Below are 179,453 nucleotides of genomic sequence, written 5' to 3' on the forward strand. Positions count from 1 at the left end.
CGCTGCCCAGCCGCGATCTGATCGCCGACAGCGTCGAATATATGGTCAATGCCCATTGCGCCGACGCGCTGCTGTGCATTTCCAACTGCGACAAGATCACGCCGGGCATGCTGATGGCCGCGATGCGCCTCAACATCCCGGTGATCTTCGTTTCGGGTGGGCCGATGGAGGCCGGCAAGGCCGACATTCGCGGCAAGACCGTGGCGCTCGACCTGGTCGATGCGATGGTCGTCGCCGCCGATGAAAATTACACCGACGAGGAAGTCTCCGCGATCGAGAAGGCCGCCTGCCCCACCTGTGGCAGCTGCTCGGGCATGTTCACCGCCAATTCGATGAACTGCCTGACCGAAGCGCTGGGCCTGTCGCTGCCGGGCAATGGCTCGATCCTGGCGACCCATGCCGATCGCGAGAAGCTGTTCCGTGAGGCTGGCCACACCATCGTCGATCTCGCCCGCCGCTGGTATGAGCAGGACGACGCATCCGCCCTGCCCCGCAACATCGCCTGCCATGCAGCCTTCGAAAATGCGATGAGCCTGGACATCGCCATGGGTGGCTCGACCAACACGGTGCTGCACCTGCTCGCCGCCGCGCATGAAGGCGGCGTCGATTTCTCGATGGCCGATATCGACCGGCTGTCGCGCCGTGTGCCATGCCTGTGCAAGGTCGCGCCGGCCAAGCAGGACGTGCATATGGAGGACGTCCACCGCGCCGGCGGCATCATGGCGATCCTGGGCCAGCTCGAACGCGCCGGCCTGCTCGACACCAGCCTGCCGACCGTCCACGCCACCACCATGGGCGAGGCGATCAACCGCTGGGACATCAGCCGCACCAACAGCGAGTCGGTGCAGGAGTTCTTCAAGGCCGCGCCCGGCGGCGTGCGCACCACCCAGGCCTTCAGCCAGAATAATCGCTGGAAGGAACTGGACATGGATCGCCAGACCGGCGTGATCCGCAGTGCCGAACACCCCTTCTCCAAGGATGGGGGCCTCGCCGTGCTGTTCGGCAATCTGGCGCCCGAGGGCTGCATCGTGAAGACCGCCGGCGTCGACGACAGCATCCTGACCTTCCATGGCACGGCCCGCGTCTATGAAAGCCAGGACGCGGCGGTCGCGGGCATCCTGGGCAATGAGGTGAAGGCGAACGACGTCGTGGTCATCCGCTATGAAGGGCCCAAGGGCGGCCCTGGCATGCAGGAAATGCTCTATCCGACCAGCTATCTGAAGTCGAAGGGGCTGGGCAAGGCCTGCGCGCTCATCACCGACGGGCGTTTTTCCGGCGGCACGTCGGGCCTGTCGATCGGCCATGTCTCGCCCGAGGCGGCCGAAGGCGGCCTGATCGCGCTGGTCGCGACCGGCGACCCGATCCTGATCGACATCCCCAATCGCGGTATCCAGTTGCTGGTCGACGATGCCGAACTGGCCAAGCGCCATGAGGAGATGGTCGCCCGCGGCAAGAAGGCGTGGAAACCGTTCGGCCGCAAGCGCAACGTCTCGCCCGCTTTGCGCGCCTATGCGGCGCTCACCACCAACGCCGCCCGCGGCGCGGTGCGCGACGTTAGCCAGGTCGAAAAGGACTGATGGAAAAAGGCCCGGTCGTTCATCGACCGGGCCTTTTTTGCTTATTGCACCTTGGCCGCTTCGGGGGCCGCGATCGGGCCGCCCTTCACTTCAGGCGCCCCTTTCAGATAATGGGCCAGCCAGCCCTGCACCTCGCGATAGAATTGGCGGCTATCCTCCGGCTTGGTGATCCAGTGCCAGGCATCGGGGAAGATCAGCAGGCGGCTGGGCACCTGCATGCGCTGCAAGGTCGACCAGGTTTCCAGCGTGTTCGCCAGCGGCACGCGGAAATCGCGCTCGCCCGCGGTCAGCAGCATCGGCGTCTTCCAGTCCTTGCCATAGGTGATCGGGCTCTGGTCGCGCCACACCGGGCTGTCGCCCCAGGGCGGACCGCCGCTCGCCACTTCGCGGCCATAGTTGAAATCGCTGGTGCCCCACTGGGTCAGCAGGTCAACTTCACCGGCATGGCTGACGATGCACTTGTAGCGGGTGGTGGTCGCCTCCATCCAGTTGGCGAGATGGCCGCCATAACTGGCGCCGCCGATGCAGGCATTGGCCGTGTCGATAAAGGCATAGCGCTTGCCGGCCTCATCCACCGCCTGGTTGATCTCGTTCGCCGGGCCACGCAGCGGATCGAGCTTGATCGCGCGCGAGAAGGCCTCACCATAGCCGGTCGAGCCGGTATAGTCGGTCATCAGCACGACATAGCCGGCGCTGGCGAGAAGGTGATAATTCCAACGCAGGCCGATCTGGTCCATGTTGGACGATGCCGGGCCGCCATGCATCAGCACCATCAGCGGATATTTCTTCGCCGGGTCGAACGCCGGGGGCGTGACGATCATGTTGTGGATGCGCCGGCCCTTGTCGGTGGTGAACCAGAAATGGTCCGGGCTGGCCCAGTCGATGGTCGCAGCGAGCGCCGTGTTGACGTTGGTCAGGTTCTTGTGCCGCTTGGCCGCCGGGTCGATCCGCACGATTTCCGCCGGGTTCACCGAACTGCCATAGCTGGCGATGATCTGCGTCGACTTGGCATCCGACGGAATGTCGATCCCGGCATAGCCGCCGACCTTGGGCGCGATCACCAGTTCGGGCGTGCCGCCGCTCACCGGCACGCGATAGAGATTTTCCATCCCCGCGTCGGGCACGGTCAGATAGAGGCTGCGGCTATCAGGCGTCACGGCATAGCTGTCCACCGCGCGATCGAAGCCGCCGGTGAGCAGCGTCGCTGCCCCGCCCGCCGGCCAGGCAACCCGGTGCAGCTTGGCCAGGTCATAGACCTCCTGCCCCTGCGTGTTGAACTGGAAGATCAGGCTCTTGCCGTCCGGCGTGAACTTCATGTCGCCATATTCGCCCGGCGTCGGCGTCACCAGCACCGGCTCGCCGCCATCAGCCGGCATGCGATAAAGGCCGAAATTGACGCGGGCATGGGCCGCATTCCAGCGCTCGGTGGTGGCGGTGAAGATGATCTCCTTGCCGTCCGGGCTCCAGACCGGGGCCAGCGTCATGCCGCCATCGCTCTGGGCATTGCCGCCAAAGCCATCGGCCTGCGCCAGCTTGGTGGCGGACAGGATATCGCGCGCCGTCGCACCTTCCGCCAGCGGCTGGAGCCAAAGGCTCGGCCGCTTGTCGTCCAGCCAGTCATTCCAGTAGCGGATCGGGAAATGCTCATAGACGCGCATATTATATTTGCGCGCCTTGCGCTCCTCGGCCGTCTTCTTGTTGGCTGCGGCATCCATCGCGCCGGGATAGACCGCGCTTTCGAACAGGATCGCCTGGCCATCGGGCCGCCAGATCGGCTTACCCGCACCGGTCGGGATGCTGGTCACGCGGCGGGCTTCACCTCCGGCCAGGTCCAGCACATAGATTTGGGCGACATCGTCGCCCTCGCGCTTGGCGGAAAAGGCGATGCGGCGGCTGTCGGGGGCCCAGGCCGGATCACCCTCGCCCGCCTTCGTCGCGGTCAGGCGGCGGGGCGCCGCCGATCCGTCGGCCGGCACGATCCACAGGTCGCTGACGGCGCCATCCTTCTCATAGGAAGGTTCGCTGAGCGCATAGACCACCCATTTGCCGTCCGGGCTCGCCACCGGCGCGCCGACGCGCTTCATCATCCACAAGGTTTCGTGGGTCAGCACCTGCTTGGGCTGCGCGATTGCCGGCGCGGCGCAAGCGCCCGCCACCATTGCCGCCGACAGCAGCAAACGGGATATCATTGTCACGGTATCAAACCCCTGTTCTGACATTGGGCCGAACGGCCAGGCCGCATGGTCAGCACGATAGGCGCAGGATTTCAAGCACGCGCAACATTTTAACGCGAATTTCGTTCCGCCCCATTTTTCGAGTAGAGGGAGGCCACCCCCAAATGGTGCGACGCTGTGTCAGCTTGAACAGGCTCGGCGCAATATCGAGGCGAGCCAGCGTCTGGTTGATCATGCGGCGGCCGCCGGAAAGCCCGCTTTACAGAGGCTTGCGAGGCGGTGAATCTATGGCGGCACCGTTCGCATTGATACCGTCCATCACGAATTCGGTGATCGCGGTGGCGATATCCTCTTCATTCGCCAGCCCCGGCGGAAAGACCCAATCCTTGAAGGCCACGCAGGCAAGCACAGCGGCGAACGAAACGCGCACCATCAAGCGCGGATCGACCCTGGCCTGGTTGCCCACACGCTGCGTCATCATTGCCGCCCCCCGGTCAAAATAGGCATTCAGACTTTCGATTTCGTCCGTAGCAGCGCCGGTCGATGCATAGGTTTGCGCGACGATCATCGACATCAACATGCGCGAATGATCGCCAAGAAGCGCCTGCAATTCCATGATATAGTCCCGCGCAACCAAAGCGCGATCACCGGCTTTCCCGGCATCTTCGACATGCCGGCTCTGAAAGTCGGAAAAATGCTGATCCAGCGGCTTGAAAATTGCCTCGCGGAAAAGCTCGGCCTTGGTCGGGAAATGGCGAAACAATTGTGCTTCGGTCACATCGGCCGCGCGCGCAATCGCCGCTGTGGTCGCGCCGGCATAGCCGAAGCGCTCGAACGCTTCGGCCGCCGCCCGCAGGATAGCAGCCGCGATCTCCGCTGACGGTCTGCGCTTGCGACGTTGTATCGGGGTCATGATCTCTCCAGCTTGCCAGCGAGATAAGTAGTGAATACTATCTTTCGAGTCGAGCCCATAAATCGGGTCGAAGGAGAGGTGGAATGGACAATGTCTCCAGATGGGGAAGGCAGTTTCTCGGCGGCGCCATCATTGAAGGGCAAGCCCATGAGCCAGACTGATATCCTGCCCTATCTGGCCGATCTTGAAGGCGCGATGGCGGAACTGGCCAATTGCTGGCGACCCGACGATCCCACCTATCAGGCCGATGTCCGACGTCAGGCGATGATGAGCCTGTCCTACAGCTATTTCGCCTATTTCCACGCCGATGCCGATCATCCCGACTGGGCGCCGCTGTGGAACCCGGTCTTCACCCTGCAGCCCAACCCGGACGACATCTACCTCTACAGCCCGATCCGGGGCGATCGCCAATACCGGGTCAGCGGCAGTCGGGGCACCTGCCGGATATTGTCCTTCACCACCCAGCGCTTCATGTCCGGCATGGTCGACGACATCAGCCAGATCGGCGGCCATAACGAGATTGACGATGCCGACATCGATATCGACGTGGCCGGAAATTTCGAACTGATCTTCAGCGCCCGGCGCCCCGAGGGCTGGACCGGCAACTGGGCGCCGATCGATCCCGAGGCGACCGGCATGATGGTCCGTTTCCGCAGCTATGACTGGGCCAATGAAGTCGATCCGGTGATTGCGATCGAATGCCTCGATCCGGTCGGCCCCAAGCCGCGCCTGACGCCGGACGAGATCGACGCGCGCATCGTCGAGATGGCAAAATTCCCGGCGCGCAAGACGCGCAGCTATTACCGGCTGCAAAATGGCGTGAAGGACCGGGTCGGCTTCAACCGGTTCGAACCCACACGGATGAAGGGCGCGCTCGCCAAGCAGGTCTACTGGCCCGCCGTCTTCCAGTTCGACGCGGACGAGGCGCTGATCATCGAGACCGATCTGCCGGCCCATCGCCCCTATTGGAATATCCAGCTCAACGACCCGCTCTTCAGCGCGCTCGAATATGTCTATCGCCTCTCCAGCCTGAACGGCCACAGCGCCCGGATCAGCAGCGACGGCCGGTTCCGGGCCGTGATCGCACTCGAAGATCCGGGCGTGCCCAACTGGCTTGATCCGGCGGGCTATAGCGAGGGCGGCATCTATGGCCGCTGGTTCGATTGCGACAGCGCGCCGACGCCGGTCATCAAACGGGTGAAGCTGCGCGAACTGCGCGACCATCTGCCCGACGACACCCCGGTCGTCACCGCCGAGGAGCGGGCCGAGGAACTGCGCCAGCGGGTCCGCGCCTGCCAGAGGCGCCGCCGGTGGTAGTCATGAACGAGCGCTTCGCGCCGCCGCCGCGCTTCCGCGATGCGGCCGACCAGGCCCATGACCTCGCCATCGCACAGGCCGGCAGCGACGATTTCGGCGAGGACAGCTATCGCGAAGGGCTGCGCGTCCTGCTGCTGTCGATGGATCGTGACCCGCGCTTCACCGAGCGGGGGCGCCGCATCGCCTGGGGTAGCATCGTCGCCGCGCTGGCGGCCCGCGCCCATGCCATCGGGTCGATGAAGGACAATCCCGGCTTCGATGCGCAAGCAGTGCTGTGCCCGATCGTCATCACCGGCATCCCGCGCACCGGCACCACCGCGCTGCACAAGCTGATGGCCGTCGATCCCCAGTTCCAGGGGTTCGAAACCTGGCTCAACGCCGCGCCACAGCCGCGCCCGCCCCGCGACAGCTGGGAAGGCCATCCGCTGTTCCGCGACGTCGCGGCGCAACTGGCCTCCCGCTATGCCGCCGTGCCCGATGTCGTCACCGCCCACGCCATGGCGGCGGCCGAAGTGGACGAATGCCTCTTCATCCTGCGCCAAGGTTTCGTCTCCAATTTCTGGAACAGCGGCTGGTATGCGGCGGGCTATGACGCCTGGTGGCAGGCGCAGAGCGAACGCGCCGCTTATGACCATTATGCCCGCGTCGTGCAGCTGGTCGGCTGCCGCGAGCCAAACAAGCGCTGGCTGCTCAAAAACCCCGGCCATATCGCCAATCTCGACCTGCTGTTCGCGGTCTTCCCGGATGCGTCGGTCATCATCACCCATCGCGATCCGGCCAAGGCCGTGCCTTCGCTCTGCTCGCTGCTGATGAAGAGCCATCCGCTGATGGACGAAGGGCCGGCCGACCTGCGGGCACAGATGATGCTGGCGCGCGAGACCGAGAAATGGGCGACCGCCGTGCAGAAGGCGCAGATGGTGGAACAGACGCATGGACAGCAGATATTGCACGTCATCCAGTCCGACCTGCACCGCGCGCCGATGGCGGTGATCGAACGCATTTATCGCTTCGCCGGGATCGATCTGGGCGACGACGTCCGGGCCGCCATGGCGACGCGCATCGCCGACGATCCCGAACGGCAGCATGGCGCCCACCGCTATGACATTGCCGATTTCGGCATGAGCGAGGCGACGATCCGCGCCCGTTTCGGCGCCTATGTCGATCGCTTTGATCTGGCCGGAGGCAGACGATGAAGGCCGCCATCTATCCGGGCGCCGGCCGGCCCATGGTCGTCGAACAATTGCCCGACCCCGTGCCCGGCCCGGACGAAGTGCTGATCCAGGTGCATCGCTGCGGCATATGCGGCACCGACCTGCACATGACGGAGGGTCATGCCTTCCAGTTCCCGGCCGGCACCGTGCCGGGCCATGAATATGCCGGCGAAGTCGTCGCGCTCGGGAAAAATGTCGCGGGCTGGCGGATCGGCGACCGGCTCACCGCCCTGCCCTCCACCGGCTGCGGCCATTGCGAGGCCTGCGCGCGGGGCAATCTGGTCTTGTGTCCCAACGCGCCCGGCGTGATGGGCGGCTTTGCCGACTATATGCGCGTGCCGGCGGCCGTGGCGATCCGCCTCCCCGCCACCCTGTCGCTTGCCGATGGCGCGCTGATCGAGCCGCTCGCCGTCGCCCGCTACGGCCTTCGCCAATCGGATATCGGGCCAAGCAGCCGGGTGCTGATCCTGGGCGGCGGATCGGTGGCGCTCTGCGCGATCTGGTGGGCGCGGCGCATGGGCGCGGCCCGCATCGTCGCCGCCTCCCGCTCGCGCCATCGCGCGGACATGGCGCTCGCCATGGGTGCCGATGCGTTCGTGCCCTTTGGCGAGGGCGAGGAACAGCGTGTCGCCGCCCATCTGGGCGGCGCGCCCGACATCGTCATCGAATGCGTCGGCCTGCCCGACTTTCTGGGTCGGGCGATCCGCCATGTCGGCCAGTTCGGCCAAGTGATCTCGCTCGGCTTCTGCACCGCGCCCGACGCCATCGTCCCGGCCATCGCCGCGCGCAAGGCCGTCACGATGCGCTTTCCGGTCGGCTACACCTTGTCGGATTTCGAACATGTCGCGCGCGAAATGGACCAGGGCCATGCCGACCCGAAAATGCTGATCAGCAGCGAAATCGACCTGCTGGACCTGCCCGCGATGTTCGACGCCCTGCGCGGCCCAAATCGCGAGACAAAGGTGCATGTCCGGCTGGGGCGGGAGGACGGCTGACCCGCCCCGTCCGGCTCAATCCTCCTTCGTCCAGCCCATCGCCTTCAGCATCACGTCGAACAGACGGGTGTTGGCGAAGAAGCCATGGACCTGATCGGCGCCCGGCCCGGCGGCGGCGGCGATCACTTCCTCGCCGGTGTGACTGTCCTCGACACCGATGATCGCATTATTGGCGACCGTTGCCCCCGGCTTTGCGGCGGCGGTCGCATATTGCTGGGCCATCGGCGCGTTGCGCTTGCCGCTGGTCATGCGCAGCCCGAAACTATGGTCGGCGGTGAACAGGATCAGCGTATCCTTGCCCGCGATCGCGCTCACCCGGCGGATCATCTCGTCCATCTCGATCACATGCTTCAGGCCATTTTCCGGCTTGTCGGTGTGCATGTCCCATTCGACCATCAGGAAATAGCCCTTGGGATTGCGGGCAAGCTGGCCGATCGTCGCCTCGACCGCCGGGATCGGCGCATAATCGGCATCGCGCAGCACGGCCGCCTGGCCGCTGCCCCCGACCAGTGCCGGATCGTCCCCGAACCGATAACCCGCCTTGGTGAAGGCCGCTTGCGGGGTGGTGCCGTCCTTGGCGAAGGACGCGACCGCATCGGCCTGCCCCTTGCCGATCAGGATGTCGACGCCATTGCCGAAGCGGGGCGCCAGCATCTGGCGGAAGATCTGGTCCTTGTCCTTGCGCGTGGCGACATGGGCGAAGCAGGCGGCCGGGGTCGCGTCCCAGATCGGCATGTTGGTGACGACGCCGGTCGAAAGGCCGCGCTGCTCGGCATATTCCAGGAAGCTCTTGACCGGGGTGATCGCCCCATCGGCCGCCGGCAGCGCCGATATCATGCCGCTGTTGGTCTTGTGCCCGGTCATGATCGCGCTCATGCCCGCCGCCGAATCCGTCACCCAATTGTCGAGCGCCGAGGTGTCGGACAGGCCGACATGGGGCATGGACTGGATGAACAGCGACTGCGGCCGGTCATGCGCCATGATGCCCGCGGCGTTCAGCGTCGGCACGCCGCCGGCATCGCCCAGGAACAGGATGATGTTGCGCGCCCGTTGTGGCGTGCCCCCATCCTTTGCCCTGTCCTGGGCCTGCGCCGGAGCGGCGGCGAGCATTGCGCCCGCCGCCAGCATGATCCCGATCGATCGCATCGTCATTGCCGTCCTTCCGTTCAGAAACGGGCCCGCACGCCGGCCATCAGCGTGGTGCCATAATCGGTGTAGCCCGCGAAGCGATCGTCCCGGACATATTGCCACTGGACGCCGCCGGTCACGTTGATGCCCTGCACCACGAATGTGACATTGGGCGTGACCTTGTAGGAAATGTCGAAGTCCAGGCTGCCGAACGCCGCGTCGTTATTGGCCGCCAGCCCCGCGCCGCCGACGTCGCGCAGCACCTTGCCGCGCCAGCTATAGCTGGCCCGCGCGCCGACCGGCCCCTTTTCGTAGAAGGCGGTCAGGTTGAAGCTGTCGCCGGCCACGTCGGTCAGGTCGTCGCGGAAGGTGGTGCCGTCGGACAGGGCATAGGTGCCCTTGCTCTTGGTATGGGTGTAATTGGCCTGGAAGCCCAGGCCATCGAACGGCGCCGGCAGCATCTTGAACAGTTGCTGATAGGCGATCTCGATCCCCGCGACATAGGCATTGCCGCCATTTTGCGGCGCGGTCAGGCGATAGATCTGGCCATCCAGGTCGAAATTGCGAGTCTGCTGGAAGACGAAGGTCGTGATGTCCTTGTAGAAGGCGCCACCGATCAGCGCGCTGCCCGGCGCGAAATACCATTCGACCGTGCCGTCATATTGCCAGGCCTCGAACGGCCGCAGTTCGGGATTGCCGCCCACCGCCGTCAGCACGGTCGGGTTGGAATTGATCGTCAGGCGCGGCGCCAGGTCGGCCAGCGACGGCCGGGTGATGACCTTCGACGCGGCCAGATGCATCTGCAGGTTCGACGTGAACTCCGCGACCAGGTTGAGCGAGGGAAGAAAATTCCCGTAATTGCGCTCATAGCTGACCGGCAGCGCCGCGCTGCCATTGTCGGCATAGCCCGACGATGTCTGGCGGGTATGGGCATAGCGCAGGCCCGCGTCGCCCCGGATGGTCATGCCGCCCAGCGGCAGGCTGAACTCCGCCATGCCATAGCCGCCGATGATCCGTTCATCGATGGCATAGCTGTTGCGCCGGTCGCCACGGGTCAGTGGCGCGTCGAGCAGCGCCTCCTTGCCGGTCGCCGCGTCCCAGAAACGGTCGGGATCGGGCATGACCCAATTCGTCGGCAGATTGCCGCCCACGCCGCTCAGGAAATCATCGACCGGGAAGGCCTCGAAATAGCTATCGTCGAAGCGCTGGCCGGATATGCCACTGGTGAAGTTAATGTCGCGACGGTTATAGGTCCGGTCGCGCTTTTCATATTTGGCGCCGAAGCGCAGCGCCTGCACCACGCCGCTCAGCTCGCGCGTCACGTCGAAGGTCGCGGCCCGCTGGCGATCGAGCGAGTCATTGACGCGATATTCGATCCGGCGGCCGGGCAAGGTGGTCGATTGCGTCAGGTCGGCGGTCAGGAACTCCAGGTTCGGCAACCGCTCGCCCACCTTGCCATAGTCGAATGCGACCTGGCCGACGCTGCCGAGCAGGCGGGTGCGATAGATGGGCGTGGGCGTATTGGAATAGGCCCGGCCCAAGCTCGCGTCGGCGGCCAGCGTCCAGCCATTGGCGGACCATTTGGCGTTCGCGCCGATCAGCCAATTCTCATATTCCAGCCGCGACGTCTCGCGACCGATCTGGGTCGAGGTAGTGACGGTCGCGGCGGTCAGCACGCCATTTTCGATCACCGCCGTGCCCGGCACGATCGCGCCCGGTGTGGTCGCGGAAAAATCGGTCGAATAGGTCAGCTCGTCATAATCGATGTTGAGCCGGCTCCACAGGCCATCGACATTCAGCTCGAACCGGTCGTCGGGCTTCCACTGGATCGCGCCGTTCAGGCCGATGCGGTTGCGGTTTTCGCGCTCCAGCGTCGGGCGTGTGCTGGTCGGCACCAATATGGTGTCGCTGTCCAGCGTGCCGTCGCCATCCGCATCGATCCGCCCGTCGGCCCAGCCGACGCCGGTGACACGGTCCTGCCGCGTGGTGCGTTCGTCATAGACCGCCGCGATCAGCGCGCCGAACGTGCCCTCCTCATTGACCCAGCTGGCCATGCCCGACAGGCGCGGATCGACCGTATCGGCCAGGCGCGGCGAACTGGCGGTGGCGGACAAAGCCAGCACCGGCTTCTTGAGGTCGATCGGACGGAAGGTCTGCAGGTTCACGATCCCGCCGATCCCGCCCTCGGCCAGGTCCGCGCGTGGGCTCTTGATGACTTCGACCGCCGACATGAGTTCGGACGGCAGCGTGTCGAAGCGGAACTGGCGCCCGCTCTGGCCGCTGTCGCGCACATTCTCGTTCACCGCGGCCGACCGGCCATTCAGCGTAACGACCTGGAAATTGGCGCCCAGACCGCGGATGCGGACGAACACGCCTTCGCCGCGATCACGCACGATCGACACGCCGGGCACGCGCTGCAGCGCTTCGGCGATGTTCTGGGCGGGGAATTTGCCGATATCCTCGGCCTTCACCACGTCGACGACATTGGTCGCCTTGCGCTTTTCGGCCAGCGCGCCGGACAGGCTGGCGGCATAGCCGGTGACGATGATGTCGGGCGCGACTTCGCCGCCGCCGCTGGCCACTGTCTCCTGCGGCTCGGCCGCCGCCGCCACGATCAACAGCGCGCCATTGCCCTGCCGCCGCACCGCCAGCGGCTTGCCCTGGATCAGACGCTCGACCGCGACCATGGCGTCCATCCGGCCACTCAGCGACGGACCGCTCATCCCGGCCACCAGCTGCGGCGCGAACAATATGTCGGTGCCGGTCTGGCGCGCCAGCGCCTCCAGCGCGGTCCCCAGCGGCTGCGCGGCGATCTGGACGGTCGCCTGGCGCTGCTGCGCCTGGGCCGGAACCGCGTAGAAGGCGGCAAGAGCGGCGCCCAGCACCAGAGAGCGGCGCAAAGTGCGCGAAGAAGAAACGGTCACGATCATCCCCCGTGGACAGCGGCAGAAGGCGCCGCGCCTCCCCGACGCGCCAGCAGGATTTTACCCCACCCCGGCGTCGGCCATTTTTTTCAGCCGCCCAGCAGCACCCGGTCGTCAACCTGGCGGACGGGCACGGACAGCAATTGCGCCAGTGCCTGGCCCAGCGCGACATTGTCGCCCATCCGATACATGCCGCTCACCCGCAGCGCGGCGGTGGCGGGATCGGCAATCACCAGCCGGGTCAGGCTGTAGCGATTGGCCTCCGCCGCCACCGCATCCAGCCGGTCGTCATGAAAGGCCGCGCGGCCGCTCAGCCAGGCCTGGGTGGTTTCGACATCGGGCCGATCAAGCTGCACGACATCGGCGGCATCGGTGCGGATGCGTTGTCCGGGCGACAGGCTACGTTGCCCGCCGGCGACCGCGACATCGGCCTGTCCCGCCAGCGCCGTCATCGCCAGCCGGTCATCACTGTCGCGCCGCACATCGAACCGGCCGCTGCCGGCGACGAAACGCCCCCGGCCGGCATCGATCGCAAAGGGCACGGCGGACGGCCTTACCGTCAGCGCGACGCGCCCCCGTTCCAGCCACAGCCGCCGCCGGCTGGCGCTCGCCAGCACCCGGACATCGGTATCAGCATCCAGGAACAGGGCCGATCCTTCCGGCAGGGTCAGCCGGCGCTGCTCGCCGATGGCGGTGCGATAGCGGGTGCCCGCCATTGCCGTCTGCATGATCGCCATGCCGCCGCCGCCCACCACCAAAGTGCCGGCGCAGGCCGCCATCATCCGTCGGCGCGAAACGGGGCGTGCAGACGCCGGCGCAGGACGCGTCGCAGCATCCGTGCCGGGCACCAGCGTCCAGATATCGGTCGCCCGCTCGAAATCGGCCGCATGCGCGGGATCGGCGGCGATCCAGGCGCGAAAGGCCTGCTCGTCGTCCACCGCCCGTTCGTCCGCATTCAGCCTTGCAATCCACTCGGCGGCGGTCCGGGCCATGGGGCGCTCACCGGGCATGTCGGGGCTCACCAATCCTTCGTCCATTCGCCAAGGAAGCTCATCGCCCTGGCCATATGTTTCTCGACCGCGCTCTGGCTGATGTCCAGCCGTTCGGCAATTTCGCGATATTTGAGATTGTCGATCCGCTGCAGCAGGAACACCTCGCGGGTCCGTGGCGGCAACTGGTCGATCCCCTCCGACACGCGCCGCAGCCGCGCCTGTGCCATCAGCGCCTCGTCCTGCAACGGCGCGCCGTCGCGCAGCAATGCCAACGCATCCTCGCCGTTCGCCGGCCCGCGCACCTTTTCCCGCCGAAAGCTGTCCTTCGCCCGGTTGACCGCCGCCCGGACCAGAAAGGCTTCCTCATTGTCGGGCCGTTCGGGCCGGGCCGCCATGCGGACATAGGCATCGTGCAACAGATCCTCGCTGTCGGAACGCCGGGTCATCCGCTCGACCTGCGCCAGCAGCCCGGCCCAGCCGGTCCATAGCCGCCGCGATGGCATATGCGTCTGTTCTTGCGGATGATCGCCCATGGGCACGGCGACCTATCGTCATCGATAGTCAGTTTGATGACCGAACGATTGCAACGCGATGACAGGTGTGCGCCAGTTATGATGCTGACCTACAAACCATTTTCAGGCAGCCTTCCGCATATATTTCACGTCACCCAGGGCCAGCGCCCACACGGCGGCCGAACGTGCAGGACAGCGCGCTACATAGGCGTGGAGCAAGGGGCATCTTCCGGGAAGGCCTGGCTCCCGAAATTCAATGCGTTGCCGATCAGGATATGGGCAGCAGTGACCATATCACCGACGGCAATCGGCAACTCATAGTTCTGGGCTTCCCCAGCCCTGACGAGCCATCACCATACCGGTGATCGCGCAGTGCTCCTGTCCAGAAAAATCACTATATCGCCAGCTCGATGATCAGGCATGATGCCCTGATGACCATTCCCATTTCACGCGTCAGCAATCTGCTGGATATTCCGGATATCGCAACACGGGATGAGCGTTTCGAAGATGTGCTGCGCCTTCCGGGCGTAAGAATCGAGCGGATCATTTCGCACGGCCACACGACCCCGGCCGACCAGCCCTATCTCCAGTCATGGGACGAATGGGTAATGCTGCTGACGGGAACTGCAGAGTTGGAACTCGATGGTATCGGCCACTACAGCCTGCGCCCCGGTGACCATCTGTTGATCCCCGCAGGTATCGCCCATCGCGTCACCCACAGCGATCGGGCCACAATCTGGCTCGCCATCCATATCGGCGAAAATTGCAAAGCATCATCTTCATAATGCCCGACTTTCCGAGGAGGCCGGGATTTTTTGCGGGATAGCAACAACAGCGCTTGCCATTTCGAAAAACCCGCTGCATATGCGCCACCTGCCCGGCGCAAGCGGGGCTGCTCCCCGATAGCTCAGCGGTAGAGCATTCGACTGTTAATCGAATGGCCGTAGGTTCGAATCCTACTCGGGGAGCCACACTTTTTCAGCCCTAAGATTCCGAATGGCTATTCCCGAATCTATACCCTGCGCCAGCGGGAGGGATGATTGGTGCACCACAAGCGAGTTTATCGGCTTTACCGGGAAGATGGCTTAAGCCTTCGGCTCAGGCGTTCTCGTCGCAACGTCAGCGATGTGCGCCGCGGGCAGCAACCGGCGGCATCGGCACCGAACGAAATGTGGTCGATGGACTTCGTATCGGACGAGCTCTCCGATGGTCGGCGCTTGCGGGCGCTGACAGTGGTCGACGCTTTTACGCGCAAGGCGCTGGCGATCGATGTCGCCCCGGACATCAAGGGCGAGCAAGTGGTCCTGACGACGATGCGTATCACATCGCCGCTTAGGGTCAAAACCTAACCATCCACTTGAGATAGCTTCGCTTTCCTGATTCAACGGGTTGGTTGATGAGGGAGGTGGCGATGGCGTTGTTCTGGCTTTCGGACGAAGCATGGGCGGCGATCGAGCCGCACCTGCCCAAGAACCAGCCCGGTGCGAGACGGGTCGATGATCGTCGGGTGATCTCTGGCATCGTGCACGTGCTCAAGGTTGGGTGTCGCTGGTGCGACTGCCCGGTCGAGTACGGGCCATCAACGACAGTCTACAACCGCTTCAATCGATGGTCGCGGCGGGGCTTCTGGCTCAGGCCGCTCGACGCGCTGGTCAATGCCGGGGTGGTTGCGCGAAGCACCGCGATCGACAGCACCTACATCAAGGCCCAACGCGCAGCGTTCGGTGGAAAAGGGGGCGCTCGACGCAAGCGATCGGCCGTTCGCGCGGCGGCTGGACGACCAAGGTCCACGCGCTTACCGACGTCATCGGCCGTCCCTATGCGCTAATGCTGACGCCCGGCAACGTCAGTGACGGAAAGGCCGCCCCCGCGCTACTCGAACGCGCCGGGCGGATGCGCTACCTGCTGGGCGACAAAGGCTACGATGCCGACCGGCTGCGTCGCTCACTGCGCGAGGGTGGCGTCACTCCCGTCATTCCCGGCCGCCGCAACCGCAAACGCGCCGTCCGTTACGACCAGCAACGCTACCGCGGCCGCCATTTGATCGAGAACGCCTTCTGCCGATTGAAGGACTTCCGCCGTATCGCCACACGATATGATAAGCTCGCCGCCAATTTCCTCTCAGGCGTCGCGCTCGCCACCGCCGTGGCCTTCTGGCTCTGAACGAGTCTGAACCCTAGAGGCCCTGATGCCGACCGTCCGGTTCCGGCAGCTGGCGACCAGAAACAGTCTTCACCTTCATTGTCACCCTGTACATGTTTCAGGGGCCATTCCGCGTAACAGACCAGTGGCTTGTTGGGCCTGACGGATGTTGCAACAAGTTCGGCATGACGTCGGGCGATGGCAGGACACCACCTTTTCTGACCCGCGGTAGCTCCTTCCCCCGCTACAACATCCAGCGGCTGAGGCGGGGCGACTGGCAGATGAGGTGCCACAGGGCGAAGGGCGCCAGCAGGGCGAGCGCGAGCAGCCAGGGCTTGGCCAGATAGGGCGTGCCATAATGGATGATCGCGACGTGCAGATACATGATGACCAGTGACGCCCGGCCGATCGCGGCGAGCGGGCCTGCCACGGGCGCGATCCGGGCGGACAGGCGGAAGAGCAGCAGCGACGTCGCGACACCCGATCCGATCGAGAGCAAGGGCCAGCCATAATCGGCGACCTTCATGTTGAGCGTCGGCAGCCAGCCGGCAAGGCCCGCCAGCGCGAGCAGCCCGAGCGGCACGATCCAGAGATTGCGCCAGTGCAGCCGCGGCCAGAGCGCGCCGATCCAGAGCAGGACCATCGCCATCGGCACGCTCAGCAGGCCGAGCGGCGAGGCCTGTGTTGCATGGCCGATGCCATAGGCGAGCAGCAGCATCGGGATCAGCAGCAACGCCCAGCGCCGGTCGCGCGGATCGGGCCAGCGGTTGAGCGCGAGGTTGAACAGGATGCGCGCGATCATCAGGCAGGGCACGAACCAGAAGATGGTATAGGGGCCACGCAGCCAGTAGCCGCCGAGCAGGATCGGCAGCAGATCGCGCGGCCATTGGTGGAAGATCGGCAGATTGCCCTTGGCCGGTTCGATGATCTGGTCCGCCAGGATCAGCAGCGCCAGGAAGATCGCATAGGGGCGCATCTGGCCGAGCAACTGGCGCCGGGTGAAGGGCCCGACAGGGTGCGGGCGCGAGAGCATGCCCGACAGCAGGAAGAAGAGTGGCATGTGGAAGCTGTACATGGCGTCGCGCAAGGGTCCGCGCGTCCAGACATGGCCGACCACCACGGCGATGATGCCGATGCCGCGCGCGACATCGACCCAGTCGAGCCGCTGCGGCGCATGTTGATAGGCAAGGCCCCTATTCTCCATCGGTTCCACGCCCTATAGGATGCGACGTGGGCGTCAATCGCCCAGCCAGATTACCCGGACGCCAGATTTCCCGATCGGATTGATATTTGACCCTGCTTAGCGACAAAGTGCTGTTCATCGATGGCGAGGCCATCATCCTCGACAAGCCGGCCGGCCTGCCGGTCGACGCGCCGCGCGACGGATCGATCAGCCTTGAAAACCACCTCGCCTCGCTGACCTTCGGCTTCCAGCGCTGGCCGCTGGCGGTCCACCGGCTGGACCGCGACACCAGCGGCTGCCTGCTGCTCGCCCGCAATCCCAAGGCGCACAAGCGCTTTGCCGCCGCGTTCGAGGCCGGCACGGTCGAGAAGCGCTATGTCGCGGTGCTGGAGGGCGTGCCCGAGGCGGACGAAGGCACGATCGAATTGTCGCTCAAGAAGGTGAGCACCCAGGCGCAGGGCTGGCGTATGATCGCGGCGAAGGCGGGCAAGCCCGCCGTCACCCATTGGCGCAAGCTGGCGGTGAAGGACGGCCGCGCGCTGATCGCCTTCACGCCGGAAACCGGCCGCACCCACCAGATCCGCGTCCATGCCCAGCATGGGCTGGGCTTCGGCATCGTCGGCGACCCGGTCTATGGCGACGGACAGGGCGCGATGCTGCTGCACAGCCGCTTCCTGAGCGTGCCGCGTGGCGACAACAAGCCGCCCGCGCAGGCGACCGCACCGCTGCCGCAGAGCTTCGTCGACGCAGGTTTCGGCCCCGAGATATTGGAGGAAGCCGGGCTATAAGCCCCGGCGCCGCGCCATGGTCGCCATCCCCGTCACCCGTTCCATCGCGATCGATAGCGACGAGATTGTCGAGAGCTTCGCGCGCGCGTCGGGGCCGGGCGGCCAGCATGTGAACACCACCGACAGCGCGGTGATGCTGCGCTTCGACGTGGCCGCCTCGACGGGACTGCCCGATGTAGTGAAGCAGCGGCTGGCCGACCTCGCCGGATCGCGCATGACCCGCGACGGCGTGCTGATCCTGCGCAGCGAGGGGGCGCGGTCGCAGTTGCTCAACCGGCAGGAGGTGCGCGAGCGGCTGTTCGCGCTGATCCGCGAGGCGACGATCGTGCCCAAGAAGCGGCGCCCGACCAAGCCGACCAAGGCATCGCAGAAGCGCCGGGTCGACGGCAAGGTCAAGCGCGCAGCCGTGAAACAGGGACGCGGCCGGGTCAGGATGGACTAGACGTCAGTGAACGGTACGGCAGGCCGCTCCGTCCGCCGGCCGGACCGGCCAGTGCAGATAATATTTCCCGATCCGCTGCTCGCGGGGATAGGCCTGCGCGATCGCGGCAGCGACCTGCGGATTGTAGCGCTGCTTGAAAAGCGTCTCGTCGGGGCGCCCCTCGTTCACGAAGAAGCCGAAGCAGTGCGCCTCTACCAGCGCGGCAAAGGCCGCCTGATCATAAACTTTCTTCGCCCCCAATTCTGCGGTGATCGCCGATTCCCATTGCACCGGACGCCCCGCGCGAAGGAGGAAGGTCATATCGTCGGCGATGACCGGCCGTGACGAAGCGGCAATCATCCGTTCGATCGGCGCGCGCTCGCTGGCGAGGGCAGGCAGGACGCGGTGATCAGGCAAGCCCATGTACATGGCGAACAACTGGGCCGGCAGGGCCGCGAACGCCAACAAGGTCAGCACGATCGACGGCGGCGCCGTGGTTGCCTGGGCCGGACCGGCCAGTGCGCGTTCCACACAGGGCCTGATCGCCAGCGCCGCGAAGATCGCCACCGCCGACAGCCATTCGATCATATAATTATAGCCGGACCCCGACTTCATCATGCCCAGCATCATGATCGCCTTGATCACGAAGAAGAGCAGCATCATCGCCAGCGCCATGAGATGCGGCTGGCCGGCGATCGCCCGCCGCAGGCCGCTGGCGTCGGCCGCTGCCCGCAGCGCCCGCCAACCAGCAACGCACCCCAGGCAGCCCAGGATGACCAACGCACCATGCATCATCAGTTGCGGCACGAAGATGTCGAGCAGCAGCCTAGGGTCGAAGCGGTTCACATTATAGCTGACGACATGGCGCAGGAAACCGCCCTGAGTCTGCCATTCCAGCAGGCCAAGGGCGAGCAGGCTGATGATGGCGGAAAAGACGATGCCCCTGATCGCCAGTCGCGGGTGGGTCCAGAGCAGGACGGCGAAGACGGCGGCAGGCGCCGCAAACGAAATCTGCTTGGCGTACATGGCGAGGACGAACATCAGGCCCGCCCCATAGATGGCGGCCTGCCGCGATGGCGCGCGCAGCCCCAGTAAAATGCCCGCCAGGCCGAAGGCGCCGGCGATCATGTCCACCCGCATCAGCGGCGTCCACATGCGCACGGGGAAGCAGGACAGGAAGAGCAGCCCGGCCAGAAGCGCACAGACCATGCGGACCCGGCGATCCTCGGTCGCCGGGATCATGCGGTCGACCAGCGCGCCGACCATCCAGGCCGTCGCAACGGTCGACAGGATCGATACGGTCCGTCCTGCAAACAGTTCGTCCATCCCGGTCGCCCAGGCCAGCAGGCCGGAAGCGACATGATAGACGGGGGGATAATGATAGACGATCGCGGGATAGGTTTGCAGCGGGGCATAGCCCCTGCCCGCCATGATATCGCGCATCTGTTGCCAGACGATGCCTTCGCCATAATCGAGCTGATAGCGATAGCTCAGCGCTTCACGCACATAGCCCGCCAGGTCGAGCAGATGCCATGCCAGCAGCGAGAGCAGGATCGCCAGCCCGCCGATCGCCAGCAGCCGGTCGAAATGGACGAGCTGGGTCGCGGGACGCGCTTGCAGCAGCGGACCGGTCATGCGCGCGGCCGGGCCACGATCAGCATCTGCTTGCCGAGCGGCTTGAACGGTGAATGCAGATAGGCCCACACCAGCAACGGCCAAGTCGGCAGGCGCGACTTGACGCTGAGCGGCAGGAAGCGCGGCCGCACATCAACCACCTCCCATCCATGCGCCGCCAGAAGATCGGGCAGGCTGACATGCGAATAGATGGCGACATGGGTATAGTCGTCGAAATATTCGCGATAGGCGTAGCGATAATTGGGCTGGAGCATGGTGAGGCTGCCGCGCGCCGACAATTTCGGCCTCAGCGCGGCTAGCAGGCGGACCAGGGCCTCCTGTGGCAGATGCTCGAACAGGTTGGACGCGAAGGCATAGTCGATCGCGCCATCTTCCAGTCCGGCAAGATCGTCCGCCGGCCCCACGATCGTTTCGACCCCGGAAGCGACATGATCGACCATGCCCGGCCACATATCGAGCGCGATGCGGCGCCGGGCGACGACGTTATTGATGAAATCGCCATAGCCGGCCCCCAGATCGAGCACCGTGTCGGCGGGACGGACATGGTGGCAGAAATGATAGCGCCACAACGCCTGCCAGACGCTGGTGCGGCGGCCATCCTCGGTCAGGCGAGAAGCATGATAATCCCCGCTCATGCGTAGCGCTTCCAACCGCCCAGCATGCCCAGGATCATCCGCATGCCCACGACAAAGCCACGCCAGTTGTTGACGTTACCGCCCTTGCTTACCCCGATGCGGGGATGGAAGGTGATCGGGCATTCGAGCAGGATCAAGCCATTGCCGAGCGCGGTATCCAGGAAATGCGCGTTGAATTCCAGATTGACTGCAGGATTGAGGCGACGCAGCAGGGGAATGAGCGCATCCGTGCGGCATAATTTATAGGTCGTACCGACATCGGTGATCGTGCCCCGCCCCAGATGCTTGGCCTCCAGCAATTTTCCGACGAAAATATTGCCATAATACATGAAGGTGCTGAGTTGGGTGATATATTGACGCAAGGGTTCGACCGTCCGCGTCCCATTCACGATGTCGGCATGCGGCGCATAGGCCAACAGCTTTTCGATATCATAAGCGCGGAAAGTGCTGTCCCCTTCGCACAGCACGACAAATTCGGTGTCGAGATATTTCACGCCCTCTTCGAGGCAGCGATAGACGCAGCGGCCATAGCCGGGCGCCATTTCATTGAAGGTAATCGCGCCGGCGGCCTGCGCGCGCTCGAACGTCTGATCGCTGCTGTTGTTGCTGACGACGATGACCCGTTCGACCAGCGGATGGGCGAGGAAATCCTCGACCGCACCGGCGATGCTGTCCTCGTCATTATAGGCGGTCAGCGCGACGGTGACGCGCCGCCGACGGACCGGCTCGAACCGGACCGGAATATCGGGCTTCTTGCTGCCGAACAGGACGAGAAGATCGAACAATGCCAGCGCAAGGCCCAGCATGATCGGAACCCCGCTATACCAGACCAGCCATGCCGCCACCGGATCGAGCAGAGCATGCAGCCCAAGCAGATAGCGGGGGATAACGAGCACGACCCCCAGGAGATAGGTCACTATGCCCAGCGAAAAGAACAGCACTCCGTAAAGAAGAAAGGGCGTTCTGTTCCTGTTGTTTCCGATGTTCACCAATGCCTGCCCCTCGCGATCCTTACCGCTCGGCTTTGGCACTAGGTCCATATGGTTAACGAAGGGTCAAATCGGCGCGCGCGCCGAAATGAATATCCAGCGCCGGGCAATCGCGAAGGTGACAAGCGGCGTCACCGCCACCATCGGCATGATCGGCGTCCAGCGCGCCTGCCCCGCCACATCGGTTAGCAGCCAGACCCACAGGGAATTGAGGCCAAGCGCCCCCAGGGACAGGATGCAGTAGCCAGCGATGCTCTTCCGGTCAGCCCGCTCCTGTCGAAAACTGAACCGGCGATGCGCTTCATAGCTCAGCATCAACTGGATGAGATAGGCGACCAGATTGGCGGCGAGCGGTGCCATTCCGATGGAAACGGCACACAGATAATAGGTTGCAACGGCAACGACCGCCACGCCGCCACCGCTGATCGCAAAACGGACAAGGGCGCTGGACCGCAAATGATGAAGGACAGCAAGCATCACGGGGCGGCATAAGGCCGTTGCCTTAAACTCCGCTTAATCATCTGCCCCTCTAGGCAGGGGTGCATGCGCCATCCTATATGCGTCCCCATGTATGATTTCGCCCCCGCTGCCGACGCCGACAAGGCGACGCTTTACGCCGATCTTCTGTCCGCTGCCGATGCGCTGACCCGCGACGAACCCGATGCGGTCGCCAATATGGCGAACCTGTCGGCGCTGATCTGGCAGTTCCTGCCCGACCTTAACTGGGCCGGCTTCTATCGCATGGTCGAGGATGAACTGGTGCTGGGGCCTTTTCAGGGCAAGGCGGCCTGCATCCGCATCCCGTTGGGCCGCGGCGTGTGCGGCACCGCGGCGCAGACGCGCGAGACGCAGCTGGTGGCCGATGTCCATGCCTTTCCCGGCCATATCGCCTGCGACGCGGCGAGCGCGTCCGAGATCGTCGTGCCGGTGGTGCATGACGGCCGGCTGATCGGCGTGCTGGACCTGGACAGCCCCCGCCCCGCCCGGTTCGACAGTGCCGACCAGCAGGGGCTGGAAGAACTGGTCGCGCGGGTCGCCGGCCGCATTGGCTGATCGCCGCCCTGCCCCGTTCCGGGACAGGATTTCATAAGCCGAACATGGCGTTGCACGGATCGTCATGCTAATTTCCGCGTTAGCATGATGACCGTGCGGGCGGCCCGACGCCCCTGCAGGAACAGGGAGCATGATGATGGCCGCGCGCTTTTTCTCTGCCAGCAGCGCCATAGCGCTGATCGCCAGCCTTGCGGGACCGGTTGCCGCGCAGGCACCGGTCGCATCCGGCACGAGCGTGGTCCGCACCACCACCACGGCGACGACAACGACCGCCACTGCCCATCGCTGGGGGCCGCGCTATGACGGGCGCTGGTATGCCGGTTGGGCGGCGCCGGGCGGCTGGCAAAGCTATCAGCAGCCGCGCGTGGGCTTTGCCCTGCCCGCCTACTGGGTCCATCCACGCTTCTTCATCGCCAATTATGGCGCCTATGGCCTGCCGGCACCGACCAGCGGCTATGGCTGGTCGCGCTATTATGACGATGCGGTGATGACCGACCAATATGGCCGGGTGCGCGACGTGCGCAGCGGCATCGACTGGTCGCGCTATGAGGGCGGCTATGAAGAGGGTGCGGCGCAGCCGGCCGTCATCGCCAGTTCCGGTGGCGAGGCCGGCTATAGTGCGCCCGACGACATGGTGACCTATAGCCCCGCGCCGCAGCCTACGCCGCAGCCCGCCCCGTCCAGCCGCCCCGGCGTGGATTATGATGCGCCCGCCTATGCCAGCAGCGCCGTCAGCCCGAGCGCGCCGACGGTGACGACTGTTGCGGCGGCTCCGATGCCTCCGCCAGCATCGGTGGCGGCGACGAGCGGCACGCACTGGTCGAACCAGCCGGCGGCCACGACCGTCGTGTCGGCCGCTCCGCCGGTGCCCGGCCTGCCGCCGGGCGGCTATATTTCGGGCGGCTTCTATTATCCGCCGCCGCTGGTGACGACCATCATCATCAATCCCGACGGCACGACCCAGGCGACGACTCGCTACGCGACCGAGGCGGCGCCGCGCTGAGCCGTCTGGAACCGCAACCATGGGTTGGTGCGTTGACGGGCGGGATCAGATGACGGGAGTGGCGCTATGCTGCATCATGTATCGGTGGGCACCAATGATGTGGCGCGGGCGCGGGCCTTCTACGACCCGCTGATGGCGCTGCTGGGCTATCGCAGCCTGCGCGACCATCCCCATTCGCTCGACTATGGCGTGACCGACGTGGTGTTCAGCGTCGAGACGCCGGTCGATGGCGCGCCCGCGAGCGCGGGCAACGGCATCCATATCTGCTTCGTCGCCGCCGATCGCGGCGCGGTCGACGGATTTCATCGGCTGGCGCTGGAACTGGGCGGCAGCGATGCCGGGCCGCCGGGCGTGCGGCCGCAATATGACGATCATTATTATGGTGCGTTCGTGCGCGACCCCGACGGCAACAAGATAGAGGCGGTCACTTTTTCGGCGCGATAGGCGCCGCGCCGCGCGCGGCGAGGACCGATGCGGCGGGCTGCGGCCGGCCATAATGATAGCCCTGCGCGATATGGCAGCCGTGCTGGAGCAGCAAAGCGGCCTGTTCGGCGGTCTCCACGCCTTCGGCCACCACCTCCATCCGGAAGCTGCTTCCGAGCTTGATGACGGCGTCGACAATGGCGGCGTCGCCGGCATCGCTGTCGACATGGCTGACGAAGCTGCGGTCGATCTTCAGCACATTGACCGGATATTGCTTGAGGTGGCTGAGCGAGGCGAAGCCGGTGCCGAAATCGTCGAGGGCGATGCGCACCCCGCCGCGCGCGAACCGATCAAGCGCGCGCGCGACCTGATCGGCGCCGCGGCCAAGGAAGACCGACTCGGTCACCTCGATCTCGAAATTCTGTGCCGGCACGCCATGCTGATCCAGCCGGGCCAGGACATGATCGGCGAAATCGGCCTGGAGCAGATCCGCCGCCGAGGCATTGACCGCCACCCGGCCGGGATCGAAGCCCATCCGGAGCCATGTCGCCATGTCGTGCAGCACCGCATCAAGCATGAGGTCAGTCAGACGGATGGCCAGTTCGCCATGCTCGAAGGCGGCGGCGATGGTGGCAGGCGCCTGCACCCCAAGCCGGGGATGCTGCCAGCGCAGCAACGCCTCATAGCCCAGCACCTGCCCGCTGCGCATGTCGACCTTGGGCTGATAATAGGGTTCGACCAGTCGCTCGGCGATCACCTGACGCGCCATGTGGATCATCGAACTGCGCTGCTGCGCGTCGGCGCGCAACTGGGAATGGAACATGGTGAGCCGGCTGCGACCGCTCGCCTTCGACGCATAGAGCGCCAGGTCGGCGGCCTTGAACAGTTCGTGCGCATCATCGCCATGTTCGCCGAACACGGCGCCCCCGACACTGACACCGGCTTCGAGCAATTGCCCCTGATAGGCGAAGGGCACCCGCATCTTGTCCAATATCGCCTGGCTGCAGGCCTGCACGGTCGCACTATCCACCAGCGAGGCAGCGATCAGGCCGAATTCGTCGCCGCCCAGGCGCCCGACCACCGCATCGGACGGCGCCGCCGCAGCCAGACGCTCGGCAAAGCCGCAGAGCAGCGCATCGCCCGCGTCATGGCCGAGCGAATCGTTGATCCGCTTGAGATCATCAATGTCGAACAGCATCAGGCCGAAGCCCGCGCCGGTCGGGCGCGCCTGATCCGCCAGTTCCTCCAGCACGCCCTGCCACAATGTCCGGTTGGGCAGCCGCGTCATCGGATCGTGGGTGGCAGCCCAGCGGATACGTTCTTCCGCATCGCGCTGTTCGGTGACGTCGAGGAAGGTGACGATGATCCGGCGCAACTGGCCGACTTCGGTGCGCGTCGCCCAGCCGGTGCTGCGAATCCAGCGCAGCGCGCCATTGTCGGCGCGATGGACGCGCAGGGTCGCCTCGAAATGCGGCGGCAGGACATTGGCGGCAACGCCGTCCATCATCGCCTTGAGCTTGTGGCGATCATCGGGATGCACCAGCGACAGGGCCAGTTCGGTGGTCGCCGGCGCGTCCGCCGTCAGGCCCAGCATCGCCCGGAATTCCGCCGACCAGCTACGCTGGCCCGACCGTGCGTCATAGTCCCAGATGCCGAGCCGCGCCGACTGCACCGCGAGGCGGAAATGCTCCTCGCTCTCGGCCACCGCCTGCTGCGCCAGCTTCTGATTATGGATATCCTCCAGCGTGCCATACCAGCGGATGATCGCGCCCTTGCCATCGCGCCGGGCGGCCGCGCGGGCGCGCATCCAGCGATAGCTGCCATCGCGCAGGCGCAGGCGATAATCGACATCGACCGGATCGCCCGACTGGAGCCGTTCGCGCCATAGCGCCAGGGTCCGGTCCATGTCGTCAGGATGCAGGGCGTTGATCCAGCCGCCCCCCATCGCCTGTTCGGGCGAGCTGCCGGTCAGATCGCGCCAGCGCGGCCCGACCTCCTCAATCGCGCCATCGGGGGTGGCCGTCCAGGGAACCTGAGGACTGAGCTCTACCGACCAGCGATGATGTTCGCGACTTTCCGCCAGCGCGGTTTCCAGCAGTTCAGCCTGTTTGTCGCGACGATCATGCATATCCTCGACCGTTCCATACCAGCGCCATGCCCCTGCGGGCATTGCCTGCCGCGTCATGCGGAGCAGGCACCAGCGGCTTGCGCCATCTGCGCAACGCAGGCGAACGACCAGCGGTTCCGGCTGCGACGACGCGGCGGCGGCCCGTATGATGATCCCGATATCGACCGAATCAAAGCCCTTGCGCCAGCCATGGCGCATCAGCCCCATGCGAAGCCCCCCGCCCCGCACCTCGCCCTCGACCCAGTAGGTCAGCAGGCGACCGCGACAATCCGCGAACCAGTGAATGACCGGTGGGCGTACATGCTTGATCTTGGACGATAATGCCCTGTGCGCGACATGGGCGCCGGACGGCATATGGGCCGCTGGCCCGCCAAGTTCGCGGGCGCCATCGGCAAAGCGCCGATCAGCGAAGCGATCCATCGCCCATCCCCGATTGCCGTGCCGCCCTGTTCGTCATGGCAGCGATGATGCAGGAAAAGCTTAAACAAGCCTGCACGTAACCGGAATGACCGGGAATCTGTAAATTACAGAAATTGCCCCGTCAGCGGCGCAGGATGGCGGCCAGTTCGACCGGCAGCGGCGGCTCGTCCCGCGGCATGACGACCCGGATCGCCTGCGCCTGCTCCTCCGGATCGAAGCGGACCCAGCCGGCGCGGCTGAGCTTTTCGAGCGGACGATAGCGGATCTTGTACTGCATCCGCTGCGAGCCATCGACCCAATAGCCCAGATACACATAAGCGAGGCCCGCACGGGCTGCGCGCTGGATATGATCCATGATGATGAAGTTGCCGAGACCCGGACGATCTTCCAGTTCGGTGTCGAAGAAGCTGTAGATCATCGACAGGCCGTCACCCTGGCGATCGGTCAGGCAGGCGCCGACCAGCTTGCCGGGGCGGCCATCCTCGCCGGGCAGGCGATATTCGACGACATGGCTTTCGACCGGGGTCTGTTCGACCATGTCGGCAAAGTCCATCTCGTCCATTTCGGTCATGCCGCCGCCGGGATGCCGCGCGCGCAGATAGCGCTGGAGCAGTTCGAACTGCTCCTCGGTCGACCAGGGCTTGCAGGCGGTGACGACAAGGTCGCTGTTGCGGCGGATCAGCTTGCGCTGGGTCGCGTTGGGCTTGAACTCCTGCGCGACGACGCGGACCGACACGCAGGCCGAGCAATCGGCGCAGCTGGGGCGATAGGCGACATTCTGGCTGCGGCGGAAACCGATGCGGCCGAGCGCATCATTGAGTTCCGAGGCATTGTCGCCGTTGAGTTCGGTGAAGACCTTCCGCTCGCTCTTGCCCGGCAGATAGGGGCAAGGGCTGGGGTTCGTCACGAAGAAACGCGGAAAGCGGAATGGTGCGCTCATGCCTCTCCCCCCGATTCAGTCATGCGAATTTGCCTTTTCATGGTCGGACTATGCCGTCCCGGCCCAACCATGAAAAGGTCATTTACCACGAAATTTTTACCGATGGTTAAGCATGTCCCAAAATCAGGCAACCTCGATCGGCGCGACCTCGTACCCGGCCGCGCCCAGCGCCGTGATCAGCCGCTGGAGATGGGCGCCATCGCGGGTCTCGCACTCGACGTCGAGGCTGAGCCCCTTGGCCGGCAGATTGGTGAAGATGCGCTGGTGCGACAGTTCCAGGATGTTGACCGCTTCCTGATCGAAGATGCGGGCGACATGGAACAGCGCGCCGGGCCGATCCTGCAGGATGATGCGCAGGCGGGCGAGACGGCCCGAGCGGGCGAGATCGCGCAGCAGCACATTGGCGAGCAGGCGGGTGTCGATATTGCCGCCGGTCAGGATCAGGCCGACATTGCGACCGGCGAACTGCTCGCGATAGCTGAGCAGAGCGGCGAGGCCGGCGGCACCGGCCCCCTCCACCACCGTCTTCTCGATCTGGAGCAGCAGGCTGACGGCCTCCTCCAACCGGCGTTCGGTGACCAGCAGCACATCGTCGGCCAGACGCTCGACGAAGCGGCGGGTGAGTTCGCCCGGCTGCTTCACCGCAATACCCTCGGCCAGCGTGTCGCCGTCGCAGGCGAGGTCCGCGCCCTTGATGAAATCATACATCGACGGATACAGCTCCGCCTGGACGCCGATCAGGCGGATATCGGGCTTCATCGCGCGCGCCGCGGTGGCGATGCCCGAGAAGAGGCCGCCGCCGCCGATCGGTATGATCAGCGTGTCGATCTGTGGCGCATCCTCCAGCATTTCCAGACCGACCGTGCCCTGGCCGGCGATGATGTCGGGCTCGTCGAACGGATGGATGAAGGTCAGGCCCTGCTCCACCTCCAGCTTGCGGGCATGGGCATAGGCGTCATCGAACTTCTCGCCATATTGGACGACGGTGGCGCCATGCCCCTGGGTCTGGGTGACCTTCACGATCGGCGTGGTGGTCGGCATGACGATGGTGACGGGCACGCCAAGGCGCTTGCCATGATAGGCAAGCCCCTGCGCATGGTTGCCGGCCGAGGCGCCGATCACGCCCTTGGCCTTGGCCGCTTCATCGAGTTGCAGCAGGCGATTGAGCGCACCGCGTTCCTTGTAGGCGGCGGTGAACTGGAGATTTTCGAACTTCAGATAGACGTTGCAGCCAAGCATTTGCGAGAAGGTCTGGCTAATGAGCGTCGGCGTCTTGACGATCGACCCGGAAATGCGTGTCCGGGCCGCAAGGATGTCATCGACGGTGACGGGCAGCGGCAGGGCGCCCTCTATCTTGCTCAGCGTGTTCATGGCGCAGCGCCCTAACGCAAAATTGCCGGTGAAGAAACTGGCACTTGCCGAAAACTGGCCCTATGGCTTGGTTGCACGCACGAAATGTACGAGGCTTATGGCTAATATCGCGTTTATCGGCCTGGGGGTCATGGGCGGCCCGATCGCGGGGCATCTGGCCAAGGCGGGGCATCATCTGACCGTCTACAATCGATCGATCGGCAAGGCCAAGAGCTGGGCCGAGGCCTATGGCGGCGAGGTCGCGATCAGCCCGGCCAAGGCTGCCGAGGAGGCCGACATCGTCATCAGCTGCGTCGGCACCGACGATGACCTGAGCCAGATCACGCTGGGGCGCGAAGGCGCGTTCCGCACGATGAAGCCGGGCGGCCTGTTCATCGACCATACGACCGTGTCGGCGCGGATCGCGCGGCAATTGTCCGTCGAGGGCGAGAGCCTGGGCCTGCACTGCGTCGATGCGCCGGTGTCGGGCGGACAGGCGGGCGCCGAAAATGGCCGGCTGTCGATCATGTGCGGCGGGTCCGCCCCGGCAGTGGCGGCCGCGACGATCGTGATGCAGGCCTATGCCGCGCGCATCGTCCATGTCGGCAAGGCCGGTGCGGGCCAGACGACGAAGATGGTGAACCAGATCTGCATCGGCGGCGTTCTGCAGGGCCTGGCCGAAGCGATGCGCTTTGCCCAGGCGGCGGAACTGGACCTGGACAAGGTGTTCGAGGCGATTTCGGGGGGCGCAGCGCAAAGCTGGCAGATGGACAATAGATGGAAGACGATGGCGCAGGACAGTTTCGATTTCGGGTTTGCGGTGGACTGGATGCGCAAGGATCTGGGGCTGGCGCTGGAGGAAGCGCGGGCCAATGGTGCGACCTTGCCGATGACGGCGATGGTCGATCAATATTACGCCGACGTGCAGGCGATGGGCGGCCACCGACAGGACACCAGCGCGCTGGTGCGGCGGATCACCCGCGCATGAGGAAGATGATGCTGGCGGCGATCGCCGCGCTTGCTCTGCCGATGCCGGCCCATGCATCGGGCGTGATCGACAATGTGAACGGCATCGCCATCGGACCGGATGGCAAGATCGTCCATTTCGGCGCGCTGATGATCGACGATGAGGGCAAGGTCGAGAAGCTGATCCAGGGCCGTTATCAGGAACCCGAATATAAGCCCAAGAAGCCCAAGCGCGGCCAGCCCTGGCCCGAACGGCCCAAGGGACCGAGCTTCAAGCTGGACGCGGGCGGCAAGACGCTGATCCCCGGCCTGATCGATGCGCATGGCCATGTCATGGGGCTTGGCCTGTCGCTGATCACGCTGGACCTGTCCGACACGAAATCGCTGGCCGAGGCGCAGGCGAAGATCCGCGCCTATGCCCAGGAAAATACCGGCCGCAAATGGATCATCGGCACCGGCTGGAACCAGGAGACATGGGGGCTGGGCCGGTTCCCGACTGCCGCCGAACTGGACGCGGCCGTGGGCGACATTCCGGTCTGGCTGGAGCGGGTCGATGGCCATGCCGGCTGGGCCAACAGCGCCGCGATCCGCGCGGCCGGCGTCAGCGCCACGACCAAGGCGCCGGCTGGCGGGCGGATCGAGATGGCTGCGGGCAAGCCGGCAGGCGTCTTCGTCGACAAGGCGATGGACCTGATCCAGAAGGTGGTGCCCGCCCCTGCCCCCAAGGATCGCGACAATGCGCTGGAAAAGGCGCAGCGCGCGCTGCTGGCGGTGGGCATCACCGGCATTGCCGACATGGGCACCAGCATCGAGGATTGGCAGGCCTTCCGCCGGTCGGCCGACCGCGGCGCGCTGCGCGTGCGGATCATGTCCTATGCCTATGGCCTCGACAATATGGTGCTGATCGCCGGGCCGGAACCCACGCCCTGGCTGTATGACGATCATCTGCGCATGGGCGGGATCAAGCTGCTGCTGGACGGCGCGCTGGGATCACGCGGTGCCTGGCTGAAGGCGGATTATAGCGATGCGCCGGGCCAGCGCGGCCTGCCGATGATCCCGTCGACCCAGTTGCGCAACATCATGAGCCGCGCGGCGATGGACAATTTCCAGGTCGCGGTCCATGCGATCGGCGACGCCGCCAATGGCGAGATACTCGACGCGATCCAGGAAATGTCGGACACCTATAGCGGCGACCGACGCTGGCGCGTCGAACATGCCCAGATCATCGATCCGGCCGACCTGCCGCGCTTTGCCCGCTACGGCACGATCGCGTCGATGCAGCCCGTGCATGAAACGTCGGACTGGCGCATGGCGACGGCGCGGCTGGGCGAGGCACGGCTGAAGGGCGCCTATGCCTGGAAGGCGATGCTGGACAATAAGGTGCCGCTGGCATTCGGTTCGGACGTGCCGGTCGAAAGCCCCAATCCCTTCCCCGGTATCGCTGCCGCCATGTCGCGACAGGACGCCAAGGGCGAGCCGGCCGGCGGCTGGATGCCGGAGCAGAAGGTGAGCTTCGAGGCGGCGCTGGACGGCTTTACCCGGCAGGCGGCCTTTGCCGGCTTTGCCGAGAAGAAATTCGGCAGCCTGGTGCCGGGGCAGCGGGCGGACTTCCTGCTGATCGACCGCAATATCGAGACGGCCAGCCCGACCGACATTCGCGGCACGCAGGTGCTGGAAACCTGGATCAACGGCAAGCGGGTCTATGTGAAGGGACAGTGATGCCCCTCACTTGCCCTTCAAGCTAACGCATTGCGTCATTGCGAGCGTAGCGAAGCAATCCATGGATCGCCACGCTTCGCTCGCGATGACGACCATCGTATCTAGAAGGCGTTGTCGGCGGCGTTCATGGCGTCGTCGATCGTCTCGGGCAGCGGCGGCTGGACCGGGCGATCGCAACCGGCCAGCTTCATATGGGCGCGCAGCGTGTCCATGCGCCCGAGGTTCCAGCGCGCCAGCGGCACGCCGAGCGGACGGAATTCGGCGCGGTCGAACAGCTCGACCACATAGGTCTTGCACAGCTCGTCCACCTGATCGAGCGTCAGCATGCCAAGGTTCATCACCATCGGCTTGCCCGGCACGCCGTTGCGGCCGCGCACCAGATCGGTGACGTAAAGGCCGCCGCGCGGATCCACCAGCACGACGTCCGCGCGCGAGGCGTCGATCATCCGGTGGCTGGCAGCATAGGGCTCGACGAACACATGGGTGCGCCAGACCAGGAAGCCGGCGGTCAGCAGCGTCACCAGGAAGCCGATGAAAATCGGCCGCATCGCGCCCTGTGGCCGGAAGCGCGCCCAGCCAAGGCCACCGAGCAGGCAGAAGGGGCCGATGAAGCCATGGGCATAGCGGAAGCCCCAGCCATAGCCCTGGGCCAGCGCCAGCAGGCACCCGGCAAGGCAGCCTAGCGCCAGCGGCAGGGCGATCTCACGCCCGCGGATCGCATCGCGCCAGCGCATCGCCAACACGCCCAGGCTCGCGAGCGGGACCATCAATATATTGTTCCAGGCGGCATAGCGGCTGAGATTGACCAGCGGTTGCCAGCGATCGCCCAGACGCTGGAACAGGCTGCCCACCTTGTCCGCGACGCCGGCGGAGGGACGCACATCGGTCGGCGCGCCCAAAGCATGGAGCAGGAAGCCGGGCCAGATCTTGGCCCAGACGATGACGATCGCGACCAGGGTCAGCGCGTGAAAGGCGGCCACCGTCCAGCGCCGCGCCAGCAGCATCCAGAGGATGAACGGGGCGATGAAGATGGGCGGGAAATGCCATTGATGCAGGCCCGCCGCGATCAGCGCGACCACGCCGGCCGAGACGTGGCCGGCAATGCCGCCGCGCAGCACCAGCGCCAGCCAGACCATGTTCAATGCAAAATGGCCGGTCATGGCATAAGGGGTCATCGCCGTGACCCAGAGCTGGGCCGAGGAGAGGCCGAGCAGCATCGTCACCCAGACGGCATCGGGCCGATCGGGGAAGAGATGGAGCGCCACCCGCCATAGCGAGAAGAGGCCTAGCACCAGCAAGACCGGGCCGGCGAGATTGGGGTCGCCCATCTGCCAGAACAGGGCCTGGATCGCGCTGTTCACCGGCAGATAGGCGGCGGTCCAATAGTCGGCGGCGCCGAAGGGCGAGAAGAATTCGGGCATGATCGCCCGGCGATAAGGTTCCCATTCGACCGGGATCGGTCGGGCGAACAGGCCTTCACGCATATAGGCAGCGGCAAAGCGCGCGACCTCCTCATCGCGGGAGACCGAATAATCCTGGAACAGGGCATAATGGCCCGCCCAGGCGGCCAGCCCCAGCAGGACGATGATCGGCACGATGATCCGTGCGCGCGGTTGTGGCAGGCGAAAGCCCATCCCTTCCGCAAAAGGCGCGGCCAGCGCCAGCAGGAACAGGCCGATCATCAGCGCTGGAAAATCCTGATCCAGGAACAGGATGACGGCGAGGCTGACACCCTGACGCCAGGTCACATGCCACAGGAAGGTCGCGCCCAGCCACAAAGCGAGGCCGATCGCCCCGGCGAGGAACAGGCGCCGCGCGCTGACGAAGGGCATTCCCCCCGGCATCAGCTGTCCAGCAGCGCCTTGTTGACGAAGATGCCGTCCATTTCGACCAGCAGCGGGAAATGGCCCTTGTTGTTGGCGAAGAAGGCGGAGGGGATGAAGGCGTGCGCCTCCAGCCAGTCGATCATCGCGCGATAGCCGGTGCCGCCTTCATAGATGGGACGCACACCGAGTTCCGTCTGGATGCCGGCCATGTCGGCGATGACGCTCCCCGCCCCTTCGCAGACCGACAGGTCATGGCCCTGCGTGTCCATCTTGAGGAAGGGCCGGGCAAAGCCATGGGCGGCGCGCAGTTCGGGCAGCAGGCTGTCGAGCCGGCGGCATTGCATCTCGACCGTCTTCGTCACCTTGTTGCGATCGGCGAAGATCGCATCCTGCGCGCCCGAGGGGGCCTTCAGGGAGCTAAACTGGTCCGCAGCCATGATGTTGAAGCTGGCGGTGCCGTCAAAATCGGACAGGGCCATGTTGAAGACATGCCAGTTGCGGTCCGACGCGGCGGCCTTGCTCAGCTCGGCGAAGACGTCCGGGTTCGGCTCGAAGGAGAGGATGGTGCCGGCGAAGCCCGCATCCTTGCGCGCCATGGTCGCATATTGGCCGCGATTGGCGCCGACGTCGAACAGGCAGTCGATGGCGAAGGCGGACAGGAAGCGCTTGAGCGCCTGGATCTCGGGATATTGATGCACACGACCGGCCAACGCCAGGCGCAGGGCCAATGCACGGTCGGACAATTCGCGGACATAGCGGCTCATGCGCGCAGCACCTGGCGGTAAATATCCATCGTCGCCAAGGCCATGTCCTTCCAATTGCCCATAATGTCTCCATAGGTGCGCGCCCGCGCACCCGCTGCCTGCCTGATGGCCGCGCTTTCGATCAGCGGCAAGAGGGCTTGGCCAAGCGCCGCCGCATTTCCCGCCGGAACCCGCGTGGTGACGCCGTCCGGCAGAGTACCGAACATGCCCGCGTCGGAGGTGACCATCGCCTTGCCATGGTGCAGCGCCGACAGGAAGGCGCCGCTCGAATCGATATGGCGATAGGGAAAGACCATCAGGTCGGCCCTCCTCATGTGCGCGTCCAGCCGGGGTTCGGTGAGGAAGCCGAAATCGGTGATGAGGCGGTCGCCAAAGCCGGCGGCATGGACCGGATCGAGGATCGGCGCGACATCCATGAAGGGCTTGCCGGCCAGCACCAGCTCAAAATGGTGACCTGCGCGCCAGAGCGACAGGCAGGCCTCAACCAGCAGGTCGACGCCCTTATAGGGGCGGATGGTGCCGAAGAAGAGGATGCGGGGCGCGGCGGGTGCGGGAATGGCCGCAAGGTCCGCCGGGGTGGCGGGCGCAAGCTGCATCGGCGGGTGCGGCGTCACATGGATGCGGGCGGGATCGACGCCCTGCCCGACCAGCGCCGCGCGCGTCGTGTCGCCATGGACGATCAGCGCATCGAACCGATCGAGCAGCGCGCGATAGCCGCGCCCCTGCAGGCCACTGTCGGCATGATAGGCATCGGCATTATGGACGGTGTGGACGAGCGCGGTAAGCCCCTTGAGCCGATCGAGCATCAGCCGGTCGGCCGGCGCCAGCGGCAGCCACTGGACATGGGTGACGTCCGCGCCGGTCATCGCGTCGAGATTGCCGAGCGCGCAGGTCAGGCCATATTCGGCCGCCTTGGCGAGGCGGAAGGCGCGCCCCTCCCCCAGCCGATCGCGCAGGGCCTCGCTGCGGCGGAAGAAGCGCGGGGCGTAGCTATAACCCTGCGGCATGATCGCATCGGTGGCGCGCATCGGTCGGCCGAGCAGGGTCACGCCCGCGCCCGCCTGCGCCAGGCCCGCGCACAGCCCGTCATCATAGCGCCCGGTGAAGAGCGACGGATCGAGCATGGCGATCTTCATGCGCGCACCAGCCGGCGCAGCGAGACGAGATGGAGGCCGGCGGCCAGCATCAGGGTCAGGGCATAGAGGCCGAGGAAGCCGAGATCGAAGCGATCCGGCCAGAACGCGCCGGCGAGCGGTACACTGAGCAGCGAACCGGCAAGGAAAGGCAGCGAGCGCTGGAGCAGATGGGCGAAGCGGCCGAGCGCGGCCTGGACATAGACCGAGACGCAGATGACCGAGAGCGCGACCAGCGCCAGCGCGGTGAGGCCAAGGTCGGCCTGGTCGATCGCGGCGCGGCCGTCGAACAGCTTGTCGAACAGCCAGCCGCCGATCAGCATCAGCAGCGCCGAGCCGGCGAGCGCGAAGAAGAGCGCAGCGCCGAGCGCGCGGGTCAGGAGTTGGCGCACACGCGCCCTTTCGCCGGCATGATAGGCGCGGGTGATGCGCGGCAGGGCCGCCTCCACCATCGCGCGCACCAGCATCGATAGCGAGCGCGACATCTTGAAGAAGAAGTCGAACAGCAGCATCGGCCGGGCGTCGCTGGTGGCCATGGCGATGGTGAAATAGGGCGCGTTATAGGCAACGATATCCGACACGGTGAAGGCCGCTGACGCACCGATATCGCGCAGATAATGGCGGCGCACATGGCCGCCGCCGACACGGAAGGCGAACCAGTGGTTTCGGTGCATGCCAAGGCGGCGATGGACATGGACAATGGCATAGCCGATCACCGCGACGCTGACCGCCAGTTGCAGCGCGACGGACAGGCGCGGATCGAGCCCGAACAGGATCGCCGCGAGCAGGCCGATCGTTACCAGGCGGCGGGCGCAGTCCAGCCCTTCCCACAGGAAATTGCCGTCGATCGCCGCCAACGCCCGCTTGGCGAGCAAAGCCGGCAGGTTGAGGCAGGCGGTGAGGAAGAAGAGCAGGAACAGCGCCGGCATGGCCGTATTCAGCCCGCCCAGCGCCAGCGCGCCGAGCAGGATCGCGACCGCGCCGGCGATCAGCAGGCCCAGGAAGAGGAAGAGGACACCCATTTCCTCCAGCCGGAAGCCGCCATCGGCCGCCTCCTCATCGCTGCCCAGCCAGAAGCGGCGCAGGCGGGCATAGATGATGCTGGTGAGGCCGAATTCCGCCGAGATGGTGAAATTGCCGAAGGCGACCAGCAGCAGGAAGGCCTGGAACTCCGCCAGCGGCAGCACCCGCACGAAGACGAAGGTGACAGCGAAGCCCCAGATCATCACCAGCCCGACATTGGCGAGTTTGACCAGCGCGAGGATGCGGGCGGATGCCTCCATCCGCGCGAGCATGCTCACTGCGTCGCAGTTCCCAGCGGCTTGCGCGCGCGGAACAGCCGATCATCAAGCGCATAGAAATGGCGCGTGTCGGCGTCGATGTCGCGCGCGTCGATTTCCTCTAGCTCGAAGCCGGCGGCACGGATGCGATCGGCAAAGTCGAGGCCGTACTGGCGGACATGATCCCACTGGCCGAAGCGGCGCTCGCGCTCGCGCGGCGGGATGTCGAAACTGCCATCCTCGGTCGGCTTGTCCCACAGCGGCACGATCAGCCAGGCTTCGCCACCGGGTTTGAGCGCGCGCAGGATATTGCGCAGCACGGCCATGTCGTCGGGCACATGCTCCATCACATGGCTGGCGTAGAAGAGGTCGTAGCGATCGCTGTCGGACAACGCCATCAGATCGACCTTGTGCATGCCGGGCACGGTATAGCGCGCGGGGTCAAGATCGGCCGGGACATAGTCGGCGGCTTCAGAAAAGCGCTTGACCAGGCTGCCCTCATTGGGGGCCATGTGCAGGATCGCGCCATCGGTCGGCACGGTCAGCACCCCCTTCATGAGGAGATAGTTCATCAGCCGCTCGCGCGGCGACGCGTTGCAATTGGGACAGCCCCATTCGCCATTGTCGCCATAGCGGAAGAAGCCGACGACCGTCATGCCGCAGGCCGGGCAGCCGCGATTGGCGGAAGCGCCCAGCGCCTTGCGCAGGTCGAGACCCAATTTGGTCAGATGCTTGCCGGCGGCCTTGGCCACCCGCTGGACAGTAATCACGCCATTCTCCGCTCGGTATCAGCTTCCGGCCTATACAATATGGCGCGGCTTTGGCGAGAGGGGATCAACGCGAAAGACTATCGCGACTGGGCCGGATTCCAGATCGTGACGGTGCGGCCGCGCATCGCCTTGAGCACGCCCTGCAGGGTCGCGGCATAGGCGATCATGATGTCGACCAGCGCGGCAAGCGGCCCGCCGCGCGAGCGCAGGCCGATCCAGGCGAGCAGCGCAAGGCCGATCGCGCCGGCCATGTAGAGCATGGGCGACAGGCGCAGCGCCAGCGCGCCTGCGGCGATCGCGCCGGTCAGGATGAAGGCACCGCCGAACCAGCGCACGATCTTGCGCGAGGCATATTTGAACCGATCGATCGCGGCCATGCGGCGCAGTTGCGGGCGCAAATGGCTGTGCGTGTGCCAGGCGCGGGCGGCGATCCGCACCTTGCGCCGATATTCGTCCTTGCGCCCGGTCACCAGCCGCTCGCGTGCGATTACGTCCTTCGCCTTCACCAGCCGCTTGCCGGCGAACACCACCGCCATGGAGACGGTGAGGTCGTCCAGCACGCTATCGGGAAATTCCGGATAGAGGCTGCGGCGGATGGAGAAGATCGAGCCGTCGGCGCCCAACACATTGCCGGTGCGAGACTCCTCGTCCTTCAGCCTTTCCTCGATCCGCCAGTAGAGCGAACCGACAGCCGCGGTCGCGCTATCGCCCTCCCCCAGATAATGAAGCGAGCCGAGCACGCCGCCAATATCGGGATCGGCATAACGGTCGAGCAGATTGTCGATCGCGTCGGCATCCAGCAGCACATTGGCGTCGGTGAAGATCAGTATGTCGCCGCGCGCACGGGCGGCGAGCAATTTCATGCCATGCGCCTTGCCGCTGCGGCCGGGACCACGCAGCAAAGTGACCAGATCGCCCTGCGCCGCGATCAGCGCGGCGGTATCGTCGGACGATCCATCATCGAAGGCGAAGATTTCCAGGGCCGGATGCTGCCCCTTGAGCATGGCGAGATTGGCGAGTTTTTCCGGCATAGCGCCGGCTTCATTATAGGCGCAGAAGAGCAGCGAGGCACTGGGCACCGGACCGGCGACGGGGGCTTCCCCACGGGTCGACAGCATCCGCAGGATCAGCGGATAGAAGAAGAAGGGCCAGGCGACGGCGACCAGCGACGCCAGCAGGACAAGGGCGAGCAGCAGGTTCGTCACCATCAATAGGCCTTGTGATGGACCAGCACGCCCAGCGTCGCGACGATGATGCGCAGGTCGCGCCAGATCGACCAGTCGCTGACATATTCCAGATCCGACTGGAGCCGGTCGATCAGATCCTGATGATGGTCGGTCGCGCCGCGATGGCCGCGCACTTGGGCCAAGCCGGTCATGCCCGGCTTGATGCAATGCCGTTCCCAATAGCGGGCGTCGACCTCCCAATAGAGGCTGTCGCCCGCCTTGGCCGCGGCGGCATGGGGGCGCGGGCCGACGACGCTCATATCGCCGTTCAGCACGTTGAAGAGCTGGGGCAGTTCATCGATGCTGGTCTTGCGCAGGAAGGCGCCGACGCGCGTCACGCGATCATCGTCGCGCCTGGTCAGCGTCGCAGCCTTGTGGTCGCTCGCTTCGGTCCGCATCGAGCGGAATTTGTAGATGGAGAAGGGCCGTCCATCCTTGCCGATGCGCGGCTGGCGGAACAGGATAGGGCCGGGGCTGGTCAGCTTCACCGCCAGCGCGGCGCCGATCAGGACCGGCGACAGCGCGATGGTGGCGATGGTCGCGACGATGATGTCGAACAGCCGCTTGATCAGGCGATCGCGGAATTGCAGAGGGCCGCCGGCGACGATGATCGTCGGCTGGCCGTCAAACTCATCGACCCGCGCGGGGGCGAAGCGCAGCAGTTCCGGGACGACAATCTCGCCCCGTGCCGACAACGACTTGAGCGCCGCCGACCAGTCGTCCATCCGTTCGAGCGGACAGGCGACGATCACGCGCTCCGCCATGCCGACGGCAGCGGCCAGGCGTGCGGCCATGTCGGCGTCATGGCGTTCGGGATGGAGATTGGCGGCGTCCGCCTGGATCACCTCCATATGGGCGCCGGTCTCGATCGCGACCCCGTCCATGATGACGGCCGTGAGGTGCGGCACGTCGCCCAGCAACCGGACGGCCAGGTGCGCGACCGCCAGGCGCACCAGCGCCAGCGTCGCCGCACCCAGCAGCAGGCCGGTGAGGAAGGTCAGACGGGACAGCTGTTCGGCGATCTTGCCCAGATAGACGATCAGCAACATCAGCAGCGCCGCCTGCGCCAGCGCAAGCAGGGCGCGGAAGATGCCGCGGCGCACGCGATCCAGCGTGTTGATGCCATAGGCTCCACCCTGCACCGCGAGGATCGCATAGAGCGGCGCGACCATCGAGAGCATCACCAGGCCATGGGGCTTGCCCGGTTCGCCGAGGAAGGCGCCGACGACCAGCCAGTTGGCGAGGAGGAAGGCGATGAACAGCCCCGCCATGTCGCCGGCCAGGCACAGCGCATAGAGGCGCAGCCGCACAATTTCCTTCGAGACAGTCAATGAGGCGCCCTGCATGATCATTATGCTGTCCCGTTGGCACCGGGCGGGGCCGGTTGCAAGGGGATCACGCGCCGAACAGCCGGCCGAGCGCCTTGTCGAGCATCACCATTTGCCAGAGCAGCCGGCCATGGTCGGATATGCCGGCCTTATGGTCGGCCGCGATTTTCGCCAGCATCTTCGTGTCGAACCAGCCGGTGCGGGCAAGTGCAGAGCCGCCGGCGACCGCCGTCGCCTCACCCGCCAGCGCGCCGCGGAACCAGGCGCTGATCGGCGTCACGAAGCCCATTTTCGGGCGGTAAAGGATATCCTGCGGCAGGAAGGGCTCCATCGCCTTCTTCATGAGGTACTTGCCGCTATTGCCGCGAATGCGCTGGGCGACTGGCAGGCGCGCGGCAAATTCGACCAGCCGATGGTCGAGCAGCGGTTCGCGCGCTTCTAGGCTGACGGCCATGCTCATCCGGTCGCTCTTGGTCAGGATGTCGCCGGGCAGCCAGATGCGGATATCGGCATATTGGGCGCGGTCGAGCGGGTCGCGCGCCGGGGCATTGGCCATCGCCTTGATATAGCGATCCTCGGCGCGATAGGCGCCCAGCCGGCTCTTCATGTCCTGGCTGAAGAGACGCTGGCGCAGGGCATGGGGCGTGACCCCGACCGAGGCGGCATAGGCCTCCCCGCCGTCGCCGGCCAGTTCGAGGAAGGTCGATTTGGCGCGCAACGGGCGCGGCGCCCAGTCGGCCTTGGGATAATAGCGGCCGAGCGTGCCGAACAAGGGTTCGCGGACCGACGCGGGGATCAGGCCACGCAGCCTTTCCCCCTGCATCTGGAAGCGGTGGCGGCGATAGCCGGCGAACGCCTCGTCCGCGCCATCGCCGGACAGGGCCACCGTCACCTGCTCGCGCGCCAGTTCGCAGACCCGGTAGGTCGGCAGCGCGGAGGCATCGGCAAAGGGCTCGTCGAAATGGAAGGCCAGCGTGTCGGCCAATCCATAATCATCGGGTGATACGATGCGCGTGCGGTGATCGGTCGCGAAGCGCCGCGCGATCCGGTCGGCATAGGCGGTCTCGTCGAGGCTGGCGACATCGAAGCCGATGGTGCAGGTCTTGACCGCCTGGTTCGACGCTTCCGCCATCAGCGCGACGACGCTGCTGCTGTCGACACCGCCGGACAGGAAGGCGCCGAGCGGCACGTCGGACACCATGCGTGAGCGCACCGCCTGACGCATCAGAGCGACCAGTTCCTCCTCCAGCACCTCCGGCTTGGCCTTGCTGCGATTGGCAAAGCTGATGTCCCAGTAACGCTGGGGATTGGACAGCGGACGGCCGCGCACCAGACGCAATGTCTCGCCCGCACCCAGCTTGCGCACGCCCGCGACCATGCAGGCATCGTCGGGGACATAACCATAGGCCAGATAATCCTCGACCGCGCTCAGGTCCGGCGCGCGGCGAAGCAAAGGGTGCGCGAGCAGGCTCTTCAGTTCCGATCCGAAGATCAGGCTGCCATCCGACAGCGGGGCATAATGGAGCGGCTTTACCCCCAGCCGGTCGCGCACCAGCCAGAGCGACTGCGCGCGCGCGTCGAACAGGGCGAAGGCGAACATGCCGTTGAAGCGGCTGACGCACTCCTCGCCCCATTGGCGATAGCCATGGAGGATGACTTCGGTATCGCTGTCGGTGCGGAAGACATGGCCCTTTGCCTCCAGTTCGGCGCGGACCTCGGCGAAATTGTAGATTTCGCCGTTGAAGGTGACGACCAGGCTTTCATCCTCGGTCAGCATCGGCTGGGCGCCGCCGCCAAGATCGATGATCGACAGGCGCAGATGGCCGAGCCCTACGCCCGGTGCAGTCCAGATGCCGCTGCCGTCCGGGCCGCGATGCGGCATCACGTCCAGCATGGCGCGCACCCGCGCAGGATCGACCGGCTTGGCCGTTTCGAGATGGAAGATGCCCGCAATTCCGCACATTGTTACGGTCCTAGCCTATGCCCGCGCTGCGGTCAGCCAATTCCTTCACATTGCCCAGATCGCGCAGGAAGGCGGCGATCGCCGCATCGGAGGGATGGCCGGGATGTTCTTCGGCCGACACCAGGATCGCGACCGAGCGCGGATCGCGGCCGAGCAGCCGGGCAAGCATGGTCTGGACCTTCACCTCCGGCTTGCTGCCGGTCGGTGCGCCCTGCCCCACCACATAGAAGCTGACGACATGGCGGACGAGCGGGCCGGGACCGGTGATCTGCTCGCCGCGTGCGTCGGCGGGTGCCGGTGCGGGCGAGGACCAGGTCCATTCCTTGTCCGGATCGACAGCTCCCTGGCCGAAACCGACCAGCTCGCGCTTGTCTTCCTGCCGGTCAAAGGCGGCGACGACGAGGTCCACGACCTGTCCGTGCGCGTTGGCATAGCGGCCAGAGATGAAATGATCGGCGCCATCGAAGCGCGGTTTCCAGGGATAGGTCTGGGCGGCACTGGTGCGCGTCCAACCCGGCACCGCCGGCAGATCGATGCGCGATGGCAGCGGCCAGGCAGTGGCCGCAGTGGCCGCCAGCCAGAGCGGCGCGGCGACGATGATGCCGAGCGCGATGGCCGCCATCATGCCGGCCGGCGCCTGCCGCCGGACGAGGCGCTGCAGGGGCGCGGGATCGAACCAGGGATCGCCGGGCTTGCGATCGAAGAATGGCCAGGCGGTGGCCATCACGATGGTCATGATGATCGCGAAGAAAACCCAGCCATAGACGACATGGTCGAAGCCGACGGCGGCATCGACCGTGGTCAAATGGGCGACCAATATGGTGGCGAAGGCGCGCACGCCATTGGCCAGCACCGACAAGGTGAGCGCCCCGGCCATGAACAGGATGCGACGCGGCCAGCTTTTGAAGCAGACATTGCAGACCAGCGCGCCATAGGCGGTCATGGCGATCAGGAACTTGGCGCCCGAACAGGCCTCTGCCACCTCGAAATAGCCGGTCGGGGTGGTGATGAAGATGCCCTCCATATGGGCGGGCACGCCGGCCAGCGTCAGGAACATCATCGAGAGATGCGCCGTCACCAGCTGGAGATGCGGCACGATCTCCTCACCGAAGGGGACCATGAAGAAGGCGTAGAAGAGCGGGAAGAGCAAGGCGCGCGCCACCATCGGCCCGAGCAGTGCGATCACCGCGCCCTGAAGCATCAGGACCAGCGCGCCATGGCGAACCATCGCGACGCCCGCCGCCGCGCCGAGGAGCCAGGCAAAGGCGCCAAGGCCCAGCCAGATCAGACCCGGCGGCCAGGCGACCGGCTCCAGCTGGCGCAGGCCGGGCAGACGTTGCTGCACCAGCCAGGCGATGAGGATCGGGATGAAGAGGCAATGGCCGAAGGTGGAGGCGTTCCACCAGATCGAGACCATCGAATAGAGATCGTCGAAGAAGAGCGTCAGGATGGCCGCGGCCACCACGCCGAGCGCGGTCAGATGACCACGCCAGCCGGCAAGGCCCATGCGCGGCATGTCGGCAAGGGAACGGACGCGATCGGTCATGCGGCCTGCGGATCGGCCTTGCCCGACGCGCCGAGCAGCAGGTCGGGCAGACCGCCCAGCGTCGCCGACCAGCGATAGCGCGCCTCGACACGGCGGCGGGCGGCGAGGCCGAGCTGCGTTCCTCGCGCAGGATCGGCGAGCAGCGACAGGATCGCCTTGGCTTCGGCCGCCGGGTCATCCGCGACCAGGAAATCGCGGCCATCGACCGCATCAATGCCTTCGGCGGCCTGGGGCGAAGCGACGACCGGACGGGCCATCGCCATGGCTTCGAGCACCTTGTTCTGGATGCCCCGCGCGATACGCAGCGGCGCGACCACCAGATCGGCGGCGGCCAGCCAGCCGCGCACATCGGGCACGCCGCCGGTCACGATGACGCCCGGCAGATCGGCGAGCGCCTGCACCGGCTTCGACGGGTTGCGGCCGACAATGGCGAAGCACGCGTCGGGACGCGCGGCCTGGATGGCGGGCAGCGTCTGGCGCGCAAAACTCTCGACCGCCTCGACATTGGGGCGATAATCCATTTGGCCGGTGAAGACGATCAGCGGCCCTGCCCCCTTCTCGACGGCCGGGAAATCGGCCGCCGGGTCGAAATAGTCCAGCGCCACGCCATTTTCGAGCGCGACGATCCGGTCGACGCCAAGGCCGCAGGCATCGCGAAACAAGGCCGCTTCGGCTTCGCTGACGAAGCTGCATATGTCGGCGCGGGCCGCGACCTGCCGCTCGAAATCGAGCAGCACGCGGCCCTCGCGGCGGTTGATCCAGCCCATCGGGCCGGATCCCTGCGTCCCATAAGCGGCATATTTGGCCGAATCGAAATCGACGAAATCCATCAGGAACCGCACCCCCGCCGGCAACATGGGCACGAAATGCGCCATCTGCGCCGAATAGGCAATGACGGCGCGGATCGGCCGTTCGGCCATGACCTGCGCGACCCAGCGATGCAGGTCCGGATGATCGAACAGCGACACCAGCAGCGACTGGCCGCGCGCGAGGCCGGTCAAGCCGGCGACGATGCGCGAACGGTCGCGCATCAGCACGCACTGGCTGGCCGTCAGCTGCGCCATGTCCGGGGCAAAGCCCATGTCGCGATCATCATCGGCAAAGCAGCCGACATGGACCGGCGCGATCTGCGCCAGCCGCTGAAGCAGATGATAGGACCGGATCTTGTCGCCCCGGTCGGGCGGGAACGGGATACGATGGCAGAGGAAAAGAAGCTCGCCCGTCATCCAAGGCCCCGGGCGATATGCGGGCCGATGAGGTTGGCGACGGGCAGCGGCAGCTTCTTCCACAATTCCACCTTGCGCCGATATTGGGGCGAGAGCGGATTGACGTCACGCGTCTCCTTGCCCGGCGCGGTGCGCAGATGATAGCCGAGCGGATCGCCCTCGAACCCCCATGTCTTCTTCCAGGCGGCGGGGCCGGTGCCGACTTTCGAGCGGCCAAAGTCGAAATGGGTGAGGCCACGCTCGCGGGCCTGGCGCATCAGGGTGAAATAGAGGACTTCGTTGGAGCGCATCGCCCGTGCCTCCAACCCGGCGCCATGCCAATAGGGCATGCAGGCGCCGCCATGATAGAGGCTGATGACCGCCGACAAGGGCTTGCCGTCCTTCGATACCATGGCGATGTCCGCATCCGCCCCGAACCGGTCGAGGATGGCATCGAACAGCGCGCGCGGAAAGACCGGCGTGCCGAGATTATGGACGCTCTGGCAATAGAGGCGATAATGGATGTCCCGCAGCCGCTGGTCGCGGCCGGTCTCGAACTGGAGGTCGTTGCCGAGGCCCTTGCGGATTTCCGCGCGGTGGCGCTTGGGGATCGCCTTCAGTTCCGCCTCGTCATCGGCCGCGAGCGCGCGGGAGAAACCGAGATAGGCGTCGGCCTTGTTCTGCCATGAGGCGCCGCCGGGCGCTTCGCCGCCGCGCAGTTCCAGCGTGTCGCAGCCCAGCCTTTCCGCCTGATACCAGGCGGCATCGGCCAGCTTGGCGATCGCCTTGCGATGGGTTGCGAGGATGCCGCCATCAACCGCGAAGCCGCTGCCGACCAGCGCCTTGCCAAACAGGGCCGAGCGGATATGGGTGAGCGGCAGCACGCCGTTGATCTCGCCCGCGGGCGTGCGGGCGACCAGCATGATCGCCTTCTGGCCGGTGCCGGCCTCCACACCCATGATCCAGGCTGGTCGATGAAAGGGCGTCGAGCCCGGCTGGGCGCAGACCCAGGCATCGATTTCCGCCACGACAGCCGGATCGGACAGGCGCGCCTCTCCGACGATGACGCTCAGATCGACAATCGCATTCATCTGGTCATTCCCTCAGTACCCTGGCACCAACATAGGCCCTAAGGGCTGAATATATGGTAATCAGCCAAGGCCCCGACTGATCATCGGCCCCAGCAGATTGGCAACCGGCAGCGGCAATTTCTTCCACAGTTCGATCCGGCGCTGATATTTTTCGCTGGTCGGGCTGACGTCGCGCAACTGGCCGGTGGGCGACCAGTCATAATAGACGAGCGGCTGCGGATCGAAGCCGAAGCTCTTTTTCCATGCGGCCTGCCCGCTGCCGACCTTGGAACGGCCAAAATCGAACCGGCCGGCGCCGCGCGCGCGGCCATGGCCCATCAGGCGGTAATACATGAGTTCGTTGGACCGCAGCCGGCGCGCATCGGCGCCGCCGCCGCCCCAGAAGGGCATGACCCGGTCGCCATGATAGAGGGTCAGCACGGCCGAGACCGGGCGATCGCCATTGCGCACGATGCTGATGTCCGCATCGGCGCCAAAGGCGGCGATCACCTCGCGGAAGAGGCGCGCGGGGAAGACCGGGGTGCCGAGGTTGCGGACGCATTCGGCATAGATGCGATAATGATCGCGCAGATGCGCCGGGGAGCGGCCATGATCGACGGTCAGCGCCGGATTGGCGAGCGCCTTGCGCAGTTCGGCGCGATGCTTGCGTGGGATGGCGAGCAGTTCGGCCTCGTCATCGGCGGCAAGCGGACGGACGAAGGCGACATGCTCGCCCTCGCAAACGCGCCACCCCTCCCCCGGTGCGACACCGCCGCGCAGTTCGACCGGCACATCGCCGCGTGCCCGCGCCTCATTCTGGGCAGCAGCAGCCAGGGCGGCGATCACGGCCGGATCATCGGCCAATATGCCGCCGTCGACGGCGAAAGCCGCGGATACCAGCGCCTGACCGAACAGGCGGCTACGCACATGCTGGAGCGGCAGCAGGCCGCAAATCTGGCCCGAGGGCGCGACCGCCGCGAGCATCAGCGCCCGGTTCGCGGTCGCCCGCTCGATCGCGATCAGCCAGGCCGGGCGATGGAAGGGCGTGCTGGCGCCATGGGCCAGCACATAGGCATCGGCCACCTGCGCCTGTACCGGATCGGCAAGGTCCAGCGTGGTGATCGCCAGATCGGCCCGATTGCCCGCGATCATGCGGCGCGCGCCGCTTCCTGCGCCACCAGCGCGTCGACGCGGGTCCAGGCGAAATCCTGGGTCAGGCGGCGCAGCTTGGCGGCCATGACGGACAGATTGGTATAGTGGCGTACCCGCGAGCGCAGCGGCGCGCCGGCGACGCGCGGCTGATCCGGGTCGATTTCCCAGGGGTGGAAATAGATGATGGCGGGCCGCTGCGCCTGTCCATTCACCTGGCGGATCGCCCAGCGCGAAAAGCCATAGGGCAGCAGGCGGAAAAAGCCCCCGCCCCCGGCCGCCAGCGTGCGCTGGCCAAGCTTCGCCGTGGTCACCGGCAGTTCGAGCAGGTCTGATCCCCCCACCGGCTTCCAGGCGAAGCGCGGCGAATCGGGCCAGCCATAATGGTCATGCCGGATCGGCGCGACGCTGCTGGAATAGGCATAGCCTTCTTCCGCCAGGATCGGATGCGCCCAGGGCGTGCGCGGATCGATCGAGAAGCTGGGCGCGCGATAGCCCGACACCTTCTGCCCGCTGGCATCCTCCAGGATCGCGCGGGCCTTGCGCAGGTCGGCGCGAAACTGTTCGGGGGTGAAGGTGAAGACGCGGGCATGGTCATAGCCATGGCTGGCCACTTCATGCCCGGCTTCGGCAATGCGGCGCATCAGCGCGGGATAGCGTTCGGCGACCCAGCCCAGCGTGAAGAAGGTCGCGGTGACGCCAGCCTGCGCGAACAGGTCCAGCACCGCATCGGTGTTACGCTCGACGCGATGCGTCAGCCCCTCCCAGTCGGAACGATCGATCGTCCGCTCGAAGGCGCCGACCTGGAACCAGTCCTCGACATCGACGGACAGGGCATTGTGCATCATGATCTTGTCCCGGTTGTGCGCGCGGGCGCGATCAGGCGGCGTTGCGCTCCGGATCGGCGGCGCGTTCGTCGCGCTCGACCCAGTCGACCAGCAAGGTCAGCACGCGGCGCAGCGCCGCATCCTGTTCCTCGACACGGAATTCAAGGCCCGACAGGCGCTCCTCGATCAGGGCGAAACAGCCCTTGAGCGCTTCAGGATCAACCGTCGGCGCGGCATAGGAGGCATGGTTCTGCATCGCGCGCAGGACGGCGATCTCGGCCCGCAGCGCCTCAATCTCCTCATGCATGGCGGGCGATACGAGATCGGGTTGCGCCGGCGCCTGCCAGGCGACCGCCTGCGGAGCGGCGGCAGCGGCGACCGGTTCGGCCGGTGCGACCGGTTCCGGCGCGGTTTCGCCGGCACTATCCAGCATGGACGGCGCGATCGGGTCGGCGCTGACATCCTCGTCCACGCCCATATCCTCGATCACCGCCTGGACCGCCTGACCGTCAATCTCGGTCAGTTGCTCCAGCGCGCCCAGCAGCAGCACGCGGCTGACCAGCGCATTGATGCGGCGCGGCACGCCGCCGGTGGCGGCATAGATGGCGTCGAGCGCATCGTCGGTGAAATAGGGATTGCCGGTCCAGCCGACCAGCGTCAGGCGATGGCTGATATAGGGTTCGACCTCCTGCGGCAGCATCGGGTCGAGATGATGGGTCGCGATCACGCGCTGGCGCAGTTGCTCCAACTCGGACGAGCGGACGAGGTCGCGAAATTCGGGCTGGCCGAGCAGGAATATCTGCAGCAGCGACTGACCGCCCAACTGGAAGTTGGACAGCATGCGCAGTTCCTCGATCGCCGAAACCGGCAGGTTCTGCGCTTCGTCCACGATCAGCAGCGAGCGGCGGCCGGCGCGGGCCTGCCCCTGCAAATAAGCCTCGATCTGGCGCAATATCTGCGCCTTGGCGACGCCGTCGGTGGCCAGGCCGAAGCTCTGCGCGGCAAGGCGCAGCATGTCGTCGCCCTCGACCTGGGTCGACACGATCTTGGTCGCGGTCAGGCGCGCCGGATCGATCGTGCTCATCAAATGGCCGACCAGCGTCGTCTTGCCGGCGCCGATGTCGCCAGTGATGACGATGAAGCCCTCGCCCTGCGCCAGGCCATAGCCCAGATAGGACAGCGCTTTGCGATGCGTCGTGCTCTCGAAATAGAAATGCGGGTCCGGCGTCAGCTGGAACGGGCGCCCCTGCAATCCATAGAACTGATCGTACATCTGTCGTCTCCATCCGGCCGACCGGCGTCGTACAGACGCCCTTATAACCGGGATTCCCTTAAAAGCTGTAACGCAGGCCGACCTGGCCCATCGCGTTGATCAGCGTGTCAAAATCATCCGCCTTCGCCGCATCGACGCCAAGCGAAGCCGATGCCGTAAGCTTTCTGGTCAAACCCCTGAAATAGCTTGTGAAGGCACCATAGTTCAAGACATCGGCGCGGGCGCCGCTGGCATCGAAATAATTGATGTAGACCGCCGTATCCAACGAATCGCGATCGTTGAATGCGTAGGTGACGGTGCCATTGCCATACCAATTCTGGTCGCGGGTGCCGCTGATCAGCACGCTCTGGGTCGTCGGCGTGATGAACTTGCGGTTGGAATAGCCGCCGCCCAGGCCAAAGCCCCACGGGCCACGCCGGGTGGAATATTGGCCGGCGATGCCGCGATAGCGGAAATTGGCGCCGGTGATGCCGGCCAGCGCATCGTTGAAACATTCGCCCCCGCCGGTCGGCGAGAAGGCGCAGCCGGTGAGATCGCCGGTGAAGGGATTGCGCGGCACGATCAGGTTGGTGCCGGTGAAGGCCGCCGCATCCGCGGTGATCATCCGGCCGAAGCTTTCGATGCCGTCGAACACGGCAATGCCGACGCTGCTGTTGCGGCCCTGCCAGGTGAACTGGCCCTGATAGGACATGCCGCCATAGCGTTCGCCCACCGTCGCCTTGAGCGAGGTACGGCGATTGGGCCGCCACAGCACGCCCACATCCCAGATCAGGTCGCCGAAATCATAATAAAGTTCGCGCGGTGAACTCTTGTCGGTGACATAGCGGCCGTTGCGAATGATCGGCACGCCATCCTCGTCCAGCAAGGGCGCGCGCTGGCTGATCTCGATATCCTCATAGCCGATGCCGCCGAGCAGCGCGACCGTGGGCGAAACCGGCATGATCGCATCGACCCGGCCCCAGACATCCTCGAACCGCTGGTCGAGCTGGCTGGCATCCTCGCGGCTATAGCCTGCGCTGGCGGTCAGGCCGACCGGCAGGACCGTGCCCGGCGCGAAGCCGATGGAGCCTTTGAGGTCATGCGACCAGCTTTGTGCAAAGGAGCCATTGGCGATCGCGGCGCCGGGGGCATTCACATCGACATCGTCATCGACGCGGGCATAGCCCAGCCGATAGGAAGCCTTGATGTCGAGATCGCCGACCTTCGTGGCGTAGCTGGGCCCGATATAGCCGCCCCAGATCTGGCTGGTAAAACGGTTGTCGATCGCGGCAGCGCCCGAATAGCCGTCGGTCCGCACGCGCGAGGCGATGCCGCCAGCCTGCAGGGTGAGTTCGGGGGTCAGCTTGTAGCCGGCATTGGCGATGCCGCTCAGCACGTCGGAATCGGTCGCGTGGCCCCAGCCGAAACTGTGCATATACTGGACGTCCGCCGCGGCATTGAGCCGGCGGGTCTGGACTTCCACCGTCACGCCGGCGGTGAGATTGGTGTAGGTCACGACGTCGCCGTCGCCCTTGAGCGGCACCATCACCACCTGGTCGATACCCAGATAAGGCGTGACATCAACCTTCCTGGTGGACGCAGGCGTACCTTGCGCCAGCGCCGGGGCGCTGACACTGGCAAGCACCAGCAACGAGGTGCCGGCGATCAGGCCGCGCGCGGTCATCCCGCCTCCCCCTTGCCATAATAGGAACCGAAGCGACGGGCGCCGCCGGTATAGCGGACGGCATTGAGCAGCAACTGGACCTGCGCCCCGCCCTTCAGCAGTGCAGCCGCCTCCCGCAGCGCGCTTTCCGACGTCTTGTCGGCCCGCACGACCAGCAGCGCGACCGCGACATGGCTGGCCAGCACGGCGGCGGGCGAGGCCGCGAGCAAGGGTGGGGAATCGAACACGATGATGCGATCGGGCCGCCCCTCGGTCAGCCGCTGCAGCAGCATCTCGGTGCGCGCCGAGGCGAGATATTCGGTGTCGGCATGGCTGCGCTGCCCCGCCGGCAGGACGGACAGCGAGGGAATGTCGGTGCGCAGCACGCAATCCTCGATCGCGACCAGCGGATCGGCGAGCGCGTCCATCAGCCCCGGTCCGGGCTGCAACCCCAGCGTTTCGGGGATGCCCGGATTGCCGAAATCGGCATCGACCAGCAAAATCTCGCGATCCTGTTCGGCCGCCAGGCTGAGCGCCAGATTGATCGCGCAGAAGGTCTTCCCCTCGCCGCTATGGGGCGAACACAGGAGGATGCGGTTGCCGCGCGGATTGTCCTGAAGATGGGTCAGCAGCCCGCGCTTGAGCAGGCGGAACTCCTCGCTCATCGCAGTGACCGGCGCACCGGGCACCAGGAAACCGGCTTCGGTCAGCCGGGCGCGATCGACCGGCTGGGCCGGGCTGGTCCAGGCCTGCGCGCGGAAGATCGGCGCTTCGCCGGACGCGACCGGGGCCGACGCCGGCGGCGCGGGATCGAACATCGGCGGCGGTGGCGGCGCATCGGCCGGCACATCGACGGCCGGTGCTGCGCGTCCACGCAGGGCCGCCTGGAAATCGAAAATCTCGGTGGCGCGTTCGATCAGCGAGCCGCGGCCCTTGATGGGGCTATGCTGGTTCATGGGATCAGGCTCCTTCACGCCGTACCGCGCTGGATGAATTCGACGACGATCAACAACAGACACAGGGCCGCCAGGCCGCCGCTGGCGCCCGCAAACCATTTCATCCGCTGCTTGTCGAGAGCGACCTGGGCCGTGCTGGCGACTTGGGTGATCGACCCGGCGACCGGAATGCCCACCGCCCGTTCCAGACGGGCGGCCGTCGGGAAGGTACCCTTGAGCTGGCCGATCGCGAAAGCGACGCCAATGCCGGCGCCGATGCCGAGGATCAGCACGCCAAGCAGCAGCAGCGGCCGGTTGGGTGCCGCCGGCGCCGTCGGCAGGCTGGCGGGTTGAAGCACGCTGAACTGCACCGCGCCGGTTTCGGTCTTCACGTCGCCGCGCAAGCGGATTTCCTCGCGGTCGGCGAGCAGCTTGTCATATTGGGTCTGGAGCGCGGCATAGTCGCGATCCAACTTTTCCTGTTCGGACGCCACGCCCGGTTCATCGATCTGATGCGCGGTCATGGTGTTGAGATCGGCCTGAAGCTGCGCCTTGCGGGTCGACAGCGCCTGCACGGTGGCGGCGCGCTCCGCCTGCATCGACTTGATCGACAGATAGGCGGGATTGGGCGTGCCGGCAGCGGCCGCGCCACTGGCGCCACCCTGGCGACGCAGATTGTCGACCTGGCGCTGGGCGGCGATGACGTCGGGATGGCTGGCGGTCCAGCCGCGCGCGCGCATGGCGGCGAGTTCGGCCTGCGCCTGGGCCAGCGGCGATGCACCGCCGCCAACCGCCACGCCCGGCAGGGTCGCCGGGGTGCCGGCCAACTGGCCGTTCATCGCGCTGAGCGCGCTCTGCGCCTGCACCAGTTGGGAATCGATATTGTTGATTTCCAGACGGGCCGCATCCATGCGTTGGCTGATCGTGCCGGCGCCCGGCAGCACGCCGGCATAGCGCTGGGCAAATTCGACGCGCCGCTTGTCGGCCGCTTCGAGTTGCTTGCCGCGACCGGCGATCTGCTGGTCGAGGAAGGCCAGGCTCTGGCGGGTTTCAGTGCGACCGCCGGTCAGATTCTGTTCCTGGAAGATATCGATCAGCTTCTGCACCACCTGCTGGGCGATGCGGGCATTGGCGCCATCCGACAGGCCGCTGTCGGCCGAGGTCGCGCTGATGTCGATCATGCTGGGGTCCGCCTGGGCGAGCACAGTGATATGTTCGCGCAGGGTGGTGATCTTGCCCGCCACGTCGCGCGGCCCGGAAATGGTCTGGGCAAGGTCCGTGCCGCGCACGACCTTTTCGAGATTTTCCGCGCTCAGCAGCGTCTGGCGCACCCGGTCGAGATCCTGCTGGGACTGGACCTGGGTGATGCCGATCTTGTCCTCCAGCAGCGACTGGGTGTTCACATAGACCCGCGCCTTGGATTCATAGCCATTGGGGATGAGCGACACGCCCAGCCAGCCCAGCATGCACACGCCCCAGGCCACAGCCAGCGCGATCCAGCGCCGGCTCCATATGCCGTGGAGGAGGACCAGCAGCTCGTCGTACAGACCCGCCATGATCAGAACATGCTTTCCGGAATGATGATGACGTCGCCGGGCGCCAGCATGACATTGGCCTTGGTGTCGCCCTTCTTGAGCAGGTCGCCGATGCGGACCTGATATTCCTTCTGCTTGCCGCTGGCCTTGTCGAAGCGGACCAGCCGGGCGCGATTGCCGGACGCATATTCGCTGAGACCACCGACCGAGATCATGGCGTCAAGCAACGTCATGTTCGCGCGATAGGGGATGGAGGCCGGCTTTTCGGTCGCGCCGACGATCCGCACCTGCTGGCTGTAGGTGCCGGAGAAATTGTCGACGATCACCGATACCAGCGGATTTTCGATATATTGCGACAACGCCAGCTTGATGTCGTCCGACAGCATCTTGGGCGTCTTGCCGACAGCCGGCATATCGGTGATCAGCGGCGTGGTGATGCGGCCATCGGGACGGACCTGCACCTTGGCGCCCAGTTCCGGGTTGCGCCAGACGAAGATGGTCAGGTTATCGAGCGGGCCGATGATATATTCCTCGCCCGGCCCTTCCTGGGTCGCGACGAAGGATGCGGGGGGAAGCTGCGGCGCGGAGCTGGTCGAAGCGCAGCCCGACAGGGCCACCGCAGGCAGCGACGCGCCGATCAGGAGCCTGGAAATCCGCTGGAAACGCATAAAATTCACCCCTTCATACCATCATAGCCGACAGGCGACCAACAGAATTGGTCGCGCGCAGGCCCATGGCTTCATCCTTGTCTTGCCGGAAAAGGGTAAAGATAGGGTTAGGCCTGCTGTCGGACATGGATCAGCCAAGTAATAGTTCGCGAGGACTTGGGTGGCCAAGAAAGGCCGCAGGACTGGCCGATGCGCCATAGGCACCGGCAAGGAAGATCGCGATGAAATCGCCGACATCGACTGGCGGCAGCGCGACTTTCTCGCCCAGCCGGTCGATCGGCGTGCAGAGGCAGCCGACGACATTGACCGGCTGAGTGGTCGGTTCGCGCCCGAAGCGGTTGGCCACCGCGATCGGATAGTTTCGCCGCACGACTGTGCCGAAATTGCCGCTGGCCGCCAGTTGATGGTGCAGGCCGCCATCCACGACGACGAAAGTCTCGCCCTGGCTCTGCTTCACATCGACCACACGAGTCAGATAGATGCCCGCCTCCCCGACCAGCCAGCGGCCCAGTTCGATCGCGAATGCGCTGTCGCTCAGGATATCGGGCAGCGCGTTGAGCGCGGTGTCGAGCGCGACGCCGATCGGCCGGATGTCCAGCCGCTCGTCACCGGGGAAATAGGGAATGCCAAAACCGCCGCCGAGATTGACCAGAGGCGGTGCGGCGCCGACGGCATCGGACAGGCGCGCCGCCAGATCGATCGTCGCCGCCTGGGTTTCGATGATAGCCATCGGATCGAGCGCCTGACTGCCCGCGAAAATATGCCAGCCGCGCCAGTCCGCGCCGCCAGCGATCATTGTCCGCGCCAGCGCGGCCGCGCGATCGGCGTCGACGCCGAACGGCTTGGCGCCGCCGCCCATGCGCATGCCCGACCCTTTGAGGTCGAAATCCGGGTTCACCCGCACGGCGAGGCGCGGCACCTTCCCCAGACGCTCCGCCACGGTCAGCGCGCGCTCGCCCTCCCCCTCGGACTCCAGGTTGATGGTGATGCCGGCATGGATGGCGACTTCCAGTTCGTCATTGCGCTTGCCCGGCCCGGCAAAACTGATCCGCGCCGGGTCCATGCCGGCCTCCAGCGCCATCGCCAGTTCTCCGCCTGAGGCAATGTCGAACCCGTCGACCAGCCCCGCCATGCGCGCCAGCAGCGGCGCGTAGGGATTGGCCTTGATCGCATAATGCAGGTCGATCCGCTTGGGGATCGCCTCGCGGAAGCGGCGGACCTGCGCCTCAATGATGCCCATGTCATAGACGAACAGCGGCGTGTCGCCTGCTTCGTCAACCAGGCTCGCCGCACCGCAGCCGCCGATCAGCAGCATGCCTTCTTCCTCGGCGAACCAGGCGGGGATAGGGCCCATGGGCTTCATGACGCATACTCCTTGGCCAGCGCGACTCGATCGATCTTGCCATTGGGGTTACGTGGGAACTGTGCAAGCACTAGCGTCTCGCGCGGCTGCATGAAATTGGGCAGTTCGGCCTTCAGATGGGCAGCAACAGCCGCGGATATCTCGGGGTCGGCGGCGCGCAGCAGCAGCAGCACCGCCTGCCCCAGCCGCTCATCCTTGACACCAAGAGCGACAGCCTCCGCCACGCCGGGAACGGCAACCGCCGCCTCCTCGATCTCGGTCGGGCTGATGCGATTGCCGGCCGACTTGATCATCGCATCGTCGCGGCCGACGAAATAGAGCAGGCCATCCGCGTCGCGGCGGACCGTATCGCCAGACCATACGGCGGTGCCGCCGTGGCGCGCGGCGGACGGCGCCGGCTTGAAGCGCTCGGCGGTTCGCGCCGCATCCTGCCAATAGCCCTGCGCCACCAGCGGGCCGGCATGGACCAGTTCGCCCGGCTCGTCATCCTCGGCCAGCGTGCCGTCGGGGCGGACCACCAATATCTCGGCAAAGGGGATGGCAGACCCCATCGAATCCGGGTGACTGTCAACCAGAGCAGGCGACAAATAGGTGGAGCGGAAGGCTTCCGTCAGGCCATACATGGGATAGAGATCGGCCTGCCGGAACAGCACACGCAGCCGCGCGACCAGCGGCCGGGTCAGCGCCCCGCCACTATTGGTCAGGCGCCGGAGCTTGGCTGCGATCTCCGCCGGCCAGTCCAGTTCGGTGAGTTGCACCCAAAGCGGCGGCACCCCGGCCAGGGTGGTGATATCCCAGCGATCGACCGCCTTCACCACGTCGCGCGGGGTCAGATAGTCGAGCGGATAGGCGCAGCCGCCCGCATACCAGGTGGAAAGCAGCTGGTTCTGGCCATAGTCGAAACTGAAGGGCAGCACGCACAGCGTCCGGTCCTCCGGCGTCAACCCCAGATAATGGGCCACCGACACCGCGCCGAGCCAGAGATTGGCGTGGCTGAGCATCACCCCCTTGGGCCGGCCGGTCGATCCGCTGGTATAGAGGATGGCGGCCAGAGCATCGGGCGCGGCATCGGACGGCGGCAATGCCGCCCCGCCGCTCATCCCCGCCGCCGCATCATCCTCGCGATGGAGATGACAGCCGGCTGGGACATCGCCGGGTGCCAGCGTCGACAGGCGGCTGGCCGTGCCGATCAGCAGCGCCGCGCCGCTATCGGCCAGGATATGGGCGACCTGCGCATGTTTGAGCAGCGGATTGATGGGGACATGAACAAGCCCCGCGCGCGGCGCGGCGAGCGGCATCAGCGCCGCGACCGGCCCCTTGGCCACCCAGCTCGCGACCCGCGCGCCGGGCGCGAGCCCAAAGCCCGCCAGCCATCCGGCGAGACGACCAAGCGCCTGTTCCAGTCCGGCATAGTCCTGCGCGCCCGATCGCCCCGCCAGCGCCGGCCGTTCCGGATCGCCACGCAGCAGCAGATGGTCTATCGGCTGCACATCGGCATCGTCGATTGGCGCCTTGGAAGCCAACAGGGGGTCGCTTAACGTCATGTCCAGATTTAGGTCCTAAGGGCAGCTAAGGTGCCGGGAGATAATAGGTTGCTAGTCCCAAGGGAATATCGGACGCTGTCGGAAGTGCGGTCGGCGATCGGCGGCCGGATGGACCGCGCCCATATCGACAGCCTGTTCGACCGGCTGGACTGGTTTGAAACATTGCACCCCCTTTGCCTTGGCGACACCCCGCTCAGGGTGTTCCAACAGAAAGAGGACGCCTGCGAGGCCTGGTTGTTCCTTCTCGCGCCCTCGGCTCGTCACCTGACCGCCCTTGCCAATTGGTATAGTTTCGCCTGGAGCCCGATTTTCCTGGGGTCGCCGGACGCGCGGCAACAGGCCCGGCTGCTGGAGAATATCGCCCGCCATCTGCTGCGCGAACAGGCGCAGATCAACCTCTATCCGCTCGCCCTGCCCGACCCGCTGGTCGATGCCTTTCGCCGCGCCGGCTGGTTCGCGGTGCAACGACCCATGGGCGGTCGCTACCTGCTGCATGTCGATGGCCGGGATTTCGCCAGCTATTGGGCGCTGCGCCCCGGCCGATTGCGCAACCAGGTGCGGCGCAAGGCCCGGCAGGGCCGTTACGACCTCCGCATCCATGACAAACTGACCGATACGCTGTGGCAGGATTATGTCGATGTGCAGGCGCATAGCTGGAAGGCGCCCGAGCCGGGCCTCAACTTCCTGCGCGTCCTGGCGCAGCGGGAAAGCGATGCCGGCACCTTGCGGCTGGGCTTTGCCCGGCTGGACGGCCGCGCCGTGGCGACCCAATTATGGACGGTGGAGCATGGCACGGCGCTGATCCACAAGCTGGCCCATGACAGCGCCCAGGACGAAGGATCGCCCGGCACCTTGCTGAGCCATGCGATGTTCGCCCATGCCATCGACCATGATCGGGTCGCGACGATCGATTATGGCACCGGTGACAATGGCTATAAGCGCGAGTGGATGGACGAGCGCATTCCCCTCCATCAGATCGACCTGTTCAATCCGCGCCGCGCATCCAGCTGGATTCCCGCCGCGCGCACCTGCATTTCCGCGCTTGTCGGATAGGCGGCGAGCCATTAGATAGCCGCCATCATGCGGGCGCAATCCACTCAGCCGGTCGACCGGACAGACGATATCGAAACCCTGGTGCGGGCGCTGCTGCGCGACGTGCTGAGCCTGTCGCAGGAGCGGGCCGATGCGTTCGAGGCCGACACGCCGCTGTTCGGCGCCCTGCCCGAGCTGGACTCGATGGCCGTCGCCGGCCTGCTCACCGAAATGGAAGATCGCTTCGACATCCTGATCGACGATGAGGATATCGACGGCGACACGTTCGAGACCTTCGGCACGCTGGTTGCCTTCCTGCGCGCCAAGCTGGGCGCTTAATCGCCACCACCGCCGCAACCGCCGCACCCTCCCCCACCGCAGCCACCTCCATCCGACGACGAGTCGGTGCTGCCGCCGCCATCCGATCCGCTTGTCCGACGCAGTTCATGATAGCTCGCCCAGCTTGAGCCGACGAACACCGTCGTTCCAAACAGGGCGACGGCCAACGCCATCTCCTCAGTCACCGGCGCGCGCTGCAGCCGCTCCGCTTTGGCACGCGCCGCCTGCAGTGTAGCAATGCCTTCGCGCGTGTGCTGGTCGACAATGGCGAAGCGAATGACGGCGCAGACCAGCGTGAAGATCAGAAAGATGACGAGGATGCCGACCGGCTTGTCGCGGGCCAGGCCGATCTGCCATTTGATCGCACCGAACAGCAACAGCGCTGCGAAAGGCAAGGTAGCCAGCAGGCGCAGGTGCAGCACCTCAGCCGCTTCCATCATCGCACCCTTGCGCTCTAGCGTAGCGCGAACAGGCTGCGCATAGTCGATGATCTCGGACCTGATGCGCCCCCAGCCGACCGGCCCCGGCAAAGCCAGCAGGCGCATTTCGGCGGCGGTACGCCCCTGCCCCGGATGTCGGGCGACCAGCTTGCGCCCGTCCTGGAGCGACATGCGTCCATCGGTCAGCAGCCGGGCTACCACGGTATCGACGAAGCGGACTGGTCCACCGGCCAGATAGGCCAGTTCATCCGGATCGGTCAGCCTGTGCCAGTGCCCCTGCGGGCGCAGGCCATGCGGGATGCTGAGGGACGCAATGAGCGCCAGCACGAAAAGGCCGGCATAAAGAGCAAGGAAGGGGCCGCCGGTCCAATCAAAAGGGCCAAGGGGCATGATGAAACGCCTTTCCGGTCCAGAGAAGGATAAGAAACAGGGCGAGGAGCACCGCCAGCCAGAAGGCAGGGCGGAGGACGGATCGCGACAGGATGAGGGCGTCGCGCGGATGGACGCGCCTGGCCCTTGGATCATCCAGCAGGCGCTGCGCCGCGCCGGGCCAGATGTCAGCCGGAGGACTGACGCCGAAGACCTGCTCATAGCGGCGAAGGGTGCGGGCATATTGATTGAAGAATCGGCCCTGCTCCACCGGCCCACCCTTCGTCGGCTCATGATGGAGGGGTCGACCCAATATCTGGGGGCAGAAGCGCTCCCAATAGTCGCGCGTATAGGTGAGGTGGAGGTGCCAGGCCTGGTCGACCGCGTCGGATGGGGTCTGCTGATCCGTGCCGGTCACGACCAGAAAGCAGAAGCGCTTATATTCCTCCACGACCCGCGCCGCATAGGCGACGGCCCAGCCATTTTCGCGCGCCAGTCGCGCCGTGAAGGAAAAAGCCGCGTCGGGCGGACCTATCTCATAGCCTGAGAGGGCTGCCCAAATTACATGGTCCTTTGGCGGACCGTAGAGACGGATGACGCCTTGCATCTGGCTTCTCTACTAACATAATAGAGTATCAGACACAAGGCATCCAACGCGCGCGATAGCCGGGCGCAAACGATCCCGCGCTGGCAGCTTATGCTTCGGCCAGCTGCTCGAAGTCGGCTTCGGCGAGGAATCGTTCGACGTCGAGGGCGGCCATGCAGCCCATGCCGGCTGCGGTCACCGCCTGGCGATAGATCTTGTCGGTCACGTCGCCGGCCGCGAAGACACCTGGAATGGCGGTGTGGGTCGTGCCCTTCTCCACCACGATATAGCCTTCGTCGAGCGGCAGCTTGCCGTCGAACAATTCGGTCGCGGGGTGATGGCCGATCGCGACGAAGCCGCCATCGGTCGGCACATGCGACTTCTCGCCGGTGACCGTGTCGATCAGGTCGACGCCGACCAGACCTTCGGGCGTACCGCCACCGACGAACTTGTCGACCGCCTTGTTCCACAGCACCTTGATGTTGGGATGGGCGTGCAAGCGCTGCTGCAGGATCTTTTCCGCGCGCAGCGAGTCGCGGCGGTGGATCAGGGTCACGTCATGGCTGTGGTTGGTGAGGTAGAGTGCTTCCTCGACCGCGGTGTTGCCGCCGCCGATGACCACGACCTTCTTGCCGCGATAGAAGAAGCCGTCGCAAGTGGCGCAGGCGCTCACGCCCTTGCCCTGCAGATGCTCCTCGCCCTCGACGCCCAGCCACTTGGCCTGGGCACCGGTGCAGATCACCAGCGTGTCGGCGACATAGAGGGTGCCGCTGTCCCCCTTCAGCTTGAAGGGCCGTTCAGACAAGTCGACGTCGACGATCTGGTCATACATCATCTGCGCGCCGACATGTTCGGCCTGGGCCTGCATCTGCTCCATCAGCCACGGCCCCTGGATCACATCCTTGAAGCCCGGATAATTTTCGACGTCGGTGGTGATGGTCAGCTGGCCGCCCGGCTGCATGCCCTGCACCACGATCGGCGCCAGGCCCGCGCGCGCGCCATAGATGGCGGCGGACAGGCCGGCCGGGCCGGAACCGAGAATGAGCATGCGGGTGGAGTGGGTGGCGGTCATCGATAATTCCAGCTGCGATTCGTGTGGCCGCCAGAGATAGGCCCTGCCAGCCCCCGCGCAAGCAGGAGTTGGGCAGGAGATTTGCTTGGGACGACCAAAGCTTGAACCGCAGCATCGCCGAGGCGTTGCACAAGCCGCGTTGCCTTATGATCCACAATATATCACAAATGACGGGTGGAGATGGAATGGGAGAGACGGAGCATGGCGACATTCGTGCTGGTGCATGGCGGGGGACATGGCGGCTGGTGCTATCAGAAGGTCGCCCGGCGGCTGCGCGCGGCGGGGCATGAGGTGCATTGCCCGACGCTGACGGGCCTTGGCGAGCGCGCCCATCTGCTCAACGCCGACATCGATCTCGACACGCATATCCAGGATGTGGTGGCGCTGATGACGTTCGAGGGGCTGGAGGATGTCATTCTGGTCGGCCACAGCTATGGCGGGATGGTGATTACCGGCGTCGCCGATCGCGCGGCCGAGCGCATCCGCGAACTGGTTTATCTGGATGCCGCCCATCCCAGGGGCGGCGAATCCCTAGAGATATTGGCGCCAGCCCAGATGGAGCCGACCCGCGCCATGGGCCGCACGGTCGACGGGATCGAACTGGTGATGTGGCCCTTCCCCGGCATGGCGGGCTTCTTCGGCATCACCGATCCGGCCGATGTCGCCTGGACCGAGGCGCGGCTTACGCCGCATCCCTGGAAATGTTTCGGCCAGCCGCTACGGCTGGAAAATGGCGATGCGGCGTTTCGCCTGCCGCGCACCAATATCAATTGCACCCATGCGTTGCAGAACAGCCCGGAGGAGGCCCGCGCCCGCCAGCTGGAAGGCCATCGCAATTTCGAGATCGATACCGGCCATGACCTGATGGTCACCGAGCCGGAGGCGGTCGCGACCATGTTGCTGGAGGTGGCGGGTTAGGCCCCCTTCCCTTAATCCAGGACGTTGGGCAGATCCTCGAACCCCTTGCGCAGGGCGGCAGACCAGCCCTGCGAGATCATCGCAAATTCCTCATTGTCCGCCTCGATCCGGGTGCGGACGCGGAAGTCGAACGTGTCGGTCTCGATCACGGTAAGGTCCAGCGGCATGCCAACCGACAGGTTGGACCGCAGGGTCGAATCCATCGACACCAGCACCGCCTTGGTCGCATCCTCCAGGCTCGTCTCGCGCTGGATGATGCGGTCGAGGATCGGCTTGCCATATTTATGCTCGCCGATCTGGAAGAAGGGCGTGTCCTCGGTCGCCTCGATGAAATTGCCGGCCGAATAGATGAGATAGAGGCGCGGCTTGCCGCCCTTGCGCTGGCCCGCGATCATGATCGAGGCGCTGGCGGCCGATCCGTCCATGGCGATGCTCTCACGGTAGCGGCCCTGCATGGTGCGCATCGCGTCACCCACCAGTTGCGCCGCGCGGTGCATCGTGTCGCAATTGAGGATGGTTTCGACCTCGGGATCGCTCTCCGCCTCGCGGATCGCGCGCGACAGCATCGTCTTCACCCCCTGGGTGATCGACAGATTGCCCGAACAGAGCAAGGTGATCGCCCGTTCACCTTCGACATGATAGGTGAAGCTTTTCCGGAAGCGAGCAATATTGTCCATGCCCGCATTGGTCCGGGTGTCCGACAGCATGACCAGCCCCTGGTCCACGCGTACCGCCACACAATAGGTCATCGCCCCGAAGTCCTGCTTATCTCTACCCTAGGAGCGAGGCGTGGGCGTGCTCTGCTGTTGCTGGCGTTGCAATTGCCGTTCCTCGACTCCGTCTTCCGCCTGCGCGATCCGGACATCGGCGTCAATGCTGATATCGCCCGCGACCGTAACGGAGCCCCGTATCGGGGCAGCTTCGTCGGCATCAAGGCCACTGGCCAGGCGCAGATAGCGTTCGGTGACGCAGACGCGGTTGGACGGATCGAAGCCGACCCAGCCCAGCCCCGGCACCAGCGCTTCGGCCCAGCCATGGGTTTCGTGCAGCAGATCGCCCTCGGATGCGAGCAGATAGCCCGAAACATAGCGGGCCGGGACGCCCAGCAGGCGCGCACCAGCCAGGAATATCTGGGCATGATCCTGGCACACGCCAGCCCCCAGCGCGAAGGCCTGCGCCGCGGTCGTGTCGGCGCCGGTCACGCCCGGCCGATACTGGACGGCATCGCTGATCGCGGCCGACAGGGCATGGAGTTGCGCCAGCGGCCCGTCGCCCTTGGGAAGAGCGGCGACCATGGCGCGGATCGCGTCGGATGCCCTGGTCAGCGCCGTGTCGCGCAGGAAATAGCGGGCATCGACCCGGCATTGCGGCAGGCCGCCAATGCCATGGGTCTCGCGCGTCTCGACCAGCCCCTCGGCAACGATCACCGCCTCGTTCAGGCTATCATGGCGGACCCACACAGCCTCCATCTCGCCATAGCTGTTGGGACGAAAATTGGTCAGCGCCTCGCCATTGATGCTGACCTGCCAGTCATGGACTTTCTGGCCCGGCGTATCGACCGGCACCAGCTTCAGCCGCATCGCAACGCGGCCGGCCGAGGCGGGATAGCCATAGACGGTCTGGTGACGGACGAGCAATTTCATGGCGCGCTTCCCCTCCCCCTTCAGCCGAAATGATAGGTTTCGGCGATTTCGACGCCGAGCCGGTTGCTCATCATCAGGCTGTACTGCACCGTTTCATGCAGGCCACGGCGGAAAATCTCGCCGGCGTCCAGTTCCTCCAGTTCGCTCACCAGCTGCTTCACCGTGTCATGACAGGTGCCGCGCGCATTGTGCCAGCCGGCCAGCCGGTTAAGCCGATAGGCAAGTTGATCGCAGCAATAGGCGACGCTGCGCGGGAACAGCCGGTTGAGCATCAGGAAGTCGGTGATCTGCCAGGGCGTGTAGGTGCCGCCATAGACATGATGATAGGCGCGCGCGCCCGACAGCGCATAAAGCACCGACGTCCATTGATAATGATCGCGATTGCCGCCGATCACCTCGGTCTCGGGCAGCAGCACATAATATTTCACATCGAGCAGCCGCAGCGTCATCTGCGCCCGTTCGAGCGCCGATCCGCAGCGCAGGAAATCATGGCCTTCATTGCGCAGCTGGCCCGAATGGGCCGCGCCGCGGAAGGTCATGACGCGGGTCTTCACCCAATCGATCAGGGCCGGTAGCTGCGCCTTGGCCTCGGCCACGTCATAGCTGTCGAGCTTGCGCCAGCCGTCGTTGAGCGCCTCCCACATGTCCTGGGTCAGCATGGTGCGCGCCGACTTGGCATTGGCACGGGCCTTGAGCAGGCAGGAGCGGATAGAGCTGGGATTGTCGGCGTCCAGCATCAGGAAGGACACGACATCGCTTTCCGTCACCGGCACGCCGTCCGGGAACTGATGCCCGGCACCGGTTGCGCGCACGACCGATCGCCATTCGTCGCGATGATGCGCACCCGGCAGGATCGCCATGCGCTGTCCCATCGACAGCAGCCGGGCGGTGGCTTCGGCGCGCTCCATATAGCGCGCCATCCAGAAGAGATTTTCGGCGGTCCGGCTCAGCATGTCTTGGCTCTTTTCACCGTGGGGGCCGGCGTCGTTGCGCCCGGCCCGGCATCATCAAGGGCAGTCGGAAGGAAGGAGGCGGTCGCGCCCATCAGTCCTGCAACACCCAGGTATCCTTGACCCCGCCGCCCTGGCTGGAATTGACCACCAGCGACCCTTCGGTCAGCGCCACGCGGGTGAGGCCTCCGGGGACCAGCCGCAATTGCTTGCCGACCAGGCAATAGGGGCGGAAATCGGCATGGCGACCGACCACGCTGGCCGGGCCGAGCGTCGGCACGGTCGACAGGTCGAGCGTCGGCTGGGCGATGAATTCGCCGGGATTGGCCTTGATCCGCTCGGCATAGGCCTCGACCTCCGCCTTGCTCGCCTTGGGGCCGATCAGCATGCCATAGCCGCCCGAACCATGGACTTCCTTGGCCACCAGTTCGTGCAGATGCTCCAGCACATAGGCCATTTCGTCGGGCTTGGAGCATTGCCAGGTCTGGATATTGTCGAGGATCGGCTCCTCACCCAGATAGAAGCGGATCATTTCCGGCACATAGATGTAGACCGCCTTGTCGTCGGCGATGCCCGATCCGGGCGCCGACGCCAGCGTCACCCCGCCATTGCGATAGACGCTGAAGATGCCGGGGACACCGAGCAGGCTGTCGGGCCGGAAGACCAGCGGGTCGATATATTCGTCGTCGATGCGGCGATAGATGACATCGACAGCCTTGGGGCCGAGCGTCGTCTTCATCCAGACCCGGTCATTGTCGACGAACAGATCGGCCGGCTCGACCAGTTCCACGCCCATTAGATCTGCGAGGAAGCTATGCTCATAATAAGCGCTGTTGAGCGAGCCGGGCGTCAGCACCACCACCACGGGATCGCCCTTGCATGCCGGGGGCGCGACTTCCTTCAGGCTCTTGAGCAGTTCGGCGGGATAATCGTCGACCGGCGCGACCATGCCCTGCGCGAACAGTTCGGGGAACATGCGCGTCATGATCTCGCGATTTTCGAGCATGTAGGACACGCCCGAGGGGGTGCGGCAATTATCCTCCAGCACCTCGAAACTGCCCGGCCCGGTGCGCACGATATCGATGCCGACGATATGGCTGTAGACTTTCCCCGGCGGGGTGAAGTCGGCCATTTCGGCGAGATAGGCGCTGTTGCGATAGATGATGTCGGCCGGCATGATGCCCGCCTTCACGATCTCGCCGCGATGATAGACATCGTGCAGGAAGGCGTTGAGGGCGCGGGCGCGCTGGCGAATGCCCTTGTCGAGGATGCGCCATTCATTCGCGGTGAAGATGCGGGGCAGCAGGTCGAAGGGGATCAGTCGTTCCGGGTCGCCGCCCTCGCCATAGACGGCGAAGGTGATGCCGATGCGCCGGAAGATCGCTTCCGCCTCATCCATGCGACGATTGAGCCCGGCTATGCCTGTCCGCTCCACCCATTTCTGCACTTCGTCGTAACAGGGGCGCAGCGAACCATCAGGCTCAAACATTTCATGGAAGGGCAAGTTGTCGTTCCTCCCTCGGCCCTCGGCCGGTTGTGCATTGCAACAATAGTGCGCCGCATCGTTGCGATTGCAAGACAAAAATGGCGGAGCGGAAAAAGCGCTCCGTCGGCGATGTCTGGATTGCGGAAATAGGCCGTGCCGATCGTTTCTACGCGCGCAAACGAGCGCGCGACGGGGTGGCTGGCGAGGTGTTCAAAAAAGAATGCAGATTTTTGCAATCGCCCCGTTGACCACTGTCCATCCCCTGCGTATAGCGCCGCCTCACCGCAGGGAAACACCCCCTGCGAGGCCCATGGGGCGGAGTAGCTCAGCTGGTTAGAGCAGCGGAATCATAATCCGCGTGTCGGGGGTTCAAGTCCCTCCTCCGCTACCATTTCCAAGACATAGAAATGATCGCAAAACTGACTATTTACAGTGCCTTACAGGCAGCTGCGAGCATACTGTCGCATTTCCCCGCACATACCCCGGATGGACTGGATTGACCTGATTTGGCCCCGGTTTGACAGGAATTGTGCGCAAATTTGTGCCATGCTTTCCTTCGCCTCGAGACGGTCGAGGTCATTATGCCCTCCCCAAAAAAACTCGATGGCTGGTTCACGGTCCGTGACCGCATCCATGCCAGGATGGAAAAGCTCACGGGTCGCCCGATCCCGTCCCAGCATTTCCACGAGCTGCACCAGACTTTCCGATCCAATGTGCAGCAGCTGGGGTCGACCACAACATTGCTGCGTTGACGCTCAACCACAAGCGCAAGGGAATCGCAGGCGTATAAGACAAGAATTTGCAGCTGAACTTGCGCGCGGCCGGCCTTGTAGCCTGGGAGACCTATCTTGTTGCCCTTGCCGGGACGGTCGGGGTGGCAGATGTGTTCGACTGCCCGCCCGTGGAAGCAGTCGGCGATTAGCCCGCCAATATGTGGCGACGAAGCGAACCTTCCTATCGGCTCCGTCCTCCCTGGCTCGCACCGCAGAACTGATCGCCCGTACATCACGGCGGCTAGCAGGGTCGGCGCTCTTTGACATGTCCTTTGGCTCCATGGGATCAGGGGCTGAGACTCGCGCACCATCATCCTCCGCCATCGTGGCAAATATGTCATGACCACTGTCGGCGCGACGCACATAAGGCGCAAGTCCGCACCATGACCAGCTTGCTGCGCGTGTAGGATGCTGCCCGCGAAATGGCTGTCTCCATGAACGCACGCCTCGGACCCGACCTCGCTTCGCCAAATGGAAGGGAGATGAACCGGAATCTGCCTATCCTGCAACGCCCTTGACTTACACGTTATGCGAAAGGTTCCTCCTTAGGTTCGCACCATTCTGCAAACGCTTCATAAGTTTATGTTGCTGTGCAGCATAAGCCATTGTGGGCCGTAATCGCCGCGGTTAGGGGCGCTTTCGATGAGGCTGGCAGGGAACAGGTGTCGAGTTGGCGAGTGAGCGTTTCGGCTTGCGGCAGGCGGCCGCGTGGCTGTCGGAGGTCGTGGGACCTGATCGCAGCTATGTGAATGTCGGAATCGTCTATACGATAGCGATCAGCCTGTTGTCGCTGGCGACCCCCATCTCCGTGCAACTGCTGATCAACTCGGTGGCGCGCACCGCGCTGGTCGCGCCCTTGTGGATCCTGTCCGGCGTGCTGCTGGCGCTGCTGCTGGTCGTGGCAGGGCTGAGCGCGCTGCGCGTCTATCTGCTGGCGATCTTCGAACGCCGCATCTTTGCGCGGGTGGTTGCGGAAATCACCGTGCGCGCGGTCCATGCGCAAAACCCCTTCTTCGTGGATGAAAGCCGGGGCAGCCTGTTCAACCGCTATTTCGACATGGTGATCGTCCAGAAATCGGTGCCCAGCCTGGTGATCGGCGCCTTCACCATCGTGCTGCAGGGGGCGGTGGGACTGGTCGTGACCAGCTTCTACCATCCCTTCTTCCTGGCGTTCAACCTAGTGCTGGTGACGGTGTGCCTGATGATCTGGCTGGCCTGGCGGCATGGCGCGATCACCGGCGCGGTGGGTGTCAGCCATGCCAAGCATAATGCCGCGCACTGGCTGGAAAGCGTCGGCGGTTCCAACGGCTTCTACAAATCGGCCCGGCACCTGAATTTCGCGATGGACCGCTCCGAAACAGTCATTGCCGACTATATCGCCGCGCATCGCCGCTATTTCCGCTACAGTTTCGCGCAGACGCTGGGCTATTTCCTGGTCTATGCCTTCGCGGCCGCTGCCTTGCTCGCGCTCGGCGGCAATCTGATCCTGGCCGGCCAGCTTTCGATCGGGCAGCTGGTTGCGGCGGAACTGATCCTGTCCGGCGTCTTCTACGGCATCTACCAGCTCGGTTCCTATCTCGACACCTTCTATGATCTGGTCGCGAGCAGCGAGGAATTGTCGCAAATCCTGGCCATACCGCAGGAGCGGCTTGGCCAGCGCGGGGAAGCGCCACGCGACGGATCGGTGCGCTTCCGCGATGTCGAGATCGACAAGGCCCAGATCAATTTCGAGATTGCGAGCGGCGAACAGGCGGTGATCCTGGCCGAACCGGGCATGGAGAGCGCCCTGGCGCTGCTGCTCAAGCGCCACGCCGCGCCCGACAACGGCATCGTCCTGATCGGCGGCAGCGAATTGGGCAGTTTCGACATGTATCTGCTGCGCTCAGCAGTGATGGTGCTCAATCGCCCGACCATCATCGATGTTACCCTGCGCGAATATCTCTCGTTCGCCGAAGGCCGCGACATGGATGGGGCGCGGATCATGAATGCGCTGGAACGGGTTGGCCTGGGCGCGCGGCTCGCCAGGTTGCCGCACGGGCTGGACACCCAGCTCGCCAGTTCCGGCTCGCCGCTGTCGATCGTCGAAGTGATGCAGCTCAAGCTTGCCAATGCCCTGCTCAGCCGTCCGCGCGTGCTGCTGTTGTCGCAACTTTACGACATGATGCCGATTGCCAGCCTCAAGGCGACATTGGCCGAGTTGCGGGCAGCGGGCACGACCGTGCTGCTGAGCAGCGGGCGCCCCGAAGCGCTCGACCTCGACGCCTGGTATTGGGTCGGCGCGCGCGCGCAGCAACGGTTCACCGACAAGGATGAATTTGCCCGCTTCGTCGCGGCGCGGGAGGCGCAGCCATGACGCTCGATCGCGCCCAGGCCGAACATTTCCCATCGCTCGCCCAGTTGCACCCACCCCGACTGGTGACGACCGTCGCCTGGCTCATCCTGCTGGGCGTCCTGCTCGTGCTGGCGATCCTGTTCGTGCCCTGGCAGCAGACGGCGCAGGGCGGTGGTCAGGTCACGACGCTGAGCGCGCAGGACCGCGCCCGCGACGTATCCTCGCTGGTGAGCGGCCGCGTCGCCGAATTCTACGTCAGGGACGGCGATCATGTCCGCGCCGGTGATCCGATCGTCCGGGTGGTCGATGTCGATCCCGATTTCCTCGCCCGGCTGGCGGGCGAAAAGGCGCAGGTCGAAGCACAGATCGCGGCGGTCCAGCAGGCGCGGGCCACCGCGATGATCGACGTCAATCGCACCAGCCAGCTTTATGCCGAAGGGCTGGCCGCCCGGCGCGACTATGAGCAGACCCAGATCAAGGTCGCCGATGTCGATGCGAAGCTCGCCGAAGCGCGGGCAAAGCTCAAGCAGATCGAGATCAAGCTCGCGCAAAGTTCGGCGCAAATCGTCTCGGCGCCGCGCGAAGGTCGGGTGCAGGATCTGAATGCCGCAGCGGGCGGCGCGCTGATCTCGTCCGGCACGGTGCTGGCGACGATCGCGCCCGAGAATATCACCCGCGCGGTCGAGTTGTATGTCGACGGCCGCGATGTGCCGCTGGTCGAGCCGGGTCGCCACGTGCGGCTGGAATTTGAGGGCTTCCCCGCCTTCCAGTTCAGCGGCTGGCCGGCTTTTGCCGTTGGTATCTATGACGGTCAGGTGCGGTCGGTCGACCCCACGCCGCGCACTGACGGGTTGTTCCGGATCTTGGTTGAACAGGCGCCGGGCAAGACCGCCTGGCCGGAGCGACGCTTCGTCCGTCAGGGCAGCAAGGTGCTGGGCTGGGTGCAGGGCGACACGGTGTCGGTCTGGTACGAATTGTGGCGCCAGCTCAACGATTTCCCGCTCAACTTCGGCCAGGATCAGGTGGCCGGCAAGGGCGAGGCGAAAGCGCCCAAGGACGACAAGAGTTCGATCGAGAAGAAGAAGTGACGATGTGGCGCGCCATGGCGCTTCCCATGCTGGTCGCGGCCATGGGCGCGGGCACCCTCCCGTGCGCGGCTGGTGAAGCCTTGTCGGTCGGCGCGACGCCCGCGCCGACCGCAGGGCAGCCCTCGACGCCGCTGACGCTGGACGAGGTGCTGCAATCCTCGGCCCGCTCGGCGCCCGACATCATTGCCGCCCTGGCGCGCGCACGTCAGGCCGAAGGGCGCGCGATCATCGCACAGGGCGCCTTCGACACGGTGTTTTCCGTGGATGCCCGCAGCCGGGTCGAGGGCTATTATGACGGCACGCTGATCGACAGCAAGGTCGAACGCCCGCTGACCGGCAACGGCGGCTATGTCTATGGCCAGTATCGCAATTCGCGCGGGGATTTCCCGGTCTATGAGGACAAGGCCTATACCAATCGCGCGGGCGAGTTGAAGATCGGGGCGCTCTATGCGCTGATGCGCGATCGCCTGATCGACGCGCGGCGGTCCGCGTCGCAAATCGCCGGCAACGACATCGACATTGCGCGCTTTGAAACGCGGGCGACCGCCATCGGCGTGCAGGCGCGCGCCATTGCCGCCTATCAGAAATGGGTGGCGAGCGGCCTCAAGCTCAAGGCCTATGAAGCGCTCTACGATCTGGCCGAAAGTCGCAGCGATGGCATTGCGCGCCAGGTCCAACTGGGCGCCAAATCCGCGATATTGCTGACCGAAAACGAAGCCAACATGGTCAAGCGCGAGGCGCTGGTGGTGCAGGCTCGGCAGGAATTCATGGCGGCGGCCAACAGCTTCTCGCTTTATTATCGCGATGCGGACGGATTGCCGATCCTCGTCGATGCCGCGCGCCTGCCCGCGTCCGCCGCCGCGTTCGACGGCCTGCGGATCAACCCGCTGTTCGCGATCGAGGATCGCCCCGACTTCGGCATCCTGCTGGAGGAAATCGACAATGCGTCGGTCAAGCTGGCGCTGGCCGAGAACGATACCCGCCCCAAGCTGGATTTCGAGGGGCAGGTTGCCAAGGATGTCGGCGCCCAGGGGCTGGGAGGCTATAGCCGCACTCCGCTGGAGGTGATCGTCGGCGTCACCTTCAAGGTGCCGCTGCAGAACCGCAAGGCGAAGGGCAAGGTCGCCGAGAGCCAGGCGAAGATCGACGAACTCACCGTCAAGCAGCGCTATCTGGCGGAAAAGATCCGCACCGAAGTGGCCGGCATCGGCATCGAGGTCGATGCCGCGCGCGTGCTGGTGGATACGACCCGGCGGCAGCGCGACCTGGCCGAACGACTGGCCCAGGCCGAGCGGCGCCGCTTCGATCTGGGAACGAGCGATTTCTTCCTGGTCAATAGTCGCGAGGAAGCGGCCACCGATGCCGCGGTCAAGCTGATCGAGGCACAGGCGCGTATCGCCGCGGCCCAGGCCGAAATGGCCGCGGCAACGGCCGATGACCGGGCGCTCGGGCTGGATCGCAGCTAGAGAGCGTCGGCCCTCGCCGCTAATTGCTTGCATTTGATAGATCGCTTCACAGATGGCGCGACGTCACTGGCGAAACAGGCTATGTTTCACGCGCTTTCCGGTCGCTCGATCACAGGTGAGGCATGGACAATCGCGCAGGCGAGATGATGGTGTTCGTTCGGGTCGTCGAAGCGGGCAGCTTTTCCGAAGCGGCGCGGCTGATGCTGATGACGCCCTCGACCGTGTCCAAGCTGATCGCCCGGCTGGAAGCGCGGCTGGGCGTACGCCTGATCGAACGATCAACCCGGCGACTGGCGCTGACCGGCGAAGGCCAGTTTTATTATGAACGCAGCCAGGCGATGCTCGCCCAGATCGACGAGACCGAACAGCAGATCGCACAGGGCGGCGCGGAAGCCGAAGGCCTGGTCCGTGTCACCTCGTCCGTGACCTTCGGCACCACCGCGCTCGAACCGATCCTGCCGGCCTTTTTCGAGGCCTATCCTCGGATCATCGTGGATCTGTCGCTGTCGGACGAGGTGGTCGATCTGTATCTCGACCGCACGGACGTCGCGATCCGCGTCGGCAAGTTGCAGGATTCCATCCTGATGGCGCGCCGGATTGGCGAGACGCGCCGCCGGATCGTCGCTTCGCCCGCCTATCTCGCTCGGTACGGCACGCCGCGTACGCCGGAGGAACTGGTCGGCCATAACTGCCTTGGCTTCAATTTTCGACGCGCCATGCCGGTCTGGCCGATGCGCGAGGGCGGCCGGATCGTGGAGCGGATGCTGAGCGGGTCGCTGCTGGCCAATAATGGCGAGACACTGCGACGGATGGCGCTTGCGGGCGTCGGCATCGTGCGGACGGCCGACTATCATCTGCGCGGGGCGATCGCGCGCGGCGAACTGGTGGAACTGCTGATCGACAGCGAGATTGGCGAGGTGGACGATATCCATGCCCTGTTTCGCGGGGCGCAATTCCTGCCCGCGCGGGTCCGGGCCTTTCTCGATTTTACCGTGCCACGGATGCAGGCCTTTCTGACCGAGGGATGAGGTGGCCGGGCGATTGACCGCCCGACCGCGCCGATCGTTCAGTGGGCACCGTGCCCCAATATCGCCATGCGCATCACCTCGACCCCGCCCTCTGCCAGTTCGGGCAGCCTGTCGAACCAGGCCTGGACATAGGGCATGGCGTTATGCGCCTCGAAATCGGCCTGGGTCTCGAACACTTCATAGAAGATGAAATGGCCCGGTTTGGCGCGATCCTCCTGCAGGAAATAGACGAAATTCTTGGGATCGCTGCGGACCAGTTCCACCAGCGGCAGCGTTGCCGCGCGCAATGCGTCTTCCTTGCCGGGTTTCGCCCGCACCTGGGCCACGATCGACCAGGCGCCATCTGGAATGCGGTTATAGCGGACCGTGTCGGCGACAGGCGCTGGCGTTGGTGCCTGGGCAAGTGCCGGACCCGTCGCGGCCAGCGACAGCAACATGGGCGACAGTCCGATGAGAATGTTGCGCATCATGCGTTCCTTTGCTTGGCATGTGGGAAAGGTAACCGGGGCGGGCAACGCCGCCCCGCTTGGGTTCAAAGCCCGGCACGGGCCTTCTGGCGGCTGGCCAGCGTGTTGGCGAAGCGCTGTTTCACCGGCCCCAGCGCCTTCACGAATTCGAGCTGCTCGCCCTCCGGCCCCTTGCAATAGATCAGCTCCCATCCGTCCGACGGGGCGACCGTCACCTTGTTGGTGTTGCTGCTCTGGGGCGCGGCCTTACGCTCGGCCTCGCTGCGCACGCGGATAATGCGATTTGCGCGGACCTGCGTCATGCCGCGCCGGGCGGACTCCGCTTCTAGGTCGGTGATGAACTGGTTGAAGTCGACATCATCGCGCACATAGAAACAGATGTGCATCATCCGGGGGAAGGCCGGGCTCATATGCTGCACCGGTTCGGCAAAGGCCTTCGGTCCGCCCATTGGCTGGTCGGCATCGCGATATTGCAGCAACTCGATCACGACATTGTCGAACTGGATGAAGCGGACATCGAGCCGCTGCGCCCCGCCGCGCAGGTCCGGCACGCCAATGGTGCGCGGATTGACGCCCTGTTCATTGGCGGCGATTTCCTGATCGGCCAGCAAGGTATTCTGGACCGCATCACCCGAAAAATCGCCATGGCGGAATACCTCGGTACCGCCCAGCACCTGGGTATAGAATTCATACGCCCGCTCCATATTCTGGACCGTTAGCCCGAAATGCTGCACGCCCTGAAGACGGGCGCCCAACGATGCCCGGCTGGACGTCGCGGGCGATGATGCGCCGCTGCTCTGGGCCTGGGCCGGTGGAGCAAAAGGGGCACCGGCGGCGCCGGCGAGGATCGCGGCGCCGGCCGCGTGCAGGATGTCGCGACGCCCAAGGGCCGTCGCATCCTTGTTCACTTCGATCATGGTCAATTCCCTCCTGTTCATAGGCGCCGGACAATGGCGCGGGGTGCGCCCCGACCCGCACGCAGCCTGGTCGGGGACGCGTATCAGGCCGACCGTGCAGGTCAGTCCGTGATGGGCAGCGCAGCGGCCGGATTGACGAGGCCGGCAGTTCGCAGCGCGCGCCAGAATCCGGCGGGCACGACTTCATTGAGCGCGGCACGATCCTCGGCGATCCGCTTGGGCTGGCTGGCGCCGGGGATCACGGCGGCGACCGCCGGATTGGCAAGGGCAAATTGCAGGCCCGCCGCCTTCATGCTGATGCCGTGCTGGTCGGCCAGCGTCTCGATGCGGGCGACCTTGTCCAGGATCGCCGGGGTCGCGGGGGCATATTCGAAATTGGGACCGCCCACCAACGCGCCTGAACTATAGGGGCCGCCGACCACGATACCCAGGCCCTTCTCGGCAACCATCGGCATCACGCGCTGGAGCGCGCGATCATGGTCGAGCAGCGTATAGCGCCCCGCCAGCAGGAAACCGTCCGGCCGGGGTTCGTCCAGCGCCAGCAGCAGTTCGATCGGCTCGACCCGGTTCACGCCCAGGCCCCAGGCCTTGATCACCCCTTCGTCCCGCATCCGGTCGAGCGCGCGGAAGGCACCGCGCCGGGCGGTCTCGAACATGGCCAGCCATTCGTCGCCATAGAAATCCTGCGCGATGTCATGCACCCAGGCGATGTCGATATGGTCGGTCTTCAGCCGCTTCAGACTGTCCTCGATCGAGCGATAGGTCGCGTCCTCGGAATAATCGTTCACGATCCTGTTGGGGCGGCCATATTTGAAGACCTCGCCCTTTTCGCCCAGGTCGCGGGCGCTCACATCCTCGACCTCGTCCAGGATCAGTCGGCCGACCTTGGTGCTGATGACATAATCGGCGCGCGGCTTGTCCTTCAGCGCCTCGCCCATGCGGATCTCGGCCAGGCCCGCGCCATAGAAGGGCGCATTGTCGAAATAGCGGACGCCATCGTCCCATGCCGCCTCGACCGTCGCGCGCGCTTCCGCTTCGGGAATGTCGCGGAACATGTTACCAAGCGGTGCTGCGCCAAAGCCGAATTTCCCCGGCAGAATATCCTTGAGGGCCATGGTCTCAACCTTTCAATTCCGTCCCGGACCCAATGTCCGGCGTCGGACTTGGAATAAGCGCAGACGGCACACGGCAGTAGCCAGGCGGCGATCCCAGAACTTTGGAAACGGGTTCACAAACCGACCCGGCATCGGCCGCATCTGCGAGAAATTGTCGAAAAAGATCAGACCCACGCCCTGTACCAGAGTTTATGCCGAACGACTATGCGGGCGATGCATAAGGTCTGTTCCCCAGGACATTTCGAGGTCGGCAGTCGGACATGGCAACCATGTCAGCGCTCGCTTCTCAGGAGCCGCTCATTCGAGCAAATTCTGCTTCCCATGTCCGGACGCCACGACGCGCACCTTGATCCGCACGCTTTCCTTGCACCGTCCCAGAACCGCAACTGGACTGTCATGCGTGCTTCATACTCCTCTCCTACCCGAGCGCCGAAAGGGGAGAAATATCATGCACTTCCGTTCTCTTGCTCTGGCCGCAATCAGCCTGCCCGTTTTCGCTACGGCAACCGCCCATGCCGAAACGCCCGATGCCGCCCCGGCCGATTCGATCATCGTCACCGCGCAGTTGCGTGAACAGGATCCGATCGACGTGCCGATGGCGCTGAGCGTCGTCGGCAATGAACAGATGGACCGTATGGGCCTTTATGAGTTCGACGCGCTGTCGCGCTTCGTGCCGGGTTTCGAAGTCCAGAACCAGTCGCCCAACAATCCCGGCTTCGTGATGCGCGGCATCACGTCGGACAGCGGCACCGCCAGCAACGAGCCGCGCGTGTCTGTCTATCAGGACGGCGTCTCCATCTCCAAGTCGCGCGGCTCCTATGTCGAGCTGTTCGATATCGAGCGGGTCGAGATCGCCAAGGGGCCGCAATCGACCCTCTATGGTCGCGGCGCGCTGATCGGCGCGGTCAACATCATCCAGAACAAGGCGCAGCTCGACAATGTCGAAGCAGCGGGCCGGGTCTCCTATGGCAATTATAATAGCTGGCTGACCGAGGGCATGGTCAATGCGCCGATCGGCGAAGGCATGGCGATCCGCCTGGCCGGCCGCATCCGCAAGCGCGACGGCTATACCGAAAACCTGCTGGGCGGCGCCGACTTCAACTCGGCCGACACCAAGGCGGTGCGCGGCAGCTTCCATGGCGAGAAGGGCGATTTGAGCTTCGACCTGATCGGCAATTATCAGAAGGACACGCCAAGCGGCACCGGCTTCAAGTCGATCGCCTATAATCCGATATCATGGAATTTGACGCAGACGTCGCTAGGGTTGGCATCATGAAGCAACAAACGCCGAAGGGTCGCGATATTCCGCTTCCACCGCGCAACCCAAAAGGCGGCCGGCCGACGCAGGAGGTCGCTGCGCAACTTGGCGCCCATATTCTTGATGTGGCGCTCGAGGAGTTCATCAACCGTGGCGCTGACGGCGCGAGCATGGAATCCATCGCCGCCAGCGCCAACGTCTCCAAGCGCACTCTCTATTCGCGCTTTGGCTCCAAGACAGAACTTTTGCGCGCGGCTGTAGAGCACGGCTTGTGCCGCCATCTCCGACCGATCGCCTCCACGATCCCGAAGGGGCTACTTCGCGACCGGCTGTTGTTTGTCGGCAGGAAGATGCTTGATTTGTCGCTGAAGCGGGAGGTGATCGGCCTGGAAGCACTGATCCTCTGGCTGTTGGACCATGAATCTTCTCCAACGGCTGCACCAACGCTTGGTGCGTCCGAAGGCATCAGAATTGTTCGATCGATCCTGGAAAGCTCTGAGTGGAACCACAGCATGGACGAGGACGCGCTGCAGTTCTTTGCGCGCCATATATTCGACACACTCGTTATGGTACCCCGCCACCTTATCCTCGTCCGGCGCGAGTTTCCAAATACACCCACTGCCAAGCGCGCATACCTTACTCAGGCGCTCGACATCCTGCTCTGGAAACGAGACACCACCTGATCGGACTGGCAAGCGGGACGTCACGGGAGGAAGTTCTCGCCTAAATATAGGCGCCTGACTTCAGGATCACGCAGCACGGCCTGCGGAACACCCTCGAAGAGAACCTTGCCCTCATGGATGACATAAGCACGGTCGATCAGTTCGAGCATTTCATGGACGTTGTGGTCGGTGATCAGGACCCCGACATCGCGATGCTTGAGGTCGCGCACCATGAGTTTGATATCGACGATCGACAGCGGGTCGATGCCGGCGAACGGTTCATCAAGCGACATGATCGCGGGTCCGGCCGCCATCGCCGGGGCGATCTCGCAGCGCCGACGCTCGCCGCCCGACAGCGCCATGGCAGGGGTGTCGCGAACATGGACAATGTTGAACTCGGCCAGAAGCTGTTCGAGATTCTCGTGGGCAGAGGCGCCATCTTCGGTAGTCGCCTCCAGCACCGCCATGATGTTCTGCGCCACGGTCATGCCCCGGAAGATCGATGCTTCCTGAGGAAGATATCCAAGCCCCCGCCGCGCACGGCGATCCATCGTCATGGCGGTTATATCTTCCCCGTTCAGCAGCACGCTGCCCGCGTCGATCGGCGTCAGACCGACAATGGCGTAGAAGCACACGGTCTTGCCAGCGCCATTGGGGCCCAGGAGGCCGACGATCTCGCCAGCACCCACCGTCAGCGAAATGCCCTGGATGACCTTGCGTTTGCCATAGGACTTCTCGATGCCAACGATGGCCAGGCGTTGATGCGCGGAGGGACCGGCGCCTGGATTATCCATCGCGCCGGACACCTGCGCCGACATTGTCATCGCATGCGAATCGGCGTAGTTCAGGACACGCTCTCGAGGAGAAGCGCAACCCCCTGCCCGCCGCCGATGCAGAGCGTCACCAGGCCACGCTTCAGTCCGTCGCGACGCATCGACTGCAGCAGGCGCGTCGTCAGCACCGTGCCCGTCGCGCCGATCGGATGGCCATGGGCGATGGCGCCGCCTTCGACATTGACGATGTCCTCGGGGAGGCCAAGTTCCCGGGTGACGGCGATCGCAATGGCCGCAAACGCCTCATTGATCTCGACCCGCTCGAGATCGGCCACCGCCCAACCCGCACGATCGAGCGCCTGACGGACAGCCGGCACCGGGCCAAGGCCGAACATCCCAGGTTCGACAGCGCCGACACCAAAGGCGACCAGACGCCCGAGCGGCGTGACCCCATGCTGCTGCGCCCATTGCTCGCTGGCGACGACCATCGCCGCCGCGCCGCTGTTGAGACCGGGCGCATTACCCGCGGTAATGCTGCCTTCAGGGCGGAAGGCCGGTTTCAGCCGTGCGAGGCTCTCCAACGTCGTGTCCGCGCGGTTCTGCTCGTCGCGCGCGAAGATCGTCGGTCCTTTGCGACCAGCTATCTCCACCGCCACAATCTCGGCGTCGAATTTACCTTCGGCCTGGGCAACGCTAAAGCGCTGCTGGGACCGCATCGCCCAGGCATCCTGCGCCTCGCGCGTGATCTGGAACCTGTCGACAAGATCTTCGGTGACCCAGCCGGAATGCTGGTTGCAGAAGGCGTCGTTGAGACCGTCGTGTAGCATCGCGTCATGGAGCTTGCCATCGCCCATGCGGTAGCCCCAGCGGCCCTTCTCGATCAGGTAGGGCGCCTGGTCCATATTCTCCATCCCGCCGGCAATCGCAGCACTGGACAGCCCGAGCATGATTTCCTGCGCGGCAGTCGCGATGGCCTGGGCGCCCGAGCCGCAGACCCGGTTGACGGTCATCGCCGGCACATTGTCCGGAATGCCGGCACCGATGGCCGCCTGCCTAGCCGGGTTCATCTTTGCGCCAGCTTGCACGACCTGTCCCAGAACGACAGTATCGATGGTGTCACCGCCCACGCCCGCGCGTGCCAGTGTCTCGCGAACGGCTATGCTCCCAAGGGCAGGCGCAGCCATATCCTTAAGGGTGCCACCATAGGCGCCGATCGCGGTACGGACCGGCGCACAAAGAACGATATTGGATGCCATGATTAGTGTCCTTCCAGTGCAGGCCGTTCAGGCCATATATTTGCCGCCATTGATCGAAAGGGTGGCGCCGGTGATGAACCCCGCCTCGTCCGCCACCAGGTAGAGAACCCCGCGCGCGATCTCCTCGGGATGGCCGAGCCGACCGATCGGCACGCCCGAGAGAATGCCCTGCATTGCCTGCTCGGGCACTGCGGCGACCATTTCGGTATCGGTATAGCCTGGCGCGATCGCGTTGACCGTGATGTTTCGCGCGGCGCCCTCAAGCGCCAGCGCCTTGGAGAAGCCGATAACGCCGGCCTTGGCTGCGGCATAGTTGGTCTGTCCAAACTGTCCGGAGAGACCGTTGACCGAGCTGATGTTGACGATACGGCCAAAGCGGCGCTCGCGCATCCCCTCGATAACTGCCCGGCACATGTTGAAACAGCCACTCAGGTCGACATCGATGACGCTGCGCCATTGTTCCTCGGTCATCTTGTGCAGCGTGCCGTCGCGGGTGATACCGGCATTGTTGATGAGCACATCGACCGGACCGAAATCGGCGACGACCTGCGCGACACCGGCCTGGCTGGCGGCGAAGTCGGCAACGTTCCAGCTGTAGACAGGGATACCGGTTTCTTTTGAAAAGGCTTTCGCCTCTTCGTCATTGCCGAAATAATTGGCGGCGACGGTAAAACCCGACTTTTGAAGCAGCGTCGATGTAGCGGCGCCGATGCCGCTGACGCCACCGGTGACAAGAGCGATGCGAGACATGAGTATTCCTTTCTGACATCAGAATTCGTTCTGAGCGAAAACGCGCGCGGGCGCGGTCTTGGGCGCGCCGCCACCCGATCAGGCGAAGACCCTATTGGGCCAGATAGCCTCCATCGACGGGGTAGTAGCCACCAGTCATGAACGACGCCCGGCCGGACAGCAGAAAAGCGACGAGAGCTGCCACTTCCTCGGGCTGCCCGAGCCGTCCGAGCGGATGCCGCTCGACGAGTTCGGCCGCGGGTTCGCCCTGCGCGCGGATCAGGGGGGTATCGATCACGGCAGGGCCGACAGCGTTGATCCGGATGCCCTGCCGCGCATAGTCCATCGCGGCGGTCCGGGTCATGCCGACCACTGCGTGCTTGGCCGCGGTATAGGCGATCGTGCCCGGCAGGCCGATCATCCCGCAGATCGAACTCATGTTGACAATGGCGCCGCCGCCCGAGCGCAGCATCGCAGGGATCTGGTAGCGCATGCCGAAAAAGACACTGTCGAGATCCACGCTCATCACGCGCCGCCACTCGTCGAGAGCATATTCCCCGGCAGGCGCAGAGGCGCCGCCCACGCCGGCATTGTTTACGGCGAAGTCCAGCTTGCCGAAGTTTTCCAGAGCGAAGGCAACCATGGCTTCGACCGCCGCCGCGTCCGAGACATCGACCCTGATGGCGATTGCCTGTTCGCGACCGATTTCCGCCGCGAGAGCATCTGCACGGTCCATGTCGAGATCACCCAGCACCAGCCTAACGCCGGATACGGCAAGCTCGCGAGCAATTGCCGCGCCCAAACCCATCGCGGCCCCGGTTACGATTGCCACCCCTCCTTCGAAGTCTGTCATGCGTCCTCCTTGTCCGATCAAGAATGCTGAACGTGCCAACGTCCGCCAGAACGATGCTGCCGACGATCGGCCGGAAGCTGTAGACGGGCCTGCTCCCCGAGGGCCAACGCCGCCATTGGTAACTATACCTATGCGTTTCGTATTGGCGCAGGGTTCGGAGCTGTGCTTCTGAGCGAAACTTGGACCAAAGCGGCCATACCGCACCGGCTCGTCCAACGAGTCGGCCCTTATGCCGCGCCAATGTTTACGCCATCGGAATCCGCCTGCGGCGGTTCAGCTGCATTGCTAAAACCGGTTCTTGCCTATATGGCACTTGCCAATATCTATCCTACACAGTACCGTTATCCAGCCGGGCGGGAGACTGGGTTTGGGGTGGGCGCGAGCTTTCGCTCTCGAACCAGTTGATGGCGGCCAGGCGAAGCAACGCAGTTTGGCAAAAAGGTAAACCGGAGGGGATAATTACGTAATGCGAGCTTTCGTGTGACGCCTCACAGGGGAGATCATCCCCAACTGGAGTACAAGTTCATGGTCGCTGCGGATGCTCACCCATCGCCAGATCCCCTTGATGGCATCGCCGAAACCCTGGATCGCGCGGCTGTCGCCGCGATCGCGCAAGCCACCTTCGGCCTTTCACCGGCCACGCTCATCCAGGCTTTCTCAGAATGGGCGCTCCATCTCTCCATCTCTCCCGGCAAGCAGCTGCAACTGGGCGCCAAGGTGGCGCGCAAATATGCCCGGCTGTTCGACTATGCCTTGCGCAGCGCCAGCGATGCCGATGCCGCGCCCGCCATCGAACCGCTGCCGCAGGACCGGCGCTTCCGGGACCCGGCATGGAAGCAGCCGCCGTTCAACATCCTCTCGCAGGCTTTCCTGCTGAACCAGCAATGGTGGTACGCGGCGACGACCGGGATCGGCGGCGTCTCGAAGCATCATCAGGAGATGGTGGAATTCGGCGCACGACAGATGCTCGACATGCTGGCGCCGACCAACTTCCTGGCGACCAACCCGGTCCTGCAGCGCAAGATCGTCGAGACCGGCGGGAAATGCCTCGTCGAGGGTTTCCAGCATCTGCTGGAGGACATGCAGCATAGCGTACGCGGCCTGCCGCCGGTCGGGACCGAGGATTTCAAGGTGGGCGAAAATGTCGCCACCGCGAAGGGCAAAATCGTCTTCCGCAACCGGCTGATGGAGCTGATCCAGTATGACCCGACGACCGAGACGGTGCGTCCCGAGCCGATCCTGATCGTGCCGGCCTGGATCATGAAATATTACATCCTCGACCTGTCGCCTGAGAACTCGCTGGTCAAATGGCTGACCGGCCAGGGCTATACCGTGTTCATGGTATCCTGGCACAATCCGGGCAGCGAAGATCGCGATCTCGACATGGAGGCCTATCGCCGGTCGGGGCCAATGGCGGCGCTCGACGCGGTGAGCGCCATCACCGGCGCGCCCTCCGTTCACGCGGTTGGCTATTGCCTGGGCGGCACATTGCTCTCGATCGCGGCGGCTGCAATGGCGCGCGACGGCGACGATCGGCTGGCCAGTATCACGCAGTTCGCGGCCCAGACCGAGTTCAGCGAACCCGGCGAGCTCGGCCTGTTCATCGACGAGGCGCAATTGAACGTGCTCGAAAACATGATGTGGAGCCGCGGCTATCTCGACGGCACCCAGATGGGCGGCGCCTTCCAGATCCTCAAGTCCAACGATCTCGTATGGTCGCGTATCCTGGGCGAATATCTGATGGGTGAGCGTCCGCCGATGAACGACCTGATGGCATGGAATGCCGACGCCACCCGCATGCCTTATGCGATGCACAGCCAGTATCTGCGCCGCCTGTTTCTCGAGGACGATCTCGCTGAGGGCAAATACAAGGTGGATGGCAAGACCATCAGCCTGTCAGCTATTCGCAAGCCGCTGTTCGTTGTCGGCACCGAGCGCGATCATGTGGCGCCCTGGCATTCGGTCCACAAGATCCATTTGCTGAGCGGCGCGGAAATCACCTTCGTCCTGACCAGCGGCGGGCATAATGCCGGGATCGTCTCGGAACCGGGCCATCGCGGCCGTCGCTACCATGTGATGACCCGCGAACTCGACGGTCCTTCCTGTGATCCCGAGGACTGGCTGACGCGCGCAACGCCGAAGGACGGCTCCTGGTGGCTCGAATGGGGCGCCTGGCTGGATGCGCGCTCGGGCGAACCTGTCGCCCCGCCGCCGATGGGCAATGCCGACAAAGGCTATGCGCCGATCGGCGATGCTCCCGGCCATTATGTGCTGGAGCATTGAGCAATGAGCGACGAACCGATGATCGAAAACCACACCTATGACCAGATAGAGATCGGGCAGACGGCGAGCATCACGCGCACGCTGTGCGAACAGGATATCCAGCTCTTCGCGCTCGTCTCGGGCGATGTGAACCCGGCACACCTCGATACCAGCTACGCCGCAACCGACATATTTCACCGCGTGATCGCGCATGGCATGTGGGGCGGCGGCCTGATCTCGGCGGTGCTGGGCACCGAACTTCCGGGACCCGGCGCCATTTATCTCAACCAGTCGCTTCGCTTCACGCGGCCGGTCGGTCTGGGCGACACGATCACGACATCGGTGACTGTCGCGGAGAAGCGCGATCACCACAATATCCTGTTCGACTGCCGCTGCGTCAATCAGGACGGCGACGACGTGATCACCGGCCAGGCCGAGGTCAGGGCACCGACCGAGAAGGTCCGCCGGCCGCGTATCGCCCTGCCCGACGTGCACATTCGCGACCATGACGGCTATCGCCGGCTGATCGAGCGCACGGAAGGCCAGGGGGCGGTGGCTACCGCTGTGGCGCATCCATGTAGCGCGGCGGCAATTACCGCCGCAATCGAAGCCGCCGAAGCCGGATTGATCGTTCCGATCCTGATCGGTCCCGAAACCAGGGTTCGCAAGGCTGCCGAGGAAGCGGCCAAGGATATCTCGGGCTTCCAGCTGATCGACGCCGCCCACAGCCATGATGCCGCGGCCAAAGCCGTCGCGCTCATTCGCTCCGGCGAAGCGAAACTGCTGATGAAAGGGTCGCTTCACACCGACGAACTGATGGGCGCGGTGGTGGCATCCGCCACCGGCCTGCGAACCGAGCGCAGGATCAGCCACGCCTATGTGATGGATGTACCCGATCACCCGACCCCGCTGATCATCACCGACGCCGCGATCAACATCGCGCCGACGCTGGAAGAGAAAGCGGATATCATCCGCAACGCGATCGACCTGGCGCATGTGATCGGCATCGAGCAGCCAAAAGTGGCGATCCTCGCGGCCGTCGAGACCGTCAATGCTGGCATGCAGTCGACGCTGGACGCGGCCGCTCTGTGCAAGATGGCCGATCGCGGACAGATCACAGGCGGAATCCTCGATGGCCCCCTCGCCTTCGACAACGCAATCAGCGAATCCGCGGTGAAAGAAAAAGGCATTATCTCGCCCGTCGCCGGCAAAGCCGAGATCCTGGTCGTGCCTAATCTGGAAGCGGGCAACATGCTCGCCAAGCAACTCACGTTCCTTGGCGGCGCGGACGCAGCCGGGGTAGTCCTGGGCGCACGGGTGCCGATCATCCTCACCAGCCGTGCCGACAGTCTGCGCACCCGCCTTGCGTCCTGCGCGGTCGCGGTTCTGCTCGCCCGTGCCGCGACGAAGGCCACCCCGGGCTTGCTGGAGGCGCAAGGCGCATGAAGGCGGTCGTCAGCCTCAATGCGGGATCGTCGAGTATAAAATTCTCGCTATTCGTGCTCGATGGCGATGGCGATGGCGATGGCGCGCTGCAGCTATCCGCCGGCGGCAAGATCGAGAAGATCGGCATCGCTCCGACGGTGACCGTGCGTTCCGTCGAAGGCGGTGTACTGCTCGAACGCGCCTGGCCGGATGGCGCAGCGCTCACCCATGCGGACCTGCTTGCTGATTTGTTCGCCTGGGCGGCCGATCATCCGCTGGAAGGGCGCGAGATCATCGCGATCGGCCACCGGGTGGTGCATGGCGGAACGGAATTCGCGGCTCCGCGCCTGATCGATGCGGCGCTGCTCGACAAGCTTGAGGCGTTGTGCCCACTTGCCCCGCTTCACCAGCCCCACAACCTCGCCGCCATCCGCGCGATTGCGGCACTCCAGCCCAACCTGCCGCAGGTGGCCTGCTTCGACACCGCTTTCCATCATGACAAGCCGGAGATCGCTTCGCGCTTCGCGATCCCCCGTGCGCTGCATGACCAAGGCATCCGCCGCTACGGGTTCCATGGCCTGTCCTACGAATATATCACCCGGCGCCTCGCGCAAATCGATCCCGTGCTGGCCGGGGCCCGGGTGATCGCCGCGCATCTGGGCAATGGCGCGAGCCTGTGCGCGATGCAGGCCGGCAGGAGCATCGACACCACCATGGGCTTCACTGCGCTCGATGGCCTGATGATGGGTACGCGCTGCGGCAGCATCGATCCGGGCGTCGTCCTCCACCTCCAAACCCAACTCGGCATGAGCCCGGCCGAAGTCGAGGATCTGTTCTACAAGAAATCCGGGCTGCTCGGTGTCTCGGGTATTTCCAGCGACATGCGCACGCTCGCAGCCAGCAAGGCACCTGAAGCGGCCGAAGCGATCGAATTGTTCGCCTGGCGTGTCGCCCGCGAAATCGCTGCCCTCGCCGCCTCGCTCGGCGGGATCGACGGTCTCATCTTTACCGCCGGGATCGGCGAGAACGACGCCGATATCCGCAGCCGCATCTGCCGCCGAATCGCATGGCTCGGCGTGCAGATCGATGAATTGGCAAATGCGGGCAATGGCCCCCGGATCGGCATGCCAGACAGTCCGGTCGCCGTGCTGGTCATTCCAACCGATGAGGAACGTATGATCGCTCACCATAGCCTCAATGTCATCGGCACCGCCGTATGAGCCCGCTCGTCGATCTCACCGGCAAGCGCGGCCTCGTCGTCGGCATCGCCAATGACAAGAGCATCGCGGCCGGGTGCGCCAACGCGTTCGTGCGATGTGGCGCCAGACTCGCGGCGACCTATCTGAACGAAAAGGGCAAGGCCTGGGTCGAACCGGTCGCCGAGCAGCTGGGCGTGGAATGGATGGCCCCTTGCGATGTGCGCGTGCCGGGCCAACTCGAAACGCTGTTCGCGCAGGTCAAAGAACAATGGGGCGGCCTCGACTTCCTGCTGCACTCGATCGCCTTCGCGCCCAAGGAGGATTTGCACGGCCGGGTCGTCGATAGCTCGGCCGAAGGTTTTGCCATGGCGATGGACGTGTCCTGTCACAGCTTCCTGCGAATGGCCAAGCTCGCTGAGCCACTGATGAGCGAGGGAGGCTGCCTGCTTTGCGTCACCTTTTACGGGTCTGAGCGTGTGGTTGAGCATTATAATCTGATGGGGCCGGTGAAGGCGGCGTTGGAAAGCGCCACCCGCTATGTTGCCGCCGAGCTGGGTCCCAAAGGCATCCGCGCCCATGCCATCTCGCCTGGTCCCATCGCGACGCGCGCCGCCAGTGGCATCGACCGGTTCGACGAGCTGCTCGCCCGCGCAGCAGCCGAAATACCAGGGCATCAGCCGGTCGACATCGAGGATGTCGGGGCACTGGCGGCCTTTCTGGTCAGTGACGCGGCGAAGCGGATTACCGGCACGATCATCCCCGTCGATAGCGGCCAGCACCTACGCGCATGATGGGACGCTCCCTCCCCTGGCTGCTGGCAGGCGCTGCCACCGCCCTGGCCCCCGCTGCACATGCGACCTCACCGGTGGAAATCCTGATCGGCGACGCGGGACAGCGAGATGCCGATGGGGCAGTGCTGGTCGAAGTGCGCCTTCTCAATGGAGGAACAGAACCGCAGACGGTCCCCCTGCCCGACCGGATCGAAGCGCAGCTTACAGCCAACGGCGTACGCCGTACCCTCTGGCTGGAGCGGACGGCGGACATGCCGGCAGATCTGATTATCCCGCCCGACGGTTTCAGGCGCGCTCGCTATCGCCTGCCGGATACGGACGAACTTTCGCTGGATGGCGCGGTCTTTTCCATACCGGCCTGGAGCGCGCAGCAGATCGCCATCGCCTTGCGGCCGGCGCCGGTGACGCAATCGGCGCTCCCTGAACTCGCCCCCGCGCAGGCTGCAGCGAGCGCAGCACCCGAGGCGGCGCGGCCTCCATCGGACCGATCGGCCGGCAATCCTTTTCTCGCCAACCTTTCCGCCTATGAGCCGATCTATGCCGTCTATGGCCCCGGCACGAACAGCGAGGCGCGGATCCAGATCAGCTTCAAATATCAATTGTTCGGCACCAGGCGCGCCGAGGGTCTGCCCCGTTCCTGGCGCGATGGTCTCCATTTCGCCTTCTCGCAGCGCATGTTCTGGGACCTGGGTGGCGACTCCTCCCCATTCCGCAACATCGATTATCAGCCCGAGCTTTTCTACCTGACACCGTCGGCGACGCTGTCGAGCGGCATTTCGCTCAGCGCGCAGGGCGGCATCCGCCACGAATCCAATGGCCGCGACGGGACAGCGTCACGCAGCATCAATAGTGTCTATATCGCGCCGATGGCGGCGATCCCACTGGGGGGCGGCTATCGTTTCTCGGTCGCGCCTCGCCTGTCGCTGTTTGTCGGCGACAAGTCCGACAATCCCGATATCCGCCGGTATCGCGGGAATACCGCTCTGTTTATGGAGGTCGGGGAGGATAAAGGACTGCGCCTCTCCACCTCCACCCGGTTTAATTTCGGCAGCGGCAAGGGTGCCTTCAGCGCCGATATCTCCTATCCCCTCCCCCGCCTGCTGGGTGGCGGACCAGACTTCTATCTCTTCGGCCAGAGCTTTGTCGGTTATGGCGAAAATCTGCTCGACTATGATCGGCGGATGACCCGCTTCCGGATCGGCGTGGCGCTCGTGCGATGAACGAGCAATCCGTCAGCCCGGCCGCGGTCGCCCTATATCCCTATGATCTGGACGGCGAGCGAAGGGAACACATTGCCGAGCGCGATGGCGACAAGATTTGGAACGTGGTCTGCGACCATGCGCCCAACATGAACGACAAGCCAATCGACCGCTATATCGAGCCGCCGCTCGAGATCGAGCGCCTGACCGGGCTGTTTCAAGGCGATGGGACCCATCTCGAGTTTGGCATGGCCCAGATGTTTACGTTCCGGCCGCCGCCAGAGATTTCGGGCAATAAGGGTCCGGTGGACGGCACCTGCCTCACGGGCGCCAGCACCGACCCGGGCGGAGGCGTCTGGAGTGCCGGCGGGCGTGGTGCTGCCAAGGTCATGCTGAAGGTGCTGCGATGAGCGCCGGATCCATGACCTTGGCACAATATAGCCTTGAGGACCCCGAGGATGGGGTTGCGCTACATCTCCAGGGCGACTGGACCGCATTAGCCCTGGGTGATGCGTCGCGCCGCCTCGATGTGGATCTCGACGGGCGCAAGGCCAGGACGGTGGATATCACGGCGCTTGGCCGCCTCGACACGGCCGGGGCCCTGGTTCTGCTGCGGGCCATGGAAGAGAACGCGACTGTCGCCGGCGGTGAGCGCGAGGACTTCGCGCAATTGACGACGCTGGTACGGCCCGCACTCGAGCAACCATCACCCGAAAAGGTGCGCCGCACCGGTCTGCCGGCCTTCTTCGACCGGTTCGGGCGGCAAATCGTCGGGATTGCGCGCGATGGCTACGAAATGCTCGTGTTCACCGGCGAAATGATGACAGCGCTCGGGCGCAGCCTCATCCACCCGTCGCGCCTGCGCGTGACGCCGCTGGTCGCGACGATGCAGGAGGCCGGGATCAACTCGCTTCCCATCGTCTTCATGATGACCTTCTTCATCGGCGCCGTAATTGCCCTGGTCGGCACCAATCTTCTGACGACGCTCGGAGTCGGGGTCTTCACCGTGCAACTGGTCGGTGTGGCGATCCTTCGCGAATTCGGTGTGGTCATCGCCGCCATCCTGCTTGCCGGTCGATCCGCTTCGTCGTTCGCCGCCCAGATCGGCTCGATGCGGATGAACCAGGAAACCGATGCGATGCAGGTCATGGGGGTCGACCGGTTCGACGCGCTGGTCGTGCCCCGCATTCTCGCCGCCTTGCTGATGATACCGCTGATGACTTTTGCCGCCGATATCGGCGGCATCATTGGTGGTCTGCTGGTCAGTTGGGTGACGATGGATATCCATCCGATCTTCTTCGTGCAGCGCATGCTCGATACGGTCAGCATTACCCACTTCTGGATCGGCATGAGCAAGGCCCCGTTCCTGGCGCTGGTGATCGCCGCCGCTGGTTGCCGACATGGCCTGATGGTCGGCGGCGACGTCCAGAGCCTTGGGCGGCAGGTCACGTCCGCCGTGGTGCAGTCGGTATTCCTCGTCATCATGTTCGATGCGATCTTCGCGGTGATTTTCATGGCGCTCGATCTGTGAGCCGCCCGGGCACCGAACCGGAGACGCCGCCGATCCGCGTGACGGGGCTCCACACTGCCTTTGGAGATAAGGTCATCCACGAAGGTCTGCACCTTGAGGTCCGACCTGGCGAGATTCTGGGTGTCGTGGGCGGTTCAGGCTCAGGAAAATCTGTTCTGCTCAACTCGATTCTCGGCCTTAGGCAACCCGATGGCGGCTCGGTCGAGCTCTTCGGCCGCGACATCGGCGAGCCATCCGCGCTTTCCGAGGCGGAACGGCGCATCGGCGTAATGTTCCAGCAGGGTGCGCTTTTCTCGTTCCTGACCGTCCAGGAAAATGTCGAAGCGCCGTTCCTGGAGCATAGCAGGCTGCCCCCGCAACTTATCGGGGACCTTGCCAGGCTCAAGATCAAGCTCGCCGGTCTGCCCGACAATGCCGGTGCGCTGCGCCCATCGGAATTGTCGGGCGGCATGCGCAAGCGCGCTGGCGTAGCCCGCGCGATCGCGCTCGATCCAGACATCCTGTTTCTCGACGAACCCACAGCTGGCCTGGACCCGATCGGCGCCAGCGAGTTCGACGATCTCATCCGCAGCTTGCGCGATGCGCTCGGCCTTACCGTGTTCATGATCACCCATGATCTCGACACGCTTTACGCCATCTGTGACCGAGTCGCTGTAATTGCCGACCGCAAGGTCGTCGCCGTGGCCCCGGTCGCCGAACTCGAAAAGTCGGACCACCCCTGGATCAAAAGCTATTTCCTGGGGCCGCGCGGACGCGCCGCCGCCGGGGCGAAGGACCGCTGATGGAACGCCATGCCAATTATGCCCTCGTCGGGATCATCTCGATCATTCTCCTGATCGCCGGACTCGTATTCGTGGTGTGGCTTGGCGGCACGCGGTTCGGGCAGGAAAATGATGAGTATCGCGTTATTTTCCGCGGGCCCGTACGCGGGCTCAGTGTCGGCGGCGAAGTCCAGTTCAACGGCATCAAGATGGGCCAGATCCAGCGGATCACACTCGACGAGAACGACCCCAACCGGGTCCTGACTGATATAGAGATCACGCACAAGACACCGGTGCGGATCGATTCGGTCGCCTCGACCGAGACCCAGGGCATATCGGGTGTGAGCGTCGTGCAGATCAGCGCCGGGACACCGAGCAAGGAACTGCTTCGGAGGGCCAATCGGGGCAGGCGTCCAGTCATTTCCAGCAAACCCAATGCCCTGTCATCGCTCCTTCAAGGCGGCGGCCAGATGGTGGAGAGCGCGACATCGGCGCTGCAACGGGTCAACAAGGCTTTGTCGGATCAGAACATCCAGAATCTCGGCGCCACTCTTCGCGATATCCGGCTGACCACCGGGGCGATCGCCGACAACCGGGCGATGTTCGCCAATGCGGCGTCCGCGCTCGGTAAGCTGGATCGGGCAGCCGAGGATATCCAGCATGCGGCCGCCTCGGTGCGTGACATCGCCGACACCGATGGCCGCAAGGCCTTTGCCGACATCTCGGACACGGCGGCCGAACTCAAACTCGCTATCGGCGAGGCGCGCGGCACTTTGGCCAACGTCAACAAGCAAAGCGCGACGATCGGCGCGACAACATTGCCGGCAATCAACGCCAGTATGAGCAGCCTGCGTGAAACTGCCGATTCACTCGACGGGCTGATCCGCCAGATCCGTCAGAATCCCCGGCAGGCCTTGGGTAAAGACAGCGGTCTGGAACTGGAGCTCCCCGAATGACTCTCGTTAAGCCTTACAGATACCTTCTGACCGTTTCCGCGCTGCTCCTGCTTGGTGGCTGCGGCGGCCTTTTAGGGAGCAGCGGCAAGCGCGACACCTTGTTTCGCTTCGGGATTGCCGAACAAAATAACGCGACGGTCGCGGAACGCCCTGCCGCGGGCCGACCGCTCACCCTGGCCCGTATCCGCTTCGCGCCCGAGATCGAGGGCGACCGCATATTGACCGCCCGTGGCTCCAGCGTTTTGTACGTCAAAGACGCACGCTGGGTCGCACCGGCACCGGATTTGTTCGCCCAGGCCATGACCCGCCAGTTCGATCAGCGGGCTTCCAATATCCGGATGGTATCCTGGCGGGGCGGGGGCGCCGGAGCGGTCGCGCTCCAACTGAACCTCGACCGCTTCGAGGCCCGTTATGCGCCCGAAAGCGACAAGCAAAGTCCACCGACGATCCTCATATCGGGCGATGCCACCCTCACCGCGCTAACCGATCGGCAGATGAAGGCTTCTCACCGCTTCCTTGAAGAAGAACCCGCCCGCCAAAACAGCAAGGCCGAAATCGCGGCGGCATTCGATCGTGCGACAGCGCGCTTCACGGCCGCCGTGGTCGACTGGACGGGCCAGACGCTAACAGACTAGTCGGTTCCACTCGAATGCATCAGATCGGCTGCTCCAGTTCTTTGTTTTGCCGCATTTTCTTCGACGGCAGGCTTTCTACCTGCTGACCGAGAAGACTCTCTGGCCGGCCCCACAAGCCAAAGCAGGGTGAATGATAATCGATGAAAATGAACGATGATGCTGTACATTGATGCCCTGACCACCTCGACCATTGCGATCCTTTTGCTATTCGCGGGAAAGGCCCTCGTCAGCCGTTTCGATCTTTTCAAGCGCTACAGCATTCCCGAACCGGTCATAGGGGGAATAGTCTGCGCTGCTGTGGTCAGCGGCATTTATCTTCTGCACGGCAGAAAGATAGAGTTTGACATCGGTATCCGCGACACCTTGCTGCTCTATTTCTTCGCAGCCATCGGGCTCAATTCCGACGTCCGGACGATCCGAAGCGGCGGATGGGCGCTCATAATCCTCACCGCGCTCGCAAGTCTCTTCATTTTGCTGCAGAATTTGCTTGCCATGACGATCGCCAGCGCGTTCGGTCTGGATCCGCGCGCCGGACTGATGGTCGGGTCGATTTCGTTGACCGGCGGGATCGGCACTACGCTGGCTTGGGCACCGCATTTCGTGGAAACGCTGGGGATCGCCAACGCCGCGGAAATCGGAACAGCGGGCAATATGTTCGGCCTGATAGCCGCCTGCCTGATCGGTGGCCCTGTAGCCGGCTATCTCATTCGCGCACGCAATATCCCAGTTTCAGGGGCCTCTATGCTCGAGATCGGTACGCTGCACGAGCCGCAGCGGACGCTCCTCGACTATTATGGTGCCCTCCTCGCGCTCTTCTGGCTCAATGTCACGCTCCTGCTTGGTCAATCCTTGACTTTGGCAATCAAGAGCAGTGGCCTCAATCTTCCTGATTTTGTCGGCTGCCTCCTGGCGGGCATTATCCTTCGCGGCGTCACCCCTCATCTAACCACGCGAAAACGCAGGTTATGGGATTGGCCACGCATGCAACGCGGCGTCGCGTTGATCTCTGAGATCAGCCTGGGCATCTTCATCACCATGGCATTGATGAGCCTGCAGCTATGGGCTCTCGATGGCATGGTCGCATTTCTCGCCGTTGCCCTGTGCTTGCAGATAACAATGGCCATCGCTTTCATGATCTTCATTCTCTTCCCCTGCCTTGGGCGCGACTATGAAGCAGCCGTCATGAGCGCAGGGTTCGGGGGAATAGGGCTTGGATCGACCGCGACAGCGATTGCGAATATGAGCGCCGTCACACGGCAATATGGTGCGGCACCCAAGGCTTTTATCGTCGTGCCCCTGGTCTGCGGCTTCTTCATCGATCTCGCCAATGCCATCCTGGTGGGCATCATGATCTAAAAACACACGCAATCATCATCATGTGAGCGTTCACTCCAGGTCAAACGTCGCGAAAAACATCAAGGGGCTGGCGGCTGACCGGGATATCGCAAAAAATGGCACGAACTTCCCATTCCTGGGCAGTCCTAGGCGGCCGTCTGATCCAGCCCCAAATGTGAGGAAGACTATTGGAAACCATCACGATCATCCTGCTGCTGCTGCTTGCCGTCATCCTGAGCGGCATTTTCTCGCGCATGGTTCCCCTGCCCCTGCCACGACCTCTGTTTCAGATCGCCCTGGGCGCAATGATCGGGCTGGCCGCTGACTGGCGCGTCACGCTCGATCCGGAGATTTTCTTTCTCCTGCTCCTGCCGCCGTTGCTGTTCCTCGATGGCTGGCGCATTCCCCGCGAAGAGCTGTTCAAGGACGGCAAGACCATCGTCGAGCTCGCCCTTGGCCTGGTCGTCGCTACGGTCGTCGGCATGGGCTTTTTCATCCACTGGATGGTCCCGGCGATGCCGTTGGCTGTCGCGTTCGGTCTCGCCGCCGTCGTCTCCCCCACCGACCCGATCGCGGTGTCCGCGATCGCCCAGCGCGTCTCCATCCCCAAGCGCATGATGCATATTCTCGAAGGGGAATCGCTCTTGAACGATGCCTCCGGACTCGTCTGCCTGCGCTTTGCAATCGCCGCAGCGTTAACCGGAGCATTCTCAGTCCAGGACGCAGCGCTCAATTTCCTGTGGGTCGCGTTCGGGGGCATCGCGATCGGTGCCGGCTTCACCTGGATTGTGTCGCGCGCGAAAAGCTGGGTCTCACGGCATTATGGAGAGGAGGGCGGCGCGCAGATTCTCATAAGCCTGCTCATCCCATTTGGCGCCTATCTCCTTGCCGAGCATCTCCATTGCTCCGGCATTCTGGCCGCAGTCGCCGCCGGCCTCACCATGGGCTTTGTCGAAAGCACTGGCGAACTGGAGGGCTCCACACGCATACGCCGCAACACAGTGTGGGATATGATCCAGTTCAGCGCCAACGGGGTCATCTTCGTGCTGCTCGGCGAGCAGCTGCCCGCCATTCTCGCCAGCTCGGCCGAAACCGTTCGCGCGACCGGCCATCAGGAACCTTGGTGGCTGGCAATATATGTCATCGCAATCAACCTTGGGCTCGCCGCCCTTCGCTTCCTGTGGGTCTGGGCATCCCTTCGTCTCACCTTCTTTCGCGAAGGGGACTGGCGTTCCACGCCCAATTGGCGGATCGTCGCCGCGATCTCCTTTGCCGGCGTTCGCGGCGCCATCACGCTCGCCGGTGTCTTGACACTGCCTCTGGCAATGAACGATGGCTCGCCCTTTCCGGCAAGAGATCTGGCTATTTTTCTGGCGATGGGCGTCATCATCGTGTCGTTGCTAGCTGCCAGCCTGGGGCTACCCCTTCTGCTCAAAGGTCTCGAGATGCCGGCCGAACATGACCATAAGGCGGCCGAGGATGCGGCCCGCGTCAAGGCGGCAGAAGCTGCGATCGCGGAGATCGAGAAGGTCCAGCATGCGCTGGCAGAGGGCCGAAGCGACGCGGATCTCTATGTCTCGACCGCATCCCGCATTATGGATGGTTACCGGCAAAGGATCGAGAGCCGGGTTGGTAGCCCAGAAAACAATGCGCTGGGGCGGCGAGCAGAAGAGATTGAGCGCCGCCCTCGTCTGGCAGCGCTGAAGGCCGAACGCGCGCAAATTTTCCGGATGGTGCGCAAGCGCGAACTGGACAGCGAGCCCGCACGCAAGCTTATCCGAGAGCTTGATCTGCTCGAAGCACGCTATACCGTCGCGGCTTAACCCAGGAGAAAAGCGATCAGAGAGGTTGGCAAGCTGTACCGGCTTGAAGGCGTACTTGCCGGCAATAGTCATGGACTCGCATTCAGGCGCCCCTACCAGCCGGGGTCCGGCAGTGCGAAGGCGCCCATCATTGATGACATTCCCCAGTGAGCCCGAGCACCCGACCGTTCAATGCCGATTTCATCAGCCACTTGGAAAAGGGTCATTTGCTCAAGCGCGTGAGCCTTCGCAAGCGCTCCGGATATGTGATCGTTGCGTTGCTACTGCCGCGTGCGACGTGGCCAGAGGCGAAAGGCCGGTACGTAGATAGCAATGCAGCATGAAAGCGCGATGAACACCAGCGCGATTACCATCGCCACCACCCAGTATCGGGGGTCCTCTTTAGAGACGAACCATCCGGCGATCAGCGCCGGCACAAACAGCATTATCCTCGCGAGCCACGCCATATTCCGACCTTCATCGTAAGAGAGCAACTGCCATCACTCCCGACCGTCGTGATGCCATAGCGCCTTCATTACGATTATCTGTCCCGACACATAGCAAGTATACGTAACAGTACCAATCACGGTCGGGGGAAGGCGCATGTTCCAGTCTCCCCCGTCGCCGTTACTGCTGAAGCGCAATCAGATGTCGTCAAAGGCTCGCATGGACCGTACTTGGGATCCGGACACGTGCGCGTAACGCCAATGCGTCGAACTATCTCAGCTTTCGCGGCAACTCTTCTCGCCTTCCAGCACGACAAAGAGCGGCAAGCCGAGGCCGGTGATCTCGGCGCCAACAGGCATGTTTATGACCATTGCCCGGACTGTCTGGGCATCGCCCCATGCCCAGAGCATGCAAAAAGTCGCCGAGGACAAGGCCCACCTACAAGCCGGACGCGAGCAGAATCAGTTATAAAAGAAAATGGACAGCAGCGGCGCATTGGCCGCGCGTGGCCGCCGCACCATGATGCTGACCCCGATGGCTCAAATACGAGCACGAAACGCAGGATCGCTATCAAGCGGTCAGTCGAGACCACATAAGCAATGTGCGAGTTGGGCCAGTTAGCGGATACGCAACAGCGTACGCATCCGCTAGGGGCCGCCTTGTTCTGATGTGACCGTCGTCGGATTTAGCGCGAGTGCAAGCGTGGTGGTTTGCACTGGATTTAGCGAGAGTGCGATGGATCGGATAACGGTGATTTCGGGGCCGGAGCGGCGCCGGGCGTGGACGGCCGAGCAGAAGGAAGCGCTGGTATTGGCGGCCTGTGCGCCCGGAGCGGTTGTAGCGGATATTGCGCGGGCGGCGGACATACATCCGAGCCTGATCCATCGCTGGCGGCGGGAGCTGACACAGAGGATAGGTCCGTCGAGCACCGGGGCGAGCTTTGTGCCGGTGGTGATGAAGGCTGATGCCTCCGCTGACGTGCCGAGCGAGAGGCAGGGCCTGCGCGTTGCAGCGGAGATCGAGACGCGGGGAGCGGTAATCCGGTTCGGCGATGAGGCGGGGCCCGAACTTGTCCGTGCGATCCTGGGGAGCTTGCGATGATCCCCGTTTCTGCGGATGTAAAGATTTGGATAGCGGCCGGTCATACCGACATGCGTCGCGGCATGGCTACTTTAGCCCGCCAGGTGGAACAGCATCTGGGGCGACGCTTCCATGATGGGGATTTATTTGTCTTTCGCGGACGTCGCGGCGATCTGGTGAAGATTCTGTGGAGCGATGCGCTGGGCGTATCGTTGTATTCAAAGCGTCTCGCACGTGGACATTTTATCTGGCCCTCGGCCAAGGACGGAGCGATCGCGCTTACCCCCTCGGCGCTGGCCTGTCTGCTCGAGGGGATAGATTGGCGCAATCCGCAGAGAAGTTGGCGACCCAGTCAGGTTGGTTGACGGCGCAGGCATGCGGCGCCTGCTCAAAAACCGGGGCGTCGGGTGAGATAAAAACCGCTCAAAATCCTAGAAAACCTTAGGTTTTGTGAGCTTTTCTCGCTATAGACGGGCATGCCCTCGAGCGACGACAGTCCTGAATTTTTGAAGCTGCGCGCCAATCTCGATGCAGCGCATCAACTGGTCCAGGAAGCTCAAGCCAAGGCACTCGAAGCTCAGACCATGGCGCTCGAAGCGGAGGCAAAAGCCGCCCGCGTTGAGGCGATCAACGCCGACCTTCTTGCCCGCAATGCGCATCTTGAACTGATTAACGCGCTCATGCGCCGCGACAAATATGGCGCGAAATCGGAACGCGCGAGCCGGCTTATTGACCAGTTCGAGCTGGGCTTCGAAGAGCTCGAGGCCGATGCCAGCGAAGCCGAGAGCATCGCCGCGCAAGCCGCGGCCAAAACTACCACCGTTGCTCTCTTCACCCGTCAGCGGGGACCCCGCCGCGACTTCCCGGCTCATGTGGAGCGCGAGAAGCGAGTGATCCCCGCACCCGAGCAATGCCCCTGCTGCGGCTCGGATGCGCTAAGCCATTTGCCGCCCGACATCACCAAAACCCTGGAGAAGGTGCCCGCACGCCACAAGGTTATCGAAACGGTGCGCGAGAAAGTCTCCTGCCGGCATTGTGAAAAGATCCGCCAGGCCCCGGCGCCCTTCCACGTGACGCCCCGGGGCATGTTCGGCCCGCACTTCCTGGCCGATCTCGTCTTCCAGAAATATGGACTGCATCAGCCGCTTAACAGCCAGCGCGACCGCCTGGAGGTGGAGGGCATCCCCCTGAGCATCTCGACGCTTGCCGATCAGGTCGGCGCCGTCTGCGCCGCCCTCAAACCGATCTCCCTGCTGAACGATGCCCATGTGCTGGCCGCCGAGCGCCTCCACGCCGACGACACCACTGTTCCTCTCCTCGCCAAATACAAGACCGAGGTCGCTCGCATCTGGGACTATGTGCGCGATGACACCCCCTTTGGTGGGGCGGCGCCGCCGGCGCTGATGTGCCGTTACTCCCGAAATCGAAAGGGCGAACATCCCCGCGCGCATCTGGCTGGCTATACCGGAATCCTCCAGGTCGACCGCTATGCCGGCTTCAACGAGATGTTCAAGGAAGGGTGGGCCGATAAGGCCATGACCCGCGCAAACTGCTGGCAACACGGTAGGCGAAAGCTGTTCGTACTGGTCGATGTGGCCAGTCAGCTGAAGGGCAAGAAGAAGGGGAAAGTGCCGCTCATCTCCCCACTCGCGCGGGAGGGACTGGAGATGATCGACCAGATCTTTGCCGTCGAGCGGGATGTCAACGGCAAGACTCCCGAGGAACGCCTGGCCGTTCGCAAGGAAAAGGTCGCCCCGTTAGTCGATCAGCTCAAGGCCTGGTTTGATACCCACCGAAAGACCCTTTCCCGGAAAGATCCCGTGGCCGAGGCCATCGCCTACTTCCTCAATGACTGGGAAAGCTTCACCACCTTCCTGGAAGATGGTCGCATCTGTCTCACGAACAATGCCGCGGAGCGGCCGTTGCGCAGCGTAGCTCGCGGAAGGAAGAGCTGGGGGTTCGTGGGATCGGACCGGGGTGGAGAACGCGCCGCAATGCTGTTCAGCCTGATCGGCACCTGTCGGCTCAACGACGTCGATCCGCTCGCATGGCTCACCGATGTCCTCGCTCGCATCGCCGATATCCCCCAGAACCGGCTGCACGAACTCTTGCCCTGGCACTGGAAAACCCTCCAGAACAGCAAGCCGGCCGAAATGGCCGCCTGACAAACCGTCTCGTCGCTAGCCACAGTGCAAACCACGGTGCTTGCACTGCCGCTAACTCGCGCGACTACTCCCCCATCGCAAGGCGGCCGCTATCGGATGCGTACGCAACAGCGTCGTAACCGCCGGATCGAAATGGATGCAGCGTATCGCGGGCGCTCCCGCTTCGGCTGGCACCACATGGCCTGTTCGACGCCCGGGCGTCTTTCGAGCGAGCCGATGAGCCTGTCGACACAAGCATCTGCCGCGTCCGGCACGTCAGGGAGAAGAACGGGAATGTCGAGACGGAGTTTTGGATCATGGCTTGTACCTTCGCGGTGCAAGATCTCATAGTGAAGTCGGAAGCGCCCTTCAGGAAGGCAGCTGCGACGATCAACCCTCAGCCAGTCGATCGATGATCGGGCAATCCGACCGTTCGTCTCCGGTACAGCTGTTGGCTAGTTCCATCAGCGCCCGGCGCATACCGTCCAGCGCAGCCGCCTTGCGGCCAAGCTCGTCGGCTCGGGAAAGTGCCAGCGCCTTCACCTCAGCGCTCGATCGGCAACGGTCCTGCCAGAGGTCCAGAAGCGAACGGATTTCCTCGATCGGGAAACCAAGGTCGCGCGCGTTTGCGACGAACCGGAGGCGGTGAACATCGGCGTCCGAATAGTCCCGATAGCCGCTGCCGCGCCTTGACGGTGTCGGGATCAGCGTGATCTTCTCATAGTGGCGGATCATACGCTGCGACACGCTGCTTGCAGCGGCGGCCTGACCGATATTCATGGCTTGCGCGCTTCCAGTCGTACAGCGTTCAAGCGGAGCGCGTTGACGACGACGGTGAATGACGACAGCGCCATCGCGGCCCCTGCGAACATGGGCGACAGCAGGATGCCGGTCACCGGATAGAGCACACCCGCCGCAATAGGTATGCCCACGCCGTTGAACAGGAAGGAGAAGAACAGGTTCTGCCGTATGTTGGCCATAGTGGCACGCGCTAGCCGCCGCGCACGTACCATCGCCGAAAGGTCGCCCGTTGTGAGCGTCAGCCCAGCACTCTCGATCGCCACGTCCGTCCCCGTTCCCATCGCCACGCCGACATCGGCGGCCGCGAGCGCCGGGGCATCGTTGATACCGTCGCCCGCCATAGCGACCCGAGCGCCGTTCGCCTTGAGGTCGACGACGATCCGCGCCTTGTCCTCCGGCTTGAGATCGGAATGGACCTCGTCGATCCCGCCGATCGCCCGAGCGACGGCCTCTGCCGTGCCGCGGCTGTCGCCGGTCAGCATGACGATGCGCAGCCCCTCGGCGTGAAGCGCAGCGATCGCGCCGCGCGATGACGCCTTGACAGGGTCGGCGACGGCGATCAGCCCGGCCGCTTCACCATCAACGGCAACCAGCATGACGCCGCCGCCTTCAGCGCGATGCCGCGAGGCCGATGCCTCTAGCGCTGTGGCATCCGCTCCGGCACTCCGCATCTGCGCGGCATTGCCGATCACGACCCTCCGACCATCGACCCGGCCGCTTATGCCCATGCCGGTCTGCGAGTCGAAGTCCTCGACCGCCGAGACGGTCAGCCCGCGTTCTCTGGCGCCGGTAACAATCGCGACCGCCAGCGGATGCTCGGAGCGAGCCTCGACCGCTGCCGCCAGCGCCAGCACCCGATCAGCGTTGAACCCTTCAGTTGGCTCGACCGCCACGAGCTTGGGCTTGCCTTCGGTCAGCGTCCCGGTCTTGTCGATCACCAGTGTATCGACCTTGTCGAGCGCCTGCAGCGCCTCGGCATTCTTGACGAGCACGCCGGCCTGAGCCCCGCGTCCCGTCCCGACCATGATCGACATCGGTGTGGCAAGCCCGAGCGCGCACGGACAGGCGATGATCAGGACCGCGATGGCGTTGAGCAAGGCATGGCCGAAGCGCGGCTCGGGGCCGACAAGGTTCCAGACGGCAAAGGTCAGCAGTGCGATCAGCACCACCAACGGCACGAACCAGCCGGAAATACGATCCGCCACGGCCTGGATCGGCGCACGGCTGCGCTGCGCCTCCGCGACCATCGCGACGATGCGCGCCAGCATCGTGTCGGCGCCAACCGCCTGCGCCTCAATGACTAGGCTACCGGTGCCGTTGACGGTGCCGCCGGTAAGCGCGGCGCCCGGCACCTTGAGCACCGGCGCCGGCTCGCCGGTCAGCATCGACTCGTCGACCGACGAGCGGCCGTCGATCACGGTCCCGTCGACCGGGACCGCCTCGCCGGGACGCACGCGCAGACGATCGCCGGCCGTGACCTTGCCGAGATCGACTTCCTGCTCCTCGCCGTCCGGACCGATCCGCCGCGCGGTCTTGGGCGCAAGGTTCAGGAGAGCGCGGATCGCACGTCCGGTCGCGGCGCGCGCGCGCAGTTCCAGCACCTGCCCGAGTAGCACCAGCGCAACGACCACGCCGGCCGCCTCGTAATAGACGGGCACCATGGCGCCATGGTCGCGGAAGCTTGCCGGAAACACCCCGGGCGCGACTGTCGCCACCACGCTGTAGAGGAAGGCCGCGCCGACCCCGATCGCGATCAGCGTAAACATGTTATAGTGGCGCGACTTGAGCGACGCCCAGCCTCGCTCGAAAAACGGCCAGCCTGCCCACAGCACGATCGGCGCAGTCAGCGCGAATTGCACCCAGGGCGACCAGCGCATCGGCACGAGGTGCAGACCCGCCATCTCGGCGCCCATCGAAATCAGCAGCAGGGGCACGGCAAGCATCGCGCTCACCCAGAAGCGGCGAGTGAAATCGACCAGTTCCGGGTTTGCTCCCTCGTCGGCGCTCGGCTCCGCCGGCTCCAGCGCCATGCCGCAAATCGGGCAGATGCCCGGGCTAGGGCGCCGGATCTCGGGATGCATCGGGCAAGTCCACACCGATAGCGAGGACGGGGGCGCTGCCGTTAAAGTATCGGCCTCGCCATTTGTGAACCTGGCGGGATCTACGACGAACTTTGCACGGCAGCCGACGCTGCAGAAGTGATATGTCACACCGCCATGCTCGGCATGATGCGCGCTCGTCGCCGGATCTACCGTCATCCCGCACACGGGGTCCTTGATGGCGGCGGGCGCAGTGGACGGTTTCGAACAGCAATGGCCGCCATGTGCATGAGGATCGTTCATCGTCTTGCTCCTTCGCACTGGCAGATAGGGTCTGACATCATGTCAGGGTCAAGGTCTTTCGACTTTGACCGGTATCAAGGCGCTGAGACCGCTCGACCCTGACATGATGTCAAGCGACAGGCCCGCCCTGACTCGCGCTGTTGCGATGGAAATTGGACAGGTGAGACACGTCGATCGACCGTCGTGGCGTGTTGCGCGGTACTGCGGTCGTCGGCCGCGGCACGCCTGGCCTGGCACCGCTGCCGGCGCTCGCGGGTGAGACATTACCCTCACCATCGCTCGGCAGATATCGGAAGCGGGGCGGCGATTGTCGGAGCCGTCGTGCTCGCGCGCGATCGACGGCTCCGCATTTTGAATGCATTACCAGTGAGTCCAGAGCAAACAACTGTGCCTACCCGCCGAAGTTGGATCACAGGGATGCACCGGATACGTATTGTTCCCGATAGCCCGAATATATCCGTCTTATAACTTGGTTGCGACCTGCTATCGAGGAGCCGGAAAATGCAATTTCTCAATCGCCTGCGCGGCAACGTGGATGTGGCTTTCCTGACTGCTCTGACCTTCGGACTTTTGGCTTTGATTCTCTGGATGATTGACGCAAAGCTTCCATGACGGGACTGGCTCAATGCCAGTCAGCGATGTTTTGCCAGTCCAGTCGTTTTAAAATCCCAGGTCCATCATGCCAGTTCGCGCTCCAATCGCCTGATCTCGGCATTCTTGGTTACATCGTCTGACGCGGCCCTTGCCAGCGGTTGCCCAAGAACAGAGCGAATGCTGGCTGACCCTGAGCCGCTATGAAATTTCCGCTATCGGGTAACACCGCTACCCGATCCGCGACACAGCATTGCGCTTGAACTCGTCGCTGCAATTCCCCTCACCCATCATCGCCTCCTATCCTCAAAATTAGGATCGAAGGCGTCCAGAAGCCCGAGGGCTATTCAGGCAGACTTCGGCCGAGCCGATATAGAGGGTGTCACCCTCCCCCACGAAGGGGATTGTTGCCTTCCCGCCGACACTTCACAGATGGCTTTGACGACCGCCCGACGAAGGTCGTTGATATACTCCTGGTTCAGCTCAGCCACGGGTGTTCTCCTTCGTCCAAAAGCGAAGAGACCATGATCTCGGTCAAGATTCCACCGTTTCCGCCGAGCCGGTAGTCGGTATGATCCCGATCTGGAATCTGGAGCAGCGTAGGACGTGTCTCACGAAATTACCGGTTTAGTTGCAATGAGATATGCCGCACGATAGACGTCTGGTGGTTCGCGTACTACAGCCGACCGGTGTGGCGTGAGACGTGCAGTACAGCCTCATCTCTTTGTTTTCAGAACAGAATTGTGTCGCAGCACCCGTGCGTAGGGTCCATTACAAAACGGCCTCGCGCCGTGCGTCCCGCCTTACGCAGCGCGCTCGCGCTGCGCAGCCTCGTACCGGCAGGGGCGGGGCACCCTTGGTGCAGTTTCGCGGTGGTGCGTTGTGAGGAGGTTTGAGGGATGGCGTTCATGGGTAGGGTCTCCCCGAAAGCAAAAAAGGGGACCGGGCGTCAGGCCCGGTCCCGGGATATGTGATCAGCCCTGCTGGGCGACCACCGCGTGCGCTTCCAGGATGAGCATGGACGCCTCGTCGTCACGGCCCTGTGCCCGGATGATCCGATACGCATTGGAGCAGGCGGCCATGCGGGCGAGGTCCGAAGCCCGGTTCCATTCCGCCTCGTATTCCTCGTCGCACTCGCCGGTTATCACGAAGTCACCGGTCTCGTAATCGGTGTAAGCATAGTACTGGCCCGCGTAGGAATTAGCCCGTTTGAGGTGGCGCTCGATCCGGCGAATGAGAGCGAACCCCCTCGCCTGCGCAGAGAAATAGTGCGGTTCATGGGTTTCGACGAAACGGTCGTAATCGGGTTCGATGGTGAGCATGAAAGCCTCCTCATGGGGTGTCCGCGGAGGACAGGCACCGCGGGCCGATGGATGGGGTGGGATGTGGTCGGTGACGGACCGACAGGAGCGGCCAGGCGCGAAGCCCCGCCGGTTCCGCAGGAAGCGGCAATCCCCGCTTGCGCCGATCCGCCGATGTGGCACAGTCGCAAGCGACGGGCAGGCCATCGGGGAAGGACGATGGAAATGCCGAAGATGACGGAAAGGGACCGGCTCGCCGATCTCGAAGCGCGTCAGCGCAAGATGAACGATGAACTGGAAAACGCGCGCCGTGCGTTGCGGGGCAGATATGCCGCGATGATCGCGGAGATGCCGGTGGAGAAGCTCACGGAAAAGGAGTTTCGCGAGCTTCTCACACAGGCGGTCCGGGTCGGCGGCGGCGCGGCGCTGACGGCGATTAAAGTACTGCCGACAGCGATCTGATCACGCGCTGGTCATCATCAGGTTCCGGCAGGGATGCGCCTCGAGAAAGCTGTCCCTGTCGGAATCCGATCTCAGGGTGATGAACCGCGCTTCGGGCCCGAACCAGATCATGATGAAGCGCCGCTGCGCCGCCAACCGGTGGATATTCGCAAGGCTGCCCCGGCTGCGACCATCCCAGATCACGAGACCGAAGGCGGCATCGCGCGCCATCGCCGCATCCTTCGCGGCATGGAAGGCGGCGGTGCCCTTTCGCCCGGAAGTAGGAATGCGCCGGACAGGCCAGTCGCCCAGATTATGACGCGGTTCGGCGGCATGGTCGCGCATGCACCGCAGCGCGTCGGTGGCTTCGTCGAGGAATTCGAGTTCGTCCTGTGCCTGCTCGAGTTCGACACCGTGGATTTCGCTGCCGTCGGCGCGCCGCAGCAGGTCCTGGACGTCGCGCGTCGCCTTATCGGCCTGCCCCTGCCACTGGTCGGCGACGTGATGGAAACTGTTCACGATGCCCCATGCGAGGCGCTCGGCGGCAGGCTGCAGCCGCGTGTCGCGCAGCAGGTCGAAGAGGGTCGTGACGATCAGCTCGACGGCAAGCTGGGCTTCGCGCGGATCGGGCATGTCGGTCGCCATCTCCTCCTCGCCGCGCCCGATGCGGACCCCGTCGAGATCGGAGGAGAAGGCAGCGTGGAAGTCGTCGGTGGTACCCGCCATCGTCTCCTGCGCGATGAATTCGGCGATGTCGGAGAACGGGCGGACGCTGCGGTGGATCTTCGTCATGGGAACCTCCTGTAGAAACGAAAGAGGTTCCCCCCTGGGCACGGGCTCCGAGCGGCGGGGTCAAGGATCGCGGAACGCGACCGGCGCAGCCGGCGATGGGGGTCACGATTTTTCCGGGCGGCCACATTGCCCGAATGGAAGCATGGCGCCCGACCCGCCCGGAAAAATGGTGGGGCCCCGTCGTCCTTGAGGCCGACGCGGTCCCGTGCCACGATTGGAATTCTTGAGAGAGAGAAGAGGCCTCGCGAATCTGGGGCTCGATGCCCCTGATTCGCAACGGGTGCCTCCAGGCGCTTACCTCTCAGTGGAGCGCCCGCGACCTCGCGACCCTGCACGCCCCTTGCGCAAAAAAGGGGGACGGCGCGGCGCGCCGTCCCTCGAAAAATGCACTGAGACTTCGGTGTCAGGCTACCCGGCGAAAGCGGCCTCGCGGAAGCGCGGTGATCTTCTCGGCGGGTGCCTGATCGGCCTTCCGGAAGGCATGGATCGGAACCCCGACCTTTCGTAGGGCCTGATAGAGGTTCGCCTGAATGCCCGAGCCCTCGCCCAGCACGGCTTCGACAGGTTTCAGTTCGACCAGCTTGCGATTACGGGCAAAGGGCGCGCCGCGCCCCGCGCCCATCAGCGAGTAGGTGACGAGCTGAACCTCGCGGCTCCCCGCCCACGAGGCCACGATCGCATCGAAGCCCTTACGCTGCGCGGTGGTCACCAGCGTCATGTGCGGGATCCGCGCGAGGATCGCGTCGAGCCGGTCCCACAGGATCTGCCAGTCATGCCATTCGGCATGGCCCGAGGCGACGACGATCGGGCCACGGGGGCGATAGCGCTCGCGATCGGCGAGTTCGCGTGCGCGCAGGAAGTCCTGTATCGCGACCTGCGTGGCGGTAGCGACCTTCGAGACCCGCGAACCGCGCGCCGGCGACCAGGGACGGCCCGAAAGTACACGGAAGGTATCGGCCGCATAGTCGCGCATGCACTCGACCGCTTCGCGCTGTTCGGACAACGACTGGCAAAGCAGCTGCTTCTCCTCGAGCTCGGTATTAAACACCTCGGAAAGGTCGGAGCGGCGCATCATGTCGCGCAGTTCGTCGGCCAGTAGGTCTTCCTGCCGTTCGAGCTTTCCGGCGACGAAATGGAAGCTGTTCACCATGCCCCATGCGATCTCGGGGGCGAGCGCATCGAGGCGGGTGTCGGTCAGCAGGTCGAAGATGGTGGCGATGATCCCGGCGCAATCGGCCTGTGCGTGGAGCGGCTCGGGCATGTCATGTTCGCCAGGTTCATCCCCCGGGCTGATGATCGAGAGGGGGATGGGATCGCCGAACGCGCGCTGGAATTCCGGGGTTGCGGTCATTTCGGCGAATAGCGCGGGCAGATCAGCAAAGCGGCTGATGCTGTGCGAATGGTCGTGGCTCATGGTACTTCTCCCTGTCAGGAGGGCAAAAGGAACAAGGCCGCGAACGCGAGGGTAGCGCCGCGGCCCTGCATGGGCGTCGTGCCGGGTCAGTGCCTGCTCGCCCTAGCGGGCGCGGCGAATGCCGCGCGCGTCAGGACGGCATTGACGATCCCGGCCGCGTGCGGCGCGAGCGGCGTATTCTCGAGCAGGTCGTAGATGGCGGCGATGATCTCGCCGCAGGTGATGCCCGCCGGGATGTCCGGCACGGGAGACGCACCCTCGACATGCCGCGCGAGCAGGTCGCGGATCGAGGGGCTGGCCATGATCGCCGCGGAGAGCGCGGCAAGGTCGGTCAGCGGGGCGGAAGAATGCAATGAAGAGCGGCGCATGGGATGTCTCCTCATGGGCGAAAAAGAAAGAAGCCGGGGAAGCCTGACGCCTCCCCGGCCCAATGGGACTGATCAGCGCGTGATCAGAACGGGTCTTCCCCCTCGAACGAGGTGTCCGAACCCGACCGTTCGCCGCCGGCACCCACGGTGCTGTCGCCGAAGCCGCCCTGATCGCCCGGGCCGCGATCATCGTACCGGCCGCTGCTCGCGCCCATGCCGCCACCGAAGTCGGAGCGCATGGTGTCGCGGCGCCAGGCGACCATGTAGCCGCCATGATCGGCCGGGAAGAGCGCGATCGGCAGCGGCTCGGAAAGGCTGGGGTCGTCGATGTTCCCGGCGAGGAACACATCCCCCTGCTTCGACACGGCCTCCCACAGCGCGCCGATCTGGACGTAGCGGCGAGCGATGTTAAGCGCGAGGATCTCGTAGACCGGAGCCTTCGGATTATCGCTCACGACCTTGCGCAGCCCGACACTGGGCAGATCGATGGTGCGGGTGGCGATCGAGCCCTTCAGACGGCCATTCCGATTAAAGATTTCACCGATGTTCATCGTCTTTACCTTTCGAATGTCGCTCGAAACCATTCTCGGCGACACCCTCACCGGCCCTTCTCTCCTCTCTATCCCGCGCTCGCCTCCCGCGCCGCCCGCCCACGGCGAGGCGCTCCGTCTCCCCCAGCGCGACGCCGCCGCGGTCCACGCGCAACGCCCCGGCCGCCCGCAACTCCGCGCGCCACGCGGCACGATCAGGGGCAGAGGCGCGGCGCGAGGGATGATGAAGGTGGATTGGGGCGCGACGCCGGGGGCGCGGCGGTAGCCGCGCGGGTGCTAGTCTCGCGGGAGTCGCCGTAGCGAGGGGCAGCGGCGTGAACCGGCGGTCATCGCAGGCACAGCGGGAGCGGCGTGGTCGGCGCCACCGGCAGGTGCGGTCCCGGTATCGGGAGCGAACGGGAGATAGTGGCGGGCCGCGCGGTGGAACGGTTCGGCACCAGCGAAATGCCGCTGGCTTGGTCCCCCATTATCCCCAGCGTGGCCTCAAGATAGGGCCGACTAGCGAGCGACCAGTTGTCGCCTACGCCTTCAGACAAGAAATCCTGCGATTAAATGCAACGGGTTGTGTCTCCATAGCTGGCTATCGCAAGGCCGCTACTCGTCAGAATCGGACGGAGGTTATGAAGGCATATTGGCCTGAGAAATCCTTCATTTCGGGTTTCCATCCCCGTAGCGATCGGTACGTTCGACAGGAACCAGAGGAAGGTGCCGGATGAGCAGAGTTGTTATTGCCATGCTTCTTATTCTGGCGCCCTCGATTGTGTCATCGCGCCCCATGTCGGTGGACGACGTACTCGGGATGGAACGTTTGGATCGGGCCCAGCTATCCCCCGATGGAATGCTTCTCGCCGCCGTTGTCCTTCGGCCGGCGAGAGATGGCGAAATATATGGCCGAGCAGCATATGAAATTGATCCATCTCGCGCAGATATATGGCTCATCGATCGCAGCACCGGCGTACGCCGAAATTTGACAGAAGGACACGCCGAGGCTGCCGGATCCTGGTGTGCGACGTGGTCCCCCGATGGGCAGCGCCTGGCGTTTCTGTCTACGCGCCCGGAAGGTACTGAGCCCAAAGGCGGCAATAATGTCAGGCTATACATGTGGGATCGGACGACCGATCGGGTCCACAGACTTAGTGACCAGGCGATCGTAACACAAACCAGGTACGGCAGCGGCGTCAACAGGCTTGATTTCGCGGGTCCGGGGTCGAATTCGCCGAATGTCTGTACGATTGGTGATGAGAATGCCCCGTTCGTTTGGCTTGACGGAAGCCGACTGCTGGCCGCGATGCTCCCGCCGGGCAGCATTTCGAGCCTCCTCGAAGCCACAGAGCGCTTCTATCGCCATGTATCAATGACCCGGGACAAAGTGCGCGAGGGCCAGGAAGCCGTGGTCAGTGCCTCTGCGAGTGGTGCAGAGCGCACGACAGTGGGCTCGGATCAGGAAGCGATCCTTACCATCGTGAACGTAGAGACGGGCACGTCTACAGATTTGGCGCATGTGCCGGCATATCCCTTCAAGGGGGGCCTTGCCGTCCGCGTCTCTCCAAGAGGTGACCGGGCTGCCGTTATGGCAACAACCGGCGTGCTTGCGCCTGCCAAAGATGCATCCTTTCCCAGAAATGACGGCGAATGGCTGGTTCAGAAAAAATTGGGTCTGGTCGATCTTCATAGACCGAAAGCCATCGAGTGGATGAAACTACCAGATGAAGCGGCACTACCATTGCTGCTCCTCGGCTGGGCTGGAGATGCCGGAGATACATTCACTTTCGCGGCTCGCCCGAAACTGGAAAGCCAAGCCGTCCAATATTTTGCGGCCAATACTGTCACGGGCGTCATCAGACCTGAGGCAGATCGTAAAAAGGACATCATGTCATCCCGCCCCGCTGGACTTCCGGAGAAGGCCCAACTGATTGGCCGCGATGCTAAAGGAATCGTATGGAGCGAGCAGACGGCCCAAGGCTTATTCGTTCGCGCATCCGCGCGAAATGGAAAAGCTGTCACTCTGCTTGAGCTTAATCGCCACCTAGCCGCAGTGGAGACCGGGCGGGCGTTCGAATTTGATTACCTAAGCGGACACGGTGAGCCTCTGAAGGCGGCCGTTCTGCTGCCTCCAGGATATAAGGGCGGCAGGGTACCCGTGATAACATGGGGATACGCGGTAGCGACTGTTCCAAGCTGGTCAGACTACTCGCTGGATCTGTATATGCCGGGCATCTACAATCTCCATCTCTACGCCGCTCAGGGGTTCGCCATTCTGCTCCCGTCGATCCCATTAAAGCGGGATGGCAAGCAAGATCCGCTCACGGAGCTTGCGCTGGATGTTGATCCCGCAGTGGACCGATTGGTCGAACTTGGCATTGCGGACCGGACACGGGTCGGTTTCATGGGCCAAAGTTTCGGCGGCTATACAGCTTTAGGATTGGCTACGCAGTCCCATCGCTTCAATGCCATTGCGGCTATAGCCCCTATATCCGATTTGAGGACCTACTATGGGGCATTTGATCCGACGGCTCGCGGGTACGATCTCGACGAACAAGATAAATCAGACAATGTGGTAATTGCTGAACTGACTTCGCCGGCGGCACAAGGGCCTCCATATGCGAAGGGAGAGTTTTACCAGCGTAATTCCCCCTTGAGTTTCGTCGATCGAGTGAACGCGCCAGTATTGCTAGGCGGTGTTGACAAAAGCTTTCAGCCATAGTCGCGCGGCAGCGAGGTTGATGAAGCTCTCGAACGACAGGACGGTCTTGTCGTAGCGGGTGGCGATGCGGCGCTGCTGCTTGAGTTTGGCGAACATGCGCTCGACACGATTGCGATCCTTGTAGCGCCGGTAGTCGGGATGGGCCGGCACCTTGCGGTTGGAGCGCGGCGGGATGACGGGCAGGATGCCTCGCATGAGCAGGTTCTCCCGGAACCTGTCGCCATCATAGCCTTTGTCGGCGAGCAGCGCCCTGGGCTTGGGCAGCGGCAGGTTCATCAGATCGTCGGCCGCCGTATAGTCCGATGCCTCGCCGCCGGTAAGGATGAAGCCGACAGGGAGGCCCTGATTGTCACAGCGGGCGTGGATCTTGCTCGTAAAGCCGCCGCGTGATCGACCAAAAGCCTGCGCACAAGCCCCCCTTTTCCGCCCGCTGCCGAGACGTGGCCGCGAACCGTGGTGCTGTCGATCATGTGCTGCCAGTCGTCGGTGAGGCCCAGATCGACCAACGTTTGCAGCATGGCGTCCCAGACGCCTTGCTCCGCCCAGCGCCGGAACCGGACATAGACCGAGTTCCACTTGCCATAGCGCTCGTGCATGTCGCGCCACGGGCAACCGACCCGCAGCACATGCAGCATGCCATTGAGAAAGCGCCGGTTATCGCCGGCCGGTCGGGCATGCCTCCCACGCTCGGACGGGAGTAGCGGCCCGATCAACTCCCACTCCGCGTCCGACAAATCCCCTCGATCCATGACCGCTCCCCAAAGAGCAGCCTTGAATCAGAACACGCACCGATTGGGAATCCCTTTTGTCAACGCCGCCTAATCCACGGCGACTTGGACATCCGCGGCACAACATACCAATCGGAGGCATTTTATACGGGCCTATGGCGCCAGGGAAAGACTGCTCGCATCCTGCGGTACGGGGGCGAAAATCACTCGTTAGCGGGTTCCCCCGCAACCGTCCGAAGCGTGGTCAGCGAGATCTGCGAATGGTTTCACAAATATCTTTCACCAGGCAGCGCTCGATGATCGGCTCGTCTTGAAGCAAAGTATTGCGCATGCTGATCGTGCGTTCATCAAATGCTGGGGCCAGTGGACGGTCACTTCCATACAGGCGAGGCAATCAGGCGGCGAGCTTCTCGACACCTTCATTGAACCGATCGATCCATTCGCGCATATGCGGTCGCCGCTCCACGGGAATGGCCGCAGCGACACGCTGGAAATCAATGAGATCGACAGATGCGCCTGCGACGATGGCGTCGATCTCGTCGGGATCAAGAAGCTCTCGCTGCCGGATGAACATGGTCATGGAGCCGGGACGGGCTTTTGTCGCCCGACGCCACAAGCTCTCGACATTGCGCAGGCGGGGCGCGGCCCGCGCCTCAACCAACACGATCAATCGAAGCACCCAGCGCGGCAATTGCGCGACTTCCTCGGAACGCATATGCGCACAGATGACGCAACTCGATTTCGGGGGAACCGGCAAGCCTTCAGCCTCAATCCGCCTGATGCAGGCGTCGCGGTCCCAATGCCATTCGTGCAGAAGCGGATAAAGATAGTCGTATCGGGCATCCACGATGCCTTCGGTTCGCATAACGCCGGCTGTCGGCAGGTGAAGCGTCATACCCGTTCAGCTTGACAACCTTACCGCCAACCTGCCATATATTCTTTGCAAGTTGCCATTTTGACACCCAAAGGTCTTGAGGCTGTATCTTCCATTTGACTGAACAAGATTTTCTACCAAATGAGGCAGATGGCAAAGTCGAGTTCGTCAGGCAATTCTCCAATATTGTGAAGTACGGCGGCCAATGCTTGAATTTCTTCGGCTCATATCGAACAATATGATGGGATATGCCTCGATCGTCCATCCATTTCTGAAAAATCGGAAGGTAGGCGTAACTCTGGGGCTTTTCGGCGCCAGTATCCGCGGTCAATACGGCATCCAGCCTTCGGCCCCGGGCTACCCATTCTATAATCATGGCGGTGCTGTTTACGCCCATGCCCCAGGCCGCCACGACTGGATAGGTGGCAGATGGCATCGTCATGCGACCATCGCCAGCCAGCGATCGGGCCAGGCCGGCGGCCGCATCGTAACCCTGAACGCCTGTAGCGGCGCGACACCATGCACGACATAGTGCGGCACACCAGTCGCACGCCGCAGCTGCTGGGCTGTTCTGAGCGCGTGATCGAAGCTGGAGAGTTGCCGCCGCAGAGACGACAGGCTGCTGGGCGGGACAGGCGTAGACATGAAACCTCCGGGAAAGAAGCGGCGCCCGTGATCAGGCAGCGATCGGAAGATCGACACCGGTCGGAACAGCGGTATCGAGCGCCAGCAGGCTGGGGAGCGTGACAGGTGGCCGGTTCGCCCGCCGCGTCTTCGGCCCGCGCGTGGGCCGCGCCGGATCATTGAACCGGCAGCCGAGACGCGCGGCATGCTTGCCGATGACGGCGGGATCGCGGCCAAGGGCCTGCGCGACATCGACCATCGAGACGCCATATGCCCAGGCGTTACGGATCGCCCTGTCCTCGTCGGCGCTGAATGCGCGCATGAACCCGTGGGAAAGGCCCATGCGGTTCGCATGGTAGAGAACGGCGCGCACGCCGCGGCCAAGCGCCTCGGCGATCTGGCGGGTCGGAACCTTGCCATAGTCTGCCCGCAACCGGGCTTCTTCCCCGGCCGTCCAGACCGGACCCTGCCGAAATCCGTCCCGGCGGACATGCGATCCCTTGAGCCCCAGCGCTTCGGCCCGCCAGCGGATCGAGTGGGGGGTGCGCCCAAGCCGCTCGCGCAGCGGCGTCAGGCTCGCGCCCGTCGCGTAAGCATGATGCAGAAGCGCGTCCTCCTCGGCGATCCACGGGCGGCCCCAGCCTCTGCCATAGCCCAGCTTACGCAGGCGCTGACCGAGGCTGCGACTGTTCCGGGCCGGGAAGCCTTCGGCCACCAGAACCTCGGCGATGGCGACATAGCGTGCGCCGGTTGTCGCGAGTTCGAGGGCGCGGTTCATTTCCGCATTGCTCCAGTCGTCCGGCTGGCAGGCATGGCGCAGCCCCAGCGCCGAAGCGCGCGAGATGACACCGGCGAAGGGTCGCCCGATCAGGCTCGCGATCTGCGCGACAGGAACGCCTGTGGCGTAGCCGGTGCGCAGCTGCGTGTCCTCCCAGCCACTGTACGGCGGGGATCCGGGTTCGGAGAGGCCAAGCAGCCGGGCGCGCGCATAGAGCGCGCTCACGCCGCGACCAAGCCGCGCCGACAACGTCGCCGTCGGCTCGTGGGCGTAGCAGCGCGCCATTTCCTCATCGTCCCAGTCGCTCCACGATCGCCGCGAATTACGGCGCAGGCCCAGGTCATGGATCCGGGTAGCGACAGCGGCCCGGGACCGCCCAAGCTGGGCGGCGATTTCCTCAATCGTGCAATCGTCGGTAAAAGCTACGCGGAGACGCGCCGTCTCATCGGGAAGCCATGCGTCCGCGCGGAAAGCCAGTTCCGAAAGCGGAATGGTCGGCGCGGTCTCCGTCGCGGGGACGAAAGGGGTCAGTTCGACGATATCGGCGTCGAGATCGAAGCTGGTCTGGGTCATGGTGGGCTTCCTTCAGGCCAGGCCGACGACCGGGGTGTCGACGACGCGCAGGCGCAACCGGGCCGACAGGCGCGCGAGACGCGTATCTCCGCGCGGCATGGTGTCCGAGGCGCCGATCGCGGCGAGCAGATCGAGACCGGCGTCGACGTCAGTGGCGGGGAGCGCGAGATGGCGCGCTAGATCATCGGCCGTGGTGGCGTTGGGCGTGATGCTGCCCAGCGCCCCGACAATGCGCGCGGCGGCGGGCGCCGCAGGGTCGAGCAGGAAAGCATCGAGCGCGCGTTGGCCACGCATGGCGGCATGGGTGTTCCTGCTCGGCGCCACCTCGCGCAAGGTATCGAGGTCGAGGAGCGTGCGGCTCTCGTCCGGGTCGAGGTGGGCAGCGGCGACCAGATCGGGTGTCCGACCGATGTGCGGTGTGATCGTCGTGTCGATTTTCGCCAGTACGGGCAGCGCCGAAAGCGCGGGACCGAAGGCGAAGAACTCTCCCTGTGGCAATTGCCGGAGCAGCGCCGCCTGATCGCCGCCGAAACCGAGCAGGTCAGCGGCCCGCGCCACGTCACGGTCAAAGACGTTGAGACCGATCAGGTGATTGTGCAGTTCGGAGACCACTGAACTGGCGAGCTTGGCGAGACGCTGCGTGGCGATGATCGTGCCGATCCCGCGCTTGCGCCCCCGCGCGCACATGTCAGTGAGGGTAGCGACGCCTAGGCGGCGGGTTTCGGCGTCGCGGGCCGAGGCCGCCATATGCGGCGCGAGGAGATGCGCTTCATCGATGCAGACCAGCACCGTGTGGGCCCAATGCTCGCGCGGCGCCGAGAGGAGCCCTGCGAAGAAGGCGGCGGCCTTCTCGATGCGGTGGTCGGGCTCCAGATCGGTGAGATCGAGATGCAGGGCAATACGGTGCTGGCGGGTGCGCAGCGCCAGCGCAGTAAGACCGTCATTGGCGTAGTCGCGTGCGACGACAGTGGTCGCGCCGATATGCGCGGCAAGATTGGCGAACTCGCCTTCCGGATCGACGATGATGGTGGTCAGATAATCGAAGGCCTCCTCGATGATCCGGCGCAGCGTCTGGCTCTTGCCCGCGCCCGACGATCCCTGGATCAGGCAGCGACCCGACATCAGTTTGCCGAGATCCAGTTCCAGCGTGCCGGCCGAACAGTGACCGAGCGGAACTTTCGCATTGCGGGTGAAGTCATGAGTGGCGATGGTCATGGGCGTGCTCCTTCCGTCGGCATCGTGTGCGGACGCCGGATCTGCTGCTCAGGGGATGGGTTCGGGCGGCGGCTCCGACATCGTCGCGCGAAGAGAACAGCGTCGCGTGGATCATGCATCCCAGGCGATCCGGGTCGATACCGCCGCCGCGGGTCACAAGGACCACGGCCTCCTCGATATCCCAACTGCCAGTGGGACAGACCAGGGCCGGGATTTCAATGGAATGGACGTGCCGCGGCGCATCCTCATGCCCGGTCTCGGCAATCTCCAGGTCGGCTACGATCCTGTCGACGAAACCTGAAGCGAAGCCGCATGGAAGGCGGTCGTCTTCACTATAAGGATGTTCGATGCCGCCGCGGTAAATCCGGAAGGAAACATAGAGGATGATCGGTAGAGCGTCGTACCAGTCATAGCCGTCGAGCCAGCGTTCCTCCTCCACCAGCACGAAATCCTGAAGCGGCGGCTGATGGTGGGCGAGTGCCAGCGCCTGCGCGATCTCGGAGCGCAGCGAGGGGACAACCATCAATGCGCCCCCAGAGACAGTCTCAGGGGCAGTTTTCGCACTGGCGGCCCTTTGATGTTCATCGCCGGACAGTGGATTCCAGATCGAGAGCCCTGGCCGTACCGCAGGCAGCATCACACCGAGTTCTCGAGCCCGCAGCCATAAGGCGAAGGGCAGGCGATGGTCCTCCTGGGCAGCAATGCCGGTATATATGGCGCGTTCGGCGGCGATGCGCAGCGCTTTCATCGCCTCGTTCGTGATCACCGCGTTGCGGGCCGGCAGGGCGAGGCGAATTTCAGGCGCGTCGATCACATCGATGCGAGCGGACCAGCGGCAGTCCTGCCTGTTCAACTCGAATATATTGGGAAGAGAGCACGGGACAGCCAGACCATGGAAGTTGATGCAGGGGCCATCCTGCCGAACCGAGTTGCCTTTATAGACGCCGATACGGCAACCGCAGGCCTCTTCGATCAGCAGCGCATCCTTGAGAAAATCCTCGCGGGGCAGCAACGCACCGTCCAGCGTCACCGGCAAGGGATAGTAACGGGTGGCCTCAGCAATGGTCGAACAAATGCCCATCTTCCAGTCGTCGGATATCTCGATGCGGACCATCGTTCCCCAGCCGAGGTCGCACGACTCGGGTTCAAGCGCCCTGTCGCCATTCCAGGCTTCAGCGGGAATCCGGACCTTCCAGCCGTGTCCCATCGCGGGCGAGAAGGCGTGGATCTCGATGGCACGACCGGCAAGGCAGAACAGGCCGATGCCGGCCGGAGCCTCACGCCGCATGATATCGTCGCCCCAAACGGATAAACCGAGGGTCAGGAGCGCTGCGGGATTATCGATGCCGCAGCCGTCATCGTGGATATCGAGAATGGCGCGGCCGTCTTTCTCGACAAGGTTGATCATGACGTGCTGCGCGCCGGCCCGGCGGCAATTCTGCAGGATTTCGTGGATCGCAGCGAGCGCGCGTCCCGCGACAAGGCGGGACGCGCAGCGAACGGCGTCCTGGCTGACTGCGATCTCGATCGTGGCGGGAAGAAGCATGATCATCTCCTGTCTCGGCGACGGACCAACCGGCCGTCTCCCCTACCCTGCCCCCTTCCCTTTCGTCCCGGCTTGACGCTCTGCCGACGCAAAGCGCCAAGACAGTTGTCGTCGCGGTGAGCGTCCTGCAAAGAGGAGGCGATGAGCGATTCAAACGATGTAAAACTGCGGGACCTCGTGCGGCGACTGCCCGACTGGATGCGCAAGGACCTGGCCTCGAGCGATGCCCCCCGGCGTGAGCGCGCGGAAGATGCCCTCCATGCGATGCTGCTGCCGCTGATGGAGGCCGGCGCGGGCGCTCCATGATGGATTGAAGGCGATGGTATTCCGAGTGATGCCCATCGCCGGCGGGATGCCAGCCAGACTCTTCCTGGCTGGTAAGCCGTTCCTCGATGCGGTCACCAGTCGTGGACGGGGAGATCGGCGGCGCGGTCTGCATCGCAGTCGAGGAGCAGGAACTGGAAGCCGCGATCACGTCCGAACGCGATGATTTCCTGGAGATCATCCGGGATCTGCGCTCGGCGGTCATCGGGAAGCGGCCGCGTCGGCACGAACCAGCCATAAACGGAGGCGGCGATGTCGATGGGGCGGTCGCTCGGAGGCCAGCAGGCCCATTTGTCGAGAAGGCCGGCCGTCTGCACCGTCAGATGGGCGGTCGAGAGCACACAGTAGGCGCCGCTTTCGATCGAAGAGACCGAGCGGACCGCCGGGAGGGGCTCCAGGCGCAGGATCTCGGTCGAATAGCTTTCCGAAGGGTGATCGTTGAAATAGGCGGCGAGGACCTCGTCATCGGGCAGCGTATTCGGATCGCGCCGGTCGCCGATCTCCTTCCACCATTCGCGCGCGTATTCCGCCATCTCCGCGACGAGAACGTCACGGTTCAGGCCTGCGTAGAAGTTGACGCCGTGACGGTGCTCGATGATGCCCAGATGCATATCGATCGGCCATGGCAGCGCACAGACACGGAGCCCGCTTTCGCTGGCGCCAATCGCCCCGGTCAATGTGGCGCGCGCGGCGGCATCGAGGCTGTCCGGCCTCTCCAGGGCAGCGCGCACGCGGGCGAGCAGGGCGACATGATCGTGCCGAGTGATTTGCGGCCTCGCTGGCTCGGGCGACTTCGACCCCGCTTGGGCCGCCATAGTCACATTGTCCGTCATGTCCGTGCCCGAAGCATTTATCCGGATGGCCGGATTATTGGGGTCCGACCAGTCGATGGTGTCGATGACCCACTGCTTCACAAAGGACCAGTCGAAACAGAAGGGGCAGGTCTCCTGGTTCCTGTACCAGGCGGCATCGACCGCATCGATCCAGCCCACGACAATGATGCGCATGGTGCAGGTCCCCATCGCCTCGAACGATTTGCGGATCGCCAGCGCACGAACGAGAGCGTCGGGTTCGGCGGCCGGATGGTCGCGCAGGTCGAGAACCGCTTCCCAGAGGGAGGCGGCCGCTTCGGGATGGGAAAGTGTGTAATGTATCATGTGCATCTTTCCTGGATCAGGCGGCGCGGCGATCGATGGACCGAGGCGGCGCCAGTTCGGCGGCGGTCAGGGTGTCGATGCGAGGAACGATGGCATCGAAAGCGGCATTGAGATCGATCGCCGCGACGCGGTGGGACGCGCTTCCCGGGTCATGGTCGAGCCGAAGCGCGATCGGCGCCAACCAGGTGGCCATCTCGGGAAACACCGACTGCAGCAGAAGCGCTTCGATGCGCCGCGCGGCGAGGCCGAGCTGGGCGGCAAGACCGAAGGAGACGGCCATATCCCGTTCGAACCAACGATGAGGTGCAATCGTGTCGGCAATGCGCGTGCATGCCGCACGGATCGTCGCGGCCTGGACATGCAGGACCGCAACGCGGTGTCGCCGATCGGAATCGACGTCTTCCAGTGGCACCAGCGCGCGATAGGAATAGAGAGGCGCGCACCCGGCGATGCGGGCGCGGGAAACGATCACATCCATGGGGTAATCTCCTGTGGCACGGAAGAGGCAGTCGACCGCCCCGGGTCCGTCGCCCCAGCTCTCCTCCCCTCTCCGCTCCCTGCTCTCTACCCGCGCCCATTCTCCATGATCAGCGTAGGAAATCGGGGGGTATGTCAGGGGAGACGCAAGTTGCTCGCCGCGTTGTCGTAGAGCGGCGTATCGCCGGGCTGCCAGTCGCCTGCGAGCCAGATGCGACCGTTATAGCTGATCCGGGCGATAACCGTGTCGCCAATGGTCAGTTCGGCTTCGACAAAGTCCCTCGCACCAAGACCACTGCGGTCACGGCGCTGGCAGTAACAGCGCGACGCCTCAGCCCAGTCGCGCACCGGGATCGGCGAATAACCCTGTTGCCGCAACAGCAGGGGCGTCCGATTGCGATGACCTGCAGGACCATAAAGGGTTCGCCGTATGTGCCCGGCATAAGTGGCGACAGTGGCGACAGCCGACCAATAGGCGGCCATGACGGCCTTGTGCCTGTTCCAGTTCTGGTGCGCTCTCGCGCGGGCGTCCTGCTGAAGGTCGCCGAAAAGAAGCGCCAGCAGCGCGCGCATATCGGGGTCGATAGTCGCAAGGATGCCCGCCGCCGGAAGCGCGAGGACCGGGTTGCGGACTTCGGCACGAGTCGATCTCGGGCAGTCTGCCTGCGCCCGGCCCGATTCAGCGGTCATCGTCGATTGGCCCTGGCTGGAGTATTGCCGTTTGCGCGTTTTTGCCGGACATGACGGGGAAGTTGGGCATCTCGTGCATGGGATCCTCCCAAATTGTCTGATCGTGCAGTGGGCGGCGCGGTCAGGCAGCCGCGTTGCGATGATGCGGGATGGCGGCTGCAAAGCGTCGCAGCATCGCCGCCATGTGTCTGCGCATATGCGCTTTGTTGGTAATGATCGCCTCGGGGTTCAGCAGTTCGCACTGCGGCGTCATGAAGCCGATTGCGGGATCGCCATCGCGTAGTTCGATAACGAGGCGGTGTCCGCGTGGCTGGGCTTTATGGGCATAGCGGGCGACGAATTCGCCGAGGCGGCCGGACAGCCCCTGCGCGAGCTTGGTCCAGCGGATATGGCCGCCGGCGAGGACCTCGCCCTCGCATAGTCCGCGCTCGAGCCAGGCGCGCAATTGCGCGCGCTGCTGGATCGCCGAATTACACGTGCGCTCCATGGTCCGGCAGAGCGGAAGCATGCCGGCATGTCGGTCTATCCAAGCGAGATCTTCGCCATCGGCAATGATCAGCAGGTCGTCCGGTTCGATCCCGGCAAACAAGGCCCGTAACTGATCTGCTGGATTCCCGGTCTGGGCGGGCTCCGCACTGCGCCACGCACGAAAGCCCCGACCGACGTCGGCTATGATGATATGCGCCATTTCATGCCCGGGCTGTGCCTGGAGCATGGTCATCAAGCCTGCTGCGGCATTCGATGCAGTGGCAGCACCGATGATCACGGTGCGTTTCGACCATAATGCGGGACGCGGGGCGTCTGTCGGAGACGGCCAACTGCTCGGAGCCGGCCGTGAAACCAAAGCCTTTCCGGGAGCCGGGAATCGGTCCTCCTGTCGCGTGGCAGCCGCGTAGGAACGCCTGGCCACGTCGAACAGATCTTCGAAACAACCACCGCCATCGCGGAAGCCCTGGGCGTAAGCGGGCGAGGTTTCACCCGGTGGCGCCGAGAAATCGCGAGGTCCCCAGCCAGCCTCCGTCGCGTATCGACCCTGAGCATAGAGGACTGCAGCGTCCCAGTTATAGCCATGCTGGGCGCGTGCCTGGAGGATGGCCTGATCGAAGGGCCTGATCTGGCCGCTTGCTACGCGCTTCTCGATGCAGGCGAAGTTCGTGCGCTGTCTTTCGCGTTCGGCTTCCTCGCGGATGGCATCATTGAAGGGGCGGAGCGCGGCGACGCGCGCGCGGCTGCGCGCCATGCGTTCATGCAGCGGTGCATCGGAAGGAAGGTCCGGATAGTCCTTCCATACCGATGCCAGCACCTCGGCATGCTCGGGGCGGCGGCCATGGGCGATCCAGCACTGCCGGTCGGCGGGATCGAAGGTGGCAGGATCGGTCGTCACGCCGCAAGACCCGGCATCGATGAGGTGGCGAATGCTTCAGCCGCGCGCCAGGAATGGCAGGGCTGCCGACACTGACAGTACGAGGTAAGCATGGGGCGATCTCCCTGGGACCACCCTTCTGCCCTCCCCCTTCCCTTCTTCATGCTCGCTAACCACGAGAACCAGACCGGGAACGCCGTGCGAACCGGGCGTCAGGTGGTTCGGAGCCAGTTCACCAGTTGCAAGCCATCGACCCGCTCGAATTCGCGGATGTTGTCGGTAACGAGGGTCGCGCCGATTGCGAGCGCGTGGGCGGCGATCAGCATATCGTTAGCGCCGATCGGCGTGCCACGGCGCTCGAGGTCGGCACGCAGACGCCCATAGCAGGCGTCGGCATCGTCCTTGAGCGGCAGCACCGCAATGAGAGACAGCAAATCCTCGATCTTGCTTTTCAGGCGCGGCGATCCGCGCTTTTCTGCGCCATAGCGCAGTTCGCCGGCAACGATGATGCTGGTCGCAACCGCATCCTCGCCGACGTCGGCGATAGCGTGGGCGACCATGCCATCGGGCTGTCGGATCAGGTCCGACAGGATATTCGTATCGAGCAGGAACATGGATCAGATGTCGACCGGTTCTGCCGGCAGGTCCTCGATCGGGCCGATCTCTTCATCGAGCGGTTCCCATGTCTTGAGAACGGCAAGCAGGGAGCGCGGCCGGGCGGGTTCGATGATCAGGCGCGAGCCTTCCTTGCGGATAATGGCGTCCTCGCCCGGAAGCTCGAACTCACGGGGAATGCGGACCGCCTGGCTGCGGCCGTTCTTGAACAGTTTGACGTGACGCTCGAGGTTCATGGCGACTCCTTGGCATATGACATAGCCTATACAGGCTACGAATGCGAGATGTTTGCGTGTCCGGGCGCAGCAAGTGATGCGCCATTCGCGAAAGGAAGCGGGATCGGGACGGTCTGACCGCCGGCAAGATTGATGAAGGCCCCGGCATGCCCGATCGAACCGCGCCCGAGAAGATCGAAAAGCAGCGCGAGCGCATGGCTTGCGACGACGCGGTTGACGAACAGCGACTGACGCTCGAGCGCCTCTGCGACCGAACAGGAGGGCGCATCGTCTTCCGCTACGCTTTCGTCGGCGAGTTCCGGAAAGACTTCGAGCACGGTGGGAAGACGGGGGCGATCGCTGTGACTGGTGCGCCGCGGGCAGCCGATCAGGTACTGACCGTCGCCAGCGCGGTTACCGAGGTCCATCCAGTAGAGGGGCGGATTTCTGCCGGTCTGCAGTGCCGCCCCCAGCGCCCGGCGGGCCGCGGCGGTATCGACGCAGCTGATGAGCATGTCGAAGGCCTCGATGCCGATCGCTTCAGGAGCGCGTCCGTGAACCGCCTCCCAGGCAAGGCCATGCGCGAGATTGATGCGCTCGGTCAGTGTACGCGCCTTGGAATGGCCAATATCGCAGCGATAGAAAGGCTGACGCCCAATGTTCGCCTCGGTGACGATATCGTCGTCGACCACGGTGACGTCGAGCGAACGCGAGGAGATCGCGCGCAGTGCGGTGTCGAGCGCGGCGAGACCCATCAGCATCTGGGCTCCGTTCCCGCCGCAGCCGACCAGCAGGATCGTGATCGCACAATCGTCAAAGACAGCAGGAAGATAGTGCCGGGCTTGGTCAGTCTGCTCAGTCTGCATCGGGAGTTCCTGCAAAGGGACAGCGCGGCAAGGGCAGGAACATGCCGCCCGCACAGAGCCGCGCAGCCATGGTGGGACCATCGGGATGATCGAGACGTCCGAAGACGATCGCTATCTTGGTGGCATGGGCATCATCGGCGTCGTCGGTGGCGCTGAAGAATGCACGGCCGCCCGCGTGGCTGTGGATGTCACAGACCATGTGCCAGTCAGGCGGCAGCCTCGGCATACGATAGACCAGTCGTGTCGGTGTCGCTTCATCGATCTCGGGGAACTCGACGGCAAATTCACGGCTCGCCTCGTTCCACAGGATGAATGCGGCGGCCTCATTCGGCAGGGCCGCCTTGAGAAATTTCAATATCTGCACGAAATAACGCCGGGGTACGAGGCCGCAGCGTAGATCGGCCCGCGCCGCCCCGATGCTGCCATAAGGGACATAGCCGACGATGGGCGCCGCAACCGGCACGTCCAGCGCCAGCCACGGGCGACGCAGGATCAGCATCACACCGTCACTGCCGATGGCGAGACCATGGCCGACGCGGGAAGCGCGCAGCGTCTCGATGGCGGGCGACCTGCCGAAGGGCGGCACCGGATAACAGGGCATGGCCTCAAGCACCGCCGCTGCCGTCGCATCATCGGTGGGCATCGTCATACCCGGCCCCGCGCGATGAGCCGGCCTACCGTCACCGCGCAGGCGGCGGTCCTTCGCGGGCCTATCCCCTGCCCGGCCGTGCCGGTTCCAAAAGGCTTGAGACGGCTCACCGGAAACCGGGTAGCCCCGCGCGCTGCCAGATCGTCCCAGAGCCGCACCAGCCCGCCCTTTCCGCGTATCGTCCGATCCTGCCCGGGATTGGGATGCGTCGACCAGGAGTCGAACAGCGCGCTCTCATAGGCGGGAATGGAGGCGATACTGAGCGCCCTGGGTTTCGGGATGTCGCCCCAGCAGAGCCGCCCGTCGGCGAAGACGTTGAGGATCGGCGAGTGCAGAACCGGCGTCTCGGCGTCCGGGCGTTCATTTACCGGGAGGGCATAGACGCCAAGCCCATGGCGCGTGGCGATCAGGAGATGGGGCGGATAGGGAACCGGCAGCGTCGTTCGCGCAGCGAGCGCATGGAGATCGGCAGGAGGATCGGACAGCGCGAAATAGGCCAGGCGCACCTTAGCCGGCACCCACCAAGCCAGCATGTCGGGATGCGCGACCAGCACATGTTCGGGGAGAAGCTCGGGCTGGGCGGTACGGCCAAGCGCCTGTGACCACTGCCGCAGATGTGCGCGCGTCAGCGGGCTGCCGGCCGCGATCGTCGGCCGGCCATCGCCATCGTGTTCCACGGTATGGATGCTGGCGAAGGCGGTGGTATCGCCCTGCGCGGTGCCACAGGGTTTGAGATGCCGAGGCGCCTGGTTCGTATAGAGCAGGATGGCGTTCGTCAGGACGAGACCGCCGCCGCTCGCTTCGAAGTGGGTGCTATGGTCGGACATGGGAGGCTCCTGGCCTTGGGTGGATCGAAGCGGACGAGGTTCTGGACCGTGAGGAGGAACTGTGCGCCGAGCCGCAGTGAGGCGAACCAGTCGTCGATGCAGGCCACATCCGGCAGCGGGCAGATACCGGCGATATCCATGAACCCCATTTCCATGCCGCTGCGCATGACATCGTCGAGTTCGCGGGCGAACGGAACGAAGGGAACCAGCGTCAGCGGCGGCAGCGAGGCGCATTCCTCGATACCGGGGAGATATGCGCTGGCGATCTCGAAATCGAAGTGCCAGGCACCAGCTTCGGGCGAGAGCGTACTGAGAACCTCCTGCGCAGCACGCACATCCGCCAGCTTGCGACGCAGGGCAGCAGGAAGACGGCTCAGCGGCGCCGCGTTCGCTGCGATCATCCAGCCCGGCCGGCGTTCGTTCATCTGCGAAGGGAGCATGTGACCGTCGAGATCCTCGGCGTCCGCGCCATGACATTCGATCAGGCTGCGGCGGGCCGCTTCGTCATCGATTTCCCCTTCCCAGTAGTACATGGACATCTCGTCGAAGAGATCCTGGTAGCTGAAGACCGGCAGCACGCGCCCAAGCGTCTGCTCGAGCGCCCGGTAGGCGGCGGCGCGCCAGGCGGTGGGCGCATCGCCGGTTTCGATCCATCCAAGGTCAAGCTGTCCCATGCTGTCGCAGATGATCGCGATCGCGGGCGGCCCATCCGCCTCACTGTTGAGCACGGCGATGCGCAGATCGACGATATCGATCGGGTCCAGGATTTCACGCACAGCGGCATCGAACACCGCCTCGATGTGGCGGCGGGCTTCGAGGCGCGTACAGGCTCCTGCATCCTGTGTCCGAGGCGCGGCCCAGCGCCCGATCACCCGGTGATGCGGCGCCAGCGGCGCGTCGAAGATCGCGGGGACATCGGGGGATAGCCCGACGGCCCTGCCCGCAAGATCACCCGCAGGATCACTGGCAAGATCAGCCGAGCGGCGGGAGGCGAAGTCCGGCCGGCGGCTGGAGCGGTTCGCGGGACTCGCCCGCGCTGCCCGGCAGGTCGACGACGATCCGCGTATGGAGGGCTCGGGCACAAGGGCTACAGGCGGGCGGGGTGAAGCCGGCAGTGTCGCCATCGTCCGTCTCGATCCAGTCCAGGAGGGTTTTACGCAGCGCTGGCGGGATGGTCGCGCCGCGGCGTCGCGGCGCCGTCGGCACCGGGATCAGCCCTTGGTGCCGACGGCGCGGCGATATTCGGTGACATGCGCGCCGCCCATGACCCCGGCATCGACCGTCTCGGCGTTGAGGATCGCCGGGTAGAGCGTCGCATGATAGGCGCGCAGCGCGGCCGGGTCCTGCGCGAGATGCGGCGGCACCGGAAGGTCGATGCCGTCATAGCGATAGGTTCGGGTGAGATGATCGATCTGCATGACTGTCTCCGGGAGATAGAAGGAGAGATGGAGCGAGGTTTCCGCGCCGTAATTCACCAAAGGCTGGCGGGCTCTTCGGGCTTGGCGTCGGCCGGCGGACTGCCGGAAGCGTGCGCGGTCGCGCCAGCGGCCACCGGTTTCGGCGTCGGTTTCGGTGTCGGTGTCGCCGCCTTGGCCTTCGCGGTCGCGGCAGCGCGAGCGGCTTCGGTAGCCTGCCGCTGCTCTTCCAGCTGGTCGGCAAGCGCCTTGCGCCCGGCGATGAGCTGGCCGAGTGCGCCGTCCTCGCCCCGCGCAAGTTCGGCATCGATCTCGGCGGCGCTCGCGGTGAGCGCGATCGGCCGGAGTTCACCGGCGTCGGGCTTGTGGCCGCCGCCTTCGATCATGCGCGGGATGATGGTGAGCGTGACCATGCCCCCGGGCCCGGCGACAAGATCGCAACCGAGCGAATAGCGGGCGAGCAGCGGAAGCAGGCTGGTAATCAGCATGGGGAGAAATCCTTCTGGAAGAGCGTGGGACCGTTCAGGCGGCAAGGTCCGTGATCGGAACCTCGCTAGCGCGTGCAACTGCCCGAGCAGGCGGTGGCCCATATGCGCCGTCGAGGGTCATGGCGCTCGGCAGACGCCCTGCCCACTCGAAGCCGAGTGCGTGGAGCATGCCGGCGATGAGATCGGTCTTCTTCTGGCCGAGCAGTTTCGCGAACGCCTTCTCGCCGATGTGTGCGATCACCCCGCATTCGCGGGCGATGAACCTGAGTTCCTCTTTCGAGTAGCGTTCGAGGAAAGTCTTATCGACGTGCCAGGCGTCGCGCAGGTCGACGGCGAAGACTCGCGCCAGGTCGGCGACATGATCGAAACCGGCCACATCCTTCGCATAGGCCGCGCCGATAGCGGACAGCACTGTCGCGGCCTGTGGTTCCGGTAGCGCCTGGACCACGGCGATCTTCTCGCTGAAATCGAGATCGGGGAAGGACGCACCGACCAGCAGCCCGGCACGCCCGCGCAATGTCTCCGCCTTGATCTCCGGAAGCGTACCGGACATCGCGGCGACCAGGATCGTGGCCTGGGCATGGGCCGGATTAGCGGCGAGCGCGCGGGCGAGCGCGGTGCGCCAGGTCGCCTCGCGCAGTTCCCTGGTGCGGATCGCGATCGACCGGGCGGTGACGGGGGACTTCGGCGTGTCCGGCTTCCTGGCGCCAGTATCGATCGGCGCTGTCGGTTTTCGGGCATCATTCGCAGAAGATGCGGCCTGTTCATCCCGGAGATGAAGGAAGGGCGCGCCGCTGTCCCCGCTGTCGTCATCCACGACACCGTCTTCGTCACCATCGGCAGCGATATCCGGATCGTCGATGGCGTCGATCTCGTCCTCGGCCTGCTCAGCGCCGGTATCGTCGTCTGCGGAAACCTTCGCAGTCCGCGCAGCCTTTTCAGCGCATTCCTCCTGTTCGAAGCGGATCATTTCGGCGGTCTGGGTCTTGAGTTCGAAACACCCGGCATTGGTGCAATGCCCGTCCTCGATATGCGTCTCGAACAAGGCGCGCTGCGCTGCGGAGTTGAACGGGCAGGCAAGGCACTCGCCTTTATCGAAGCAGGCATGGGCGAGATCCTGGGTGACCCGGATCAGCAGGTCGCGGGTCTTCCCGACGTCAAGACCGGAGGCGAGGATCGTCTCGAGCGCCTTCTCCTGCTTGTCGGCGGGAACGGCGGCGAGCAGTTCGGCATGTCCCAGCTTGATCCGGCGCTGGTCGAGCGCGTGCTTGACCGGCTCGCAGAGGGCTGCGAGCGCGAGACGGCGATCGAGCTTGGTTTTCGACCACCCGAGCCGGCGAGCGGCTTCGCCGCGATCGTCCTGGCAGGCGGCAAGAACGCGGAGCGCCGCATCGGCCTGCTCGGTTTCCGAAGCGTCGTCGCGCACGTCGTTCTCGTCGATTGCCGCCTCGAGGGCCTCCTGGTCGGTCATCTCGCGGATGATGACGGGGACTTCGCCCTCGGGCCCGAAGGCTTCGAGCGCCGCGCGGTAGCGACGTCCCCCGGCGACAATGAGATAGCCCTCACCCGTCTCCTTGACGGGACGAACCAGTATCGGCTGGAGCATTCCGCGCAGCCGCAGCGATGCCACGAGCTCGTCATGCTTTCGGCTGTCGAAATAGCGGCGCGGATTATATCCGGCGCTGATGCTGGCGAGCGGCAGCGTCGTGGCGGGCGGGGGCGACGCGGCGATCAGCGCGGAGATTCCCGTGCCGAGGCGGCGGGTAGGTTGGCGGGTCATGAGCCGGGCCGCAGGGTGGCGGTGCGGCTGAGCCCGGGAATGCGCGGGTCGTCATAGACGCTGCTCACCGACATCTGCAGCGCCTGCTGGCGGGCGCTGAACCAGGTCGACGCGGTGACTATGTAGCTCTGGGTGGCATAATGCTCGCCGTCGCTGAAGAAGGCGACGTCCACGGTGAAATCGGAAAGGGAAATATCGGACTGGGCACGCATGGCCTCATCCTTTCATGAGCATAGCCGCCCCGGTCGAAGACCGGAGCGGGCGATGGAGGGAAAATTCGGATCGGGAACTGCGCCTCAGAGCGCCTGTTCGAGCAGCTTTCGGGCCTTGGCTTCGAGTTCGAGGCGGCTGTCCTGATGCGGCCTCGTGCGCGCAACGGCGGTGATGCCCTGCACGAAATCATAGACGCTCGTGGGCGGGTGCCCTTCCTCGGCGAGGACCGTCTGGATGATCTTCGTCGTCTCGGTTTTCGAGAAGCCGCGCCGCCGCAGGAACGCGTCGCGGTCCTCGTCCTTGCGCGCGACGATACGTTCGCGCGCGGCGTTGATGCCGGTGATGAAGTGCTGCGGGGAGGAGTTCGCGAAGTGCTCGAGCGCCGGGGCGGCCTGGTGTGCGAAGCGGGCGCTGGCGAATTTCGAGTGGCGAATGTTCACTTCCTCGAAATTTTCCACGCCCCACAGGCACCTGTTCGCGCATACGCCGCGTAGATAGAATGTCGCGATGCCGAGGGTTTTGGAGCCGACCTCGGAATTCCAGGCATAAAATCCGCGAAAATAGAGGTCGGGATCGCCGTTCGGCAGTTTACCGGCCTCGATCGGATGGGTGTCGTCGACGAGAAACACGAAGACATCCCTGTCCGAAGCGTAGAGCGTGGTCGTCTCCTTCGTTATATCGACATAAGGGTTATAGCGCATGCTTCCCCAATCGATCGTTCCAGGAACTTTCCACCGTGTATCGCCGACGCCATCCCCGGCGAATGCCATGATGGCCTGTATCAGTTCCCAGTCATACACCCTGCCATACTGACTTCCGGTCGCGGCCCGCAGTTCTGTTCGGCCATCGTCAGTCTGCAATATTTTGACCTGTTCGCCTCTGTGGGTGACAAGTCCGTGTTGTAGATTGATACCGGCAAGCGCCGCGGGCAGCTGGCGCAGGTAGGAGGCCGGGGCGCCGACGAGGCTCGCGACCTGGCCGAAGGACCAGTTGGTGGGTGTGAGTGGACGCTCGTCGCCCGGTGCGATCAGCGTGAGCCGTTCGGGATCATCGCTTCTCGCCTCGACGCGGATCGCGCGGCTTTCGACGGTCCGGGTGGTCGAGCGATCGGCCCGGGCTCGCACGCTGTCGTAGAGGCTGGAGAGCGAGAGGAATTTCTCGTCGTCGGGCCGGGAGAACCATTCCGAGGATACGCGGCCACTGCGGCCGCCGCGCGAGACGTCGATGCGATAGGGAGCGGACACGGGGGGCGTGTCGGTCATGCGGGCTATGCTCGCCATGGAAACCATCTCCTTGAGCTTGAGGGTAACGGGACGATCCACGTCTCCCGTCACCTTCCCGCACCCCCTTCCCCCCTTTCCGGATCATGGGATCGCGCATTCCAAAGGGGCTGATTTGGCGCTAGGATAGCGGCCGCGTTCCAAATCCTCCTTCTGGCTCATCAATCGCCAGGAGGTCTGTGCAGTGACGACATTTGCTATATTGGCGCGGCTGACGCAGCTGATGCTATCGGCGCGCCTGGGTGCAAGGCAAAGCCTGGTCGAGGCCTTCGCCCTCGAAGCCCTCGTGATCGCGATGGGCGTTGCCGGACCCTACGCCCTCAAACTCCTGATCGACATGCTGGCAGATCCTTCGGGATCGCTCCTGTATCTGTTCGTCACCGTGATGCTGTTCGTGGGATGCTGGGCGGGCGCATCGATCCTCGAGACCGCGAGGCTTTCCTGTACCGCGAAAATGGTCGATGCGCTGGCGCGGCATTTCATCATCCGCGCGCTCGCTGCGGCCCTGCCCGAGATTACCGCGGCGCGCGACAGCCGCAGCGGCCGCGTTCCCGGCATGCTGGAGCGCCTGCCTTACAGCCTGACGCTGGTCGTCGAGGGTCTGATCTGGCGGCTCGGGCCGGTGATCCTCCAGGCCCTGGCCAGTCTCGTGGTGATCGCGGGCCTGATCCGGCCCCGTTATGTCCTGATCCTGGCGCTGACGCTGCTGGGTTTCCTTGCCGCGACCTGGCTCGGCGCCAGGCGTCATCGCATTCATGCCGAGGCGACGAATGCGGCGGCATCGCATGTCTCGCGCACGATCGGCGATATCGTGCGCAATGCTCGCCGCGTGGTGCTGAACGGCGCGCTCGACCGCGAGCTGCTGCATACCGGCGCTGCCCTCGGCGCGAAGCGTCACGCGGCCGCCGGCATGTACCGTTCGCTCACGCTCATGGCGGCGCTGCAGTTCTGTGTGGTCGGGCTTGGTCTCGTGGCGCTGCTGTTGCTCGCCGCTCTCGATGTCGGCCGGGGGCGCATGAGTGCGGGCGATTTCGTCCTGCTCCAAACGTACGCCTTCCGGCTGACCGTGCCGCTCAGTTCGCTCGGCTATATCCTCGCGCAGGCGGGGGTAGCCATTGCCAACATCCGCGACGTCCTGAACTTTGCGACCATCGATGCAGAGAACAGCGCCCTGTCCCCTGGTCTTACAGCGTCGTCAGATCTTGTCGCCGAGAATGTGAGCTTCCACTATGGCGAGGGGATGTCCGGCGTGGCCGGGATATCTGTGCATGTGCCGGCTGGTTCTTTCGTCGCGATCGTTGGTCCCAACGGTTCGGGCAAGTCCACGCTCGCCCAGCTTCTCGCAGGTGTCCTTGAACCTTCATTCGGCACGATCACGATGGGCGGGACAGATATCGCGGCGATCCCCTGGGCGGATCGGCATCGCCATATCCTCTATGCGCCGCAGTTCATCGGCCTGTTCAACCGGTCGCTGCGCGAGAACATCCTCTATCCCCCGGCGAACCAGGCGATCGGCGATGTCGAGGAATTGCTGCACCTTTGGCGGTTTCATGAACCTGGCAGACCGATCGACTTCGAGATGGAACTGGGGGAACAGGGTGAGCGTCTTTCGGGAGGCCAGGTCCAGAAGCTGGAGCTCGCGCGGCTGGCAGGCGTGGACGTGCCGGTGCTGATCCTCGATGAAAGCACCTCCGCTCTCGATCCGCGCAGCGAGGCGAACGCGATCACGAAATTGCGGAGCAGAGCCGACGGGGCAACCACGCTCATCATGATCACGCATCGGTTGGCGACGGCGCAGGCCGCAGACCAGGTCCTGTTCATGGAGGGCGGACGCCTGGCAGGATGCGGTACGCATCGGGAGCTTATGGATCGTCACGGGTCATACCGGCAATTGTGGTTGGAGGAATGCTCGACGAAGTTACCTGATGATCAATGGCTGGATCAGAAAAGGCTGAGTTGACGCGGTAACGGCGATGGCTTGTTGTAGCCGGGTGCAGGTTCGGTCTCCTTGAACGAGCCGGCCGATTTCGCAGCCACAACAGGCGGGATCGTTTCGATCGCGGTCTTGTCCTGGGGCGCTGACGCCAGCCGGGCGGTCCAACCGCCAAGGATATGGGCTGGTGTGAACCACTGCTCCCGAATCTCACCGGAAAGCGCATTGCCGACGATCAGGCGCGCGGGAACGTGCAGCAGCGACAATTGCGCATAGGCCATATGGACCGCGCGGGGATCGATGTCGATCGCGGTCACATGGAGGTGGCGCTGATAATTGATGTCCTGGGCCCGCAGGGCGTCGGCAAGCGCGATGACCATGCTGCCGGACCCGCATGCCGGCTCCATGGCGGTAAGATGCCCTCGGGTTTCTATGGTTTCCCGACGGGTGGCGTTGTCACCGATCAGCATGTCCGCCATCGCCCTGCTGAGCGAATAGGGCGTGAAGAACTGGCCCTTCGCCTTGTTGTGCAGTTCGAGATCATGGAACAGCTGGCCGAGCACGTCGCTCATTCCCGTTTCCAGCGCCATGGCGAGTTCGGCCATGACCCGTGGGAAGCTTTCGACGACGTCGGCGCCGTAGCGCCCGACGATGTCGAGGTAACGGGCTTCGCGCCGCGCCCGCTGGCGCAGGTCGACGCTGTTGGCGATCGCGATTGCCATCGCCTCCATGCAGTGCCCGAACACCGTGTAGATATCGTGGCGCGGCTGGCAGCGCTCGAGGAGCTTTCGCATGGCCTTGAGATGCGGGGCATGGGCTGCGGACACATCCGAAGCAAACGATGAGGCGACCATCGCTCAGGCCGCTGCTCGCCATTCGTACAGCAGATGGGCATCCGGGTCGTGATCCGAGCCGATGGAAATGCGCACCAGCTTGCCGTCGCAGGCGAAGGCAGCGGCGCGCGGGAAATCGAGATGGCTCCTGCCTTCGAGGATCAGATCGCCCGATCGTACCTTGGTGATCGTGCGCGTCGTTCCCAGCGATCGATGGCCCGCCGGCGCATCGATGAGTTTCAGACTGTCGCCCGCCTTCACCCGCTTCTTGAACGCGGCAAGCGACACCAGCGCTTCGACGGGATTTCTGGGACCGCGCCTTTTCGCGAGCGCCGCCCAGTAGGCCCGCCCGATCCGCGTTTCGCAGAAGAAGGAGCAACTGTGAAATCCCTGGAGCGCATTGGCGCACGTGAAACCGAACCGCTCCATCTGGTCGCGCACTTCGACGATGAACGCGTTCTGCCTATCGCGCTCGGTAAGGTCGGCAGGCGTATCGAGGATTTCGGCGGTGACCTTGCGGCCGCCCGCAAATTTGCTCGTACTGATCGCGATGCGCGTGAGGATGAACTGTTCGGCGAGATGCCGGCCCATTCGTGACGCAAGGGAAGGCAGATCCTCGCCCGAGCGGTACAGATCGCCCTGGTACTGGAAATTGCCGCGTTCGTCGTAGTCGGTCTGGCTATAGAGGCGCGTAGGCGCACCCGGCGCGGTGGCGTCGGTCATGTGTCTATCCTTGGTTTTCGGAAGAAGGTCGCGACGGGACGCGGTGGCGTCTCGCCGACCGCCGTTTCACGGCATGCAGATGCGGAAGGGATTAGGTTTAAATTGCCGCACCGGCCGAACTTTGCCGTGCGGCGATCCAGTCGAGATAGCCGAGACGGGTCTCGTCATTGGCAACTTCGGTTTTCCAGTCGGACACGGGATGGACCGGGTGATCGCTCCAGGGGTCGGCAGCGGGCTGCAGCGCCTTCGACAGTCCCTCGGCAGTCTCGCCGAATTCGATCCGATCGGCAAAGATGGCGCACCATCCACCGCCCGTATCCTCGGGCCCGGGACGCGAAGAACCATAGCTCCACGTAAAGCCGATCGGCGCTTCGCTCAGCGTCTGCGGGCAGCAGCGCTGGATCAGCGTCGCGATGGCGTCGGTTTGAAAATCGCTGTCACCATAGATCGACACCATGCAAGGATCTGCTCCGGTGACCCGGAGCTCGGCGCCGAACTGGGGAAACCGCGGATCATCGAAGATCGCCAGCAGGCCATTGAAAGGGTTGCCCAGTTCGACCGGCGGGAAAGCCGCGAGGAATTCTGCGCTCGGGTCGCCCGGCGCCAGCTCGTTGTCGAGGTCAGCGGCATGCTGCCACGCCTCTTCGACCAGTGCGGCTTCCCGCGCTGTACAGGTGAATACGACCGAGCCCTGAACATGGTGATCAGCCATGGGGGATCTCCGAGATGACGACATCGATTGGCTCGTCGTCCACGATCAGCAGGGGAGGCGGATTCCTGCGTGCGCGCTGGTAGTCCGCTTCGATCGCCTCCATGCTTCCCAGTTCCCGGATGCGCGCGATGGAGAAGATTTGCTCGTCTTCCTCGGTGGTCAGGACCAGCTGTGGCTCGCCGCTACCGGTGTAAACGATGCGAACCGACGGGAAGCTACCGGGAGAAGCGCCAGACCAGCGTACATAGTGGAGACCGTGCCGGTGACAAATTGCCTCAATTTCTTCGAAACAGCCGTTGGCGACATCATGATCCATGAGCGCGAGCGGCTTACCGACCGGGATATCGTCGGGATCGAACGGCGTACCGTCCCAATCGACAGCCGGATTATCATTTCTGATCGCGTTGATCAGTTCGGGGTAGCAGGACCGGGCAAGTCTGCCGCCGATCAGGATGTGCGCGGATACGCAGTTCGCCATGTTGCACCTCATGGAATAGCGAGACCTCGAGCTGGTCTTCTGCTCTACTCCTCTCCCTCCCCTTTCCGCGGACTGACGGACTTGTTTCCACGGACGACTTGCATGAGACGTGGGAACAGGCTTAGCCCGTCTTATTCACCGACGGGGGCCTGAAGGGTTGGCGGGAGTGGCATAAGCCTCTGATCTGAATTAGGAACTGGGTGTCTACGCCGGCCCTGCTGCAGGGCAGAAAATGCCACAGGCCACACCCGCCATGAAAGACGATATCGCAACTTCATTCCGATTCCCAGCGGTCGGCGGGAAGAAGATCACAGCCGCGTTTGACGGTGGCCGACTGACCTCGGACGGCGGCGTTCTGCTGCTTGCGCAGGCCGAGCGCGCGATGGGGCTCTGCCGGCGGCTTGCGGGTTGCATTGCCGATCCGCGTGACCCGACGCGGGTGATCCATCGCCTCGATGACATCCTACGTGCCCGGGTGTTCGCGATCGCGTGCGGCTATGAAGATGCCGATGATCTCGACGCCCTGCGCGACGATCCGGGCTTCCGCCTGGCGCTGGGCAAGTTGCCGGGATCGGGCGCGGGGCTTGCCAGCCAACCGACGATGAGCCGCTGGGAGAATGCTCCGACCACGCGTGAGCTGGCCAGGATGATGGCCGAGATGATCGGCGTCTACTGCGCCAGCTATCCGGCTCCACCAGTGGCGGTGACGCTGGACATCGATGACACCTGCGATGTCGTGCACGGCTATCAGCAGTTGTCCTTCTGGAACGGGCATCACGGTGAGCGCTGCTTCCTGCCGATCCATGTGTACGACACCGCGACCGGTCGTCCGGTCGCGATGCTGCTGCGCACCGGTAAGACGCCGTCAGGCGCCGAAGCTGCCGGCCACATCCGGCGCCTGGTGCGTCATATCCGCCGGTACTGGCCAGAAACGCACATCACCTTCCGCGGCGACGGGCATTATGGCCGCCCCGAAGTCATGGCCTTCTGCGAGGCCCACCGCGTCGATTACGTGTTCGGCTTGCCGACCAATGCCGCGCTACGTGCTGATCCGGTCATCGTTGCCATCGCAGACGCCTGCGCGGTCAAGCGGGCCACGGCCCAGTATCCGGTCCTGCGCAACTATGCCGAGACGCACTACGGCGCAAAGAGCTGGAACTGCCAGCGCCGCGTCGTCGCCCGGATCGAGGCCAGCACGCTGGGCATGGATATCCGCTACGTCGTCACCTCGCTGACCGAAGGCTCGGCCGAGCATATCTACGACACGCTTTACTGCGCGCGCGGCCAAGCCGAAAACCTGATCAAGCGCCACAAGGCTCAACTCGCCAGCGATCGCACCTCGTGCCGCTCAGCCAATGCCAATCAAATGCGCCTCATCCTACACACCGCCGCCTACTGGCTGTTGTGGCGCGTCCAGCAGGCGATCCCCAAGACCACCGCGCTGGCCACGGCCGAGTTCGCAACGCTACGCTTGCGGCTGCTCAAGGTGGCTGCCCGCGTCATCGAAACCTCCTCGCGTATCCGTCTCGCCTTCGCGTCAGCCTGCCCGGAGGCCGACGTGTTCAAAGCAATCGCCACCAGTCTCCGGCCAGCACCGACATAGCCAGTGCGGCAGTGCCGCCGAAAGCCCGAGCCCTCGTCCATCAACCTCGAAAAGCCCTTTGCTCCTGCTGCGGTGAAAAACGCCGGCGCTGGCGCTCGCCCAGATCACGCGGCAACCGACCCACCAAACCCGAAATACCCCAGTGCAGCGGGCTCATGAATAAGCCGGGTTAGCTCTTCGGCAATTCTTTTTCGGCAAGAGACAACTTCCCTATTGCCTTCCCTTAGCCTGGAGTTTTTGCGTGGCCGATACCGAGCAGCCCGATCTCACTGCAATGACGGTGCAGTTACTGAGCGCCTATTTCTCGAACAACCAGGTGCCGGCCGGCGACATCGCCGGGATCATCGAAGCGACACGCGGCGCCCTCGAAGGAAAGGGCGAAGCCGAAGCGCCGGCACCGGTGGAACATGTTCCTGCCGTATCGGTGCGCAAGAGCCTGGGCTCGCGCGAGCACCTCATCAGCATGATCGACGGCAAGCCGTACAAGACGCTCAAGCGGCATCTGGCGACCAACGGGCTGACCCCGGCCGAGTATCGCGAGCGCTACAAGCTCCCGCGGGATTATCCGATGGTGGCTCCCGCCTATTCCGAGCACCGCCGTGCCGTCGCTGCAAAGCTGGGCCTTGGAAGAAAGGCGAGCGAAACGGCACAGACGGAAGCGCCCGTCACCGAACAGGCCGTACAGGAAGCCACTCCGCCCGCCCCGGTGAAGGAGCGGAAGCCGCAACGCACGAATAGAAAAACCAATGCGGCGACGCCGGTCGCTGAGGTCCCCGCCACCGCCGTGGAGCAAACACCGGAATCCGCACCGACTCCGGCGCCAGTGAAGGAACAGAAGTCGAAACGCGCGAGCAGAAAAGCCAATACAGTGACGCCCGCCGATGAGGTTGCCGCGATTGCCTTGGAGCAAACGCCGGAATCCACATCGGCTCCGGCGCCGGAAAAGCCCAAGCGTACGCGTGCAACGGCGGCTAACCCCAAACCCGCCAGCGAGGCTCCCGTGATCGCCGTCGAGACGTCGGAGGCCGCACCCTTGGCACCGGTCACACCGGCTGTCTCGACTGCGGCCGCACCTGCGCCAGCACCCGCACCCGCACCCAGAAATGCGAAGGGCGCAGCCACAAAGTCAGTCGCAAAGAAACCGGCGGCGAAGAAGGCATCCCCGAAAACATCCAGCGGTGCGAAGAAGCCCGCCGCTGCCAAGGAAGCTGCCGCCCCGTCGACCACTCCGGAGATCAAGACTCCTGAAGCGGCGAAAACGGAATCGTCCGCGCCTGTCCCCAGGAAGAAGAAGCTCGGGATCGTCACTGGCGCTAAGTCCGCCGCATCGCCGAAGTCGAAAGCTTCTGGCAAGCGTTCGAATGCCGCAAAGAAAGACGCAGCCAAGGATGAGACACCGGCATCCGCGGAATGATTGGAGAGGGTGAAGTGCGGTGCTGCCGCGCTTCACCCTCTCCTTCTGCAATATAGTGGGATCTGGAGCGGCATAGCTTCGCGCGACAGCGGTGGATCAACTCCGATCCTCGATGATCCTCGTCAATATGTCGCACGCGCGATCGGGCGGCAGGAACAATCTGGTCCTGAAGCTCAAGACCTCCGAGAATGCCCCGCAGGACTTGAGCCAGGTGCGATCCTCCGGCCGGTAATCGCGGATCTCGAGGCGAGGACTATCGTTAACCTGGGCCCGAACCAGCCTGGCTGGGCCCAGGCCCGGAATCGCTACGCCGCCCGCGATGCGCGCGCTGGCGATGATCTCGTCAGGCCCGAGAATTACGCCGCCGGCAAGCCCGAATGCCTGTTCGAGCCGTCCGATGGCGCCGGGATGGATGATACGCCCGAGAATGGACATGCCGGTGCCGTCGTCGATCCGCCACACGCGTACGTCATCGGCGGGAAGTCTGTTCCACACGGGCAGGAGCAGGCCCGTCGCCAGCGTGATCGTTTCGACCACAAGCTTTTCCCCAGCATGGCGGGCTTCCGCGTCCCAGAGCGCGTGGAAGCTGTCACGCTCGATCTCCTCCCCGCCACGTCCATTCGCGCCCGGCCACCAGGGCGTATGAGATAACAGCGTTCGATCCATTGGCCGTCCTCGTCCTGCCCCGGCCATGTCGACACATAGAGCGCCACCCGACCCGAGCGCGTATTGTGCAGCCACCGCACCTCGCCCGAACCGCGCAACTCGTACTGCAACGCGGCCCAACTGGTGACCGGCGGTCTTCGATGAAGTTCGAGCCGTAACAGCCTCGTTTCCGCGCCGGTCACTGGGTCGGCGCGCAGGAGTTGGTCGGACAGAACATGCACACGTTCGGCGCGGATCGTCTCGATCCCCAGATCAAGCGTTCCGGCGGCCCGCGCCGCTTCGACGCGATCCTCGACCAGTCCCAGGAATTCTTCGAAGATGCGGTTCTGCGTGGCGATGCGCAGGGCGAGGATGCGATTAAGCCAGCGGTGGATCGGCGGCAGGCGCTCCTTCAGTTCCCCGCCCTCGTCGCACAGTTCCAATCCGGTGTTCTCCTGGAAATCGGCGAGCGTCACGCTGCGCAGCTTGCCCTCATAAAGAAGATGAAACCACTGGACGAGCGCATCGCGCGCGAACTCGGATTCCAGACTGTCGGATGGATCGAAAAGATTCTGCGATCCGGCCTGACGCTGGCCCCGGGTCAGCGCGCCGAGCGCTTCGAGGCCCCGGATAATCGTGCTGAGGAACCGGCGCTCGCCGCGGCAATCGGTCGTGAGCGGGCGATAGACCGGCGGCGTCACCTGATTGGTGCGGTGGCTGCGACCGAAGCCCTGTACTGCCGAAAGGATGCGAAATCCCAGTTCGAGGAGAAAATGGGTCCGGCGACAATGCGCGGTCGGGCAGTTCCGATCCGAATGCATGGACCGGCCGGTGCTGCCCGCGAGAGAGAAGGCGGCGATCGATTTATTGCCGTTCTGAAAGGCCTGGACCTCGAGGACATTGGCGCGGGCGCCGCGCCTCTCGATCTTCTGCCGGCCCGTACTGTCGGTGGCGATGCGCCGGGAACGGCCCGTGATCTCGGCGACCCGCTCCGTACCAAAATGTGCGATCAGCGCGTCGAGCGCGGTCGGAATGGCAGGCAGAGCGCACAGGTCCTCGATCAGTTCGTCGCGAGAAGCAATTGCCTGCCTGCAGAGCACGGGATTGCCTTGGGCGTCACTCATCGGTTCCGAGCGAACCGTGCCGTCATCGGCGCGAAAGACCCGCATCTGGCGCACCGGGAAGGCATTTTTCAGATAGTCGACGAGGGTCTCCTTGGGAGAGACCTGGACATCCATCATCGCCCGTTCCTCCGGCGAGAGTTCGGACAGCCGCCGGTCCATGATGGCTTCGCCCGTGCTCGCCAGCTGCACCAGCACGGCATTACCCGCCGCCAGTTCCTGCTCGATGGCCGCGATGAGCGTCGGGATCTTCAGGCTCACGAGCAGGCTGGAGAAAAACCGCAACTTCGCCCCCTCGAAGGAGCTGAGCGCTGACCCGCGCGCCTGGCCGTTCTGGGTCTTGCCGGAAATCCGGTCGACTACGCCGATCTCGGCGAGAACTTCTCGCAGGCCTCGATGGATGATCCCTTATCGCGAGGAAGCGGTAATGCGGAGGAGCGCGGCGTAACCGGCGAATTCCCATGATAGTGTGCGCAGTTGCTGCGCATTATATTGGTTGCGAACCTCGGCGGTCCCTGGACCAGCTGAGGAGGCAATCATGTTGAAGTTGCATGACGAGTTGATCACCGAACTCTCGAATTCGCTCACCACACAGAATTACAATCCCGTGGTCGTGGCGAACCACCGTCTCTACGCCCGCGCGTTTCTCGATTATCTGGCCGAGTGCGATATACAGGTCGAGACTGTGACGCCGCAGCAGGTCGATCAGTATTTTGGCTATGCGGTTCAGGATTTTGAGATCCAGTACGGTCGGCCTCCCAGTGCGCGTTGGCACATGTTGCCCCGCACCGCGATCGCCAAGCTCCTCCGGCTTGCTCAAGGCAATTGGCCCCCGGACGCAGAAATGATCGGTCCCGATGACGAGCATCGACATGAAATTTGCCGCGAATACGAGGCATGGCTGCGCGAGGAGCGCGGTTTGGCAAGCGCGTCCATTGCGGCGCTGATGTGGGAGGCGCGAAACTTCCTGCGATGGCAGTTCGACCGGGCCGGTGCCGCCAGCCTCGAAACGTTGAGCATCGTGGACATCGATCTCTACATGGACATGCGCGCGCCTGGTTTACGGCGCAAATCATTGGCCGATGTCGCTGAGCGTCTCCGTTCGGTGGTTCGCCATCTGCATCGGACGGGTCGCATCCCGACCGATCTGACGCCACACATCATCGGCCCCATGCTCTATGCCTACGAAGATGTGCCGTCGACGCTGGAAAGGAGCCAAATCGCCGCGGTTCTGGCGACAACGCAGGAGGACAGATCGCCACGCGGACTACGCGATTATGCGATACTTCAGCTGCTTGCCACGTATGGGCTGCGCGAAGGTGAGATATGCCGCCTTCGGCTCGATGACGTGGACTGGCGCGCAGAATCCCTCCGGATCTGCCACACCAAGACCAACGCGTACTCGTACATGCCGCTAATGGTGACTGTTGGTGAAGCGCTGCTGGATTATCTGCGCCTTGGGCGGCCCCAGGTTGAAGTGCGGGAAATCTTCGTCCGATCCTGCGCACCCTATATCGCAATGACGAACCTGTACGGCATGATCCGCGGTCGGTTGGCCGCCGCAGGCGTAGTGCCAGCAGGAAAGCGGGGGCCGCATGTCTTCCGCCACGCACGTGCGGTCGAAATGCTGCGGGCATCGGTCCCGCAAAAGATCATCGGCGACGTGCTCGGGCATCGATCCACCGAATCCACCAATACTTATCTCAAACTGGCAACAGATGATCTCCGAGCCGTGGCACTCGAGGTGCCTGGAATGGAGGTGCTGTCATGAGCGCCTGGCACGATCCCGATCGCACCGTCGTCGACGCCTTCCTGGTAAAATCGCAGTTCCGGCCGGGAAGCGTACCGACATATCGCTGGTTCCTTTGCACCTTCGAAGATGTTGCCCGCCGGCATCCGGCGGTGGACCGGCAGATGCTCGACGCCTGGCTGAAGGAGATGCAAAAACGTTGGCGATTGTCGACGCTGCTCAATCAGGTCTGCATTGTCGACCGCTTCCTCGACCACCTCGTCGAAATCGGGCTGATCGCCGACAACCCTGTTGCTGCACTTCGCCGTCGGTACAACGTCAAGCAAAGCAAGCCGATCTGGCGGGCCTTGGCTTCCCCGAATCCCGACGAATCCTTGGCCGCGTTACGACGGCCTGCGCCCTTCGGCAGCGTGCTGGGTGACTTCATGCAAGACCATGTCATGCTGATGCGCAGCCGGGGATATCAATATGAAGCGCAGGCTCACTGGCTGCTGCGGTTCGATCGGTTCCTTCAGGCCCGTCCCGACCTCGCGGAGCAACCACTTGAGGCAATGATTGCGAGCTGGGCGGCTGCCAAGCCGACCCGCAACCACGCGGCTGAATGCCAGAAGCTGGCGCGCATCCTGACCAAGGCGCGGTTCCGCCTCGATCCGACTATCCCGCCAAAGCGCTTCAATCCCCGGCCAGAGCGGGAAGTAGCGCGGGAGCATCGGCAACCGCATATCTTCAGCCCGGCTGACGTTCGGCGTATGCTCGATACCGCACGGACTTATCCGTCGCCGGACGCTCCGCTGCGGCCGTTGACCCTCTACACCATGATCATGCTGGCCTATTGTGCCGGGCTACGGCGAAGCGAGCTGGCATGGCTCGATCTTGGTGACGTGGACCTGCAATCAAGCACGATCACGATCCGGGAAACGAAGTTCTACAAGACCAGGATCTTGCCTCTATCCGACAGTGTCGCGGTCGAACTGCGCGCGTACATCGATGCGAGGCGGCGCGCTGGCGGCCCACAGAACCCGAAATCAGGGCTGTTCTGGCATGCCCACTTAAATGACCGCTACAGGCCCGAGGCGGTTACGACAATGATTACCAACGTCATGCGCCGTGCTGGGCTCAAGCCCGCTTCGGGCCGGACCGGGCCGCGGGTCCATGACCTTCGTCACTCGATGGTGGTGAACCGCATCCTCCAGTGGTACCGGTCCGGCATTAACCCTCAGGAAAAACTGCACTTCCTCTCGACCTACATGGGGCACCGGGATCTCCACTCCACGCTGGTCTACATCACCGTCACGCAGGATCTGTTGCAGGAAGCCAGTGAACGGTTCCGCGCGCTCGGCGCCCCGTGCCTTGTCACGGAGGCGCGGCCATGAGGAAAGGCAATCCATTGCCCGCGTTGTTGCGGGCGTTCTTCCAGGAGTGGCTGGCCGAGCAGCGCAGCGCGTCAATCCACACGATCCGCTCTTATCGCGACACCTGGCGGCTGCTGCTTCGGTTCGTCGCGGAGCGAAAAGGCTGCGGGGTCGCGCGGCTGACGCTCACCGACGTCTCGGCCGGCGAGGTGCGCGCGTTCCTTCATCATACCGAGCATGGCCGCAAGACCACGATCGGCACGCGGAACTGCCGACTGGCCGCCATCCGCAGCTTCTTCAGCTTCGTGGCGGACAAGAATCCGGAATACATCGCGCAGTGCTCAGAGGTCCTGGCTGTTCCGTTGAAGCGGGAGCCCACCTCCGCGCCGTGCTACCTCGAGCCCGAGGAGGTCGAGGCCATCCTCGCCCAGCCCAACCGATCGACACTCGAAGGGCTGCGCGACCATGTACTGCTCTCGTTCCTCTATAACAGTGGCGCGCGAATCCAAGAGGCGCTTGACCTCTGTCCCGAAGCAATCCGGTTCGATGCACCGAACTTCGTGCGTCTTTACGGCAAGGGGCGCAAGGAACGCATCTGCCCGCTCTGGCCAGAAACCGTGGCATTGCTCAGGAAGCTACTGGAGCGACAGCCGCGTGCGCCCGATGAGCGGATCTTCGTCAATCGATACGGTGAACCGCTAGGGGCGTCAGGGGTGCGGTTCAAGCTCAACGCCTACGTGGAACAAGCCGCGAAATCGACGCTGACCCTCCAGTCAAAACACGTTACGCCTCACAGCTTCCGGCACGCGACCGCCGTCCACCTCGTTGCCGCCGGGGTCGATATCACCGTCATCCGCAGTTGGCTCGGGCACGTCAGTCTCGATACGACCAATCACTATGCTCAGGCCAATCTGGAGACCAAACGAAAGGCGCTGGAACAGGTTGGCGCCCCGGCGGCGAGCAACGTGCCACCTTCGTGGAAGCGAGATGCCAATCTGATGGGATGGCTCGACACCCTATAGAATAATGTGAAGGACGTGGCGAAATGTTCCGCAGCTTTGCAGGACTACGCCGCGTTCCTCCGCATTACCGCTTCCTCGCGATAAGCGATCTTATGGCGAGCTGCGCATAAGATCGCCCAACTGTCCGCGTAGGCATCGTAAACCAAGATCTGGTCCGGCGTGAGCGCATGTTCCAGCGGTTCATACTCAACGCCGGCGAAGCTCAAGGCGCGCGCGGTGTAGAGACCCATCGCCTTGAGATCGCGGCACACGACTTCGAGCGCCGCGATGCCGCCCTCTTCCATGGCCTTCATGAACATGTCGCGCGTGGCGAAGGCCGTACCGGCTCCCCATAACCCGAGACGAACGGCATAGGCGAGGTTTTCAGGCCGGGCCGCGCCGGTTGCCGACATGTAGAGGATGCGGGCACGCGGCAGCGCATTTTGCAGCCGGACGCCGGCGAGCCCCTGTTCCGAGCCGTGCGCCTTCCCGAAATCCGTCTCGGTCCCGGCGGCATGGGCCATGGCGTGGGATTCGTCGAAGACGATCACTCCGGAGAAATCCTTACCGGTCCAGTCCAGCAGCTGCTGCAGGCGCGATGCCGTATCATGGCGGCTCGAGCGCAGCGCAGCGTAGGTCAGGAAGACGATGCCGCTTTCCATCGTGATCGGTGTGCCCAGCGCAAAGTTCGCGACCGGCTGGATATCGATGGCAAGGCCGCCAAGCGCCGTCCAGTCACGGCGCGCGTCCTCGATGAGATCGGCCAGTGAAATCCAGATCGCGCGGCGATTGCCGCGGTTCCATTGATCGAGAATGATGCCTGCCGCCTCACGCCCTTTCCCGACGCCGGTTCCATCGGCAACGAAGAAGCCGGTCCGGTAGGTGCAGCCCTCCTCGTCCTCGAGCAGGCGATCACCAGCCAGATTGGCCGAGAAGCGCCCGGGAAGATCGCGTTCGTGCGCTTCGCCTGCATGGATGATGGTCTCAAGCTGCGCGTCGGAGAGCGCCTTGAAGGCACGCTTCTGGAGACGGGGGTGGTAGCGAGGCGCCGGAAGCGAGACGGATGCCATCGCGATGGATTCGACAAGTTCGTCTGGATGCGTGCAGGCGTCGTCGATCACAAGCCGAGCAGGTTGCCACAGGGAATAGATGCCGATCGCCTGTCCCGGTGCGAGCGGCGTCTCGCGTACGCTGTAAGATACCGGTTCGGTCGGTTCGCTTGAGGGAATGCGGACTGGCGGCGCTATTTTCCGTGAAGGCCGCGTTATCAGGGGAGCAGTCAGTGGTGGCTTGGGTTCGGGCGCGGGAAAGGGCCTGGCCACCGGTGCGGGCGCCGGGGGTGGATCAAAAGGATCAAGCCTGGAGGGAAGAGCCAGCACGATATCGAGAGCAGCCTCGATCGTGTCAGCAACGTGGCGCTGGGGTTCTCCCGTCCATCCCTTGTCGTAAACAAGGAGGCGCACATCGATACTGGTCCCATGCTTGGCATAGGGGTTACCGCGGATGGTGATCTCGGCGCGCGGCGGCGCCATCTCGGCAACGGCAGTGCAGCCGAGCGAGGCGGTGCCGTCCGCCGCGAAGTTCGGCGGCATGATCGCCACGCAGCGGCCGCCCGGAGCGAGGCGGGCCAGCGCGGCGCGCAAATGGCGGGCGCCGGCGTGGCGGTCGACACCGCGCCCGGCACTGCGGCTGAAGGGTGGGTTGATCAGCACCAGCGTCGGCCTCGGAGCGCCCGCGAGCAGATCGCCGATATGTTCGCCGTCATGGCGGGTGACGGTTCGATCGAAGATCCGGCCGAGCAGGTCGGCCCGTTTCGGATCTAATTCATTGAGTTGCAGGCCCGCGCCGGCTCGCCATGCATGGACCGCGAGCATCCCCGTGCCCGCCGACGGCTCGAGCACGAGGTCATCCTGCCGGATCTGCCCGGCAAAGCGCAGGCTCACGGTGACCCGCTGGCCAACGCGCAGGCCGATGCCGAGCAGCAGTTGCACCAGACCTTTACCAACCTGCGCTTCGAGGATTTTGGTCCCGCACCGGTCGAAGGTCCGCTCTATCAGGCCACTGCGGGCGGCAAGATCATCTATTTCGCGCCGCAGAGCGAGCATCTGCTGTTCGCCACGGTCTACGATCGTAATGGCGTGAACCTTACGGCGCTTGCCCAGGAACAGGGCGCGAGCCGGCGCCTGAAGGCGATCGATCCCGCCAAGGCCCTGGCGATCGGCCCAGGGGACGCGCCGACGGTGATCGAATTCACCGATCCCGACTGCCCCTACTGCCAGGCGCTAGACCGCTACTGGAACGCCAAGGCAGCCGAAGGCAAGCCGGTCCGGCGTCTGATCTTCTTCGTGAGCGGCATCCACCCGACCGCCGCCGCCAAGGCAGAGCATATCCTGTGCTCGCCCGATCGCGAGGGAGCGTTCAGGGCCGCGTATTCGGGCCAGACCCCGCCGGTTCTGCGCCAGTGCGCGGCAGGCCGCGACAAGGTCGCCGCCGATGCCGAACTGGTAGCCAGGGTGGGTGTCTCGGGAACGCCGACCCTCATCGCGGACGGCAAGCTCATCTCGGGCTTCCAGCAGGCCGAGCTCGAGGCGTTCCTCGACCGGCATGCGAAGCCCGCGCCGACGAAGGCAGTGACCGATGCGCCGCGCTGACTTCACACGCACCGTCGCGGCAAGCGACGATCTCTTTCCGGAGGACATCCAGCCTGCGCCGATCCCGGCGGGGCGGGTGAACCAGGATGCCGGCGGCGGCGGGCTCATGGAGCCGTCCACCGACGCCCCGGCCGACACCGATCCCCGTCGATGCCGGCAGGCGAATGTCCGGACGGCTCCTCTTTGGAGCAATGCCATGATGCGTACATTCGGTAACAAGGCTCTCGCAGCGGCGAATATCGGCCTCCCTTTGGGCGTGATGGCCCTGATCGCCGGCCCGGCCCATGCCTTCTCCGCACCGGCCCAGGGCGATCTTGGCTACGACATCTACGATATCGTCGTGAACAAGGGCGTGAAGGGCCCGCTGGGCTTCGTGGGCGGCGTCGCCGCCTTCCTGTTCGGCGTCTCGCGCCTCTTCTCGAACATCATGATCGGCATCCCGACCATCGTCGCGGCGGTGTGCCTGATCAAGGCGGATTCCATTCTCCAGACTTTCGGGATGGTCGTCTGAGACGCCGGGCGCAGGGCGCGCTTGGCCGACCGGCCAGGTCCGTCCCGCGCCGGCACCGTGCTGGGGGCCGATGGTCGGTCCCCGGAAACCGACACCTTCGCAAGGTGTCATGAAGCAGGAGGAGAAGGGCACATGGACGAGCGCCTTCCGCAATATCTGCATCGGCCGGTCCAGATCCTGTGGTTCGGATCGGACGAGTTCCTGCTCGCGACCTCGAGCGTGTTCGTGGCCGCGATCGTGGGCGGATTTGTCGGCTGGGCGCTCATCGCCGCCCTTCTCCTTTTCATCCCGTGGAAGCGGAGCAAGCCCAGGGGCTACCTGTCCCACCTCGCCTGGCGCTGGGGCCTGGTTTCCTTCCCCCACTATCCGGGTCCGACCCAGACCCGTTTCTTCGAGTAGGCGCGATGGGCATCATCTCACGCAAGCGAGTGGCCGAAGATCCGCTGCTGGGTAAACCGGCGAGTTTCGGCATCCATCGCTATCTGCAGGGTTCGGCCAACCTCTTCGAGGAGAACCGGCTGCTCAAGGTCGCGGTGGCCGGCATGTTCGGCGTGACGGTGGTGCTCGGAGCGGTCATCTACACGACCAACCAGAACGCGCGCACCGTGGTCGTACCCTTCGGTGCTACCGGCGATCTCTACGTCTCGGGCAGCAAGCCGTCCGAAGCCTACCTGGTCGCGATGACGCGCAACATCGTCGCGCTGTCGGGCACATGGTCGGCCTATTCGGCCGACCGCCAGTTCCAGGAGCTGCTGGGGCTGGTCCATCCGTCCGCCTACGGCGCGATGCGCGACAGCCTGAACGGCGTGCTCGACGAACTGGCCGACAATCCGACGCTGTCGATCGCCACCTACATCCGGGGTGACCAGCCGGTGCGCTGGACGCCGCATGAGATCCTCGTGCCGGTGGAGAAAGTCCGGGTCATCGGCGGGGTGATCCGCAAGTTCCGGGGCGTTCTGCGGATCGGCTACCGGATCGAGAATGGCCGCTTCTGGCTGACCCGCCTTTCCGAGGAACAGTTCGATGCCGAAACACGCTGACCCCGGCGCGTCGCTGCGCTGTGTCCCAATGCTTTGCCTGCTGCTCATGGCAGCGCCGGCATCGGCACAGGGCATCCAGGCTCTGCCGGACCAGACCAGCCATATCCGTCTCTCCAACCGCGACATCAATCATGTCGTATGCGAGGGCGGCGAGATCGAGGACGTGAAGTTCTCGGCGGAAAAGGGTCTCGCCGTCGAGAAAGGCGGCGCGGACGCCTGGATCAAGTTCCTGACCCGCGAGGTCGATGACGCCGGCCAGGTCACGCGGACCTATGTGACCCAGCCTGCCGAATTCTTCGTCACTTGTAACGGCGCAACCTATCCGCTCTATGCCGAACCTGCCGAGATTCCGGCGCAGACGGTGCTGCTTGTGCCCGGCGCCCGCCAGCGCGCGCAGGCGAACAGCGACCTTCTCGCCGCGCTCGCCGACGAGGACCGCGCGGTTTCGGTGACGATGGCGCTCCTCGACGATCATGTCCCGGCGACCTTCAGCGAAGTCGCGCCATCGAACACGGCGATACAGCTTGCGTCTCTACCCGCCCTTTCGCTCACCGAGCAGCGCCGGATCGCCATCGAAGGCACCGGGCTCTCCGCCTCGGAATATCGGCTGCAGGCCGCTGTGCCCATCGTGCTCGACGAACGCCAGCTGGTCGATGCCGGTCTCGGGGAGCGTATCTTCGCGATCACCCTCGATCGTGTGCGCCTGGCCGCAGGAGAAACCGCCCGCCTCGTGGTCGTACGCCGGGGAGCGGTTCAATGAACGGGCCGGACGACAAGGCCACGGGCACCCCTGACCCGCGCCGGCGCGACGCTCGCACGTGCCTTCATCGCAGGCACCATCAGCGGCATTTCGCAATCGGTCGAAAGCACGTTCGGCAGCACGTCGACTTCTGCGCTGGGCTCGGTGCGCACTCTCGATGCTGCGGACGCCGCCAAGACCGGGATCGCCGGGGGTCTTTCCAAGTCGTCGGACAAGCTCACCGACTTCTACCTCGATCTTGCCCGGCAAGCGGGGCCCATCGTCGAAGTCGGCGCCGCCAAGGACGTCGTCGTAGTGATCCAGGAGGGCGTGACCCTCGAGATCAAGCCCGGCTCCGCCGCCAAATTCTGACCCTCGCCAACCGGAGACAGGAACATGACCATGCTACGTCCCGCCTTGCTGGCTCTCCCCCTCCCCCTCATCGGCCTGTCCCTGTCGGGCTGTGCGGCGGTCGGGTCGGTGATGTCGCCCTACAGCGAGAAGTTCTCCTGCAAGAACAGCGACCATGGCCAGTGCATCCATCCCGACCAGGCCTATGCCGACGCGCTGGCAGGTAGGCCGTCCAAGTCCGATCCCGCCGTCACCAACGATCGTAAGCTGCTCGACCACGAAAAGCCGCAATCCGAAGGCGGGCACGCGCTGCCCGCTGCTCAACACGCCCCAACGGCGCTTGCCTCCAACCGCCGGGGTACGAAGATTTCCGCCGCCGGCCGACCCGCACAGCCCAATTTCGGCGCAGTGGTCGAGAGCCCTTCCTCGCCGATGCTGCGGCCCTCGCGAACCGTACGCACGCTGATCCTGCCCTATGCGGACAAGCAGCGGCCGGGTCGCCTCTATATGCCGCGCTATATCTATTCGATCGTCGACAGGCCCGCATGGGTGGTCGGCGACTATCTCGTCGAACCGGGCGGCCGGGTTCCCGCGCCGCCGGTGCTGCGCACCACGCGCGAGAACGACCCGGCAGGAGCCGCTGAACCGGCCACCGGTGCACGCCGCGACGCCCTCGAACCGGAGAGCCGGCCATGAGCGCGCGAAATACACGGGGCGGCCTCAGCTACCAGCGCCTGCGCGCGGCGGTGACGCGCGATGCCTATTCCGACTTCCTGCCGATGCTGGCCTGGGTCGAGGAGGAAGAGGCGTTCCTGTGCATCGACGATGGCTGGGGCCAGGCCTGGGAGCTCGTGCCCGCCACCTACATGTTCGCCCATGTCCAGCAGGCGCTGCTCGGACTGCTCAATATCCACTTCCCCGAAGGAACGGTGCTGCAGCTTATCACCTTCGCCGATCCCCTCATAGACCCTGCGCTCGATGCTTATCTCGACCTCAAGGTCCGGCCCGATCCGCTGGTCCAGGCCTCGGCACGGCGGACCGCAGACTATCTGCGCGCCGGATCCCGCGGGCTCGATTCCCTACACGGCATCCCGGTGCGCGACTTTCGCCTGTTCCTCGCGGTGAAGACGCGAGTGAAGCTGGGCGCCGATCTGCGTCGGCAGGTCGAGGAGCAACTGGCGAAGATGGGCATCCGCCGTCTGCCGCCATCCGAGCTTGTCAGTTTCTACCGGCGGATCTTCAACGGTGTGTTCGCGCCCGCGCCCGGCGTGTTCCTGCAGGACGGTGTCGGCGGCATGCCCGCGCCCTCGGTGGCGCGCCAGATCATCGAGGCGGGGCCCGACCTCTTTTTCGAGGGGCCGGAAGTTTTCCTCGGCAACCAGGTCGCGCGCTGCCTGACGCCCAAGGCGCCCGCGCGGCGCATCACCGCCGAGCGCGCCAACCGGCTGATGGGCGGCATGCGCGGGAGCGCCGAAGACAGCGACCAGATCGGCGGCCCGTTCCTTTCCTGTCTCTCGGTATTGTTCGACCATTCGCAGTTCGAGATTCACACGAGCGCGGACAAGGTCTCGCACAGCTTCATGGGCTTCGTCCGGAACCCAAACAGCAGTCAGCTCTCCGGCGCGATGCAACCGTGCCAGGCTGACTGCATCGCGCCGATTGGTCTTCACACGATCGCCCGGACGCTTGGGAATAAGGGATGGAGCAACGACCTGGCACTGATGCCCCAGCCCCATGATCTGGCGATAAAGGTCGTACCCGGTCGGGCCAGCCTCATAACAGAAGTGAAGAGTGGCCCCGCGCTTTGCCAACTTGGCTACCATCGATGCAACCGATGTCGGTTCGGCTGAGATATCGCCAAAGAAACGCACTTCGCCGTTCCGCTCCTTTTCCGCGACCGCAACCGAAATCTTCGCTTTCGATGTATCGAGTCCGATAAAGAGTTCGTTATACTCGCGCATGGTTCGCCCTCGCCTAGGCATGGGGATAGGCGCCGGCCCGTCCGGCGTAACCCCCGTTTCCTGCTTACTCCGAGGGCGGGCCAACTTCACCGCACGAACATACGGTCTAGGGGCTACTCAAACTGAGACAACCCATGGACAGTCAGAGGCGTCATAGCCTGGAAAGCCGATTGGGACTCAGTTTGCGGACCCCATCAGGGCCAGCAGTCTCTACCGACTGCAACAGTAGGCCGGACAGACGACTGCAACCGACCGACCGTCAAAGCGTCAATTTGTACTTGCAACGCGGGAGCCATCCACAGACGACTGTCTGATTAACACTCTGTTTCCACCGGGAACGATGTCGCCGAATTTTGATTTTATGCGGTATGAAGGAAGACGCTGCCCATCCGATCTGCCGAGAGGAGATTCTGGTCGTTGATGATGAGCCGCTGCTCAGAATGGCTTTGGTGGATTTGTTCGAGGATGCAGGCTTCCGGGTGGAGGAAGCGGGCGATGCTGGCGAAGCACTTGAACTATTGAAAGCGCATCCTTCCATCCGCATTGTCGTGACTGACATTCAGATGCCCGGATCAATGGACGGCCTGCGCCTCGCGAACTATATCCATGATGCATATCCGCCAATCGCGCTAATCGTGTGCTCGGGCGCGATATCACCTGATGGAGGCGCGCTGCCGCAGTCCGCCATCTTCATGCCCAAACCGGTCGATCACGCCGTTTTGCTACGCACGGTGAGCAAAATGTTGTCTGCGTAACGAGGCTAAGCTCCTGCTATTGCTTAGATAAGCCTTCGAAAACTAGCGAAAAGGCGGTTCCTTCGCCCACTTTGCTGGCGACTTCCATCCTTGCCCCCATCCGTTCGACAAGGTCGCGGCAGAGCAGTAGTCCCAGCCCGCTCCCCTTCTCTCCCGCAGTCCCTGGCGTCGTGACGCGGCGATCGATGCGGAAGAGATTGTCGATGGCCTGCTGCGACATTCCTACGCCGGAATCCCGAACATGGATAACGAACCGCCCGTCGGTTCCTTTCTCGCAGGCGATGGTGATGCCGCCCCCTGCTGGCGTAAACTTGATCGAATTGCCGACCAGGTTGCGCAGCACCGTCGCGAGCATGTCGCGATGGGCACGGACCATCCCGCCGCCACAATCGAATGACACCGATACGCCCTTCTCTTCAGCCGTGTGGCGGCACACACTCGTCGCTTCCTGTGCGATAGCAGCCACATCGACCATCTCGAGTTCGACATTGCCGCTATCCATCTGGAGCTGTGCCCAGTCGAAAAGGCTTTCCATCAGGGCGTGTGCCTGCACTGCCGCCTCCTGCACGGCCTGCGCACGGATTTGAACCTTCGCGGGATCCTTTTGCGCGGCGGTCCGGCTCAAAGAGTCCGAGAGACCAATGATTGCCTGGAAGGGATTGCGCAGATCATGCGCGATGATCGAAAGCAGCAAGGCCTTCTGACGATTGAGCGCATCGAGAGCGAGGGATTTTTCCTCGGCTTCCCGCTTCGCCTGCTCGAGTTCCGCCAGAAAGGCGCGCCTTGCCTTGGCATAGCGGATTGCACGCGCAAGGCCCGATGGGTTGAGCTCCGCCTTGCTCAAATGATCGAGCGCCCCCGCTCGCATCAGATCGAGGGCCGTCTCGGGGTTGGTCTCGCCGGTAAGGATCAGAACGGCATTGATACCGCACCCTGGAGCGAGCAAAGCCCCCAGCACATCGAAGGCATCGGCATCGGGCAAGCGATAATCGAGCAGGACGCAGTCGAAGGCTTTCTCGCCTGCGAGCGCTAGTCCTTCGGCAGCGTTTGCTGCCTCCGTCAGAACCCAAGTGAGGTCAGAGGCCGACAGCGCCCGCCGGACGGCCTGGCGATCGACTTCATCGTCATCGATAAGGAGGATGTGGGTCTGGGTCGGCATCGTCAGCGCGGAAACTCAACGATTCTCCAATAATGTTCAAGCAGTGATACGGCTTCCATAAAGGTGTTTGCCGGGTCCTGCTTGACGATGTAGCCCGCGACATTGTGCCCATAGGCGCGCGCCTTGTCCTCGTCCGCCTTGGAGGTGGTGATCATGAACACCACAGAGCCTTTCAGCTCCTCATCCGCCCGAATGGCTTCCAGGAATTCGATGCCGTTCATCCGGGGCATGTTGAGGTCGAGCAGGATGAGGTGAGGCTTGGGCAGCTTTTCCTGGCCGTTTTCGCCCCGCAGCACTTCCAGTGCCTCGATGCCGTCACGAGCCACTGTGATCGGGTTGGCGATCCGGCTTTTGGCGAACGCGCGCTTTAGGCCTTGCACATCGACCTCGTCATCTTCGACGAGCAACAGATTGACGGTTGGATTCATGCTCGAGATTCCTTGGAGATAGCGGGCCAGGTGAAATGCACGGTGAGGCCGCGGGCCTCATTCTCGCTCAACCACACCTGTCCGGATTGCCGTTCGACGAGCTTCCTTACAATCGCAAGCCCCATTCCGCTACCTTCCACTTCATCCCTTGGCTTGAGGGTCTGGAACATACCGAACACCCGTTCGCGGAACTGTTCGGGTATCCCTGCCCCATTATCGCTGACGGTGAACTCGTACATGTTGCCCACAGATGCCGCCTTAACCTGGATAAGGCCATGGGCCGGATCCGGGTGATGCTTTACCGCGTTTCCTATGAGGTTCTGCAGCGTCTGGGTGAGCGCGGCTTGCGCGGTTACCAGCGTAGGCAAACTCGCGTCCGCCTCGATCCGAAAGCCCTCCGGCGGGCTGATGAGGGCCGCAAGATCCGAGACCAGCGCCCTCGTATCAACCTCCCGGATCACATTGTCGTCGCGCCCGGCGCGCGAATAGGCGAGCAGATCACTAAGCAGACTCTCGAGCCGACGTACCCGGCTCTTCAGCAAATCCATGTTCGTTCGGGTATCGCCCTCCAGCTTGTCACCCAGGTCCTCCTCGATCCAGCTCGCCAGGTTCTCGATCCCGCGAAGAGGCGCTTTGAGATCGTGTGAGGCGACATAGGCGAACTGCTCGAGCTCGGCATTGGAACGCTGGAGATCATGAGCCTGATGCCGCAGCTTCTGGTCGATTTCCTTTCGATCCGTCACATCGGTAAAGAGCGCGACGACCCCAAGGATACGGCCGCTATTGGCGCGGTGGGGACGGAAGTAACCCTCGAAATCCCTCGGCGACGCGGCATCGGGCAGCTGGAAGGCAAACCGAACTTCCTCCCCGCTGAGTGCCGTCTGGAGTTCGTCGCCAGCGCCTGGGAACGTCTTTTGAGGAAACAATTGATCCAGATTTCGGCCCGAAACATGAGCTACGTCCTCCGCCGTAACGCTGAAGCGGCGCGCAAACTCCTCATTCAGAAAGCCGATGGATCTGTCCGCCTCGATATAAGCGATCATCGCCGGCATGGTATCCGCGGTCACCCGCAGGACCGACGTGCGGTCGAGTTCGATGAGGCTGTCTTTGAACACCGCGACGGCACGCGCCATGGCGCCAACCTCATTGCGGTGGTTGAGGCTTGGGATGGATACCGACGTGTCACGCGCGACAAGCCTCCGCATCGTTTCCGCCAAACCCACAAGGGGACGGGCTATGTACCGGCTGAGGGCTACTGCGACCCCCAGACTGATCAACAATGTCAGGACCAACGAAGCCCACAGGGTGAACCGCGCGGTTTCTTCCGCGCGCGCAACCAGGCGGGTCTGGACAACCAGCGAATCCTGTTCGCGCTGTTCGATAGTGGCGAGCCGTGCGCGGAAGGTGTCGAACATGGCCTTGCCCTGCCCGTCTGCTTCGATCGAACGGGCGTGATCGCGCGCCGTGGGATAGGCCATGTCCCTGATGATGACGGCGCCCACCTGACGCTGCCAGTTTCGCGCCGCTTGTTCGGCTTCTTCAAGCGCATCCAACTGAGGTTGGTTCGTGGCCAGCAGAACCTTCAGCTCCGCGATACTATGGTCGAAGTTGCGTCGCCCCTCTTCATAGGGCTGCAGACTTGTCCGACGTCCGGTCAGCAAATAGCCTCGCGCGCCGGTCTCCTGGTTGAGCATCTCGTTCTTGATGGCGCTCAGTCCGACAATGATCTGCGAAGAGCGGAAGCGCGACGCCGTCGCAGAATGCAATTGGGACAAGGTGATAAGGACGCCTCCGCTGCCGACGAGCGCAATGAGGGCGATCATCGCGATTGCGAAACCGAAAGTTCGATTCAGACTGTAGGTGTTCTCTCGCATCGCCCTTCGCATACCCAGCCTGTGGGAAAATAACAGCAACAGTTTTTAGGGTTTGGTTGGGCGCCAGACTCTGAGTACGAGCCGGTGACGATTCCAGGGATCCCGCTCGGCATTGCGGGCTTTTCTCCCCGTCGGCGGCGCGCGACGACCACCGAATCGATTACATTCATCAGCGGGTTGAGGACCGTCGAGCCCCGGCAATGCCTCGCCAGCAGCGTGACGATCTCCCTCATCGACGTTAGTGCGCCGCCCAGAACAGGCAGATAGGCCGAACGCAGGTAGTTGTCGTTTGCGCTCATCCATGACGATGGTCACGGTGCCCATGATCATGATCGTGATGCTCGTGTGCCCGTGGTGATGATAGCGGTAGGGCGCTGACGATGTTCAAGATTAGGCCAATCGCCGCCGCTACGGTCGCATTCCCGAAAGCGTGAGGGACTTCATCACTCGATACGGGAACAAACTCGGGGTCAGTCCATTTTAGAGGCCCGCGCCGACACTTTGCGCGCCTGTCGTGCAAGCGTCGCCAATCCGCCGGTTCGGGTCGCCATCCGCAACCGCGCCACAGACGCAGGATCATGTGCATACGATGAGCGTAATCCAGATTATCGCCGCAGCCACGCCCGCTGCAACTTCCCCAGCTCTCGCAAGAACCGCCATCCCGGACGTATCCACGCAAATTCGCGACCTGTCGCGATCGACGGTTTCGTGGTTCCAGGCGTACTGGCTGCAGATCATCATCGCATTGGCCATCGCCGTCGCCATCGTCTCCGCGCTCTACGCCCTGCGCGGGCTTGGCGCGCGTCTGTGCCGAAAGGAGCGCGGGCGGGGCGACTGGCGTACCATCGTCGGCCGGGCCATCACCAAGACCACCAACTACTTCATCATCATGGTCGCCATCCGTGCGGTGGACGGATACGCGCAGACGCCTCCGATGCTCGACAAGCTGGTAACGTTCCTGTTCACCCTGGCTGCGGTGATGCAAGGCGCGATCTGGGCGCGCGAGTTCATCCTCGGCGCGATAGAGCACAAGACCTCGGCCGAGCATTTCAAGGGCGAGGCGATCATTAATGCCATGGGCCTCATCCGCCTGTTGGTCAGCGTGGTGGTCTTCGCGGTGGCGGCCGTGGTGCTGCTCGACAACATCGGCGTAAACGTTACCGGCCTCGTCGCGGGTCTGGGCGTCGGCGGTATCGCCATAGGTCTGGCTGCGCAGGGTATCTTCGCCGACCTGTTCGCCGCGCTGGCGATCATCTTCGACCGACCGTTTTCCAAGGGCGACCAGATCAGCTTCGACAATTCGTCGGGCACGATCGAGGCGATCGGTCTCAAGTCCACGCGCATCCGCGCCTATACGGGCGAACTGCGGATCATCTCCAACAAGAACCTGCTCGACAAGGAAATCCTGAACGTCAGCGGGCGTGATCATATCCGTTTGCCGTTCACCATCGGCGTCGCCTACGAGACCCCGCCCGAGACGCTCGCGCGCATTCCCGGCATCCTGACCGAACTTGTCGAGGCGGAAGGCGGTAAGGCGGCAAGGGCCGGGTTCGAGAGCTTCGGCGCTAGTTCGCTCGATTTCAGCCTGCTGGTCGACGTGCCGGGCAAGGACTGGGGCGTGGCGCATCCGCTGCGCGACCGGCTGATGGTGGCGGTCGTGCAAAGGTTCGCCCAGGAGGGGATTTCCATTCCTTATCCCACGCAAACGACGTTCACCGCCGCCCCTGACGGAAAGCTGATCATGCCCTATCCGAGCCCCACGTCATCTGACGACGACGCAAGGGCGCTGTAGGCCCTTCGTCGAAGCCCCGCATGCGTTTCTGCGGAAATTGGCCAGATGGAGGCGGAAATGTAGCTTTCCCGCCATATAGCAGCGGGCCCTGCGGGCCCGAACTGCACAGTCTGCTCCTAAGGACTCCTCTTAACCGGCAGCACGGGCTGGCCGTTAGCCCTGCCGTCCTGGCCGATTTATGGGTGGGTTCTGGGCCGCGTGTGGCGCACGCTGCCGTGGCATCGCTCGCGTTATGACCAATTCCATGTACCTGCATTAGGTCGGATTCCAGGGGGCGAAACCCAGTCAGGGCTCGAAGCCTTGTGCTATGGTGCTCCTCAAGGCGGCTCTACTTTTCCTCCTCGCCAAGCTGACCGGGTGGAGGAGAGGGAACGACAGAGCCACGCCGGTTCGGCATCTGCACCGATTTCTGGCTATCTGGCGATCCGCCATTTTTTGGCAGCATGCGTTCAACGAAGGTCGCAGCGACCAGGAGTAGGACGGCGAGGGCCGTACCTGCCAGCACAAGAATATACTGCCCAGCACCGGCGGTTATGCCGACAGCCGCAGCCATCCAGAGACTGGCCGCCGTTGTCATGTTTCGTACATCGCCCCCGCGCACAAAGATCAAGCCTCCGGCGATAAAGCCGATAGCTTGTGCAAGCCCTTGTATGACGCGAACAGGGTCGCCCTCCCCATGGTGTTCCACGAGTTCCAGGGCAGACAAGGTAAGCATCCCTGAGCTCAGCGCGACTAGACCATGTGTTCGCAGGCCTGCATCATGGCCGTGGCGTTCGCGTTCGAACCCCAGCACAAGGCCCAGAAGCGTCGCGAGCCCGAGCCTCATGAGGGTGACGGAGAGATCGTCCTCAAGCATTTTCGACACTCGGCTTAAAGGTGATGACGCGATAAACGTAGTACAGCAGCACTGCTGCCATGATCGTGAGGCCAGCAGGCCCAAGATAACGATCGACGGCCGAAAATTGTCGGCCGAGGAAGTATCCGGCTCCTGCAAGAAGGCTGTTCCACACAGCCGATCCCAGCGTGGTCAAGATGAGAAACCTTGGAAAAGGAGTGCCGAACACGCCAGCCGGAATCGAGATCAGCGTGCGCAGACCAGGAATGATGTGAGCGACGGGAATGGCCCAGGAACCGTGCCGATCAAACCAAGCATCAACGTGGTCGATTTCGTTAGCCGACAAGGTAAGCCAGCGTCCGTGGCGGTCAGCCAGCTTTTTCAATCGCCGTTCACCACATTTTCCTGCCAGCCACCACCAGAAGGCGGCGCCAGTGACCGTCCCTATCGTGCCGCATATGATCACAAGTATGATGTTGAGGCCGCCGTCGGCGGCAGTGTGTAAGCGCTGTTCTGCCCCCACCTTGCGCGTTTGAAGCGTAGCGCCGAGTTTCCGCGCCCTGATTGGGCTGGAGTGCGCTGCTACTATGATAATCTCGGGTGATGATCCTGTGAGCAAGGGCGCGCAGCGGTTCGAGGTGTTTACGGGCGCGGGCAAGCGGCGAGAGTGGCCGCCCGAAGTGAAGGCCTCGATTGTTGCAGAGTGCTATTCGGGCCGGGACGGGGTCAGTGCCGTGGCTCGCCGGCATGGGCTCGATCCCTCTCAGGTTTACGCGTGGCGGCGGGATTTGCGCAAGCAGCTCGAGGCCAAGGGGGGGATCCTGCCTTCGGAAGAGCCGGAAGCGGTCGCGTTCGTGCCTGCCGTAATCGAGCCCAGCGCGGTGTCCGGTCCTGCTCCCACGCGTCCCCGCCGTCGACGTTGCGCAGCAGCTGCAGCTGTCGAGCTGGAGATCGACGGTGTGGCAGTGAAGATCGGCCGCAGTGCCGACGTCGGTGTGATTGCCGCGGTGATCGAAGCGCTCAAGGCGACGCGATGATAGGACCTGGGGCTGGCGCGCGCGTGATGGTCGCGACGCGCCCGGTGGATTTTCGCAAGGGACCTGACGCCCTGGCCGCGCTGGTCGGAGCCGAGTACGGCGGCGATCCCTATTCGGGCGTGATCTACGTGTTCCGGGCGAAGCGTTCGGACCGGATCAAGCTGGTCTGGTGGGACGGCACGGGCCTGTGTCTGATGGCCAAGAAGCTCGAGACCGGTGGCTTCAAGTGGCCGGGCATCCAGGACGGCGTGATGCGCCTGACCTCGGCGCAACTCGGTGCCCTTCTGGAGGGTCTGGACTGGCGCAGAGTGCACGGTGGACGCCGTCCCATTGTCCCGCAGATTGCCGGTTGACGGGGCCTTCGCCTACTGATTCACTGCCTGCCATGCTCATGGAAGCGGACCTCCCCGACGACGTTGAAGCGCTGCGTGCGCTCGTCCTCGAACAGGCCCGCGAGCTCGACACGCTCAAGGTTTTCCAGGCTGATGTGGAACGCCTGAAGGCGATCATCGAGGCTCTGCAGCGCCACCGTTTTGGACGCCGGTCAGAGCAGTTCGATCCTGATCAGTTCGAGCTTGCGCTGGAAGAAGTCGAGACGGCGTTGGCTGAAGCCGAGCATGCCAGGGACAAGGCAAGCCGGACTCCCGCCGAGCGCCCCCGCAAGAGCAACCGCGGTTCGCTCCCTGCCCATCTCGAACGGATCGAGCAGGTCGTCGATGTCGAGGACAAGGCCTGTCCGTGCTGCGGCGGCGCGCTCCACCAGATCGGCGAGGATGTAGCCGAACGCCTCGACGTCGTGCCCACGACCTTCCGTGTCCTCGTCACCCGCCGCCCGCGCTACGGTTGCCGCTCGTGCGAGAGCGCCATTGTGCAGGCCCCGGCACCGGCGCGGATCGTCGAGGGCGGCATTCCCACCGAAGCGCTGATCGCCCAGGTGCTGGTCGCCAAGTACGCCGATCATCTACCGCTGTACCGCCAGGCGCAGATCTACGCCCGGCAAGGCATCCAGCTTGATCGATCCACCCTGGCAGACTGGGTCGGACGGGCAGCTTGGTATCTGCGCCCCTTGCGCGATCACATCCTTGAGCGATTGCGACGATCAGAACGACTATTTGCGGACGAGACTACGGCGCCGGTGCTCGATCCGGGGCGTGGGCGAACCAAGACCGGCCAGCTATGGGCCTATGCCCGCGATGACCGACCTTGGGGCGGCGATGATCCGCCGATGGTCGCCTATGTCTATGCAGCCGATCGCAAGGGCGAACGGGCAGAAGCGCATCTCGGTGATTTTGCAGGTATCCTGCAGGTCGATGGCTATGGCGGCTATGCCGCGCTCGCCAGGCGCCGCCAGCAGATCAGCCTCGCTTTTTGCTGGGCACACGTCCGGCGCAAGTTCTACGAGCTGGCCGACAACTCGCCGGTGGCAACGGAAGTGCTGCGTCGCGTCGCCTTGCTCTATGCCATCGAAGATGAGGCGCGAGGATTATCGGCGGAGCAACGCCGGGCTGTTCGCCATGACCGCAGCCGCATCATCGTCGATGATCTTCGCCAGTATCTCGAGGCCCGCATCCGCCAGGTCAGCGCCAAGAGCAAGCTCGGCGAAGCGATCCGCTACGCGCTCACCCGCTGGGATGGGCTGTCACGCTTCCTCGAGGATGGCCGCATCGACCTCGACAGCAACACCGTCGAACGCTCTATCCGGCCCCTCGCGCTGAACCGCAAGAATGCCCTGTTCGCCGGTTCCGACGAAGGCGGCGACAACTGGGCGGTGATCGCCACGCTCATCGAAAACTGCAAGCTCTCCGGCATCAACCCGCACATCTGGCTGACCGATACGCTGAACAGCCTGGCCAACGGTCATCCTGCGAACGGCGTCGCCGAACTCATGCCTTGGACCACCGTGGGCTGAGAACACCGCTTACGGCAGTGTAGCCGGCCAGGGGCATGATCACTTCAGAGGGTATGGGAGGAAAGACATTCTCAAGCAGCATGAGCAGGCCGATGGCCCAGTACCCCATCCGCTCGACAATATCTGTGATCCATTCCGTCATACACGCCTATCCCGAAAATTAAGATTTGCAGTGCGTCACCAGGACACCCCAGCGTCATGCACGCCACTCACATTCGTGTGCAGCGCCATCATCTTGTGGGTCGACATCAGGCATTTCCTTTGCGTCGGCGGGTTTCCCAGCCCTTTTTCGCGGCCGCAGAGCGCTTTTCCGCGCTCTGACTCGATCCGCCCTTGCGGCCACCTTTGCGCGAACTTTCGTGGTTTTCTTTCTTGCCGCGGCCAGAGCCAGATTTCTTTCCGCCGCCGGACTCCTTGTTGACCGTCGCCCAGGCGCGCCTCTCTGCCTCCTCCTTGCCTACGCCGCGATCCTCATAGCCCTCTTCGATATGCTCGGCCTTGCGCTTCTGCTTGTCGGTGTAGCTCGACTTGTCTCCGCGAGGCATGATCCTTCTCCTTGTCGGTTGCCACCGCCAATCCCTTGAACGCGGCAGCAGCCAATTCGTCCCGATCTGTTTCGATCGGCTCGCCGCAATTTCTTGGTGGTCAGAAATCGCGCTTTGGCGCGATCTTCGCCAGATCGACGCGCGCTTCGAATGCATGCGCCTGAGCATTTCGAAGGTAAATCTGCCGCTGCCCGGCCCGTATTCCACGAGAACCTCGATGTTAGACCAGTTCAACGGGGCCAGCATACGGCGCACCATTCGGGCGCTTGCGGGAAAGGCCGAGCCGACCATTGACGGATGCCGGACGAACTCCCCTGCGGCAATCCATCCTGTATCTTTCACGAAAGCTTTCTCCCTGGAAGCTGATCAGAACGAGAATTTTGGCTCAGCCGGGGTAGGGATTTTTCTGCAGCAAGCCGGCCAGATGGGCGGCGTTGCCAGCCACCATCTTTGCAGTTTCCGTCACCTTTTCCGGCGTCGTCGCCAAATCCTTGAAATCCGTGGACCCCATCGCCTCGCCGACCCAGTAGCATGCCGCGACCGCTGGAATGGTCCAGCCTACATCGTTCAGGGCCTGGAAAAGCTGGGCGGATGAAAAATGCGCGCCGTCCTCGTTGCCAACGATCGCCGCCACCGCGACTTTTCCATAGCTGGGCATGCGGCCCTGATCGTCCGTCTCCGAGAGAAACGCGTCCATCCGTTCGAGCACGCGCTTGGCGACGCTGGATATCTGCCCCATCCAGATCGGGCCGCCGAAGACGAGGATGTCGTGCGCCAGTATTTTCTCGCGCAGCGCAGGCCAGGCATCGCCGTCCCCTTCGTCGGATGTTACTCCGGCTCTGATATCGAGCGCTGCCGCCCGCACTGTCTCGGTAATCGTAACCTGACAGTCGGAAAATGCCTGTTTCAACACCGCGATCATGGTGTCGGTTGAGCTGGCTTCCTTCGCGTTGCTCTTAAGGGTGCAATTGAGAGCCAGGGCCTTGAGTGCCATCAATCGTCTCCTTTGGTATCGACTGACGCAGGCGTGCGATCATCCGTTCACTGACAGGAGAACTCATCGGCAAGAAAAGGGTTCTGTCTCCAAAGGAGATGCCGCAATGACCGAGACCGCCCAGATGATCCACGAAGATGCGCTTCCCGGGCATGAAAGCAAACTCGAGCCAAAGCCCGAGTGGCAGCCTCGCTATAAGGGGGCTGAGCGTCTCAAGGACAAGGTTGCGATCATCACCGGCGCCGACAGTGGCATCGGGCGCGCCGTGGCGGCACTTTATGCCCGTGAAGGCGCTGACATCGCCATAGTCTATCTGCTCGAGGACGACGATGCCGCCGAAACGAAGCGGATCGTCGAGGCCGAAGGACGCAAGGCGATCACCATCCGCGGCGATATCGGCGAGAAGGATTTCAGCGAGGAGATCGTACGCAAGACGCTCGATGCATTCGGCAGGATCGACATTCTCGTCAACAATGCCGGCGAGCAGCATCCCGATGAGGACATCACGGACATAACCGAGGAACAGCTGCGCCGAACCTTCCAGACCAATATCTTTGGCATGTTCTTCCTGACGCAGGCCGCGCGCCCGCACCTCAAGCCGGGCGCGGCGATCGTCAACTGCACGAGCGTCACCATGTACCAGGGCAGCAAGGATCTGCTCGACTATAGCTCGACCAAGGGTGCGATCACGGCCTTTACTCGGTCATTGTCGGAAAATCTGGTCGGCGATGGCATTCGCGTGAATGCGGTCGCACCGGGCCCGATCTGGACCCCGCTCAACCCATGCGGCGGCGCAAAACCTGAGAAGCTGGAGCATTTTGGCGAGAGCACGCCCATGGGTCGGCCGGGCCAGCCCAATGAAGTCGCCCCGGCCTTCCTGTTTCTCGCCTGCGAGGATTCCAGCTACATGTCCGGGCAGGTGCTCCATCCAAATGGCGGGATCATTGTGAACGGCTAGATCGCTTCTGCCGCTCGACGGGACATAGCGCAAACCAACTGCCCGGCGACGGGAAAATCGAGCCCGGCCTGGCAAATGGGTACAGAAATTTCACCAGATGAAAGGAACTGAGATGACGGACCTGAGCCAAATCAAGGAGCATATGGAGATCATCGGCGCAGATGGCGTCCATATCGGCACTGTCGACAAGGTCGAGGGCGATCGGATCAAGATGACGAAAGCCGACAGCGGCTCGCACTCCGATCATCACCATTATTTTTCAGGAGGATTGGTGGCCGCTGTCGAAGGCAATCAGGTACGTCTGTCTGCAGCCGGATCGGCAGCCGTTCTGCTGGAAGAGGAGGAAGGTGGCGAGGCGCTCAGCGACAAGTCGTCATAAGCGCGAAAAAGTAGCCGGCCCTACGGGCCGGCCACTTCTGTCCGATCAATAGGGGTAGTCGACGCCGTAATGGCCATATACCTCTCGCCCGTAGTTGCGATCGAAAGCCGGCTCGCTGTCGCCTGCATAGCGGGGCGCCTGTTCCAGCACGCTCTTGTCGAGATTGACGACATAGCCTCCCTGATCGGTATCATAGGTCAGCACGTCCCAGGGTAGCGGATAATAATCGCTCCCCAGCCCGAACAGGCCGCCGAACTGAAGTACGGCATATTCCACCTTGCCCGAGCGCTTTTCGACCATGAAATTGTAGATAGAGCCGAGCTTTTCGCGCTGGGCGTTGTAGACGGTGGTGCCCTCAACCTTGTTCGAGGCGATTAGCCGATTGGTTTCGTCCGTGGCAATATCGGTCTGTGCCATGACATCTCTCCTTCCATGGGATGAATGATCAAGGCGAACGCGACAGAGGGAAAGGTGTATCCCGCCTCGTGATACCTGATCGTCGGACTGCCCGTAAAAGCTGCTCAACCGCTTCCCAGACTTCCTCGTCAATTGGCGTCGCCTGTAAAAAGCTTGCCGAAGGGTCTTCGAAAACTGGGAGAGCGAATTTCTCTCGACCGCGGTCCTACTCATACTTTCCCTATTCTTCCGCCAAGGTGAAGCACCAGTATCCAAGCAGATTGCCGCTCCAGATGCCCAAACCGGCGAGTGACGAGGCTGGCCGGCTGAAAACCTGCTACGCCTCTGAGAACCATTTTCGCGGGCGGACTGTAGTCCTCAGGATTTTCCCCGGCATCGCCCTGAAGGGCGCTCGGATCATCTGCCAGCCGGCTGTTCTTTTATCTCGGCCACCCTTCTCCCTTTTCGTGCGTTACGCATACTACGACCGAAACCAGGAGGTGATCGAATGCGCAAACGAGAGAAAGTAGCCGACCTCATTGCCGGTCAGAATGGACGCCAGCGCCGCAAACAGCTCTTTCGCTCGCTCGAGGATACCGCAGCTCGCGCCGTTGTCACCGCGACGGTGACTTTCGCGGTCGGTTGGGTGCTGAAGCGCATGTTCGAAAAATCGGTCAAGCAGGCGGCGAAAGAGGGCGCCCAGGACGGCGTCGACCAACAGGTCGCGCAAAATCCAGATCTCGCAAAAGCAGGCATTTCCGGCACCGCCGCGTCGCAGAGCACTGCAGATACTTGATGCCGGTACCGACAGGATGACCAAATGGCCCCGATCGTTTTATCGGGAGCACCGTCTTACTGTTGGGGAGCAACTAGACACCACAGGTATTTTGCTGGCGTTATTTCGGCTGCTCGCCATCGGTTCCATCAATGCCCGAACATGGTGCTCATATGCTCGCGGGCATCGGCATCATATTGACGTTGAGATAATACAGATCGCCCCACCGATTGTCAGCACAACGATCGCCCAGGCGAGAAGGAACGCAAGGAGGGTCCAGCGTCCATCCGATTGGGCTGCTCGACTGGGATGATTGCGGCGCGCAGTGGATTTGCTCCCCAGCTTTTCAGCCAAGGCAGCGCAGGTGAGTGCATCTACATAATCCTCGGATTCATCCTCCTCGGCCTTTCCTTCGGACAGTCCTCAAGGCCGGTGAATAGCAGCTTTCACCCAAGCATCGTTACACCGGCGCAGGCAGAAAAGCGACTGCGTCGTGGTTTATCGGCGCCAGCTTTGCGCCGCTCGCTGCGCTGTTTCTTGCTGCGAGCCCGCAGGCCGGTGTTCCGTCCTAGTGGCGCGTCGGCTGCGCTGACGGCGCTTCCAAGAACTCGGCGAAAGCCGAATCATCGCCCAGGGCGTACAGTCGCAGCGGATCGTCCGGCGTCATGCGACCGGCCTGCACCTCACGCCCGGTCACATCACGAAGTCGGCTACGGTCCAGCACGCCATCGAGAAGGCTTTCGGCCCGCAAGAACATCCAAATCTGGCTTTGCCGATGAGCGGCAAAAGCGTGGAGATCGCCCCCCGTTTCTTCGAGATGCACCGCCACTAAGTCACAGACAAGATTGAAGATCCGCATGAGGCCAATTCGGCTCTCCTCATCGGTGATGGCCTCGTGCAACTGCAGAACCTCGTCACGGAATGCGGCAAGCGGAATAGCGTCGCCCTCATTGTAAGCCATGAGGCGATTCCAAAGATCTGTGACACGCTGATCCATCATCCTGCCTTCCGTCCGTTTTAGCGATGAAGCCTTTCTCATCACCGCTGCGGGGGCTGTGCAGCATTGTCAGGGTACGCCGCCCTCAGCCTGATCCCCCTAATGGGATGCCTTGAGGCACAAGCCTATGCAAGGCGGAAAGAAAGTTCTCTTTCAGCTCAAAGCAGGCGATCTCTTTCCTGGGCCTCGACAAGGCCGTTCTTACAGTCTTTCTCGTTCCGATCCGAGGCATTTCGGCTTCGGTGCGTGGCGGCCGATCTTGGGCCACAAGCCGCGTCATGGATGTTGTTACGCCCTGCCAGGCCCCCGAAAGAGGGGCTGCCGCCTGGCAGGATACAGCCGTTATTCTCTCCACTGCGGTCGATAGGAGCGTTGAAACGCTATCCTGAAGCCGTACAGCTTCCCAACGCTGTGGTTGGGCATACCGGGCATTCCAAGGCGCGCACCTTGTGTCGGTATGTGGGAGAATGAAGGACGTGGGCACTTAGCAATCGATGCCACCTATATCGGGCGGCAGTTCTGCACAGCAATCCCTACAGGACGCAAAGCAAGCCCTATGTCCAACTCGGCACCATGGGCGAACTATGGGTCGGCTGTCCTTCCTCCGGCGCGCCCGCGATCTTGGGTCTCGCTCGATCAGGTTCGCGCGCTGCTGGGCATTTCCGGCATCGACAGGATCGCCAGGGAGAATCTTCTGGACGTGACTGTAAGCTGGCTGGCCTTACTGCGCTTGGCAAGGAGCTGAGGCTGCGATCGATTTCTGCGATGGCGGGCTCGTTGCAGTGTCCCGTATCACCGACGCACCAGGACCGGCACTGTCAGCCTGAGACTGCAGCGGTTTGCCGTTCTTGGTTAAACGCTGCGGCCTTCCTTATGGGAGCGGGTATGGCCAGAGCGCGACCGCCCCGCTCGAATGGTGATCGCATGAATTTGCAGCAGATTCATTCGTTGTCATCGGCGTTGCGCTGACCCGGCAATCGGCGCGGTGCGATCATTGCCCCGGCCAGGGCGACAGCGCCACCGATCAGCGTTGCGAGCAATCGGTCGGTTTCCGCGCCTTTGATCTCTCCGCCCGCCAGCGCGATCATCAATATGACGCTCATGGTGATGGCCGCGCTCAGAACCGCGTAACGCGCTTTCTGGAACCCGAACGCACAACCAGCGGACAACACAGCAGCACCCGCCAGCGGAAGCGGTACCGCAGCCAGCAGATGCAGCACTATCGTCGCAAGAACAATGCCGGCGACCGTGCCGCCAATTCGCTCGATGCCACGTACACCGGTATCGCGTAGCCCCGGCTTGAGAACGACCATAGCGGTCAGGGCAGCCCAGTAGCCATGCTCGACACCTGCCTTGTCCGCGGCGACTTTTGCGATGGTGATACACAGCGCCGCTCGAAGCGCGTGGAGCAGCATTTCCTGTCGGGTCGCCCGATCGCTGCGCGCTGCCGGAATTTCTTTTCCCTCGCCGATCACTCCCACCATCAATCCGACCGCTGCGATCTGGATCGCAGACCCACCCGCCACCAACACAGCCCGGCGCAGACCATCGAGCACGCTTCCGGGGAAGTGCAGCGCCAGCAGAAAGGCAATGATGATCTGGAGCCAGACCCACCACAAATCGATGTCGCGGCTGATCAACGCACCGCAAAGGCCTCCCATCAGGGCTGTCGCCGCCAGTGTCACATATGGATCGTTGCCAAGGATCGTGCCGATAAAGGCGACAAGTGTCATGCCGATTCCAGCCAGCGTCATCGCGGCCCATCGATTATGAAACACTCGCTTGGTCGCCCCGAAGCCGACCGAGAACGCCGCACCCGCTGCGATGGAGGCCGGCATCGCGGCGCCGGCACTCACACCGCCCACAAGCAACAGGGCGAACCCTGGCATCGCCAACAAAGCACTATGCGTGTTGAATCGAAATATATCTTTGAACTGAGGCATCAATCGGGGCGCCCTCCTGCAGGACACTCCTATCGTGATGATCTCGCGCTTGCCACATGCGCATGCGGACGAGAGCGGCATGTGCGACATGCATTGCCGTTTCATCACTGCCGGCTACGGCTTGCGACATGCCACGAAGCTGCCAGCAGGGTTCTCCCGTCGAGGAGCCCTTCACATCCTCGGTAATTCGGGACCTTGGGCGGTGCATTTCAATGCAGTGCGGCGCGCGGTCCACTCCGGGACTTTCCTTTCGCAGAACGCTTCCTCAACCGGTATCGGCGGGTAACCCTTCATAGCCTGTCACCAACCCTACGGACCGGATCAACGCGCAGACCGTCCCCACAATCTCGTCAGGCGGCACCGCCGCCCCTACGGCCCGCGCCAGCTCCGGGGTTCTGCCCTGGCTGTGATAGCGAGAGAGCGGGCCAATCAACCGCATCAGATCTGGCGAGGGCTCGGGCAACCCGTTCCTCAAGGCGTCCAGCAAGGCATGCTCGAGATCGAGGCCGATTTGCCGGCGGATCAAGTGGTCGTGGTAGCCTGCCTTCAAAAGGATCGCCTTGAGCCCAAACTCGGTAGCATAGGCGGCATGGCGGACGAGGACATCAAGCCCGTATTTCGGCAGGGTCTCCTCCGCTGTCTCCAGGAAATACAGGGCGTGACGGTAATGAGACACCGCCAGAATCCGGTCGAAGTCCTGGGGGCGGTGATAGAGGTTGAGGTTGTGGGATGGGTGATTGCGCGCTCCGGGACGAAGCGAATGCGGGAGGGCATCGTCCCCGATGCACCCGAGCAATTTCCCAAAGGCCTGAGCGAGGTGCATCTCTTCTTTAGCTGAGCTGCGTGTGCACTTCGCCAGTCCCTTGACCGTGCCCAGCCCATGGCGCCGGTACCAGGCGAAGGCAGAATGCTGCGGTTCGGGCAGCCTCATGGCAGCGGCCGTAATCCTGTCAAAACGCGCCTGCGCCTTTGGCTCCCGCGGTCCATCCATTGCGCGGTCGTAGAGAACGATGCCCGTGTCATAGCGATCCGTCAGGAAGTGGTTGTCTTCAACGCGGAACCGTTTGGGCTCATCGATGGTGAAGATGGACAACGTGATCGTCGCCAGGTGATCCACTTCCGCTTTAATGATATGTCGGGCCTCATCCAGATGGCGTGCCCTTCCCTTATTGAACTCGGGATCGACGAATGCCCAGAGTTCGAATTTGGAGAGTTCAAGTTGGTGCTTGTCGATCTTTTGCGGATCGGCGTTGTCGCCCACGAGCATGAGCCAGTAGAGCGAGCCGTACCCGAACGCACGTTCCTGCCCGTCATCGAGACAGGCACATAATATCCGCGTCGTGCGCTCGATCGCTATTCGGTCGTGGGGACATAGATGCATGACGCGCGGCGGAACGCGCTGTCGCAGCTTTTCGAATTCCTCGACAGTGACGTGATCGCCCGTACGGCCCGATAGGGAAGGTGCATCGTCTCCACGGCTTTCGTGCATGGGAATCTCCATCCCGCATCCATGGCGGATGAGGCGGAAGTGCCGAGGCGGATGCGGTGACGATCCCGAACTCCCGCGCACTGGACGCGGGAGCCGCCGGGACTGCTAACACGCAAATGACATGCGCCGCCGTCTTTCACCCGAAGGTTTGGACATGCACGGCGGCATCCCGGAAAACAGAGTTTCCCGAGCTTCCTTGGCCATTTGCGGGATTAGCAGTCCCGGCCCTGCCCTTTTCGCAGCGCCCTCGCCTTCTAGCACTCAACCATAGGGAAGCAAAGTTTGCTGATGCCGTTCCTTATCCCGACCAGCGAGCCGCTGATCGCGGGCTAGCGACAGCCCCATGCACCGGTCATCGACACCTTTGCCTGGTGCGGCGACGTAGATTACGCGGCGATGCAGATTGCGCGGGAACGAGCCGAAGGCATTAGGGATTAGGAGAATCTGCGAAGGAGAGGATCGATGGCTGCACGTCCCTATTGGAAAGGTCAGATCCGACTGGCGCTGGTCTCCATTCCCGTTGAAATCTATTCGGCGACGAGGAGCGGCGCCACGATCGCGTTCAACCAGATTCATGAGCCCTCGGGCCAGCGGATCAAGTATGAAAAGGTCGTGCCGGGGATCGGCCCGGTCGACGTCGATGAGATCGTCAAGGGCTTCGAATATGCCAAGGGCGAATATGTCCTGCTCGACGACGACGAGATCGAGGGGGTCAAACTGGAGAGCAAGAAGACGCTCGAGTTGACCCAGTTCGTCGATAGCCATGACATCGACGCGATCTATTTCGAGAAGCCCTATTATGTCGTGCCGGCCGACGATCTCGCCGAGGAGGCCTTCATCGTCCTGCGCGAGGCGCTCCGACGCACCCGCAAGATCGGCCTCGGCCAGCTCGCTATGCGCGGACGGGAATATGTCGTCAGCATAAAAGCTTGCGGGCGCGGCATGGTGATGGAGACACTGCGATACGCCGATGAGGTCAATAAGGCGACGAGCTATTTCCGCGAGATCGGCGATACCGATCCGGACGAGGAATTGCTCGACCTCGCCACCACCTTGATCGACAAGAAGACCGGCAAGTTCGATGCGAGGGAGTTTCACGATCGCTATGCCGACGCGCTCAAGGAGCTGATCGAGCGCAAGAAGAAGGGCAAAACGCTTAACATCGAGAGCGATGACAAGGGCAGCGATTCGCGTGGTTCCAACGTCGTCGACCTGATGGCCGCGCTCAAGAACTCGCTCGGCTCATCGGGTGGTGGCTCGTCCAAGGCGGCGGCAAAGAAGACCAGCAAGGCTGCCGCGAAACCGGCCGCCAAGAAGGCTGCGGCCAAGCCGGCCACGAAACCGGCTGCGCGCAAGCGGGCCTGATCCGTGGCGGACAGATCAGACTCGGTAGCGGCGACCGTCGACGACGATGCAGCGTTTGCCGAAGGCGCCATCACGCTGTGGGCCAATCTGCTGACGTTGATCGGCACGCACTTGCGAGAAACCGGCACACCCCGCCAGGAAGTGCTCGACATGCTCACCATGCTTCATGAGACCAATGAGGAGACGATCCGGTCGCCGCGCGCGCGGGCCGTCGCTTCTCGCCATCTGATGTCGGTTTGTTGATTGCTACTGAGATGTGACCCGGGGTTTCCATTGAGAAATGACCCGGGTGGGTACGGGTTATGTGCTGCCGATGACCGGCAGGTTCAAGATGTTGGCTTCTCCTTTCTGGTTTTGGGCGCAGCGGTGCTGGCGCGGAAGCGGAAGCTATCGTTTCCGGTCTCCAGGATGTGGCAGTGGTGGGTAAGCCGATCGAGCAGCGCGGTTGTCATCTTGGCATCGCCGAACACGCCGGACCATTCGCTGAAGCTTAGGTTGGTGGTGATGACGACGCTGGTGCGCTCGTACAGCTTGCTGAGCAGATGGAAGAGCATGGCGCCGCCTGATGGGCTGAAGGGCAGGTAGCCCAGCTCATCGAGGATGAGCAGGTCGAGGCGTAGCAGGCGTTCTGCCAGTTGGCCGGACCGGTTCAAGGTCTTTTCCTGCTCAAGCGCGTTGACGAGATCGACCGTGGAGAAGAAGCGGGCCTTCTTGCGGTGATGTTCGACAGCCTGGACGCCCAGCGCCGTTGCGATATGGCTTTTGCCGGTTCCGGGCCCGCCGATCAGCACGACGTTGTCGGCGTTTTCCATGAAGTCGCCCTGGTGAAGCTGACGCACTAGCGCTTCATTGATCTCGCTGGCGGCAAAATCAAAACCAGCCAGATCCTTGTAGGCCGGGAAGCGGGCCGCCTTGATCTGATAGGCGATGGACCTGACCTCCCGCTCGGCCATTTCTGCTTTCAGGAGCCCAGCCAACATCGGCAAGGCAGCATCGAAGGCAGGCGCGCCCTGCTGGATCAGTTCGTCGGCGGCCTGAGCCATGCCGAACATCTTGAGGCTGCGCAGCATGACGATGACCGCAGCGCTGGCGGGGTCATGACGCATGGCGGATCTCCCTCAGCCTGTCATAGCGAACGACATTGGCCTCGGGCTCCTGCGTCAGACGCAGTGCCTGAGGCGCATCGATCGGCGCTGCTGGAGGCGCCTTGCCATCGATCAGTCGATGCAACACGTTGAGAACGTGGGTCTTGGTGGCGACACCAGCTTCCAGGGCTAACTCAACCGTCCTCAGGACAGCCTGCTCGTCGTGATGAAGAACCAGGGACAGGATCTCGACCATCTCTCGGTCGCCGCCTGGGCGCTTGAGCAGATGGCCCTGTAACTCCCGAAAGGCCTCGGGCATCTCGAGAAAGGGTGCACCATTGCGCAGGGCGCCGGGCTTGCGCTGGATCACCGCCAGATAATGCCGCCAGTCATAGATTGTGCGTCCCGGCTTGTTATGAGAACGATCGATAAGGCGGGCATGTTCGCACACGATCTGGCCTTCGGCCGCTATGACAAGACGATCCGGGTAAATCCTCAGGCTGACCGGACGGTTCGCGAACGAAGCAGGCACCGAATAGCGGTTGCGGTCGAAGGCGATAAGGCAGGTTGGCGATACGCGCTTGATCTGCTCGACAAAGCCATCGAAGGGCCGGCCCAGCGGCATCAGGCAGGACGCTTCCTGGGCATGCACATCGGCCACAGTGCCGGGCATGGCGCCATGCTGGATCTCGCTCCATTGGGCGATGCATTGAGCTTCCAGCCAAGCGTTCAGTTCAGCCAGACCAGGGAAACTGGGCATCGGTTGCCACAACCGGCGCCGGGCATCCTGGACATTCTTCTCGACCTGCCCCTTCTCCCAGCCAGAAGCCGGATTGCAGAAATCCGTCTCGAAAAGATAATGGCTGGCCATTGCAGCGAACCTGGCATTGACCTGCCGCGCCTTCCCCGTCCCGATCTTGTCGACAGCGGTCCTCATGTTGTCGAAGATGCCGCGCTGCGGCACACCACCCAGCACCCGGAATGCCTGCGTCAGCGCGTCGAACAGCATCTCATGGGTTTGAAGCAGATAGGCTCGCACGATGAAGGCGCGACTATGCGCGAGTTTGGTATGAGCGACCTGCAGTTTCGTCACTTTGCCGTCCAGCACGGCATAATCCTCGCTCCAGTCGAACTGGAAGGCCTCGCCAGGCTGGAAAGCCAAAGGAACGAACGTCCCGCGTCCGCTGGTCTGCTGTTCATACTGAAGCTCGGTCCGCCATCGGCGGGCAAAGGCGGCCACCCGGTTATAGGAGCCATCGTAACCCAGCTCCACCAGATCCACGTAGAGTTGCTTGGCGGTCCGCTTCTGCTTGCGGGATTTCTTGGATTCCACCCGCAGCCAAGCCGACAGCTTGTCCGCGAAGGGATCGAGTTTGCTGGGGCGCACCGGAACCCTGAAACTGGGCTCCACCGCATCGGAACGCAGGTATTTGCGAATGGTGTTGCGCGATAGGCCGGTCCGTCGCTTGATCTCCCGAATGGAAATCTCCTGCCGGAAATGCCATCGGCGGATCACACTGAGTAAGTCCATGTCGATCACTCCGAGACCCTCCGACTGACAGCCGGAGGGGAGGGAAACATGGGTCAATTCTCAGTGGAAACTTATAGCGCCCCCGGGTCACATCTCAGTGGCAATCAACAGTCGGTTTATCGTGCCCTTGGCGAAGCCTGAGCGATCAGGCGTTCGGCCCGAAGCGCCGCCGTTCGGGATCGCGTGCGTAGCGAAAACGGTCCTTGATCAGCTCATTGAAGAAGCTTCCGGCCGAAGCCGCATGGCAGAAGCCCTCGAAGGTCTCGGCCGGCACGTCATAATAGAGATATGTGCCAGTATCGCGAAACGAGATCGACAGGATGCCGAGATCGTCATCGAAGCCGATGCGATCGATCATAGCGGACTGAGAGAAGCGGTGCGCGCGCATATCTGGAGAACTGCGTATCGTTGCGTGTCGTTCCGGGCGTCGCGTCATCTGGAACCCATAAGATGCCGAGGCGATCCTGCCGCACTTGCAAATGCTGGCATGGCAGGCTCGTCGTAAGATGGCAGAGGTCAGCGACGACGAGCTCCGCGAGATGGCGCAGCACCGGGGGCTGAGACTGGTCAAATCGCGGCGGCGCAAGCCCGGCACCGGCGACTTCGGGAAATATGGCCTGACCGATGCGGGCGGCAAGGCGCTGCTCGGTATCGGCTACGATGGCCTGACCGCGAGCGCCGACGACATTCAGGACTATCTGCGTAGCAGCGAGCAAAGCACATGGAAGCAGTCGGCCGACGCGACGCCCGACCGACCTGCCCCCAGAGACAAACCCCGCCCGGCCGAGCCCGAGGAGGACGAGGAACCCATCCGCCGCCGGGCAAAACCGGTGTTACGAGATCGTCCGGCGCCGCGTAGACGAGAAGAGCCAGGTCCGGCACGGAAACCTTCCAAGAAGGCGCGTCCGCAGCCTTCACTCCGGCTCGTCCCGAAAGCTGAGCCAGCGCCCCAGCCCGATCCCGAGCCTTTGCCCGCACCCGAACCGGAGTTGCGTATTCGCGCTGTCACCGCGAACGATGCTGGTTCGCTGGCGGCGCTTCTCGGCCAGCTCAGCGGCGTATCGCTCGGTAGCAGGGAGGTCGCAGACAATCTCGCGGCAGCCCGAAAGGCGAAGGCCGGCATGGTGGTCGCCGAGCTGGGCGATATCGTCGGCTGCTGCGGATGGGCGGTTGTAGCGACTGTCCACCGCGGCCCGATCGGGCGCGTGACAGTGCTCATAGTCGACAAGCGCCATCGTCGCCGCGGCGTCGGAACGGCGATGGTGGCGGCCGCCGAGACCGCACTGGCGAAGGCCGGCTGCCGTCAAATCGAGGCGATGAGCGACATCACGATCGACAACAGCCACAATTTCTTCCGCTCTCTGAAGTTCGAACAGGCAAGCTATCGCTTCGTCCGCACGATCGGCGAAGGGGCGAGCGGGGAACGAGTGCACCACCGTACGAATTAACGGGGTGATCGGAAATCAATATGGCCAGAGCCTCGAGAGCGAACAACACTTCGGCCGACGAGCGCCTCGCAAGATATCGCGAGAAGCGCGACTTTGACCGTACGGCCGAGCCGTCGGGCGCAACCGAGCCGACGAGCGGCAACGGGTTCGTCGTCCAAAAGCATGCGGCGTCACGCCTCCACTATGATTTCCGCCTCGAACTGGACGGCACGCTGGTGAGCTGGGCGGTCACTCGCGGGCCGAGCAGCAATCCCGACGACAAGCGCCTCGCGGTCCGCACCGAGGATCACCCGCTCGACTATGCCCGGTTCGAAGGCACGATCCCCAAGGGCGAATATGGCGGCGGCACGGTGATGCTGTGGGACAATGGCACCTGGGAATCGATCCCCGGCAAGGATCCTCGCCAGACGCTGCCCGAAGGTCACCTCCATTTCATTCTTCACGGCCGGCGGATGCAGGGTGAGTGGATCCTCTTTCGTCTGAAGCCGCGCGGCAAGGAAAAGGGCGAGAACTGGATTTTGCGAAAGGTGCAGGATGAATTCGCCGGCGGCTCAGACGATCTGATCGGCACCCATCTTACCAGCGTCGATACGGGGCGCACGATGGAGGAGATTGCAGCGGGCAAGGCTGTGCGCAAGCGCAAGGCGGGCGCCAAAGCGTCACCTGCGGCGGCCGGCAATTCCAGAACGCCCGCCGCCGCGCCCGCCCGCCGCAAGAAATCTGGCCTATTGCCGCCGTTTCAGCCGGTGCAGCTGGCCGCGCTCGTCGATCATGTCCCACCGGGCGATCGCTGGCTGCACGAACTCAAATATGACGGCTATCGAACGCTCCTCGCGATCGGTGGCGGCGAAGGGCGCGCCTATACGCGCTCGGGTCTCGACTGGTCCGATCGGTTCGCCGGGCTGATCACCGACGCGTTGAAGCTGAACGTCGGCAGCGCGCTGATCGATGGCGAGGCGGTGGTGACCCTTCCCGACGGCCGTACCAGCTTTCAGGCCCTGCAGGCGGCGCTCAAAAGCGATCCTGACGCGATCGACTATTTCGCCTTCGACCTGCTTGAACTGGACGGCGAGGATCTGACCCGGTCGCCGCTGATCGAGCGAAAGGAGAAGCTGGCGGCGCTGATCGGCGAAGCCAAAGGGCGCATCCGCTATTCCGATCACATCGTCGGCAATGGCGAGAAGCTGCTAGCCAGCTTCTGCGGCGCCGGCCTCGAAGGGGTGATCTCGAAGCGCGCCGACGCGCGATACAGCGGCTCGCGCTCGGGCACTTGGCTCAAGACCAAGTGTATCCGCCGGCAGGAGTTCGTCATTGTCGGCTGGACGCCCTCGGATAAGCAGCGCGGGTTCCGCTCGCTGCTGCTCGGCGTCAACGAGAATGGGAAGCTGCGCTATGCCGGCAAGGCCGGGACCGGCTTTACCGCCGATGAGATCGAGCGGCTCATGGAAATCATGGCGCCGCTCGCGCGCAAAGGCCCGACCGTCGACGCGCCCCGCGCCGCTGTTCGCGGCGCGCATTGGATCGAACCCAGGCTTGTGGCCGAGATCGCCTTTGTCGAGTTCACCGACGAAGGCGTGCTGCGTCATCCGAGCTATCTTGGGCTTCGCGAGGACAAGAAGCCCGAAGCCGTCGTGCTGGAGACCGAGACACCGGTTGCCATCGCGACCACCCCGGCCCGCAGCAGCGTCAAGATCAGCAATCGCGAGCGGGTGATCTTTCCGGAAGGCAAGCTCACCAAAGGCCAGCTCGCCGATTATTATGAGATCGTCGCGCCGATCATGCTGCCTTGGGCCGGCAGCAGGCCGATCAGCCTCGTACGCTGTCCGCAGGGTCGATCGAAGAAATGCTTCTTCCAGAAACATGACGCCGGCAGCTTTGGCGACGACGTCAAACAAGTCGGCATCCGCGAGAAGGACGGCCATGACGAACCCTATCTGTTCGTCGATACGCCCGCCGGCCTGCTCACCTGCGTCCAGATGGGCACGATCGAGTTTCATGGCTGGGGCGCGCGGATCGAGGATGTCGAGAAGGCTGATCGCCTGGTTTTCGATCTCGATCCCGACGAGGGACTGGATTTCCAGGATGTCGTCTCGGCGGCGTTCCATGTGCAGGACGTGCTCGCTCAGATGGGTCTCACGACCTTCCCGATGGTCACCGGGGGCAAGGGCGTCCATGTCATCGCGCCGCTCACGCCCTCGGCCGAATGGCCGGTAGTAAAGGACTTCGCACATCGCTTTGCTTTGGCGCTCGCCCAGGCCGAGCCGGGCCGCTTCACCGCCGCGTTGGCCAAGGCGAAGCGCACGGGCAGAATCTTCATCGACTATCTGCGCAATCAGCGCGGCGCGACCGCAGTCATGCCCTATAGCGCGCGGACACGCGAATATGCGCCGATCGCGGTTCCGCTGACCTGGGAGGAACTGCGCGATCTCGACAAGCCATCGCACTGGCATATCGGCGATGGAGCGGAGATGGTGAAGCGCGCGGCGTCGAAGAACCTTGCCCATTGGGGGCGCGCCGATCAGATCCTTCCCGACCTGTGATCATCGCAACCTACAATGTGAATGGGGTCAATGGCCGCTTGCCGGTGCTGCTGCGTTGGCTGGCCGAACGCCAGCCCGACATCGTCGTCCTGCAGGAATTGAAGGCGCCGCAGGAGAAATTCCCGCTGCGAGCGATCCGCGATCTTGGCTATGATGCGATCTGGCACGGGCAAAAGAGCTGGAACGGCGTCGCCATCCTCAGCCGTGTCGGCGAGATTCACGAAACCCGCCGGGGTTTGCCCGGCGATCCCGATGACAGTCACATCCGCTATATCGAGGCGGCGGTCAACGGAATCCTGATCGGCGGCCTCTATCTACCCAACGGCAATCCCAGACCCGGCCCCAAGTTCGACTATAAGCTCCGTTGGTTCGAGCGCCTGATCGCGCATGCTGCGGGGCTGCTTGAAACCGGCCTGCCGGTGATGCTCGCCGGGGATTTCAACGTCATGCCGACCGAACTGGACGTCTACAAACCCGAGCGCTGGCTCGACGACGCGCTGTTCGCGCCCGAGGTGCGCGCGGCTTATTTCCGGCTGCTCGACCAGGGCTGGGCCGACGCATTGCGCATCCTCCACCCGGGCGAGACGATCTACACATTCTGGGACTATTTTCGGAACGCCTACGCCCGCAACGCCGGTCTCCGGATCGATCATCTGCTGCTCAGTCCGGTGCTCACCGACCGGCTCACCGACGCGCAGGTGGACCGCCACGTGCGCGGCTGGGAAAAGACCAGCGACCACGCACCGGTCTGGATCGAAATTGCCGGCAAGCCGGTACGCCGCCGGAAGTCCGCATCGGCAAGGAAGAACGATGCGATGTCGTGATATTAGAGGCTTTTCCCTGAACGATTTTCCCCGAGTGCGCTGAATGACGGGTTTGAACCGTACCGACAGGTCTATCGTAGCTGGCTGTCCTTGCTCCCGCGCCGGTTGATCCCGACAGCGCGCATATTCGCATCCCGCTTCGCCTGGCACGCAACGCAGGTCCGCGTACCCGGCAAGGCGGCGCGGCGAGCCTGCGGAATGTCCTCGCCGCAATCGTCGCATTCGTCGCTACCTTCGCCCGTCGGCATCATGCCTCGGGCTCGCAAGACAGCATCGGTCACCGTATCATCGATCTGATCCTGTACGGCGCCATCGCGCGCCCATCCGTTCGCCATGTCGGATTCCTCGATCAAGTAATTGCGACCCCCCTAGATAGGGAGCGACATAAGCGATTACAAAGATGCACTCGAATGCGAGCGGTACCCGCCTATGAAATCTTTGTCCGCCAATGAGGAACGTCGCCATGGATCATTCTGAAGCCTAGGCTATCTTGTCCTCGTGAGCTGCAGGAATGCTCCACTGCCTAAATGCGGGCCGCCCAATTTGGCAGGTAACGAGCATCATGTTAATTTCTCCGCGAGGAGAACGATATGACCCGCGTCGCCCTTTATGCCCGCTATTCCGACGACAAGCAGAGTGCTGCCTCGATCGAGGATCAGTTCCTAATATGCCGGGAGCAGGCGAAGCGTGAAGGCTGGCATGTTATAGGCAGCTACAAGGACGCTGCGATCTCCGGCGCCAGCGTTATCCTGCGCCCCGGCATTCAGGCCCTCGTTCAGGACGCACAGATGGGCCGGTTCGATGTTCTGCTCGCGGAGGCGTTGGATCGCGTATCCCGCGATCAAGCCGACGTTGCAACGCTCTACAAGCACCTGCAATTCGCTGGCGTGAAGATCGTCACGCTGGCTGAAGGCGAGGTGTCCGAGCTACATGTCGGCCTTAAGGGCACCATGAATGCCCTGTTCCTCAAGGACCTTGCGAAGAAGACCCATCGTGGCCTGCGCGGACGCGTCGAGAAAGGCAAGTCTGGTGGTGGCCTGTGCTACGGCTATGACGTTGTTCGCCGCTTCTCCAGCGAAGGCGAGGCAGTCCATGGCGAGCGCAGCATCAATGCCGTCGAAGCCGAGGTGGTGCGTCAGGTCTTCCGGCAGTTCGCCAACGGACTCAGCCCTCAGGCGATTGCGCGACGCTTGAATGAAGCAGGCATACCCGCGCCGACCGGCACACTTTGGACGTCGACGACGATCCGGGGGCACGCAAAGCGTGGGACCGGTCTGCTTAACAACGAGCTCTATATCGGGAAGCTGGTCTGGAACCGGCTTCGCTATCTCAAGAATCCTCAGACCGGCAAGCGCGTGTCACGGATCAATCCGCAATCGGAATGGATCGTCACCGACGTCCCCGATCTACGGATCGTCGATGAGGAACTGTGGCAGGCAGCCAAGGCAAGACAGGAAGATATAGCGGTCCAGTATGCCGGCGTGATCGAAGCGACGCGCGCGGCACACAACAAACTGAACCGAACCCGTCGGCCGAGGAGCCTTCTCTCCGGCCTCGTTTACTGCGGATGCTGCGGCGGGTCTTATACCCTTCGCGGGCAGGGGCGGTTTGCGTGTTCGAACCATATCGACACGAGAAGCTGTTCGAACGGGCATAGCATCTCTCGTGAGAAACTGGAGGCGCGGGTTCTCGATGGCCTCCGCGATCGGATGATGAGCCCCGAAGTGGCCGCCAAGGCCATTCGCACCTGCGTAGAGGAGACCAATCGTCTGAACCGCGAGCGCCGGGCAACCGACACGGCAGATCGCGCTGAACTCGAGAAGGTTTTGAAAGCGATCAAGGGCGTTCTGGACATAGTGGAAGAAGGCAAGGGAACACGCACCCTCGTCGACCGCCTTCTCGATCTGGAAGCACAGGAGGACACCATCCGCGCCCGTCTAGCTGCCGCGCCGGCTGATGTTCCGGATATCCATCCCAACATCGCCGAGATTTATCGCGGCAAGGTCGAGCGCCTGGCAGACGCCCTGGTCTGTCCCGAAGAGCGCGAAGAGGCCGCCGACGCCCTGCGCGGGCTCATCGAGCGCGTCGTCCTGACGCCGGGCACCAGGCGCGGCGAAGTCAACGCTATGCTGCATGGTGAATTCGGTACCATCCTGGATTGGCTGGAGCGGCAGCAATCCGCCAAAAACGATACCGCCCCCGGCGCTGGTGCGTCGGAGGTGTCCGGTATGTCGGTATCGGTGGTTGCGGGAGTAGGATTTGAACCTACGACCTTCAGGTTATGAGCCTGACGAGCTACCGGGCTGCTCCATCCCGCGACACTGGGCTTTTGTGTGGCCCTGATAAGCAAAAAAGGGCGGCTTTTGGCCGCCCTGTTTTGTAACATTGTGATGGGTTTTTTATCCGTTGCTATGCGCGTGCTTCAATGCCTGGCGACGCCCTACTCTTCCAGTGCTTGAGCAATAGTACCATCGGCGCAGACTGGTTTCACGGCCGAGTTCGGGATGGGATCGGGTGGGTCACAGACGCTATGGTCACCAAGCAATGAAGCAGGCGCATAACTGCGGGTTTTTAATCGATACCGTGCACAATTTTGAGTGTTTGATGTTCGTATATCTGGGCTGGCTTAAAACCACGCCATCAGCGTCTTAGCTGTTTCCAGCATTGTCGTTGATGGTGGGACTCTTAAGCGCGAACAGAGCAATTAGGACTGGTTAGCTCCATGCGTTACCGCACTTCCACATCCAGCCTATCAACGTCGTGGTCTACGACGGCTCGATGAAATCTTATCTTGAGGGAGGCTTCCCGCTTAGATGCTTTCAGCGGTTATCCCGTCCATACATAGCTACCCTGCTGCGCCACTGGCGTGACGACAGGTACACCAGAGGTATGTTCAACCCGGTCCTCTCGTACTAGGGTCAACTCCTCTCAAATTTCGACGCCCACGGCAGATAGGGACCAAACTGTCTCGCGACGTTCTGAACCCAGCTCACGTACCACTTTAATTGGCGAACAGCCAAACCCTTGGGACCTGCTCCAGCCCCAGGATGTGATGAGCCGACATCGAGGTGCCAAACGATTCCGTCGATATGAGCTCTTGGGAATCATCAGCCTGTTATCCCCGGCGTACCTTTTATCCGTTGAGCGATGGCCCTTCCACGAGGGACCACCGGATCACTATGACCGACTTTCGTCTCTGCTCGACTTGTCAGTCTCGCAGTCAGGCGGGCTTATGCCATTGCACTCTAACAGACGGTTTCCAACCGTCCTGAGCCCACCATCGCGCGCCTCCGTTACTCTTTAGGAGGCGACCGCCCCAGTCAAACTACCCGCCACAGAGGGTCCCTGCACCGGATAACGGTGCGAGGTTAGACATCAGAAAACAACAGGGTGGTATTTCACCTATGGCTCCACATCAACTGGCGTCAATGCTTCAAAGCCTCCCACCTATGCTACACAGTTCTTTCCTAATGCCACTCTGAAGCTGCAGTAAAGGTGCACGGGGTCTTTCCGTCTAACCGCGGGTACTCCGCATCTTCACGGAGAATTCAATTTCGCTGAGCATATCCTGGAGACAGTGGGGAAGTCGTTACGCCATTCGTGCAGGTCGGAACTTACCCGACAAGGAATTTCGCTACCTTAGGACCGTTATAGTTACGGCCGCCGTTTACCTGGGCTTCAATTCAGAGCTTGCACTCCTCCTCTTAACCTTCAGGCACCGGGCAGGCGTCAGGCCCTATACGTCGTCTTGAAGCCGACTTAGCAGAGCCCTGTGTTTTTGCTAAACAGTCGCTACCCCCTGGCCTGTGCCCCCCATCAAAAGTTGCCTTAAGATGGGGCCTCCTTCTTCCGAAGGTACGGAGGCAATTTG

Annotated in this window: 166 protein-coding genes, 3 tRNA genes, 2 rRNA genes and 8 pseudogenes (2 of these 179 only partly in view); 74 read left to right on the top strand and 105 right to left on the bottom strand. The window is 63.8% G+C overall.

Annotated features, from left to right (window positions below):
- A protein-coding gene (gene ilvD, locus N6H05_RS17125) for a dihydroxy-acid dehydratase (RefSeq protein ID WP_284110782.1) crosses the window boundary here: on the top strand, positions 1 to 1,577 show its 3' portion. The gene continues 277 nt to the left of window position 1, outside the view; the window shows 1,577 of its 1,854 coding nt (coding positions 278–1,854); its start codon lies off the left edge, out of view; it ends in the stop codon at positions 1,575 to 1,577.
- A gap of 41 nt (positions 1,578 to 1,618) precedes the next feature.
- On the opposite strand, the gene N6H05_RS17130 is transcribed toward ilvD, so the two are convergent.
- From N6H05_RS17130 to N6H05_RS17145, 4 genes and pseudogenes are all read right to left on the bottom strand, one after another.
- Positions 1,619 to 3,766, bottom strand: a complete 2,148-nt coding sequence (locus N6H05_RS17130) for a dipeptidyl-peptidase 5 (protein WP_284114255.1) — start codon at positions 3,764 to 3,766, stop codon at positions 1,619 to 1,621.
- Positions 3,767 to 3,821: 55 nt separating this feature from the next.
- Positions 3,822 to 3,986, bottom strand: coding sequence for a hypothetical protein (locus N6H05_RS17135; RefSeq protein WP_284110783.1), 165 nt, complete (start codon positions 3,984 to 3,986; stop codon positions 3,822 to 3,824).
- A 24-nt stretch (positions 3,987 to 4,010) separates the two neighbouring features.
- A complete protein-coding gene (locus N6H05_RS17140; RefSeq protein ID WP_284114323.1) occupies positions 4,011 to 4,529 on the bottom strand; it encodes a TetR/AcrR family transcriptional regulator in 519 nt (172 codons plus the stop codon).
- Positions 4,530 to 4,664: pseudogene (locus N6H05_RS17145) on the bottom strand (TetR/AcrR family transcriptional regulator); the annotation flags it as partial.
- 147 nt (positions 4,665 to 4,811) lie between these two features.
- Between N6H05_RS17145 and N6H05_RS17150 the strand changes: the two are divergent.
- From N6H05_RS17150 to N6H05_RS17160, 3 genes are read left to right on the top strand one after another with little or no spacing between them, the layout of a single operon-like run.
- The gene (locus N6H05_RS17150) at positions 4,812 to 5,981 is read left to right on the top strand and encodes a hypothetical protein (RefSeq protein WP_284110785.1); all 1,170 of its coding nucleotides are present in this window, start codon (positions 4,812 to 4,814) and stop codon (positions 5,979 to 5,981) included.
- Positions 5,982 to 5,983: 2 nt separating this feature from the next.
- On the top strand, positions 5,984 to 7,174 hold the full coding sequence (locus N6H05_RS17155) for a sulfotransferase family protein (RefSeq protein WP_284110787.1): 1,191 nt from the start codon (positions 5,984 to 5,986) through the stop codon (positions 7,172 to 7,174).
- Positions 7,171 to 8,187, top strand: a complete 1,017-nt coding sequence (locus tag N6H05_RS17160) for an alcohol dehydrogenase catalytic domain-containing protein (protein WP_284110788.1) — start codon at positions 7,171 to 7,173, stop codon at positions 8,185 to 8,187. Before N6H05_RS17155 ends, N6H05_RS17160 begins: the two co-directional genes overlap by 4 nt.
- Before the next feature lie 15 nt (positions 8,188 to 8,202).
- On the opposite strand, the gene N6H05_RS17165 is transcribed toward N6H05_RS17160, so the two are convergent.
- From N6H05_RS17165 to N6H05_RS17180, 4 genes are all read right to left on the bottom strand, one after another.
- Positions 8,203 to 9,339, bottom strand: a complete 1,137-nt coding sequence (locus N6H05_RS17165) for an alkaline phosphatase (RefSeq protein WP_284110790.1) — start codon at positions 9,337 to 9,339, stop codon at positions 8,203 to 8,205.
- 14 nt (positions 9,340 to 9,353) lie between these two features.
- Positions 9,354 to 12,245: a TonB-dependent receptor gene (locus tag N6H05_RS17170; RefSeq protein WP_284110792.1), complete on the bottom strand. Its 2,892-nt coding sequence runs from the start codon at positions 12,243 to 12,245 to the stop codon at positions 9,354 to 9,356.
- Positions 12,246 to 12,328: 83 nt separating this feature from the next.
- The gene (locus N6H05_RS17175) at positions 12,329 to 13,231 is read right to left on the bottom strand and encodes a FecR family protein (RefSeq protein ID WP_284110793.1); all 903 of its coding nucleotides are present in this window, start codon (positions 13,229 to 13,231) and stop codon (positions 12,329 to 12,331) included.
- 26 nt (positions 13,232 to 13,257) lie between these two features.
- Positions 13,258 to 13,734 (bottom strand): RNA polymerase sigma factor, encoded by a 477-nt coding sequence (locus tag N6H05_RS17180; protein ID WP_284110794.1) that lies wholly within the window; start codon positions 13,732 to 13,734, stop codon positions 13,258 to 13,260.
- 440 nt (positions 13,735 to 14,174) lie between these two features.
- On the opposite strand from N6H05_RS17180, the gene N6H05_RS17185 reads away from it, so the two are divergent.
- The 4 genes and pseudogenes from N6H05_RS17185 (at position 14,175) to N6H05_RS17200 (ending at position 15,906) form a co-directional block, all read left to right on the top strand.
- The gene (locus N6H05_RS17185) at positions 14,175 to 14,528 is read left to right on the top strand and encodes a cupin domain-containing protein (RefSeq protein WP_284110796.1); all 354 of its coding nucleotides are present in this window, start codon (positions 14,175 to 14,177) and stop codon (positions 14,526 to 14,528) included.
- Positions 14,529 to 14,639: 111 nt separating this feature from the next.
- Positions 14,640 to 14,714 (top strand) — tRNA-Asn (locus N6H05_RS17190).
- A gap of 27 nt (positions 14,715 to 14,741) precedes the next feature.
- Positions 14,742 to 15,065, top strand: a pseudogene (locus tag N6H05_RS17195) (DDE-type integrase/transposase/recombinase); the annotation flags it as partial.
- Positions 15,066 to 15,154: 89 nt separating this feature from the next.
- Positions 15,155 to 15,906, top strand: a protein-coding gene (locus N6H05_RS17200; RefSeq protein ID WP_502958939.1) for an IS5 family transposase whose coding sequence is annotated in 2 segments (ribosomal slippage) — positions 15,155 to 15,481 and positions 15,484 to 15,906 — 750 coding nt in all. Because the reading frame shifts where the segments join, the coding sequence is not laid out codon by codon here.
- A gap of 223 nt (positions 15,907 to 16,129) precedes the next feature.
- Here N6H05_RS17200 and N6H05_RS17205 read toward each other — a convergent pair.
- Complete coding sequence (locus tag N6H05_RS17205; protein WP_284110799.1) at positions 16,130 to 17,089, bottom strand: acyltransferase family protein; 960 nt, start codon at positions 17,087 to 17,089, stop codon at positions 16,130 to 16,132.
- 86 nt (positions 17,090 to 17,175) lie between these two features.
- Between N6H05_RS17205 and N6H05_RS17210 the strand changes: the two genes are divergently transcribed.
- A complete protein-coding gene (locus tag N6H05_RS17210; protein ID WP_004212186.1) occupies positions 17,176 to 17,856 on the top strand; it encodes an RluA family pseudouridine synthase in 681 nt (226 codons plus the stop codon).
- 16 nt (positions 17,857 to 17,872) lie between these two features.
- Positions 17,873 to 18,298 (top strand): alternative ribosome rescue aminoacyl-tRNA hydrolase ArfB, encoded by a 426-nt coding sequence (gene arfB / locus N6H05_RS17215; protein ID WP_284110800.1) that lies wholly within the window; start codon positions 17,873 to 17,875, stop codon positions 18,296 to 18,298.
- Between the two features lie 3 nt (positions 18,299 to 18,301).
- On the opposite strand, the gene N6H05_RS17220 is transcribed toward arfB, so the two are convergent.
- The 4 genes from N6H05_RS17220 to N6H05_RS17235 form a co-directional block, all read right to left on the bottom strand.
- Positions 18,302 to 19,912: a glycosyltransferase family protein gene (locus N6H05_RS17220; protein ID WP_284110801.1), complete on the bottom strand. Its 1,611-nt coding sequence runs from the start codon at positions 19,910 to 19,912 to the stop codon at positions 18,302 to 18,304.
- Positions 19,909 to 20,547 (bottom strand): class I SAM-dependent methyltransferase, encoded by a 639-nt coding sequence (locus N6H05_RS17225; RefSeq protein ID WP_284110802.1) that lies wholly within the window; start codon positions 20,545 to 20,547, stop codon positions 19,909 to 19,911. The genes N6H05_RS17220 and N6H05_RS17225 overlap by 4 nt, the downstream gene beginning before the upstream one ends.
- Positions 20,544 to 21,464 (bottom strand): glycosyltransferase, encoded by a 921-nt coding sequence (locus N6H05_RS17230; RefSeq protein ID WP_284110803.1) that lies wholly within the window; start codon positions 21,462 to 21,464, stop codon positions 20,544 to 20,546. Before N6H05_RS17230 ends, N6H05_RS17225 begins: the two co-directional genes overlap by 4 nt.
- 138 nt (positions 21,465 to 21,602) lie before the next feature.
- Positions 21,603 to 22,013, bottom strand: a complete 411-nt coding sequence (locus N6H05_RS17235; RefSeq protein ID WP_284110804.1) for a GtrA family protein — start codon at positions 22,011 to 22,013, stop codon at positions 21,603 to 21,605.
- A gap of 90 nt (positions 22,014 to 22,103) precedes the next feature.
- Between N6H05_RS17235 and msrC the strand changes: the two genes are divergently transcribed.
- The 3 genes from msrC (at position 22,104) to N6H05_RS17250 (ending at position 24,036) form a co-directional block, all read left to right on the top strand.
- Entirely contained in the window at positions 22,104 to 22,589 is a 486-nt protein-coding gene (gene msrC, locus N6H05_RS17240) for a free L-methionine (R)-S-oxide reductase MsrC (protein ID WP_270093055.1), read from the top strand.
- Between the two features lie 130 nt (positions 22,590 to 22,719).
- A complete protein-coding gene (locus N6H05_RS17245) occupies positions 22,720 to 23,592 on the top strand; it encodes an RcnB family protein (RefSeq protein WP_284110807.1) in 873 nt (290 codons plus the stop codon).
- Between the two features lie 66 nt (positions 23,593 to 23,658).
- On the top strand, positions 23,659 to 24,036 hold the full coding sequence (locus tag N6H05_RS17250) for a VOC family protein (protein WP_004212180.1): 378 nt from the start codon (positions 23,659 to 23,661) through the stop codon (positions 24,034 to 24,036).
- Here the strand turns inward: N6H05_RS17250 and N6H05_RS17255 are convergent.
- The 3 genes from N6H05_RS17255 to N6H05_RS17265 all read right to left on the bottom strand — a co-directional run bounded on the left by N6H05_RS17255 (position 24,017) and on the right by N6H05_RS17265 (position 28,874).
- A complete protein-coding gene (locus N6H05_RS17255) occupies positions 24,017 to 26,563 on the bottom strand; it encodes a sensor domain-containing protein (protein WP_284110808.1) in 2,547 nt (848 codons plus the stop codon). The genes N6H05_RS17250 and N6H05_RS17255 overlap by 20 nt on opposite strands.
- A 121-nt stretch (positions 26,564 to 26,684) precedes the next feature.
- On the bottom strand, positions 26,685 to 27,503 hold the full coding sequence (locus N6H05_RS17260; protein WP_004212177.1) for an arginyltransferase: 819 nt from the start codon (positions 27,501 to 27,503) through the stop codon (positions 26,685 to 26,687).
- 123 nt (positions 27,504 to 27,626) lie between these two features.
- Positions 27,627 to 28,874: a threonine ammonia-lyase gene (locus tag N6H05_RS17265; RefSeq protein ID WP_004212176.1), complete on the bottom strand. Its 1,248-nt coding sequence runs from the start codon at positions 28,872 to 28,874 to the stop codon at positions 27,627 to 27,629.
- A 97-nt stretch (positions 28,875 to 28,971) separates the two neighbouring features.
- Between N6H05_RS17265 and N6H05_RS17270 the strand changes: the two genes are divergently transcribed.
- Positions 28,972 to 29,841, top strand: a complete 870-nt coding sequence (locus tag N6H05_RS17270) for an NAD(P)-dependent oxidoreductase (RefSeq protein WP_284110810.1) — start codon at positions 28,972 to 28,974, stop codon at positions 29,839 to 29,841.
- 8 nt (positions 29,842 to 29,849) lie between these two features.
- Positions 29,850 to 31,538 (top strand): amidohydrolase, encoded by a 1,689-nt coding sequence (locus N6H05_RS17275; RefSeq protein WP_284114256.1) that lies wholly within the window; start codon positions 29,850 to 29,852, stop codon positions 31,536 to 31,538.
- Between the two features lie 101 nt (positions 31,539 to 31,639).
- Here the strand turns inward: N6H05_RS17275 and N6H05_RS17280 are convergent, their stop codons facing one another.
- The 20 genes from N6H05_RS17280 to N6H05_RS17375 form a co-directional block, all read right to left on the bottom strand.
- The gene (locus N6H05_RS17280; protein ID WP_284110811.1) at positions 31,640 to 33,382 is read right to left on the bottom strand and encodes an MFS transporter; all 1,743 of its coding nucleotides are present in this window, start codon (positions 33,380 to 33,382) and stop codon (positions 31,640 to 31,642) included.
- A complete protein-coding gene (locus N6H05_RS17285; RefSeq protein ID WP_284110813.1) occupies positions 33,382 to 34,128 on the bottom strand; it encodes an FkbM family methyltransferase in 747 nt (248 codons plus the stop codon). Before N6H05_RS17285 ends, N6H05_RS17280 begins: the two co-directional genes overlap by 1 nt.
- Complete coding sequence (locus tag N6H05_RS17290) at positions 34,125 to 35,264, bottom strand: glycosyltransferase family 4 protein (RefSeq protein WP_284110815.1); 1,140 nt, start codon at positions 35,262 to 35,264, stop codon at positions 34,125 to 34,127. Before N6H05_RS17290 ends, N6H05_RS17285 begins: the two co-directional genes overlap by 4 nt.
- The gene (locus N6H05_RS17295; RefSeq protein WP_284114257.1) at positions 35,261 to 36,544 is read right to left on the bottom strand and encodes a hypothetical protein; all 1,284 of its coding nucleotides are present in this window, start codon (positions 36,542 to 36,544) and stop codon (positions 35,261 to 35,263) included. Before N6H05_RS17295 ends, N6H05_RS17290 begins: the two co-directional genes overlap by 4 nt.
- 14 nt (positions 36,545 to 36,558) lie before the next feature.
- Positions 36,559 to 37,311, bottom strand: a complete 753-nt coding sequence (locus N6H05_RS17300) for a class I SAM-dependent methyltransferase (RefSeq protein ID WP_284110817.1) — start codon at positions 37,309 to 37,311, stop codon at positions 36,559 to 36,561.
- A 77-nt stretch (positions 37,312 to 37,388) separates the two neighbouring features.
- On the bottom strand, positions 37,389 to 38,519 hold the full coding sequence (locus tag N6H05_RS17305) for a glycosyltransferase (protein ID WP_502958940.1): 1,131 nt from the start codon (positions 38,517 to 38,519) through the stop codon (positions 37,389 to 37,391).
- Positions 38,519 to 39,889: a sugar transferase gene (locus N6H05_RS17310; protein ID WP_284110818.1), complete on the bottom strand. Its 1,371-nt coding sequence runs from the start codon at positions 39,887 to 39,889 to the stop codon at positions 38,519 to 38,521. Before N6H05_RS17310 ends, N6H05_RS17305 begins: the two co-directional genes overlap by 1 nt.
- 43 nt (positions 39,890 to 39,932) lie before the next feature.
- On the bottom strand, positions 39,933 to 41,828 hold the full coding sequence (locus tag N6H05_RS17315; RefSeq protein WP_284110819.1) for an XrtA/PEP-CTERM system amidotransferase: 1,896 nt from the start codon (positions 41,826 to 41,828) through the stop codon (positions 39,933 to 39,935).
- A gap of 10 nt (positions 41,829 to 41,838) precedes the next feature.
- Positions 41,839 to 43,374, bottom strand: a complete 1,536-nt coding sequence (gene xrtA, locus N6H05_RS17320; protein ID WP_284110820.1) for an exosortase A — start codon at positions 43,372 to 43,374, stop codon at positions 41,839 to 41,841.
- Positions 43,371 to 44,600 carry a TIGR03087 family PEP-CTERM/XrtA system glycosyltransferase gene (locus tag N6H05_RS17325; protein ID WP_284110822.1) on the bottom strand — a complete coding sequence of 410 codons (1,230 nt, stop codon included), beginning with the start codon at positions 44,598 to 44,600 and terminating at the stop codon, positions 43,371 to 43,373. Before N6H05_RS17325 ends, xrtA begins: the two co-directional genes overlap by 4 nt.
- A complete protein-coding gene (locus tag N6H05_RS17330; RefSeq protein WP_284110823.1) occupies positions 44,597 to 45,670 on the bottom strand; it encodes a FemAB family XrtA/PEP-CTERM system-associated protein in 1,074 nt (357 codons plus the stop codon). Before N6H05_RS17330 ends, N6H05_RS17325 begins: the two co-directional genes overlap by 4 nt.
- 60 nt (positions 45,671 to 45,730) lie before the next feature.
- A complete protein-coding gene (locus N6H05_RS17335) occupies positions 45,731 to 46,801 on the bottom strand; it encodes a FemAB family XrtA/PEP-CTERM system-associated protein (RefSeq protein WP_284110825.1) in 1,071 nt (356 codons plus the stop codon).
- The gene (locus tag N6H05_RS17340) at positions 46,798 to 47,646 is read right to left on the bottom strand and encodes an XrtA system polysaccharide deacetylase (protein WP_284110826.1); all 849 of its coding nucleotides are present in this window, start codon (positions 47,644 to 47,646) and stop codon (positions 46,798 to 46,800) included. The genes N6H05_RS17335 and N6H05_RS17340 overlap by 4 nt, the downstream gene beginning before the upstream one ends.
- A gap of 31 nt (positions 47,647 to 47,677) precedes the next feature.
- Positions 47,678 to 48,898 carry an XrtA/PEP-CTERM system-associated ATPase gene (locus N6H05_RS17345; protein ID WP_284110828.1) on the bottom strand — a complete coding sequence of 407 codons (1,221 nt, stop codon included), beginning with the start codon at positions 48,896 to 48,898 and terminating at the stop codon, positions 47,678 to 47,680.
- A gap of 58 nt (positions 48,899 to 48,956) precedes the next feature.
- A complete protein-coding gene (locus N6H05_RS17350; protein ID WP_284110829.1) occupies positions 48,957 to 50,561 on the bottom strand; it encodes a TonB-dependent receptor in 1,605 nt (534 codons plus the stop codon).
- On the bottom strand, positions 50,558 to 51,496 hold the full coding sequence (locus N6H05_RS17355) for an AAA family ATPase (RefSeq protein WP_284110830.1): 939 nt from the start codon (positions 51,494 to 51,496) through the stop codon (positions 50,558 to 50,560). The genes N6H05_RS17350 and N6H05_RS17355 overlap by 4 nt, the downstream gene beginning before the upstream one ends.
- Positions 51,497 to 51,510: 14 nt before the next feature.
- On the bottom strand, positions 51,511 to 53,031 hold the full coding sequence (locus N6H05_RS17360) for an XrtA system polysaccharide chain length determinant (RefSeq protein WP_284110832.1): 1,521 nt from the start codon (positions 53,029 to 53,031) through the stop codon (positions 51,511 to 51,513).
- 2 nt (positions 53,032 to 53,033) lie between these two features.
- The gene (locus tag N6H05_RS17365) at positions 53,034 to 53,678 is read right to left on the bottom strand and encodes an XrtA/PEP-CTERM system exopolysaccharide export protein (RefSeq protein ID WP_037507924.1); all 645 of its coding nucleotides are present in this window, start codon (positions 53,676 to 53,678) and stop codon (positions 53,034 to 53,036) included.
- A gap of 130 nt (positions 53,679 to 53,808) precedes the next feature.
- Entirely contained in the window at positions 53,809 to 55,041 is a 1,233-nt protein-coding gene (locus tag N6H05_RS17370) for a pyridoxal-dependent decarboxylase, exosortase A system-associated (RefSeq protein ID WP_284110834.1), read from the bottom strand.
- Positions 55,038 to 56,585, bottom strand: a complete 1,548-nt coding sequence (locus N6H05_RS17375; RefSeq protein ID WP_284110836.1) for an acyl-CoA ligase (AMP-forming), exosortase A system-associated — start codon at positions 56,583 to 56,585, stop codon at positions 55,038 to 55,040. Before N6H05_RS17375 ends, N6H05_RS17370 begins: the two co-directional genes overlap by 4 nt.
- A 48-nt stretch (positions 56,586 to 56,633) precedes the next feature.
- Between N6H05_RS17375 and N6H05_RS17380 the strand changes: the two genes are divergently transcribed.
- A complete protein-coding gene (locus N6H05_RS17380; protein WP_284110837.1) occupies positions 56,634 to 57,638 on the top strand; it encodes a GNAT family N-acetyltransferase in 1,005 nt (334 codons plus the stop codon).
- 27 nt (positions 57,639 to 57,665) lie between these two features.
- On the top strand, positions 57,666 to 57,956 hold the full coding sequence (locus N6H05_RS17385) for an acyl carrier protein (RefSeq protein WP_284110839.1): 291 nt from the start codon (positions 57,666 to 57,668) through the stop codon (positions 57,954 to 57,956).
- Here N6H05_RS17385 and N6H05_RS17390 read toward each other — a convergent pair.
- The 3 genes from N6H05_RS17390 to trxB all read right to left on the bottom strand — a co-directional run bounded on the left by N6H05_RS17390 (position 57,953) and on the right by trxB (position 60,423).
- Complete coding sequence (locus N6H05_RS17390; protein WP_284110840.1) at positions 57,953 to 58,786, bottom strand: TIGR04222 domain-containing membrane protein; 834 nt, start codon at positions 58,784 to 58,786, stop codon at positions 57,953 to 57,955. The genes N6H05_RS17385 and N6H05_RS17390 overlap by 4 nt on opposite strands.
- On the bottom strand, positions 58,767 to 59,372 hold the full coding sequence (locus N6H05_RS17395) for a glycine-rich domain-containing protein (RefSeq protein WP_284110841.1): 606 nt from the start codon (positions 59,370 to 59,372) through the stop codon (positions 58,767 to 58,769). The genes N6H05_RS17390 and N6H05_RS17395 overlap by 20 nt, the downstream gene beginning before the upstream one ends.
- 88 nt (positions 59,373 to 59,460) lie before the next feature.
- Entirely contained in the window at positions 59,461 to 60,423 is a 963-nt protein-coding gene (gene trxB / locus N6H05_RS17400; RefSeq protein ID WP_284110842.1) for a thioredoxin-disulfide reductase, read from the bottom strand.
- A gap of 201 nt (positions 60,424 to 60,624) precedes the next feature.
- Between trxB and N6H05_RS17405 the strand changes: the two genes are divergently transcribed.
- A complete protein-coding gene (locus tag N6H05_RS17405) occupies positions 60,625 to 61,341 on the top strand; it encodes an alpha/beta fold hydrolase (RefSeq protein ID WP_284110844.1) in 717 nt (238 codons plus the stop codon).
- Between the two features lie 11 nt (positions 61,342 to 61,352).
- Here N6H05_RS17405 and N6H05_RS17410 read toward each other — a convergent pair whose 3' ends face one another.
- The 4 genes from N6H05_RS17410 to N6H05_RS17425 form a co-directional block, all read right to left on the bottom strand.
- Entirely contained in the window at positions 61,353 to 62,090 is a 738-nt protein-coding gene (locus tag N6H05_RS17410; protein WP_004212142.1) for a proteasome-type protease, read from the bottom strand.
- 27 nt (positions 62,091 to 62,117) lie between these two features.
- Complete coding sequence (locus N6H05_RS17415; RefSeq protein WP_284110845.1) at positions 62,118 to 62,984, bottom strand: transglutaminase family protein; 867 nt, start codon at positions 62,982 to 62,984, stop codon at positions 62,118 to 62,120.
- A 20-nt stretch (positions 62,985 to 63,004) separates the two neighbouring features.
- Positions 63,005 to 63,937 carry an alpha-E domain-containing protein gene (locus N6H05_RS17420; RefSeq protein ID WP_004212140.1) on the bottom strand — a complete coding sequence of 311 codons (933 nt, stop codon included), beginning with the start codon at positions 63,935 to 63,937 and terminating at the stop codon, positions 63,005 to 63,007.
- Positions 63,938 to 64,028: 91 nt separating this feature from the next.
- Positions 64,029 to 65,438: a circularly permuted type 2 ATP-grasp protein gene (locus N6H05_RS17425; protein WP_004212139.1), complete on the bottom strand. Its 1,410-nt coding sequence runs from the start codon at positions 65,436 to 65,438 to the stop codon at positions 64,029 to 64,031.
- 296 nt (positions 65,439 to 65,734) lie between these two features.
- Here N6H05_RS17425 and N6H05_RS17430 point away from each other — a divergent pair.
- The 5 genes from N6H05_RS17430 to N6H05_RS17450 all read left to right on the top strand — a co-directional run bounded on the left by N6H05_RS17430 (position 65,735) and on the right by N6H05_RS17450 (position 72,107).
- Positions 65,735 to 65,811 (top strand) — tRNA-Met (locus N6H05_RS17430).
- Between the two features lie 1,052 nt (positions 65,812 to 66,863).
- Positions 66,864 to 68,546 carry an ATP-binding cassette domain-containing protein gene (locus N6H05_RS17435; RefSeq protein ID WP_284110847.1) on the top strand — a complete coding sequence of 561 codons (1,683 nt, stop codon included), beginning with the start codon at positions 66,864 to 66,866 and terminating at the stop codon, positions 68,544 to 68,546.
- Complete coding sequence (locus N6H05_RS17440) at positions 68,543 to 69,613, top strand: efflux RND transporter periplasmic adaptor subunit (RefSeq protein ID WP_284110848.1); 1,071 nt, start codon at positions 68,543 to 68,545, stop codon at positions 69,611 to 69,613. The genes N6H05_RS17435 and N6H05_RS17440 overlap by 4 nt, the downstream gene beginning before the upstream one ends.
- Before the next feature lie 2 nt (positions 69,614 to 69,615).
- On the top strand, positions 69,616 to 71,079 hold the full coding sequence (locus N6H05_RS17445; protein WP_349666228.1) for a TolC family protein: 1,464 nt from the start codon (positions 69,616 to 69,618) through the stop codon (positions 71,077 to 71,079).
- Between the two features lie 122 nt (positions 71,080 to 71,201).
- The gene (locus tag N6H05_RS17450) at positions 71,202 to 72,107 is read left to right on the top strand and encodes a LysR family transcriptional regulator (protein WP_284110851.1); all 906 of its coding nucleotides are present in this window, start codon (positions 71,202 to 71,204) and stop codon (positions 72,105 to 72,107) included.
- 38 nt (positions 72,108 to 72,145) lie between these two features.
- On the opposite strand, the gene N6H05_RS17455 is transcribed toward N6H05_RS17450, so the two are convergent.
- From N6H05_RS17455 to N6H05_RS17465, 3 genes are all read right to left on the bottom strand, one after another.
- Positions 72,146 to 72,577, bottom strand: coding sequence for a putative quinol monooxygenase (locus N6H05_RS17455; protein WP_284110853.1), 432 nt, complete (start codon positions 72,575 to 72,577; stop codon positions 72,146 to 72,148).
- A gap of 62 nt (positions 72,578 to 72,639) precedes the next feature.
- Positions 72,640 to 73,491, bottom strand: a complete 852-nt coding sequence (locus N6H05_RS17460) for a VOC family protein (RefSeq protein ID WP_284110854.1) — start codon at positions 73,489 to 73,491, stop codon at positions 72,640 to 72,642.
- 101 nt (positions 73,492 to 73,592) lie between these two features.
- Positions 73,593 to 74,606, bottom strand: coding sequence for an aldo/keto reductase (locus N6H05_RS17465; protein ID WP_284110855.1), 1,014 nt, complete (start codon positions 74,604 to 74,606; stop codon positions 73,593 to 73,595).
- Between the two features lie 448 nt (positions 74,607 to 75,054).
- Here N6H05_RS17465 and N6H05_RS17470 point away from each other — a divergent pair, with 448 nt between their 5' ends.
- Both N6H05_RS17470 and N6H05_RS17475 read left to right on the top strand, forming a co-directional pair.
- Positions 75,055 to 75,882 carry a TonB-dependent receptor plug domain-containing protein gene (locus N6H05_RS17470; protein WP_284110856.1) on the top strand — a complete coding sequence of 276 codons (828 nt, stop codon included), beginning with the start codon at positions 75,055 to 75,057 and terminating at the stop codon, positions 75,880 to 75,882.
- Positions 75,879 to 76,547 carry a TetR/AcrR family transcriptional regulator gene (locus tag N6H05_RS17475; protein WP_169860763.1) on the top strand — a complete coding sequence of 223 codons (669 nt, stop codon included), beginning with the start codon at positions 75,879 to 75,881 and terminating at the stop codon, positions 76,545 to 76,547. The genes N6H05_RS17470 and N6H05_RS17475 overlap by 4 nt, the downstream gene beginning before the upstream one ends.
- Positions 76,548 to 76,567: 20 nt before the next feature.
- Here the strand turns inward: N6H05_RS17475 and lptB are convergent, their stop codons facing one another.
- The 4 genes from lptB to N6H05_RS17495 form a co-directional block, all read right to left on the bottom strand.
- Positions 76,568 to 77,350, bottom strand: a complete 783-nt coding sequence (gene lptB, locus N6H05_RS17480; RefSeq protein WP_443019673.1) for an LPS export ABC transporter ATP-binding protein — start codon at positions 77,348 to 77,350, stop codon at positions 76,568 to 76,570.
- 20 nt (positions 77,351 to 77,370) lie between these two features.
- Positions 77,371 to 78,555, bottom strand: a complete 1,185-nt coding sequence (locus tag N6H05_RS17485) for an acetyl-CoA C-acetyltransferase (protein WP_010338720.1) — start codon at positions 78,553 to 78,555, stop codon at positions 77,371 to 77,373.
- 27 nt (positions 78,556 to 78,582) lie between these two features.
- The gene (gene phbB, locus N6H05_RS17490) at positions 78,583 to 79,305 is read right to left on the bottom strand and encodes an acetoacetyl-CoA reductase (protein ID WP_010338719.1); all 723 of its coding nucleotides are present in this window, start codon (positions 79,303 to 79,305) and stop codon (positions 78,583 to 78,585) included.
- A gap of 91 nt (positions 79,306 to 79,396) precedes the next feature.
- Positions 79,397 to 80,137, bottom strand: coding sequence for an SDR family NAD(P)-dependent oxidoreductase (locus N6H05_RS17495; protein ID WP_029547887.1), 741 nt, complete (start codon positions 80,135 to 80,137; stop codon positions 79,397 to 79,399).
- A gap of 525 nt (positions 80,138 to 80,662) precedes the next feature.
- Here N6H05_RS17495 and N6H05_RS17500 point away from each other — a divergent pair.
- From N6H05_RS17500 to N6H05_RS17555, 12 genes are all read left to right on the top strand, one after another.
- The gene (locus N6H05_RS17500; protein ID WP_284110861.1) at positions 80,663 to 82,420 is read left to right on the top strand and encodes a PHA/PHB synthase family protein; all 1,758 of its coding nucleotides are present in this window, start codon (positions 80,663 to 80,665) and stop codon (positions 82,418 to 82,420) included.
- A gap of 3 nt (positions 82,421 to 82,423) precedes the next feature.
- Entirely contained in the window at positions 82,424 to 83,845 is a 1,422-nt protein-coding gene (locus tag N6H05_RS17505) for a bifunctional enoyl-CoA hydratase/phosphate acetyltransferase (RefSeq protein ID WP_284110863.1), read from the top strand.
- On the top strand, positions 83,842 to 85,044 hold the full coding sequence (locus N6H05_RS17510) for an acetate/propionate family kinase (RefSeq protein ID WP_284110865.1): 1,203 nt from the start codon (positions 83,842 to 83,844) through the stop codon (positions 85,042 to 85,044). The genes N6H05_RS17505 and N6H05_RS17510 overlap by 4 nt, the downstream gene beginning before the upstream one ends.
- The gene (fabI, locus tag N6H05_RS17515; protein ID WP_284110867.1) at positions 85,041 to 85,814 is read left to right on the top strand and encodes an enoyl-ACP reductase FabI; all 774 of its coding nucleotides are present in this window, start codon (positions 85,041 to 85,043) and stop codon (positions 85,812 to 85,814) included. Before N6H05_RS17510 ends, fabI begins: the two co-directional genes overlap by 4 nt.
- On the top strand, positions 85,811 to 87,034 hold the full coding sequence (locus N6H05_RS17520; RefSeq protein WP_284110869.1) for a phospholipase A: 1,224 nt from the start codon (positions 85,811 to 85,813) through the stop codon (positions 87,032 to 87,034). The genes fabI and N6H05_RS17520 overlap by 4 nt, the downstream gene beginning before the upstream one ends.
- Positions 87,031 to 87,423 (top strand): phytoene desaturase family protein, encoded by a 393-nt coding sequence (locus N6H05_RS17525; protein WP_010338712.1) that lies wholly within the window; start codon positions 87,031 to 87,033, stop codon positions 87,421 to 87,423. Before N6H05_RS17520 ends, N6H05_RS17525 begins: the two co-directional genes overlap by 4 nt.
- Entirely contained in the window at positions 87,420 to 88,544 is a 1,125-nt protein-coding gene (locus N6H05_RS17530) for an MlaE family ABC transporter permease (protein WP_232313658.1), read from the top strand. Before N6H05_RS17525 ends, N6H05_RS17530 begins: the two co-directional genes overlap by 4 nt.
- Entirely contained in the window at positions 88,541 to 89,326 is a 786-nt protein-coding gene (locus tag N6H05_RS17535; protein ID WP_010338710.1) for an ABC transporter ATP-binding protein, read from the top strand. Before N6H05_RS17530 ends, N6H05_RS17535 begins: the two co-directional genes overlap by 4 nt.
- A complete protein-coding gene (locus N6H05_RS17540) occupies positions 89,326 to 90,261 on the top strand; it encodes an MlaD family protein (protein WP_284110872.1) in 936 nt (311 codons plus the stop codon). Before N6H05_RS17535 ends, N6H05_RS17540 begins: the two co-directional genes overlap by 1 nt.
- Positions 90,258 to 90,896: an ABC-type transport auxiliary lipoprotein family protein gene (locus N6H05_RS17545; protein WP_284110874.1), complete on the top strand. Its 639-nt coding sequence runs from the start codon at positions 90,258 to 90,260 to the stop codon at positions 90,894 to 90,896. Before N6H05_RS17540 ends, N6H05_RS17545 begins: the two co-directional genes overlap by 4 nt.
- A gap of 153 nt (positions 90,897 to 91,049) precedes the next feature.
- Entirely contained in the window at positions 91,050 to 92,252 is a 1,203-nt protein-coding gene (gene gltS, locus N6H05_RS17550; protein WP_284110875.1) for a sodium/glutamate symporter, read from the top strand.
- Positions 92,253 to 92,419: 167 nt separating this feature from the next.
- Positions 92,420 to 94,054 carry a Na+/H+ antiporter gene (locus N6H05_RS17555; protein ID WP_284110877.1) on the top strand — a complete coding sequence of 545 codons (1,635 nt, stop codon included), beginning with the start codon at positions 92,420 to 92,422 and terminating at the stop codon, positions 94,052 to 94,054.
- A gap of 260 nt (positions 94,055 to 94,314) precedes the next feature.
- Here N6H05_RS17555 and N6H05_RS17560 read toward each other — a convergent pair whose 3' ends face one another.
- A complete protein-coding gene (locus N6H05_RS17560) occupies positions 94,315 to 94,479 on the bottom strand; it encodes a hypothetical protein (protein WP_235682059.1) in 165 nt (54 codons plus the stop codon).
- Positions 94,480 to 95,215: 736 nt separating this feature from the next.
- On the opposite strand from N6H05_RS17560, the gene tnpA (N6H05_RS17565) reads away from it, so the two are divergent.
- The 3 genes from tnpA (N6H05_RS17565) (at position 95,216) to tnpC (N6H05_RS17575) (ending at position 97,725) form a co-directional block, all read left to right on the top strand.
- Positions 95,216 to 95,581 carry an IS66-like element accessory protein TnpA gene (gene tnpA / locus N6H05_RS17565; RefSeq protein ID WP_284110879.1) on the top strand — a complete coding sequence of 122 codons (366 nt, stop codon included), beginning with the start codon at positions 95,216 to 95,218 and terminating at the stop codon, positions 95,579 to 95,581.
- Entirely contained in the window at positions 95,578 to 95,925 is a 348-nt protein-coding gene (gene tnpB / locus N6H05_RS17570) for an IS66 family insertion sequence element accessory protein TnpB (RefSeq protein ID WP_284110880.1), read from the top strand. The genes tnpA (N6H05_RS17565) and tnpB (N6H05_RS17570) overlap by 4 nt, the downstream gene beginning before the upstream one ends.
- A gap of 219 nt (positions 95,926 to 96,144) precedes the next feature.
- Positions 96,145 to 97,725 (top strand): IS66 family transposase, encoded by a 1,581-nt coding sequence (gene tnpC, locus N6H05_RS17575; RefSeq protein ID WP_284114259.1) that lies wholly within the window; start codon positions 96,145 to 96,147, stop codon positions 97,723 to 97,725.
- A gap of 369 nt (positions 97,726 to 98,094) precedes the next feature.
- Here tnpC (N6H05_RS17575) and cueR read toward each other — a convergent pair whose 3' ends face one another.
- The 3 genes from cueR to N6H05_RS17590 form a co-directional block, all read right to left on the bottom strand.
- Complete coding sequence (gene cueR / locus N6H05_RS17580; protein ID WP_169860760.1) at positions 98,095 to 98,484, bottom strand: Cu(I)-responsive transcriptional regulator; 390 nt, start codon at positions 98,482 to 98,484, stop codon at positions 98,095 to 98,097.
- Positions 98,481 to 100,847, bottom strand: coding sequence for a heavy metal translocating P-type ATPase (locus N6H05_RS17585; protein ID WP_284110883.1), 2,367 nt, complete (start codon positions 100,845 to 100,847; stop codon positions 98,481 to 98,483). The genes cueR and N6H05_RS17585 overlap by 4 nt, the downstream gene beginning before the upstream one ends.
- 1,565 nt (positions 100,848 to 102,412) lie before the next feature.
- Positions 102,413 to 102,760 (bottom strand): hypothetical protein, encoded by a 348-nt coding sequence (locus N6H05_RS17590; RefSeq protein ID WP_284110884.1) that lies wholly within the window; start codon positions 102,758 to 102,760, stop codon positions 102,413 to 102,415.
- Between the two features lie 204 nt (positions 102,761 to 102,964).
- Here N6H05_RS17590 and N6H05_RS17595 point away from each other — a divergent pair, with 204 nt between their 5' ends.
- Entirely contained in the window at positions 102,965 to 103,201 is a 237-nt protein-coding gene (locus tag N6H05_RS17595) for a hypothetical protein (protein ID WP_284110885.1), read from the top strand.
- Here the strand turns inward: N6H05_RS17595 and N6H05_RS17600 are convergent, their stop codons facing one another.
- The 4 genes from N6H05_RS17600 to N6H05_RS17615 form a co-directional block, all read right to left on the bottom strand.
- Positions 103,202 to 103,972, bottom strand: coding sequence for a hypothetical protein (locus tag N6H05_RS17600; RefSeq protein WP_284110886.1), 771 nt, complete (start codon positions 103,970 to 103,972; stop codon positions 103,202 to 103,204).
- A gap of 403 nt (positions 103,973 to 104,375) precedes the next feature.
- On the bottom strand, positions 104,376 to 105,386 hold the full coding sequence (locus N6H05_RS17605) for a DUF2493 domain-containing protein (RefSeq protein ID WP_284110888.1): 1,011 nt from the start codon (positions 105,384 to 105,386) through the stop codon (positions 104,376 to 104,378).
- 86 nt (positions 105,387 to 105,472) lie between these two features.
- Positions 105,473 to 105,754 (bottom strand): hypothetical protein, encoded by a 282-nt coding sequence (locus tag N6H05_RS17610; RefSeq protein ID WP_048938818.1) that lies wholly within the window; start codon positions 105,752 to 105,754, stop codon positions 105,473 to 105,475.
- 83 nt (positions 105,755 to 105,837) lie between these two features.
- On the bottom strand, positions 105,838 to 106,305 hold the full coding sequence (locus tag N6H05_RS17615; RefSeq protein WP_048938819.1) for a DUF736 domain-containing protein: 468 nt from the start codon (positions 106,303 to 106,305) through the stop codon (positions 105,838 to 105,840).
- On the opposite strand from N6H05_RS17615, the gene N6H05_RS17620 reads away from it, so the two are divergent.
- On the top strand, positions 106,298 to 106,570 hold the full coding sequence (locus N6H05_RS17620) for a hypothetical protein (RefSeq protein ID WP_048938820.1): 273 nt from the start codon (positions 106,298 to 106,300) through the stop codon (positions 106,568 to 106,570). The genes N6H05_RS17615 and N6H05_RS17620 overlap by 8 nt on opposite strands.
- Before the next feature lie 447 nt (positions 106,571 to 107,017).
- On the top strand, positions 107,018 to 109,009 hold the full coding sequence (locus N6H05_RS17625) for a S9 family peptidase (protein ID WP_284110890.1): 1,992 nt from the start codon (positions 107,018 to 107,020) through the stop codon (positions 109,007 to 109,009).
- Here N6H05_RS17625 and N6H05_RS17630 read toward each other — a convergent pair.
- A pseudogene (locus N6H05_RS17630) lies at positions 108,977 to 109,758 on the bottom strand (IS5 family transposase). The gene N6H05_RS17625 and the pseudogene N6H05_RS17630 sit on opposite strands and share 33 nt — an antisense overlap.
- 84 nt (positions 109,759 to 109,842) lie before the next feature.
- Between N6H05_RS17630 and N6H05_RS28300 the strand changes: the two are divergent.
- Positions 109,843 to 110,037, top strand: a complete 195-nt coding sequence (locus N6H05_RS28300; protein ID WP_502958941.1) for a hypothetical protein — start codon at positions 109,843 to 109,845, stop codon at positions 110,035 to 110,037.
- Positions 110,038 to 110,131: 94 nt separating this feature from the next.
- On the opposite strand, the gene N6H05_RS28195 is transcribed toward N6H05_RS28300, so the two are convergent.
- The 5 genes from N6H05_RS28195 to N6H05_RS17660 all read right to left on the bottom strand — a co-directional run bounded on the left by N6H05_RS28195 (position 110,132) and on the right by N6H05_RS17660 (position 115,347).
- Entirely contained in the window at positions 110,132 to 110,632 is a 501-nt protein-coding gene (locus tag N6H05_RS28195; protein ID WP_349666195.1) for a hypothetical protein, read from the bottom strand.
- A 417-nt stretch (positions 110,633 to 111,049) separates the two neighbouring features.
- Positions 111,050 to 111,256, bottom strand: a complete 207-nt coding sequence (locus N6H05_RS17645) for a hypothetical protein (RefSeq protein WP_080993670.1) — start codon at positions 111,254 to 111,256, stop codon at positions 111,050 to 111,052.
- A 31-nt stretch (positions 111,257 to 111,287) separates the two neighbouring features.
- On the bottom strand, positions 111,288 to 112,586 hold the full coding sequence (locus N6H05_RS17650) for a hypothetical protein (protein WP_284110892.1): 1,299 nt from the start codon (positions 112,584 to 112,586) through the stop codon (positions 111,288 to 111,290).
- A gap of 12 nt (positions 112,587 to 112,598) precedes the next feature.
- Positions 112,599 to 113,801: an ATP-binding protein gene (locus N6H05_RS17655; RefSeq protein ID WP_284110893.1), complete on the bottom strand. Its 1,203-nt coding sequence runs from the start codon at positions 113,799 to 113,801 to the stop codon at positions 112,599 to 112,601.
- Positions 113,782 to 115,347 carry a sensor histidine kinase gene (locus tag N6H05_RS17660; RefSeq protein ID WP_279727984.1) on the bottom strand — a complete coding sequence of 522 codons (1,566 nt, stop codon included), beginning with the start codon at positions 115,345 to 115,347 and terminating at the stop codon, positions 113,782 to 113,784. The genes N6H05_RS17655 and N6H05_RS17660 overlap by 20 nt, the downstream gene beginning before the upstream one ends.
- A gap of 141 nt (positions 115,348 to 115,488) precedes the next feature.
- On the opposite strand from N6H05_RS17660, the gene N6H05_RS17665 reads away from it, so the two are divergent.
- A complete protein-coding gene (locus tag N6H05_RS17665) occupies positions 115,489 to 115,653 on the top strand; it encodes a hypothetical protein (RefSeq protein ID WP_199909654.1) in 165 nt (54 codons plus the stop codon).
- 92 nt (positions 115,654 to 115,745) lie between these two features.
- On the opposite strand, the gene N6H05_RS17670 is transcribed toward N6H05_RS17665, so the two are convergent.
- The 15 genes from N6H05_RS17670 to N6H05_RS17740 all read right to left on the bottom strand — a co-directional run bounded on the left by N6H05_RS17670 (position 115,746) and on the right by N6H05_RS17740 (position 127,706).
- The gene (locus N6H05_RS17670) at positions 115,746 to 116,678 is read right to left on the bottom strand and encodes a DUF5983 family protein (protein ID WP_284110895.1); all 933 of its coding nucleotides are present in this window, start codon (positions 116,676 to 116,678) and stop codon (positions 115,746 to 115,748) included.
- A 166-nt stretch (positions 116,679 to 116,844) separates the two neighbouring features.
- Positions 116,845 to 117,306: a hypothetical protein gene (locus tag N6H05_RS17675; protein ID WP_284110897.1), complete on the bottom strand. Its 462-nt coding sequence runs from the start codon at positions 117,304 to 117,306 to the stop codon at positions 116,845 to 116,847.
- A 134-nt stretch (positions 117,307 to 117,440) separates the two neighbouring features.
- Entirely contained in the window at positions 117,441 to 117,995 is a 555-nt protein-coding gene (locus N6H05_RS17680; RefSeq protein WP_234415540.1) for a hypothetical protein, read from the bottom strand.
- Positions 117,996 to 118,116: 121 nt separating this feature from the next.
- A complete protein-coding gene (locus N6H05_RS17685) occupies positions 118,117 to 119,379 on the bottom strand; it encodes a hypothetical protein (protein ID WP_284110899.1) in 1,263 nt (420 codons plus the stop codon).
- 191 nt (positions 119,380 to 119,570) lie between these two features.
- Positions 119,571 to 119,972, bottom strand: coding sequence for a type II toxin-antitoxin system VapC family toxin (locus tag N6H05_RS17690; protein ID WP_048938827.1), 402 nt, complete (start codon positions 119,970 to 119,972; stop codon positions 119,571 to 119,573).
- Between the two features lie 3 nt (positions 119,973 to 119,975).
- Positions 119,976 to 120,209, bottom strand: a complete 234-nt coding sequence (locus N6H05_RS17695; RefSeq protein ID WP_010338822.1) for an antitoxin — start codon at positions 120,207 to 120,209, stop codon at positions 119,976 to 119,978.
- A 35-nt stretch (positions 120,210 to 120,244) separates the two neighbouring features.
- Positions 120,245 to 121,054 carry a PRTRC system ThiF family protein gene (locus N6H05_RS17700; RefSeq protein WP_048938828.1) on the bottom strand — a complete coding sequence of 270 codons (810 nt, stop codon included), beginning with the start codon at positions 121,052 to 121,054 and terminating at the stop codon, positions 120,245 to 120,247.
- Positions 121,044 to 121,703, bottom strand: coding sequence for a PRTRC system protein A (locus N6H05_RS17705; protein ID WP_279727987.1), 660 nt, complete (start codon positions 121,701 to 121,703; stop codon positions 121,044 to 121,046). Before N6H05_RS17705 ends, N6H05_RS17700 begins: the two co-directional genes overlap by 11 nt.
- On the bottom strand, positions 121,700 to 122,530 hold the full coding sequence (locus tag N6H05_RS17710; RefSeq protein ID WP_048938830.1) for a PRTRC system protein B: 831 nt from the start codon (positions 122,528 to 122,530) through the stop codon (positions 121,700 to 121,702). Before N6H05_RS17710 ends, N6H05_RS17705 begins: the two co-directional genes overlap by 4 nt.
- Positions 122,479 to 123,654, bottom strand: coding sequence for a hypothetical protein (locus N6H05_RS17715; protein ID WP_279727988.1), 1,176 nt, complete (start codon positions 123,652 to 123,654; stop codon positions 122,479 to 122,481). The genes N6H05_RS17710 and N6H05_RS17715 overlap by 52 nt, the downstream gene beginning before the upstream one ends.
- Positions 123,655 to 123,741: 87 nt before the next feature.
- Positions 123,742 to 123,948 (bottom strand): PRTRC system protein C, encoded by a 207-nt coding sequence (locus N6H05_RS17720; RefSeq protein WP_279727989.1) that lies wholly within the window; start codon positions 123,946 to 123,948, stop codon positions 123,742 to 123,744.
- 53 nt (positions 123,949 to 124,001) lie between these two features.
- The gene (locus N6H05_RS17725) at positions 124,002 to 124,433 is read right to left on the bottom strand and encodes a PRTRC system protein E (RefSeq protein ID WP_279727990.1); all 432 of its coding nucleotides are present in this window, start codon (positions 124,431 to 124,433) and stop codon (positions 124,002 to 124,004) included.
- 34 nt (positions 124,434 to 124,467) lie between these two features.
- Positions 124,468 to 126,213, bottom strand: a complete 1,746-nt coding sequence (locus tag N6H05_RS17730) for a PRTRC system ParB family protein (protein ID WP_284110901.1) — start codon at positions 126,211 to 126,213, stop codon at positions 124,468 to 124,470.
- Positions 126,210 to 126,425, bottom strand: coding sequence for a hypothetical protein (locus N6H05_RS17735; RefSeq protein ID WP_103094772.1), 216 nt, complete (start codon positions 126,423 to 126,425; stop codon positions 126,210 to 126,212). The genes N6H05_RS17730 and N6H05_RS17735 overlap by 4 nt, the downstream gene beginning before the upstream one ends.
- Positions 126,426 to 126,509: 84 nt before the next feature.
- A complete protein-coding gene (locus N6H05_RS17740) occupies positions 126,510 to 127,706 on the bottom strand; it encodes a DUF932 domain-containing protein (RefSeq protein WP_284114260.1) in 1,197 nt (398 codons plus the stop codon).
- Positions 127,707 to 127,890: 184 nt separating this feature from the next.
- Here N6H05_RS17740 and N6H05_RS17745 point away from each other — a divergent pair, with 184 nt between their 5' ends.
- Positions 127,891 to 129,666: an ABC transporter ATP-binding protein gene (locus tag N6H05_RS17745; protein WP_284110903.1), complete on the top strand. Its 1,776-nt coding sequence runs from the start codon at positions 127,891 to 127,893 to the stop codon at positions 129,664 to 129,666.
- Here the strand turns inward: N6H05_RS17745 and N6H05_RS17750 are convergent.
- The 4 genes from N6H05_RS17750 to N6H05_RS17765 all read right to left on the bottom strand — a co-directional run bounded on the left by N6H05_RS17750 (position 129,648) and on the right by N6H05_RS17765 (position 132,385).
- The gene (locus N6H05_RS17750; protein ID WP_284110904.1) at positions 129,648 to 130,493 is read right to left on the bottom strand and encodes an N-6 DNA methylase; all 846 of its coding nucleotides are present in this window, start codon (positions 130,491 to 130,493) and stop codon (positions 129,648 to 129,650) included. The two genes, N6H05_RS17745 and N6H05_RS17750, sit on opposite strands and share 19 nt — an antisense overlap.
- A gap of 3 nt (positions 130,494 to 130,496) precedes the next feature.
- Entirely contained in the window at positions 130,497 to 131,195 is a 699-nt protein-coding gene (locus N6H05_RS17755; RefSeq protein ID WP_284110906.1) for a hypothetical protein, read from the bottom strand.
- A gap of 97 nt (positions 131,196 to 131,292) precedes the next feature.
- Positions 131,293 to 131,907, bottom strand: coding sequence for a hypothetical protein (locus tag N6H05_RS17760; protein WP_284110908.1), 615 nt, complete (start codon positions 131,905 to 131,907; stop codon positions 131,293 to 131,295).
- On the bottom strand, positions 131,900 to 132,385 hold the full coding sequence (locus N6H05_RS17765) for a hypothetical protein (RefSeq protein ID WP_284110909.1): 486 nt from the start codon (positions 132,383 to 132,385) through the stop codon (positions 131,900 to 131,902). The genes N6H05_RS17760 and N6H05_RS17765 overlap by 8 nt, the downstream gene beginning before the upstream one ends.
- Before the next feature lie 253 nt (positions 132,386 to 132,638).
- Here N6H05_RS17765 and N6H05_RS17770 point away from each other — a divergent pair, with 253 nt between their 5' ends.
- Positions 132,639 to 133,988, top strand: coding sequence for an IS1380 family transposase (locus tag N6H05_RS17770; RefSeq protein WP_502958942.1), 1,350 nt, complete (start codon positions 132,639 to 132,641; stop codon positions 133,986 to 133,988).
- 241 nt (positions 133,989 to 134,229) lie between these two features.
- Positions 134,230 to 135,402 carry a Ros/MucR family transcriptional regulator gene (locus N6H05_RS17775; RefSeq protein WP_284110911.1) on the top strand — a complete coding sequence of 391 codons (1,173 nt, stop codon included), beginning with the start codon at positions 134,230 to 134,232 and terminating at the stop codon, positions 135,400 to 135,402.
- 356 nt (positions 135,403 to 135,758) lie between these two features.
- On the opposite strand, the gene N6H05_RS17780 is transcribed toward N6H05_RS17775, so the two are convergent.
- The gene (locus tag N6H05_RS17780; protein ID WP_349666196.1) at positions 135,759 to 137,453 is read right to left on the bottom strand and encodes a strawberry notch C-terminal domain-containing protein; all 1,695 of its coding nucleotides are present in this window, start codon (positions 137,451 to 137,453) and stop codon (positions 135,759 to 135,761) included.
- Positions 137,454 to 137,706: 253 nt separating this feature from the next.
- Here N6H05_RS17780 and N6H05_RS17785 point away from each other — a divergent pair, with 253 nt between their 5' ends.
- Genes N6H05_RS17785 through N6H05_RS17795 form a run of 3 tightly spaced genes read left to right on the top strand, consistent with a single transcriptional unit; the run spans position 137,707 to position 141,292 of the window.
- Complete coding sequence (locus tag N6H05_RS17785) at positions 137,707 to 138,939, top strand: site-specific integrase (protein ID WP_007015824.1); 1,233 nt, start codon at positions 137,707 to 137,709, stop codon at positions 138,937 to 138,939.
- Positions 138,936 to 140,291: a tyrosine-type recombinase/integrase gene (locus tag N6H05_RS17790; protein WP_009823940.1), complete on the top strand. Its 1,356-nt coding sequence runs from the start codon at positions 138,936 to 138,938 to the stop codon at positions 140,289 to 140,291. The genes N6H05_RS17785 and N6H05_RS17790 overlap by 4 nt, the downstream gene beginning before the upstream one ends.
- On the top strand, positions 140,288 to 141,292 hold the full coding sequence (locus tag N6H05_RS17795) for a site-specific integrase (RefSeq protein WP_009823939.1): 1,005 nt from the start codon (positions 140,288 to 140,290) through the stop codon (positions 141,290 to 141,292). The genes N6H05_RS17790 and N6H05_RS17795 overlap by 4 nt, the downstream gene beginning before the upstream one ends.
- A gap of 107 nt (positions 141,293 to 141,399) precedes the next feature.
- Here N6H05_RS17795 and N6H05_RS17800 read toward each other — a convergent pair.
- A pseudogene (locus N6H05_RS17800) lies at positions 141,400 to 143,199 on the bottom strand (strawberry notch-like NTP hydrolase domain-containing protein); the annotation flags it as partial.
- Between N6H05_RS17800 and N6H05_RS17805 the strand changes: the two are divergent.
- From N6H05_RS17805 to N6H05_RS17840, 8 genes and pseudogenes are all read left to right on the top strand, one after another.
- Positions 143,131 to 143,922, top strand: coding sequence for a DsbC family protein (locus N6H05_RS17805; protein ID WP_284110915.1), 792 nt, complete (start codon positions 143,131 to 143,133; stop codon positions 143,920 to 143,922). The pseudogene N6H05_RS17800 and the gene N6H05_RS17805 overlap by 69 nt on opposite strands.
- Before the next feature lie 196 nt (positions 143,923 to 144,118).
- A complete protein-coding gene (locus N6H05_RS17810) occupies positions 144,119 to 144,433 on the top strand; it encodes a hypothetical protein (protein WP_029547519.1) in 315 nt (104 codons plus the stop codon).
- 132 nt (positions 144,434 to 144,565) lie between these two features.
- Positions 144,566 to 144,832: a type IV conjugative transfer system protein TraL gene (locus tag N6H05_RS17815; protein WP_008827576.1), complete on the top strand. Its 267-nt coding sequence runs from the start codon at positions 144,566 to 144,568 to the stop codon at positions 144,830 to 144,832.
- A 5-nt stretch (positions 144,833 to 144,837) separates the two neighbouring features.
- Positions 144,838 to 145,473 (top strand): TraE/TraK family type IV conjugative transfer system protein, encoded by a 636-nt coding sequence (locus N6H05_RS17820; RefSeq protein WP_048939498.1) that lies wholly within the window; start codon positions 144,838 to 144,840, stop codon positions 145,471 to 145,473.
- Entirely contained in the window at positions 145,457 to 146,233 is a 777-nt protein-coding gene (locus N6H05_RS17825; protein WP_080993736.1) for a type-F conjugative transfer system secretin TraK, read from the top strand. Before N6H05_RS17820 ends, N6H05_RS17825 begins: the two co-directional genes overlap by 17 nt.
- Positions 146,234 to 146,263: 30 nt before the next feature.
- Positions 146,264 to 146,584 (top strand): annotated as a pseudogene (locus N6H05_RS17830) (TrbI/VirB10 family protein); the annotation flags it as partial.
- A 24-nt stretch (positions 146,585 to 146,608) separates the two neighbouring features.
- Positions 146,609 to 147,259: a TraV family lipoprotein gene (locus N6H05_RS17835; RefSeq protein ID WP_048939496.1), complete on the top strand. Its 651-nt coding sequence runs from the start codon at positions 146,609 to 146,611 to the stop codon at positions 147,257 to 147,259.
- Positions 147,256 to 148,143 (top strand): annotated as a pseudogene (locus tag N6H05_RS17840) (conjugal transfer protein TraC); the annotation flags it as partial. The gene N6H05_RS17835 and the pseudogene N6H05_RS17840, both read left to right, overlap by 4 nt.
- Here the strand turns inward: N6H05_RS17840 and N6H05_RS17845 are convergent.
- Positions 148,114 to 148,524 (bottom strand): annotated as a pseudogene (locus N6H05_RS17845) (IS110 family transposase); the annotation flags it as partial. The pseudogenes N6H05_RS17840 and N6H05_RS17845 sit on opposite strands and share 30 nt — an antisense overlap.
- Positions 148,525 to 148,892: 368 nt before the next feature.
- Between N6H05_RS17845 and N6H05_RS17850 the strand changes: the two are divergent.
- The gene (locus N6H05_RS17850; protein ID WP_284110919.1) at positions 148,893 to 149,279 is read left to right on the top strand and encodes a response regulator; all 387 of its coding nucleotides are present in this window, start codon (positions 148,893 to 148,895) and stop codon (positions 149,277 to 149,279) included.
- A gap of 16 nt (positions 149,280 to 149,295) precedes the next feature.
- Here the strand turns inward: N6H05_RS17850 and N6H05_RS17855 are convergent, their stop codons facing one another.
- Genes N6H05_RS17855 through N6H05_RS17865 form a run of 3 tightly spaced genes read right to left on the bottom strand, consistent with a single transcriptional unit; the run spans position 149,296 to position 152,740 of the window.
- Positions 149,296 to 150,438 (bottom strand): ATP-binding response regulator, encoded by a 1,143-nt coding sequence (locus tag N6H05_RS17855; protein ID WP_048939554.1) that lies wholly within the window; start codon positions 150,436 to 150,438, stop codon positions 149,296 to 149,298.
- A gap of 2 nt (positions 150,439 to 150,440) precedes the next feature.
- On the bottom strand, positions 150,441 to 150,866 hold the full coding sequence (locus N6H05_RS17860) for a response regulator (protein ID WP_004212641.1): 426 nt from the start codon (positions 150,864 to 150,866) through the stop codon (positions 150,441 to 150,443).
- Complete coding sequence (locus N6H05_RS17865; protein ID WP_159078589.1) at positions 150,863 to 152,740, bottom strand: sensor histidine kinase; 1,878 nt, start codon at positions 152,738 to 152,740, stop codon at positions 150,863 to 150,865. Before N6H05_RS17865 ends, N6H05_RS17860 begins: the two co-directional genes overlap by 4 nt.
- Before the next feature lie 589 nt (positions 152,741 to 153,329).
- On the opposite strand from N6H05_RS17865, the gene N6H05_RS17870 reads away from it, so the two are divergent.
- Positions 153,330 to 154,532 carry a mechanosensitive ion channel family protein gene (locus tag N6H05_RS17870; protein WP_004212638.1) on the top strand — a complete coding sequence of 401 codons (1,203 nt, stop codon included), beginning with the start codon at positions 153,330 to 153,332 and terminating at the stop codon, positions 154,530 to 154,532.
- A 328-nt stretch (positions 154,533 to 154,860) separates the two neighbouring features.
- Here the strand turns inward: N6H05_RS17870 and N6H05_RS17875 are convergent, their stop codons facing one another.
- Complete coding sequence (locus tag N6H05_RS17875) at positions 154,861 to 155,388, bottom strand: MgtC/SapB family protein (protein ID WP_037491505.1); 528 nt, start codon at positions 155,386 to 155,388, stop codon at positions 154,861 to 154,863.
- The gene (locus N6H05_RS17880) at positions 155,381 to 155,890 is read right to left on the bottom strand and encodes a DedA family protein (protein ID WP_284110924.1); all 510 of its coding nucleotides are present in this window, start codon (positions 155,888 to 155,890) and stop codon (positions 155,381 to 155,383) included. Before N6H05_RS17880 ends, N6H05_RS17875 begins: the two co-directional genes overlap by 8 nt.
- 64 nt (positions 155,891 to 155,954) lie before the next feature.
- Here N6H05_RS17880 and tnpA (N6H05_RS17885) point away from each other — a divergent pair, with 64 nt between their 5' ends.
- Genes tnpA (N6H05_RS17885) through tnpC (N6H05_RS17895) form a run of 3 tightly spaced genes read left to right on the top strand, consistent with a single transcriptional unit; the run spans position 155,955 to position 158,313 of the window.
- Positions 155,955 to 156,404, top strand: coding sequence for an IS66-like element accessory protein TnpA (gene tnpA, locus N6H05_RS17885; RefSeq protein WP_284110925.1), 450 nt, complete (start codon positions 155,955 to 155,957; stop codon positions 156,402 to 156,404).
- 26 nt (positions 156,405 to 156,430) lie between these two features.
- Positions 156,431 to 156,757, top strand: a complete 327-nt coding sequence (gene tnpB, locus N6H05_RS17890; protein ID WP_206434212.1) for an IS66 family insertion sequence element accessory protein TnpB — start codon at positions 156,431 to 156,433, stop codon at positions 156,755 to 156,757.
- A gap of 32 nt (positions 156,758 to 156,789) precedes the next feature.
- Positions 156,790 to 158,313 (top strand): IS66 family transposase, encoded by a 1,524-nt coding sequence (gene tnpC / locus N6H05_RS17895; protein WP_004209593.1) that lies wholly within the window; start codon positions 156,790 to 156,792, stop codon positions 158,311 to 158,313.
- Positions 158,314 to 158,561: 248 nt separating this feature from the next.
- Here tnpC (N6H05_RS17895) and N6H05_RS17905 read toward each other — a convergent pair whose 3' ends face one another.
- Both N6H05_RS17905 and N6H05_RS17910 read right to left on the bottom strand, forming a co-directional pair.
- Entirely contained in the window at positions 158,562 to 158,858 is a 297-nt protein-coding gene (locus N6H05_RS17905) for a hypothetical protein (RefSeq protein ID WP_004212633.1), read from the bottom strand.
- 385 nt (positions 158,859 to 159,243) lie between these two features.
- A complete protein-coding gene (locus N6H05_RS17910) occupies positions 159,244 to 159,852 on the bottom strand; it encodes a flavodoxin family protein (RefSeq protein WP_004212632.1) in 609 nt (202 codons plus the stop codon).
- 106 nt (positions 159,853 to 159,958) lie between these two features.
- Between N6H05_RS17910 and N6H05_RS17915 the strand changes: the two genes are divergently transcribed.
- Together N6H05_RS17915 and N6H05_RS17920 are read left to right on the top strand one after the other, a co-directional pair.
- On the top strand, positions 159,959 to 160,810 hold the full coding sequence (locus N6H05_RS17915) for an SDR family oxidoreductase (protein ID WP_103094715.1): 852 nt from the start codon (positions 159,959 to 159,961) through the stop codon (positions 160,808 to 160,810).
- A 112-nt stretch (positions 160,811 to 160,922) separates the two neighbouring features.
- Positions 160,923 to 161,189 (top strand): DUF2171 domain-containing protein, encoded by a 267-nt coding sequence (locus tag N6H05_RS17920; RefSeq protein WP_004212628.1) that lies wholly within the window; start codon positions 160,923 to 160,925, stop codon positions 161,187 to 161,189.
- 45 nt (positions 161,190 to 161,234) lie between these two features.
- Here the strand turns inward: N6H05_RS17920 and N6H05_RS17925 are convergent, their stop codons facing one another.
- Positions 161,235 to 161,606 (bottom strand): PRC-barrel domain-containing protein, encoded by a 372-nt coding sequence (locus N6H05_RS17925; RefSeq protein ID WP_004212627.1) that lies wholly within the window; start codon positions 161,604 to 161,606, stop codon positions 161,235 to 161,237.
- 211 nt (positions 161,607 to 161,817) lie between these two features.
- On the opposite strand from N6H05_RS17925, the gene N6H05_RS28200 reads away from it, so the two are divergent.
- Complete coding sequence (locus tag N6H05_RS28200) at positions 161,818 to 161,898, top strand: hypothetical protein (RefSeq protein WP_322785798.1); 81 nt, start codon at positions 161,818 to 161,820, stop codon at positions 161,896 to 161,898.
- A 195-nt stretch (positions 161,899 to 162,093) separates the two neighbouring features.
- Positions 162,094 to 162,381 carry a hypothetical protein gene (locus tag N6H05_RS17930; protein ID WP_004212625.1) on the top strand — a complete coding sequence of 96 codons (288 nt, stop codon included), beginning with the start codon at positions 162,094 to 162,096 and terminating at the stop codon, positions 162,379 to 162,381.
- A 547-nt stretch (positions 162,382 to 162,928) separates the two neighbouring features.
- Here the strand turns inward: N6H05_RS17930 and N6H05_RS17935 are convergent.
- From N6H05_RS17935 to N6H05_RS17945, 3 genes are all read right to left on the bottom strand, one after another.
- Complete coding sequence (locus N6H05_RS17935; RefSeq protein WP_234415533.1) at positions 162,929 to 163,360, bottom strand: hypothetical protein; 432 nt, start codon at positions 163,358 to 163,360, stop codon at positions 162,929 to 162,931.
- Between the two features lie 938 nt (positions 163,361 to 164,298).
- Positions 164,299 to 165,300 (bottom strand): FUSC family protein, encoded by a 1,002-nt coding sequence (locus tag N6H05_RS17940; protein ID WP_004212623.1) that lies wholly within the window; start codon positions 165,298 to 165,300, stop codon positions 164,299 to 164,301.
- Positions 165,301 to 165,565: 265 nt separating this feature from the next.
- The gene (locus tag N6H05_RS17945) at positions 165,566 to 166,789 is read right to left on the bottom strand and encodes a HEPN domain-containing protein (RefSeq protein WP_279776309.1); all 1,224 of its coding nucleotides are present in this window, start codon (positions 166,787 to 166,789) and stop codon (positions 165,566 to 165,568) included.
- A gap of 462 nt (positions 166,790 to 167,251) precedes the next feature.
- On the opposite strand from N6H05_RS17945, the gene ku reads away from it, so the two are divergent.
- Together ku and N6H05_RS17955 are read left to right on the top strand one after the other, a co-directional pair.
- Positions 167,252 to 168,154, top strand: coding sequence for a non-homologous end joining protein Ku (gene ku, locus N6H05_RS17950; RefSeq protein WP_103094710.1), 903 nt, complete (start codon positions 167,252 to 167,254; stop codon positions 168,152 to 168,154).
- A gap of 3 nt (positions 168,155 to 168,157) precedes the next feature.
- The gene (locus N6H05_RS17955) at positions 168,158 to 168,397 is read left to right on the top strand and encodes a hypothetical protein (protein WP_284110932.1); all 240 of its coding nucleotides are present in this window, start codon (positions 168,158 to 168,160) and stop codon (positions 168,395 to 168,397) included.
- An 83-nt stretch (positions 168,398 to 168,480) separates the two neighbouring features.
- Here the strand turns inward: N6H05_RS17955 and istB are convergent, their stop codons facing one another.
- The 3 genes from istB to N6H05_RS17970 all read right to left on the bottom strand — a co-directional run bounded on the left by istB (position 168,481) and on the right by N6H05_RS17970 (position 171,128).
- On the bottom strand, positions 168,481 to 169,260 hold the full coding sequence (gene istB, locus N6H05_RS17960) for an IS21-like element helper ATPase IstB (RefSeq protein ID WP_284110934.1): 780 nt from the start codon (positions 169,258 to 169,260) through the stop codon (positions 168,481 to 168,483).
- Complete coding sequence (gene istA, locus N6H05_RS17965) at positions 169,250 to 170,770, bottom strand: IS21 family transposase (RefSeq protein ID WP_284110936.1); 1,521 nt, start codon at positions 170,768 to 170,770, stop codon at positions 169,250 to 169,252. Before istA ends, istB begins: the two co-directional genes overlap by 11 nt.
- A 145-nt stretch (positions 170,771 to 170,915) precedes the next feature.
- Positions 170,916 to 171,128, bottom strand: coding sequence for a KTSC domain-containing protein (locus N6H05_RS17970; RefSeq protein WP_103094708.1), 213 nt, complete (start codon positions 171,126 to 171,128; stop codon positions 170,916 to 170,918).
- A gap of 148 nt (positions 171,129 to 171,276) precedes the next feature.
- On the opposite strand from N6H05_RS17970, the gene N6H05_RS17975 reads away from it, so the two are divergent.
- Genes N6H05_RS17975 through xth form a run of 3 tightly spaced genes read left to right on the top strand, consistent with a single transcriptional unit; the run spans position 171,277 to position 175,582 of the window.
- Positions 171,277 to 172,218, top strand: a complete 942-nt coding sequence (locus N6H05_RS17975; protein WP_284110939.1) for a GNAT family N-acetyltransferase — start codon at positions 171,277 to 171,279, stop codon at positions 172,216 to 172,218.
- Positions 172,219 to 172,238: 20 nt separating this feature from the next.
- Positions 172,239 to 174,758 (top strand): DNA ligase D, encoded by a 2,520-nt coding sequence (ligD, locus tag N6H05_RS17980; protein ID WP_284110941.1) that lies wholly within the window; start codon positions 172,239 to 172,241, stop codon positions 174,756 to 174,758.
- Positions 174,755 to 175,582 carry an exodeoxyribonuclease III gene (gene xth / locus N6H05_RS17985; RefSeq protein ID WP_048939609.1) on the top strand — a complete coding sequence of 276 codons (828 nt, stop codon included), beginning with the start codon at positions 174,755 to 174,757 and terminating at the stop codon, positions 175,580 to 175,582. The genes ligD and xth overlap by 4 nt, the downstream gene beginning before the upstream one ends.
- A 71-nt stretch (positions 175,583 to 175,653) precedes the next feature.
- Here the strand turns inward: xth and N6H05_RS17990 are convergent, their stop codons facing one another.
- Positions 175,654 to 175,917 (bottom strand): DksA/TraR family C4-type zinc finger protein, encoded by a 264-nt coding sequence (locus tag N6H05_RS17990; RefSeq protein WP_004212606.1) that lies wholly within the window; start codon positions 175,915 to 175,917, stop codon positions 175,654 to 175,656.
- A gap of 255 nt (positions 175,918 to 176,172) precedes the next feature.
- Between N6H05_RS17990 and N6H05_RS17995 the strand changes: the two are divergent.
- Positions 176,173 to 177,225, top strand: a pseudogene (locus N6H05_RS17995) (recombinase family protein); the annotation flags it as partial.
- Between the two features lie 294 nt (positions 177,226 to 177,519).
- Here the strand turns inward: N6H05_RS17995 and N6H05_RS18000 are convergent.
- The 4 genes from N6H05_RS18000 to N6H05_RS18015 all read right to left on the bottom strand — a co-directional run.
- Complete coding sequence (locus tag N6H05_RS18000; RefSeq protein WP_037491491.1) at positions 177,520 to 177,759, bottom strand: hypothetical protein; 240 nt, start codon at positions 177,757 to 177,759, stop codon at positions 177,520 to 177,522.
- Between the two features lie 64 nt (positions 177,760 to 177,823).
- Positions 177,824 to 177,900, bottom strand: a tRNA-Met gene (locus N6H05_RS18005).
- A 109-nt stretch (positions 177,901 to 178,009) separates the two neighbouring features.
- Positions 178,010 to 178,124: ribosomal RNA gene (gene rrf, locus N6H05_RS18010) — 5S ribosomal RNA — on the bottom strand.
- Between the two features lie 143 nt (positions 178,125 to 178,267).
- Positions 178,268 to 179,453 (bottom strand): 23S ribosomal RNA (locus N6H05_RS18015) (it continues 1,606 nt past the right edge of the window).

The sequence above is a fragment of the Sphingobium sp. WTD-1 genome (assembly GCF_030128825.1).
Taxonomy (GTDB): domain Bacteria; phylum Pseudomonadota; class Alphaproteobacteria; order Sphingomonadales; family Sphingomonadaceae; genus Sphingobium.

Coding starts and splice junctions, on each gene's coding strand:
- N6H05_RS17440 (WP_284110848.1), top strand. CDS start 68,543: ATGACGCTCGATCGCGCCCAGGCCGAACATTTCCCATCGCTCGCCCAG.
- N6H05_RS17525 (WP_010338712.1), top strand. CDS start 87,031: ATGAACGAGCAATCCGTCAGCCCGGCCGCGGTCGCCCTATATCCCTAT.
- N6H05_RS17590 (WP_284110884.1), bottom strand. CDS start 102,760: ATGCTCACCATCGAACCCGATTACGACCGTTTCGTCGAAACCCATGAA.
- N6H05_RS17875 (WP_037491505.1), bottom strand. CDS start 155,388: ATGCTTGAGGACGATCTCTCCGTCACCCTCATGAGGCTCGGGCTCGCG.
- N6H05_RS17255 (WP_284110808.1), bottom strand. CDS start 26,563: ATGGATCGCTTCGCTGATCGGCGCTTTGCCGATGGCGCCCGCGAACTT.
- N6H05_RS17920 (WP_004212628.1), top strand. CDS start 160,923: ATGACGGACCTGAGCCAAATCAAGGAGCATATGGAGATCATCGGCGCA.
- N6H05_RS17850 (WP_284110919.1), top strand. CDS start 148,893: ATGAAGGAAGACGCTGCCCATCCGATCTGCCGAGAGGAGATTCTGGTC.
- N6H05_RS17390 (WP_284110840.1), bottom strand. CDS start 58,786: ATGCCCCTTGGCCCTTTTGATTGGACCGGCGGCCCCTTCCTTGCTCTT.
- N6H05_RS17520 (WP_284110869.1), top strand. CDS start 85,811: ATGATGGGACGCTCCCTCCCCTGGCTGCTGGCAGGCGCTGCCACCGCC.
- N6H05_RS17930 (WP_004212625.1), top strand. CDS start 162,094: ATGCGCAAACGAGAGAAAGTAGCCGACCTCATTGCCGGTCAGAATGGA.
- N6H05_RS17730 (WP_284110901.1), bottom strand. CDS start 126,213: ATGACCCGCCAACCTACCCGCCGCCTCGGCACGGGAATCTCCGCGCTG.
- N6H05_RS17655 (WP_284110893.1), bottom strand. CDS start 113,801: ATGACCATCGCCACTCATGACTTCACCCGCAATGCGAAAGTTCCGCTC.
- N6H05_RS17410 (WP_004212142.1), bottom strand. CDS start 62,090: ATGACCTATTGTGTGGCGGTACGCGTGGACCAGGGGCTGGTCATGCTG.
- N6H05_RS17405 (WP_284110844.1), top strand. CDS start 60,625: ATGGCGACATTCGTGCTGGTGCATGGCGGGGGACATGGCGGCTGGTGC.
- N6H05_RS17755 (WP_284110906.1), bottom strand. CDS start 131,195: ATGACCGACGCCACCGCGCCGGGTGCGCCTACGCGCCTCTATAGCCAG.
- N6H05_RS17545 (WP_284110874.1), top strand. CDS start 90,258: ATGACTCTCGTTAAGCCTTACAGATACCTTCTGACCGTTTCCGCGCTG.
- lptB (WP_443019673.1), bottom strand. CDS start 77,350: ATGACAATGTCGGCGCAGGTGTCCGGCGCGATGGATAATCCAGGCGCC.
- N6H05_RS17245 (WP_284110807.1), top strand. CDS start 22,720: ATGATGATGGCCGCGCGCTTTTTCTCTGCCAGCAGCGCCATAGCGCTG.
- N6H05_RS17445 (WP_349666228.1), top strand. CDS start 69,616: ATGTGGCGCGCCATGGCGCTTCCCATGCTGGTCGCGGCCATGGGCGCG.
- N6H05_RS17460 (WP_284110854.1), bottom strand. CDS start 73,491: ATGATCGAAGTGAACAAGGATGCGACGGCCCTTGGGCGTCGCGACATC.
- N6H05_RS17615 (WP_048938819.1), bottom strand. CDS start 106,305: ATGAACATCGGTGAAATCTTTAATCGGAATGGCCGTCTGAAGGGCTCG.
- N6H05_RS17750 (WP_284110904.1), bottom strand. CDS start 130,493: ATGGTCGCCTCATCGTTTGCTTCGGATGTGTCCGCAGCCCATGCCCCG.
- phbB (WP_010338719.1), bottom strand. CDS start 79,305: ATGTCTCGCATCGCTCTTGTCACCGGTGGCGTCAGCGGCATCGGCGCC.
- N6H05_RS17710 (WP_048938830.1), bottom strand. CDS start 122,530: ATGTCCGACCATAGCACCCACTTCGAAGCGAGCGGCGGCGGTCTCGTC.
- N6H05_RS17225 (WP_284110802.1), bottom strand. CDS start 20,547: ATGAGCGGGGATTATCATGCTTCTCGCCTGACCGAGGATGGCCGCCGC.
- N6H05_RS17395 (WP_284110841.1), bottom strand. CDS start 59,372: ATGCAAGGCGTCATCCGTCTCTACGGTCCGCCAAAGGACCATGTAATT.
- N6H05_RS17130 (WP_284114255.1), bottom strand. CDS start 3,766: ATGATATCCCGTTTGCTGCTGTCGGCGGCAATGGTGGCGGGCGCTTGC.
- N6H05_RS17160 (WP_284110788.1), top strand. CDS start 7,171: ATGAAGGCCGCCATCTATCCGGGCGCCGGCCGGCCCATGGTCGTCGAA.
- cueR (WP_169860760.1), bottom strand. CDS start 98,484: ATGAATATCGGTCAGGCCGCCGCTGCAAGCAGCGTGTCGCAGCGTATG.
- fabI (WP_284110867.1), top strand. CDS start 85,041: ATGAGCCCGCTCGTCGATCTCACCGGCAAGCGCGGCCTCGTCGTCGGC.
- N6H05_RS17500 (WP_284110861.1), top strand. CDS start 80,663: ATGGTCGCTGCGGATGCTCACCCATCGCCAGATCCCCTTGATGGCATC.
- N6H05_RS17315 (WP_284110819.1), bottom strand. CDS start 41,828: ATGTGCGGAATTGCGGGCATCTTCCATCTCGAAACGGCCAAGCCGGTC.
- N6H05_RS17495 (WP_029547887.1), bottom strand. CDS start 80,137: ATGACAGACTTCGAAGGAGGGGTGGCAATCGTAACCGGGGCCGCGATG.
- N6H05_RS17660 (WP_279727984.1), bottom strand. CDS start 115,347: ATGCTTCTTCCCGCCACGATCGAGATCGCAGTCAGCCAGGACGCCGTT.
- istB (WP_284110934.1), bottom strand. CDS start 169,260: ATGCGTCATGACCCCGCCAGCGCTGCGGTCATCGTCATGCTGCGCAGC.
- N6H05_RS17275 (WP_284114256.1), top strand. CDS start 29,850: ATGCTGGCGGCGATCGCCGCGCTTGCTCTGCCGATGCCGGCCCATGCA.
- N6H05_RS17770 (WP_502958942.1), top strand. CDS start 132,639: ATGAAAGACGATATCGCAACTTCATTCCGATTCCCAGCGGTCGGCGGG.
- N6H05_RS17185 (WP_284110796.1), top strand. CDS start 14,175: ATGACCATTCCCATTTCACGCGTCAGCAATCTGCTGGATATTCCGGAT.
- N6H05_RS17970 (WP_103094708.1), bottom strand. CDS start 171,128: ATGATCGATCGCATCGGCTTCGATGACGATCTCGGCATCCTGTCGATC.
- N6H05_RS17820 (WP_048939498.1), top strand. CDS start 144,838: ATGGGCATCATCTCACGCAAGCGAGTGGCCGAAGATCCGCTGCTGGGT.
- N6H05_RS17695 (WP_010338822.1), bottom strand. CDS start 120,209: ATGAACCTCGAGCGTCACGTCAAACTGTTCAAGAACGGCCGCAGCCAG.
- istA (WP_284110936.1), bottom strand. CDS start 170,770: ATGGACTTACTCAGTGTGATCCGCCGATGGCATTTCCGGCAGGAGATT.
- N6H05_RS17620 (WP_048938820.1), top strand. CDS start 106,298: ATGTTCATCGTCTTTACCTTTCGAATGTCGCTCGAAACCATTCTCGGC.
- N6H05_RS17170 (WP_284110792.1), bottom strand. CDS start 12,245: ATGATCGTGACCGTTTCTTCTTCGCGCACTTTGCGCCGCTCTCTGGTG.
- N6H05_RS17720 (WP_279727989.1), bottom strand. CDS start 123,948: ATGCAGATCGATCATCTCACCCGAACCTATCGCTATGACGGCATCGAC.
- N6H05_RS17485 (WP_010338720.1), bottom strand. CDS start 78,555: ATGGCATCCAATATCGTTCTTTGTGCGCCGGTCCGTACCGCGATCGGC.
- ku (WP_103094710.1), top strand. CDS start 167,252: ATGGCTGCACGTCCCTATTGGAAAGGTCAGATCCGACTGGCGCTGGTC.
- N6H05_RS17235 (WP_284110804.1), bottom strand. CDS start 22,013: ATGCTTGCTGTCCTTCATCATTTGCGGTCCAGCGCCCTTGTCCGTTTT.
- N6H05_RS17365 (WP_037507924.1), bottom strand. CDS start 53,678: ATGCGTTTCCAGCGGATTTCCAGGCTCCTGATCGGCGCGTCGCTGCCT.
- N6H05_RS17370 (WP_284110834.1), bottom strand. CDS start 55,041: ATGAAGCCCATGGGCCCTATCCCCGCCTGGTTCGCCGAGGAAGAAGGC.
- N6H05_RS17905 (WP_004212633.1), bottom strand. CDS start 158,858: ATGCCTCGCGGAGACAAGTCGAGCTACACCGACAAGCAGAAGCGCAAG.
- N6H05_RS17725 (WP_279727990.1), bottom strand. CDS start 124,433: ATGCTGATTACCAGCCTGCTTCCGCTGCTCGCCCGCTATTCGCTCGGT.
- N6H05_RS17690 (WP_048938827.1), bottom strand. CDS start 119,972: ATGTTCCTGCTCGATACGAATATCCTGTCGGACCTGATCCGACAGCCC.
- N6H05_RS17795 (WP_009823939.1), top strand. CDS start 140,288: ATGAGGAAAGGCAATCCATTGCCCGCGTTGTTGCGGGCGTTCTTCCAG.
- N6H05_RS17665 (WP_199909654.1), top strand. CDS start 115,489: ATGAGCGATTCAAACGATGTAAAACTGCGGGACCTCGTGCGGCGACTG.
- N6H05_RS17855 (WP_048939554.1), bottom strand. CDS start 150,438: ATGCCGACCCAGACCCACATCCTCCTTATCGATGACGATGAAGTCGAT.
- N6H05_RS17625 (WP_284110890.1), top strand. CDS start 107,018: ATGAGCAGAGTTGTTATTGCCATGCTTCTTATTCTGGCGCCCTCGATT.
- N6H05_RS17455 (WP_284110853.1), bottom strand. CDS start 72,577: ATGATGCGCAACATTCTCATCGGACTGTCGCCCATGTTGCTGTCGCTG.
- tnpA (WP_284110925.1), top strand. CDS start 155,955: ATGATAATCTCGGGTGATGATCCTGTGAGCAAGGGCGCGCAGCGGTTC.
- N6H05_RS17450 (WP_284110851.1), top strand. CDS start 71,202: ATGGACAATCGCGCAGGCGAGATGATGGTGTTCGTTCGGGTCGTCGAA.
- N6H05_RS17345 (WP_284110828.1), bottom strand. CDS start 48,898: ATGTACGATCAGTTCTATGGATTGCAGGGGCGCCCGTTCCAGCTGACG.
- N6H05_RS17715 (WP_279727988.1), bottom strand. CDS start 123,654: ATGGCGACACTGCCGGCTTCACCCCGCCCGCCTGTAGCCCTTGTGCCC.
- N6H05_RS17585 (WP_284110883.1), bottom strand. CDS start 100,847: ATGAACGATCCTCATGCACATGGCGGCCATTGCTGTTCGAAACCGTCC.
- N6H05_RS17935 (WP_234415533.1), bottom strand. CDS start 163,360: ATGATGGATCAGCGTGTCACAGATCTTTGGAATCGCCTCATGGCTTAC.
- trxB (WP_284110842.1), bottom strand. CDS start 60,423: ATGACCGCCACCCACTCCACCCGCATGCTCATTCTCGGTTCCGGCCCG.
- N6H05_RS17765 (WP_284110909.1), bottom strand. CDS start 132,385: ATGGCGAACTGCGTATCCGCGCACATCCTGATCGGCGGCAGACTTGCC.
- N6H05_RS17260 (WP_004212177.1), bottom strand. CDS start 27,503: ATGAGCGCACCATTCCGCTTTCCGCGTTTCTTCGTGACGAACCCCAGC.
- N6H05_RS17560 (WP_235682059.1), bottom strand. CDS start 94,479: ATGCTGTTTGTGCCGGCGCTGATCGCCGGATGGTTCGTCTCTAAAGAG.
- N6H05_RS17205 (WP_284110799.1), bottom strand. CDS start 17,089: ATGGAGAATAGGGGCCTTGCCTATCAACATGCGCCGCAGCGGCTCGAC.
- N6H05_RS17785 (WP_007015824.1), top strand. CDS start 137,707: ATGTTGAAGTTGCATGACGAGTTGATCACCGAACTCTCGAATTCGCTC.
- N6H05_RS17470 (WP_284110856.1), top strand. CDS start 75,055: ATGCACTTCCGTTCTCTTGCTCTGGCCGCAATCAGCCTGCCCGTTTTC.
- N6H05_RS17910 (WP_004212632.1), bottom strand. CDS start 159,852: ATGGCACTCAAGGCCCTGGCTCTCAATTGCACCCTTAAGAGCAACGCG.
- N6H05_RS17420 (WP_004212140.1), bottom strand. CDS start 63,937: ATGCTGAGCCGGACCGCCGAAAATCTCTTCTGGATGGCGCGCTATATG.
- tnpC (WP_004209593.1), top strand. CDS start 156,790: ATGCTCATGGAAGCGGACCTCCCCGACGACGTTGAAGCGCTGCGTGCG.
- N6H05_RS17805 (WP_284110915.1), top strand. CDS start 143,131: ATGGACCGCGAGCATCCCCGTGCCCGCCGACGGCTCGAGCACGAGGTC.
- N6H05_RS17740 (WP_284114260.1), bottom strand. CDS start 127,706: ATGGCGAGCATAGCCCGCATGACCGACACGCCCCCCGTGTCCGCTCCC.
- N6H05_RS17510 (WP_284110865.1), top strand. CDS start 83,842: ATGAAGGCGGTCGTCAGCCTCAATGCGGGATCGTCGAGTATAAAATTC.
- N6H05_RS17650 (WP_284110892.1), bottom strand. CDS start 112,586: ATGACCCAGACCAGCTTCGATCTCGACGCCGATATCGTCGAACTGACC.
- N6H05_RS17150 (WP_284110785.1), top strand. CDS start 4,812: ATGAGCCAGACTGATATCCTGCCCTATCTGGCCGATCTTGAAGGCGCG.
- N6H05_RS17180 (WP_284110794.1), bottom strand. CDS start 13,734: ATGCCATCGCGGCGGCTATGGACCGGCTGGGCCGGGCTGCTGGCGCAG.
- N6H05_RS17305 (WP_502958940.1), bottom strand. CDS start 38,519: ATGGTGACGAACCTGCTGCTCGCCCTTGTCCTGCTGGCGTCGCTGGTC.
- N6H05_RS17540 (WP_284110872.1), top strand. CDS start 89,326: ATGGAACGCCATGCCAATTATGCCCTCGTCGGGATCATCTCGATCATT.
- tnpA (WP_284110879.1), top strand. CDS start 95,216: ATGGATCGGATAACGGTGATTTCGGGGCCGGAGCGGCGCCGGGCGTGG.
- N6H05_RS17680 (WP_234415540.1), bottom strand. CDS start 117,995: ATGACCGCTGAATCGGGCCGGGCGCAGGCAGACTGCCCGAGATCGACT.
- arfB (WP_284110800.1), top strand. CDS start 17,873: ATGGTCGCCATCCCCGTCACCCGTTCCATCGCGATCGATAGCGACGAG.
- N6H05_RS17335 (WP_284110825.1), bottom strand. CDS start 46,801: ATGATCGCGGGCAATCGGGCCGATCTGGCGATCACCACGCTGGACCTT.
- N6H05_RS17505 (WP_284110863.1), top strand. CDS start 82,424: ATGAGCGACGAACCGATGATCGAAAACCACACCTATGACCAGATAGAG.
- N6H05_RS17330 (WP_284110823.1), bottom strand. CDS start 45,670: ATGAATGCGATTGTCGATCTGAGCGTCATCGTCGGAGAGGCGCGCCTG.
- N6H05_RS17360 (WP_284110832.1), bottom strand. CDS start 53,031: ATGGCGGGTCTGTACGACGAGCTGCTGGTCCTCCTCCACGGCATATGG.
- N6H05_RS17675 (WP_284110897.1), bottom strand. CDS start 117,306: ATGGATGTGATCGTTTCCCGCGCCCGCATCGCCGGGTGCGCGCCTCTC.
- N6H05_RS17290 (WP_284110815.1), bottom strand. CDS start 35,264: ATGAAGATCGCCATGCTCGATCCGTCGCTCTTCACCGGGCGCTATGAT.
- N6H05_RS17415 (WP_284110845.1), bottom strand. CDS start 62,984: ATGAAATTGCTCGTCCGTCACCAGACCGTCTATGGCTATCCCGCCTCG.
- N6H05_RS17265 (WP_004212176.1), bottom strand. CDS start 28,874: ATGAACACGCTGAGCAAGATAGAGGGCGCCCTGCCGCTGCCCGTCACC.
- tnpB (WP_284110880.1), top strand. CDS start 95,578: ATGATCCCCGTTTCTGCGGATGTAAAGATTTGGATAGCGGCCGGTCAT.
- N6H05_RS17385 (WP_284110839.1), top strand. CDS start 57,666: ATGCGGGCGCAATCCACTCAGCCGGTCGACCGGACAGACGATATCGAA.
- N6H05_RS17945 (WP_279776309.1), bottom strand. CDS start 166,789: ATGCACGAAAGCCGTGGAGACGATGCACCTTCCCTATCGGGCCGTACG.
- N6H05_RS17595 (WP_284110885.1), top strand. CDS start 102,965: ATGCCGAAGATGACGGAAAGGGACCGGCTCGCCGATCTCGAAGCGCGT.
- N6H05_RS17670 (WP_284110895.1), bottom strand. CDS start 116,678: ATGCGCATCATTGTCGTGGGCTGGATCGATGCGGTCGATGCCGCCTGG.
- N6H05_RS17705 (WP_279727987.1), bottom strand. CDS start 121,703: ATGACGATGCCCACCGATGATGCGACGGCAGCGGCGGTGCTTGAGGCC.
- ligD (WP_284110941.1), top strand. CDS start 172,239: ATGGCCAGAGCCTCGAGAGCGAACAACACTTCGGCCGACGAGCGCCTC.
- N6H05_RS17835 (WP_048939496.1), top strand. CDS start 146,609: ATGACCATGCTACGTCCCGCCTTGCTGGCTCTCCCCCTCCCCCTCATC.
- N6H05_RS17645 (WP_080993670.1), bottom strand. CDS start 111,256: ATGTCTACGCCTGTCCCGCCCAGCAGCCTGTCGTCTCTGCGGCGGCAA.
- N6H05_RS17250 (WP_004212180.1), top strand. CDS start 23,659: ATGCTGCATCATGTATCGGTGGGCACCAATGATGTGGCGCGGGCGCGG.
- N6H05_RS17465 (WP_284110855.1), bottom strand. CDS start 74,606: ATGGCCCTCAAGGATATTCTGCCGGGGAAATTCGGCTTTGGCGCAGCA.
- N6H05_RS17610 (WP_048938818.1), bottom strand. CDS start 105,754: ATGCGCCGCTCTTCATTGCATTCTTCCGCCCCGCTGACCGACCTTGCC.
- N6H05_RS17870 (WP_004212638.1), top strand. CDS start 153,330: ATGAGCGTAATCCAGATTATCGCCGCAGCCACGCCCGCTGCAACTTCC.
- N6H05_RS17915 (WP_103094715.1), top strand. CDS start 159,959: ATGACCGAGACCGCCCAGATGATCCACGAAGATGCGCTTCCCGGGCAT.
- N6H05_RS17760 (WP_284110908.1), bottom strand. CDS start 131,907: ATGGCTGATCACCATGTTCAGGGCTCGGTCGTATTCACCTGTACAGCG.
- N6H05_RS17295 (WP_284114257.1), bottom strand. CDS start 36,544: ATGGAGGCATCCGCCCGCATCCTCGCGCTGGTCAAACTCGCCAATGTC.
- N6H05_RS17175 (WP_284110793.1), bottom strand. CDS start 13,231: ATGGCCCGGACCGCCGCCGAGTGGATTGCAAGGCTGAATGCGGACGAA.
- N6H05_RS17975 (WP_284110939.1), top strand. CDS start 171,277: ATGGCAGAGGTCAGCGACGACGAGCTCCGCGAGATGGCGCAGCACCGG.
- N6H05_RS17375 (WP_284110836.1), bottom strand. CDS start 56,585: ATGACGTTAAGCGACCCCCTGTTGGCTTCCAAGGCGCCAATCGACGAT.
- N6H05_RS17600 (WP_284110886.1), bottom strand. CDS start 103,972: ATGACGAAGATCCACCGCAGCGTCCGCCCGTTCTCCGACATCGCCGAA.
- N6H05_RS17310 (WP_284110818.1), bottom strand. CDS start 39,889: ATGATCATGCAGGGCGCCTCATTGACTGTCTCGAAGGAAATTGTGCGG.
- N6H05_RS17350 (WP_284110829.1), bottom strand. CDS start 50,561: ATGACCGCGCGCGGCCTGATCGCCGGCACCTCGTTGCTGGTGCTTGCC.
- N6H05_RS17155 (WP_284110787.1), top strand. CDS start 5,984: ATGAACGAGCGCTTCGCGCCGCCGCCGCGCTTCCGCGATGCGGCCGAC.
- N6H05_RS17530 (WP_232313658.1), top strand. CDS start 87,420: ATGAGCGCCGGATCCATGACCTTGGCACAATATAGCCTTGAGGACCCC.
- gltS (WP_284110875.1), top strand. CDS start 91,050: ATGATGCTGTACATTGATGCCCTGACCACCTCGACCATTGCGATCCTT.
- N6H05_RS17810 (WP_029547519.1), top strand. CDS start 144,119: ATGATGCGTACATTCGGTAACAAGGCTCTCGCAGCGGCGAATATCGGC.
- N6H05_RS17270 (WP_284110810.1), top strand. CDS start 28,972: ATGGCTAATATCGCGTTTATCGGCCTGGGGGTCATGGGCGGCCCGATC.
- N6H05_RS17165 (WP_284110790.1), bottom strand. CDS start 9,339: ATGACGATGCGATCGATCGGGATCATGCTGGCGGCGGGCGCAATGCTC.
- N6H05_RS17815 (WP_008827576.1), top strand. CDS start 144,566: ATGGACGAGCGCCTTCCGCAATATCTGCATCGGCCGGTCCAGATCCTG.
- N6H05_RS17135 (WP_284110783.1), bottom strand. CDS start 3,986: ATGATCAACCAGACGCTGGCTCGCCTCGATATTGCGCCGAGCCTGTTC.
- N6H05_RS17475 (WP_169860763.1), top strand. CDS start 75,879: ATGAAGCAACAAACGCCGAAGGGTCGCGATATTCCGCTTCCACCGCGC.
- N6H05_RS17700 (WP_048938828.1), bottom strand. CDS start 121,054: ATGCAGACTGAGCAGACTGACCAAGCCCGGCACTATCTTCCTGCTGTC.
- N6H05_RS17340 (WP_284110826.1), bottom strand. CDS start 47,646: ATGATGCACAATGCCCTGTCCGTCGATGTCGAGGACTGGTTCCAGGTC.
- N6H05_RS17285 (WP_284110813.1), bottom strand. CDS start 34,128: ATGAGCCGCTATGTCCGCGAATTGTCCGACCGTGCATTGGCCCTGCGC.
- tnpC (WP_284114259.1), top strand. CDS start 96,145: ATGGCGCTCGAAGCGGAGGCAAAAGCCGCCCGCGTTGAGGCGATCAAC.
- msrC (WP_270093055.1), top strand. CDS start 22,104: ATGTATGATTTCGCCCCCGCTGCCGACGCCGACAAGGCGACGCTTTAC.
- N6H05_RS17925 (WP_004212627.1), bottom strand. CDS start 161,606: ATGGCACAGACCGATATTGCCACGGACGAAACCAATCGGCTAATCGCC.
- N6H05_RS17860 (WP_004212641.1), bottom strand. CDS start 150,866: ATGAATCCAACCGTCAATCTGTTGCTCGTCGAAGATGACGAGGTCGAT.
- N6H05_RS17790 (WP_009823940.1), top strand. CDS start 138,936: ATGAGCGCCTGGCACGATCCCGATCGCACCGTCGTCGACGCCTTCCTG.
- xrtA (WP_284110820.1), bottom strand. CDS start 43,374: ATGACCGATCGCGTCCGTTCCCTTGCCGACATGCCGCGCATGGGCCTT.
- N6H05_RS17940 (WP_004212623.1), bottom strand. CDS start 165,300: ATGCCTCAGTTCAAAGATATATTTCGATTCAACACGCATAGTGCTTTG.
- N6H05_RS28195 (WP_349666195.1), bottom strand. CDS start 110,632: ATGACGCTTCACCTGCCGACAGCCGGCGTTATGCGAACCGAAGGCATC.
- N6H05_RS17220 (WP_284110801.1), bottom strand. CDS start 19,912: ATGACCGGTCCGCTGCTGCAAGCGCGTCCCGCGACCCAGCTCGTCCAT.
- N6H05_RS17825 (WP_080993736.1), top strand. CDS start 145,457: ATGCCGAAACACGCTGACCCCGGCGCGTCGCTGCGCTGTGTCCCAATG.
- N6H05_RS17325 (WP_284110822.1), bottom strand. CDS start 44,600: ATGACGGGCGAGCTTCTTTTCCTCTGCCATCGTATCCCGTTCCCGCCC.
- N6H05_RS17605 (WP_284110888.1), bottom strand. CDS start 105,386: ATGAGCCACGACCATTCGCACAGCATCAGCCGCTTTGCTGATCTGCCC.
- N6H05_RS17990 (WP_004212606.1), bottom strand. CDS start 175,917: ATGGCGAACGGATGGGCGCGCGATGGCGCCGTACAGGATCAGATCGAT.
- N6H05_RS17735 (WP_103094772.1), bottom strand. CDS start 126,425: ATGCGTGCCCAGTCCGATATTTCCCTTTCCGATTTCACCGTGGACGTC.
- N6H05_RS17355 (WP_284110830.1), bottom strand. CDS start 51,496: ATGAACCAGCATAGCCCCATCAAGGGCCGCGGCTCGCTGATCGAACGC.
- N6H05_RS17280 (WP_284110811.1), bottom strand. CDS start 33,382: ATGCCGGGGGGAATGCCCTTCGTCAGCGCGCGGCGCCTGTTCCTCGCC.
- N6H05_RS17865 (WP_159078589.1), bottom strand. CDS start 152,740: ATGCGAGAGAACACCTACAGTCTGAATCGAACTTTCGGTTTCGCAATC.
- tnpB (WP_206434212.1), top strand. CDS start 156,431: ATGGTCGCGACGCGCCCGGTGGATTTTCGCAAGGGACCTGACGCCCTG.